The organism is Salinirubrum litoreum (assembly GCF_020567425.1).
GTDB lineage: Archaea > Halobacteriota > Halobacteria > Halobacteriales > Haloferacaceae > Salinirubrum > Salinirubrum litoreum.
Genome location: NZ_JAJCVJ010000002.1, coordinates 168487 through 392640, shown reverse-complemented (window position 1 = coordinate 392640; position 224154 = coordinate 168487). Strand labels below are relative to the sequence as shown.

225 protein-coding genes, 6 tRNA genes and 4 pseudogenes (2 of these 235 cut by a window edge) are annotated in these 224154 nt (G+C 67.3%); 118 read left to right on the top strand and 117 right to left on the bottom strand.

Going from position 1 to position 224154, the window contains the following annotated elements; all coding sequences use genetic code 11:
• The 3 genes from LI337_RS10650 to LI337_RS10640 form a co-directional block, all read right to left on the bottom strand.
• Nucleotides 1–496: the 5' portion of a succinylglutamate desuccinylase/aspartoacylase family protein gene (locus tag LI337_RS10650; RefSeq protein ID WP_227229822.1), read on the bottom strand. It extends 317 nt beyond the left edge of the window; the window shows 496 of its 813 coding nt (coding positions 1–496); the start codon lies at nucleotides 494–496; its stop codon lies off the left edge, out of view.
• Nucleotides 497–651: 155 nt separating this feature from the next.
• Nucleotides 652–722: transfer RNA gene (locus LI337_RS10645), tRNA-Pro, on the bottom strand.
• A gap of 179 nt (nucleotides 723–901) precedes the next feature.
• Nucleotides 902–2035, bottom strand: a complete 1134-nt coding sequence (locus LI337_RS10640) for a citrate synthase/methylcitrate synthase (RefSeq protein ID WP_227229821.1) — start codon at nucleotides 2033–2035, stop codon at nucleotides 902–904.
• Nucleotides 2036–2189: 154 nt separating this feature from the next.
• On the opposite strand from LI337_RS10640, the gene LI337_RS10635 reads away from it, so the two are divergent.
• The 17 genes from LI337_RS10635 to LI337_RS10555 all read left to right on the top strand — a co-directional run bounded on the left by LI337_RS10635 (nucleotide 2190) and on the right by LI337_RS10555 (nucleotide 16987).
• Nucleotides 2190–3125: an HFX_2341 family transcriptional regulator gene (locus tag LI337_RS10635; RefSeq protein ID WP_227229820.1), complete on the top strand. Its 936-nt coding sequence runs from the start codon at nucleotides 2190–2192 to the stop codon at nucleotides 3123–3125.
• 472 nt (nucleotides 3126–3597) lie between these two features.
• Nucleotides 3598–4899: a histidine--tRNA ligase gene (gene hisS / locus LI337_RS10630; RefSeq protein WP_227229819.1), complete on the top strand. Its 1302-nt coding sequence runs from the start codon at nucleotides 3598–3600 to the stop codon at nucleotides 4897–4899.
• Between the two features lie 114 nt (nucleotides 4900–5013).
• Nucleotides 5014–5451, top strand: coding sequence for a universal stress protein (locus tag LI337_RS10625; RefSeq protein ID WP_227229818.1), 438 nt, complete (start codon nucleotides 5014–5016; stop codon nucleotides 5449–5451).
• On the top strand, nucleotides 5451–5951 hold the full coding sequence (locus LI337_RS10620; protein ID WP_227229817.1) for a universal stress protein: 501 nt from the start codon (nucleotides 5451–5453) through the stop codon (nucleotides 5949–5951). Before LI337_RS10625 ends, LI337_RS10620 begins: the two co-directional genes overlap by 1 nt.
• Nucleotides 5952–5998: 47 nt before the next feature.
• Nucleotides 5999–6829 carry a tRNA pseudouridine(38-40) synthase TruA gene (gene truA, locus LI337_RS10615; protein ID WP_227229816.1) on the top strand — a complete coding sequence of 277 codons (831 nt, stop codon included), beginning with the start codon at nucleotides 5999–6001 and terminating at the stop codon, nucleotides 6827–6829.
• A 55-nt stretch (nucleotides 6830–6884) separates the two neighbouring features.
• Entirely contained in the window at nucleotides 6885–7100 is a 216-nt protein-coding gene (locus LI337_RS10610) for a hypothetical protein (protein WP_227229815.1), read from the top strand.
• Between the two features lie 849 nt (nucleotides 7101–7949).
• On the top strand, nucleotides 7950–8870 hold the full coding sequence (locus LI337_RS10605; protein ID WP_227229814.1) for a DUF106 domain-containing protein: 921 nt from the start codon (nucleotides 7950–7952) through the stop codon (nucleotides 8868–8870).
• Between the two features lie 106 nt (nucleotides 8871–8976).
• Nucleotides 8977–9555: a (d)CMP kinase gene (cmk, locus tag LI337_RS10600; RefSeq protein WP_227229813.1), complete on the top strand. Its 579-nt coding sequence runs from the start codon at nucleotides 8977–8979 to the stop codon at nucleotides 9553–9555.
• Nucleotides 9556–9557: 2 nt separating this feature from the next.
• Complete coding sequence (locus tag LI337_RS10595) at nucleotides 9558–10430, top strand: RNA-guided pseudouridylation complex pseudouridine synthase subunit Cbf5 (protein WP_227229812.1); 873 nt, start codon at nucleotides 9558–9560, stop codon at nucleotides 10428–10430.
• A 115-nt stretch (nucleotides 10431–10545) separates the two neighbouring features.
• A complete protein-coding gene (locus LI337_RS10590; RefSeq protein ID WP_227229811.1) occupies nucleotides 10546–12027 on the top strand; it encodes an LVIVD repeat-containing protein in 1482 nt (493 codons plus the stop codon).
• An 82-nt stretch (nucleotides 12028–12109) separates the two neighbouring features.
• Nucleotides 12110–12442, top strand: coding sequence for a NifU family protein (locus tag LI337_RS10585; protein WP_227229810.1), 333 nt, complete (start codon nucleotides 12110–12112; stop codon nucleotides 12440–12442).
• Between the two features lie 940 nt (nucleotides 12443–13382).
• Complete coding sequence (locus tag LI337_RS10580; RefSeq protein WP_227229809.1) at nucleotides 13383–13664, top strand: 50S ribosomal protein L44e; 282 nt, start codon at nucleotides 13383–13385, stop codon at nucleotides 13662–13664.
• Nucleotides 13664–13855, top strand: a complete 192-nt coding sequence (locus tag LI337_RS10575) for a 30S ribosomal protein S27e (RefSeq protein ID WP_227229808.1) — start codon at nucleotides 13664–13666, stop codon at nucleotides 13853–13855. The genes LI337_RS10580 and LI337_RS10575 overlap by 1 nt, the downstream gene beginning before the upstream one ends.
• A gap of 15 nt (nucleotides 13856–13870) precedes the next feature.
• Nucleotides 13871–14668 carry a translation initiation factor IF-2 subunit alpha gene (locus tag LI337_RS10570; RefSeq protein ID WP_227229807.1) on the top strand — a complete coding sequence of 266 codons (798 nt, stop codon included), beginning with the start codon at nucleotides 13871–13873 and terminating at the stop codon, nucleotides 14666–14668.
• Entirely contained in the window at nucleotides 14669–14851 is a 183-nt protein-coding gene (locus tag LI337_RS10565; RefSeq protein WP_227229806.1) for an RNA-protein complex protein Nop10, read from the top strand.
• A gap of 4 nt (nucleotides 14852–14855) precedes the next feature.
• Complete coding sequence (locus LI337_RS10560; RefSeq protein WP_227229805.1) at nucleotides 14856–15614, top strand: proteasome assembly chaperone family protein; 759 nt, start codon at nucleotides 14856–14858, stop codon at nucleotides 15612–15614.
• Nucleotides 15615–16111: 497 nt separating this feature from the next.
• On the top strand, nucleotides 16112–16987 hold the full coding sequence (locus tag LI337_RS10555) for a homoserine kinase (RefSeq protein ID WP_227229804.1): 876 nt from the start codon (nucleotides 16112–16114) through the stop codon (nucleotides 16985–16987).
• A gap of 246 nt (nucleotides 16988–17233) precedes the next feature.
• On the opposite strand, the gene yqeC is transcribed toward LI337_RS10555, so the two are convergent.
• Nucleotides 17234–17992 (bottom strand): selenium cofactor biosynthesis protein YqeC, encoded by a 759-nt coding sequence (yqeC, locus tag LI337_RS10550; RefSeq protein WP_227229803.1) that lies wholly within the window; start codon nucleotides 17990–17992, stop codon nucleotides 17234–17236.
• A 72-nt stretch (nucleotides 17993–18064) separates the two neighbouring features.
• On the opposite strand from yqeC, the gene LI337_RS10545 reads away from it, so the two are divergent.
• Nucleotides 18065–18538: a hypothetical protein gene (locus LI337_RS10545; protein ID WP_227229802.1), complete on the top strand. Its 474-nt coding sequence runs from the start codon at nucleotides 18065–18067 to the stop codon at nucleotides 18536–18538.
• A gap of 114 nt (nucleotides 18539–18652) precedes the next feature.
• Nucleotides 18653–19357, top strand: coding sequence for a DUF8159 domain-containing protein (locus tag LI337_RS10540; RefSeq protein ID WP_227229801.1), 705 nt, complete (start codon nucleotides 18653–18655; stop codon nucleotides 19355–19357).
• A 56-nt stretch (nucleotides 19358–19413) separates the two neighbouring features.
• On the opposite strand, the gene LI337_RS10535 is transcribed toward LI337_RS10540, so the two are convergent.
• Complete coding sequence (locus LI337_RS10535) at nucleotides 19414–20031, bottom strand: class I SAM-dependent methyltransferase (RefSeq protein WP_227229800.1); 618 nt, start codon at nucleotides 20029–20031, stop codon at nucleotides 19414–19416.
• Nucleotides 20028–21452 carry an eIF2B alpha/beta/delta subunit family protein gene (locus LI337_RS10530; RefSeq protein ID WP_227229799.1) on the bottom strand — a complete coding sequence of 475 codons (1425 nt, stop codon included), beginning with the start codon at nucleotides 21450–21452 and terminating at the stop codon, nucleotides 20028–20030. The genes LI337_RS10535 and LI337_RS10530 overlap by 4 nt, the downstream gene beginning before the upstream one ends.
• 57 nt (nucleotides 21453–21509) lie before the next feature.
• Here LI337_RS10530 and LI337_RS10525 point away from each other — a divergent pair, with 57 nt between their 5' ends.
• Nucleotides 21510–22058, top strand: a complete 549-nt coding sequence (locus LI337_RS10525; RefSeq protein ID WP_227229798.1) for a metallophosphoesterase family protein — start codon at nucleotides 21510–21512, stop codon at nucleotides 22056–22058.
• Nucleotides 22059–22547: 489 nt separating this feature from the next.
• Nucleotides 22548–23612 carry a phosphoribosylformylglycinamidine cyclo-ligase gene (gene purM, locus LI337_RS10520; protein WP_227229797.1) on the top strand — a complete coding sequence of 355 codons (1065 nt, stop codon included), beginning with the start codon at nucleotides 22548–22550 and terminating at the stop codon, nucleotides 23610–23612.
• On the opposite strand, the gene LI337_RS10515 is transcribed toward purM, so the two are convergent.
• Both LI337_RS10515 and LI337_RS10510 read right to left on the bottom strand, forming a co-directional pair.
• Complete coding sequence (locus tag LI337_RS10515; RefSeq protein WP_227229796.1) at nucleotides 23609–25789, bottom strand: thioredoxin domain-containing protein; 2181 nt, start codon at nucleotides 25787–25789, stop codon at nucleotides 23609–23611. The genes purM and LI337_RS10515 overlap by 4 nt on opposite strands.
• A 45-nt stretch (nucleotides 25790–25834) precedes the next feature.
• A complete protein-coding gene (locus tag LI337_RS10510; protein WP_227229795.1) occupies nucleotides 25835–27352 on the bottom strand; it encodes an eCIS core domain-containing protein in 1518 nt (505 codons plus the stop codon).
• A gap of 153 nt (nucleotides 27353–27505) precedes the next feature.
• Here LI337_RS10510 and purD point away from each other — a divergent pair, with 153 nt between their 5' ends.
• The 3 genes from purD (at nucleotide 27506) to LI337_RS10495 (ending at nucleotide 29948) form a co-directional block, all read left to right on the top strand.
• The gene (gene purD / locus LI337_RS10505) at nucleotides 27506–28813 is read left to right on the top strand and encodes a phosphoribosylamine--glycine ligase (protein ID WP_227229794.1); all 1308 of its coding nucleotides are present in this window, start codon (nucleotides 27506–27508) and stop codon (nucleotides 28811–28813) included.
• Between the two features lie 81 nt (nucleotides 28814–28894).
• Nucleotides 28895–29272, top strand: coding sequence for a hypothetical protein (locus LI337_RS10500; protein WP_227229793.1), 378 nt, complete (start codon nucleotides 28895–28897; stop codon nucleotides 29270–29272).
• A 49-nt stretch (nucleotides 29273–29321) separates the two neighbouring features.
• Nucleotides 29322–29948, top strand: coding sequence for an acyltransferase (locus tag LI337_RS10495; protein WP_227229792.1), 627 nt, complete (start codon nucleotides 29322–29324; stop codon nucleotides 29946–29948).
• Nucleotides 29949–29998: 50 nt separating this feature from the next.
• Here LI337_RS10495 and LI337_RS10490 read toward each other — a convergent pair whose 3' ends face one another.
• From LI337_RS10490 to LI337_RS10470, 5 genes are all read right to left on the bottom strand, one after another.
• The gene (locus LI337_RS10490; RefSeq protein WP_227229791.1) at nucleotides 29999–30409 is read right to left on the bottom strand and encodes a DUF1648 domain-containing protein; all 411 of its coding nucleotides are present in this window, start codon (nucleotides 30407–30409) and stop codon (nucleotides 29999–30001) included.
• Between the two features lie 81 nt (nucleotides 30410–30490).
• Nucleotides 30491–31324: a mechanosensitive ion channel family protein gene (locus tag LI337_RS10485; protein WP_227229790.1), complete on the bottom strand. Its 834-nt coding sequence runs from the start codon at nucleotides 31322–31324 to the stop codon at nucleotides 30491–30493.
• Nucleotide 31325: 1 nt separating this feature from the next.
• Nucleotides 31326–32132 (bottom strand): diadenylate cyclase, encoded by an 807-nt coding sequence (gene dacZ, locus LI337_RS10480; RefSeq protein WP_227229789.1) that lies wholly within the window; start codon nucleotides 32130–32132, stop codon nucleotides 31326–31328.
• 115 nt (nucleotides 32133–32247) lie between these two features.
• Nucleotides 32248–32427 carry a hypothetical protein gene (locus LI337_RS10475; protein WP_227229788.1) on the bottom strand — a complete coding sequence of 60 codons (180 nt, stop codon included), beginning with the start codon at nucleotides 32425–32427 and terminating at the stop codon, nucleotides 32248–32250.
• 379 nt (nucleotides 32428–32806) lie between these two features.
• Nucleotides 32807–32891 (bottom strand) — tRNA-Leu (locus LI337_RS10470).
• Nucleotides 32892–32974: 83 nt separating this feature from the next.
• Here LI337_RS10470 and LI337_RS10465 point away from each other — a divergent pair.
• Entirely contained in the window at nucleotides 32975–33283 is a 309-nt protein-coding gene (locus LI337_RS10465; RefSeq protein WP_227229787.1) for a cyclin family protein, read from the top strand.
• A 29-nt stretch (nucleotides 33284–33312) separates the two neighbouring features.
• Here LI337_RS10465 and LI337_RS10460 read toward each other — a convergent pair whose 3' ends face one another.
• The 3 genes from LI337_RS10460 to LI337_RS10450 form a co-directional block, all read right to left on the bottom strand.
• Nucleotides 33313–33825: a phosphopantetheine adenylyltransferase gene (locus LI337_RS10460; protein WP_227229786.1), complete on the bottom strand. Its 513-nt coding sequence runs from the start codon at nucleotides 33823–33825 to the stop codon at nucleotides 33313–33315.
• A gap of 47 nt (nucleotides 33826–33872) precedes the next feature.
• Nucleotides 33873–34457: a winged helix-turn-helix domain-containing protein gene (locus LI337_RS10455; protein WP_227229785.1), complete on the bottom strand. Its 585-nt coding sequence runs from the start codon at nucleotides 34455–34457 to the stop codon at nucleotides 33873–33875.
• 96 nt (nucleotides 34458–34553) lie between these two features.
• Nucleotides 34554–35630, bottom strand: coding sequence for a glutamate--cysteine ligase (locus LI337_RS10450; RefSeq protein WP_227229784.1), 1077 nt, complete (start codon nucleotides 35628–35630; stop codon nucleotides 34554–34556).
• A gap of 155 nt (nucleotides 35631–35785) precedes the next feature.
• Here LI337_RS10450 and LI337_RS10445 point away from each other — a divergent pair, with 155 nt between their 5' ends.
• Both LI337_RS10445 and aglJ read left to right on the top strand, forming a co-directional pair.
• A complete protein-coding gene (locus LI337_RS10445; RefSeq protein ID WP_227229783.1) occupies nucleotides 35786–36637 on the top strand; it encodes a cytochrome c oxidase subunit 3 in 852 nt (283 codons plus the stop codon).
• Nucleotides 36638–36777: 140 nt separating this feature from the next.
• Entirely contained in the window at nucleotides 36778–37779 is a 1002-nt protein-coding gene (gene aglJ, locus LI337_RS10440; RefSeq protein ID WP_227229782.1) for an S-layer glycoprotein N-glycosyltransferase AglJ, read from the top strand.
• Between the two features lie 594 nt (nucleotides 37780–38373).
• Here the strand turns inward: aglJ and LI337_RS10435 are convergent.
• Complete coding sequence (locus tag LI337_RS10435; RefSeq protein ID WP_380700211.1) at nucleotides 38374–40215, bottom strand: SLC13 family permease; 1842 nt, start codon at nucleotides 40213–40215, stop codon at nucleotides 38374–38376.
• A 169-nt stretch (nucleotides 40216–40384) separates the two neighbouring features.
• On the opposite strand from LI337_RS10435, the gene LI337_RS10430 reads away from it, so the two are divergent.
• Nucleotides 40385–40678, top strand: coding sequence for a DUF7533 family protein (locus tag LI337_RS10430; RefSeq protein ID WP_227229781.1), 294 nt, complete (start codon nucleotides 40385–40387; stop codon nucleotides 40676–40678).
• Here LI337_RS10430 and LI337_RS10425 read toward each other — a convergent pair.
• The 6 genes from LI337_RS10425 to LI337_RS10405 form a co-directional block, all read right to left on the bottom strand.
• Nucleotides 40662–41978, bottom strand: coding sequence for a M24 family metallopeptidase (locus LI337_RS10425; RefSeq protein ID WP_227229780.1), 1317 nt, complete (start codon nucleotides 41976–41978; stop codon nucleotides 40662–40664). The genes LI337_RS10430 and LI337_RS10425 overlap by 17 nt on opposite strands.
• Nucleotides 41975–43819, bottom strand: a complete 1845-nt coding sequence (locus tag LI337_RS10420; RefSeq protein WP_227229779.1) for a UvrD-helicase domain-containing protein — start codon at nucleotides 43817–43819, stop codon at nucleotides 41975–41977. Before LI337_RS10420 ends, LI337_RS10425 begins: the two co-directional genes overlap by 4 nt.
• Nucleotides 43820–43915: 96 nt before the next feature.
• On the bottom strand, nucleotides 43916–44074 hold the full coding sequence (locus LI337_RS20295; RefSeq protein ID WP_425600775.1) for a DUF7563 family protein: 159 nt from the start codon (nucleotides 44072–44074) through the stop codon (nucleotides 43916–43918).
• 172 nt (nucleotides 44075–44246) lie between these two features.
• Entirely contained in the window at nucleotides 44247–44426 is a 180-nt protein-coding gene (locus tag LI337_RS10415) for an HVO_0416 family zinc finger protein (protein WP_227229778.1), read from the bottom strand.
• 199 nt (nucleotides 44427–44625) lie between these two features.
• A complete protein-coding gene (locus LI337_RS10410) occupies nucleotides 44626–44796 on the bottom strand; it encodes a hypothetical protein (protein ID WP_227229777.1) in 171 nt (56 codons plus the stop codon).
• Between the two features lie 40 nt (nucleotides 44797–44836).
• Nucleotides 44837–44921, bottom strand: a tRNA-Ser gene (locus LI337_RS10405).
• Nucleotides 44922–45055: 134 nt separating this feature from the next.
• Here LI337_RS10405 and LI337_RS20290 point away from each other — a divergent pair.
• The 3 genes and pseudogenes from LI337_RS20290 to LI337_RS10390 form a co-directional block, all read left to right on the top strand.
• Nucleotides 45056–45526: pseudogene (locus LI337_RS20290) on the top strand (AAA family ATPase); the annotation flags it as partial.
• Nucleotides 45527–47794, top strand: a complete 2268-nt coding sequence (locus tag LI337_RS10400; protein ID WP_380700209.1) for an LAGLIDADG family homing endonuclease — start codon at nucleotides 45527–45529, stop codon at nucleotides 47792–47794.
• Nucleotides 47795–47798: 4 nt separating this feature from the next.
• On the top strand, nucleotides 47799–49010 hold the full coding sequence (locus LI337_RS10390; RefSeq protein WP_227229776.1) for an arylsulfotransferase family protein: 1212 nt from the start codon (nucleotides 47799–47801) through the stop codon (nucleotides 49008–49010).
• 48 nt (nucleotides 49011–49058) lie between these two features.
• On the opposite strand, the gene LI337_RS10385 is transcribed toward LI337_RS10390, so the two are convergent.
• The 3 genes from LI337_RS10385 to dcd are packed head-to-tail and all read right to left on the bottom strand — an operon-like array spanning nucleotide 49059 to nucleotide 51340.
• Complete coding sequence (locus LI337_RS10385; RefSeq protein ID WP_227229775.1) at nucleotides 49059–49790, bottom strand: class I SAM-dependent methyltransferase; 732 nt, start codon at nucleotides 49788–49790, stop codon at nucleotides 49059–49061.
• The gene (locus LI337_RS10380) at nucleotides 49787–50698 is read right to left on the bottom strand and encodes a thiamine-phosphate synthase family protein (RefSeq protein ID WP_227229774.1); all 912 of its coding nucleotides are present in this window, start codon (nucleotides 50696–50698) and stop codon (nucleotides 49787–49789) included. Before LI337_RS10380 ends, LI337_RS10385 begins: the two co-directional genes overlap by 4 nt.
• 60 nt (nucleotides 50699–50758) lie before the next feature.
• Entirely contained in the window at nucleotides 50759–51340 is a 582-nt protein-coding gene (gene dcd / locus LI337_RS10375; protein WP_227229773.1) for a dCTP deaminase, read from the bottom strand.
• 149 nt (nucleotides 51341–51489) lie between these two features.
• Here dcd and LI337_RS10370 point away from each other — a divergent pair, with 149 nt between their 5' ends.
• Nucleotides 51490–51672 (top strand): DUF7836 family putative zinc-binding protein, encoded by a 183-nt coding sequence (locus tag LI337_RS10370; protein WP_227229772.1) that lies wholly within the window; start codon nucleotides 51490–51492, stop codon nucleotides 51670–51672.
• A 55-nt stretch (nucleotides 51673–51727) separates the two neighbouring features.
• On the opposite strand, the gene LI337_RS10365 is transcribed toward LI337_RS10370, so the two are convergent.
• Nucleotides 51728–52444, bottom strand: coding sequence for a phosphoglycerol geranylgeranyltransferase (locus LI337_RS10365; protein ID WP_227229771.1), 717 nt, complete (start codon nucleotides 52442–52444; stop codon nucleotides 51728–51730).
• Nucleotides 52445–52656: 212 nt separating this feature from the next.
• Here LI337_RS10365 and LI337_RS10360 point away from each other — a divergent pair, with 212 nt between their 5' ends.
• Nucleotides 52657–53037, top strand: a complete 381-nt coding sequence (locus LI337_RS10360; protein ID WP_227229770.1) for a DUF7522 family protein — start codon at nucleotides 52657–52659, stop codon at nucleotides 53035–53037.
• A gap of 10 nt (nucleotides 53038–53047) precedes the next feature.
• On the opposite strand, the pseudogene LI337_RS20185 reads toward LI337_RS10360, so the two are convergent.
• The 15 genes and pseudogenes from LI337_RS20185 to LI337_RS10290 form a co-directional block, all read right to left on the bottom strand.
• Nucleotides 53048–54052, bottom strand: a pseudogene (locus LI337_RS20185) (topoisomerase DNA-binding C4 zinc finger domain-containing protein); the annotation flags it as partial.
• Nucleotides 54053–54055: 3 nt separating this feature from the next.
• Nucleotides 54056–55381 (bottom strand): annotated as a pseudogene (locus tag LI337_RS20180) (helix-turn-helix domain-containing protein); the annotation flags it as partial.
• A gap of 267 nt (nucleotides 55382–55648) precedes the next feature.
• Nucleotides 55649–57187 (bottom strand): annotated as a pseudogene (locus LI337_RS20175) (DNA topoisomerase I); the annotation flags it as partial.
• 612 nt (nucleotides 57188–57799) lie between these two features.
• Nucleotides 57800–58285, bottom strand: a complete 486-nt coding sequence (locus LI337_RS10345; protein WP_227229767.1) for a molybdopterin-dependent oxidoreductase — start codon at nucleotides 58283–58285, stop codon at nucleotides 57800–57802.
• Nucleotides 58286–58288: 3 nt separating this feature from the next.
• Nucleotides 58289–59587: a P-loop NTPase gene (locus LI337_RS10340; RefSeq protein WP_227229766.1), complete on the bottom strand. Its 1299-nt coding sequence runs from the start codon at nucleotides 59585–59587 to the stop codon at nucleotides 58289–58291.
• A gap of 2 nt (nucleotides 59588–59589) precedes the next feature.
• Nucleotides 59590–60435 carry a HEAT repeat domain-containing protein gene (locus LI337_RS10335; RefSeq protein WP_227229765.1) on the bottom strand — a complete coding sequence of 282 codons (846 nt, stop codon included), beginning with the start codon at nucleotides 60433–60435 and terminating at the stop codon, nucleotides 59590–59592.
• A complete protein-coding gene (locus LI337_RS10330) occupies nucleotides 60432–61358 on the bottom strand; it encodes a DUF8068 family protein (RefSeq protein ID WP_227229764.1) in 927 nt (308 codons plus the stop codon). The genes LI337_RS10335 and LI337_RS10330 overlap by 4 nt, the downstream gene beginning before the upstream one ends.
• Nucleotides 61355–62119, bottom strand: a complete 765-nt coding sequence (locus LI337_RS10325; protein WP_227229763.1) for a molecular chaperone TorD family protein — start codon at nucleotides 62117–62119, stop codon at nucleotides 61355–61357. Before LI337_RS10325 ends, LI337_RS10330 begins: the two co-directional genes overlap by 4 nt.
• The gene (locus LI337_RS10320; RefSeq protein WP_227229762.1) at nucleotides 62116–62967 is read right to left on the bottom strand and encodes an ethylbenzene dehydrogenase-related protein; all 852 of its coding nucleotides are present in this window, start codon (nucleotides 62965–62967) and stop codon (nucleotides 62116–62118) included. Before LI337_RS10320 ends, LI337_RS10325 begins: the two co-directional genes overlap by 4 nt.
• 113 nt (nucleotides 62968–63080) lie before the next feature.
• On the bottom strand, nucleotides 63081–64205 hold the full coding sequence (gene narH, locus LI337_RS10315) for a nitrate reductase subunit beta (RefSeq protein WP_303645254.1): 1125 nt from the start codon (nucleotides 64203–64205) through the stop codon (nucleotides 63081–63083).
• Nucleotides 64202–67189, bottom strand: a complete 2988-nt coding sequence (gene narG, locus LI337_RS10310) for a nitrate reductase subunit alpha (RefSeq protein WP_227229761.1) — start codon at nucleotides 67187–67189, stop codon at nucleotides 64202–64204. Before narG ends, narH begins: the two co-directional genes overlap by 4 nt.
• A complete protein-coding gene (locus LI337_RS10305; protein WP_227229760.1) occupies nucleotides 67186–67413 on the bottom strand; it encodes a DUF8120 family protein in 228 nt (75 codons plus the stop codon). The genes narG and LI337_RS10305 overlap by 4 nt, the downstream gene beginning before the upstream one ends.
• Complete coding sequence (locus LI337_RS10300) at nucleotides 67406–68971, bottom strand: cytochrome b (protein ID WP_227229759.1); 1566 nt, start codon at nucleotides 68969–68971, stop codon at nucleotides 67406–67408. Before LI337_RS10300 ends, LI337_RS10305 begins: the two co-directional genes overlap by 8 nt.
• Nucleotides 68971–69735: a QcrA and Rieske domain-containing protein gene (locus tag LI337_RS10295; protein WP_227229758.1), complete on the bottom strand. Its 765-nt coding sequence runs from the start codon at nucleotides 69733–69735 to the stop codon at nucleotides 68971–68973. Before LI337_RS10295 ends, LI337_RS10300 begins: the two co-directional genes overlap by 1 nt.
• Nucleotides 69735–70328 carry a hypothetical protein gene (locus LI337_RS10290; protein ID WP_227229757.1) on the bottom strand — a complete coding sequence of 198 codons (594 nt, stop codon included), beginning with the start codon at nucleotides 70326–70328 and terminating at the stop codon, nucleotides 69735–69737. The genes LI337_RS10295 and LI337_RS10290 overlap by 1 nt, the downstream gene beginning before the upstream one ends.
• A gap of 303 nt (nucleotides 70329–70631) precedes the next feature.
• Between LI337_RS10290 and LI337_RS10285 the strand changes: the two genes are divergently transcribed.
• The 3 genes from LI337_RS10285 (at nucleotide 70632) to aspS (ending at nucleotide 73584) form a co-directional block, all read left to right on the top strand.
• Nucleotides 70632–71273: a helix-turn-helix domain-containing protein gene (locus tag LI337_RS10285; protein ID WP_227229756.1), complete on the top strand. Its 642-nt coding sequence runs from the start codon at nucleotides 70632–70634 to the stop codon at nucleotides 71271–71273.
• Between the two features lie 124 nt (nucleotides 71274–71397).
• Entirely contained in the window at nucleotides 71398–71556 is a 159-nt protein-coding gene (locus LI337_RS10280; protein WP_227229755.1) for a DUF7560 family zinc ribbon protein, read from the top strand.
• Between the two features lie 720 nt (nucleotides 71557–72276).
• Nucleotides 72277–73584: an aspartate--tRNA(Asn) ligase gene (gene aspS, locus LI337_RS10275; protein ID WP_227229754.1), complete on the top strand. Its 1308-nt coding sequence runs from the start codon at nucleotides 72277–72279 to the stop codon at nucleotides 73582–73584.
• A gap of 75 nt (nucleotides 73585–73659) precedes the next feature.
• Here the strand turns inward: aspS and LI337_RS10270 are convergent, their stop codons facing one another.
• From LI337_RS10270 to LI337_RS19905, 6 genes are all read right to left on the bottom strand, one after another.
• Nucleotides 73660–74907, bottom strand: coding sequence for an RNA-guided endonuclease InsQ/TnpB family protein (locus LI337_RS10270; RefSeq protein WP_227229753.1), 1248 nt, complete (start codon nucleotides 74905–74907; stop codon nucleotides 73660–73662).
• 210 nt (nucleotides 74908–75117) lie between these two features.
• Nucleotides 75118–75642, bottom strand: a complete 525-nt coding sequence (locus LI337_RS10265) for a Rieske (2Fe-2S) protein (protein ID WP_227229752.1) — start codon at nucleotides 75640–75642, stop codon at nucleotides 75118–75120.
• A gap of 98 nt (nucleotides 75643–75740) precedes the next feature.
• The gene (locus LI337_RS10260) at nucleotides 75741–76121 is read right to left on the bottom strand and encodes a hypothetical protein (protein ID WP_227229751.1); all 381 of its coding nucleotides are present in this window, start codon (nucleotides 76119–76121) and stop codon (nucleotides 75741–75743) included.
• A gap of 3 nt (nucleotides 76122–76124) precedes the next feature.
• Nucleotides 76125–77564 (bottom strand): hypothetical protein, encoded by a 1440-nt coding sequence (locus LI337_RS10255; RefSeq protein WP_227229750.1) that lies wholly within the window; start codon nucleotides 77562–77564, stop codon nucleotides 76125–76127.
• Complete coding sequence (locus LI337_RS10250) at nucleotides 77561–78178, bottom strand: hypothetical protein (protein ID WP_227229749.1); 618 nt, start codon at nucleotides 78176–78178, stop codon at nucleotides 77561–77563. Before LI337_RS10250 ends, LI337_RS10255 begins: the two co-directional genes overlap by 4 nt.
• Nucleotides 78179–80349: 2171 nt before the next feature.
• On the bottom strand, nucleotides 80350–80484 hold the full coding sequence (locus LI337_RS19905) for a hypothetical protein (protein ID WP_007276028.1): 135 nt from the start codon (nucleotides 80482–80484) through the stop codon (nucleotides 80350–80352).
• Between the two features lie 53 nt (nucleotides 80485–80537).
• Between LI337_RS19905 and LI337_RS10245 the strand changes: the two genes are divergently transcribed.
• Nucleotides 80538–81812: an RNA-guided endonuclease InsQ/TnpB family protein gene (locus tag LI337_RS10245; protein ID WP_227229748.1), complete on the top strand. Its 1275-nt coding sequence runs from the start codon at nucleotides 80538–80540 to the stop codon at nucleotides 81810–81812.
• A 32-nt stretch (nucleotides 81813–81844) separates the two neighbouring features.
• Here the strand turns inward: LI337_RS10245 and LI337_RS10240 are convergent, their stop codons facing one another.
• The 3 genes from LI337_RS10240 to LI337_RS19900 form a co-directional block, all read right to left on the bottom strand.
• Entirely contained in the window at nucleotides 81845–83071 is a 1227-nt protein-coding gene (locus LI337_RS10240) for a PQQ-binding-like beta-propeller repeat protein (protein ID WP_227229747.1), read from the bottom strand.
• Nucleotides 83072–83177: 106 nt separating this feature from the next.
• Nucleotides 83178–83489 (bottom strand): hypothetical protein, encoded by a 312-nt coding sequence (locus LI337_RS10235; protein ID WP_227229746.1) that lies wholly within the window; start codon nucleotides 83487–83489, stop codon nucleotides 83178–83180.
• Between the two features lie 208 nt (nucleotides 83490–83697).
• Entirely contained in the window at nucleotides 83698–83823 is a 126-nt protein-coding gene (locus tag LI337_RS19900; RefSeq protein ID WP_264474993.1) for a hypothetical protein, read from the bottom strand.
• Nucleotides 83824–83943: 120 nt separating this feature from the next.
• Here LI337_RS19900 and LI337_RS10230 point away from each other — a divergent pair, with 120 nt between their 5' ends.
• Nucleotides 83944–85026, top strand: a complete 1083-nt coding sequence (locus tag LI337_RS10230) for a trypsin-like peptidase domain-containing protein (RefSeq protein ID WP_227229745.1) — start codon at nucleotides 83944–83946, stop codon at nucleotides 85024–85026.
• Between the two features lie 173 nt (nucleotides 85027–85199).
• On the opposite strand, the gene LI337_RS10225 is transcribed toward LI337_RS10230, so the two are convergent.
• Nucleotides 85200–86495, bottom strand: coding sequence for an RNA-guided endonuclease InsQ/TnpB family protein (locus LI337_RS10225; protein WP_227229744.1), 1296 nt, complete (start codon nucleotides 86493–86495; stop codon nucleotides 85200–85202).
• A gap of 25 nt (nucleotides 86496–86520) precedes the next feature.
• On the opposite strand from LI337_RS10225, the gene LI337_RS20285 reads away from it, so the two are divergent.
• From LI337_RS20285 to LI337_RS10215, 3 genes are all read left to right on the top strand, one after another.
• Nucleotides 86521–86658, top strand: coding sequence for a DUF7261 family protein (locus tag LI337_RS20285; protein ID WP_425600779.1), 138 nt, complete (start codon nucleotides 86521–86523; stop codon nucleotides 86656–86658).
• A gap of 223 nt (nucleotides 86659–86881) precedes the next feature.
• Entirely contained in the window at nucleotides 86882–87700 is an 819-nt protein-coding gene (gene tbsP, locus LI337_RS10220; protein WP_303645253.1) for a transcriptional regulator TbsP, read from the top strand.
• Between the two features lie 95 nt (nucleotides 87701–87795).
• Nucleotides 87796–88101 (top strand): DUF8152 family protein, encoded by a 306-nt coding sequence (locus LI337_RS10215; protein WP_227229742.1) that lies wholly within the window; start codon nucleotides 87796–87798, stop codon nucleotides 88099–88101.
• A gap of 178 nt (nucleotides 88102–88279) precedes the next feature.
• On the opposite strand, the gene LI337_RS10210 is transcribed toward LI337_RS10215, so the two are convergent.
• The 4 genes from LI337_RS10210 to LI337_RS10195 form a co-directional block, all read right to left on the bottom strand.
• Entirely contained in the window at nucleotides 88280–88558 is a 279-nt protein-coding gene (locus tag LI337_RS10210; RefSeq protein ID WP_227229741.1) for a DUF8028 family protein, read from the bottom strand.
• A 221-nt stretch (nucleotides 88559–88779) separates the two neighbouring features.
• Complete coding sequence (locus tag LI337_RS10205) at nucleotides 88780–89961, bottom strand: MFS transporter (protein WP_227229740.1); 1182 nt, start codon at nucleotides 89959–89961, stop codon at nucleotides 88780–88782.
• Nucleotides 89962–90048: 87 nt separating this feature from the next.
• Entirely contained in the window at nucleotides 90049–90216 is a 168-nt protein-coding gene (locus LI337_RS10200) for a DUF8143 family protein (RefSeq protein WP_227229739.1), read from the bottom strand.
• Between the two features lie 61 nt (nucleotides 90217–90277).
• Entirely contained in the window at nucleotides 90278–90733 is a 456-nt protein-coding gene (locus LI337_RS10195) for a methylated-DNA--[protein]-cysteine S-methyltransferase (RefSeq protein WP_227229738.1), read from the bottom strand.
• 119 nt (nucleotides 90734–90852) lie between these two features.
• On the opposite strand from LI337_RS10195, the gene trpC reads away from it, so the two are divergent.
• From trpC to LI337_RS10160, 7 genes are all read left to right on the top strand, one after another.
• Entirely contained in the window at nucleotides 90853–91671 is an 819-nt protein-coding gene (gene trpC, locus LI337_RS10190) for an indole-3-glycerol phosphate synthase (protein ID WP_227229737.1), read from the top strand.
• Between the two features lie 49 nt (nucleotides 91672–91720).
• Complete coding sequence (trpB, locus tag LI337_RS10185; protein WP_227229736.1) at nucleotides 91721–92986, top strand: tryptophan synthase subunit beta; 1266 nt, start codon at nucleotides 91721–91723, stop codon at nucleotides 92984–92986.
• The gene (gene trpA, locus LI337_RS10180; RefSeq protein WP_227229735.1) at nucleotides 92983–93819 is read left to right on the top strand and encodes a tryptophan synthase subunit alpha; all 837 of its coding nucleotides are present in this window, start codon (nucleotides 92983–92985) and stop codon (nucleotides 93817–93819) included. The genes trpB and trpA overlap by 4 nt, the downstream gene beginning before the upstream one ends.
• Before the next feature lie 28 nt (nucleotides 93820–93847).
• A complete protein-coding gene (locus LI337_RS10175) occupies nucleotides 93848–94642 on the top strand; it encodes a 2-amino-3,7-dideoxy-D-threo-hept-6-ulosonate synthase (protein WP_227229734.1) in 795 nt (264 codons plus the stop codon).
• Nucleotides 94643–94822: 180 nt separating this feature from the next.
• On the top strand, nucleotides 94823–95692 hold the full coding sequence (locus tag LI337_RS10170; protein WP_227229733.1) for a DICT sensory domain-containing protein: 870 nt from the start codon (nucleotides 94823–94825) through the stop codon (nucleotides 95690–95692).
• Between the two features lie 96 nt (nucleotides 95693–95788).
• A complete protein-coding gene (locus LI337_RS10165; protein ID WP_227229732.1) occupies nucleotides 95789–96973 on the top strand; it encodes a 3-dehydroquinate synthase II in 1185 nt (394 codons plus the stop codon).
• Nucleotides 96974–97035: 62 nt separating this feature from the next.
• Complete coding sequence (locus LI337_RS10160; RefSeq protein ID WP_227229731.1) at nucleotides 97036–97173, top strand: hypothetical protein; 138 nt, start codon at nucleotides 97036–97038, stop codon at nucleotides 97171–97173.
• A gap of 27 nt (nucleotides 97174–97200) precedes the next feature.
• On the opposite strand, the gene pan1 is transcribed toward LI337_RS10160, so the two are convergent.
• On the bottom strand, nucleotides 97201–98415 hold the full coding sequence (gene pan1 / locus LI337_RS10155; protein WP_227229730.1) for a proteasome-activating nucleotidase Pan1: 1215 nt from the start codon (nucleotides 98413–98415) through the stop codon (nucleotides 97201–97203).
• 211 nt (nucleotides 98416–98626) lie between these two features.
• On the opposite strand from pan1, the gene LI337_RS10150 reads away from it, so the two are divergent.
• The 4 genes from LI337_RS10150 (at nucleotide 98627) to rad50 (ending at nucleotide 103616) form a co-directional block, all read left to right on the top strand.
• On the top strand, nucleotides 98627–98899 hold the full coding sequence (locus LI337_RS10150) for a helix-turn-helix domain-containing protein (protein WP_303645252.1): 273 nt from the start codon (nucleotides 98627–98629) through the stop codon (nucleotides 98897–98899).
• Nucleotides 98900–98992: 93 nt separating this feature from the next.
• A complete protein-coding gene (locus tag LI337_RS10145; protein ID WP_227229729.1) occupies nucleotides 98993–99367 on the top strand; it encodes a DUF7966 family protein in 375 nt (124 codons plus the stop codon).
• Entirely contained in the window at nucleotides 99364–100917 is a 1554-nt protein-coding gene (mre11, locus tag LI337_RS10140; protein ID WP_303645251.1) for a DNA double-strand break repair protein Mre11, read from the top strand. Before LI337_RS10145 ends, mre11 begins: the two co-directional genes overlap by 4 nt.
• Complete coding sequence (rad50, locus tag LI337_RS10135) at nucleotides 100914–103616, top strand: DNA double-strand break repair ATPase Rad50 (RefSeq protein ID WP_227229728.1); 2703 nt, start codon at nucleotides 100914–100916, stop codon at nucleotides 103614–103616. The genes mre11 and rad50 overlap by 4 nt, the downstream gene beginning before the upstream one ends.
• 4 nt (nucleotides 103617–103620) lie before the next feature.
• Here the strand turns inward: rad50 and LI337_RS10130 are convergent, their stop codons facing one another.
• The 4 genes from LI337_RS10130 to LI337_RS10115 form a co-directional block, all read right to left on the bottom strand.
• Nucleotides 103621–104085, bottom strand: a complete 465-nt coding sequence (locus LI337_RS10130) for a DUF7346 family protein (protein ID WP_227229727.1) — start codon at nucleotides 104083–104085, stop codon at nucleotides 103621–103623.
• A 55-nt stretch (nucleotides 104086–104140) separates the two neighbouring features.
• The gene (locus LI337_RS10125) at nucleotides 104141–104470 is read right to left on the bottom strand and encodes a DUF7322 domain-containing protein (protein WP_227229726.1); all 330 of its coding nucleotides are present in this window, start codon (nucleotides 104468–104470) and stop codon (nucleotides 104141–104143) included.
• A gap of 46 nt (nucleotides 104471–104516) precedes the next feature.
• On the bottom strand, nucleotides 104517–104696 hold the full coding sequence (locus LI337_RS10120; protein WP_227229725.1) for a DUF7331 family protein: 180 nt from the start codon (nucleotides 104694–104696) through the stop codon (nucleotides 104517–104519).
• Between the two features lie 240 nt (nucleotides 104697–104936).
• Entirely contained in the window at nucleotides 104937–105644 is a 708-nt protein-coding gene (locus LI337_RS10115) for a class I SAM-dependent methyltransferase (protein WP_227229724.1), read from the bottom strand.
• Nucleotides 105645–105736: 92 nt separating this feature from the next.
• Here LI337_RS10115 and LI337_RS10110 point away from each other — a divergent pair, with 92 nt between their 5' ends.
• A complete protein-coding gene (locus LI337_RS10110; protein ID WP_227229723.1) occupies nucleotides 105737–105919 on the top strand; it encodes a hypothetical protein in 183 nt (60 codons plus the stop codon).
• Nucleotides 105920–105983: 64 nt separating this feature from the next.
• Here the strand turns inward: LI337_RS10110 and LI337_RS10105 are convergent, their stop codons facing one another.
• Nucleotides 105984–106376: a PPOX class F420-dependent oxidoreductase gene (locus LI337_RS10105; protein WP_227229722.1), complete on the bottom strand. Its 393-nt coding sequence runs from the start codon at nucleotides 106374–106376 to the stop codon at nucleotides 105984–105986.
• A gap of 295 nt (nucleotides 106377–106671) precedes the next feature.
• Between LI337_RS10105 and LI337_RS10100 the strand changes: the two genes are divergently transcribed.
• The 9 genes from LI337_RS10100 (at nucleotide 106672) to LI337_RS10060 (ending at nucleotide 118022) form a co-directional block, all read left to right on the top strand.
• Nucleotides 106672–106944 (top strand): winged helix-turn-helix domain-containing protein, encoded by a 273-nt coding sequence (locus LI337_RS10100; RefSeq protein WP_227229721.1) that lies wholly within the window; start codon nucleotides 106672–106674, stop codon nucleotides 106942–106944.
• Between the two features lie 169 nt (nucleotides 106945–107113).
• Nucleotides 107114–112384 carry a DNA polymerase domain-containing protein gene (locus LI337_RS10095; protein ID WP_227229720.1) on the top strand — a complete coding sequence of 1757 codons (5271 nt, stop codon included), beginning with the start codon at nucleotides 107114–107116 and terminating at the stop codon, nucleotides 112382–112384.
• Nucleotides 112385–112628: 244 nt separating this feature from the next.
• Nucleotides 112629–113543: an ABC transporter ATP-binding protein gene (locus tag LI337_RS10090; protein WP_227229719.1), complete on the top strand. Its 915-nt coding sequence runs from the start codon at nucleotides 112629–112631 to the stop codon at nucleotides 113541–113543.
• Between the two features lie 31 nt (nucleotides 113544–113574).
• Nucleotides 113575–115005, top strand: a complete 1431-nt coding sequence (sufB, locus tag LI337_RS10085) for a Fe-S cluster assembly protein SufB (RefSeq protein ID WP_227229718.1) — start codon at nucleotides 113575–113577, stop codon at nucleotides 115003–115005.
• Nucleotides 115005–116216, top strand: coding sequence for a Fe-S cluster assembly protein SufD (gene sufD / locus LI337_RS10080; RefSeq protein WP_227229717.1), 1212 nt, complete (start codon nucleotides 115005–115007; stop codon nucleotides 116214–116216). Before sufB ends, sufD begins: the two co-directional genes overlap by 1 nt.
• Before the next feature lie 215 nt (nucleotides 116217–116431).
• Nucleotides 116432–116929, top strand: coding sequence for a ferritin-like domain-containing protein (locus LI337_RS10075; RefSeq protein WP_227229716.1), 498 nt, complete (start codon nucleotides 116432–116434; stop codon nucleotides 116927–116929).
• A complete protein-coding gene (locus LI337_RS10070; RefSeq protein ID WP_227229715.1) occupies nucleotides 116926–117360 on the top strand; it encodes a metal-dependent transcriptional regulator in 435 nt (144 codons plus the stop codon). The genes LI337_RS10075 and LI337_RS10070 overlap by 4 nt, the downstream gene beginning before the upstream one ends.
• 200 nt (nucleotides 117361–117560) lie before the next feature.
• Nucleotides 117561–117731 carry a hypothetical protein gene (locus tag LI337_RS10065; protein WP_227229714.1) on the top strand — a complete coding sequence of 57 codons (171 nt, stop codon included), beginning with the start codon at nucleotides 117561–117563 and terminating at the stop codon, nucleotides 117729–117731.
• Between the two features lie 218 nt (nucleotides 117732–117949).
• A tRNA-Gln gene (locus LI337_RS10060) sits at nucleotides 117950–118022 on the top strand.
• Nucleotides 118023–118036: 14 nt separating this feature from the next.
• On the opposite strand, the gene LI337_RS10055 is transcribed toward LI337_RS10060, so the two are convergent.
• The gene (locus LI337_RS10055; RefSeq protein WP_227229713.1) at nucleotides 118037–119104 is read right to left on the bottom strand and encodes a hypothetical protein; all 1068 of its coding nucleotides are present in this window, start codon (nucleotides 119102–119104) and stop codon (nucleotides 118037–118039) included.
• Between the two features lie 255 nt (nucleotides 119105–119359).
• Between LI337_RS10055 and LI337_RS10050 the strand changes: the two genes are divergently transcribed.
• Nucleotides 119360–120094 (top strand): FkbM family methyltransferase, encoded by a 735-nt coding sequence (locus LI337_RS10050; protein ID WP_227229712.1) that lies wholly within the window; start codon nucleotides 119360–119362, stop codon nucleotides 120092–120094.
• A 30-nt stretch (nucleotides 120095–120124) separates the two neighbouring features.
• Here the strand turns inward: LI337_RS10050 and LI337_RS10045 are convergent, their stop codons facing one another.
• A complete protein-coding gene (locus tag LI337_RS10045) occupies nucleotides 120125–120874 on the bottom strand; it encodes an alanyl-tRNA editing protein (protein WP_227229711.1) in 750 nt (249 codons plus the stop codon).
• Between the two features lie 320 nt (nucleotides 120875–121194).
• Here LI337_RS10045 and LI337_RS10040 point away from each other — a divergent pair, with 320 nt between their 5' ends.
• On the top strand, nucleotides 121195–121881 hold the full coding sequence (locus tag LI337_RS10040) for an HD domain-containing protein (RefSeq protein ID WP_227229710.1): 687 nt from the start codon (nucleotides 121195–121197) through the stop codon (nucleotides 121879–121881).
• Between the two features lie 779 nt (nucleotides 121882–122660).
• Here the strand turns inward: LI337_RS10040 and LI337_RS10035 are convergent.
• A complete protein-coding gene (locus LI337_RS10035; RefSeq protein ID WP_227229709.1) occupies nucleotides 122661–123269 on the bottom strand; it encodes an undecaprenyl diphosphate synthase family protein in 609 nt (202 codons plus the stop codon).
• Nucleotides 123270–123352: 83 nt separating this feature from the next.
• On the opposite strand from LI337_RS10035, the gene LI337_RS10030 reads away from it, so the two are divergent.
• The 3 genes from LI337_RS10030 to LI337_RS10020 all read left to right on the top strand — a co-directional run bounded on the left by LI337_RS10030 (nucleotide 123353) and on the right by LI337_RS10020 (nucleotide 126438).
• Complete coding sequence (locus LI337_RS10030) at nucleotides 123353–124693, top strand: DUF92 domain-containing protein (protein ID WP_227229708.1); 1341 nt, start codon at nucleotides 123353–123355, stop codon at nucleotides 124691–124693.
• Entirely contained in the window at nucleotides 124690–125196 is a 507-nt protein-coding gene (locus tag LI337_RS10025; protein WP_227229707.1) for a GNAT family N-acetyltransferase, read from the top strand. Before LI337_RS10030 ends, LI337_RS10025 begins: the two co-directional genes overlap by 4 nt.
• Before the next feature lie 168 nt (nucleotides 125197–125364).
• The gene (locus LI337_RS10020; protein ID WP_227229706.1) at nucleotides 125365–126438 is read left to right on the top strand and encodes a phosphoribosylaminoimidazolesuccinocarboxamide synthase; all 1074 of its coding nucleotides are present in this window, start codon (nucleotides 125365–125367) and stop codon (nucleotides 126436–126438) included.
• A gap of 65 nt (nucleotides 126439–126503) precedes the next feature.
• Here the strand turns inward: LI337_RS10020 and LI337_RS10015 are convergent, their stop codons facing one another.
• Nucleotides 126504–127520 carry a formyltetrahydrofolate deformylase gene (locus LI337_RS10015; RefSeq protein WP_227229705.1) on the bottom strand — a complete coding sequence of 339 codons (1017 nt, stop codon included), beginning with the start codon at nucleotides 127518–127520 and terminating at the stop codon, nucleotides 126504–126506.
• 225 nt (nucleotides 127521–127745) lie between these two features.
• On the opposite strand from LI337_RS10015, the gene LI337_RS10010 reads away from it, so the two are divergent.
• From LI337_RS10010 to LI337_RS09995, 4 genes are all read left to right on the top strand, one after another.
• Complete coding sequence (locus LI337_RS10010; RefSeq protein ID WP_227229704.1) at nucleotides 127746–127901, top strand: DUF8150 family protein; 156 nt, start codon at nucleotides 127746–127748, stop codon at nucleotides 127899–127901.
• 99 nt (nucleotides 127902–128000) lie between these two features.
• Nucleotides 128001–128267 (top strand): phosphoribosylformylglycinamidine synthase subunit PurS, encoded by a 267-nt coding sequence (purS, locus tag LI337_RS10005; RefSeq protein ID WP_227229703.1) that lies wholly within the window; start codon nucleotides 128001–128003, stop codon nucleotides 128265–128267.
• Between the two features lies 1 nt (nucleotide 128268).
• Nucleotides 128269–128946, top strand: a complete 678-nt coding sequence (purQ, locus tag LI337_RS10000) for a phosphoribosylformylglycinamidine synthase I (RefSeq protein WP_227229702.1) — start codon at nucleotides 128269–128271, stop codon at nucleotides 128944–128946.
• A 63-nt stretch (nucleotides 128947–129009) separates the two neighbouring features.
• Entirely contained in the window at nucleotides 129010–130083 is a 1074-nt protein-coding gene (locus LI337_RS09995) for a succinylglutamate desuccinylase/aspartoacylase family protein (protein WP_227229701.1), read from the top strand.
• A gap of 751 nt (nucleotides 130084–130834) precedes the next feature.
• Here the strand turns inward: LI337_RS09995 and LI337_RS09990 are convergent.
• Both LI337_RS09990 and LI337_RS09985 read right to left on the bottom strand, forming a co-directional pair.
• Complete coding sequence (locus LI337_RS09990) at nucleotides 130835–131680, bottom strand: TatD family hydrolase (protein ID WP_227229700.1); 846 nt, start codon at nucleotides 131678–131680, stop codon at nucleotides 130835–130837.
• 195 nt (nucleotides 131681–131875) lie between these two features.
• Nucleotides 131876–132328 (bottom strand): NYN domain-containing protein, encoded by a 453-nt coding sequence (locus LI337_RS09985; RefSeq protein ID WP_227229699.1) that lies wholly within the window; start codon nucleotides 132326–132328, stop codon nucleotides 131876–131878.
• Nucleotides 132329–132533: 205 nt separating this feature from the next.
• On the opposite strand from LI337_RS09985, the gene LI337_RS09980 reads away from it, so the two are divergent.
• Nucleotides 132534–134129, top strand: coding sequence for a S8 family serine peptidase (locus LI337_RS09980; protein ID WP_227229698.1), 1596 nt, complete (start codon nucleotides 132534–132536; stop codon nucleotides 134127–134129).
• Between the two features lie 363 nt (nucleotides 134130–134492).
• Nucleotides 134493–134663 (top strand): hypothetical protein, encoded by a 171-nt coding sequence (locus tag LI337_RS09975; protein WP_227229697.1) that lies wholly within the window; start codon nucleotides 134493–134495, stop codon nucleotides 134661–134663.
• A 101-nt stretch (nucleotides 134664–134764) separates the two neighbouring features.
• Here LI337_RS09975 and tuf read toward each other — a convergent pair whose 3' ends face one another.
• Both tuf and LI337_RS09965 read right to left on the bottom strand, forming a co-directional pair.
• Complete coding sequence (gene tuf / locus LI337_RS09970; RefSeq protein ID WP_227229696.1) at nucleotides 134765–136033, bottom strand: translation elongation factor EF-1 subunit alpha; 1269 nt, start codon at nucleotides 136031–136033, stop codon at nucleotides 134765–134767.
• A gap of 500 nt (nucleotides 136034–136533) precedes the next feature.
• Entirely contained in the window at nucleotides 136534–136707 is a 174-nt protein-coding gene (locus LI337_RS09965) for a hypothetical protein (RefSeq protein ID WP_227229695.1), read from the bottom strand.
• A 285-nt stretch (nucleotides 136708–136992) separates the two neighbouring features.
• On the opposite strand from LI337_RS09965, the gene gcvT reads away from it, so the two are divergent.
• Both gcvT and gcvH read left to right on the top strand, forming a co-directional pair.
• The gene (gcvT, locus tag LI337_RS09960) at nucleotides 136993–138084 is read left to right on the top strand and encodes a glycine cleavage system aminomethyltransferase GcvT (protein WP_227229694.1); all 1092 of its coding nucleotides are present in this window, start codon (nucleotides 136993–136995) and stop codon (nucleotides 138082–138084) included.
• Entirely contained in the window at nucleotides 138084–138464 is a 381-nt protein-coding gene (gcvH, locus tag LI337_RS09955; protein ID WP_303645250.1) for a glycine cleavage system protein GcvH, read from the top strand. The genes gcvT and gcvH overlap by 1 nt, the downstream gene beginning before the upstream one ends.
• A 6-nt stretch (nucleotides 138465–138470) precedes the next feature.
• Here gcvH and LI337_RS09950 read toward each other — a convergent pair whose 3' ends face one another.
• Complete coding sequence (locus tag LI337_RS09950) at nucleotides 138471–139070, bottom strand: hypothetical protein (RefSeq protein ID WP_227229693.1); 600 nt, start codon at nucleotides 139068–139070, stop codon at nucleotides 138471–138473.
• A 364-nt stretch (nucleotides 139071–139434) separates the two neighbouring features.
• Here LI337_RS09950 and gcvPA point away from each other — a divergent pair, with 364 nt between their 5' ends.
• On the top strand, nucleotides 139435–140757 hold the full coding sequence (gene gcvPA, locus LI337_RS09945; protein WP_227229692.1) for an aminomethyl-transferring glycine dehydrogenase subunit GcvPA: 1323 nt from the start codon (nucleotides 139435–139437) through the stop codon (nucleotides 140755–140757).
• On the top strand, nucleotides 140754–142211 hold the full coding sequence (gcvPB, locus tag LI337_RS09940) for an aminomethyl-transferring glycine dehydrogenase subunit GcvPB (protein ID WP_227229691.1): 1458 nt from the start codon (nucleotides 140754–140756) through the stop codon (nucleotides 142209–142211). Before gcvPA ends, gcvPB begins: the two co-directional genes overlap by 4 nt.
• A 754-nt stretch (nucleotides 142212–142965) precedes the next feature.
• Here gcvPB and LI337_RS09935 read toward each other — a convergent pair.
• The 5 genes from LI337_RS09935 to LI337_RS09915 form a co-directional block, all read right to left on the bottom strand.
• Nucleotides 142966–143127 carry a DUF7838 family putative zinc beta-ribbon protein gene (locus LI337_RS09935; RefSeq protein WP_227229690.1) on the bottom strand — a complete coding sequence of 54 codons (162 nt, stop codon included), beginning with the start codon at nucleotides 143125–143127 and terminating at the stop codon, nucleotides 142966–142968.
• Between the two features lie 425 nt (nucleotides 143128–143552).
• Nucleotides 143553–143918 carry a cupin domain-containing protein gene (locus LI337_RS09930; protein WP_227229689.1) on the bottom strand — a complete coding sequence of 122 codons (366 nt, stop codon included), beginning with the start codon at nucleotides 143916–143918 and terminating at the stop codon, nucleotides 143553–143555.
• 56 nt (nucleotides 143919–143974) lie between these two features.
• Nucleotides 143975–144517 carry a heme NO-binding domain-containing protein gene (locus LI337_RS09925; RefSeq protein ID WP_227229688.1) on the bottom strand — a complete coding sequence of 181 codons (543 nt, stop codon included), beginning with the start codon at nucleotides 144515–144517 and terminating at the stop codon, nucleotides 143975–143977.
• Between the two features lie 161 nt (nucleotides 144518–144678).
• Nucleotides 144679–145173 carry a hypothetical protein gene (locus LI337_RS09920; protein ID WP_227229687.1) on the bottom strand — a complete coding sequence of 165 codons (495 nt, stop codon included), beginning with the start codon at nucleotides 145171–145173 and terminating at the stop codon, nucleotides 144679–144681.
• Nucleotides 145174–145321: 148 nt separating this feature from the next.
• Nucleotides 145322–146710: an NAD(P)/FAD-dependent oxidoreductase gene (locus LI337_RS09915; RefSeq protein WP_227229686.1), complete on the bottom strand. Its 1389-nt coding sequence runs from the start codon at nucleotides 146708–146710 to the stop codon at nucleotides 145322–145324.
• A 129-nt stretch (nucleotides 146711–146839) separates the two neighbouring features.
• Between LI337_RS09915 and LI337_RS09910 the strand changes: the two genes are divergently transcribed.
• On the top strand, nucleotides 146840–148285 hold the full coding sequence (locus tag LI337_RS09910) for an FAD-binding oxidoreductase (protein ID WP_227229685.1): 1446 nt from the start codon (nucleotides 146840–146842) through the stop codon (nucleotides 148283–148285).
• A gap of 40 nt (nucleotides 148286–148325) precedes the next feature.
• Here LI337_RS09910 and LI337_RS09905 read toward each other — a convergent pair whose 3' ends face one another.
• Together LI337_RS09905 and LI337_RS09900 are read right to left on the bottom strand one after the other, a co-directional pair.
• Nucleotides 148326–148535, bottom strand: coding sequence for a TOBE domain-containing protein (locus tag LI337_RS09905; protein ID WP_227229684.1), 210 nt, complete (start codon nucleotides 148533–148535; stop codon nucleotides 148326–148328).
• 58 nt (nucleotides 148536–148593) lie between these two features.
• Nucleotides 148594–149667, bottom strand: coding sequence for a phosphotransferase family protein (locus tag LI337_RS09900; RefSeq protein ID WP_227229683.1), 1074 nt, complete (start codon nucleotides 149665–149667; stop codon nucleotides 148594–148596).
• Between the two features lie 393 nt (nucleotides 149668–150060).
• On the opposite strand from LI337_RS09900, the gene LI337_RS09895 reads away from it, so the two are divergent.
• The 9 genes from LI337_RS09895 (at nucleotide 150061) to ndk (ending at nucleotide 156354) form a co-directional block, all read left to right on the top strand.
• The gene (locus tag LI337_RS09895; RefSeq protein WP_227229682.1) at nucleotides 150061–151239 is read left to right on the top strand and encodes a tubulin/FtsZ family protein; all 1179 of its coding nucleotides are present in this window, start codon (nucleotides 150061–150063) and stop codon (nucleotides 151237–151239) included.
• Nucleotides 151208–152002, top strand: coding sequence for a hypothetical protein (locus LI337_RS09890; RefSeq protein ID WP_227229681.1), 795 nt, complete (start codon nucleotides 151208–151210; stop codon nucleotides 152000–152002). Before LI337_RS09895 ends, LI337_RS09890 begins: the two co-directional genes overlap by 32 nt.
• 39 nt (nucleotides 152003–152041) lie before the next feature.
• Entirely contained in the window at nucleotides 152042–152776 is a 735-nt protein-coding gene (gene cofC, locus LI337_RS09885; RefSeq protein ID WP_227229680.1) for a 2-phospho-L-lactate guanylyltransferase, read from the top strand.
• Nucleotides 152777–152860: 84 nt separating this feature from the next.
• A complete protein-coding gene (cofG, locus tag LI337_RS09880; RefSeq protein WP_227229679.1) occupies nucleotides 152861–154075 on the top strand; it encodes a 7,8-didemethyl-8-hydroxy-5-deazariboflavin synthase subunit CofG in 1215 nt (404 codons plus the stop codon).
• Between the two features lie 317 nt (nucleotides 154076–154392).
• Nucleotides 154393–154860 (top strand): DUF6789 family protein, encoded by a 468-nt coding sequence (locus tag LI337_RS09875; RefSeq protein ID WP_227229678.1) that lies wholly within the window; start codon nucleotides 154393–154395, stop codon nucleotides 154858–154860.
• 209 nt (nucleotides 154861–155069) lie between these two features.
• A complete protein-coding gene (rpl7ae, locus tag LI337_RS09870; RefSeq protein WP_227229677.1) occupies nucleotides 155070–155432 on the top strand; it encodes a 50S ribosomal protein L7Ae in 363 nt (120 codons plus the stop codon).
• 6 nt (nucleotides 155433–155438) lie between these two features.
• Nucleotides 155439–155663 (top strand): 30S ribosomal protein S28e, encoded by a 225-nt coding sequence (locus tag LI337_RS09865; protein WP_227229676.1) that lies wholly within the window; start codon nucleotides 155439–155441, stop codon nucleotides 155661–155663.
• 2 nt (nucleotides 155664–155665) lie between these two features.
• Nucleotides 155666–155893, top strand: coding sequence for a 50S ribosomal protein L24e (locus LI337_RS09860; RefSeq protein ID WP_264474991.1), 228 nt, complete (start codon nucleotides 155666–155668; stop codon nucleotides 155891–155893).
• Nucleotides 155890–156354: a nucleoside-diphosphate kinase gene (gene ndk / locus LI337_RS09855; RefSeq protein WP_227229675.1), complete on the top strand. Its 465-nt coding sequence runs from the start codon at nucleotides 155890–155892 to the stop codon at nucleotides 156352–156354. The genes LI337_RS09860 and ndk overlap by 4 nt, the downstream gene beginning before the upstream one ends.
• Nucleotides 156355–156591: 237 nt before the next feature.
• Here ndk and phoU read toward each other — a convergent pair whose 3' ends face one another.
• Nucleotides 156592–157263 (bottom strand): phosphate signaling complex protein PhoU, encoded by a 672-nt coding sequence (phoU, locus tag LI337_RS09850; protein ID WP_227229674.1) that lies wholly within the window; start codon nucleotides 157261–157263, stop codon nucleotides 156592–156594.
• Nucleotides 157264–157394: 131 nt separating this feature from the next.
• On the opposite strand from phoU, the gene LI337_RS09845 reads away from it, so the two are divergent.
• Nucleotides 157395–158522 carry an Ig-like domain-containing protein gene (locus LI337_RS09845; RefSeq protein WP_227229673.1) on the top strand — a complete coding sequence of 376 codons (1128 nt, stop codon included), beginning with the start codon at nucleotides 157395–157397 and terminating at the stop codon, nucleotides 158520–158522.
• A 56-nt stretch (nucleotides 158523–158578) separates the two neighbouring features.
• Here LI337_RS09845 and pstB read toward each other — a convergent pair whose 3' ends face one another.
• The 4 genes from pstB to LI337_RS09825 all read right to left on the bottom strand — a co-directional run bounded on the left by pstB (nucleotide 158579) and on the right by LI337_RS09825 (nucleotide 164506).
• Nucleotides 158579–159496, bottom strand: a complete 918-nt coding sequence (gene pstB, locus LI337_RS09840; protein WP_227229672.1) for a phosphate ABC transporter ATP-binding protein PstB — start codon at nucleotides 159494–159496, stop codon at nucleotides 158579–158581.
• Complete coding sequence (pstA, locus tag LI337_RS09835; protein WP_227229671.1) at nucleotides 159489–162152, bottom strand: phosphate ABC transporter permease PstA; 2664 nt, start codon at nucleotides 162150–162152, stop codon at nucleotides 159489–159491. The genes pstB and pstA overlap by 8 nt, the downstream gene beginning before the upstream one ends.
• Nucleotides 162149–163270, bottom strand: coding sequence for a phosphate ABC transporter permease subunit PstC (gene pstC, locus LI337_RS09830; protein ID WP_227229670.1), 1122 nt, complete (start codon nucleotides 163268–163270; stop codon nucleotides 162149–162151). The genes pstA and pstC overlap by 4 nt, the downstream gene beginning before the upstream one ends.
• 90 nt (nucleotides 163271–163360) lie before the next feature.
• Entirely contained in the window at nucleotides 163361–164506 is a 1146-nt protein-coding gene (locus LI337_RS09825; protein ID WP_227229669.1) for a substrate-binding domain-containing protein, read from the bottom strand.
• Between the two features lie 558 nt (nucleotides 164507–165064).
• Between LI337_RS09825 and LI337_RS09820 the strand changes: the two genes are divergently transcribed.
• Nucleotides 165065–166066 carry a PhoU domain-containing protein gene (locus LI337_RS09820; protein WP_227229668.1) on the top strand — a complete coding sequence of 334 codons (1002 nt, stop codon included), beginning with the start codon at nucleotides 165065–165067 and terminating at the stop codon, nucleotides 166064–166066.
• Nucleotides 166067–166117: 51 nt separating this feature from the next.
• Here LI337_RS09820 and LI337_RS09815 read toward each other — a convergent pair whose 3' ends face one another.
• Nucleotides 166118–167131 (bottom strand): tetratricopeptide repeat protein, encoded by a 1014-nt coding sequence (locus LI337_RS09815; RefSeq protein WP_227229667.1) that lies wholly within the window; start codon nucleotides 167129–167131, stop codon nucleotides 166118–166120.
• A gap of 125 nt (nucleotides 167132–167256) precedes the next feature.
• Nucleotides 167257–167631, bottom strand: coding sequence for a 30S ribosomal protein S8e (locus LI337_RS09810; RefSeq protein ID WP_227229666.1), 375 nt, complete (start codon nucleotides 167629–167631; stop codon nucleotides 167257–167259).
• Between the two features lie 202 nt (nucleotides 167632–167833).
• Here LI337_RS09810 and LI337_RS09805 point away from each other — a divergent pair, with 202 nt between their 5' ends.
• Nucleotides 167834–168157: a HalOD1 output domain-containing protein gene (locus tag LI337_RS09805; RefSeq protein ID WP_227229665.1), complete on the top strand. Its 324-nt coding sequence runs from the start codon at nucleotides 167834–167836 to the stop codon at nucleotides 168155–168157.
• Between the two features lie 77 nt (nucleotides 168158–168234).
• A complete protein-coding gene (locus LI337_RS09800; RefSeq protein ID WP_227229664.1) occupies nucleotides 168235–168684 on the top strand; it encodes a DUF2240 family protein in 450 nt (149 codons plus the stop codon).
• 434 nt (nucleotides 168685–169118) lie between these two features.
• Here the strand turns inward: LI337_RS09800 and LI337_RS09795 are convergent, their stop codons facing one another.
• The gene (locus tag LI337_RS09795; protein ID WP_227229663.1) at nucleotides 169119–169745 is read right to left on the bottom strand and encodes a non-canonical purine NTP pyrophosphatase; all 627 of its coding nucleotides are present in this window, start codon (nucleotides 169743–169745) and stop codon (nucleotides 169119–169121) included.
• A 158-nt stretch (nucleotides 169746–169903) separates the two neighbouring features.
• Between LI337_RS09795 and LI337_RS09790 the strand changes: the two genes are divergently transcribed.
• Both LI337_RS09790 and LI337_RS09785 read left to right on the top strand, forming a co-directional pair.
• Nucleotides 169904–170287, top strand: a complete 384-nt coding sequence (locus LI337_RS09790) for a DUF5611 family protein (RefSeq protein ID WP_227229662.1) — start codon at nucleotides 169904–169906, stop codon at nucleotides 170285–170287.
• A 310-nt stretch (nucleotides 170288–170597) separates the two neighbouring features.
• Nucleotides 170598–171056, top strand: coding sequence for a universal stress protein (locus tag LI337_RS09785; RefSeq protein WP_227229661.1), 459 nt, complete (start codon nucleotides 170598–170600; stop codon nucleotides 171054–171056).
• Nucleotides 171057–171799: 743 nt separating this feature from the next.
• Here the strand turns inward: LI337_RS09785 and LI337_RS09780 are convergent.
• Nucleotides 171800–172426, bottom strand: coding sequence for a plastocyanin/azurin family copper-binding protein (locus LI337_RS09780; RefSeq protein WP_227229660.1), 627 nt, complete (start codon nucleotides 172424–172426; stop codon nucleotides 171800–171802).
• 170 nt (nucleotides 172427–172596) lie between these two features.
• Between LI337_RS09780 and LI337_RS09775 the strand changes: the two genes are divergently transcribed.
• The gene (locus LI337_RS09775; RefSeq protein WP_227229659.1) at nucleotides 172597–173274 is read left to right on the top strand and encodes a type I 3-dehydroquinate dehydratase; all 678 of its coding nucleotides are present in this window, start codon (nucleotides 172597–172599) and stop codon (nucleotides 173272–173274) included.
• 88 nt (nucleotides 173275–173362) lie between these two features.
• A complete protein-coding gene (locus tag LI337_RS09770; RefSeq protein ID WP_227229658.1) occupies nucleotides 173363–173758 on the top strand; it encodes a zinc ribbon domain-containing protein in 396 nt (131 codons plus the stop codon).
• 44 nt (nucleotides 173759–173802) lie between these two features.
• On the opposite strand, the gene LI337_RS09765 is transcribed toward LI337_RS09770, so the two are convergent.
• Both LI337_RS09765 and LI337_RS09760 read right to left on the bottom strand, forming a co-directional pair.
• Complete coding sequence (locus tag LI337_RS09765; protein WP_227229657.1) at nucleotides 173803–174612, bottom strand: DUF7388 family protein; 810 nt, start codon at nucleotides 174610–174612, stop codon at nucleotides 173803–173805.
• A gap of 176 nt (nucleotides 174613–174788) precedes the next feature.
• Nucleotides 174789–175202, bottom strand: coding sequence for an NADH-quinone oxidoreductase subunit A (locus tag LI337_RS09760; protein WP_227229656.1), 414 nt, complete (start codon nucleotides 175200–175202; stop codon nucleotides 174789–174791).
• 76 nt (nucleotides 175203–175278) lie between these two features.
• Between LI337_RS09760 and LI337_RS09755 the strand changes: the two genes are divergently transcribed.
• Nucleotides 175279–175596, top strand: a complete 318-nt coding sequence (locus LI337_RS09755; RefSeq protein WP_227229655.1) for a hypothetical protein — start codon at nucleotides 175279–175281, stop codon at nucleotides 175594–175596.
• 25 nt (nucleotides 175597–175621) lie between these two features.
• Here the strand turns inward: LI337_RS09755 and LI337_RS09750 are convergent, their stop codons facing one another.
• Together LI337_RS09750 and LI337_RS09745 are read right to left on the bottom strand one after the other, a co-directional pair.
• Nucleotides 175622–176578 (bottom strand): ribose 1,5-bisphosphate isomerase, encoded by a 957-nt coding sequence (locus tag LI337_RS09750; RefSeq protein ID WP_227229654.1) that lies wholly within the window; start codon nucleotides 176576–176578, stop codon nucleotides 175622–175624.
• Between the two features lie 99 nt (nucleotides 176579–176677).
• The gene (locus tag LI337_RS09745) at nucleotides 176678–178159 is read right to left on the bottom strand and encodes an AMP phosphorylase (protein ID WP_227229653.1); all 1482 of its coding nucleotides are present in this window, start codon (nucleotides 178157–178159) and stop codon (nucleotides 176678–176680) included.
• Between the two features lie 208 nt (nucleotides 178160–178367).
• Between LI337_RS09745 and LI337_RS09740 the strand changes: the two genes are divergently transcribed.
• Entirely contained in the window at nucleotides 178368–178916 is a 549-nt protein-coding gene (locus LI337_RS09740) for a DoxX family protein (RefSeq protein ID WP_227229652.1), read from the top strand.
• A 30-nt stretch (nucleotides 178917–178946) separates the two neighbouring features.
• Here LI337_RS09740 and LI337_RS09735 read toward each other — a convergent pair whose 3' ends face one another.
• Complete coding sequence (locus LI337_RS09735; protein ID WP_227229651.1) at nucleotides 178947–180416, bottom strand: DHH family phosphoesterase; 1470 nt, start codon at nucleotides 180414–180416, stop codon at nucleotides 178947–178949.
• A gap of 198 nt (nucleotides 180417–180614) precedes the next feature.
• Here LI337_RS09735 and LI337_RS09730 point away from each other — a divergent pair, with 198 nt between their 5' ends.
• The gene (locus LI337_RS09730; RefSeq protein WP_227229650.1) at nucleotides 180615–181010 is read left to right on the top strand and encodes a DUF7522 family protein; all 396 of its coding nucleotides are present in this window, start codon (nucleotides 180615–180617) and stop codon (nucleotides 181008–181010) included.
• Nucleotides 181011–181038: 28 nt separating this feature from the next.
• Here LI337_RS09730 and LI337_RS09725 read toward each other — a convergent pair whose 3' ends face one another.
• The 10 genes from LI337_RS09725 to LI337_RS09680 are packed head-to-tail and all read right to left on the bottom strand — an operon-like array spanning nucleotide 181039 to nucleotide 190995.
• Entirely contained in the window at nucleotides 181039–182550 is a 1512-nt protein-coding gene (locus LI337_RS09725; RefSeq protein ID WP_227229649.1) for an NADH-quinone oxidoreductase subunit N, read from the bottom strand.
• Nucleotides 182551–184080 (bottom strand): complex I subunit 4 family protein, encoded by a 1530-nt coding sequence (locus tag LI337_RS09720; RefSeq protein ID WP_227229648.1) that lies wholly within the window; start codon nucleotides 184078–184080, stop codon nucleotides 182551–182553. It abuts the gene before it with no gap.
• Nucleotides 184077–186122: an NADH-quinone oxidoreductase subunit L gene (nuoL, locus tag LI337_RS09715; protein ID WP_227229647.1), complete on the bottom strand. Its 2046-nt coding sequence runs from the start codon at nucleotides 186120–186122 to the stop codon at nucleotides 184077–184079. Before nuoL ends, LI337_RS09720 begins: the two co-directional genes overlap by 4 nt.
• A 1-nt stretch (nucleotide 186123) precedes the next feature.
• Complete coding sequence (gene nuoK, locus LI337_RS09710) at nucleotides 186124–186426, bottom strand: NADH-quinone oxidoreductase subunit NuoK (RefSeq protein WP_227229646.1); 303 nt, start codon at nucleotides 186424–186426, stop codon at nucleotides 186124–186126.
• Entirely contained in the window at nucleotides 186426–186782 is a 357-nt protein-coding gene (locus tag LI337_RS09705; protein ID WP_227229645.1) for an NADH-quinone oxidoreductase subunit J, read from the bottom strand. Before LI337_RS09705 ends, nuoK begins: the two co-directional genes overlap by 1 nt.
• Nucleotides 186779–187039, bottom strand: a complete 261-nt coding sequence (locus LI337_RS09700) for an NADH-quinone oxidoreductase subunit J (RefSeq protein ID WP_227229644.1) — start codon at nucleotides 187037–187039, stop codon at nucleotides 186779–186781. The genes LI337_RS09705 and LI337_RS09700 overlap by 4 nt, the downstream gene beginning before the upstream one ends.
• Nucleotides 187040–187086: 47 nt before the next feature.
• A complete protein-coding gene (locus LI337_RS09695) occupies nucleotides 187087–187548 on the bottom strand; it encodes a NuoI/complex I 23 kDa subunit family protein (protein ID WP_227229643.1) in 462 nt (153 codons plus the stop codon).
• Complete coding sequence (locus LI337_RS09690; RefSeq protein ID WP_227229642.1) at nucleotides 187545–188618, bottom strand: complex I subunit 1/NuoH family protein; 1074 nt, start codon at nucleotides 188616–188618, stop codon at nucleotides 187545–187547. The genes LI337_RS09695 and LI337_RS09690 overlap by 4 nt, the downstream gene beginning before the upstream one ends.
• On the bottom strand, nucleotides 188618–190294 hold the full coding sequence (locus tag LI337_RS09685; protein WP_227229641.1) for an NADH-quinone oxidoreductase subunit D: 1677 nt from the start codon (nucleotides 190292–190294) through the stop codon (nucleotides 188618–188620). Before LI337_RS09685 ends, LI337_RS09690 begins: the two co-directional genes overlap by 1 nt.
• Nucleotides 190291–190995: an NADH-quinone oxidoreductase subunit B gene (locus tag LI337_RS09680; RefSeq protein WP_227229640.1), complete on the bottom strand. Its 705-nt coding sequence runs from the start codon at nucleotides 190993–190995 to the stop codon at nucleotides 190291–190293. The genes LI337_RS09685 and LI337_RS09680 overlap by 4 nt, the downstream gene beginning before the upstream one ends.
• An 843-nt stretch (nucleotides 190996–191838) precedes the next feature.
• Here LI337_RS09680 and LI337_RS09675 point away from each other — a divergent pair.
• Complete coding sequence (locus tag LI337_RS09675; RefSeq protein WP_227229639.1) at nucleotides 191839–192129, top strand: transcriptional regulator; 291 nt, start codon at nucleotides 191839–191841, stop codon at nucleotides 192127–192129.
• Between the two features lie 557 nt (nucleotides 192130–192686).
• On the opposite strand, the gene LI337_RS09670 is transcribed toward LI337_RS09675, so the two are convergent.
• On the bottom strand, nucleotides 192687–193370 hold the full coding sequence (locus LI337_RS09670) for a type 1 glutamine amidotransferase domain-containing protein (RefSeq protein ID WP_227229638.1): 684 nt from the start codon (nucleotides 193368–193370) through the stop codon (nucleotides 192687–192689).
• 152 nt (nucleotides 193371–193522) lie between these two features.
• On the opposite strand from LI337_RS09670, the gene rbcL reads away from it, so the two are divergent.
• Nucleotides 193523–194767, top strand: coding sequence for a type III ribulose-bisphosphate carboxylase (gene rbcL, locus LI337_RS09665; RefSeq protein ID WP_227229637.1), 1245 nt, complete (start codon nucleotides 193523–193525; stop codon nucleotides 194765–194767).
• A 68-nt stretch (nucleotides 194768–194835) separates the two neighbouring features.
• On the opposite strand, the gene LI337_RS09660 is transcribed toward rbcL, so the two are convergent.
• From LI337_RS09660 to LI337_RS09640, 5 genes are all read right to left on the bottom strand, one after another.
• Nucleotides 194836–195561, bottom strand: coding sequence for an AMP-binding protein (locus LI337_RS09660; protein ID WP_227229636.1), 726 nt, complete (start codon nucleotides 195559–195561; stop codon nucleotides 194836–194838).
• Between the two features lie 111 nt (nucleotides 195562–195672).
• Complete coding sequence (locus LI337_RS09655; protein WP_227229635.1) at nucleotides 195673–195993, bottom strand: cupin domain-containing protein; 321 nt, start codon at nucleotides 195991–195993, stop codon at nucleotides 195673–195675.
• A gap of 76 nt (nucleotides 195994–196069) precedes the next feature.
• Nucleotides 196070–196243 carry a hypothetical protein gene (locus LI337_RS09650; protein ID WP_227229634.1) on the bottom strand — a complete coding sequence of 58 codons (174 nt, stop codon included), beginning with the start codon at nucleotides 196241–196243 and terminating at the stop codon, nucleotides 196070–196072.
• Between the two features lie 142 nt (nucleotides 196244–196385).
• Nucleotides 196386–197219: a Nif3-like dinuclear metal center hexameric protein gene (locus LI337_RS09645; protein WP_227229633.1), complete on the bottom strand. Its 834-nt coding sequence runs from the start codon at nucleotides 197217–197219 to the stop codon at nucleotides 196386–196388.
• A 111-nt stretch (nucleotides 197220–197330) separates the two neighbouring features.
• Nucleotides 197331–198038 (bottom strand): DUF7504 family protein, encoded by a 708-nt coding sequence (locus LI337_RS09640; RefSeq protein ID WP_227229632.1) that lies wholly within the window; start codon nucleotides 198036–198038, stop codon nucleotides 197331–197333.
• A 124-nt stretch (nucleotides 198039–198162) separates the two neighbouring features.
• On the opposite strand from LI337_RS09640, the gene LI337_RS09635 reads away from it, so the two are divergent.
• From LI337_RS09635 to LI337_RS09625, 3 genes are all read left to right on the top strand, one after another.
• Nucleotides 198163–199257: an NADH:flavin oxidoreductase/NADH oxidase gene (locus tag LI337_RS09635; protein ID WP_227229631.1), complete on the top strand. Its 1095-nt coding sequence runs from the start codon at nucleotides 198163–198165 to the stop codon at nucleotides 199255–199257.
• A 46-nt stretch (nucleotides 199258–199303) separates the two neighbouring features.
• Nucleotides 199304–200143 (top strand): DUF7547 family protein, encoded by an 840-nt coding sequence (locus LI337_RS09630; protein WP_227229630.1) that lies wholly within the window; start codon nucleotides 199304–199306, stop codon nucleotides 200141–200143.
• 825 nt (nucleotides 200144–200968) lie between these two features.
• Entirely contained in the window at nucleotides 200969–201235 is a 267-nt protein-coding gene (locus LI337_RS09625) for an HAH_0734 family protein (protein ID WP_227229629.1), read from the top strand.
• A 35-nt stretch (nucleotides 201236–201270) separates the two neighbouring features.
• On the opposite strand, the gene LI337_RS09620 is transcribed toward LI337_RS09625, so the two are convergent.
• The gene (locus LI337_RS09620) at nucleotides 201271–203730 is read right to left on the bottom strand and encodes a DUF2298 domain-containing protein (RefSeq protein WP_227229628.1); all 2460 of its coding nucleotides are present in this window, start codon (nucleotides 203728–203730) and stop codon (nucleotides 201271–201273) included.
• Nucleotides 203731–203895: 165 nt separating this feature from the next.
• On the opposite strand from LI337_RS09620, the gene LI337_RS09615 reads away from it, so the two are divergent.
• The 7 genes from LI337_RS09615 (at nucleotide 203896) to moaA (ending at nucleotide 208446) form a co-directional block, all read left to right on the top strand.
• The gene (locus LI337_RS09615; RefSeq protein ID WP_227229627.1) at nucleotides 203896–204153 is read left to right on the top strand and encodes a hypothetical protein; all 258 of its coding nucleotides are present in this window, start codon (nucleotides 203896–203898) and stop codon (nucleotides 204151–204153) included.
• Between the two features lie 39 nt (nucleotides 204154–204192).
• Entirely contained in the window at nucleotides 204193–204993 is an 801-nt protein-coding gene (locus LI337_RS09610) for a glycosyltransferase (RefSeq protein WP_227229626.1), read from the top strand.
• Nucleotides 204990–205439, top strand: a complete 450-nt coding sequence (locus LI337_RS09605) for a GtrA family protein (protein WP_227229625.1) — start codon at nucleotides 204990–204992, stop codon at nucleotides 205437–205439. Before LI337_RS09610 ends, LI337_RS09605 begins: the two co-directional genes overlap by 4 nt.
• A 104-nt stretch (nucleotides 205440–205543) precedes the next feature.
• Nucleotides 205544–205618: transfer RNA gene (locus tag LI337_RS09600), tRNA-Met, on the top strand.
• Nucleotides 205619–205742: 124 nt separating this feature from the next.
• Nucleotides 205743–206522: an HAD-IIA family hydrolase gene (locus tag LI337_RS09595; protein ID WP_227229624.1), complete on the top strand. Its 780-nt coding sequence runs from the start codon at nucleotides 205743–205745 to the stop codon at nucleotides 206520–206522.
• 90 nt (nucleotides 206523–206612) lie between these two features.
• Nucleotides 206613–207212, top strand: a complete 600-nt coding sequence (locus LI337_RS09590) for a DJ-1/PfpI family protein (protein ID WP_227230887.1) — start codon at nucleotides 206613–206615, stop codon at nucleotides 207210–207212.
• Between the two features lie 214 nt (nucleotides 207213–207426).
• Nucleotides 207427–208446 (top strand): GTP 3',8-cyclase MoaA, encoded by a 1020-nt coding sequence (gene moaA, locus LI337_RS09585; RefSeq protein ID WP_227229623.1) that lies wholly within the window; start codon nucleotides 207427–207429, stop codon nucleotides 208444–208446.
• Nucleotides 208447–208599: 153 nt separating this feature from the next.
• Here moaA and LI337_RS09580 read toward each other — a convergent pair whose 3' ends face one another.
• Complete coding sequence (locus tag LI337_RS09580) at nucleotides 208600–210030, bottom strand: S8 family serine peptidase (protein WP_227229622.1); 1431 nt, start codon at nucleotides 210028–210030, stop codon at nucleotides 208600–208602.
• 95 nt (nucleotides 210031–210125) lie between these two features.
• Nucleotides 210126–210764 (bottom strand): ArsR/SmtB family transcription factor, encoded by a 639-nt coding sequence (locus LI337_RS09575; protein ID WP_227229621.1) that lies wholly within the window; start codon nucleotides 210762–210764, stop codon nucleotides 210126–210128.
• Between the two features lie 164 nt (nucleotides 210765–210928).
• Here LI337_RS09575 and LI337_RS09570 point away from each other — a divergent pair, with 164 nt between their 5' ends.
• The 4 genes from LI337_RS09570 (at nucleotide 210929) to ppk1 (ending at nucleotide 215447) form a co-directional block, all read left to right on the top strand.
• Nucleotides 210929–211318 (top strand): nascent polypeptide-associated complex protein, encoded by a 390-nt coding sequence (locus tag LI337_RS09570; RefSeq protein ID WP_227229620.1) that lies wholly within the window; start codon nucleotides 210929–210931, stop codon nucleotides 211316–211318.
• On the top strand, nucleotides 211315–212034 hold the full coding sequence (locus LI337_RS09565) for a methyltransferase domain-containing protein (RefSeq protein ID WP_345777748.1): 720 nt from the start codon (nucleotides 211315–211317) through the stop codon (nucleotides 212032–212034). Before LI337_RS09570 ends, LI337_RS09565 begins: the two co-directional genes overlap by 4 nt.
• Before the next feature lie 217 nt (nucleotides 212035–212251).
• Nucleotides 212252–212959 carry a metallophosphoesterase family protein gene (locus LI337_RS09560; protein WP_227229619.1) on the top strand — a complete coding sequence of 236 codons (708 nt, stop codon included), beginning with the start codon at nucleotides 212252–212254 and terminating at the stop codon, nucleotides 212957–212959.
• A 16-nt stretch (nucleotides 212960–212975) separates the two neighbouring features.
• Nucleotides 212976–215447, top strand: coding sequence for a polyphosphate kinase 1 (gene ppk1 / locus LI337_RS09555; RefSeq protein WP_227229618.1), 2472 nt, complete (start codon nucleotides 212976–212978; stop codon nucleotides 215445–215447).
• A gap of 12 nt (nucleotides 215448–215459) precedes the next feature.
• Here ppk1 and LI337_RS09550 read toward each other — a convergent pair whose 3' ends face one another.
• Nucleotides 215460–216377, bottom strand: a complete 918-nt coding sequence (locus LI337_RS09550; protein WP_227229617.1) for an isoaspartyl peptidase/L-asparaginase — start codon at nucleotides 216375–216377, stop codon at nucleotides 215460–215462.
• 101 nt (nucleotides 216378–216478) lie between these two features.
• Complete coding sequence (locus LI337_RS09545; RefSeq protein WP_227229616.1) at nucleotides 216479–217033, bottom strand: hypothetical protein; 555 nt, start codon at nucleotides 217031–217033, stop codon at nucleotides 216479–216481.
• A 146-nt stretch (nucleotides 217034–217179) separates the two neighbouring features.
• Here LI337_RS09545 and LI337_RS09540 point away from each other — a divergent pair, with 146 nt between their 5' ends.
• Entirely contained in the window at nucleotides 217180–217770 is a 591-nt protein-coding gene (locus LI337_RS09540) for a type II toxin-antitoxin system RatA family toxin (protein WP_227229615.1), read from the top strand.
• A gap of 21 nt (nucleotides 217771–217791) precedes the next feature.
• Here LI337_RS09540 and LI337_RS09535 read toward each other — a convergent pair whose 3' ends face one another.
• Nucleotides 217792–218466: a 1,4-alpha-glucan-branching protein gene (locus LI337_RS09535; RefSeq protein WP_227229614.1), complete on the bottom strand. Its 675-nt coding sequence runs from the start codon at nucleotides 218464–218466 to the stop codon at nucleotides 217792–217794.
• A 140-nt stretch (nucleotides 218467–218606) separates the two neighbouring features.
• Between LI337_RS09535 and LI337_RS09530 the strand changes: the two genes are divergently transcribed.
• The gene (locus tag LI337_RS09530; protein ID WP_227229613.1) at nucleotides 218607–220040 is read left to right on the top strand and encodes an NAD(P)H-hydrate dehydratase; all 1434 of its coding nucleotides are present in this window, start codon (nucleotides 218607–218609) and stop codon (nucleotides 220038–220040) included.
• Nucleotides 220037–220555 (top strand): cyclic pyranopterin monophosphate synthase MoaC, encoded by a 519-nt coding sequence (gene moaC, locus LI337_RS09525; RefSeq protein WP_227229612.1) that lies wholly within the window; start codon nucleotides 220037–220039, stop codon nucleotides 220553–220555. Before LI337_RS09530 ends, moaC begins: the two co-directional genes overlap by 4 nt.
• 66 nt (nucleotides 220556–220621) lie before the next feature.
• Here moaC and LI337_RS09520 read toward each other — a convergent pair.
• Together LI337_RS09520 and LI337_RS09515 are read right to left on the bottom strand one after the other, a co-directional pair.
• Nucleotides 220622–220696 (bottom strand) — tRNA-Glu (locus LI337_RS09520).
• Nucleotides 220697–220811: 115 nt separating this feature from the next.
• On the bottom strand, nucleotides 220812–222788 hold the full coding sequence (locus tag LI337_RS09515; RefSeq protein ID WP_227229611.1) for a 3-hydroxyacyl-CoA dehydrogenase/enoyl-CoA hydratase family protein: 1977 nt from the start codon (nucleotides 222786–222788) through the stop codon (nucleotides 220812–220814).
• 262 nt (nucleotides 222789–223050) lie between these two features.
• On the opposite strand from LI337_RS09515, the gene LI337_RS09510 reads away from it, so the two are divergent.
• Entirely contained in the window at nucleotides 223051–223620 is a 570-nt protein-coding gene (locus LI337_RS09510; protein WP_227229610.1) for a DNA-3-methyladenine glycosylase family protein, read from the top strand.
• A 169-nt stretch (nucleotides 223621–223789) separates the two neighbouring features.
• Here the strand turns inward: LI337_RS09510 and LI337_RS09505 are convergent, their stop codons facing one another.
• Nucleotides 223790–224154: the 3' end of a putative ATP-dependent zinc protease gene (locus tag LI337_RS09505; protein ID WP_227229609.1), read on the bottom strand. The gene runs 994 nt beyond the window's last position; only the last 365 of its 1359 coding nucleotides appear in the window; its start codon lies beyond the right edge, outside the window; the stop codon is at nucleotides 223790–223792.

The window sequence follows — 224154 nt, the reverse complement described above, 5'->3', positions numbered from 1 at the left end:
GCCCGACGTACTCCCGATGGAGCCCGTAGATGCCCCGCGAACTGTGGCAGTCGACGAGCACGTCGGGGTCGCGGGCGACGACCTCGTCCCACAGCGCCCGGGCCAGTTCGGTCTCCGGTCGACCCTCGGGTGGGAAGGCGCGGTTCAGGTCGCCGCCGACGCCCGCTCTCGTGTTCCGCGCCAGCGCGACCCGGTTCGCTCGCGGGACGACGACCAGCCGCCCGGCGTCGATCTCCCACCGGGCGATGCGACTGGCGGCGCGGGCGCCGCTCCGCTCGTCGCCGTGGATGCCCCCGATGACGAAGACGGTCGGTCCCGAGCCGTCGCTCTCGACCAAGTACACGGGTGTCTCGTGGCGTGTGCCGGGCAGGATCGTGCCGTCGCGCGTCGGCGTCTGTGGCGTGTCGTCGCCGGTGTCGGCGGTGGTGGTACCGCTCGCGCAGACCGCACCAGCGGCGAGTGTGCCGACCCTCGCGAGCAGTGAACGTCGATGCATCACCGGCGACGACGGCCTCGCGACCTTTGCTTATCCGTCCCCTAACGGGTCGTCTCGGCCCGGATCGAGGTCTCGTCGCCGGAGGGCGACGGCCGCTCGCGGTCTCGTCCACGAGTCGTGCGTGCCGCTCCGCGTGTCGGCGTCGTCGAAGGAAGTGGGACCGCCGAGATTCGAACTCAGGTCCGACGCACCCCATGCGCCGAGGATACCGCTACCCCACGGTCCCGCGTCTCGAACGACGCCGGTCTGTTTATTAAGGCCTTCGACTCGGCGATCACGCTGGCACGCGATAGCACTCCCGTCTGCGACTCGGCCACGCCAGTCGCAGGCTCGAGGTCGCCACTCGTCGGGACCGACCTCGCGTGCCGCGTCGGAAAGAGAATCGAAGGGGAAGAGAGTCGGGTGTTACCGCTCGTCGACCGGCGTCCAGGTGCGATCCTTCTCGCCGACGTACTTGCCACGCGGTCGCACGAGTCGGTTGTTCTCCAACTGCTCCAGACAGTGGGCCGTCCAGCCACCGGCGCGGGCGATGCCGAACGTCGTGGTGAACAGTTCGTCCGGGATGCCGATGCCGTGCAGGAGGACGGCGGTGTAGAACTCGACGTTCGTGTCGAGGCGTCGCCCGGGTTTGTACTCCTCCAGCAGGTCGACCGCCTCGGTCTCGACTTCCTTCGCCAACTCGAAGAAGTCGGAGTCGCCGTCTTCCTGGTAGAAGCTCTCGGCCGCAGACGACAGCACCTCGGCGCGGGGGTCACGCACCTTGTAGACGCGGTGGCCGAAGCCCATCAGGCGCTCGCCGGCTTCCAGTTTCTCGCGGAGCATCCCCTCTACGTCGCCCGACTCGTACATGTCGAGCAACATCCGGAGCACCGGACCGGGTGCCCCGCCGTGGAGCGGGCCCTTCAGCGCGCCGATCGCGCCCGTGATCGCGGAGTAGAGGTCGGACTCGGTGGAGACGATGACGCGGCCGGTGAACGTCGAGGCGTTCAGGCCGTGATCGACGACCGTGTTGAGATACGCTTCGAGGCCGCCGACCTGCGCGTCCGAGGGCTCCTCGCCGGTGAGCATGTAGAGGTAGTTGCCGGCGTGCGAGAGGTCCTCGCGGGGTTCGAGCGGTTCCTCGCCGTTCCGGGCACGCCAGTAGGCGGCGACGATGGTCGGCAGGCGAGCGACGATGACGAGTTTGTCGCGTTCGGGGTCCTCGCCGTCCTGATCGAGGCTGGCGGCGGCCGCACCCATGCGGAGTGCGTCCATCGGGACGACGCCGGCCTCGCCGGCCGAACGGACGACCTCCAGACAGCCCTCGGGGAGCGACCGGTACTGCGCGAGTTCGTCCGAGAACTCCTCGAGTTCCGACTGCGTGGGGAGTCTGTCGTTGTACAGCAGATACAGCGTCTCCTCGAAGGTCGCGTTGCCGCCGAGTTCCGAGAGGGGATACCCCCCGATGACGAGTTCGCCGGCTTCACCGTCGATGAAGCTGAGGCGCGTCTCGGCGACGGTGATGCCTTCGAGACCTTCATGTATTTCCTGGTCAGACATTGGCTCTGTTTGCTCGGTCTCCAGCGCCACATATAATAGTTGAGGATGTGCCACGCGAGCGGCGAAAGGCGGCAGATTCGACGGGTTTCTCCGGGAGGTCGTGGTGTCGCTCGCAGTGTTTGGATATTTAACTGCGCCCGGCAACTGTTCGCGTATGCAGACGCACATCGTGCCGGTCGGCTTCGACTACGACCGGTTGATCGCCCCGCTGATCCGCGAGCAGTTGGACGTGGACCGGGTGATCCTGCTCGAAGGTGCGGTCGGGAGCGAGGCCAACGTCGAGTACTCCCGACACCTCTCCGAGAAACTGGAGAAGGACTTCCGGAACCTCCTCGGCGCGGCGACGGAGCGCGTCGTCGTGACCGACGTGTACGACTACGACCGGGCGTTCGAGCAGGCCTACGACCTCATCAACGCGGAACTGGACACCGGCGCGGAGGTGTGGGTCAACGTCTCCTCGATGCCTCGACCGGTTTCGTTCGCCTTCGCCACGGCGGCCCACTCGATCATGGTCGAGCGACAGGCGGATCGGGATCGGATCCACACCTACTACACCGCCCCGGAGAAGTATCTGGAGACGGAACTCGCCGAAGCGCTCCGGGCCGAACTCGACCTGCTCCGGGAGGTGCGCGACGAGGTGCTGGTCGGCGAGTCCGGCGACGAGCATTCTGACCTCGCCGAGCGCATCGACGACCGACTCGCGGACGCGGCCGATCTGCTCTCGGAGTTCGACGAACGCGGGACGACGATCGGCGCGAAGGAGGTCGACGGGAACCACATCATCGAACTGCCGGTCGCCTCGTTCTCGAACGTCAAACCGTTCGAGGAGGTGATCCTGTTCGAGTTGGGCGAGCAGGGCGAGTTCGCCTCCGTGTCCGAACTGGCGGAGGCACTCGCGCGGGAACTGAACGAGGAGTACACCGACAGTTTCCGGTCGAAGGTGATCTACAACGTGGATCGGCTGGGACCGGGCGGGAAGGGGTACATCGAGCAGGAGGAGCGCGGGAAGTCCTACCGGACGCGCCTCTCGCGAATCGGGGAGCTGTGGGTCCGGGCGCACGCCGACGATCCGGAAGCACTGCGCGAGTGACGCCGTCGCCGTCGAGGTGACTCCACACCGACCCGCGACAACACGACACGAGTTCTACTCACGTCACACTCACCAGTCGACCGGGCGGGCGCGGCTTCATGCCGCGCCGACGGTTTCAGGTAGGAGAGTGCGCTGAAGGCGACTGGTCCACCGAGTGTTGCGTGCGCTTTCGCCCACTCGGGTGGGACTGAAAGGGGCCGGCGTCTCGGTCCCTCCCGGACGACGCAAGCACCGCAGGGAGTGGAGCGCGCGGAGCGAAGCGACGCGCGCTCCCGACCGAGGAGCACAGCGAGTCCCGGAGGGTCGAGACGCCGGGGGCTTTCACCCCTCGTTGTCGCCGATGGAGTCGACCGAGTTCACATCCAAGACCGAGTCGACCGAGTTCACATCCAAGACCGAGTCGACCGAGTTCACATCACAGTAGCATCCGTGAAAGACAGCGTTCAAGTCGCGCATCCCCGAACCACCGCGTATGTACGACCACCTCAAGGGATTCCGCGACTTCTACCCGGGCGAGATGTCCGCCCGGCGGGAGACCATCGACACCGTGGAGGCCACCGCCGAGCGGTACGGCTTCCGGGAGATCGGCACCCCCGCCTTAGAGCGCACGCAGATGTACGTCGACAAGTCCGGCGAGGAGATCGTCGAGGAACTGTACGCCTTCCAGGACAAGGGCGGCCGAGACGTCACACTCACGCCGGAACTCACGCCGACCGTCGCCCGGATGGTCGTCGCCAAGTCCCAAGAACTCTCGAAGCCGATCAAGTGGATGTCCACCCGTCCCTTCTGGCGCTACGAGCAGGTCCAGCAGGGCCGCTTCCGCGAGTTCTACCAGACCAACGTCGACATCTTCGGCTCGGCAGAACCCGAGGCCGACGCCGAGATTCTCGCGTTCGCGGCCGACGCGATGACGAACCTCGGTCTCACTGCGGACGACTTCGAGTTCCGCGTCTCCCACCGCGACATCCTCGGTGGCCTCCTCGAAGCCTTCGACGCCGACGTGGACACCCGCGACGCCATCCGGGCGGTCGACAAGTCCGCGAAGATCGACCGCGAGGAGTATCTCGCGCTGCTGACCGACGCCGGCCTGACGTGGAGTCAAGCCGAGCAGTTCGACGACCTCCTCAAATCCGAGGATCTCGACGCTCTCGTCGACTTCGCCGGCACGGAGCGCGTCGAGGCGGCCGTCACGAACCTCCAGAACGTCCTCGCCGTGGCGGAGGAGTTCGGCGTTCGGGAATACTGCACGCTCTCCTTGGAGACTGCACGCGGGCTAGACTACTACACCGGCGTCGTGTTCGAGTGTTTCGACTCGACCGGCGAGGTGTCCCGAGCAGTCTTCGGCGGCGGTCGGTACGACGACCTGATCGAGAGCTTCGGCGGCCAGCCGACCCCTGCGGTCGGCGTCGCGCCCGGACACGCGCCCCTGCAACTGCTCTGTCAGCGCGCCGGCGTCTGGCCCGAGGAGGCACTCTCGACCGACTACTACCTGCTGACGGTCGGCGACACGCGCGACGTCGCCGCCAGAATCGCCCGCGAGTTGCGAGCGACCGGCAACGTCGTCGAGACCGACGTGGCCGACCGGAGCTTCGGCGCGCAGATGGGCTACGCCGACGGGATCAACGCCGAGACGGTCGTCATCGTCGGCGAGCAGGATCTGGCGAACGACGAGGTGACGGTGAAGGACATGGCGACCGGCGAGCAGACGACCGCGCCGGTCGACGACTTCCCCGGCGACCGGGACGCGCCGACCTACGACGACTTCGCCGAGTAACTGGCCCCTTCGACCTCGACCGGCGACCTGCCCGAAGACTGTCGATTCTCCGAGACCGGGAACCACGGCGGAGCTATAACTCCCGGGAGGCCGTAAGTCGAGGCGGTGATCGCCATGTACGATACAATCCTCGTGCCCACAGACGGGAGCGCCGCAGTCGTCGAAGCAGTCGAGCGCGCGGTCGACCTCGCCGAGCGGTACGACGCGACCGTCCACGCCCTCTACGTCCTCGACTCGACGGCCTACAGCACCCTCGACATGAGCACCAGCGTCGTCATCGACGCGCTGGAAGACGAGGGCGAGACCGCGGTCGGTTACGTCGCCGAACAGGCCGAGGCGGCCGGCGTCCCGGCCGAGACGGCCGTCGTCCACGGGACGCCACACCGGACGATCGTGGACTACGCCGAGGAGATCGGTGCGGACCTGATCGTGATGGGGACCCACGGCCGGAGCGGCGTGGACCGGTTCCTCCTCGGGAGCGTCACGGAGAAGGTCGTCAGAACCGCCCCGGTGCCGGTGATGACGGTTCGGGTGACGGACGAGGAGTCGTGATGTCTGGCGCAACGACCGACACCGAGCGTGAGGCCGGTGCCGCCGACACGGTGCGGACTGTCCTCCTCCCGACCGACGGGAGCGAGGGAGCCGAGGCCGCGGTCGCACACGCGGTCTCGCTCGCACAGACCTACGGCGCGACCATCCACGTGCTCGCGGTCGCGGACACGAAGTCGTACGGCACCTTCACGACCGGCGGGGCCGGCACGGTGATCTCCGCTCTGGAGGGGCGCTGTCGGGAGCACGTCGCCGCCACACGGGAGTTGATCGCCGACCTGACGAGCGACGATCCGGACAGCCCGGCAGTCGAGACGGCGGTCGTCCGCGGCTTCCCGGCCGAGGAGATCCTGCGCTACGCGGAGGAACACGACGCGGACCTGCTCGTGATGGGGACCCACGGCCGGACGGGGGTGGGCCGCGTCCTGCTCGGGAGCGTCACGGAACGAGTCGTCAGGCGCGCACGGATCCCGGTCGTGACGGTCCGCCAGTCCGAGACGTAGTGGTCGGGAACACAACCGACTTGCCCGCCCGGCGTCCACCCTCACCCGTGCGCGCCTTCCGGATCGCCTACGACGGTCGCCCGTTCCACGGCTTCCAGCGACAGCCGGACGTGCCGACCGTCGAGGACGCGGTTCTCGACGCACTCGTCGACCTCGGCGTGACCGACGCAGATGCCGCCGCCGAGGCTCGGACGCCACCGGGCTACGCCGCCGCCGGCCGAACCGACGCCGGTGTCTCGGCGGTCGCACAGACGGTCGCCTTCTCCTGTCCGGAGTGGTGTTCGCCGCGCGCGCTGAACAGCGAACTCCCGGCGTCGGTGCGGGCGTGGGCCAGCGTGCCGGTTCCCGACGACTTCCACGCGACCCACGACCCGACCGCTCGGACCTATCGCTACCACCTCTACGCACCCGACCTCTCACTCTCGCGGACACGGGCGGTCCTCGACCGCGTGACCGGCCCGCGCGACTACCACAACCTCACGCCGGACGAGACCGGCACCGAGCGCGACGTCGAGGGGTCGGTCGCGCGTGACGGCGACTTCCTCGTGTTCAGGCTCTCGGCGGGTGGGTTCGCCCGCGAACTCGTCCGGCGGGTGATCGGTCTCGTGCGGGACGTCGCCTCGGGTGCGAGCGAGGAGTCACGGATCGACCGCGTGTTCGCGCCGGAGCCACTCGACGGCCCCGCCGGCGTCGCCCCGGCACCGGCCACCCCGCTGGTGTTGACCGACGTGACGTATCCGGGCGTCTCCTTCGAGCGCGACCCCGACGCGGTGCGGAGTCTGCGCGAGGTGTTCGCGGACCGGCGCGTCTCCGGGTTGACCTCGGCGCGAGTCGCCGGCGACGTGCTGGACGGCGTGGGAGCAGAGGAGACGCGGTGAGCGACTCGCGTCTGGCGACCGACAGGATTTCGGGCCGGTGGTGTGTCTGCGGGATATGGTCTCCGACGAGACGATAGGACAGGCAGCGCTCCACTTCACGACCGGCGGACTGGTCCTCTACTTCGGCTCGCTCCTCGGGAGCGCGACCGGCAACGTCGCGGGTGGTGGGATCGGTCTCGTGTTGCAGTTGGTGGTGTTCGCACCCGCGCTGTATCTCGCCTCGCGGTTCGTCGCGGAGGGCATCGGTGTCGTCGTGTCGGGCGCGGTGTGAGGAGGTCGACTCGGTCTGTGACGTGAACTCGGTCGAATACGTCGCAGAGAGCTCGGTCGAATACGTCGCAGACGACGAGCGGTGAAAGCCCCCGGCGTCTCGACCCTCCGGGCCTCGTTGCGCGCTTCCCTCAGGCTGGCGGGCAAGCCCGCCAGCCCTCAGTCCAGTGCTTACGTCAGCCGGGAGGGGTCGAGACGCCGGCCCCTTTCAGTCCCACCCGAATTTGCGACCCATCACGCAGTTACTGGTGGTCGCGCTGCGAGTCGTCTGTGGGTTTGGAACCCGGCAGTCGCAGTCGTCCCCGAGCCTCCCCGACTGTTGGCGACCGACTTGCGAGTCGGTCTTCGCTGTCGCTCAGACACGACTCGATTCCGGTCGCCAGCAGATCGCGTCCTGTCGGATTCCAGAACCGGCCGGAGCGGGTGGCGAGCGTGCCGTCTACGAGGGGTATAAAAATGTTCAAAACCCGTTATAAATCCGAGTTGCGTGTGATTCGACCCACAACCCGGCGCGCGCGACCTCGACGCGCGCGAGGGAGCGGGACGGGCGGTGCGGAGAGTCCCGCGAGGCTGGGGAGGACGAGGTGCGGTGCTGTCACGGCCGCAGACTGCGGTGCTGTCGCGGTCAAAAATTCCGGTTGTCCCGGATCGAGTAGCGGTGCTGGTGCTGTTTGCTGTGCTGTCGTAGTCGCGGTCTGCTATCTCATCACAGTCGAGGTCAGCGACCACACCGCCGACCGACCCCCACGCAACAGCATCAGGCCGACCCCCACGCAACACCATCAGGCCGACCGTGCGAGCGGAACACAGAGTAAAAAGCTCTTAACGGGTGGACGCCAACTACGGGGCAATGGCACGTATCGAAGAGAAGGTCCGGTCGCTCGTCTCGGCGGACGCCGAGATGCGCGACGTGATCGAGACCGTCCTGGAGCGGGCCGAGGACGGCGAGATCGCGTGGATCGACGTACGCGAGGACCTCACCAGCGGTCAGTGGGGCCGCCTGATCGAACAGGGGATCCTCGTGGACGGCGAGAACGGCTTCGAGTTGGCCGACGCCGACGCGACCCGCGAGGCACTCGAAGACGACGGGAGCGACGCCGACGCGGGGTCGTCCGTCGACTTCGACGACGAGGACGTCGAAGACAGTAGCTGGTCCATCTACGACAAGGCCGCCGCGCTGTTCACGGTCGGGTTGTTCCTGGGCTACTCCCAGAAACCTATCCGCGACGTGATCGGTGGAACGATGAACATCGTGCTCGCACCCGTCGAGTCGATGCTCCCGTTCTACGCGGTCGTGATGCTGCTGGCGCTGGTGACGGGGCTGTACTCCACGCTCCTGCAGGCGAACCTGATGGACATGGACAAGATGGGCAAGTACCAGCAGCGCATGAAGGACATCCAGGAGCGCCGCAAGGAGGCGAAAGAGGCGGGCGACGACGAGGCGCTCGACGCCATCCAGGAGGAGCAGATGGAGGCGATGGGCGACCAGATGGGGATGTTCAAAGAGCAGTTCCGGCCGATGGTGTGGATCATGTTCCTCACCATCCCGGTGTTCCTCTGGATGTACTGGGGCGTCGGCATCGGCGCGAACGCCGACCCCGTCTTCCAGCTCGAACAGCTCGTCCTGCCCATCGTGGGCCCGAAGGCGTGGACCGACGGCGTGGTCGGCCCGATCCAGGCGTGGATCGTCTGGTACTTCCTCTGCTCGATGGGCTTCACCCAGATCATCCGGAAGGGGCTGAACATCTCGACGACGCCCAGCGCGTCCTGATCGGCCGCGCGGCCCCGACGCTCGGGGAGCGTTCCCCGGCGTGTGACCGACTCACGAACCGTGCGCCAACGGTAACCTCTTTTACTGCGACCGACCGAGAGTCGATATGTTGATCACCGTCTCCGGCCCGCCCGGCAGTGGAAAGAGTACCACTGCCGAGGGGCTGGCCGACGCCTTCGGACTCGACCACGTCAGCGGCGGCGACATCTTCCGCTCGCTGGCCGCAGAACGCGACATGAGCCTCGCCGAGTTCAACGCGCTCGCCGAGGAAGACGACCAGGTGGACCGCGACCTGGACCGCCGACTGTACGACACCGCCCGCGACCGCGACGACCTCGTGCTGGAGTCCCGCCTCGCCGGCTGGCTGGCCGGCGACGCCGCCGACTTCCGACTCTGGCTCGACGCGCCGGTCTCGGTCCGCGCCGAGCGCATCGCCGACCGTGAAGAGAAGCCGGTCGCACAGGCCCGCCGGGAGACCACGGAACGCGAGGAGAGCGAGGCCGGCCGGTATCTGGAGTACTACGACATCGACATCCGCGACCTGTCGATCTACGACATCGCGCTGAACACCGCCCGCTGGGACGCCGACGCCGTCCTCGCGGGGCTGACCGGCTTCGTCGAGCAGTACGACACCGACACCGACGAGGGGCGCTACCCGGTCGAGGGCGTCCGGTACGACTTCTGACCATGCGTGGGCCACCCGACGACCGACCGCTCGCCGACCTGCTCGACTTCGGGGTCGTGAACCTCGACAAGCCGCCTGGTCCCTCGGCCCACCAGGTCGCGGGCTGGGTCCGGGACATGGCGGGCGTCGACCGGGCGGCCCACGCCGGCACACTGGACCCGAAGGTCACGGGCTGTCTGCCGGTCCTGCTCGGCGACGCGACCCGACTCGCGCAGGTCTTCTTGGAGGGGACGAAGGAGTACGTCGCCGTCTTGGAACTGCACGGCCCGGCACCCTCCGACCTCGACGCCGTCGTCGCGGAGTTCGAGAGCGACGTGTACCAGAAGCCGCCCCGCAAGAGCGCCGTCTCGCGCCGCCTGCGGTCCCGGCGCATCCACACACTGGACGTGCTGGAAGTCGAGGATCGGCGGGCGCTCCTCCGGATTCGCTGTGAGAGCGGGACGTACATCCGGAAGTTGTGTCACGACCTCGGGTTGGCGCTCGGCACCGGCGCGCACATGGGTCACCTGCGCCGGACTGCCACCGATCCCTTCGACGACACCGACCTCGTGAACCTCCACGACCTCGCGGACGCGCTCGCGTTCGCCGAGGAGGGTGACGAAACCGCGATTCGGGAGGTCGTGTCCCCGGCCGAACGAGCGCTGACGCACCTGCCTCGATTGACGGTCGCGCCGAGTGCGGCCGCCCAGATCGCCGAGGGTGCGCCGGTGTACGCGCCCGGTGTGGTGGACGGCGAGGGCGTGGCTGGTGTGGATCGCGGGACGCTCGTCGCCTGCTTCACCCCGGACGACGCGGTGGTCTGTCTCGGGACGCTGGTCGGCGATCCGGCGGCCGAGTCCGGTGAGGTCGTGTCGCTCGAACGAGTGCTGATCTGAGGCCCGGCCGGATCGATCACACAGCGAGCGTGGTGCCGCCACGAGCCACACCCACCAACCTGCCGCCACGAGCCACACCCACCGGCCTTTTCCCGATCCGGCACCGAGCAGTGGTATGCGACGCCGTGCCGCCCTCCGTGCCGGCGTAGTCGGCCTGGCGACCCTCGGCGGACTCTCCGGTGTCGGCCACCTCACGTCCGACCGATCCGGCACCGCCGAGGCACACCCCGGTCCCTACCGCCCCTACGACTCGCTGGCGATTCCGGGTGCCCGCGAGGCAGTCGTCTCGCCCGACGGCGACACCGCCTATCTGGCGACGAACTCCGGCTACGCGACCGTGGACGTGAGTGCGCCCGACCGACTCGAACTCCTGGCCGACGTGCGTTCGCCGCTCGCCGACCGCGAGGACGGCCCGCTCCGGATGATCCACGACGTGAAACTCGACCCGGACGGCGACCGCCTGCTGGTGGTCGGCCCGGCGAACCCACTCCCCGAAGCGGTCTCCGGGGCCCTGCTGGTCGACGTGAGCGACCCCGCGAACCCCACGGAACTGGGGTTCTCCGAGACCGACTTCCCGGTCCACAACTGCGACCTCGTCGGGGACTACGCCTACCTGACGGCCAACACCGGCGAGCGCAATCCGCTGGTCGTCGTCGACGTCGCCGCCGACCCGCCGACCGAGGTGGCGCGCTGGTCGCTGGCGGGCTACGACGTCGGCTGGGACCTCGTCCCCTCTGGTCTCCGACCGATCCACGACGTGGTCGTGCGAGACGACCGGGCGTACCTCGCCCACTGGGACGCCGGGACGTGGGTCCTCGACGTGTCTGACCCGACCGCGCCGACCTACGTGACTCACTTCGGCGAGCGTGACCAGTCGGCCCTGCGGGACGTGCCGGACGCCTCGGTGCGACGGCAGGCGACCGAACCGCCGGGCAACGCCCACTACGTCGCGCCGAACGAGGACGGCACTCTCGTCGGTGTCGGCCGGGAGTCGTGGGCGTACGACGCCCAGAGCGACGGCGGACCGAGTGGGATCGACCTGTGGGACCTCTCCGACCCGAGCGACCCGGTTCGTCGCTCGACGATCGACCCCCCGCAGACGCCGGACGCGACCTTCGGCGGCGTCTGGACCACGGCACACAACTTCGAGCTTCGGGGCGACGTACTCTACTCGGCGTGGTACCAGGGCGGCGTGAAGCGCCACGACGTGTCCGATCCGGGCGCGCCGGTCGAACTGACGTGGTGGCGCGACCCGGAGCGCACCCGGTTCTGGACCGCCCGCCCGACCGTGCAGGGCGAGGCGTTCGTCGCGTCGAGCATGGGTGTCGGCGAGGCGGGTGAGCCGGGGCTGTGGACCTTCCCGGATCACGCCGGCCAGCAGGCCGACCCGCCCGGCATCCTGGGCGACAGTGGCCCGGCACCGATCACCGCCAGCCCGACCGAGAACGTGGCGAGTGAATCGGGCGACGGGAACACGTCGAATTCGGCCGGGACCGGGACCACGACCGAGACGACTGCACCGGGGTTCGGCGTCGGTGCCGGCGCACTGGGCGTCGGTCTCGGGGCGTGGTGGCTCCGGCGTCACAGATCACGGTAGATCGTGACACACATTTGCTCGGGCGGGTCGACGACTCCACGAACCGCAAGGTACGGGTACCTCCGGCGTCAAGGGGCGGGCAATGAGCGAGACAGAAGCCGACCTCCGCGAACGCGTCGAGCAGTGGATGGTCGGACAGATGCCGATCATCCAGATGCACGGCGGGACGAGCGTGGTCCGGGAGGCCGACCCCGAGTCCGGACAGGTCGTCGTCGAACTCGGTGGTACCTGTTCTGGCTGTGGGATCAGCAACATCACGGCCCAGAACATCAAAGCCGACCTGATCCGAGACTTCCCGGAGATCGAGCGCGTCGAGGTGAAAGTGCCGAGTACGGGCGACACCGGCAGTGACACGGTGGAGGGTGGCCGTGGCGGCGACCTTCAGTACTCGACCGAGAACCCCGGCCACTTCTGAGACGAGGTCGCGTCTCGACGTGGTGGCTGGCCCTGATAACACTGCGACGATTCAGTGAACCACGACCGGGACAGCGACACCACCGCTACTCGATTGAGCGCACCGACGAGAAGCCCGCACCGTGACAGCCCAGCAGACCGCGACAGCACCAGCACCGCGACCCCGACAGCAATCGCACCTCGGTCCTCCCCACCCTCGCCGGATGCTCTCGGCACCGCCCGCATCCGGCTCCCTCGCACGCGTTCCTCGCGCGCGCCGAATCTGTCACTCGGTCACGCGACGACAACCGGAATCCGACAGGATGCGAGCTGGCGACGACCGACACCGGGCAGTGGTCGAGCGACAGCGAGACCCTGCTCGCAGTTCGTGTCGTCGGCAGTCGGGGAGGCGTGGGGTCACTGCGACTACCGGATTCCCAACCGACAGACGACACACCGGGTGACGACCAGTGACTGCACGATTGGTCGCCAATTCGGGTGGGACTGAACGGGGCCGGCGGTCTCGTGAGCAGAGCGGGACCAGAGGTCCCGCCAGCAGTCGGCGCTTCGCGCCGACGACACGGGACTGAGCGAGAGCGCGGAGCGAAGCGACGCGCTCTCGTGAAGGAAGCGCGCCCCAAGTCGTGGACCATCGAGACGCCGGGGGCTTTCACCGCTCGTCGTCCACGACCGACCTGACCGAGTTGTCCACGACCGACCTGACCGAGTTGTCCACGACCGACCTGACCGAGTTGTCCACGACCGACCTGACCGAGTTGTCCACGACCGACCTGACCGAGTTGTCCACGACCGACCTGACCGAGTTCACAGCTCCAGCGTCCCCGTCCGAACCCACCTCATACTCCTCCTCGTTTCCTGTCACCACGGCACAGGACCGTCCTCCCGGCAAACCAAACCCGTTTTAACGCGCCGTGTCCAACGACGCCCTAAGGTAGATATCTATGCAGATGCCACGCCGATTCAACACGTACTGTCCGCACTGTGACGCCCACCACGAACACGAGGTGGAGAAGGTCCGACGCGGACGCCAGACCGGGATGAAGTGGGACGCGCGTGCCCAGAAACGCGGGAAGAAGGTCATCGGGAACGCGGGTCGCTTCTCGAAGGTGCCCGGTGGGGACAAGCCGACGAAGAAGACCCACCTGAAGTACCGCTGTGCCGACTGCGGCAAGGCCCACATGCGCGAGGGATGGCGCGCCGGTCGACTGGAGTTCCAAGAATAATGGCTGGGAGCTACTACAAGGTCGCCTGTCCGGACTGTGGCAACGAGCAGATCGTCTTCGGCAAGGCCGCGTCGGTCGTGAACTGCGCCGTCTGTGGGTCCACGCTGGCGACCCCGACCGGCGGCGAGGCGGAGTTCACCGGCGAGGTCGTCGAGACGGTCGAGAAACGCGCCGAGCGGAACGAGGCCTGAGCGGGTGACCTCGTCATGAAGTACAGCGGCTGGCCCGAGAAGGGTGACCTCGTGGTCGGGAAGGTCGACGAGATCGAGGACTTCGGCGTCTTCGTCGACCTCTCGGAGTACGAGGACAAGCGTGGACTCGTCCACGTGAGCGAGGTCGCCTCCGGCTGGATCAAGAACGTCCGCGATCACGTCTCGACCGGACAGACGGTCGTCGCGAAGGTGCTGGAGGTCGACGAGTCCTCCCAGCAGATCGACCTGTCGATCAAGGACGTCAACGAGCACCAGCGCAAGGACAAGATCCAGGACTGGAAGAACGAGCAGAAGGCCGACAAGTGGATGGCGCTGGCGTTCGGCGAGGACATGGCCGACGAGCAGTACACCGCCGTCGCCAACGCCCTGCTCGCGGAGTTCGGTGGCCTCTACGAAGGGTTCGAGGAGGCGGCCATCCACGGCACCGAGGCGCTGGACGATGTGGACCTCGACGACGACGAGATCGACGCCATCGTGGAGACGGCCCGCGAGAACGTCTCGGTCCCGTACGTCAACGTCACGGGCTACGTCGACCTGCGCTGTCCGACCGGCGACGGCGTCGACCACATCAAAGAGGCGCTGAAAGCCGCCGAGGGCGAGGGCGACTCCGACGAGATCGAACTGACGGTCGCGTACGTCGGGTCCCCGGAGTACCGGATCAAGGTCAAAGCGCCGAACTACAAGACGGCCGAGGCGGCACTGGAGGACGCGGTCGCCCGCGCCGAAGCGGAGATCGAGTCGCGCGGCGGGACCGCCGAGTACCACCGCGAGCGACACGAAGACGACGAGTAGATGCACTCGGACATCCGGGTCTGTTCGGCGTGGCGCGAGGCCCACGACCGCCCGGTGTACACGCTCACTTCTACCTGTCCGGCGTGCGGCAGCGACGCCGTCAACTCCGCACCCGCACGCTTCGACCCCGCAGACCCCCACGGCGAGTACCGACGCGCTCTTAAACGGCGCGACCGCGAGTAGGGGTATGGACGGAATCGAGGTCGAGACGCTGGCGAACCCGGAGCTCTCGGACCCGGTGTTCATCGAGGGACTGCCCGGCGTCGGCCACGTCGGGAAACTCGCGGCCGAACACCTGCTCGACGAGTTCGACGGCGAGTTGGTGCGGCGCATCTACACCGACGACTTCCCGCCGCAGGTCTCCATCGACGACGAGGGTGTCGCGGAGTTGACCCACGCCGAGATTCACGCGGTGGACGCCGACGGCACCGATCTGCTGGTTCTCACGGGCGATCACCAGGCACAGAGCAACGCGGGTCACTACCGCCTCGCGGACGCCTTCCTCGACGTCGCCGAGGAGTTCGGCGTCTCGCGGGTCTTCGCGCTCGGCGGCGTGCCGACCGGCGAACTGATCGAAGAGTACACCGTCATCGGCGCGGTGACCGAGTCGGACCAACTCGCCGACCTCGAAGACGCGGGCGTGGAGTTCCGCGAGGACGAACCCGCCGGCGGCATCGTCGGCGTCTCGGGGCTCCTGCTCGGTCTCGGCAAGCGCCGAGCGATCCCGGCGGCGTGTCTGATGGGCGAGACCTCGGGCTATCTGGTCGACCCGAAGAGCGCGCGTGCCGTGCTGGAAGTGATGCAGACCGCCATCGGCTTCGAGGTGAACTTCGACTCGATGGAGGAACGCGCCGAGGAGATGGAGGAGGTCGTCTCGAAGATTCAGGAGATGCAGGGCCAGCAGAGCGGGATGCCCTCGGACGACGACCTGCGGTACATCGGCTGAGAGCGTCGAGCGTTCTGAAATCGGTTCGGTAGTGTCTTCGGCGAGTGCGCGACGAGCGTAGAGACCCGCGACTGCTACTGTCCCGCAAACCGCGACAGCACCAGCACCGCTACTCGTCGTAGCGCGGCTACCAGCGGAACCGCGACCGCACAGCACAGCGACCGCATCCGCACCTCGTCCTCCCCAGCCTCGGGGTCACTCTCCGCACCGCCCGTGACCCCTCCCTCGCGCGCGTCAGTCGCGCGCGCCGGAACGTCTGTGAAAGCACACGCAACAATCTCTGTGAAAGCACACGCAACACTCGTCACTCGACTCCATCGCCGACGACCGGGAACCCCGCTCTGGACGCGAGCTGGTGGCGACCGGAACCGGGCAGTGTCCGTGCACGGCGACCGACCCTCGCCGACCTCGTCACCGACTGTTGTCGCGCGTCGACACGAACCCGAACACTGGTCGCGGTCGCTACCTTTTTAGCTCGACTCCGGTAAGGACGGGCCATGATTACGGTGAGGGCACCGGCGACGAGCGCCAACCTCGGCAGTGGCTTCGACGTGTTCGGCGTCGCCCTCGACCGGCCGGCGGACGTGATCCGCGTCGAGAAGGCCCCCCGGACGACGATCTCGGTCACGGGCGCGGGCAGTCAGTACATCCCGGAGGACCCCGACAAGAACACGGTCGGTGCGGTCGCGGAGGCACTCGACGCCCCGGCCCACATCGACATCGACAAGGGCGTCCGCCCGGCCTCGGGACTCGGGTCCTCGGCGGCCAGTGCGGCGGGTGCGGCGGTCGCGCTGAACGCGCTGTACGACCGGGGTCTCTCGCGGGAAGAACTCGTTCCCGTCGCGGGCGAAGGCGAGGCGGTCGTCTCCGGCGAGGCGCACGTGGACAACGTCGCCCCGGCGATTCTCGGCGGGTTCACCATCGCTTCGGGTGGCGATCTGACGGCGGTGCGCGCCCGGATGCCGGTCGTCGCCTGTCTCCCCGAGATCGCGGTCTCGACGCGGGACGCCCGGCGTGTCGTCCCGACGCAGGCCAGCATCGAGGACGTCGTCGAGACGGTCGGCAACGCCGCGACGTTGACGGCGGGGATGTGCAGAAACGATCCTAAACTCGCGGGGAAGGGGATGGACGACCCGGTGGTCACCCCCGCCCGCGCCGAGTTGATCACGGGCTACGAGACGGTCCGCGAGGGTGCGCTCGCGGCGGGCGCGACAGGCGTGACCGTCTCCGGGGCCGGCCCGGCGGTGCTGGCACTCTGTCGGGAGGGGAACCGCCGGAAGGTGGCCCGCGAGATGGTCGAGGGGTTCGCCGACGCGGGTGTCGAGGCGCGGGCCTACCAGACCCGGATCGGTCCCGGTGCGGAACTGTTCTGAGCGGGTCGTCGCCTCCTGCTCTCTCGTGGCCGTCGCTCTCGGCGGAACTGTGGCAGGTCACTCGGGTTCGGTCGCGCCGACCCTCACCGGCGTCGAAGGAACGGTGGCTCTGGAAAGTCCGTCGTCACACGGGGCTCGGAGGGGGTAACTGTCATCATCGCCACCGACTGTCGGTAGTACCGCCACCGGCTAAAAACGCTTCCACACGAACCGACCCCGAGTCGTCTCCCCGTCGTCGAACGCGCCTCACACGACCGCGACGACCGGGTCTGCGGCCCGCATCTCCGCGAGGACGACCCGCGACACGTCGGCGCGGACGTGGATCTCCTCTGCGATCCTGCTCGCCGTCTCTGCCAGTTCCGCGTCGTCGACCATGTTCACCACCGGGATCACCGTCGCGTCGCTCGGCACGTCTTTCAGTCCGCCTCGGTCGCTGGCGACGACCCGCGCCACGTCCTCCGGGCCGATCTGCTCGCCCTGTCGAAGCCCGGTGACGTCGGCGACGCGGTCCACGCGGTGGACCCACTCGTCGGTCAGTGGCTTCCCGACGACTCGCGCGCCGACGATCGGAACGACCGTCGTCGCAGTCGTCGGAATCCGAGGCTCGTGGGCCGCAGGCGCTTTCAGCAGGCGCGTCCGGGCACCGTCGGCTTTCACGAGCATCGGTCGGCCGCAGTCGGCGAGCGTGTCGATCACCTCGGGGTCGTAGCCGGCGTAGCGGTCGGATCGGTCGCGTCCCGGGACGACACCGACGGTTCGGTGACCGTCGCCCTCGGTGCTGTCCGTGTTGTCGGTCGTGTCGAGCGAGGACGCAACCACCGAGCGTGGATCGTCGGTGACGACGACGTCCTCGACCCAGTCGTCGAAGATGGGGATGCGGACCGTCGCGGTGACGACGGCGTGGTCGAGTCGGTCAGCCAGCGTTCTGAGGGTCGTCTTCTTCCCGCCGGCACCGACGACGCAGGTGGTCCCTTCGCGGGCGTCGAGTGCGTCGGCGACGTGCATGACTGGTGTGGAACGCCGACCGACGAGAGGCTTTTGCCCGGTGGGCCACGAGAGACGACACCGCCTGTCGTCATGCGCAGAACACCGCTCACGCTCCTGCTGGCCGCCGTCGCCGTCCTTCCTCACGAACTGGCGCACGCGCTCTCGGCCCGACTGGCCGGGCTGGACCCGGAGGTGACACTCCTGCCGACGTGGGCGGGCGAGGGGACACCACTCGGGCAGTTCGACGCCGTGATCGACGAGTCGACGCCCGCGTGGGTCGTCCGGGTGATCGCGGTCGCGCCGTGGCTCACCTTCGTCGGGTGTGCGGTCCTGCTCGGCCCGGTTCTCCGTGTCGCGCTCCCGCCGGTCGTCGGCCTCGTCGTGACACTGTTGCTCGCACTGTGGGGATCGCTGTCGGCCGGCGACCTCGCGGTCGCTGGTAACCCCCGCGCCGCGCGGACTGCCGGGCACTTCACGGTGCCGACCGCGGGGTGGGAGTCGGGTGTCGCCGACCTGCTGACCGTCGGCACCGTCCTGCTCGTCGCGGTGTTGCTGATCGCGTAGCCAAAGACCGAAATACGCGCCGCACCTTCCGAGACGTATGCACGCCGTCTTCCGGATCGAGTCCACGTCTCGTCGCCTCCCGGCACGCTCACCGACACGAGGTGAGCAGTCCGGATGAGCGATACCGACACCGACGCCGGCACCGGCCACGCCGAGGGGTCGGAGTCACCCACCGAACGCGCGTACACCGAGTGGCGCTGCACCAACTGCGGCAAGAGCGTCCCGAAGCACAACCCGCCCTGCACCCGCTGTGGCAACATGGAGTTCGAGCAGGTTCGGATCAGCGAACACGACTTCGACGAGGAGATTCGCGGACCGAGCAACCTCGAACTCCTCCGGGAGAACTGGGCGACTGCCGGCGCGTCGATCGTCATCGTCCTCGTCGTCGTGATCGCTGGACTCGCCTCGGCGGGCGTGTTCGTCGTCTCCGATCCCTTCGGCCTCGGCTACCGGTACGGCGCGGTCGACGCGGTCGCACCGAACAGCGACGGGACGCTCACGGCCGCCGAGTTCCACGGCCAGGTCGCGGGCGAGTACGAGGAGACGAGTCTCGGCTGGTCCGGCCGGACGCTGGAACTGTCGTACATCTCCGAGGCCGGGTCGAACGCCGCGCTCGCGGACGAACTGACACAGGTCGCCGTCTGGTACGCCGGTTACGTCGAGGACGGCGGCGACGCCGAACGTCTGCAGGTGACCGCCCGCGTCGGCGACGGTCGGGCACGGATCGTCGTCGACAGCGACGACGCCCGCGCCTTCGCCGCCGGGGACATCACCGAGTCGGAGTACCGGTCGCGCATCTTCGAGTCCGACGGCTCCTGACGCTCTCGGCCGACGCGCCGGACACCGGCCGTCGTCGGTCGGTGGCGTGCAGTCGATCACACCCGGCGCAGGCCGACGAAGAACGCCCGACTGCTGCTGAACCGACGCTCGAAGACGGTCTCCTCGGCGAACGCGAGTCGCCAGCCGCCGCGTTCGACGAACCGCCGGCGGAGTTCCGCCGGCGTGAGACCGTATATCGATCTGTCGTCCCAGCGCGCGTCGCCGAGGACACAGTAGAGTCCGCCCGGTGGGAGCAGGGCCCGGAGTTCGCCCACGAGTCGGTCGCGCTCGGCATCGCCCAGCACGTGGAACATCGCCGAGTCGACCACGGTCCGAAACCGGAGGCCGGCGTCCGCCAGTCGGGAGACGTACAGCGCGTCCCAGACGAGAAACTCCGCCGGAATGCCCCGCCAGCGTGCCTTCTCGCGGGCCTGTCGGATCGCCAGTTCCGAGAGATCGATCCCGAGCACGTCGTACCCCTGCCGGGCGAGATACAGCGACAACTCGCCGGTGCCACAGCCGATGTCGAGGACGGGTCCCCGGAGCAGGCCGGACGCCGCGAGGCGGACGAACGCACGCTGTGGCCGCCCGATGTCCCAGTTCGGGACGCCGGTGTACGCCGCGTCGTACACGTCCGAGAGCGGGCGTTCCGGTGGTGGGAGCGGGACGCTCACGACCGTCTCCGCTCGTCGCCTGCTGGCTCGTCTCCCACCTGATCGTCGCCTCCTGCCCGGTCGACGACCGACAGCCACTCCGCGAGGTCGGCGTGATCCTCGGCGACCGACCGAACCGCGTCTGGCGACAGCGGTCCGTCTTCGGTCAGGACCGCCGAGACGAGTTCGGCGGGCGTCCGGTCGAACAGTGGGGCGACCACGTCGAGTGGCGCGTCGCCGTCGTACAGGTCGGTCGCGTCGGCCGACTCCGGGACGAACTCGGCGGTCCCGCTGATCTTGTCGCGGGCGGTGACGACGAACACCGGTACGTCGGCGGTCGCCGCCGCGAGCGCGATTCCCCGCGTCCCGACCTTGTTGACGACGCTCGCGTCCGGGAGGACCGCGTCGCTGCCGACGAGGACGGCGTCGACCGCCGGTGCGCCGATCGCCGCGGGGTCGGCGAGCGCCTGTGTGGCCGCGCTGTCCGGGAGGAGTGCGACACTCGGATCGCTCCCGTCACGTCTGTCGGTCTCGCGGCGTTCGTAGGCGAGTGATTCGGCGACACCGACACCCTCGCCGCCGGGCCGGGACTCGGCGACGACCACGTGCGGGTGTGGATCGGTGCGGCGCAGACTCTCGGCGACGGTCCCGGACCGCGAGCAGGTGAGGACCGTCGGTCGGTCGTCGGAGTGCTCGCCGACGAGTCCGGCGAGTCGGTCGCCGGCGACCGCGGCCGCGTCGCCGTCGGCGGACAGGGCGTCGGTCACGGCGTTCTCGGCGCGCCGGCGCACGGCCTCGGGTGTCCGGTCGCTCTCGGTCAGGACCCGGTCGATCCGTGTTCGGAGCGGGGCCATGCCGGGGTGACTCGCCCGGAGAGTGCGGGCGGTCTCGACGACGGACTGCCAGTCGTCGGTGCCGTCCGGGTGATCGGTGTCGCCTGCACGCTCGGCCTCGCCGGCGCTGTCGCGCAGGACGGCGAGCGCCCGGACGGAGATGTGTGCGGAGCCGTGGGTGTCGTCGTCGGCCACGTCCGCGACGGTCGGGCCGACCCGGCGGTAGGCGTCCCACAGTCCGGGGACGGTCTCGCGGTCGAGGATCGCGGTCGGCTGGACCCACGCGGTCTCGGCGATCTCGGGGTTCGGCGTCACCGTGCGGGTGGCGGTCTCGAACAGGTACGGGTGGACGATCCAGACGTCGTCCGACCCACCGGCGTCGTCGATCTGCAGTGGTTCGCCGGCCCGGACGAGTCGCAGGTCGGCGTCGGTCAGGCCGGTCTCCTCGCGGGTCTCCCGGCGAGCGTCCGGTTCGGTCTGGTCGGGGTCGCCCTCGACGTAGCCGGAGACGCCGGCCCACAGACCGGGGTAGGTGGAGGCGTCCGCGGCCCGGCGGACCAGCAGGACCGCCTCGGCGTTTCGGAGGAAGCAGGTGACGACGTGCGCCATACCGGGCGGTTCGTCGGCCGGGACAACGACTTTTCGGGTGTGGGACGTCGTGACGGTATGCAACTCGCAGTCGTCGCGGACACCCACGTCCCGAACCGCGCACCCGAGACGCCCCGGTGGGTCCGCCGGCGCGTCGCGGCGGCGGACCACACGATCCACGCCGGAGACTTCGACTCCCGGGTCGAACTGAACCGCTTCCGCGACTGGACCGACGGCCACCTGACGGCGGTCCGGGGGAACATCGACCCGCCGGACGTGGACCTCCCGCGGGTCGCCACGTTCGACGTGCCGGAGACCGACTGGCGGATCGTCGTCACCCACGGCCACCGCCGGGACCGCGACGAGTCACACGACTACGCCGAGCGTGTCACCGGAATCGTGGCGGCGAACGCGACCGGCCCGCCGAGTCGGACGGTCGGCGTCGCGGGACACACCCACCGACTGCGTGACGCGCGGGTGAACGGCTATCGCCTGCTGAACCCGGGAAGCGCGACCGAGACGCGACCGATGGGTGGCGGGTCGATGCTGGAGGTTACTGTGGACGAGGGTGGTGTGACGGTGACGGCGTACCACGACGACGAGGTGATCGAGGTCGACGAGATCTGATACGCGGGACGTGTTTCGAGTGTGGAGCCGGTTGCTCGTGTCGGAGATAACTCGGTGGAAGCAGTCGGAGCGAATTCGGCCGAATCTCGCAGACAACAAGGGGTGAAAGCCCCCGGTCTCTCGACCACCGGGAGAGCCAAGCTCTCCCGAGCCTTCGTCACCGGCGCTCCGCGCCGGTTGCTGGCGAGAGCTTCGCTCTCGCCCTGTTCGCAAGCTCACGAAGACGCCCGCGACTTGGTGCGCGCTTCCTTCGCCGGTCAGCAAGCTGACCGGCTCAGTCCAGTGTCGTCGGGCGACCCGAGAGCCGACCGAGGCTGGGGAGGACGAGGTGCGGTGCTGTGCGCTTTCTCGCACTAGCACGAGTCACGGTGTGGTTGCTGTCGCGGTCGCGGTCTGCGGTGCTGTCGCGGTCACAGTTGCCAGTCGCCACCACCCTCTCTCCACGCCAGTATCGCTGTGCTTTTGCACTCGCCTCACGCGCACCCGAGCATGAGCGACGACGCCGACCCGGACGAGCAGGACGAACAACTCACCTACGCCGACGCCGGCGTCGACATCGCAGCCAGCGAGACCGCGACCGCCGCGCTCCTCGGTGCTGTCGGCGAGACCGAGGGCGACTACGCCGGCCTGCTGGACATCGGCGACCGCTATCTCGCGCTGGCGACCGACGGCGTCGGGACGAAACTGCTGGTCGCCGAGGCGCTCGCGGACTACTCGACGGTCGGCATCGACTGCATCGCGATGAACGCCAACGATCTCGTGGCCGCCGGGGTCCGGCCGGTCGCGTTCGTGGACTACCTCGCGGTCGACGAACCCGACGACACCTTCGCCGAGCAGGTCGGGCAGGGACTCGCCGCGGGCGCAGAACAGGCCGACCTCGCCTTGGTCGGCGGCGAGACGGCCGTGATGCCGGAGGTCGTGAAAGGGCTCGACCTCGCGGGCACCTGCGCCGGTCTCGCGGAGAAGGACGCCATCTTCGCGGGCGAGGCCGAACCGGGCGACGCCTTGGTCGGCTGGCGTTCCTCGGGCATCCACTCGAACGGGCTGACGCTGGCCCGCGAGGCCGCGACCCGCGAGCACGACTACGACGACCCCTTCCCGGCCGACGACGCCGGCCGCTCCGTCGGCGAGGTCCTGCTGGAACCGACCGAACTCTACACCGACCTGCTCGATCCGATGCGCGCCCACGGCGTCCACGCGGCCGCGCACGTCACCGGCGGCGGGTGGACGAACCTCACCCGGATGGGCGACTACCGCTACTCGGTCACGGACGACTACGACCCCCAGCCGGTGTTCGAGTTCGTCCAGCGCGAGGGGAACGTCGCCGACGACGAGATGTACCGCACGTTCAACATGGGCACCGGCTTCGTCGCCGCGCTCCCGCCGGAGCACGCGGAGTCACTCGCCGACGCGACCGACGGGCGCGTGATCGGCCACGTCGTCGATGCCGAGGAGCGCGAGAGAGACGACGAGGACGCCGTCGACACCGACACGGTCGACACTGCCCACGCCGGCGTCGGCGTCTCGATCCGCGGTCTCGATCTGTCGAGTTAGTCCTCGCGCCCCTGCGCCACCCAGTCCAGCGCGGCGTCGATGTCGGTCTGTGGCGGCGAGCAGGTGAAGTTCTCACAGACGTACACCGTCGGCTCTCCCTCGGTCGCCTCCCGTCCGGCCCAGATCGGCGGTGCCTCGTCCAGTCCGAGCGTGTCGAGCCAGTCCGCCAACTCTGCGTCGGTCGCCGGTCGCGGCGCGAACACCGCGCCGGGCAGGTACGTCTCGGCGAGTCGCTCGCGCCACGCGTCCGGGACCGTCTCGGCCGCGACCGTCACCTCGACGCTCCCGGTCGCCCGCTTCGCGGCCGCCAGTGCCAGCGAGACGTGCTCCATCGGACTGCCCGAGAGCTTCGTCGAGTGCGTCGCCAACACTCGATCCGCGATGTCGCCGAACTCCGCGTGCGGGACGAAGTGGTCCAGATCTGCGAGCAGGCCGACCGCGACGCCGAGACTCGACGGCGTGGACTGGTCGGTCAACTCCTGTGGCCGGGCGACCAGTGGCTCGCCGTCGTCCGGCGTGAAGTAGATGGTCCCCTCGGCGGGGTCCCAGAACTCGTCGGCGATCACGCGCGCCAGGTCGAGCGCGAACGCGAGGTGGGAGACGTCACCGGTCGCACCGTAGAGGTCGAACGCGGCCCGCGCGAGGAAGGCGTAGTCCTCCAGGAAGCCCGCACCCTTCACGTCGCCGTCGGCGTACCGCCGGGAGAGTCGCTCCGTCTCCGCGTCCCAGAGATGCTCGCGGACGAACGACAGCGCCGCTTCCGCCTGTCCGGCGTAGTCGACAGTCCCGTCTCCCTCGCCCGACTCGTCCGGCCCCAGCCACGCATCGTCGCCGGCGTCGGTCGGGCCGAGTACGCGCTCACCGCGTGCCAGCGCCGAGATCAACAGACCGTTCCACGCGGCCAGCACCTTCTCGTCGCGGGCCGGGCGGACGCGCTCCGCCCGCGCCGCGAACACCTGCTCGCGGGCCTCGGCCAGTCGAGACTCGACGTCCTGGACAGCGAGGTCGTAGTCGTCCGCCAGCGCCTCGACCGGTTTCGAGACCGTCAACACGGTCCGGCCGCCCTCGAAGTTGCCGCCCTCCTCGACGCCGAACCGGTCACAGAAGATGGCGGCGGTCGTCTCGTCGGCCACCGCGTCGTGCACCTGGCTCGGCGTCCAGACGTAGAACTTGCCCTCGTCGCCCTCGCTTCTGGCGTCCAGCGTCGAGAACGCGCCACCGTCTGAGTGGGTCAACTCGCGGTCCACGAACGCGAACGTCTCGCGGGCGAGCGCCGCGTAGCGGTCCTCGCCGGTCGCCTGGTACCCCGAGAGCATCGCCTTCGGGATCTCGGCGTTGTCGTACAGCATCTTCTCGAAGTGCGGGACGACCCACTTCCGGTCGGTGCAGTAGCGGTGGAAGCCGCCGCCGACGTGGTCGTACAGGCCGCCGGTCGCCATCGCGTCGAGCGACCCGACAGCGACATCCAAGGCTTGCTCCCGACCCGAGTCGGCGTACGACTGGAGCAGGAGTTCGACTCTGCCGGGTTGCGGGAACTTCGGCCCGCCGGTGCCGAAGCCGCCGTACTCCCGGTCTGCACTGCGGATCGCCGCGCTCACCGCGTCGTCCAACACCGACTCGTCGGGCGTCTCGCCGGGCGCGTCCGGCGTCGACTCCAGTTGGTCGGTCAGGGCGGCCGTCCACTGCTGCGCACGGTTCTCCATCTCGGATCGTTGCTCGGGGTCGGCCCACGAGTGGGCGATGTCCCGGAGCAGTTGGGGGAACGCGGGCATCCCCTGCCGGGACTCGTTCGGGAAGTAGGTCCCGACGTAGAACGGCTTGCCCTCCGGCGTCAGCCACACCGACAGGGGCCACCCGCCGCGACCGGTCGTCAGTTGGCAGATGGTCTGGTAGATGCGGTCGAGGTCGGGTCGTTCCTCCCGATCCACCTTGATGGGGACGAAGTTCTCGTTCAGGATCTCGGCGGTCCGCTCGTCCTCGAAGCTCTCCTCGGCCATCACGTGACACCAGTGACAGGCGGAGTAGCCGACCGAGAGGAAGATGGGGACCTCCCGTTCCTGTGCCTCGTCGAGCGCGTCACTGTCCCACGGCTGCCAGTGGACGGGGTTGTCGGCGTGCTGGCGGAGATACGGACTCTCCTCGGCGTCGAGTCGGTTCCGACCGGCGTTGTCTGTCATGCTCTCGGGTTGGGACGCTGGCGGGGAAAAGTCGTCGGACCCCGGTCAGAACTCGATCTGCAGGAGCGGGTTCAGCGGCGTCAGCCGACGTTCTTCGGGAACCAAGTCTCGCATCGGGTCCCGTGCACCCATCAGATCCTGCGTCCGGCGCTGGAGCTGTTGGAAGTCGGTCATCGGCACCGCGCGGGCCAACTGCTGGACGCGCTCCCGGTGCCAGGCGAGTTCGGCCCGAATCTCCCGGCGACGCTGTGCCGCCGAGAGTCGGATCAATCCGCCGTCGCTCGTCTTGTGGTTCGAGAAGAAGTCGACGCCGGACGTTCCTCCACTCCCCGAGAGGAGTCGCCGGTCCCGGAGCATGGCGAAGTAGTTCTCGACGATTGAGGCCTGCTGTTCCGGCGGGTACTCGAAGATTGTTCGGGTGTCCTGCGTGTAGCCGTAGGCCGCGTTCCGGGTGCCGTGTTCCAGTGCGCCGGTGACCTGCGCGACCGCCGAGTCGGAGACGTAGCCGGTGCCGCCGTGTTGGTACTGCCAGACGTGGACGAGTTCGTGGATCAGCGTCTGGGCCATCCGCCGGTTCTCGACGGTGAACGACGACGGGACGTAGATGGTGTTGCCGATGGTGACGTACGTCCCGCCGGTCTGGAAGCCGGTCAGCCCCGCCTGCCGACTACTGCGTTCCTCGTCGCCGACGCTGACGAGTCGCACTCGACTCAGGTCGATACTGGTCCCGAAGATGGGGCGTGCGAGAGCTTCTTCCTCGCTGGTCAGCGGTCGGCCCGCTTCGCTCGCGCCGAGCACGGCACTCCCCTGTCGGAGCGTCTCCTCGATTGCGGGCGATCTGATCCGCGGCGACGGACTCGCGTGGACCGGGCCGCCCGCGCTCTCGGTCCCGCCACGTGGCTGGCGATGGATCGTCTCTCCGACGGTCCCGTGGTCGCTGCCCGCCCCGTGATCTCTGCTCATCCCGCGGTCGTTGCCCGCAACACCGTCGCCCTCGTCTCGCCCGCTCACGTGTGCGAGTTCGTGCGCGAGCAGTCGGCGACCGGGAGCAGTCTGCGGTGCGAACTCGCCGTCGTCGAAGACGACCCGCCGACCGACCGTGAACGCGCGAGCGTCGAGCGCCCGTGTCGCGGCGGCCGCGGTCGGGCCGGTGTGAACTCGGACGTCGCCGAAGTCGGTGCCGAACCGTGACTCGAGTGCGGATCGGACGCCGGCCGGTAGTCGGTCGCCCCTGCCGAGTTCCGCACCGAGACGGCGCTCGGCGGCAGATTCGACTCGCCTACCGACTCCGGTCTCGTTCGTCGACTCGCCGTCGGCGCGTGCGTCGTGGTCTCTCGTCCCCGCGTCGGCGGCGAGCACGCGGTCGGCAGTCGCCGTCGCGGCGCGTTCCGCCCGGTCGGTCGGGTCGCTCACCTGGACGCTGTCACCGAACGCGCGGCGAGCGTCGAAGCCGTCACGGACGCGGTCGGTCGCGTGACCGTCGCGGCCGTGACGACGACGCGACTGCCGGTGACCGTGGCCGTCCTCTCTCGCCGCCCGTCGCACGCTGAGTCGTCTCGTCATCACGTCGTCCCCGTGTGTCGCTGGAGATTCGACGTGTCGGCGCATAAGTGTTGACACGGAGCACGCTCGACAGGACGGCACGATCCACGATCCTGCACATCTCGTCGCTCTCGAAGAGCAAGGTTTACACTTCCATGCAGAACACGGGCGTTCATGAGCGAGACTGTCCTGCTCGTGGGTGGCGGCGGGCGCGAACACGCCATCGCCCGCGCGGTCGCCCCCGACGCCGACCTGTACGCCTGTGCGAGCAACCGAAACCCCGGCATCGACGCCCTCGCAGAGGAGGTCCGGGTCCTCTCGGAGACCGACGCCGGTGCAGTCGTCGAGTACGCCGAGGCGGTCGGCGCGGACCTCGCGGTGATCGGTCCCGAGTCGGCCCTCGCGGCGGGCGTCGCGGACGCCCTCGACGCGGCCGGCGTCTACACTTTCGGCCCGCAGGCCGAACAGGCCCGCATCGAGACGGACAAGGCGTTCCAGCGGCGGTTCATGGAAGAGGAGTCCATCCCTGGCTGTCCCGACTTCGCGGTGTTCGAGGACACCGAGGCCGCCTGCGACTACATCGACGACTACGACGGCGACCTCGCGGTCAAGCCGGTCGGTCTCACCGGCGGGAAGGGCGTGAAGGTTATCGGCGATCAGGTGACACGCGAGGAGGCGAAGGCGTACCTCCGCGATTCGGAGTACGAGGGCGTCGTCCTCGAAGAACGACTCGTCGGCGAGGAGTTCACCGTGCAGGCGTTCGTCGCCGACGGCGAGTTCCGCGCAACGCCCGCAGTGCAGGACCACAAACGCGCCTACGAGGGCGACGAGGGACCGAACACCGGCGGGATGGGGAGTTACACCGACGCGACGATGCACCTCCCGTTCATGACGCCCGCGGACTACGCCGAAGCAGTCGACGTGCTGGACGCGACCGTCGACGCACTGGACGGCTACAAGGGCGTCCTCTACGGCCAGTTCATGCTGACCGCCGAGGGCGTGACGGTCGTGGAGTTCAACGCCCGGTTCGGCGACCCCGAGGCGATGAACACCCTGCCCGTCCTCGAGACGCCCTTCGTCGACGTGCTCACGAGCGCCAGAGACGGCGAACCGCTCCCGGAACTCGAGTTCGCGGAGCGCGCGACCGTCTGCAAGTACGCCGTGCCCGACGGCTACCCGACCGACCCCGAGGCCGGCGCACCGGTCACGGTCGACGAGGCGAGTCTCGTGGCCGCCAGCGAGGGGCGTGACGGCGAGGCACTGCTGTTCTACGCGAGCGTCGACGCCGGCGAGGACGGCATCCTGACGACCACCTCCCGGTCGTTCGCGGTCGTCGGAGTCGCCGACACCATCGCGGAGGCGGAGGCGATCGCCGACGCCGCTCTCGCGGGCGAGACCGCGGGACTCCGCGTCCGGCACGACATCGGGACCGAGGCCCTCGTCCAGAAACGGATCGACCACGTCGCCGAGATGCGGGACTGAGACGCGAGCAGTCCTGCGTCTCTGGCTCACCGAACTGTTCGCACCCGAAAGGCGTTTGCCGACCTCGGGCGAAGCCGACCTGTGTCTCCCCTCCGTGCGACCGCAGTCACGTATCTCTCCGCGTTCGTCTACGTCGTCCTGCTGTATCTCGGCGCGAACGTCCTCCTCTCCGATCCGACGACGCCGCTGCGCCACGTCCCGTTTCTCGTCGGCGTAGCGCTCGTCGTCCACGCGCTGGTCGCGGAGGATCTCGACCCGGTCGCGTACGCTATCGGCTGCATGGCGTTCGTCCTCGTCGGATTCGTCGCCGTGGCGGCTGTCGCGGCCGGCACGTCGCTGTCGCTCCCGACGGTCGTGACCGACGACGTGACCGTCGCCGGAGTGTTGACGCTCACCCTGCTCGTCGCCTACGGCTGGTTCGCGGGGCTCTTGCCCGGCCGGTCGCCGGCGGGGGGCTGACCGGGGCTCCGTCCGACCGACTCTTGTACCCGACGCGCCAACTCCGAGTGTGACAGACGAGACGGTCCCTGCCGACGACGCCGGGTCGGACGACGATACTGTCGACGACACCGACAGCGAGTCGGATGCCGAGTCGACCGACAGCGAGCGTCGCCACCACCGACTCACTCGCCACCCGACCGGCGGCCCGCGCAACTCCCTCCAGTCGTGGACCGACCACCGATCGCCGCTGATCGTCGCCCGGAACTACGCGCTGATCTGGCTGATCCGCATCTCGCCGAGTCTCCGACTGAAGAACGTCCTCCTGCGGGCCATCGGCGTCACGGTCGGCGAGGGCGTCTCGTGGGGGCTGGAGGCGACGCCGGACGTGTTCTGGCCGAACCTGATCACGCTCGGCGACGACGTGATCGTCGGCTACGACGCGACTCTGCTGTGTCACGAGTTCTTGCAGGACGAGTACAGAACTGGAGAGGTCGTCCTCGGCGACCGGGCGATGATCGGCGCGGGGGCGATCGTCCTGCCCGGCGTGGAGATCGGTGCCGACGCGCAGGTGGCCGCGAACTCGCTCGTCACCGAAGACGTGCCGGCGGGGGCAACGGTGGCCGGTGTGCCGGCGGAGATCGTCGGGGGGCGTGGTGCCAGTGAGGAGTCGGCCGAGAGCGACGACGACGAGTAGCGACTGGAGAGCGACTGACGAGTGGCCGCTGGAAGCCCCCGACGAGTGACTCAGACGCCGGATTCGGTTCCGCGACTTTTGACGTAGACCGTGATCCCGATCACGACGACCAGTAGCGGGAGCACTGCGAGCGTCGGCTGGAAGCGCGTCCCCGTGTTCCACAGCAGGATCAGCGCGTGGACGTACGCGACGATCACGCCGGTCAGCAGGACGCCGAGGTCGGGACTCCGGGTCCGGTCGAGACCGAGACGCGGTGCGAGGCGGATGCCGACGACGACGACCACACCCACGGCGGGGACGGCGAACGCGCCGACCGGCTTCGAGACGACCGACGACGGCGTCCCGTCGGAGAACTGGACCGCCATCTCGCTCGGGAGCGTCGCGTAGAGGACGACACTGGCGACGACCGACAGGCCGACGAGTGTCAGGGCGACACTGTCGGTGCGGCGACTGGAGCGCATCGCCGAGAGCTTCTGCGGAATCGGCTAAAAGGGTTCGCCCAACAGGTGTGTCGCAGGCCTGAATCGAGTCGTGCGGTCGTCTCAGCTCCGGACGCGGACGATGCCGTTCTCGAACACCTTGCGGTTCGGGACGATGTACTCCTCACCTTCCGACTCGACGTGCGTGACGAACACGTCCACCTCCTGGACGATGCCACGCTGGCCGCCGACCTCGACCTGATCGCCGATGCTGTACGGCTGATTGAGCAGGAGGTACATACCCGCCGCACCGGACGCGAGCATGTCTTTGAACGCGATCCCGCCGAGGAAGACGACCCCGAAGACGTAGCCACCGAGCAGGACGAGCAGGGCGCTGATCGGGACGTTGATCGTGGCGAGTGCGATGAGGAGTGCGACGTAGAAGACGCTGTACTTGGCGAGCAGGGGGAGGATCCCGACCTGCGGGAGTTTGATCCCGCTGAGCCGGTCCCGGACGACGATCTCGACTTTGTCGCCGACGACCAGGCCGACCAGCACGATGAGGACCGCGAGAAACAGCCCGGGGAGGAAGACGGCGACCTCGCCCCAGAACACCGTCAACACGTCCACTTCCGCCACCGACAGCGCCACGAGGATCGAGAGACCGACGACGAAGTACATCGACAACTGGCCGACGAGATCGACCGTCGAGGTGTCGAGACTCCGGGCGGTGCGCTCGAAGGCGGTCCCCTCAATCGACTCGGGGACGCCGGCGCGTCGGAGGAGTCGCCTGTTGACGAGGTTCACGAGGTAGCCGAGGACCACGCCCAGGAGGACGATGCCGAGCGCGAGCCAGATTCGGCCGGGAACACCGAGAATCACCTCACGGGCGGTGACGAGCGGTGTCGTTTCGGTGGCCGTCACACTCACCGAGCCACCGAACAGGGAGCCGACCATCTCAGTAGTCCTCCGGATCGATCTCCAGTATCAGCTTCCCGCCCTTGAACGCCCGGACCAGTCCGTCGCTCTCGGAGAGGACGATGGCGATGGCGTTCGTGTCCCGCGTGATCGCGCCGCCGGCCATGTGGCGCGCGCCCAGCCCCTTCGGGATGTCCACGCCCTCGGCGGCGGGTTCGAGGTAGCGGTACGCGGAGACGATCTTGCCCGAGTCCGAGACGACGAACGCGCCGTCGAGCCGCGAGAACTCCTTCAGCATCACGTTCACGATGGGGTCGCCGACGTGGACGTGGGACTTCTCGAAGGGGTTGTACGACAGCGGCCGGGACTTGTTCATCACCTTCCCGGCGTCGCCGACGACGAACAGCGCGCCCACGGGTTTCCCCTTCTGGCCCTTCTTCCCGAGTTCGACCGCGACCTCGAAGACGTCCCGGACGACGTTCGGGTCCGCACGCGAGTTGACGATCAGATCGTAGACGCCCGAGCGCATGTTCTCGCCGACCCGGACTCGCGTCAGGGTGTCGGCGTCGCCGTCGAACATCGACGCCGAACAGATCACGGTGTCGCCCTCCTCCACGATGTTCTCGTCCATCGCGCCCTCGATGCCGAACTTGATCCGGTCTTCGACGTTCGTGAACTCCAGCGGGAGTCGCACGAACGTCTCGGCGTCGACGGTGTTCTCGGGTGCGATCACCACGAGGTCGTCGCGGCTGTCGAACCGCTCGTAGTACGAGGCGCTCGGGGAGAAGAGAAAGACCCCGTCTACGTCCGCGACGAGGTCGTCGAGTAACTCGGCTAGCGTCGCCATTACCCGTACAGACTCAGACAGATGGAAAAAGGTTTGTGGCATTGCCGGCCCGCGTCGGTCGCCTGCCGGTGGAGTGTGACCACTCCGAAATCCGAGAGGTGGGTGTCGGAACGGCTCAGTCGTGGTAGCGCGTCCAGTGGTCGATGGCGACGAACTCGTCTTCACCACAGGCTCCGCAGGCGTCCGGTTCCTCGAAGCTGTGTTCGCCCGCGTCCTCGTGGACCGGGGTGCCGGCGTGCATCACCTGGCAGTTGGCACAGACGAATCGGGTCGGGAGTTGTGGTTGATGAGCCATGCTAACATGTTCGTTTGCGGGAGGAATAGGCGTGTCTACGAAGCGCGTACCAACTGCACAACTGATCGCTGGTGGCTGGGTTCGAGGTCGCCCACGGCGTGAGCGAGTCTCGGCGACTGCGCGGGACCGGATTCGAACCGGAGCAGATCGGTCCGGGCGTGCGACTCACTGCGTTCGTCGGTCCGGGCTTTCGATCTGCAGGGTTCGACCCGGCCCTGCTCGTTCACTCCTGCCGACTCGCTTCGCTCGTCGGCGTCGTTCACTGCGCGGGACCGGATTCGAACCGGAGGGAGACGTGCTCGCTTCGCTGCGCGCGACTCCCGAGATTCGAATCCTCCGAGCGATTTTCACGGCTCTCCCGTTCGGTCGAGCCGGAAAATGCGCGGGACCGGATTCGAACCGGCGGACCCCTATGGGACAGCGTCCTAAGCGCTGCGCCGTTGGCCTGGCTTGGCTACCCGCGCTCGCCCAAATCTACCGCCATCCGGCAAAAGAGTCTGTCGCTCCGAGACGACCGTTTAAATACGATCACGCCCAACCCGAACACGTGTACAGCGCCCGCGATCAGGTGGACAACGAGGAGTGGTTGGCCGAGATCGAACAGGCCAGCGACCGCCTCGGTCTCGGCACCGAAGCGCGCTCCTACGCGACCGACCTCTTTCTCTCGCACGTCCCCGAGGCCGACCGATCCAAACAGGCCATCGCGGCCGCGTCTCTGTACGCCGGGTCGTTGATCGCCGGGGAAGGCCAGACCCAGACCGACGTCGCCGACGCGATGGACGTGGCTCGACTCAGCGTCCAACAGCACTGGAAACCGATCCTGCGTGACGCCGGATTCGAAGTCCCCGACTGGTAGCAGAGAGAGAGAGAGAGCGAACAGAGAAGCTACTCGTTCGTCCGCGCTTCGTACTCCGCCGGGGAGGCGCGGCCCTCGCGGTCGGGCGTCAGGTTGCCGTGTTCGTCGATCTCGCCGCGCACGATCCGGGTCGAGGAGATGCGCTCGCCGTCTTCGGCGGGGACGTGGTCAACGACCTCGATGTCGAGCGGCGGGAGGTCGCGTTCTGCGCGGATCTCGTTGACTCGGCGACCGCCGTCTCTCGTCTCCGGGGAGACGATCAGCGTGTCGAAGCCCGGTTCGGTGGCGATGCCGGTCGGTTCGGTCAGTTCGCGCACCTCGAACTCGCGGTCGTAGCGGTCGGCGTACTCGCTGAGTTCGGCCACGAGGTCGCGCTTCCGCTCGTCGAAGGGTCTGACGTAGCGGTCGACGTGGCGGGTCCGTGGTGCGAGTTCGTCACTCGTCAGCCCGACGGTCACGTCGCCGAGTTCGAAGGCCCGGTCGAAGAGCGCGCGGTGGCCGTCGTGAACCGGGTCGAAGGTCCCGCCCAGCGCGACGTTCATACCCCGGCCACGCCCGCCCGGAACTTAAACAGGTCGGCTCGGCCTGCTCACTCCTCGTCGTCGTCCGCGTCCTGTACCGTGATCGTCACCGGTTCCGTCTCCGCCGGGGCCGACCCCTCGGCCGTGTCGCTGCCGAGCAGGTCGTCCTCGTCCGACTCCCCGCCGAGTTTGTCGTCGAGGTTGAACACCGTGTTCAGTTCGCGCTGCACGTCGCCGACGACGCCGCGGACGAGTTCGCTCGGCGCGATGGCCTCGTACTCGTAGGGGTTGTTGCCCGCGCCGGCGTTCTCCCGTTTGCCGCGCGTGACGGTGCCCTCCTCGTGCAACTCGGCGAGTGCCTCGCGGACCGTGCTCGGGTACAGTCCGGTTCCGTCGGCTACCTCGTCGCTGGTGCTGTCGGGGTGTTGCCTGAGGTAGACGTAGATGCGAGCGCGGGTCTCGGTGTCCAGCAGCCACGCGAGCAGGTCGACGATGCTCTGGTCGAACTCCGTGACCGCCTTGTCCGCCTCCTCTTCCAGCCGCTCGCGCGTCTTTCGCAGTTCCTCGCGCGTGCCGCCTTCCGATCCGACAGCCTCTCCCTCGGCGGGGAACTCCTCCTCGTCCCGTGTGTCGTGACTATCGTCCGAAGACATGCGTTCTCTGTCGTAGGTCAAATTCGGCCAGTGAAAAATCTTTGGCTCCCGCGTCGGGGCCACGGCGAGTGGGGTGGAGCGGCGACGAGCCAACACTCAGTTCAGCGTCAGATCGGCACACAGTGCGTCGACACCGGACTCCTCGTGGATTCGGCGCTGTCGCTCCGCGCCGCTCTCGCGGTCGTAGACTTCGCGGAGCCCGTCGACGTCCAGTCGGTCAGACTGCCGGACGACGAACTCGCCGAGCGGAACCGTGTCCTCGCCGTCCGGCGTCACGAAACTCGCGTCGTGGCCGTGTCTGATCGCCCGCCACTTGTTCTCGTCTAACAGTTCCCGGCGCGGATCGGTGCCGGTCTCGCCGTCCTCGTAGTGTGCCGCGAGGTCGAGCACCAGCGCGTGGACGAACTCGGTGAACGCCAGCACCACGTCGGGATCGGCCTGCGCGTCCGGCGTCCGGACCTCGACCGTCCCGTGACCGGTGTGGGGCCGCACGTCGTACCACAGTTCGCCGCGGTCGTCGATCGAGCCGGTCTCGACCATCCGGCGCTCGAACCGGGCGTAGTCGTCGTAGTCGTCGAACCGCGTCGGCATCCCGGTGTTCGGCAGTCCCTCGAATATCTTCGCGCGGGCCGAGTGGAGGCCGGTGTCGAAGCCGTTCCAGAACGGGGAGTTCGCAGAGAGCGCGAGCAGCGGCGGGAGATACCACCGGAGTTCGTTGGCGATCCACGTCGCCTTGTCCGCGTCGTCCACGCCGACGTGGACGTGGAGGCCGGCGGTCGTGTTCCGGTGTTGGGGGTACTGGATGCGGTCGAGTTGCGCCCGGTAGCGCGGCTTCTCGGCGTGGTCGAGTTCGCGCCACTTCGCGGTGGGGTGGAGTCCGGCGGCGGCGATCCCGTAGCCGTGGTCGTCGGCGTGGTCGACGAGCGCCTCACGGACGGCGAGTAACTTTTCGCGGGCGTTCGCGGGGTCTTCGATACGAGGCGTCTGCGTCTCGATGGTGAACTTGAACAGTTCGTGGTCGAGGCGGTCGGCGAGCATCGCGGGCGGGTCGCTCCCGTAGACCAGGTCGTCGATGCCCGAGGTCGGTCGCCCCGCGTCGTCCACGATGAAGAACTCCTCTTCGATCCCGAGCGTCCCCATCCGGGTGAACGACTCCCGCGAACCAATGTCCATCGCACGAAGGGTCGGGGTCGGCAGATAAAAACCTCGGGGACTCCGGCGAACCGCCCACCAGAGCGTGTGATCGGCTGTCACGGTGGCGGACGTCCCCCGTCCCGCGTCCGACCGAGGTGGATGGATTTTTATCGGTTCGATAGCAAGGGGTGGCTATGAGTACGGAAGATTCACACGACGATCACGGGCACCACCTCCCGGCGGTCGAAGACTGGCCGCGCGGGTTCGGTGAGGCCTCGTGGTGGCCCTTCGTGACGGCACTCGGCGGGGCCGGCATCTACGTGGCGGCCGCGCTGTACGTCCTCGGGACCGGGACCAACCCCCTCGTCGGGCCGATGGTCGGAGTGGGCGTCGCTGTCGCCAGCGTCGGCCTGTTCCTCGTCGGCATCTACGGCTGGCTCTACCACGCCTTCGTCAGTACCTTCTGGAGCAGAGACGCCGACTCCTCCGGCGGTGCCGGCCTGCGCTGGGGAATGTTAGCCTTCCTCGGCTCCGAGATCGGCACCTTCGGGGCACTGTTCACCTACTACTTCTTCATCAGGTCCGGGACCGGGTGGTCCACCACGGGACTGCCCGACTTGGTGAACTCGCTGGTGCTGGCGAACACGGCCCTGCTGGTCGCCTCGTCGTTCACGCTCCACTGGGCACACGTCGCCATCCGGAACGATAACCGCCGCAACTTCCTGCTGGGTCTGGGGCTGACGCTCCTGCTCGGTCTCGTGTTCATCGGCGGGCAGGTGCTGGAGTACTACGAGTTCATCGTCGAGAAGGGCTTCACGCTCACCTCGGGGCTGTTCGCGTCGGCCTTCTTCGGGCTGACCGGCCTCCACGGCCTCCACGTCACCCTCGGTGCGGTGATCATCGGCATCGTCTTCGTCCGCGGCCTGCGCGGGCAGTACTCCGCCGAACGCCACGTCTCGGTGACGACGGCCTCGATGTACTGGCACTTCGTGGACATCATCTGGGTCTTCCTCGTCGTCGTGCTGTACCTCGGCGCGGCCACGTAAGCCGGCACGACACTGCTCGTTCTGCGTTCGCGTACCCCGACACGACCGCCCTTCCTGCGCTCGCTCCGATGCCCGCCGAGCGTGCCGACTCGCGCGCGAGGCAGACACGCTTTTATGCCAGCCGTGGCCACAGTCGGACGATGGACAGAGCCGACGTGTGCGTCCTGCTCCCGACGATGGACGAGGCGGAGACCATCGGCGACGTGATCGACGAGTTCGTCGCCGAGGGGTTCGACCGCATCCTCGTCATCGACGGCGGATCCACGGACGACACCCGCGACATCGCCCGCGACCGTGGCGCGCAGGTCGTCGTCCAGTCCGGATCGGGGAAGGGACAGGCGGTCCGCGAGGCGGTCCACGACTACGTCGAGTCCCCCTACGTCCTCCTCCTCGACGGCGACGGTACCTACCGGGCCGACGACGCCGACGCGATGCTCGCCCCCCTCGACGACGGCGCGGAGCACGTCATCGGCGACCGCTTTGCCGACATGCACCCGGACGCGATGAGTCGCCTGAACGCCCTCGGCAACCGCCTGATCAACCGCTCGTTCGGCTTCATCCACGGGCCGGGGTGGGGGGACATCCTCTCGGGCTACCGCGCCTTCACCCGCGACTCCTTCGAGCGGATGCACCTCACCAGCGACGGCTTCGGCATCGAGACCGAGATGGCGGTGGAGTGTGCAAAGCGGTCGATTCCCACCGTGGTCGTGCCGATCACCTACGACCCGCGACCGGACGGGTCGGAGACGAACCTCCGGCCGTTCCGCGACGGCGGCGTCATCTTCCTCGAACTGTACCGCCGGGCGAAGACGAACAACCCCCTCTTCTACTTCGGGAGCGTCGGCTTCGCTTCGACCGCCGTGGGGCTGGTGCTGGGCGCGTACGTCGCCTACGACTGGTTCGTCAACACGATCTCCCACGAGGTGATCGCGGTCGTGACCGCCTTCGCGATCCTGTTCGGCGTGCAGTTGCTGATGTTCGGCGTGTTGTCCGATCTGATCCTGACGCTGCACCGCGAGACGCTCGGCCGACTGGACGAGGTGGAGGAAGACCTGGAGACGCTGGAGTCGGGGGTGGACGTGGGTGAGGTCGGTGAGGCGGTCGTGGAGTCGGAGGTCGAAGCAGAGGCCGGTGACGACTGAGACGGCGACTGCTGAGTCGTCGGTTCGAGGCTTTGTGACTCTGTGAATATTTGGTTCGTGTATTCGTGAATCGGTGAGACTCCAGTCGCCTGAGTCGCGGACGACGAGAGGTGAAAGCCCCCGGCGTCTCGATGGTCCGCGACTTGGTGTCGTTCGAGAGAGCGAAGCTCTCTCGTGATGACGAGAGACGCCACGGCGTCTCTCGAACCACGCTCCTCAGTCGGTCGAGCGAGCAAGCTCGCTCTTCCTCCCTGCGGTGCTGACGGGCGAGCCACGCCTCGCCCGTCTGCTGGCGAGAGCTTCGCTCTCGCTCTGCTACCGGCGTCGGGGACCAGTCGAGATTCTGGAGAGCGAAGCTCTCCAACGTCTCGTTCACAGGTCGTCGGCGCGAAGCGCCGACTGCTGGCGGGACCTCTGGTCCCGCCCTGCTCACGAGACCGCCGGCCCCTTTCAGTCCCACCCGGCGAGATCTGTGAAGGCGCACGCACCTCCCGGTGGACCAGTCGATTTCAGCGATGGCCTACCTGCAACCGTCGGCGCGAGATGAACTCGCGCCAGCCCGTTCGACTGGCGAGTGTGACGTGAGCCGGTGTCTCAGATCGGTGCGTCGAGTCCGTACAACAGCCAGATGCCGAGTGTCGTCACGACGGTCAGCAACAACTGAAGCGGCCCGCCGACGCGCACGTAGTCCGTGAACCGGTACCCACCCGGTCCGTACACCATCAGGTTCGTCTGGTACCCGACCGGCGTCATGAACGCGGTCGAGCCACCGAACGTCACCGCCAGCAGGAACGCGAACCCACTCGCGCCGATGCCCTCGGCAGTAGAGATGGCGACCGGCGCGAGCAGGACGATGCTGGCGACCGGCGTGATCAGGTTCGCCAGCAGGCCCGTCAGCAGGTAGAACACGGCGACGACCGCCAACACGGGGAGGACCGCCGACGCCGAGATCACCGCACTCGCCAGCAGGTCGACGCCGCCGGTCTCCTGCAGGGCGCGACCGAGGGGCAGAATCCCGGCGAGCAGGAAGATCACGCTCCAGTTCACCGCGTCGTAGGCCTCCGAGGCCGTCAGACAGCCCGTGACGATCATCGCCACCACGCCGCCCAGCGCCGCGACGACGATCGGCACGACCCCGAGTGCCGCCAGCGCCACCACCCCGAAGACGATCACCAGCGCCGGCACCGTCGTCGGCGCGAGGCCGCGACTCCGGATCTCCGCGATCAGGTCGTCCACCAGTTCGCCGGTGGCGACCAGATCACGCGACTCGACGAGGAACTCCGCCGACTCCGGTGTCGTCTGGAGCAGCAGCGAGTCGCCGGCAGAGAGCGTCACGTCACTGAACTCCTCGCGGATCAACTCCCCGCCCGCGAGCCGGATCGCCAGGATCGTCGCGTCGTACCGCTCCCGGAGTCGACTGCCGGCCACCGTCTCGCCCACCAGGTCGGACCCGGTCGGCACGACCACCTCCACGAGCGTCGGGCGTTTCCCCTCGGGGTCCAACTCGGCGTCGGTCACGGTCGCACGCGGGAGCAGGCGCAGGTCCGCGAGGTCGACGAACTGCTTGATCGTCTCCGGGTTCCCCCGAACCGTGAGGATGTCCCGCGACTCGATCTCCCGGCCGCTGCCCGCGAGGAAGTGGTCGTCGCCGCGCACGATGTCCAGCACGTCGATGTCCAGGTCGCGGGCCGCGTCCGCGACGACCTCGCTCGCGGTCGCACCCACGAGCGGCGACCGACTCGGGACCAGCACGCGCCCGAGGTACGCCTCGACCTCGTACCGGGCGGTCCGGTCGCCGGGCGAGACGCGTTCGGGGATGAGTCGCGGCGCGACCACGAGCAGGTACGCGCTCCCGGCGACCAGCACCACCGCGCCCAGCGCGGTGAACTCGAACATCGTGAAGGGAGCGCCGAGTCGCTCGGCGGCCACGTCCGAGGCGATCAGGTTCCCGGCGGTTCCGATCAAGGTGAGTGTCCCGCCGAGCATGGAGGCGTACGACAGGGGCAACAGGAGTTTCGACGGCGAGACCCCGGCGTCTTCGGCCAGATCGGTCACCATCGGGATGAAGACGGCGACGACCGGCGTGTTGTTGATGACGCCCGCGATGGGGCCGGTCAGTGCGACGATGGCCGCCAAGAGCCGCGACTCGCTCCCGCGTGTCACGGCCCCGACCTCGGCTCCCAACCGCCGGACGAGTCCGGTGTTGCCGATCCCCCGACTCAACACGTACATCGCCAGAATCGTGATCGTCGCGGGGTTCGAGAAGCCCGCGAGCGCCTCGGTCGCCGAGATACCGGTCCACGGCCCGAGCACCGCGAGTGCGACCAGCAACCCAACGGCGGTCACGTCCGGCGAGACGGCTTCGGTGACGAACAGCACGACCGCGGCGACGACCAGCGCGAAGACGACGAGCATCCCGACCGGCAGGCCGAACACCGACGCGGTAGCCGGCGCGTCGGAGAGCAGGGGCGCAGTCGAGAGCACAGAGAACGTCGACACGGTCGGGAGACAGCAGATCGCCATCACCGGCCTCTCTCCCGCAGGCGGCTTAGCCGTTCGGGGGAAACGGCGGGCTTTTGTCTCCCCACCGGCGACTCACGACCGAATGCGACTCGGGATTCTCGACACACTCGGGCTGGCGGCGACGCTCGTCTTCGCCATCCCCATCGCGTTCGTCGGCGTCAGACTCCTCCTCCAAGAGCAGTTCTTCCTCGGCGGCTTCCTCCTGCTCACGGCCGGACTGATGGTCTACCTCCAGCGCGTCGCCACCACGCCCGAGGACATCCCGATCAAGATCGCGGAGAAGCTGACTGGCGGTCTCGTCAAACCGCCCGAAGAGGACGAGGCGGAGGCGACCGATACCGACGAAGGCGAGGGGCTGCTCAGTCGCCTGCGCTGACGTACTCGGCCGGTTCCATTCCGGTCGGCAGGCTTCCCAGCAGTTCGTAGCCGTCCTCGCGCACGACCGCCACGTCCTCGACGCGGACCCCACCTCGGTCGGGATCGTAGACGCCCGGTTCGATCGTCACCACCGCCCCGGCCGGCAGTGGTGCGTCGTCTCGGAAGGACGGCCCCTCGTGCAGTGAGAGCCCGATCCCGTGGCCGAGGCTGTGGACGAACCCCTGTTCGTCGCTGTCGACCCGGAAGCCGTACGCCGCGATCTCGGCGGCCGCTTCCTCCTGCACGCGACGCGCGGGCACGCCGGCCGCGAGTTCGGCGAGGGCCGCCTCCCGCGCGGCGGTCACCGCGACGTGCGCCCGGCGCTCCCAGCCCCCCTCGCCGTCGACGACGAAGGTTCGGGTGCAGTCGCCGTAGTAGCCCGCTGGCCCGCGCGGTGACACGTCGAGCAGGACCGTCTCCCCGGCGTACAGTCGCCGCAGGCCGGTGAAGTGCAGGTCGGCGCAGCTCTCGCCCGCGCCGATCACGGTGTTGCCCGCGTCTCGGACGCCTTCGACCGCGAGCGTCGCGTTCACCTGCCGCCGGAGACGCTCGGTGGAGAGCGGTGCCCCCTGCCAGTAGAGCGGTCTGCGCTCGTCTTCTGCGTCGGCCTCCGCGACCGTGCTCTCCGCGAGAATCGTCGCCGCGCGGCGGACTCCACGCCGGGTCGCGCGCTGCACCCGGCGCAGGTGCTCGACCTCCGCGTCGGTCTTCACGATCCGGGCGTCGGTCACGGCGGTCGTCGATTCGACCCCGTAGCCGGCCTGTTGTAGGTACGCGACCGCGTCGTGGGGAATCTGCCGAGGGACGAGGATCGACGGCGATCCGGTGTCCGTGTCGGTCGTCTCGTCGCTCGGCGACTCGTCTCGCGGGCCAGCAGACGGAGCCACGTCGTCGCCGACGAGTCGGTCGAGGAGTCGCACCGCACGCAGACCGGCCGGCGCACCTACGTCGTCGGTGACGACCGTCCCCGCGAACTCCCGGCGGGCCTGTTCGGCGAACAGCGCCGGGGCGAGCAAGAACTGTTCGTCGGCGGTCGCGACGAACGCGTAGTGGCGGTCCGGCCCCGAGAAGCGCGTCAGGTACCGGAGGTCGTCGTCGAACCGGTCGCCGACGTGGACGACCGCGACCGCCTCGCTGTCGGCGAGTGTGACCGCGAGCACCGAGTCGTCGGTCGCGGGACCGTCGTCGCTGGTCGCTGGCGGGACCGCAGGATCGTCACGGGTGCCGCCGACAGCGGGACCGTCGGCGTCGTCGCTCACGAGGTCTTCGGTGCCTGCGGTTCCTGTGCGGCCTCGAGCAGCTCCTCGACCGGCGTGTCGCGCAGTTCGTTGTGGAGCAACACGGAGACCGGCAGCGTCGGCGCGCCGTCGATCAGGTTCTCCAGCACGACCAGTCGCTCACGGGCACGCGACATCCCGACGTAGAACACCCGGCGCTCGTTGTCGGTCAGCACGGGGACCGGCGAGGTCGTCGAGGTGAACTCCTCGACGCCGTCGACGTCGGTCGGGTCGTCCACCGAGGCGGCCATCTGCTCGACGACCTTCTCGGTCAGATCGGTGGAGACGAAGACGTGGTCGGCCTCACGACCCTTCGCGGAGTGGATCGTGCCGACCCGGACGCGGGAGGGATCCATCCCGGCGTAGTCCCCGGCGAAGTACGCCTTGATCGACTTGCGCTGGAAAGAGGTGACCTTCCGCACCATGTCGCCCGCCGAGGCGGGGCCGGGCATGAACGGCGCGAAGTTCTTGATCTCGTCGGCGTCGAACGCCAGTTCGGTCAGCGTCTCGACGCCCTCCGCCTCCTCGCGGTCGTCGATCAGGTCGTAGAGGTCGTCCCGGTCGTTCGTGCCGAACGCCGAGTCCTGCAGCATGTCCGCGAGTCGGCGGGCCTGCAGTCCGTCGACCGTCTCGCCGCGCTCGATGGCTTCGACCGCCTTCACGTACTGGGTGAGGCGGTCGGTCCACATCCGCTGGTCGGTGAGACATTTGAAGGGGATACCCTCGCCGATGAACTCGTCGATGAACTGGAACATCTGGTAGCGCGCCCGGAACAGCAACATCAGACTGCCGTCGTCCTGCTGGACGGTGAACCGGACGTTCCGGACCAGATCGAGCATCGAGGGGCTCTCGACGCCCTCGACTGCACCCCCTTCTTTGCGGGGCTTGAGGTCCTTCTCCTGTCGGTTGTCGATGTGACGGATCTCGCGGTTGACGACGTTGAGGATGCGCGAGGGGAGGCGGTAGGAGTTCGGGAGGATGACGTCCTCGTCGCGGTCGGCGTCGAGTAAGAGGTTCGGATCTGCACCCTGCCAGGCGTAGACGACCTGGTCGTCGTCGCCGGCGATCAGCACCTGCTCCATGTGGGGTTTCCACTCCTCGTACACGTCGTACTGGAGCGTCGTGATGTCCTGGAACTCGTCGATGACGAGGTAGTCGACGTTGGGGACCAGCGACCGCTGTTTGACGCGTTCGAGCATGTCCGCGAAGCCGACGAGGTCGTGTTCGCCCTTGTACGAGCGCCACGCTCGGATCGTCTCGGGGACGTCCACGCGGTCGTCGGAGGAGGGCCACGTCGGGGTGTACTTGTTCCCCTCCTGTGAGTTGGGGTCGATCTCGGGGGGGAGGCGCACTTCCTCGACGTCCCACTGGAACGGCACGTCGTACCAGTCGGCCACGTCCCGGCGAGTGCGCTGGAGCCACTGACTGGTGGCGATGATCTTGTTGCCGAGCGTCGTCGAGCGGGCGGTCCGGCGACCTGCGCCGCCGTACTCGTCTTCGTACTCGATACCGTAGTCCTTGCAGAACTCCTCTTTGTCGTCCTCGCCGACCACGTCGCCACGCGAGAGGTTCAGCAGTTCGTACGCCTTCGCGTGCATCGTACAGACGTTCCCCTGGAGGGAACGCGGTGACACGTCGAGTCGCTCTGCGAGGCGTTCGCGGACCTCGGCGGCGGCGGCACGGGTGTACGAGACGACGAGGATGTCCCGCACGTCGACGTCGTCGCGGTCCAGAATCTCGTCGACGCGGTCCAGCAGGGCGGTGGTCTTCCCGCTCCCCGGTCCCCCGAACAACCGGGTCACAGTCACGTCGGAATCGCTCATTGTGGGGGTTCACGCCCTACTGGGTGATAAACGGCGTGGCTCGTCGTGTCGGCGACGGAGGAGGCCCGGTCGCGGGGACGCCGGGGTGGTACCAGTTCAGGTGCGGCGCGGGGAACGCGCTTCCCGCACGTCGGCACCGTCACGAATCTTGTCCTCACAGCGCGGACAGACACGAGGGTCCTCGACCCCGTCGGGGGTGAACACTCGCACGTAATCCGCAGTCACGAAGGAACCGCAGTTCTGACACTCGGGCATCTTTCGCCTATAAAAATAGGCAAATAATTGCATATAGTTCTATCGGAATATCGAAGATTCGACCACGCGACGCCGGCACACCGGTCACACGTCTCACGTTCGTCGGTGTGTGATCGGTGGTATCACGAAAACGGCGTGTTTCCTCCGCGATTCGACTCGCCGGGGCGGCCGGTCAGTTAGGTCGCCAGCCGCACACCGAACACTCTACTGCGGACTCCTCGTGAAGCCCCCCACAGTCCGGACACTGGAGCTTGTTGTAGCTTCGCTCCCACCGTGTCGGTTCGGTCTCGTGACCACGGTCGGTGAGAAACTGGTCGAAGAGTTCGTCGTCAGCGCTCGGTGCTGATGCCATACACGTCATGGTATGTCATACCACTATATATGCTTGGTGGTAGAACAGATCGAGTCGTCGAATCGAATCGTTCGGTCACTTTTTCCCGTTTCTGCTACGACTTCGATCCAATTTTCCCGTTGACAGTCTCGCCGGGGCGATTCCTCCGGTGGCTCCGCCGGCGTCTCGACTGCGACGCTGACTGAACGGCCGGGGGCTCTCACCGGCCGTCGGCCGCGACCGATGCGACCGAGTTCTCACCGCGACCCAATTCGACCGTGTCCTCGGCCGTGTTACCCATCCGAGCGTCACGGCTCGGCACCGACTCCTCGGCCGTGTTACCCATCCGAGCGTCACGGCTCGGCACCGACTCCTCGGCCGTGTTATCCACCCGAGAGCCACGGCTCGACACCGAGTAGAGACCGTAGAAGCGCCGAGGAGGAGATTTGAACTCCTGTGTCCTGACGGACAGTTGCTCTCGAAGCAACCGCCTTGGCCGGGCTAGGCTACCTCGGCTCGTATTGTCGTAGCGACCGCTGGCGTTTAATCCGTTTCGATTCGCGACGAGGGCGGTGCGTGGTTCGACGCCCGACCCCGACGTGGCATACGGGACCGGGACACATAAGTTCGGCCCGCCCGCCGACGACCACATGGACTCCGCCGAAGCGAGCGAGGCGTGTCGTCGGGTGCTGGACACCATCGACGACGCCGTCATCGCCGACCCCGCCTTCTTCGACCGCATCATGGTCTCCGTGCTGGCCCGCGGCCACGTCCTGCTCGAAGACGTGCCGGGCACCGGGAAGACCCTCACCGCCCGCAGTTTCGCCACCGCGCTCGGACTCTCCTTCTCGCGCATCCAGTTCACGCCCGACCTCCTCCCGTCGGACGTGACCGGGACGAACGTCTTCAACGAACGCGACCGCTCCTTCGAGTTCTCCGAAGGTCCCATCTTCGCCAACGTCGTGCTGGCCGACGAGATCAACCGCGCGCCGCCGAAGACGCAGGCCGCGCTCTTGGAAGCGATGGAGGAAGGACAAGTAACCGTGGACGGCGAGACGCGTGAACTTCCCAAACCGTTCTTCGTCATTGCGACACAGAACCCTGTCGACCAGGAGGGGAGTCTGCACCCGGACGAGACAGTCTACATGAACGGCGAGCTGTGGCGCGCCGGCGACGCACTCGCCCACGCAAAATCGGAAGGAGAGTTGCTCGTCGAAACCGACGACACGAAGCTGTACGACTTCGACGCGACGACACAGACCCTCCAGCCGGACGGGAGCCTCAGCCAACAGCCCTGTCTCGTCTACGAGACCGACTACGAGGGGGCGATCCACACGGTCCGAACGAAGACCGGGCGCGAGATCACCGTCTCCGGTAACCACCCGTTCCTCGTCAACCGTGACGGTCGAATGGAGTGGATCGAGGCAGACGACCTCGCGGTTGACGACTCACTCGTCGCGCCCGACCGCCTTCGGGTCGATTCCACTCCGTTCCCGAGCCACGACGCGGTACTCGACGAACTCGACGATCAGTTCGACGTACTCCGGCGCGACCGGATCGAGCGGCTTCGGGACCGACTCCACGCGGAACGGGAGGGTGACACCGACCTCTCGGCAGACGATCTCGATACCCTTCGGATCGCCGCCGGACTGTCGAAGACGGCCCTGACGGAGCGTGTCGATGCGACCTACGACCGTGTGTTGAACTATCTCCAAGGTGCCGACACGGCGGTCGGCGTGCAGATCGCCGACGCGCTTCGTACGGAAGAGATCACTCTGGCCGACTGCATCGAGACACACGGGATCAGCCGGTTCGTGGACGAACTTTCGGACGAGGAGGCTGGGTTCTTCGTCGGGTTCGTTCTCTCGGACGGGAGCTACGACGAGACCTCGGTGAAGATCTACCAGAAGAACCACCCAGATGCGTTCGACCGCTGGACCGATCTGGGGGAGAAACTCGGCTTCGAGGTGCGCACTCGTGAGATTCACGGGGGGCGTGAGGCGGCAATCGACTCGAAACCGCTCGTCGAGTATCTCGATGCACGATACGATCTCCGGAATCCCACGCGACTGCTCGACGCGCCGGAGGCCTTCCAGCGGGCGTTCCTCGACGTGTTCGTGCTGACCGAGTCCCACTTCGACACCGACCAACGCCGGATCACGTTCACCCAGAAAGATCGAGAGACGACGAACCTGATCGCGCATCTCCTCCTCCAGTTCGGCATCCGACCATGGATCGTCGACGAGGAGCGCGTCCACCGAATCAAGATTCAGGGTGAAGACCTCCGGACGTTCGTTGAGGAGTTCACGTGGCCCGGTGAGGAACCCGACCTCTCGGAGTTCGACTCGGTCCATCGGTCTCTCCCGGTCGACCGGAACCAACTCGAACGGATCGTCGAACTTCTCGGAATCGAATACGCGGGCGACATGAGCGACCGCGACTGGTACAACGCCTACAAGAACCTCGGCAGTGGCCGTCCCAGAGTCCAGGAGTCGTCGATCACGTCGTTCACCGAGGATATACAGGCGGAACTCGCACAACGACAGGTGGCGACTGTGACCGACGCCGCCCGGACCGACCTCGGCGAGACAGCCAAGCAGTGTGGACTCTCGATGACCGACGTGGTAGACGAGACCGAACTGACGAAACACCGGGTCTGGCAGGCGTATCAGGGAGAGACAGCACCTGACGAGGCAGTGGAGTACGTCGCAGAGACGTACCGTCAACGCGTGGAGAAAGCCGAGACACTCCTGTCATACCTCGAAGACCTGACGGACAATGACGTGTTCTACGACCGGATCACCGAGATCGAGTCGGAACCGTACGAGGGAACGGTCGTCGGACTCTCCGTCCCACGAACGCACAACTACGTCGCCGGATTCGGCGCGTGTGGGATCAACCACAACACGTTCCCCCTCCCCGAAGCACAGGTGGACAGATTCGTCATCAAGACGAAGATCGGCTACCCCGGACTGGAGGGCGAGACCGAACTCCTCCGGCGGCGCGCCGGGCGGAGTACCCAGTCGCCGAGCGTCGAACCCGTGCTCGACCGCGACTCGGTCGTCGGGATCAGAGAGGCCCCCGAGTCCGTCCGCGTCGAGGACGACCTGCTGTCGTACATGGCCGAGTTGACCCACGCGACCCGGCAGGACCGGCGCGTCTCGGTCGGGGTCTCCCCGCGCGGGACCCAGCGCCTGTTCGAGGCGACACGCGCGCAGGCCGTCCTGCAGGGCCGAGCGTACGTGACGCCCGACGACATCAAGACGATCGCCGCCTCGGTGCTCGCACACCGCCTCGTCCTGACGCCGGACGCGCAGGTGAACGACGTGGACAAGGCCGACGTGATCGCCGACGTGTTATCCCAGGTCGACGTGCCGACCGTCGAGTAACCCGATGTGGCGACGACGCCTCCTCGTCGTCGCAGCGATCCTCGCGGTGGTGTTCGTCCCGGTGCCGACGCCGGCCGACGTGCCGACGACGCTCGGCGACCTGTCGCCGAGCGGTGCCGACTCCGCGACCGGACCCCAGCCTACGACCGCGACCGACGCCGACAGCATCACCTGGATAACGACACAGGGCCACTGGCGCGGCCTCGGCGGCGGGGAACTCGTCGCGGTCGACACGGCGACAGGGGAACGGCTCTGGACACACGACCGGTACAACCACTACTACGACGTGGACCCACTGAACGAGTCGCACCTGCTCGTCTCCGCCGGCGGCGTCTACTCCGGCCAGTGGGCCATCGAGATCGACTGGCGCGAGAACCGCGTGGTCCGGCGGGTGCAGATTCCCTGGGACACCCACGACGTGGACGCGCTTCCCTCCGGCGACTGGGTCGTCGCCGACAAAGACGACTCCCGCGTCGTCGAGATCAACCCCGGCACCGGCGCAGTCGGCTGGGAGTACCGCTTCGACGCTCACTACGACCGCGAGCAGAACGGCGTGGCCGGCGACTTCACGCACCTGAACGACGTTGACGCGATCCGAAACGGCTCGGCGTACCTGCTCTCGCCGCGGAACTTCGACCGGGTGCTGGTGGTGAACCGCTCCACGAAGGAGACCGAGTGGGTCCTCGGGGGACAAGGCGACCACGCGACGCTCGAACGTCAGCACAACCCGACCCTCCTCACGAACCGGAGCGCCGGCGGCCCGAGGGTACTCGTCGCGGACTCCGAGAACGACCGCGTGATCGAGTACCACAGAACAGGCGGCGACTGGCGGGCGACGTGGACCTACGCCGGCAACCTCTCGTGGCCGCGCGACGCCGACCGCCTCCCGAACGGGAACACGCTGATCGTCGATTCGGGTGGCCAGCGCGTCCTCGAAGTCACGCCGGACGGGGAGATCGTCTGGGAGCGCCAGCGGCGACTCCACCCGTACGACGCGGAACGCCAGTCCTTCGGCGACGAACCCGGTGGCCCGCCGCTGGACAGCGGCCTCGTCGCACCACCCGGGGAGGCGAACGGCGGCGAGTCCGACTCGCTCGCACTGCTCGCGTGGGTCCCGCCGCGACCGACGCTGGCCCTGCTTCTGCTGCTCGGCTGGATCGGCGTCGAACTCCGGGGTGTCGGTCGGCGCCTCCGCCGAGTCGTCGGCCGGGACTGAGCCACCGCGCTCGCCTCGTCTCACCGATCAGCCACTCGGCCGGGCGTGTCACTCGACGGTTCCACTGCTCAGTCGCACGAACCCGAGTGCGTGCGTCGAGTGCTCGACGTCGGAACAGTGGTCGAACAGCGTCCGGTGGGCGCTCGCGACCCGGCGGTCCAGTACGCCGCCCGGCGAGCCACCGTGACGTTCACTGGTGCCCGGCGGCGACGACGCGAGGACGAACGCCCGGAAGACGGCGTTCAGTGGCGCGCCGACGGTTCGCGTACTCCGCGCGAGGTCGAGGAGGGCGACGCGTCCGTGCTCCCCGACGAGGTCGGTCCAGTCGGCGACCGCCGACGCGGGGTCGCCGAGCATCCCGACGACGAAACTCGACAGCAGGGCGTCGGCGTCGCCCGCCGAGAGCGGAGGGCGGGTCGCGTCTCCCCGGACGACGTGGACGTTAGCCCAGCCCTCGCTGCGGACGCGCTGTGTGGCGGTCGCCACCATCCCCGGGGTGAAGTCCACGCCGATCACGGTCCCCTCGGGACCGACACGCTCCCGGAGGTGCGAGAGGTTCGCCCCGGTGCCACAGCCCATCTCGACCACGGTGTCGCCGCGGTCGGGCGCGAGTCGGTCGGCGGCCCGCGCTCGGAGGCTCCCGATACCGGGCGTTCGCGTGGCGAGTGCGTCGTAGAGGCCGGCCCACCGCGTGTAGAACTGCTGGGTCGCCGTGACGCCGTCCGGGACTGTCTCGGCCGAGCGGTCGGCGGGGTCGGACTCCCCGGCGCGGTCGGTCATAGCAGGTCGCGGACGACCCCGGCGACGGTCGCGGCGTCCGGGCCGAGGACGTAGGTGATCGGTTCGATACCGTAGCCGCCGGACTGGTAGACGACGACGGTCGCCGGCGGATCCTCCGCGTCGACCGCCTCCGCGAGTGCCGCCCGAACCGGGTCGGTCGGCGCGTCGGGGTCGAACTCGACGGTCTGGTAGCCCGCCGCGTCGAGGTCGTCGATCAACACCGGGTCGTACCGGAGGTTGACGGCCGCCCGCACGTCGAGGCCGGCCTCGCGGGCCGACAGGAGGACGCCCGCGACGTGTTCGCTGACGCCGAACTCCGGATCTCCGGGGACGGTCGCTCGTCCCTTCACGTCGAAGATTCTGCCGGGGACGCCCGCCACGTCACCGATGTCGCCCGCTTCGGGGAGACACTCGACGAGGTTCGACCCGACGTTCGGTATCAGGCCGGCGAACCCCGAGGCGCTCGTCAGGGTCCGGAGACCGCGCCGGACCGACGCGAGCACCTGTTCCGTGGTCCGGACCCGGCTGTCGGGGTCGTGGACCGCGAAGTCCGCGTCGTACTCGGCGAGTTCGGGCATCGCCTCCTCGTGGAGACGGGTGAGCAGGTCGCCGTCTTCCAGTCGGCGGACGAGCACCTCGGCTTCGACCAAGGCCCCGACCGGCGAGAGCTCTCCCGAGGCGAGACCGTCGGCGATGCGTTCCACGAGGTCCTGCACGCGTTGATCGTCCAGAAACTCCTCGCGGCGCGAGACCTGTCCGTGGGCGTACTTCGAGACAGCCGACTGGCTGATCCCGAGGGCGTCGGCGACCTCACGCTGGGTGAACCCGCGCTCCCGTAGCGCCTCGGCGAGCATCGACCGGAACGTCGGGAGGAACTCCTCCACGACCACCTCCTCGACGAACTTCATCGGTCGATCACCGTCCCTGTGACCGTCATCGGTCGATCACCGTCGCGGGTTCAGTCGCCGTCATCGTTCGAACTCCGGATCGTCCTGGATCCGGGACGCCTGCGGCCCGTCCTGGTCCTGGTACTTCGAGCCGCGTTCGGCACCGTAGGGGCGTTCGGCCGGCGAGGAGAGTTCCGTGAAGACGAGTTGGGAGATGCGGGTGTCCGGTTTCAAAGACACGGGTGCAGTGCCGAGGTTCGACAGTTCGAGCGTGATCTTGCCACGGAACCCCGGATCGATGAAGCCGGCTGTCGCGTGCACCACCACGGCGAGCCGACCCAAGGAGGACCGCCCTTCGACGTTCGCCACCAGATCGGGTGGGATCTCGACCCGCTCTTTCGTCGTCCCGAGCACGAAGTCGCCGGGGTGGAGGATGAACTCGCCGTCCCCGTCGACAACCGTCTCGGTGACGTACTCGTCGACCTCGCGTTCGCTGTCGGGGTGGATACAGGGGATGTTCGTCCGGCGGAACTCCAGGAAGCGGGAGCCGAGTCGGAGGTCGATGCTGGCCGGTTGAATCTGGGTCTCCGGGTCGTCGAGTGGATCGACGACGAGGTCGCCGCGTTCCAGGCGGGCGAGCAGGTCCCGGTCGGAGAGGATCATACCCGAGTCGGGGTGGCCGGAGGTGTAAAAGTTCCCGGTCGGCGCAGTCCTGACGTGCCGGGCCGGCGACCGGGTCGCGGTCGAACCGACGTAAACCCCCGCGATACGACGGCACCGAGCGGTTCCCCCCGGCGTCCCAAGCGGGTGGTATGCAGGAGACGCAGGTGCAACTGCTGTGTCCGGCGTGTACGAGAGACTGGGAACTGGACCCGCGCGACCTTTCGGGACCACGGGAAGACTTCGCGTGTCCGGACTGCGAGGAGACGGGCGTCACGGCGGATTTCCTCCGGACGAAACGCGATCTGGACGTGTTGCGGCAGTTCTCCGAGTGAACGGGATCGGTCGATCATCTGGCGACGCGACCGGCGACCTGTCGCGTCAGTCGCGTCAGTCGCGGTCGGCGTGGGCGTCCTTCACGCCCTCGACGGTCTGCCGGACCGCCTCGACACCCTCGTCGTGGAGCAGATCGCCGACGACGACCGTGTCGGCGTGCCGGCCCATCTCGTAGGCCGAGTCGTAGTCGTGGATGCCGCCGCCGTAGAACAGCGTCGCCTCGTCGAGTGCGTCGCTGGCGGCCGCGACGGTCTCGCTGTCGCCGAAAGTGCCGGAGTATTCGAGGTAGACGATCTCCTGGCCGAACATCCGCTCGGCGACGGCGGCGTAGGCGGCCACGTCGTCGGGCGCGAGGTCACAGTCGGCGCTGGTGTACTCGGCGACTGCGGAGTCGGGGTTGAGGACGATGTACGCCTCGGTGTGGGTGCGGTCCCAGTCCATCCCGTTCTCGATCCGGACCCACTCCTTGTGCGCGCCGGTGATCCAGAACGCCTCGGTCGAGTTGAAGACGGTCGGGATGAGGTAGCCGTCGAGTGCCGGCGAGTCGATGACGACGCCCGGATTCGAGGGTTCCTGATAGAGGGGGACGCCGTACTCGGCGCAGGCGTCGATGACGCCGCTCATGTTCTCGACGGTCATGCCCGTCGTGCCGCCGACCTCGATGGCGTCGGTTCCGGTCTGGCACACGTCTGCGAACGTCTCCCCCTCCACGAGGTCCTTGTCGGGATCGACCTTCAGGATGTGATCCCAGTCCTGCCACGGCCCGGTCATTGGGAAGTGGTATTCGGGGGTGGGTAAAGAAGTGTGCGGAACGTGGGGAGCAGAGAAACGGACTCGATGGAGTTGCACGACGCGACGGCCACGGCCTCTGTTCTGTCCAGAAACGTCGCATCGTGTGTGTCGCCGTGGCCCATGTTCGCATCCTTTCACGCTGTCCGAATCCCGAACGAATTTATCCGCGCCCCCCAACCACCAGTCAGCAGATGCCAGCACAGATCGACGAGTTGGTTGCCGAACTCCAGTCGCGCGTGGACCCGCACCTCCGAGGCGTCTACTACGGCGACTTCGAGGACCGCGACTACCGCATCGCGTACAGTGACGGCGAGCCAGCACCCGACTACACCGCAGAGGAGATCGACGTGATCGTCGAAGACGTGTCGTTCAAACAGCTCGACTACGACCGGAAGGGAGCGGTCCACGAACCGCTGGGTGACTACCTCGTGGACCTCGAGGTCTACGAGACCGGGATCAACGTGATCGCCCTCGGCTACGACGCCCCGACGATCCTGATCGGCCTCGACGGCGACCCGGCATCCATCTCCCCGGCCGTCGCGGCGGTCGACGCAGTGCTGGGCGACGACTGAGGCCGCCGGCTCAGTCCGCCTTCGCCTGCCAGTCCCGCACTTTGTCCGGGCCGACGCCTTCGACCATCTCGGCCAGCGCGTCCGGTTCGGCGTCTTTCAGCCCCGGCACGTCCTCGACGCCGGCGTCTTTCAGCTTCTCGGCCGTCTTCTCGCCGATGCCCTCGATGCTCTCCAGTTCGCTCCCGCCGGCCTGCTTCGCCTGGTACTCCCGGTAGTTGCAGATCGGACAGCCGAGTTCCCACGGTTCGTCGCCCGAGTGAACCACGAGATGCGGCAGGTCGTGTTCCTCGCAGAGTTCGTCGGTCACCTCGATCTCACCCCGGCGCGGGAGCGGGAGCGAGTAGTCACAGTCCGGATACCGGGTACAACCGACGAGCCGCGATCCAGAGCGGAGCTGTTTGATCGCGAGTTCGCCCCCGTGTTCCTCGCCACACTCGGGACACGCCCCGATCACCTCGTCTTCCTGTTCGTCCGCTTCGTCGGCCTTGCACTGCGGACAGCCGTGGACGAACGTCTTCCGGCCGGCGAGCATCTTCACGTGGTGCAGGTCGTGCTCCTCGCAGGTGTCGTCCAGGAGGAGCGGTTTCCCGGTCGACGGTAGGGGGAGTGTGTAGTCACAGTCGGGGTAGCCGTCACAGCCGACGAAGTACGAACCGTGTCTGCTCTTCCGGACGAGCAGGTCCGCCCCACACTCCGGACACGGTCCGAGCGTCTTGTCCGCCTTGAGTGACTTCTTCAGGTGCTCGCCGAGTTCCTCCCGCGACTCGGTCAGCCCCTCGAACACCTGTTCGAGCATCTCCCGCGACTCCTGGGTGACGTCCTCCAGTGACTTCTCGCCGCGGGCGATGGCCTGCATGTCCGCCTCCAGTTGGGCGGTCATCTCCTCGGAGACGATCAGGTCCGCGAACTCCTCGCCGGCCTCGACGACCGACCGCGCGAGCCGGGTCGGGCGCGGCGGGTCGGACTCGATGTAGCCTCTGTCGTACAGTTTCTGGATCACGTCGTGTCGCGTCGAGTTGTGAACGAATACACCACCCGTGACCGCGAAGTTCGGTGCATCGTCCGTGACCGACAGGTCGTACACAGCCCCGTCGTACTCTCGGTCGGTGACCGAGCGGACAGTCGTGTATGAGGGGTATCCCAGAACCCTCGCATAGATCGAGTCCTCGAAGTCCGAGGTTGCGTAGCGAATCACCCGGTTCCGATCCGGGCTCCTGTTGCTTCCTTCGAACTCCTTCCGGATGTACCCGTACTCACGGAGTTCTCCGAGAATGTCGTTCACTCGACCGCGACTGAGGCCGATCTCGGTAGCGAGTTCCCTCGAAGTTCGAGGCGATTCGTCTACAAGCTCGAGCAGACGTGCTTTGTGCTGAGTCACGTCGTACGCTCGAAGGCCGTCTAGTGCGCGGTAGAACTTCTCGTCGCTCGTGATCGGGACGACATCGACGAACCGTTCGATGTTCCGCCGACCCCGGATGTGGAGCTTGTGTTGGTCCGGAGCCAACTTCGACTCGATGTCGAACTCGGCGAGCATCCTGCTGATGCCCGCGAGCAGATCGTGATCGACGTTCGAGATGAACGCCTTGCGTTCCCGCGAGACGTGGCCCTCGTCGTCGAACATCGCACCGATGAACGCGGGAGCACAGTCTGTGGGTACGTCGGGGCACCCGTCGCTCGTGACCGACTGAAGCACGAAGTGTAGCACACGGCCGACGCTCGCCGGGACATCGACCTGATACTTGTCCTTGTGGTGGTCCTCCCGTGCGGGACGGTGCCGAACTGACGGGCGAATCCCGAACAGCGTCTCGATGTCGTCGGCGAACTTCTCGATCAGGCGACGGTCCGTGTTGTGGTAGCGAACATCGACGGAGTTCTCGGATTCATCGACATAGACCGACCCGTCACCGAGCAGGTTCCCGAGAACACTAGCCAGCGTCGGCGTCCAGCGTATCGGGAACAGGTTCTCGAACTCGATGTCGTCGTTCAGTCCTCGAAGCTTCTCCGGCCGAACTCCGAGGTCCCCGAGCACCCACACCGGCGCTCCGCGACGGCCCGATTCTATCGCAGAGATCCGTCGCTGATCCGTGCCGAGGCGAGCCGCAAGCTCCCGCTGTGTCTCGTCGGCTTCGGAGCGGATCTGCTCGACAGCGGAACCACAGTCCACGCCGAAGAGTTTCGTCGCGTCCGTTGCGCTACTGGTGAACTCGTCCCACGAGACAGCGACAGGTGCGTCGGCGGTCGTCGAAGCGACCGAGGGGGGAGATCGGGCGGCCAACAGTTTGTCACCCGGATCGACTTGGGCCGCAGGGACAACCTCGTACGAGTCTCCGGAGCGAACGTACATCGGGTGGTCGTCGGTGACCGAGACGGTTCCCGAGTCCGATGTGATCTCCAAAATCCGTTCCATTGGTTCAAGCGGACGCCGACTGACCAGTTCGCTGGTTCGCTCTCTCGTTTGCCCCTCTGTTTCCGCAAACGAAAGCGTCTGGGGGCCACCGGCCGTCGTGCCGACTTCGGTCGCTCCGTCCGCGAGTACGACCTGTTCTTCCTCGAATAGATCGCTGACTGGACGGCGCTCGATGTCGCCGTTCTCTGCCCGGACGAGTACAGGGGTGTCGCCGGTGAGGCACTTCGTGCCGATGCCGAGGGTTTCCATCTGTTCGATGAGCCGCGACTGGCCGTACCGGCGGGGTGGCTGGGTCTGCTTCGCCTCGAACTCGGTGTCCGTGACCGCCAGTTCCTCGCCGGTCTCCACGTCCGGCACGATGTTCTCGCTGGCGTTGGAGTACGGGTAGACCGCGTGGTAGCCCGCGTCGAGCAGGCGCTTCCCGTTCGCCTTCAGGCGGATCGGCTGGTCGTCGACCCCGCCGTCCGGCGCGACCTCGGCGACGACTCGGAGGTGCTCCCACTCGGCCGGTTCCGCGACGGTGGCGAAGAACCGCCGGACGACGAGTTCGTACACGTCCCACTCGTCGTCGGAGAGTTCAGAGCGCGACGGCAACTCCCCGGTCGGGTGGATCGGCGGGTGGTCGGTCGTCTCCTCGTCACCCGCCGTCGGTTCGATCTCGTCCTGTTCGAGGATCGTGTCCACGTCGTCCGCGAAGGTGTGGTTCGCAGACAGCGCGTCGAGCAGTTCCTCGGGGTCCAGATCGTCCGGATAGACCGTGTTGTCGGTCCGGGGGTAGGTCATGTAGCCGGCGGTGTAGAGATCCTCGGCGATGGACATCGCTCGCTGGGCGGAGTAGCCGAGGCCGCTCGCCGCCCGGATGAACTGGGTGGTGTTGAACGGCGCGGGTGGGCTGTCGGTCCGGCGGCGGCGGTCGACCTCCTCGACGGTCGCCGTCTCGGTGCCTTCGAGGTTCGCGTAGACGGCCTCGGCGGTCGGCTCGTCCCAGACGCGTTCGGCCTCGGTCCCGTCCTCGTCGAGGTAGAAGAACTGCGACTCGAAGGGATCGCCGCCCGACTTTTCGAGATCCGCGAACAGTTCCCAGTAGTCCTCGGGATCGAAGGCGTCGATCTCGCGTTCGCGGTCGACGATCAGTTTCAGGGTCGGGCCCTGCACCCGCCCGACCGAGATGAAGTCGTCGCCCAACTGCCGCGCGGACAGCGAGAGGAACCGCGTGAGGGCGGCACCCCACACCAGATCGACGATCTGTCTGGCTTCGCCGGCGGCCGCCAGATCGAAGTCGATCTCGTCGGGGTTCTCGAACGCCTCCGTCACCTCGCGCTTCGTGATCGAGGAGAAGCGCACCCGGTCGACGGGCACGTCCTCGTTCACCTCGCGGACGAGTTCGTAGGCTTCCTTCCCGATGAGTTCGCCCTCGCGGTCGTAGTCGGTGGCGATCGTCACGGCGGCGGCGCGGCGGGCGAGTCGCCGGAGGGCGGCCACGATGTTCTCCTGTGTCGGGTGTTTGTCGATGGGCGCGTCGATCAACTCGACCGGTTCCACGTCGCGCCAGTCGTTGTACTCCGGCGGGAAGTCGACGCCGACGACGTGGCCCGACAGGCCGATACAGCGCTTGCCGCCCCACTTGTAGACGTTGACGCCGTTCAGTCGCTCCGCCTCGGCGGACTCCCCGCTCAGGATGTCCGCGATCCGCCGGGCGGCGTTGTCCTTCTCCGTGATGATCAGTTCCGGCCCTCGACTCATTGGCCACCGGTAGGCGCAGGGACGGCCTAAAGCTTTCGTGCCCGAAAACCACACGACTGCGGCGGGGCAAGGCGCGCTCGCGTGTGTACGTGTGTGCTCGTGTCGTGTGTGAGTGTGCTCGTGTCGTGTGTGAGTGTGCTCGTGTCGTGTGTGAGTGTGCTCGTGTCGTGTGTGAGTGTGCTCGTGCTTGCGCGGGCCCGGCCGGGCGACAGTCATCACCGCAGGTCCGAGTACGGCGGGGCACCACCACGTCGGTCTCGGGGTACTCGCCGCACCACGTCCTACCGGGTCACGGTCGCCGGCCGAATCGTGAACCGAGCGCCGGCCTGCGGGCCACAGATGACCCGGCCGAGCACCTGACTCCAGAAACTCCCGGTCGCGTCGTCGAACAGCACGAGGGTCCCCGGGGTGCGGCCCGCCGTGTCCGGATCGGTCGTCGAGACGCCGAACCTCCGCCCGCCTTCGACTGCACCGACGGTGTCCTCCCCCGGCGGTCGCCACAGTTGGCCGGAGACACCGAACGTCGCCGGAGTCGCGGTGACCAGTCGGTCCGCGACGAGACGGTCTCGGGACCTGGCGACGACCGGTCACAGCCGAGAGGTGGCCCGCGAGTCACCCAAACTGCGGGTCGTCCAGCGTCACCGCCTCCAGTTCCTCGGGGTCGTCACGGGCACCGAGTGCGTGCGCCTCGACCGCGACCGGTCCCTTCACACACCGTTCGCCGGGGACGCTCGGTCCGACGAACCGCGTCGGGTACGCCTCGGCGTCCGCCAGTCGCGTCCCATCGCGGCGGAGGGCGACCAGCGCGTCGAGTGCGTCCCGGACCTCGACACAGACCGCGTACCCGTCGTCGGCGACGACCCGGAGGTGCGTCGTCTCGGGCGGCGCGCCGACCGCGTCGAGCAGCTCCGGCACCGGGACGCCGGTCCACGTCGCGCTGGTCCGGTCGCCGGACGCACAGACGACGGTGCAGTCGCGGTCGACGGTCGGGAAGTCGGCCAGCCGTACCGTCTCCCGGTCGTCGCCGACGACCGTCAGTCGCGGTCCGGTCTCGGGATGGCGGTGCGTCCGTGTGGACCGACGAGTGTCGTGTGCCATGTGTCAGGGGTGGGTGGCGGTCAAGAGCCAGTCGTCCGGCGTCTCCCGGGAGACGCTGGCCTCGATCGCGGCGGAGTCCGTCTCTGCCAGCGACGCGAGGAACTCACGGACCGGCGAGGGGTCGCGGTCGCTGACGAGCGTGAACTGCTCGCCAGGATCGAGTGCGCTGAACGCCTCTCGGACGCGCGCCCTCCGGCGCTCCGGCGGGTCGCCCCGGATGTCGACCGCGTCGGCCGGCAGGTCGAGGTCCCACGCGCCGGCGGCCGCCGCCGCGACGTCGCTCGCCAGCGACTCGAACTCGGTCGCCACGGCACCCGGGACCGGCGTCTCCTGGAGGTCGGTCGAGAAGGGTACCTCCGCGAGCACCGGCGCGTCGAGACGGTCGGCCGGGTCCTCGCCGGGGAACAACTCGTGGCTGTCGCCACACGAGGGACAGGTGAAGCCGGCCATGTTGACCACGACGCCCAGCACCGGCACGCCGTTGTCCCGGAACAGTTCCACGCTCCGGGCGGTGTCCTCCAGCGCCGAGGGGAACGGCGTCGTCACGACGACCACGCCGTCGACGGCGACCTCTTGCAGGGTCGTCAGGACCACGTCGCCGGTCCCCGGCGGGAGATCCACGACCAGCGTGTCGTCGGCCGTCCAGGCGGTCTCCTCGTACAGTTCGGTCAACGCGTCGTGGGCCATCGCGCCGCGCCAGGCGAGGGGCGCGCCGGACTCCATCAGACCGACGCTCATCACGTCGAGGTCCGCGTCCGGGCCCGCGCAGGTGACGGGGAGCGGACTGCCGTCGTCGGCCGAGTGGACCGGTCCCTCGACGCCGAGCAACCCGGGGACGTTCGGCCCGTGGATGTCCGCGTCGAACAGCCCCACCGACCGGTCGCCGGCCAGCGCGCAGGCCAGGCCGGTCGCGACCGTGGACTTGCCCACGCCGCCCTTCGCGCTCGCCACGGCGACGACGCTGTCGAACGCACCGACCCCGCCCGACAGGTCGTCGGCCGCGGGCGCGACCGGTTCGACGGTCGCCGAGTCGACGCCCGGCACCTGCCGCACCCCTCGGAGCATCGCCTCGGTCACGCCCGAGGCCGTCCGCTCGTCCAGTTCGGCGACGCTCGCCGAGACCGTCACGCTCCCGTCGTCGACCGTGATCGAGTCGACGAGGCCGGCCTCGAACACGTCGACGCCGGCGTCGGGGTCCCGGACGTTCCGCAGGGCGCGTTCGACGCGCTCTCGGAGCGGCGCCGTGACGCTGCTGTCTGTCGATTCGTCGCGGGTCGTCTGCTCTGGGTGGTCGTCGTGCATGGTCACAGGTCGGGGGTGCGGTTCAGCGCGTCCTCACCGGGTAGTGGCTGGTCGGTCTCGTCCAGCGTCCCGGAGAACTGCCGCCGGAAACTGCCGGCGTCGACCGACAGCGACCGCTCGGCCGTCTTGCGGACGATCCCGCTCTCGTCGGTCTCGGCCGCCTCCCGGAGTGCCGATTCGGCACGCTCGTCGTCGACGCCGCCGAGCAGGTGGGTCGCCCACTCCCGGACGCGTTCGCTCTCGTCGTCGACCGCGACCAAGAGGACCGGCAGGGCGTCTTCGCCGCGCCGTTTGAACAGCGAGACGAGCGCGTTCCGCCGGACCGCGTGGTGCTCGTCCGACAGCGCCTCCGTGATGGTCTCGGCGTACTCGGCCCGGTCCAGTCGGTCGAGTGCGACGACCGCCTCGGCGCGGACCCACGGTTCCGGGTCGTCTGTCAGTCGGCGGGCCACGTCGCCGGCCTCGCGCCCGCCGTGTTTCGCCAGCGCCTCGACCGCGAACTGCCGGACTTCGCCGTCTTCGTCTGTCGTCGCCGCCCGCGCGAGTGCGGTGACGACCTGCGTCGCGTCCTCGTCGGCGGACGTCCGCTCCGCGAGCGCCAGCGCGGCCCGCCGCCGGGCGACGACCGAGCCGTCGGCGAGGGAGTCGAGGAGGTCCGCGAGCGCGTCGTCCTCGACCGGTTCGGTGTCGCTCACGGCCAGTTCCGCGAGCGACGCCTCGCCGATGGTCACGTCCCGATCCACCTCGATGTCTTCGAGGCCGTCGGGGTCGGCGTCGAATCCCGGACTGTTCTCCGGGTGGAGGCCGGGGTCGGGCGGTCCGTCGGTCGCTTCTTCGGGGTCTCTCACGACGGGTCACCTCCCGCGAGCAGACCGACCGCGACCGCGACGCCGACCGCCCGCAGCAGCGTCCCCGGGACCCCCGCTGTCAGCAACAGCACGGGGGCGACCGCGGCCGACACCCCGACCGGTCGCAGTGACCCGTCGGCGTCGGCGACGCCTCCGATCACACGGCGCAGACCACCGACCGTCGCCGCGACCCCGCCACCGACCGCGAGGGCGACGAGGCCGACGGGGACGCCGACGACACCACCGCCGACCAGCAGGACCGCGCCGGCGACGTAGGGGACGCTCGACGCGACGGCGACCGTCAGCAGCCCCGCAGCAGCGCCCGCGAGCAGGGCGAGGCGGTCGGTCGGGAGGCTCGCCGGGAGCAGGCCGACGCCGAGCAGTGCGAGGCCGGAGCCCACCGGTCGGAGCGTAGCCGGCGCGAGGCCGGCGGTCGCCGCCAGCGAGACGAGGACGCCGGCGGTCAGGAGCGCGAGCACGCCGGCCTGCCGGACCTCGGTGGTCCCCCGAGCGAGCGCCGACCGACCGCGACCCCCGACCAGAACGAGGAGGCCGGCGGAGACACCCACAGCCGCCGGGAACCACGCGCTCCCGCCCGCGAGACTCACCAGTCCGAACGCGCCGACGAACGCGAGACCGAGTCGGGCCGTCCGCCGGTCGGCCGCGCCGGCGAGCAGGAGTGCCGCGAGGGCGGGAGCGGCGACTGCCAGCGGGAGTAGCGCGGTGGCGGTGTCGATCACGGCCGGCGGGAGTGTGCCGGGCGCGTTGTGGGCGACGCGGTACAGCGTCGCGCCGGCCACCGGGACCAGCGCGAGCAGGCCCGCGAGGGTGCGCGGCGCGACTGGGACCGCCCCGCCGAGGCGGACGAGTCGTTCGCCGGGACCGGCGTTCGCTCGCTCGGTGTCGATCGTCGGTCGGCTCACCCGCCGTCACCCCCCTCGAACCGGTCGGCCAGTGCCCGCTGGTCGGCACGGACGAACCGGGCACAGAAGTCTGCCACCTCGCCGAAGATGCCGGTGCCGGCCTCCTCGGCCATCCGCTCTGCGACGCCACCGGCGACCACGTGGAGGTGCCGGTCGTGGAGGTCGAGGCGGGCACGGGCCTGCTGACGGGCCGACTCGGGGTCGGCCGTCGCCTCCCGGCGGGCGAGGTAGCCCGCGAACTCCAGTTGATAGGGGAGGAAGTCGTGGTTGTCGCGGGCAGACTCGTCGACTTCGAGGCCGAAGTAGTCGTACGCCCGCGCCAGGTCGAGGTTCACGTCGGTCCAGGAGGCGTCCGGCCGGTAGGCCGTCTCGTACAGCGACACCGCCGGCCCCTCGCTGTCGAGGCTCCCGTCGGTCCGATCCTCGTACTCGGCGTAGCCGATCGTGAACAGGTCGTTGAACCGCGCACACAGCGTGTCGTGGTCCTCCGCGACCGTCAGATCGGGCGGGGTCACGTCGAGGCCGCTCTCGGCGACGAGGTCCCGACAGGTCGCGTCGAGGTCGCCGGCGGCGAGTCGCTCGTACACCGCCGCGTTGGGTTCGTCGAACAGCACCGCGAGCAGCGCGTAGACGCTCCCGCGGGCGGCCGCCTGCCGGTTCACGGCTCCGGGGTCGAGTCGGTCGTCGTCGCCGACGTGCTCGGCGGTGTCGGGCCGCGACTCGTCGTCGGCCACCCCGTCGACCGCTGGGTCGCTCGTCATCCCTCCCCACCTCCGGGGTTGCGGACGGCAGCGATGGTCACCAGCGCCACGCCGACGATGGCCAGCCCGGCGACGGTCCAGAGAATCGACTCGTAGGGCGGCCCCTGCGGCCCGCCGCCGAGCGGATAGTGGTACCACTCGCTGACCGACTTCCGGCCGGAGCGTTCCATCTGCGAGCCGTTCCAGACCGCGAAGGCCACGTCCACGTCGTGGTCGACCGCGAGTGTCGTCCGGTTCGGCGCGTCGCTCTCGATGTTCCGCGAGAGGACGACCGTCCAGCGGCCGTCGTCGTGTCCCGTGGTCGTCTCGACCGCCTCGGTCTCGTACTCCGTCGTCGTGCCGGGGCCGCCCGCGAGCAGTTCCTCGGTCTCCCCGCCGGCCTGCCAGTACCAGACGTTCACCATGTTCCGGGTGCTCCCCATCGAGATCGGTGGTCTGGCGCTGGTGTTCACCGGTAACTGGACCGCCACCGCGTCCCGGTAGTCGCGCGGGCCCGTGACGTTCCGGTCGGCGGTCGCGTCCGGCCACGAGAGGCGGACGTAGAACCGGTCGTCGGTCCGGGCGGTCTGGACCTTCAGCCGCTCGACCGACGTGTCCGAGGCGTTCGGGACGCCGCTGGGTGCGCTGGCCAGCGGGACCGTCACCGGCGGGACGGTGTCCCACGCCGCGCTGTCGGGTGTCTGTGGGTTCTCCGCGGCCGAAACGTCCTCGACCGGAATCTGGTTGGCCGGGCGCGCCGAGACGAGCGCCGGGCCGAGTGCGGTCGTCGCCACGACGAGACAGGCGACGACGACCGCGAGCGCGCGGTAGCGCGTCCTGTTTCTGTCACTGGTGTTTCTCCTATTCATCGTCGAACACCTCCAGAGCGAAGCTCTGGCGTACTCGAATGACCTCACTTCGTTCGCTCATTCGAACACCGTCAGGGCGAGGCCCTGACGAGTTCGACGATGCGACACTCCGTTTACGCATCGTCGAACACCTCCAGCCGGTACTTCCGTGCCGGGTTCGTGTCCGTCAGCAGGTCGAGGATCTCGCTCTCGCCGCCACGGTTCACCTTCTGGCGTTCGCGCTCGATGGTGTCCAGCGCGTCGTGGACCCCCTCGCCGAACAGTTCTTCGAGGTAGGTGCGCGGGATGCGGTCCACGTCGACCGTCTCGCCGTCTTCGGAGTGCTGCGGCGGCGCGAACGGCGGGATGTAGTAGACGTTCGGCTGGGTCCGGTACTCCGGGTGCAGGGGGAGGGCAACCTCGTACTCCTCGACGAGTTTGTAGATCGGTCCTTCCTCGTCGTCGAGGAAGCCGACGAGTCGCAGTTGCGGCGGGCACTCCTCGGCGCAGGCCGGCGCGAACGTCTCGCCCTCGGGGCCTTCACCCTCCTTACGCGGGTAACAGAAGATGCACTTCTCGGAGGTCTTCGTCGTCGCGTTGTAGTACACCTTCTTGTAGGGACAGCCCTCGACGCAGTAGCGGTAGCCGCGACAGCGCTCCTGGTCGATGAGCACGATACCGTCCTCCGCGCGCTTGTAGATGGCCTTCCGGGGACAGGCCTCGACACAGGAGGGGTGCGTGCAGTGGTTGCAGATGCGCGGGAGGTAGAAGTAGTACGAGTTGGGGTACTCGCCTGCGCCCTGGTCTTCGTCCCAGTTCGGTCCCCACTCGGGGTTCTCCTCGGGACGCAGGGGCTCCTCGCTCCCCTCGTACATGACCTCCTCGTGGTTGAACTCCCACGCCTCGCCGTAGTCCTCCTTCGAGGGCACTTCCCCCGGCTTGCGCTCGGTGTGCTCGCCGGACTTCCACCCGCCGCCGGACTCCTCCCAGTCGCGGGGGTAGCCCGCGCCGGGTTTCGTCTCGACGTTGTTCCAGTACATGTAGTCGCGGCCGCCGCCCTCGGTCCACAGCGACTTGCAGGCGACCGTGCAGGTCTGACAGCCGATGCACTTGTTCAGGTCCATCACCATCGCCACCTGGTGGTCGACGCCGTCGGCGAGGTCCACCTGCTGCTGTGCCTGCTGGTCGTTCGCGGACGCCGCCGCGTCCCCGACGCCGTGGCGACGACCACCCTCGTCGGCCGGGTCGTCGGCGCTCATCCGCCGTCACCCCCCGTCTTCCGCACGTCGACACGGACGTCGCTGTTGACGCCGGTCGGTCCCCAGTAGTTCGGCCGGAACGAGAGGTGTTCGCCCGACTCCTCGGGGTACTGCACCAACTGCGTCGGCTTCATGTACATCGGCACCAGCGAGTTGAAGTCGGCGTCGTCGGGGAACTGGAACCGTTCCCACGCGAAGTACATCCGGGCGGTCCCGCGCTGACTACTCGGGTAGAGCTTGGCCTGTAACTCGACCGAGGAGAGGTCGTTGAACACCTCGACCGCGTCGCCGTCCTCGATGCCCCGCTCTTTCGCGTCCTCGGGGTGGAGGTAGACGACCGGTTCCCCGCGCTGGAGACGGAGGAGCGTCTCGTTGTCCCGCCACGTCGAGTGGATCGACCACCGGCCGTGGGGGGTGTTGTACTCCATCGGGTAGTCGCCGCCCATCCCCTCGGGGCCCTCCTTGTGGGTCGGCAACTGCTCGCCGAGTTCGAGGAACCAGTCGTGGTCGACGTAGTACTGCTGGCGGCCCGTGACGGTCGGCCACGGGTTCTTCTCGCGCACGAAGTCCTGCCACGGGACGTACGGTTCGCCGTCCTCGATGTCCGAGGTCCAGTGGTCGCCGCCGGCCAGCAGGCGCTGTGGCTGCTCGACCGTGTCGGCGAACTCGATCTGCTCGTCGGTGTCGGCGGGGTTCGACTCCTCGGAGTGTTCGAGGATGTACTCGCAGGCGGCGCGGTCCTCGACCAGCGCGCTCTCCTCGCCGGACTGCCGGTCGCGCACGAAGTCGTCGTAGATCGTCTGGAGGTCGATCTCGCGGTCGAACTCCCGATCCTCGATCGGTTCGACGCCGCGCTCACGGGCACGCCGCTGGATGGTCTCCGCCAACTCGCGGAAGATGGCCCAGTCGGTCTTCGCCTCCCCGAGCGGTTCGACGGCCGGGGTGAACGGGTGCACGTAGCTGTGCATGTCCGTCATGTTCAGATCGTGCTTCTCGTAGTGGCTCGCGGCCGGGAGCACGATGTCGGAGTACATCGCCGTCGAGTCCATCCGGAAGTTCACGTCCACGACGAGGTCGAGTTTCGGCCACAGTTCCTCCTCGACCGCGACGTTGCCCTTCGCCTGGTTGAAGTAGTTGCCCCGCCAGACGAACATGGTCGAGGGGTCGGGTCGGGTGCCGTCCTCGCGTTCTGCGGGGTAGACCGGCATCCACTCCTCGTCGATCGCCTCTCGAATCCGCTCGGCGGTGTCGGGATCGGTGTTGTCGAGGATGCCGGCGTGGTAGTAGGTCCACAGCGTCGTCGGGACGCTCCGGCCGCCCGCCGCCGGGAACGAGAGGTCCTTCCACCCCTCGTACGTCCAGATCTTCTCCTGGCCGACGTAGTGGTCCAGGCCGGTGCCGGGGTCTCCGAGGTTGCCGGTCAGCGTCACCAGCAACTGGATCGCCCGGTTCCCGAGGTCGTTGTGGTACCAGTCGTTGACGCCCTTCCCGTGGATGATCTTCGCGGCGTCGGCCTCGCCGAACTCGCGGGCGACCCGCTGGTAGGTCTCCCGGCCGACCCCGGTCTCCTCGTGGACCGTCTCCGGATCGTACTGAGCGAGTTCGTCCCGCAGTTCGTTCCACACCGTGCGGACGCGGACCTCGCCGTCGGTCGTCTGGACGGTCGTCTCGGCGTCCAACTGGGGATCGAAGCCGAGTTCGATGCTCTTCGAGTCGTCGTGCTGGCCGTCGCGTTCGCCGAGCGACCCGGGTGCCTCCCGGAGGCGTCCGTCCGCGTCGAGCATCAGGAGCATCCAGTCCGGGTCGTCGGCGTCCGTACTCACACTCCTGACCTCGCTGGCCCGGAGGAACTTCCCGGTGTCCTGCCGGACGAGCAGGGGCATGTCGGTCTGTTCTTTCAGGTGCCCCTCGTCGTACAGGTCCTCCGAGACGATGGTCTGTGCCATCCCCAGTGCGAGCGCGGTGTCGCTGCCCGGTTCGGGGCTGACCCACTCGTCGGTGTGGATGGCGGTCTGGGAGTAGTCGGTGAAGACGCCGACGCGCTTCGTCCCGTCGTAGCCCGCTTCGAGGAAGTACTTCGCGTCGGGGATGCGGGTGACGTTGACGTTCGATCCCCAGGCGATGAGGTAGTCGGCGTTGTACCAGTCGGCCGACTCGGCGTTGTCGGTCTGAGTCCCCCAGGTGATCGGCTGGCCCGGCGGGAGGTCCGAGTACCAGTCGTAGAAGCTGTGGGAGACGCCGCCCAGCAGGTTGACGAGCCGCGAGCCGCCGGCGAACGAGACCGGACTCATCGCCGGGATCGGTGTGAACCCGGAGATGGCGTCGTACCGGCCGGCCTGCACCTCGCTGATGACGTGGTCGGCGATCTCCGTCAGCGCCTCGTCCCACGAGATGCGCTTCCACTTGCCCTCGCCGCGCTCGCCGACACGCTTGAGGGGGTGTTTGATGCGCTCGTCGGCGTTGACGTAGTCGGTGTAGCAGGCCCCCTTCTGACAGCCGCGGGGGTTCGGGTCCGGCACCGACTCGTCGAACCGGGGGTAGTCCCCGGCCTGCTCCTCGCGCCAGACCTGCCCGTTCTTGACGTAGACGTTCCACGAGCAGGAGCCGGTACAGTTGACGCTGTGGGTCGACCGGGCGACCGAGTCCCAGTCCCACTCCTCGCGGTAGAGGTCCTCCCACTCGCGGTACGGGTAGTTGCCGATGGGGTCGTCCACCGGTTTGAGCCCCTGCATCCCGAACAGATCGTCCTCGGTCGCGGTCGCGGTGCCGAGGCCGAGCACCGACGCGATGCCGAGGCCTTCGAGGAACCCCCGCCGAGAGACGGACTCGTCGGTGTCCGGCGCGAACGTCCGGTCGTCGGCAGCCGACGCCTCGCCGCGTGCCGGGTCGCCGGGTGGGTCGCCCACGTCCGGCGTCTCGTCGCCCTCGGCAGTCGTGTCGTGCTGTTCGTCAGCGGCGTCGTCGAGTGTGTCGTTCCGGCTCATGGGTCGCTCCGAAGGAAGACGGTCGTCAGTGCCAGCAGTGCGCCGACCACGCCGAGCGTCAGGCCGGTCAGCGTGTCGCCGCCGGCGTTCAGGCCGGCGGCGACGAGGCCGACGCCGACCAGTTTCGTGGCGCGGTCGAGGTAGCGGTACGTCCGGGGTGAGAGCGCCGGGCGGCGGGTGCCGACTGCGCGCTCGCCCGCGGCGGCCGCCTCCGCGTCACCCATCGTCGCTCACCTCCGGGGCGCGGTCGTCCGCTGCGGGAGTCCCGCCGTCGGCGACCGCGTCGGTGTCGCCGTCGTCGCCGTCGGTGTCCGCGGCCGACCCGCGCAGGACGCGGTAGACGACGAGGCCGGAGCCGACCGGGACGACCAGCAGGGCGACCGTGAGAATCGGGTTCACGACCTCCGTGCCGACGCCGACTGCCCGGCCGAGCAGGTTGTTCATCCCCGCGATGGAGGCGATCATCACGAACTGGATCGCCGCGACGCCCACGGCGGTCTGCCACGGGCGGGCGAGCGGGTTCGCGGTGAAGTGGGTCGACTCGTCGTGGTAGTCGACGAAGGGCCAGACCGCGATGGCCCCGAAGACGAGCGCCGGCATCAGCACGCCGCCGACGAACTCGGCGGAGACGTGGATGCCGACAACCGGCACCGTGAAACTCGTCCACGACGGGAGCAACTTCAGGAAGCCGTAGACCCACATCAGGAACCAGTCCGGCATGATGAGTTCGGGCGTGCCGGCCGGGTTGTTCGGGCCGTACTCCGCGATGTTGTGGACCGGCAGGAACCCGGCGAGCGTCGAGAGCGTCGCCAGCGTCAGGAAGAAGACGACCGCACTCACGGCCGCCTGGTTCGGGAACGCCGGCAGGCCGACGACCACGCTGTCGTCGTCCCTGTCGACCGTCGACCGACCCCTGTGGTCGTCGGTCCCGACGGCTGTGACCCCGCCGTCGCCGACGACCGGATCGCCGGTGTCGCCCGAGACGTTCGACTCTGCTGCCGTCTCCGACTCTACGACGGTCGCCTCGCCCGGCGCGGGGACGTCGTCATCGCGCGGCGCTTCGGTGTGTTTCTGCCGCAGGAGGATCGCCATGTGCACTCCCAGGAGGCCGGCGATGGCGACCGGGATGACGAGGACGTGCAGGAAGTACAGTCGGGGGATCGTCGCGCTCGACGGGAACTCGCCGCCGAAGAACGCCTTCCCGAGGACATCGCCGACGACCGGGACGGAGATGGCGAGGTTGTAGCCGATGCTGGTCGCGGTCGCGGCGAACTCGTCGAACGGGAGGGCGTAGCCGGTGTAGGCCGCGCCCATCGCCAGCCCCGCGAGACCGGTACCGACCACCCAGTTCGGCTCACGCGGGTTGCGGTACGCCCCGGTGAAGAACACCCTGAGCATGTGTAACCCGATCGAGGCCACGAACAGGTGGGCCGCCCAGTGGTGCATCCGCCGGATGAACATGCCGAACGGGATGTCGTAGGTGATGTGCAGGACGCTCACGAACGCTTCGGGCATCTCCTCGCCCTGGTACCGGTCGACGCTCCCCTCGTACTCCACGTCGCTCGTCGAGGGTTCGAAGAACATCCCGAGGAACAGCCCCGTCAGGATCAGGATGAGGAAACAGAACAGCGCGATCTCACCCAACAGGAAGGAGTCCTCGGCGGGGAACGCCTTCCCGAGGAACTCCCGCCCGGAGTCGAGGTCGAACCGCTGGTCGGTCCAGTCGTAGGCGCGCGTGCCGACCTCGGTCGCCCGGTCCGCGAGGCGGTCGATCCGGGACATCACTCACCCCCCGGCCCGACCGGGCCGTCGAAGTCGCCGGTGGCGACGAGATAGCCGTCCGAGGAGAGCGTGATCGGCAGTTGCGGCAGGGCGCGTGACGGCGGGCCGCCGACGACCGACGCCCCCTGTGTCGGGTCGAACTTCCCGAAGTGACACGGACAGACCAGCGTCCCGCCCTCCTCGTTCGAGACCATACACCCCGCGTGCGTACAGACCTTCGAGTACGCCGCGTACCCCGCGACGGTGAACTCGGCTTTCGTGCCGCCGCCGTAGGCGTCCTCGGCGTGCCGGACCAGTAGTGTCGGCGCTTTCTCGATGCCCGGTCGCGGTTCCGGGAAGACGGTCAGCTTCTCCCCCTCCGAGAGCGCCGACTCGGTGAGTCGGTTCCCCTCGCCGTCCACGAGGTAGACGCCGTCGGAGTAGATCGGCCCGGTGTACGACCGCTCGAAGACGCGCGTCAGTCCCGCCAGCGGCGCGGCCAGACTGCCGACCGCCGTCATCCCACCGACGGTGGCGAGCAGTTTCGCGTAGTCGCGCCGCCGGACCGCGGCCCGCGCGTCCGAGAGGATGCTCGGTCGGTGGCTCCCGCCGCCGTCACACGAACTGCAGTCGGCGTGCCCGTCGGTGCCGTCCGCGTGCCCGCTGGCACGATCTGCGTGTCCGTCGTCGCAGTCGGCGGCACCGGCGAGTCCGGCCGGGTCGTCGTCGCACGACTCACAGTCGTCGTCACAGTCGTCGATCGTGTCCAGTGTCTCGCGTCGCATCAGTGGCCCCTCCGTTCGGCGACCTCGACGTGTGGCATGAACCAGGCGTAGTACGCGACGGTCAGCAGTGCCAGCGAGAGGAACATCCCCGTGGCGTAGACGCCGAAGTACTGCGTCCGCGCCAGCGTCAGATACTCGCCGGTGAACAGCGCCGCGAAGACGATGGCGAGGACCGTCAACCCGCCCATGGCGAGGATCCCCTCCATCGCGTCCGAGGCGTCGTGGTACTCGACGACCCACCGGTCGTCGGTCCATAACCACGGCAGACCGACCTGGCCGCCGTCGGCCACCGGCGACTCGGCGTCACCCGCCGTCTGCTCGCCGTCGTCGGGTCGCACCGCGTCGTTCATGAACCGATGCACCGCCGTCAACAGCGCCACGAGGCCGAACAGCGCGACCCAGACGATCACGCCCACCTGACTCGGCGCGAGTTTGTTCGGCGTGTCGACGATCTCCTGCAGGGGTCGCATCTCGGTGACGCTCTGGTCGATCTCGATCTCCTCGCTCGGCGGTTCCCCGTGGAGCGCGACGAACCACATCGGGAGCAGGACCGCGACGAGCAGACAGACCACGACGATCGTCTCACGCCGCACAGGCGATCACCTCGCGCGCCTCGCTCGGTCGTCGATCCGCAGGTCTCGCTCGGCGTCCGTCGCCCCACGTGGCCGAGCACAGGCTACTCTGGGACATGGCCGTACACTCACACCTGACGGCTCTACCCGCCTAACCCGCCGACCATAGGATGCTGGGGGTTCAAATACCGACCGCGCTCGTCGCCACGCTGTCGCTCGATTCTCGGCGTCGCGGGTCGCGATCGGACCTCACCGTCGCCTGCGGTGTCAGACCGCACTCTCGCCTCCGGTGTCGTTTTCACCCGTGACGATCAACCTAAGGGTATGTCGTCTCGCGGCGTCCGCGCAGAGGTGGTGATCACCGATCCGAGCGCGTGCCGAGTCGTCGGTGCCTCGCAGGGGTCGGGACAGATCCAGCGGGTCACCCGGTCGTCGGTCCCCAACGACGGCCGGACCGCAGTCGAGTTCACCGCAACCGACGACCACGGGGCCGAGGGCGTCGAGGAGGTGTTCTGCCACGGCGACGAGACGGTCTACCGGTTCGCCCGCGACGCCTCGGAGACACCGGCCTGCGCCTGTGAACACGTCGAGACACACGGCCCGCCGGTCCGGCACCTCCGGGCGACCGACGGGGCCCTGGTGCTGTCGTTTCTCGCGGGCGACGTGGCGACGGTGCGGTCGGTCGTGGTCGACCTCCGCGAGGAGTTCTCGGGCGTCTCTCTCCGGCGACTGACGCGCTCTGCCGGCCCCGACGACGAGGAGGAACTCGTGGTCGTCGACCGCGCCACGCTCACCGACCGCCAGCGCGAGGTGCTGGAGACCGCCCACGAGATGGGCTACTTCGAGCATCCCCGCTCCGCGAACGCGACCGACGTCTCCGAGGCGCTCGACATCAACCGGTCGACGTTCGCGGAACACCTCGCCTCTGCTCAGTCGAAGCTCCTGAACGCGATTCTCGACGACTGAGTCCGTCGCGCCGGCGGCGGGGTCGTCGCCGGGCGTCGATCCCTCGCAGTTTTTCAACACCCACACGATGTGGGGCGAGTCGTCATCCACAGACACGGCGTAGCAGGCGACTGTGGAGGTGACGATGGCACACAGGTTCGTGTTCGACTGCCCGTCCTGTGGGGCGGAGATGCACGTGGACGCCGACATCCGCGCGGAGATACTGGCCGAAGGCTGTGTGTTGTGCCGGACATCGGTGACGAGCGACGCCTTCACCACGGCGTCGGGTGTCGAGACGCGGTGATGGCTCGCGGTCCGGCGTGTGCCGGTAGGACCGCCCCCGGAATCGGGACCGGTCGAGGTCGCTCGAAGACCGGGGGTCGTGTGCGACTCGACCGAGAATCCGGCGCGTGGAATCCGGCGCGTGGAGAATCCGGCGCGTGCGAGGAACGCGCGCGAGGGAGGGGTTCGGGCGGTGCGGGGAGAACCCCGAGGCTGGGGAGGACCGAGGTGCGGTGGCGGTGCTGTTGCCGTGCTGTCGCGGTTCCGCTGGGAGGCGCGCTACAAACCGTAGCGGTGCTGTCGCGGGTGCGGTCTGCGGTGCTGTCGCGGTCAACAGTGCTGTCGCGGGTGCGGTCTGCGGTGCTTCGCAGTAGCAACGGTAGTCGCAGTAGTCTCTGTAGTCGCAGTCACAGCAGTAGCCGTATCCACCGCCGTCAGCGATCACTTCCGCATACCTGCCGAAACGGGCGTCGAGCACACTGACGACCCCGTCCCGCCGCGGGTGCGCTTGGACAGATATTTATTCCGCGCGGTGAACGATTCCACACGATGACGGCGGTGCGAATCGAGAAGCGAGCAACGGGGTGCGGCGACCGCGTCGCACCACCCACCGCCGGGAACGCGGGTCCCACGTCTCCGTGAGGAGACGCCACTTCTCTTCGAGTCGAGACCCGACACGCGACCGGCCGCTTCGTGTGAGCGACCGGCGAGCAGACCACCCACACGACCACACCACACACCGATGATCGAACGAATCTACGCGGAAGACGTGACGGCGGAACAGGACGGCGACGAGATCTCGGTCGCGGGCCACGTGCACGACGTGCGCGACCTCGGCGGCTTGCTGTTCGTGATCCTCCGGGACGGCACCGGACGCATCCAACTCGTGTTCAAAGAGGACGACGACGCCGACCTCTTCGCGGCGGCCGAAGACCTCTCCCGGGAGGACGTGATCCACGTTACCGGGATCGTCCAGGCGGCCGACCAGGCCCCCGGCGGCGCGGAACTCGCCCCGACCGCGATGGACGTCCTGAGCGAGTCCGAGTCGCCCCTCCCGCTGGAGGTGTCGAAAGACGTCGACGCCGACCTCTCCACGCGACTGGACACCCGGTACATGGACGTGCGCAACCCCGAGGTGCGGGCCATCTTCTCGCTCAGGTCGAAGGCGATGGCCGCGATGCGCGACTGGTTCGAGTCCGAGCAGTTCGAGGAGGTGGACACCCCGCTGCTCTCGGAGGCCGGCGCGGAGGGCGGTGCCGACCTCTTCCCGGTCGTCTACTACGGCCGCGAGGCGTTCCTCTCACAGAGCCCGCAGTTGTACAAACAGATGCTCGTCGCGGCAGGCTTCGACCGCCTCTACGAGGTCGGCCACGCCTTCCGCGCGGAGGACTTCTCGACCTCTCGGCACGTCTCCGAGATCGCCATGTTCGACGTCGAACTCGGCTTCATCACCGACCACAACGACGTGATGGACGTGCAGGAGGAGTCGCTCCGGCACACCATCCGCGCAGTCGTCGAGAACGCCGAACGCGAACTCGAACTCCTCGGCTCGGAACTGACCGTTCCGGAAGAGCCCTTCCCGCGTATCACCTTCGACGAGGCACTCGACATTCTGGAGGAGGAGTACGGCCACTTCCCGGAGGACCCGACGGACCTCGACACGAAGGGCGAGAAACTGCTCGGCGAGTACTTCGAGGAACAGGGCCACCCGGCCATCTTCGTCGTCGGCTACCCGAAAGAGAAGTTCTACTACTGGCAGCGCGAGGGCGACGACATCGCCTCCCGGAAGTTCGACCTCCTCTACCGCGGGCAGGAACTCTCCTCGGGCGGCCAGCGTGAACACGACCGCGAGACGCTCATCGCCGCGATGGAAGCCGGCGGCGTCGACCCCGACGACTTCTCCTTCTACCTCGACGCCTTCCGGTACGGCGTCCCGCCCCACGGCGGCTACGGCCTCGGCATCGACCGCCTGATCCAGCAACTCGCCGGCCTGGACAACATCAAGGAAGCGATCCTGTTCCCGCGCGACCCCGAGCGGCTGAGTCCGTAAACGACCCCACCCTACTCCCTCGGCACTCTGTGCCTCGGTCCTTGAGGCTGGGGATTTGATGTGGACTCCCGGCAATCAGTCGCCGGCAATAGGCCGGTGACTCTCACCGTTCAGCGTCCCACCATTCACACGCACGTCTACTCGTGCGTCTCCGCTCTTCGACTTGGGCGAGGACCGGAGTCTGTGTGTCCGCTTCCGAGCGTACCGTAGCCCGATGTTCTTCGCACCGTTGTAATCCGCGTTCACCTCATACCCACACTTCTGGCAACAGAAGTGTTCGCCGTGGCGGTTGCCGTCATGCGTGAAGCCACAGTCCATTCGAGAACAGCGTTGAGACGTGTGGTTCGGTTCAACTTGCTCCACGGAGACGCCTTTCTCGGTGGCCTTGTACTCGACGTACTCGAATAAGCGTCGAAACGCCCAGATATGGTGCCACTTCGCCTGCGGAACCCGCTCACGAATGTCGGTCAAGTCCTCGAACACGATTACGTCGCAGTCGTGTTCGACGGCCTCCTCAACGATTTCATTGGCGACGGTGTGGATGTACTGTTTGCGCCACGCTCTTTCACGCTTGCCGAGCCGAAGTAGAGCGTTGTGTGCGGCTTGCGTGCCGCGCTGTTGCATCGCTCCACGCCGCTTCTCGAATTCCAGAGTCCAGTGGTCGTAGTCGTCTCCTTGCCAGAACGTGCCGGTTGAGGACACAGCAAGGCTATTGACGCCGAGGTCGATACCGAGGACCGTTTGGTCGGGGTGCCCGGTATCTCTCGAAACCTCTGCGTCGCCGTCTAACCGCCGCGTCGAGATGTTGAGGTAGAACTCGTCGGTTGTCGCATCGTACCGAAGTGTACTCTCACGGAACTCATAACTCTCGGAGAGAACGTACCGCTCGTATGGTGTCGGGCTGTTTGCTGGGAGGACGAACGACGGTTCGACTCGGCCCGCAACGGTTGCCAGCGACACCTTGTTGCGGTAGAACGTCGCGCTTCGCGTGTCGTAACCCATCGTTTCGGCGGTGAACGTCGGTTGAGAGACGCGCTGTCCCTTTTTCCACCGTTTGACACACGCTTTGGTGGCTTCGACGGCGCGATTGATAGCGGCTTGGACAAGTTGGGCCTGTATGTCTGTCTCCTTGCGAAGTTTGGAGTAGAGCGCATCACGAACGTTCCGTTTGTTGGTCTTACACTCGGTGTAAGAGGTATCAGACCAACAGTAGTCGGCGGTTCGGTTCGCGCAGTACAGGTATTGCTCGGCGGTTCGGTGGAGTGCGTCGCGTTGCTCGTCAGAAACGGTGAGTTTCACGACAGCAGTTCGACGCACGTCCATACTTCAGAGAAGAAGAGACAGTACTTGACCGTTCGGGAGCCAGCCGGACGTAGTACGTCGGTTGTGTCGTATCATGCCGGTTTCCTCTCCAGCCTACTCGCTCCCGTCGCTACGCTTTGGTCGCTCCTTGAGGCCCGAGGCTCCACCTTGAATTTGCTGAGTCCCTGATAGGCGAACTGCTGACCCGGCCACACGTCCGATTCGCCGTGCTCAAAAGCCGATGTGCGAGGTCGAGTCGGGCATGTCGTCGTCATCGTCGTCCAACCCGCCGACCGAATCGAAGCGATAGTCGTCGTCGGTCAGCCACACCGCGCCGTCTTCGATCTCGATCGCCAGTGGCACGAGTTCGGTGCCCTTCGCCTCGCCGTTGTCACAGTACCCCGAACACGAGTCGAACATCGACCCGTGTTTCGGGCAGACGATCTGGCCATCCCGCATCGCCGCGCCCGCGCCGACACCGCGGTCGAGTCGCTGGTCCTCGTGTGGACAGCGGTTGATCCACGCCTCGACTGCGACCGGCAGGCTGTCGGAGTCGGTCGATTCACCGCCGTCCGCGTCTGCCGAATCGTCGCCCGCGTCGTCGACGACCGCACCCTCCGGGACTGCCGCCTCGGGGTCGTCACACCTGACGAGGATCGCCTCGTCGCGATTGCCACGCACGTCACGGACGCTGAACAGGAACGAGCCGACCTCGGGGACGTCCGCGAGGTCGACGAGTTCGGTACCGCCGAGCATGACCCGGCCTACGAACGCCCGACGCTTAGCTGGTCGGGTCGGGCGGTCGGGCCATCCCACGACCGACCTGCTGGCTTCACACCCGGCTCCGTCGATACTCAGCCGGCACTCGGCGTCACCCTGTACGACACGGCGACAGCGCCGACCACGACGCCGACCGCGAGCACCGCGAACGCGGTCGCCGGAAGCCACAGGAGGAGTCGCGACTCGACGGTCCCGTAGACGGCCCCCACGGCGAGGATTCCAGCGAGTATGGCCGCCGGTCCCTTCGTGTAGCCGTCGGCGAGTGCGACGACGCCCGCGCCGAGTGCGACGACGCCGAGCGCGACCGGGGCCAGCATCGCCGCGAGGCTGACCCCGACTGCGGGTCCACCCGCACTCCCGCCCGGGCCGCCGCGCACCGCCCAGACGCACAGCGCCGTCCCCAGCACGGTCAGGACAGCCCCGAGGAGCCTGTTCGGTGTCACGATACGCCGCATCGCTCACTCCCTCCCGTAGTCGGGCGTCTCGACGTCCGGGTCCGCAAGCACGCTGCCCACGAACGCCGTCGTCTCGGGGATGGTCTCGGCGAACAGCCGGACCCAGCCGTACGCGCCCGTCGCCCGGTCGACGGTGTACACGTCGGTCCCATCGGCCTCTTCGAGTCTCCGGTCGCCCTCGCGGAGTCCGCCGGCGGCCCGGCGAGCGAGCCACCGGCTCACGGCGTGTGGTGTCACCGCGGAGGCCGACTCCAGCGCGTCGACGGCCCGGTCGCGGTGCGTCTCTATCGCTCCCGCGTCGGCCGGCGGCATGGTCAGGGCCGCCTCCGACTCGATCGCGTCGACAGCGTCCGCGAGCGCCTCGTACCCAGTCAGGAGAAACGCCGCCTCCCGGACAGCCGTGGCCGTCTCGCCGGCCGCTCGCGCCCCGTCGAGGTCGTCCAGCCGCCACGTGAGGTCGTCGCGAGCCCGGTCGAACAGCGATACGGCGGGCGTGTCGCGCACGTCCCGCTCGAAGACGGAGTTCGGATCGGTCCCCTCCGGGTCGACGTACTCCCGGACGCGGTCCTCGGTGACGTCGACGACCCGTTCCAGTCGACTCGCGGCGGCCGCCACCTGCGGACGGTACCCCGCGAGGTCGTCGCCGTCGGTCCGCATCGCCGTCACGAGTGCGCGGGCGTCCCTGAGTGCGGCACGGCCACGTTCGAGTTCCGCGAGGAGGTCGGCCGCCAGTCGCACGTTCGCCACGGGATCGACCGGGAACTGGCGCCGTGGTCGCGTCGCCCGCTCGGCGACGCCGAGCAGCGTCTCGACTTCGTCGTGGAGCGCGACCGCCGCGGCCGGATCGGGCGCGGCGTACTGCCAGTCGACCTGGAACTCGTGGACCGACTGCCGCAGTCGCTCGCGGTTCGTCCGGACCGCCTCCCGTGAGACCTCACCCGTCGCCGCCCGGTACTGCCCTGCGACCTCGGCGGCGTCCGCCCGGACATGCCGCCACCGACCGAGGCGAATCGAGCCGGTATCGGCACTCGACGCGACGCCCTCGGCGAGTTCCGACGCGACCTGTTCGCGCGCGTCGGCGAGTCGCTGGGTCACCCGACCGTTCGGGAGCGACGGGTCGCTCGGCACGGCGTCCAGCAGTTCCCGCGTCCGCTCTTCGTGAGCGGTGAACCGTTCGGTCGGCACCGAGATCGGCAGCGTCGACGGCGGCGTCGGGACCGACTGGCCGGGGACGGCCCGCAGCGCCTCGGTGTCGTAGGTGCGGTCCGGGCCATCGTCGCCGCCAGAGAGAGCGCTACACCCTGCTAGCGTCGTCAGCGCGGCCACGCCTGCCCCGAGTGCCGCACGGCGCGAGACGGCTCCGCTTCGGCTACTCGAACGTGGCTCCGACTCTGTGCCGTCTGCGTGGCTCCCGGCACCGTCGTCGCGCGTTCGCTCGGTCATCGCTGTTCACCTCCCTCGTCGTCTTCGGGCGGATCGAACGGTCGGGGCCGGGTGTGACAGGAACTCGACCAGCCGTAGCCGAACCCGGTCAGCCGCTCGCCGGTGAAGGGAAGTCGGATGGCGACGGCGACCCGGTCCCGGTCGCCGGACGCACACGCGGCGTCTGCCGGCTTCTCGGCCGAGCAGAACTGGACGTCGAGTCCGTCGTCCTCGCGGTACACCCCGACTACTTCGAGGTCGCTGCAGGCCGCGACCGTCCGCTCGACCAGCAGCACCAGCGCCGACTCGAAGTCGGTGTCGGTCACGAACGTCCGGAAGTCGCCCGCGCCGTCGGGGAGGTCGAAAGAGAGCCCCTCGACTTCGTCCGGTGACGTGAGGTACTCGTGCACGCCGTTGTCGTTCTGTAGTGTGTCGTCGCTCTCGGCGGTCACGGTGACCAGCGGCCGGTCGGCGTCGCGTCGCACGCGTCGCTCGTCGTACTCCTTGACGGGCGTGCCGCGCGGAACGCGGTTGTTCGAACTCCCACCCGAACTGGAGCCGGAACAGCCGGCGAGGGCGGCGAGCGCGCCAGTACTCAGTGCCTGGAGGGCGTGTCTGCGGGACCACGACTGCATACGCCGGTCGACTGTCCGGCGAGACAAACGTCTTGGGGCTCTAATCGACTGTTCGTTGGGAGCTCGTGGCTCGTATGCTGCGACACTGATGAAGCTGCTCGATTCGTCGACATGAGAGATTCGACCAACTGTGCGGTCTCCTCTGTAAGGTCGCTAACTCCACCGTAGAGACTGTGTGGCGCTCGTGCTTCGACGTCTCTGTGACTGGATGCCTCTCGGCAAGACGGCAATGATGAACGCCGTTATGCCGTTCATCACGTGTGACTATCGGCGGATCAGCACCTCCCGGATGTGCACCCTGTCCGTCCTACACCTGTGTCGAAGCCTCCCCCGACCGAGGCACGGACTCAGATCGGGTCCAAATAAAAGACTCTGCTCTCGGTGGTTGTTCAGCCCACTCAACATGATGTGGTCGTCGCGTGTTCAACCCCAACCCAGCCTCGCTCCTCAGGGTCACACGTACCGGCATTGTCACGCTCAGGAGTTTGAACGCTGTCTTGATTCGCTTGATGCTCATGGAGGAGTCCATCATCGTACTACACGTAACGGGGCTACGAGCATCGTCGATGAACGGTCTAGAGCCGACAGAACCAGTTCATCAGCAGTCAAGCGGTCCGAAAGAAGCGGTCGTGAAACGGGTACAGACGATGATGGACAGGGTGATTCGAGTAGCAAGTGAGCAACGACGCTATCGCTACTCTAATTTTAGGGTAGAAGCCGTCTCGAAGCCGAATAGCAGTCCGCAGTGAGAGCAGGTTCCTCAATCTACCCAGTAAGAAGCATGTATGAGCACTAGATCCAATCGACAGACGGAAACCGATGCTCAAGATTTCGGGTGCTCTATACCCCCTTTTTCAGACACTAAATCTCTATATCTCGGAATATCCGTACTGGCGAATATGGCTGTTTGAGTCGCTCAAACACTGAAATTCGGGGATCGAGGATGTATCTCCCTCTCTTCGATTCTCTTCTCTCCCCATGCGTCTCCTGTCCATCATCGCCGATCCTGAACTCACCTGTCCTTCCTTCGGACCTGTGATCCACTGATGGACGCACGCAGACCGTTCTATCGGTCCTCTCGGCGCGAGTCAACCCGTCGTTGCTGAAAAACCGATGTTGGAAACGCGCAGTCGAAAAGCTGGCTCATCACCGTGTCTCGAGATACTGAGATGACTTTTTCGCTGCGTTCCCCGGATCACCCATGTTGCGTTGATGATCGAGCTATCTCACACCGGGAATTAGCCACCCAGAACCAGCGAGAGACGGTCCCGGCTGTTCTAACAACGCGGAGTGATCTTCACAACCGGCCCTGATCCCCGGTAGTGTGAGTTTGCAGACCGGGTGTGAGTGATCGTGAATCTACTCGACGGTCGGGACGAGTCGAAGAGATGTGTTGGTAACAAGAGATACAGAGTGCCTCCGCCCAGATTCTACTGAGATTTACGCGACCGTGCACACCAGAACTCCCGTATGCTGCTCGCTGAGAATCTTCACAATCGGATTCCGTCGTGCGGTTCGGTTCGTTCACGGCAGAGATCTTTGAGGACGAGTCCGTCTCTGATCGAGCTGAATACCTGAATTCGACCACGAGAGGCCTCTACATGCAGGATTCGCAGGTGTCCAGAGGTAGACGTCCCCGACGCAGATACCGTTCACACTCAGTCACAGATTGCTTCGAGACGGCTTCTACCGGGAGAATATACCGATCGTGAAGATACAACGAGCCACGGAGAGACAGCGACACAGCATCTCGACTGCGCTGTGACGTCAGATCCGAGTGTGAAACCCCGAGACGCAACGCTGACCGTTCACCTACACTGTCTGGGAACCGGTCGAGACAGGTGCTCAAAAGCTGGAATCCACCAGATCGGGGGTACACCAAATCGCTCCTCGTAGGGGACAGAACCGCAAGACAGCACCTAGATGTGAAACTCAGAGTCGAGAGTCAGTGTCTCTGAACCCTCCAGCGGCGCGCTTCTACCCGCTCTGGTGTGCCCGCACCCCAGTTTTTCGAGCCGCCCGACGGGCGGAGGCTCCCAGTAGATGTCACCACAATCCACCGATCCACGCAACCGACTCGGCGTATTCAAACACTACCTGATTCAAGGAGAGAGTCCCACCGTTTACGGCGGGCGTGAATCCGCCAACTGGGGAACAACCACCGACGCCGCTCAGTCCGGGGTATCCAAGTTCTCGGCCGCGTGGAGCAACATCCCCTTCCACGTCAGACCGTTGTGGCGCTTAATCGCCCGTAGCCGCTCGTACTGTTCGTCGTCCTCTATCTCAATTTGGACCGTCGTTGCCATGCCACCATTGATAAACCATAGGTTATTGAATGTGGTGCCCCATGATGGAATTGATGAAGCGGACCAACACGTTCGACGTGGTTCCTCAGTCCGATGCGGATGAGGAGTTGCTTCGACGCCTGTTGGACGCTTCTGCCGCTCTCTGGAACGAAATCAATTACGAGCGCCGCGAACACTACGCCGACCCCGAAGCGGACGTCTGGGAAATCAGCGAGTATCGCGGACGCTACGGCGGCACGCTCGGGGCGTCAACCGTTCAGCAAATCGAACGCAAGAACCGCGAAGCGTGGCGGTCGTTCTTCGCACTCCAGAAGAAGGGAGAAGCCAACGGCAAGCCCGGATACTGGGGCAACGAACGCGAAGGACGCGAATTCCGGACCTACATCCGCAACACATCATATTCCGTCGAGTGGGGCGAATACTCCCGTCTCGAAATCCTCGTCGGCCAAGACCTGAAAGAGGAGTACGGTCTTGGATACCGCGAGCGCCTCCGGCTCGAAGTCCGGGGCGAACCAAACTGGACGGAGTACGACAAGCAGGGCCGGTTAGAGTTGTTCTGGGACGAGAACGCACAGACATTCAGGGCTTTTCAGCCAGTCACAATCGACACTTCTCGACTGGCACACCCACTGGCGGACGAAACCGCCGCGCTGGATATCGGTGTGAACAACCTCGTCGCCTGCACGACCACGACCGGCCAGCAGTACCTCTACGAAGGACGCGACCTGTTCGAGCGGTTCCGCGAAACCACACAAGAGATCGCCCGACTCCAATCGCTATTGGACGACGGCCAGTACTCCTCGGACCGAATACGGTCGCTGTACCGACGCCGGACGCGTCGCCGCGACCACGCCCAAGACGCGCTCGCACGCGACTTCATCGAGCGGTTGCACGCCGAGGGCGTATCCACAGTGTACGTCGGGGCGTTGACGGACGTACTCTCTACGCACTGGTCGATCGAAGCAAACGCCAAGACACACAACTTCTGGGCGTTTCGGGTGTTCATCGACCGGCTCGTGTGTACCGCCGAGGAGTACGGGATGAACGTCGAAGTCCGGTCAGAAGCGTGGACAAGCCAAGAGTGTCCGCAGTGCGGGTCCACGGAGCGAACGACGCGCCACCGCGACACGCTGGCGTGTCCGTGCGGCTTCGAGGGGCACGCGGATCTCACGGCATCAGAGACGTTCCTGAGACGGCAGACGACGGTAGCACGGCCGATGGCACGGCCTGTGCGCCTCAAGTGGGACGACCACGACTGGTCAGAGTCATCACGCTCTTGTTCCAACGAGGAGCGCACAAACCCGCAAGTTGCCTCCGTGGGTCAGTAAGCGATACCCCCAGCGCGAGGAAACCTTGGCATTCAGGCCCAGGAGGATGTCATTGCACCGAGCCACCGCCCGGCGAGAAACAGCGACTCCTCACTCGCGGTCAGCCCGTACGTCCGCGGGACGTTGCCACTCCACCCACAGTCGTCCTCTCGGCCTTCTGCGTATCGCTGGCGGGACAGCCGGGTCCCCTCCGCAGCGCTGATCGCGTGAACGACGCCCCGCTGGTCGAGGGCGTAGACCACCCCGCCCCGCGCGTCGACGCCGCCGACCGGCGCGCCGGCCTCGTACTGCCACCGTTGCTCGCCGTCCCGCGCAGGACGGATCGCGGTCACGGCTCCCGTGTCGTCGCCAACGACGATTCCCTCGTCGGTCTGCGCCCAGTCGGCCGGCTCGCCCCGCAGTGCGCCGCGCCAGCCCAACTCGCCGGACGCGGGGTCCAGTTCCCTGACGCTTCCCTCGACGGTCGCCACGACGACCCGGTCGTTTGCGACGAGCGCCCGTCGCTCGATGCCGGCGTCGAGCGAGGTGCGCCACCGCACGTCTCCCGTCTCCGCGTCGAGTCGCGCGACCGTCCCGCCTTGCGTCGTGACGACCACCTCGTCACTCGCTCCACTCGAACCAGCCGAGCCACCGAGACGAGTCGGCCCAGCCCAGACCAGATCGTCGAACGCGGTCGCCCAGCGTTCGGTCCCCGAGTCGCGGTCGAGTCCGACGACGCGGTGTGTGTAGTCGGCCGGGTCGACCGGGTCGGCGTCGGGCTGTTCGGAGTGAGAGATTCCGACGACGACCGTCTCGCCGACCACTGCCGGTTGCCCCGGTGCGCCGCCGCCGTACTCCTCCTGTCCGCCTGCGTCGTAGACCCACTGCTCGTCACCCGTCTCGGCGTGGAGTGCGAACACCTGATCCGTGCCGGTGCCGACGAACACCGTGTCGTCGTGAACCTGTGGGACGCCGAAGCCGCCGCCCTCGACGGTCCCGATCGCCTGGTCGGAGCCGTCGTCGGCGTTCACGGAGACGAGTCGGGATCGAACGACGTCGCCGGTCACCGCGAAGCGTGTACCGGCGAGGACGCGATTTCCGTGGACCACCGGCGGCGACCAGTCACGGCCGTTGACCGTCCAGCGTGGAATCTCGTAGGGGGGACACTGCTCGGCGTCGGACGCGGAGCCGGACGACAGGAGGTCGCCAGTACAGCCGGCGAGACTGCCGACGCCTGCGGTACCGACGAGAGCGAGGAGGCGTCTACGTGTGGAGGGCATAGATCCGGCTACGGTCGTCCCCGAAAAGTGATTTGTGGCCTGTGTCGTCCACGAACCGCTGAGCGGGCGCGTCGAGGCGTTCGGCCGCGGCCGACCGTGGGACCGCTCAGGCCTGCCCGTCGGCAGTCACCTGTCCGAACGTCGTCGGGTCTTCCCACAACTCTCGGAGCGTCGCGGCCGCGAGAAAGCGCGTCGGCGCGGTGACCCACTCGGTCGTCGCAGGGTCGTCGAGTGCCGGCGCGTCGGCCTCGTACCACCACGCGACGAACCGGCCGTCTTCGAGTTGGCCGGTCGGGTAGAGCTGTCCCCGAACCGCCACGTCCATCCGCGAGTCGGGGACGAGGCTCGGCCGGTCGTCGGACTCCTCGGCGACGGTGATCTCGATGGGTACGTCGTGGTCGTCACGCTCACCTGTCATTGTGGGATCGGCTGACGTGAGTCTGGGTCGCCCTGCTACAAAAACCTGCGTCGGACGGTCGTCGGACGCCCGACGCCTCGCCGGCCGACCGTGGCGGTCGTCGGACGCGGCGGTCGGTGGTCACTCGCGGCTGGTACGTGGTGGGAACGGTAGCCGCCGGACCCGTCTGTCGCCCGACGGCCGACCGCACTGCACTCCCGACGACTGGTCACGCCGGCGACGGTGCGGGACCGTCGTCGCCGCCGTCGAGGATGTCCTCGACGATCTCTCCGACGTCGGGAGCGGAGCGATCCCGATCCGGTTCGTCGGCGGGTAGGTGCGGAACGAGGGGCATACTGGCTCCCCGGCGGGCAGTTCACGAGCGAGACGCAAAAGCACTGTGCCGTACCGTCCTCCGCGCGCATCTCGATTATCAGGCCGAGCCTCCAACGTGTTGCGCGTCCATCTCGTTCGAATGCGCTCGCACACCCGACGTGCGGTCCTCGAACGTGTCGGTGCGGCCTTCGTCGGCGCTCTCGGCCTCCCGTCTCTCGTGCGCGGGGAGCGTCTCCGGTGGACGACCGTCCCGACGGTCGTCGGCAGGGACGGCGTCCGCGCCCGACGCTCGGTGCCGGTCGACTGGCTCGAACACGAACGGGCGGCCGACCGACTCGTGTCTGCTCTCGCCGCACGCGACGGCGTCCTCCGTGTCACGCGGCGGAACGCGACGGCGACCGTCGCCGACTGGCACACGCCGAAACTCGTCGCCGAGGTGGACCCCCGGACGACAGCACCGCCGGATCACGACACGGGAGCGACGGTCCCGGTCGAGACACACGAGGTGCGTGTCCGCGACGACGCCGGTGTGGTTCCGGACGTGACCGCCGGAGCCGACTGCTACGGTGACGCTGCCGACCTCTACGCCGGCGAGGCCGTCGGCGTCCAGACGGCAGCGGGCGACCCCCTCGGCACCGTCTCGCTCGGGTGGAAGGTGACGGACGCCCCGGGTACCGAGCGGGCGATCACCTGTGCACACCAGTTCGACACCGAAGCCCAGTGTGAACTTGCGCCCGGCGCACCGCGACCCGTACTGCGACGACGCGGTGAGACGGTCGGCGAGGTCGTCGCCACCGACCCGGACCAGGACCTCTCTGTCGTCGACCTCGGTGTCGCCGACCGGACGATGCGTACCGACGTCCCGAACTCGGGGACGATGGGCGGCGTCGAGACGAACTGGGGTGTCCACGCCCTCCGGGCGCTGGACGAGGACGTCGTCAAGTCCACGTGGCGAACCTGCTTCACGACGGGGACCATCACCGCCGTCGAGCAGCGCGCGTCGGGCTGTCTGTTGAACCGATACACCGGCGACGATCGCATCCGGTGTTCGATGCCGCTGGACGCGGGCGAGTCCGGCGGACCGATCTACCACGAGTACAGCGACGACGGACGGACACGCTGTGCCTTCGTCGGCCTCGTCAGCATGTCTCACGCCGTCGGCAGTGTGACGGCGAGTGCCGGCTACCGGATCGCTGCGGAGAACGGTCTGACGTTCGCGTGAGCAGTGTCGATCAATCTGAGTCCCAAAATCTGATCTGTCTCTCTTCTCTTCGATAGCCGAATGAACTTCTTGATCGAATCTTTCTAAAATCCTAGAAAATACCCAAAAACTGTACTTTCGTCTATAACGAGTCGAGACCTCTCATTCACGTCACGAATTGGGCGTGGTACGCGTCAGTTACCCACGTCTTCAGTTGTGGGCTTGTCAGTGGACTCCCCTTCTGCCTCCGTTATGGAGGAAGCGTTGGAATTGCCGTTCAGGTTCAGTGTCCCTGACTGTAGCGCACACTGACAGCGTGCGCCTCCACCCGGAGACGTTTGCCCCGAGTGGAGTCGGCCGAGCAGTCTGCGAGCAATATTCTTGCTCGCGTTGTAGTCTGCGTTCAGTTCGTACTCACACTTCTGGCACACGAACTGGTGTTTCGACCGCCGATTCGATTTGTGAGTAAAGCCACATTTCGAGCATCGTTGAGACGTGTACGCAGGACGCACCTGCTTGACAACGATGCCAAACCTCTCGGCTTTGTATTCGACGTACTCGAACAAGCGTCGGAACGCCCATGCGTGGAATCGCTTCGCACCAGCCATTCGTTTACGAATATCGGTCAAGTCTTCGAACGCGATGTGCGTACAGTCGTGGTCACGAGCTTCGTCGAGAATCTGGTTCGAGGTACGGTGGAGTTCGCCTTGCGCCCAGCGGTGTTCACGGTCTTTGATCGACTGCATCGACAGATGTGCCGACCGCGAGCCTGTCTGCTGCATTGAGCCGCGGATCTTCTCGAACTCACGGCGCCGATGGTTCATCGCGTCGGCGTTCTTGATGAATGCACCTGTCGATGTCACGGCGAGCGACCCATTCACGTTCAGGTCAACACCAAGGACTGTTCTGTGCTTGGTGTCAGATGTGGTCGTAGACTGCTTGTCGGTCTCCGTTCGTCGCATCCATGCGTGAAGGTAGAAGAACTCCGTGGGGCGGTCGTACTGAAGCGTGGCCATGCGAAACTCGTAGTCCTCATTCAACAGGTACTCGCCAATCGGTGTTCCTTCAGGGGCGTCGGGAAGCACGTAGTCGCATTCGACGCGCCCGGTCACTGTTGATATCGAAACGTGATCGCGGTGGAACGTTGCCGAGCGTTTATCGTAAAGGACGCTCCACGCGTCGAAGTGTGGTTGACTCGTCTTCTCGCCCTTTTTCAGGCGAGCCACACCGCTTTTCGTGGCCTCGATAGCGCGCCCAATACCCTTCTGGACGAGGTTAGCAGTCAATTCCGTCTCGTCTCGAAGTTGATCGTATAGGGCAGCGTTAGCTTTCCTCTTTGAGGTTACACAGTAGTCGTCTGGATGTTTCCATGCCCATTCTGCTGCAGTATTCGCACAGTAGAGGAACTGGTCTTTTGTCCGATGGAGATCGTCGCTTCGCTCGGTGGGTACATCCAGTTTGATCTTAACGGTGCGAGTAGGCCCAACCACTATTTTAGATGCCGCTTAATCGTTTATAAACGTACGCAGCGACCGAGGTTGGCAAGGTTTCTCTCAGGTCAGCCAGACCCACCTCGTCGCGGTCGCGTTCGACGTCCACGTCACCACCGAACGTGGGACCACACGACTGACGGTCGTCGTCGCCGGGTACTGATCGCGAGTGGCGGAAGACCGGCCACCGAACGTCGCCTCCGCACACCACCGACCGACGGTGGCACCCACCGACAAGTTCGGACGTTCGTCGGTCGATACCGACGACTACTTCTTATTCATTCACTTTTCTCGCCGAATGTCGTGGCGAGGCGGTCAATATTCAGAATCGGATCGACATGCCTCAGGTAGATATTTACGTCCTGGTCGTAATTCCTACGCTGGGAATGCTTACCAATAGAGTCGAAAAAGACTACAGGTCGATAATAGAGAAATTATTGTCCGAATCGGATGGAACTGTCTTCGTCGTCCAGCCGTCCTCGGAGGCGCTGGAGGCGCTGGTGGAGACCGCGACCGCCTACGACGGCGACCTGCCGACCCTGCAGGTGCTCGCCGAGGAGGCCGTCTGTAAGGACCTCCGGCGGGAGTTTCTCGTGGCGAGTCGCGCGGCCGACCTCGTCGCGAGTGACGCGCTCGAACTCCGGAGCGCCGACCCGGAGCAGGGCAACCACCTCTACGTGACCGAAGCCGGCGTCCACGCCGTGGTCGCCGCCGGGTCGCACGTCGCACTCCTCTCGACGGACGACGAGGAGTTCACCACCGCCGCCGGCGACCGCTGTGCGGCGCAGTGGGAGTCGGCCGACAGCTTCGACCTCCGGACACCGCCTCGGTCGCGTGTCGACGGTGCGCTTCGGGAGGACATCGGCGAGGACGTCGCCGAGACGTTCTCGTCGGTGCTGGACTCCGTCGAGGCGGTGCGCGGTGACGACGAACTCGACGAGGTGGCGCTGAGTCTGCTCGTCGCGGCGAAACACGAGGTCCTGTTGTACGACATCAGCAAGTGGGGCGAGGACATCGGCGTCGCCAGCAAGGCGACGTTCTCGCGCGTGAAGAACAAACTCGAAGACGCCGGACTCCTCACCACGGAGAAGGTGCCGATGGACATCGGACGACCACGGCTCCGACTCCTCCTGGGGGACGACCGACTGAAAGCGGCCGACCCCGACGAACTCGTCGACGTCGCGTACGAACTCCTCGACGCCTGACCGGCGAGACGACGACACGGACCGAGCAATCGACCGATTGGTGGGCAACCGACTGCGACCGGTGCTGCTTTTCTGCGTGGGCACGAGCGATACGTATGGACGACGCGACACTCCACGACCGACTCGTCGCCCTCGCCGACCACCTGGCGGCCACCGCCGAACGACCGGTCGAGACGACCGCGAGCAGGTGGCTCGGCGAGGCGGAGGCCGTCGCCACCGACCTGGCCGACGGCGAGGTCGACCGCGATGTGGTCGCCGACCGAATCGGACACGTCCGGCGACTCCTCGCCGAGGTCGACGACACCGACGACGCGACGGCCGACGACCACGTCGCCGAGGCACGCGAGATAGCCGACGCCGTCGACTCGGGACTGGCAGACGACTCGTCGAGTGACGAGTAAGTCGACGGACGCGAGCCGAATCGGGAGGCTGGGAGCGCCGGCGGGGTGGAGGATGGAGAGCCCCGTGGGAGGGTGTGTGCGTCGGCGGGGTGGAGGATGGAGAGCCCCGTGGGAGGGTGTGTGCGTCGGCGGGGTGGAGGGGGGTGAGACGCGGGGGTCGATCAGGCTTCTCGCTCGATCACGCGGGGCGCTTGTAGCCCTGGCCGAGCACGAACGCCACCCCGTTCACCGACAGCAGACCGAGGAAGCCGAGGGGGTGTTCCCCGACGACGCCGGTCGCCAGCATCGGCAGGTACGAGAACGGGAGGATGGTCGCGAGCCAGAAGGACGCCGCTCGCACGGGCAGGAGGACGTACTGGAAGAGCGTGGTCACCAGACTCACGACGACCCAGGGGGCGTCGGTGGCGGTGCGAACGGCCTGATCGGAGAGTTCGGGGGCGGACATGGTTCGTCTCACTTGCATCCACGAGCGACACCCCCGTATAAACGAGTGATCGTTGCCGGGTGTTCAGACGGTTTACCGTCGTTCACCCCCGATTCGGCCGGTGTTTACCCGGTCTCACGTCGTTTTACGACGTTGTGAGAGACGGTTAGAACCTTTATCGGCTGTCTAGAGACTGTAAATCCGCTTCGGCACAAAGATATCGAAACGTCGACGATATCGGCACCACAGATCGGTCAGCGAGCGAGGACCGCCGTGGCGACGACGCCGACCGCGAGCGTGGCGGCACTCGCGGCGAACAGGAGCGGTCGGTAGCCGGTGACGACCGCGACCGTGGTGAACAGCGGCGGGCCGATCGTCTGGCCGAGTCTGATCGCCGTCGTCCGGAGGCTGGTGACGCCCCCGCGATACTCCCGCCCGGCGAGCGAACTCGTCGCGGTGTCGAGCGAGGGGAGCGTCAGCCCCATGCCGGTGCCGAACAGCAGGATTGCGAGGCCGGTCTCGGTCGGCGACCCGGCGAGCCAGACGCCGAGCAGGCCGAAGCCGTACGCGAGGAAGCCGAAGCCGACCAGTCGCTCGTTCGAGAACCGACCGGCGAGTCGCCCGTTGTTCGCGGAGACGAGTCCGGTCATCACCGACGACGCCGTGAGGATCAAGCCGTTGCCGAACGGCGACAGCCCGTACGCCTGTGAGAGGAGGAGCGGTAGCGTCGTCAACACCGCACCGTAGAGAACGACGAACACCGCGACGTAGGTGCCGTAGACGAGCAGAGCGCGTCGGGCCGGCACTGCCGAGACGACACCCCGGAAGTAGTCGAGGCCGCGCGTGCTCTCGCCGTCCCCGGCACTCTGCTCGCGCCCCGGCAACGCCCGAAGCGCCAGCAGGCCGACCGGGACGCCGAGCAGGTACAGCGCGAAGGGTGCAGTCCACGTGAGTTCCGCGAGCGCCCCGCCGAGCAGTGGGTACGAGGCCGTTCCGACCGAGATCACCGCGCCGTTGATCCCCATCAACTGGTTGCGCTGGCGGCCCGCGAAGGCGTCCCCGATGAGCGTCACGGCGAGCGTGACGAGCCCCGAGGCGGCACTCCCCTGGACGACGCGGAGCGCGAGGATGACCTCGAAGTTCCGGACGAGGACGACGCTCCCGCCCGCGAGTCCGTAGCCGACGAGACACGGCACCAGCACCGCCCGGCGACCGTACCGGTCGGCGAGAATCCCGATCAGCGGCGCGAGGACGATCCCCGGCAGGGAGAAGGCTGTCAGCAGGAGACTCACCTGCGTCTCGGTCACGCCGAGCGCCTGCTGGACCGCCGGCAGTGTCGGACTGATCAGCGAGACGCCCATCACGCCCATCAGTGAACTGGCGAGGACGACGTGGAGCGTCGGCGAACGCCACGGAATCGCGGGCGTGTCGGACACGGACGTCGGTTCGGTCGCGGGTCGGAAACGGGCTCCGGTTACGGCAGACGCCTCGGGTGCCGCGCAGGCGTCGCTCGCTCGCCCCGTTCAGCCACCTTCGTCGGGCGGGTCGTCCTGCCGGGCGACACGCTCTGCGTCGGCCCGATCGAGCGTCTGCTGGTCGGCCGTCTCGGCCGAGATCAGGTAGTAGAGGACGAACGGCGCGAGGAGGCCGAGCAGGAGGACCAACAGGAAGGCGACACCGAACCCTGGCATACTCGACGGTGGCGGAAGCGACAGAATATGTCTTGTGGCCGACTCGGCGGTCGGAGGCCAGTCAGTCCCGCTCCAACCGCCGGAGTGCCTCGGCCACGTCGCCGGGGGTCGCCCCCCGCACGCCCTCGACGCGGTGGTCCGGCACGAACAGTGGAACCGGGTTCTCTCGGAGTGCTTCCGCGACGAGTCGCAGGTCGTCCTCGTCGTCGCCGTCGAACCCCGCGAGGTTCGCCACGCGCGATCGGCGGACGGTCTCGCCGTAGGGGAGTTTTCGGACTGCGTCGAGGACACGCCGCTGGTCGGTCGGGACCGTCAGCGCGACCGGTACGTCGTCGAAGTGGTCCGACGCGCCCGCGAGGTAGTCGTCGATGCGATCCAGCAGTGGGTGGTCGGACTCGGCGTCCGTCGGTGCGGTCTCGGGAAAGGAGACGCCGACGACCTTCCCGCCCGCGACGCCGATCTCGACCGCCCGACCCAGTGGCTCGAACTCCCGTGCGTAGATGCCCGCGTCGTCCATCGTATCTCGCTGTTGGCGACTCGCGGGTTTCAAGCGTGTGGTGTGTGGTCCCGGACGGGGACGCCCTGCTCCGCGCGGACGCAAGGCTTATGAACAGATTAGTGCATTAGTGAACAACGATGAACGCTACTGACGGTGAGGTCGCGCCTGCGGTGCAGTCGATCCTCGACGCCGCGGCGGCGCGACCGGGCGGTGACGACCGCGTGACGGTCGACGCGCGGTCGTTCCCCGAGGCGGTCGCGCGCGCCGAACGCGCGGGTCGCGTCCCGGTGATCGCCGAGGTGAAGCCCACGAGTCCCACGACCGAGGGGACCCGCGACGACGACCCCGTGGAACTCGCCCGCGAGATGGTCGCCGGCGGCGCGACGGCGCTGTCGGTACTGACCGAACCGGAGCACTTCGGCGGGTCGCTCGAGACGCTCGCCCGAGTCCGCGAGGCCGTGGACGTGCCGGTGCTCCGGAAGGACTTTCTCCTGCGTGAGGACCAACTGGACGCCGCAGAGTCCGATCTGGTTCTGTTGATCGCGCGGTTCGTGGACGACCTGCCGGGACTGGTCGCGGCCGCGAAAGCGCGCGGGTTCCAGCCGCTCGTCGAGGTCCACGACGAGGCGGAGTTGCACGAGGCACTCGACGCCGACGCGGAGATCGTCGGCGTCAACAACCGCGACCTGGCGAAACTGGAGGTCGACCTCTCGACGTTCGAACGCGTGGCGAGTGCAGTCCCCGAGGACGCCGACGTGACCCTGATCGCCGAGAGCGGGATCGCGACGGTCGAGGACGTACACCGGATGCGGGCGGCGGGCGCGGACGCACTGCTGATCGGCAGTGCGATCATGGCCGGTGACGTGCGGGACCGAACCGCACGCTTCACGGACGCGGAGACCGAGAACCAGACATCGAACGACGCGGCGGAGCCGACAGCCGAGGACGACACATGACACGACCCACACACACGGCGACGACGGACACACCGAGGGAGCACCGACGATGAGCGAGGCGAGCGAGACGGACGAGACACGACCGGGCAAGTTCGGCGAGTACGGCGGCCAGTACGTCCCCGAGGCGCTGATGCCGGCAATCGAGGAACTGACCGACGCCTACCAGCGGTACGTCCTCGACAACGAGGACGGGTTCATGGACGAGTTCCGCCAGCGACTGCGGGACTTCGGCGGGCGACCCATCCCGCTCCAGCGGGCAGACCGCCTCTCCGAACGCTACGACCGCGAGGTGTACCTCAAGCGCGAGGACCTCCTGCACGGCGGGGCACACAAACTGAACAACGCCTTGGGACAGGTCCTGCTGGCGAAGTACATGGGCAAGGAGCGCATCGTCGCCGAGACCGGCGCGGGCCAGCACGGCACCGCGACCGCGATGGCCGCGGCCCACCTCGACGTGCCCTGTGAGATCTACATGGGCGAGCGCGACATCAACCGCCAGCGACCCAACGTCTTCCGGATGCGACTCAACGGCTCCGAGGTCAACCCGGTCACGACCGGGCGCGGGACGCTGAAGGAGGCCATCTCGGAGACGATGCGCGACTGGGCGACGAACGTCGAGGACACCCACTACGTCATCGGCTCTATCGTCGGCCCCCACCCGTTCCCGGCCATGGTCCGGGACTTCCACTCGGTCATCTCGAAGGAGGCGAAGCGGCAGTTCGACGAGCAGGTCGGCACGCAACCGGACGCGGTGCTCGCCTGTGCGGGCGGCGGGTCGAACACGATGGGCGCGTTCGCCGCGTTCGTCCCCGACGAGTCGGTCGGCCTGTACGCGGTCGAGGCCGGTGGCTCGTCGCTCACGGTCGACGAGGAGGCGGGCGTCGCGCCCAACTCCGCGTCGCTGTCGACCGGGACCGAGGGCGTCCTCCACGGGGCACGCACGAAGGTCCTGCAGGACCGCGACGGCCAGATCATGGAGTCTCACTCGGTCTCCTCGGGGCTGGACTACGCCGGCGTCGGCCCCGAACTCGCGCACCTCGTCGACACCGGGCGCGTCCACGCCGTCAACGTCGACGACGACGCGGCCCTGACCGAGTTCCACCGTCTCTCACAACTGGAGGGGATCATCCCCGCACTGGAGACAGCCCACGCGTTCGCGTTCCTCGAACGCGACCACGAGTCGCTCGGCGAGACGGTGATGGTGAACGTCTCCGGGCGCGGCGACAAGGACCTCGAAGCCGCGATCGAGGAGACCGCGAAGCGCGACATCGACATCGCGCCGGACATGAGCGTCTTCCAGGGGGCGATGCGGTGAGCCGAATCCCCGAGGCGTTCGCCGACGGCCCCGCGTTCGTCCCGTACCTCGCGGCGGGCGACCCGAACTACGAGGACTCCCTGCGGTACGTCGAAGCGCTCGAAGCCGGCGGCGCGGACGTCATCGAACTCGGCTTACCCTTCTCGGAACCGATCGCGGAGGGACCGACGATCCAGAGTGCGGTCGTCCGGTCGCTGGAGGGCGGGATGACGCCCCGGCGGTTCTTCGAGTTCGTCGAAGACCTCGACGTGTCGGTGCCGCTGGTCTGCATGACGTACTACAACCTGATCTATCAATTTGGAGAGGAAGAAGGCCCCCGACCGTTCGTCGAGAAGGCGGCAGAAGTCGGCCTCGACGGTTTCGTCGTCCCCGACCTGCCGGCGGAGGAGGCCGACCCGCTTCGAGACGCGTGCGACGAGTTCGACCTCGACCTGATCTTCATCGTCGCGCCGACCACGAAGGGCGAGCGACTCCAGCGCATCATGTCGCAGGTGTCCGGCTACGTCTACGTCCAGGCCCGACTCGGCGTCACGGGCGCGCAGGCGGACGTCTCCGACCAGACGACCGACAGTCTGTCGCGCCTGTCGGCGTGGGACGTCCCGAAGGCGGTCGGCTTCGGGATCAGTTCCGGCGACCACGCCGAACGCATCGTCGCGGGCGGCGCAGACGGCATCATCGTCGGGAGCGCACTCGTCGACATCGTCGCCCAGGGCCACGAGGCCGGCGACGATCCGGCCGAGATCGCCCGACGGCTCACGGACCTGAGCGAGGAACTGGTCGCCGGGGCCGGGCGCGGGTTCGCGCAACGAGTACCGAAAGCGGAACGCACATAACCATCGCATGGCAGAGGATAACACACTCATGAACGCAGGTCTCCAGTCTCGACTCGAACGGATCTCCACAGGCGGGCAGTACTTGATCGTCCCGATGGACCACGGAATCACGTTGGGCGCGGTGAAGGGTCTGAAGGACATCGAATCGACCATCGACGCGGTGACACGCGGCGGCGCGGACGCCGTCCTGACACAGAAGGGCATCGCCCCGCGCGTCCACCCGCACAAGAACGGACGCGGCTACATCGTCCACCTGAACGCCTCGACGACGATCGGACCGGACTCGAACGACAAGCGACTCACCGGCACCGTCGAGGACGCCATCCGGGTCGGTGCGGACGCGGTCTCCTTCCACATCAACGTCGGGAGCGACCACGAACCCGAACAGATCGAGGACCTCGCCGGCGTCATCTCCGAGGCAGAGCGGTACAACGTCCCCGTCCTCGCCATGGCGTACGCTCGCGGGCCGGGCGTCGACGAACACGACCCGGAGAGTCTCGGGCACGCCGTCAGGTTGGCAGAGGAACTCGGCGCGGACGTGGTGAAGACGGGCTACTCGGGCGACGCCGACTCCTTCGAGCACGTCGTCACCTCGACGCGACTGCCGGTCGTCATCGCCGGCGGGAGTCGCGGGACCGACCGGCAGACCGTCGAGATGGTACGCGGCGCGGTCGACGCCGGCGCGGCCGGCGTCTCGATGGGCCGGAGCATCTTCCAGCACGACGACCCCGAGGCGATCACGCGGGCGGTCGCCGGCGTGCTCCACGACGACCTGTCTGCCGTCGACGCACTCCGCGAGGCTGGACTGTCGGTGGAGGCGTGACAGGGGCCGTCGGTGCAGGCGTGGCAGGGCGCGTCCGTGGAGCCGTGCCGGACCTGTCGACCGGGACGGTCCTGTCGATGGAGCCCTCACGAACCGTAGTACTGGGGGTCGAGCGGCCCGCTCGTGTCATCGGCCGATACAAAGGCACAAGTAGCTGCTCCCGTAGGGGTACTTAAGGGGATGTCCCTCACGGAACTCATCGCAGGCGTCGAGACACACCAGAAGACCTTGACGGTCTTCAACCCGGACGACGGGTTGCTCGACGCACTCTCTGACCACTTCGCGGATCGCAACGTGGTCGTCCGGGCCGAGGAGACGGATCACGGTCCGAACAACTACGTGGTTCTTGGCGAGGACGACGACTTTCTGACTGCGGCGGGCGTGCAGTCGCTGTTGGCGGACGCCGAGACGCAACCGGGCTTCGAGTCGACCTCCTACGAGTCGGTTCTCGACCATCTCGACGAGACGATGTTCACCTCCTTCTCGAAGGGGCGGATGCTCGCGGCCTCGCGTGAGATCGAAGACCGGGCGTGGCGCGTCGGCTCCGGCGAACTCCACTCCGGCTTCCAGACGGTCTCGGTTCTCGCCGGTGAACTCGACGTGTACGAACGACTGGGCGGTCGGGACGACCTGAACGTCCACGCGTACGCCTACCCGGACATCGACCTCCCGGCGACCGAGCAGTTCACGCTCCATCCCGAGCGCACCGAGGAGATCGAGAGGTCCTGGTTCGTCGCCTACGACGGCGGCGGCGTGCCGGAGAACAAGTGCGCGCTCCTCGCGGAGGAACGCGCCGACGGCTTCTACGGCTTCTGGACCTACGGTCCCGACACCGTCGACTACCTGATCGACCACTTGACGGCGACCTACGCCCGGACCGAGGCCGACGGCGGGGTGGACGACCCGGCGGTCGCGGTGGCCGGCGAGGGGAACGAGGGCGACGCGGGCGACGTGAACGCCCCCGAGGACGCCGACGCGACCGACGTGGGCGCCGGCGACGACGACACGGACACGTCGTCGACCGGCGGGCCGACCGAGTGGCGCTTCTGAATCGAGACGGCTGAGTCGCTCACCCGTGTCACCCGACCGCCGGCAGGTATGCCGACAGTCGCCACGTTCAAGCCACCGCCCCGAGTTGAGTCGGTAATGACACGGAGCGTGTGGATCAAAGCCGACGACAGCGTCGGCGACTGGGAGACACGGAAGCGACGGATCACCGCCGGATTGGAAGCGGGCGTCGACTGGGTACTCGTCGACGAGTCGGACGTAGCGGACGTCAGAAAACTCGGCGACGTGTCGGTGGCGGCCTTCCGCACCGACGCGGACGTGGAGATCACCGACGCCGAGGACACCGACGACGACGCGACCGCCGACGCCTACGTCGTCGGCAAGAACGGCGAGGGCGACGGCACCATCGACCTGCCGAGCGACTTCTCCGGCTCTGCGGACCTGACGACGCTCCGCCGACGCGACGACCGGGCACAGGGCGCGTACGTCCGCATCTTCAGCGACCGGTACGAGGCGTTCGCGGAGGAGGCGGCCGTCGAAGCCGACCACACCATCGTCATCGGCGAGGACTGGACGATCATCCCCCTCGAAAACCTCATCGCCCGCATCGGCGACGAGACGAACCTGATCGCGGGCGTCACGTCGGCCGCCGAGGCCCGCACCGCCTTCGAGACGCTCGAACAGGGTGCCGAGGGCGTCCTGCTCGACACCGACGACCCCGACGAGATCCGCAAGACGGTCGAGGAACGCGACGCCGCCGACCGCGAACACCTCGACCTGCGGACCGCGACGATCACCGAGATCGAACCGACCGGGATGGCCGACCGCGTCTGTGTCGACACCGGGACGCTGATGGACCACGACGAGGGGATGCTCGTCGGGTCGATGTCCCGCGGCCTGTTCTTCGTCCACGCCGAGACCGCGGAGTCGCCGTACGTCGCTTCCCGCCCGTTCCGGGTGAACGCCGGGGCGGTCCACGCCTACCTCCGGACGCCGGACGGCGGCACGGTCTACCTCTCCGAACTCGAGTCGGGCGACGAGGTCCAGATCGTCGACACCGCCGGTCACACCCGCGAGACGGTCGTCGGCCGCGTCAAGATCGAGAAGCGGCCGATGTTCCGCGTCGACGCCGAGGTCCAGACCGACGACGGCGTCGACACCATCGGCACCCTGCTCCAGAACGCCGAGACGATCAAAGTCGCCACCAGCGAGGGCCGGAAACCCGTCACGGAACTCGAAGTCGGCGACGAGGTGCTGGTCTACTACGAGGACACCGCCCGCCACTTCGGCGAGGCGGTCGAGGAGAGCATCATCGAGAAGTGAGACGCGTCGGTCGGCGGCGCGTCGAGACGTAGCTTCAAGTCGCACCGGTCCCACGACCGACTATGAACGCGCTCGACGAGTTCGACCACGACTCGTGGCGGACCGCCCTCGGAACCGGCGTCGGCTACGGGCTCATCCTGGCAGTGATGTTCGTACTCCTCTTCTTGGTGCCGTACCTGCTGTTCGCGGTGCTCGGCTGAAACGACCGTAAAAAGACGGCTCGCCGATCAGGCGAACGCGCGGGAGGCGTCGCCCTCGTCCGAGGACTCCTGTTGGATCTTCTCCCACGCCTCGACGAAGTCCCGCATGTAGATCTCCGTGCGGTCGTCGCGGATGGCGAACATCCCGGCCTCGGTACAGATGGCCTTGATGTCTGCCCCCGACGCGTCGTTCGCCAGTTCGGCCAACTGCGCGAAGTCCACGTCGTCGGAGACGTTCATGTTCCGGGTGTGGATCCGGAAGATGATCTCGCGACCCTCCTCGTTCGGCTTCGGCACCTCGATGAGGCGGTCGAAGCGACCCGGGCGGAGGATGGCTTCGTCCAGCATGTCGAAGCGGTTCGTCGCGGCGATGATCCGCACCTCGCCGCGTTCGGCGAAGCCGTCCATCTCCGAGAGCAGTTGCATCATCGTGCGCTGGACCTCGGCGTCGCCGGAGGTCTTGGAGTCCGTGCGCTTCGACGCGATGGCGTCGATCTCGTCGATGAACAGGACGGCGGGTTCGTTCTCGCGGGCGACCTCGAACAGGTCGCGGACGAGTTTCGCCCCCTCGCCGATGAACTTGTGGACCAGTTCGGAGCCGGCCATCTTGATGAAGGTCGCGTCGGTCTGGTTGGCGACGGCCTTCGCCAGCATCGTCTTCCCGGTGCCCGGCGGCCCGTACAGCAGGACGCCGGACGGCGGGTCGATGCCGACCGTGTCGAACATCTCCGGGCGTTCGAGGGGCATCTCGACGGTCTCGCGGACCTCCTGCATCTGTTCTTCGAGTCCCCCGATGTCCTCGTAGGTCACGTCCGGACTGTGCTCGACCTGCATCACGCGGGCACGCACGTCCGTCTCGTTGTCCAGTCGCTTGACGATGGACAGCGAGTTGTTGACGGCGACGCGGGCGTCCGGTTCGAGGTCCTCGCGGAGTTCGTCGGTGACCTCCGTGAGCGCCTCCTGGTTGTTCCCGTGCTGTTTGATGATGACGCCGTTGTCGGTGATCTCCTGGACGGTGGCGACGAACAGCGGGGACTGCTTCAGCTTCTTGTTCTCGTGTGTCAGGCGTTCCAGCTTCTGCTGGTACTTGTTGTTCTCGGCGTTCGCGTCGAGGAGTTTGTCGCGCATCTCCTCGTTTTGGGTCTCGAGAACGTCGAGTCGCTCCTGGAGCGACTCGATCTTCTCCTGCTGCGACGTCTCCTCCTCGTACGGGAGATCGACGTCGTCCACAGTGTCGGTCATCACCAGACTTACGGCGGTGATTCTTAAGAGGCTTCGGGTAGCCGGGGTCCTCGCCGGTCGCCGCGCTGTCCCCGTTGTCGGCGGTCTACGACCCGTTCACGGTCCAGACGACCGGAGCGCGACCAGGCGCTCGACGGTGTGGTCTAATTCTTGAGAGTAATAGAACAGAACAGCAAATATTATCTGTTCGCATCCTCACCGTGAGAGTACGATGAGTACGTCAGAAGCGAGACCTGCCGACGCGAGCGAGGAGACGACCGGCGACCGCTGGACGCCGATCCGTGAGATGCCCCCGAGCGCGAAACTCGTGGCGAAGGTGCTCGACTACGAGGACACGATGACTCAGAGCCAACTGGCCGAGGAGACGCTGCTGCCGTCCCGCACCGTCCGGTACGCCCTCTCCCGACTGGAGGACGCCGACGCCGTGGACTCGCGGTTCTCTTTCACCGACGCCCGGAAGCGCATCTACACGCTGACGATCTGAGGCCCCCCTGCGAGTCGACTCGCCGCACCACCCAGCGAGCCACCGTCTGCGCCCGACCGAGCCCTTTTCACCGATCACGGGACCACACCGCCCGTGGCGTCCACGAACACGGTCAAGCGTGCGCTCGCGGCACTCGCGGCGGGACGGGGCTTCGTCCCGGGAGACACCGACACCGACGACCGGCGTGCGGACCGCGTCGTCGCCGACGCCGAGACCGCAGTCGAACGACTCGACACGGCCGCCGCCTTCCTCGCAGAGGGCGGTGAGACGAGACTCCGGCGGGCGGTCGCGCGCGCCGACGCGCAGAACCGACGCACCCTCGTTCGGCGCGGACAGCGCGTGCTGGCGACCCTCGACCGGTTCCGGACGGTTGCGAACGAGACCGACGTGTCGGCCGGTGGTCGGCACGCCCGAGCGCACCCGACGGAAAACGTCAAACCGGCAGGGGGCCAACGACCGGACAGATGACACGGGTGATCCACACCGGCGACACCCACATCGGGTACCAGCAGTACCACTCGCCGGAGCGCCGGCAGGACTTCCTCGACGCGTTCGAGGCAGTCGTCGCCGACGCCATCGACGACGACGTGGACGCGGTGATCCACGCCGGCGACCTGTTCCACGACCGGCGGCCCGACCTCCAGGACTTGCTGGGGACGCTCGCCGCCCTCCGGACACTCGCGGACGCCGACATCCCCTTTCTCGCGGTCGTCGGCAACCACGAGTCCACGCGGGGCGGACAGTGGCTCGACCTGTTCGAGAACCTCGGCCTGGCGACCAGACTCGGGGCCGGGCCGTACCGCCTCGGCGACGTGGCGGTCTACGGCCTCGACCACGTGCCGCAGTCTCGCCGAGACGACCTCGCGTACGACTTCGAACCACACGACGCCGCCCACGCGGTGCTCGTCAGCCACGGCCTGTTCACGCCGTTCGTCCACGGGAACTGGGACACCGAGACGGTGCTCGCCGAGTCGAACGTCGACTTCGACGCGCTGCTCCTCGGCGACAACCACACGCCGGACACCGCCGAGGTGGCCGGCACGTGGGTCACGTACTGCGGTTCGACCGAACGCGCGAGCGCCAGCGAACGCGACGAACGCGGCTACAACATCGTCGAGTTCGGCGACGACGTCGACATCAGTCGCCGGTCGCTCGACGACTACACCCGCGACTTCGCGTTCGTCTCGGTCGACCTCGGCGAGGGCGAAGGGATCGAACGCGTCCGCGAGCGAGTCCGGCAGTTCGATCTCGACGACGCGGTCGCGATCGTCGAGATCACGGGCGAGGGAGAGCCGGTGACGCCCGCGAGCGTCGAGGAGTACGCCGCCGAGGCAGGCGCGCTGATCGCCCGCGTGACCGACCGACGGGAGATCGAGGAGGGGGAGACCGACATCGACGTCTCCTTCGCCGACCCGGACGACGCCGTCCGGGAGCGTGTCCGCGAGATGGGGCTCTCGACGGCGGCCCGCGACGTTGACGAGACGGTCCGGGCGAGCAAAGTCGCGGACTCGAACGTCCGCCAGGAGGTCGAGACGCGCGTGACCGACCTCCTGGACTCGGACGACGAGGCGTTCAGTCCGGCGGAGGTGAGCGAGACGGCAGCACACGAAGACGAGTCGAATCCTGCTGCCCCGGCCAACGCAACCGACGCAACCGACGCAGCCGACGAGACCGACGTGGAAGCGGAGGCCGACGCGGGCGAGACAGACGAACCCGCAGCCAGCACCGAACCCGCAGACGACCTCGCCGGAGACGGCCCCGAGACAGCAGAGACTGCTGACACCGACGACGCCAGTAGTTCCGACACTGAAACCGCAGTCGATACTGCCGATGCCGACACCGACGGCACCGAAACGGCAGACGACACTCCCGACACCGACGCCGACAGCACCGAAACGGCAGACGACACTATTGATACCGACACCGACGGCACCGAAACCGCGGACGACACTACCGACACCGACGCCGACAGCACAGACGACACCGACAGCCAGGTCTCGATGGAGGACTTCCTGTGAGGTTCGACCGCATCCGACTCCGGAACTTCAAGCCGTACGACGACACCGATCTCCAACTCGCAGACGGCGTGACGGTCATCCACGGGTTGAACGGCAGTGGCAAGTCCTCGTTGCTGGAGGGCTGTTTCTTCGCACTCTACGGCGGGAAAGCGCTGGACGAGACCCTCGAAGACGTGATCTCGAACGGCGAGGACGAGTGCGACGTCGACCTGTGGTTCACCCACGACGGCGGGCAGTACCACATCGCACGTGAGATCAGAGAGTACGGCGGGACGCCGAGCACGACCAAGTGCGTGCTGGAGCGCACCGACGCGACCGGGGACGACGCGGTCACGATCGAGGGTGCGACCGACGTCCGGGCGTTCGTCACCGAGTTGCTCCGGATGGACGCCGAGGCGTTCGTCAACTGCGCGTACGTCCGGCAGGGCGAGGTCAACAAACTCATCGAGGCCAGTCCGACCGACCGCCAGGACATGATCGACGACCTCCTCCAACTCGGAAAACTGGAGGAGTACCGCGAACGCGCCCGCGAGGCCCGACTCGGTGTCAACGACGTTCTGGCCGACAAACGCGGCGGCCTGAACGAGTTGGAGAGCCAGATCGAACAGAAAGAAGCGCAGAACCTCCACGAGCGACGGAACGCCCTCCAGAGTGATCTCGACGAGATCGACGCCGAGATCGACCGGTTCGAGGCGAACAAGGAGTCGGCCGAGGAGACGCTGGCCGACGCCGAGGAGATCCTCGAAACCTACGAGGAGAGACGCGAACAGGTCGAGTCGGTCGCCGAAGACATCGACGAACTGGAGGACGACATCGCCGACACCGAGCGAGAACGCGAGGTCCTCCGGGACCGGATCACCGAGACGCGCGACCGGATCGAGTCGCTGGAGGACGACGTCGACGATCTACTGGCAGAGACCGAGATCGAACAGGCGAGCGAGGAGACAATCGCCGATCGACAGGACGCGTTGACCGACCGCGAGTCGACGCTTCGAGACGAGAAGACCGAGGCCGACCAGCAGGCGAAGATGTTCACCACGCAGGCCGACAACCTCGAGAGCCGTGCCGACGAGTTGGAGGCCGACGCCGAAGGGAACCGCGCGGAAGCCGACGAACTCGAAACCGAGGCCGACCGGCGTGCACAGCAACTGGCCGACCAGCGCGAGCAGATCGCGTCGATGGCGGAGGAGATAGAGGGTCTGAAGAGCGAGTTCGACGACGCGCCAGCCGACTTCGGGGAGGCCGAGTCGCACCTCGCGGAACTGAAGAGCGAGCGCGAGGACCTCCGGAGCGACCAGCAGGCGGTGAGCCGGGAACTCAACACGCTCCAGCAGTCAATCGAGGAGGCCGAACGACTGAGAGCCGAGGGCAAGTGTCCCGAGTGCGGACAACCGGTCGAGGACTCACCGCACGTCGAGTCGCTCGCCGACGACAGAGAGCGTCTCGACGAGTTGCAAGCAGAGCGTGACGACCTCGCCGAGGAGCGTGAACGACTGGACGAGCAGATCGAGCGTGCCGAGGAACTGGCCGACGTCGAGAGCGAGGTCGCCACCCTGCGGCAGAACCGCGAGAACATGCAGGAACTGCTGGCGGAGAAGGAGTCGAACGCCGACGAGAAGCGTGAGACTGCCGAAACCCGACGCGAGGAGGCGAACGACCTCGAATCCGAGGCCGACGAGAAGCGGGACGACGCCGAGACACTGCGGGAGAAAGCAGAGACGAAACGCGAGGAGGCAGACGACCTCGCCGACCGACTGGAGACGGTCGACGCCGAACAGGAGACGCTGGACCGACTGGACACGAAACTCGACGCGATCACGGACGCCGAACGCGAGATCGACAACCTCCGGGACAAACGCGAGAGCCTCGCCGACCTGAACGACGAGCGCCGGGACCGCCTCGCCGACCTGCGGGAGCGCAGAACCGAGTTGCAGGACGCGGTGGACGACGAGGAGATCGACTCGGCCCGCGCGGAGCAGGAACGCGCCGAGTCGTATCTGGAGAAGGTCGAGCCGAAACTCGAAGAGTTGCGCGAGCGACGTGACGAGACCCAGAGCAAGATCGGTGGTGTCGAAGCCGACATCGCCCAGTTGGAGGAGCTCCGCGAGCAGTACACGGCCCTCGAAACGCGGGTCGACCGCCTCGAATCGCTCCACGCCGAGACCGAACGCCTCGAAGCGATGTACGGCGACCTCCGGGCGGAACTCCGCCAGCGGAACGTCGGCAAACTGGAGACCCTGCTGAACGAGACGTTCGACCTGATCTACGGCAACGACGCCTACGCCCGGATCAGACTCGACGACAGCTACGAACTCACCGTCTTCCAGAAGGACGGGAGCGCGCTCGACCCGACACAGCTCTCCGGCGGGGAGCGGGCGCTGTTCAACCTCAGCCTGCGCTGTGCGATCTACCGCCTGCTCGCCGAGGGCATCGAGGGGGCCGCCCCGATGCCGCCGCTGATCCTCGACGAACCGACCGTCTTCCTCGACTCGGGGCACGTCTCCCGACTCGTCGATCTGGTCGAGGAGATGCGCGACCTCGGTGTTCGCCAGATCGTGATGGTCAGCCACGACGAGGAACTGGTCGGCGCGGCCGACGACCTCGTCACGGTCGAGAAGAACGCGACGACCAATCGGTCGTCCGTCAGGCGGGAACGGGGGGCGACGGTCGCGGAACTGGAGTCGCTGGCGGACGACTGATCGGCTACCCGCCGTCGTCGGTCGCCACGTCCGGGCCGAGGTCCGCGTCCGGCCTGAGGTGCGCCACGGCTTCGCGCGCGAGGTCGGTCGCGTCGTAGCCGCGCGCGCTGTGAACCTCGGCCTCCCGCACGAGTCCCGCCGCCCGGAACTCCGAGAGCAGGCCGTGGAGGTCGCTCTCACAGAGGTCGTACGCCGCGAGCAGATCGACGACCGGCGTCGGTCCGGTGTCGGCGAGTTCGACCACCAAGCCGAGCGCACGGTCGTTCGGGACCGCCGTCAGCAGTCGGCGGACGCTCTCGGGGACGGCGGTCGCGGCGGTCGCCAGTGGCGAGGTTCCCTCGACAGCCGAGAGCCGGTCGTTGGCGACGTACTCTTCCTCGCCGGTCTCGGGGTCGCGGACGAGACTCGACTCGCCGGACTGCTTGACGAGCAGGTAGCGTCGACCGGTGTCGTCACGAACAGTTCGCACGACCGACGAGAGAAGCCGGAACGGAATAGCGGTTGTGTCTCACCGATGGTCGCGTTCACTCCTCGCGCGTCACGAACGACCGGTACTGGAGGTAGGTCCGCAGAAGCGCGAGTGCGCCGACGAGAACGGCGGCCCCACCCCAGAGCCAGTCGCCTCGAAACCCGATCAGCATCGCGCCGAGGCTCACCCCGAACAGGCCGACGTTGGCGAAGACGACCGCGCTCCAGAAGTTCTGAGCGACCTCCGCCGGCACGTCGGCGCTGGACCCCGACGGCGTCGACACCTCCGGTGCCTTCGGGACCCGCACCAGGTCACGCTCGGGATTCCCCCAGCGGTCCTCGGGGTTCGGCTCGTCGGGTTCGTCCGGCCACGGTTCGTCTAACACTACTCGGTGGTGAGGTCCCAACGACAAAAAGCGTTCGCGGTCCGTCTCAGACCTGCTCGCTCAGTCGGACGGTGAGTGTCGTTCGAAGCCACGCGAGCGGGTTCTCGGCGTCGTAGAAGACGACTCCGTCGTCCTCGTCGTACGCCTCCACCGTCTCCGCACCGGTCGGTTCGGGTGGCTCGCCACCCGTCCGCTCCAACCCGTCTGCGTCGGCGTCGTCGGACATGGTCGAGAGTGTGGTACGTAATCACATGGTAAATGCCTTTCCGTCGAGTCACCCTTTGCACGGGTTCGTCGCCGAATCGCAGAGATCGGTGACGAGATGCGGCAGAACACGACACAGTTCTCTCTGAACGTGGAATTCGAGGGGGAGAAGTGAAATTACGTTTCGTTTCGAGATCGACGACGACGCCGGGCAGGTGGCGCGTGGTGTGGTGACGACCGGGACGCTGGCGACCGGAGTGTGCTACTTCACGCGGGCGTTCCAGTAGGACACCGACGCGAGTTCGTCGCCGACGGGCGTGTCGCGGATGGCGGTGTCGAGCCCTCGAAACTCGCCGGCGACGCCGTTCGGGATCTTCCGGTAGAAGCCGTAGGGGAGCAGGAAGTCGTGTTCGGCGTTCGCCAGTCGGAGCCCCGCGTCGGCCAGCAGTCGTTCGACCTCGTCACTTGCGTAGAGGTGCGAGCCCATCGGGAGCAACCAGTTGTAGAGCACCCGGAGACTGCGGCCGTTGAACGTGTCGAAGAACACCTGTTCTTTCGAGACCCGGGCCATCTCCGCGAGGAACTTCGCGGGGGTGTCTGCGAGGTGGAAGAAGCGCATGGCGAACACGCTGTCGAAGTGGTCGTCCGGGAAGGGGAGTCGCGCGGCGTCGCCGCGCATGAACTCGATGTGGTCTGCGACGCCGGCCCGTCGGGCCTTCTCCCGCCCCTGTTCCATCATCTCCGAGGAGATGTCGAGGCCCACGATGTCCGCGCCGCGTTCGGCGAGCATCGCGGTGAACCGGCCGGTGCCACAGGCGATCTCCAGCACGTCCTTTCCGTCGACCGGTGCCAGTGCGTCGAGGACGGCCTGCTTCTCCCGCCTGTCGATCAGTCGGCCGCCACGCGAGAACCGCTTGGCGTCGTACTCCTCGGCGACGTCGTCCGACTGATACCACTCCTTCCCTTTCACTACTCCGAGATGCACACTCGGGGACTAAAGACGTATTGGATGTGTCTCGCAGGCGGACCGAACTTATGTGTCTCGGTAGCGTACCACACGGTATGCCCACCTGTAGACGGTGCGGCGAGACACACGAGCCGACCGACCTCACGCGCCACGAGGAGGCGAGACTCGTCTTAGTCCACTGTCCGGACTGCGACTGTCTCATGGGTCGCTACCGCCGACACGGCGACGATCCACAGACCGACACGCTCCGCGACGAGGGGCGTGTCCCCGGCGGCTGAGTCGCCTGCCGTCACCGTGTGAGTCACCCGTCGCCGGCGGACCGCTCGGCCGGTTCCGGCGTCTTCACCCGCTGGTGACGACGTGGTCCGTCGAGATGCGGACGATGACGCGCGCTCCGGACTCCTCGCCGTGGTGCGGGTACTCGTCGACACCCATGTACCGCTTCGCGAGTTCGTCGATGTGGTCGGTGGCACCCTCCTCGGTCAGTTCCGCCTCGCCGCGAACCGAGACGTACCGGTAGGGGTCGTCGGGGTCGAGCACCGAGACGCCGACTTTCGGATTTCGCCTGACGTTCTTCTCCTTTCGCCGCCCGCGTGCGGTGTTGACGAGGACGTACTCGCCGTCCTCGTGGTCGACCCAGACCGGCGTGACCTGCGGCGTTCCGTCCGGCATGACCGTCGCGAAGTGGGCGAACGACTCCCGCTCGAAGATGTCCCGGTGACTCTCTGGAATCACGGTAGCGAGTCACACGCGCGACGCAAAAGCCTTCGCCCACCCGGTCGGGTCTCTCCGCCCATTCGGTCACTTACGGTACGCCTGTCTGCCGGTCGGCCGCCGTGTCCCGTGTCTCTCGTCGCTGTCCTCTCCGCACCGTGTCGACCGACCGACACTGCGCAGTCGTGCGATCTGTCCTGCATGATCGTCCGGCAGGAATCGTCGTCACCGCAAACTATTATGTCCTTAAGGTGTCTGAGGGACCTTGTCACATTAGTAGGGAAGCTTTACGACTGTTCACTCGCTGGCGTGTAGTATGAGCACCAGTACCGCAGAGGCCAACCGGGAGGACCCCCTCTCCGACGCCGAGTTCCGTGAACGTCTCCGCGAGCTTCCCCCGAGCGCGAAGCTCGTCGCGAAAGTACTCGAGAGCGACGCACCGCTCTCGCAGGGCCAACTCGCCGAGGAGTCGTTGCTGCCGGACCGCACCGTCCGCTACGCGCTGAACCGCCTGGAGGAGTCCGACCTCGTCGGCTCCCGCTACAGCTTCAAGGACGCCCGGAAGCAGGTCTACTTCCTCAACACCTGAGGCGACCGACTCCGAGCCACTTCGATCGACTGCACGACCCCGCGCTGACCAAGCCACCTTCCTCCTGCGTTCGCCTCGCCCAGTGGCGACGCGCTCGACTGCCGTCACTGTCGGTCCACAACGCGCCGAAGGTGAGTAGTTTTTACACGGGTGCGCCGAAGGTGTGCCCATGAGCGATGACACGGGGGGCCAGTCCGCGCTCGTCGACTTCGGGCACAGCGAGGCGGACGAGGACCGTCCCGACGCGGAGGCGGCCGCCGTCGCCGGCGGCGTCGAGGCCGCAGAGGTGATCGACGCGAGCGACAAGCGGTTCCCGGACGCCGACGGCGAGATCGACGTGGCGGTGACACAGGTGGACTACAGCGTCGAGTACGCCGACGGCGAGGAGTATCCGGTCGTCCACGTCTTCGGCCGCGACGGGCGTGAACCGCTCCACGTCCGCGTCCTCGGCTTCGAGCCGTACTTCTACGTCCCGACCAGCCGACTCGCCGACCGTGCCCAGCGGCCCGAAGACGAGTTCGACGCCATCCTCGACAGCCGCGAGACCGACGCCGACGGCGACCCGTTCGTCTCCATCCGTGGCGAAGAACTGACGAAACTGATCGGCCGGACGCCCCGCGACGTGGGCCAACTCCGCGACGAGTTCGAGGAACACTACGAGGCGGACATCCTCTTTCCGAACCGCTTCCTGATCGACAAGGACGTCGGCAGCGGGATCCGCGTGCCGGCCCGCTGGCTGGACGACGACGAGACCACCTTACAGGTCCACCACGAGGAGGTCTACCCGGTCGACGCCGAGGGTGACCTCCGGGTGAACACCTTCGACATCGAGGTGGACGACCGGTCCGGCTTCCCGGAGGACGGCGAGGAGCCGATCGTCTGTCTCACCAGCCACGACAACTACCGCGACGAGTACGTCGTGTGGCTCTACGAAGCACCCGAGGGCGACGGCCCGATCCCGGACTCGCTGCCGACCTACGAGCCACTCGAGGACGACACCGACATCGACGTCCGGTCGTTCGAGACCGAGGGGGCGATGCTCGACGCCTTCGTCTCGTACGTCGAGGAGACCGACCCGGACGTGCTGACCGGGTGGAACTTCGAGGACTTCGACGCGCCGTACTTCCTCGACCGACTGGAGGAAGTCGACCCCGAGACCGACCACGATCTCGATCCGGATCGTCTCTCCCGGATCGGCGAAGTGTGGCGCTCCGGGTGGGGCGGTCCGGACGTGAAGGGTCGGGTCGTCTTCGACCTGCTGTACGGCTACAAGCGCACGCAGTTCACGGAGTTGGAGTCCTACCGACTGGACGCGGTCGGCGAGGTCGAACTCGGCGTCGGCAAGGAACGCTACTCGGGCGACATCGGCGACCTGTGGGAGGACGACCCGGAGCGACTGTTGGAGTACAACGTCAGGGACGTCGAGTTGTGTGTCGAACTCGACCGGAAACAGGAGATCATCGCCTTCTGGGACGAGGTACGCCAGTTCGTCGGCTGTCTGCTCGAAGACGCGCCGACGCCCGGCGACACGGTGGACGTGTACGTCCTGCACAAGTCGTTCGGTCGGTTCGCCCTGCCGACGAAGGGACAGGCCGACGCCGAGGAGTACGAAGGCGGCGCGGTGTTCGATCCCATCACGGGCGTCAAGGAGAACGTCACCGTCCTCGACCTGAAGTGTTTCAGCGAAGACACCGACGTAGCAACCCCCAGTGGCATTCGGAACATTCGGGAACTCGAAGAAGGCGACCCGGTGTACACGTTGAATCCGGACACCTTCGAGTGTGAGGTGAAGCCGGTGATAGATACTCAGTCGTACGACAACCAGTACGGTGAACTCCACCACGCCTCGGGTAACACGTACGACTTCAAGGTGACCGAGAACCACCGATTCCTTCTCTCGAAGGAGCGGGGGTGGGACGACCTCTATCCGGAAGATTACGAGTTCGATGCGTACCGTGACATCCCCGATTCGGAGCGGTTCGCGTTCCCGAACCACGAACCGATGTCGGGTGCCCAGCGAGACAGGTTCGATCTCGCTGGTGAGGCCTCCGACGGTAACGTTGTCGTCTACGCACACGACGGCCTGTCGAGCTTCCGAGCGCAGATGCCACAGAGCGTCGAGTCGGAACTCGACTGGGCGAACGGCACGTCACGGCTCGCGTCCATCGAGGGGAAGACCGGCAAGTACCTGCTCCCGGTGGAGACGTACCGTGAACACCGGGACGAGATTGACGAACAGGCAGACGAACTGTTCCTCAAGTACGACAGGGGACACGCTGAGATGCCCTGTTCGTTCCGGATGGACGATTGGCTCGAACTGATCGGGTGGTTCGTCACGGAGGGGAGCTTCACGCGCGACTCACACGGAATCGAACTCCATCAGCAGGATGAGGGCGGTCGTGCGTCGATTCGAGACCTTCTCGACCGGATGGATATTAACTACAGTGTGGAGAAAGCCGGGTTCAACATCTCCAACCGGTTCCTCTACGACTGGTTCGCGGACTACTGTGGCGACGGCTATGCGAACAAGCGACTGCCAGCGTGGGTCTTCGAACTTGATGCGACACACCTCCGGACGCTACTGGACACGCTCGTCGCAGGCGACGGGAGAAGCACAGAGAGCGGACTGCAGAAGTTCTGGACGAAGAGCGACCAACTCAAAGAGGACGTGGCACGGCTTGCGATACAGTGTGGAGAGAAGCCGACTGTTTCGAAGCAGTCGGACGGCACGTGGTACGTCTCCATCGGTAAGCGGGGGTCGATGAGGAAGGCCGACGCCGAGGTGGAAGACCACGACGGTCAGGTCCACTGCATCACTGCGAAGGACAACCATGTCGTTCTCGCGGGCCGGAACGGTCATTTCCAGTGGGTCGGTCAGTCGCTGTACCCGATGTGCATGGTGACGATCAACGCCTCCCCGGAGACGAAGGCCCCCGACGACTACGACGGCCCGGTCTACACCGCCCCGAACGGGACCGAGTTCCAGCAGGAACCCGACGGCATCATCCGGGAGATGGTCGACGAACTGCTGACCGAACGCGATGAGAAGAAGGCGCGCCGCAACGAACACGATCCGGATTCCGAAGCGTACCAGCAGTTCGACCAACAGCAGGCGGCGGTGAAAGTCATCATGAACTGCTTCACGCCGGACACCGACGTTCTCACACCCGAGGGGGTCCGGAACATCCGCGACTTGTCGGTCGGTGACGACGTGTACTCGCTCGACCCCGAGCGTCAGGAGATGCAGGTCAAGCAGGTCACGGAGACCCACGCCTACCCCGACTATCGCGGCGAACTGGTAGACATCGAGACGAGCAAGACCGACTTCCGGGTGACGCCGAACCACCGGATGCTGGTGCGGAAGGACGACAAAAACGGCGCATCGTGGGACGACTACCGATTCGTCGAAGCCGGCGAATTGAACGGGTCGTCACACTACGAACTCCCGCACGACTGGTCGATGGACCACGGCGAGGAGATCGAGGAGATCGACCTCACCGAACTGCTCGACGGCGACTACGAGGTGTGGGTCCGCCCGGAGGTCCACGGCCGAACCTTCACCACGGAACTCGGCTGGACACCCCGGAGAGTACCGAAAGCCGACGTGGGACAGACCGGCTACGTCTTCGACGCCGAGGAGTTCGAGCGTCACCGCGAGTACATCGAGTCCGTCTGTGAACTGAGCTTCGTCCACCGCGAGTCGGGCCGGAAGTGGATTCCCCGGACGTACGATTCAGACGACTTCCTCGAACTGCTGGCGTGGTACATCACGGAAGGGAGCGTCTCCACCTCCGAAGACAAGCAGTTCGGCGAGAACTTCCGGGGGAGTGCGACGACCATCCAGATCGCACAGGACGCACTAGCACGAACAGACGGTGGCGCGGGGGTCGACACTGCCGAGAGCGACCACGCCAGAATCGGCGACCTGCTCGACCGGATGGGGTTCGACTACTACGTCAACGACCAGAGCTACCAGTTCACCTCGAAACTCCTCGGTGGACTTCTCGAACGACTCGGCGGCACAGGGAGCTTCGAGAAGTGTATTCCCGAGTTCGTCTTCGACGCTTCCGAGCGACAGAAGCGACTGTTCCTCGACACGATGATCGCAGGCGACGGCGACCGTCAGCCGAACTCGTGGCGATACACAACCTCCAGCGACCGACTACGCGACGACGTACTCCGCCTCTGTGCGCACCTCGGCCTGACCGCGAGCTACGGACAAAACGGCGGCTCGTGGCGAATCTACTGCACAGAGGGTGCGAAGAACAGCTTCCGGATGCATCGTTCGGGTGGGCGGAGTACCGCCGACGAGGGCGCGTACTGCGTAACTGTCGAGGACAACCACACACTTCTGGCAGGGCGTAACGGAAAGTTCCAGTTCGTCGGGCAGTCGCTATACGGCGTAACGGGGTGGGATCGCTTCAGATTGTACGACAAGGAGGTCGGCGCGGCCGTCACCGCCACGGGACGCGAGGTCATCCGCGAGACCGAGAAGATATCCAACAGCATCGGCCACGAGGTGACCTACGGGGACACTGACAGCGTCATGTTAGAAATCGGACAGCTATCCGACGACGACCTCGTCCCCGCAGAAGAGATCCCAGAGGCGATGCGGGATGCGAACCCCGACGCAACCGAACGCGAACTCCGCGAGCGCCAGACGATCCTGGAAACCGGCTTCGAGTTGGAGTCGCAGATCAACGACGGTTACGACGAGTTCGCCGAACGCGAACTGAACGCGCTGGAACACCGGTTCCAGATCGAGTTCGAGAAGCTCTACCGACGGTTCTTCCAGGCGGGCAAGAAGAAGCGGTACGCGGGTCACATCGTCTGGAAAGAGGGGAAGTACGTCGACGACATCGACATCACGGGCTTCGAGTACAAACGCTCCGACATCGCGCCGATCACGAAGCGCGTCCAGAAGGACGTCCTGGAGATGATCGTCACCGGGACCGACGTGGACGAGATCCGGCAGTACCTCAAGTCGGAGATCGACGCCTTCGAGGACGGCGCGGTCGACTTAGACGAGATCGGGATTCCCGGCGGCATCGGCAAGCGACTGGACGCGTACGAGACCGACACCGCACAGGTTCGCGGCGCGAAGTACGCGAACGCGTTCCTCGGGACGAACTTCCAGCGCGGGAGCAAGCCCAAACGCCTCTACCTCGACAAGGTCCACCCGGACTTCTGGCGGCGGATGGAGGACGAGAAGGGTCTCGACCCACAGCGGAACAGCCTCTACGGCGAGTTCAAGGCCGACCCGGACGTGATCTGCTTCGAGTACGCCGACCAGGTGCCCGACGAGTTCGAGATCGACTACGAGACGATGCTGGAGAAGACGCTGAAGGGACCCATCGCCCGCGTGATCGAGGCACTCGGGATGTCGTGGGACGAGGTGAAGAGCGGCCAGGAACAGACCGGACTCGGCTCGTTCATGTGACCGGCGGACTCACGGACAGCACTCGTCGCCGACTCGGCCAACAGATCAGTGTGGCAACTGCCGGCACACACTGGTTTCGGGCGTCGTACGCCGGAACCTCGCCGGACGGCCGGTTCGGCGTGTGACGGTCGACTGTTTCTAATTCCAAAAGTAATTTTCCGACTCTCGCAATTCGCTCCCGGTGAACCCGTAAGGATTATGGGCGACCTAAACCACTGTCCGAGTACGAGGCTACCCAACTACTATGGCCACACTAGAGATCAAGAACCTCCACGCAGAGGTCGCAGAGGAGGACGGCGAGACCATCCTTCGCGGCGTCGATCTGGAGGTCAACTCGGGCGAGATTCACGCGCTGATGGGACCGAACGGCTCCGGAAAGTCGACGACGGCGAAGGTCATCGCCGGCCACCCGGCCTACGAGGTCACCGAGGGTGAGGTCCTGCTCCACCTCGAAGACGGTGACTTCGGCGAGGACTTCGAGATCCCCGCGGAGAAGGCGACGTGGAACCTGCTCGACCTCGAACCGAACGAGCGCGCCGCGCTCGGCATCTTCCTCGGCTTCCAGTACCCCGCCGAGATCGAGGGCGTGACGATGACGAACTTCCTCCGCACGGCGCTCAACGCCAAGTTGGAGGAGCGCGAGGAACTGTTCGAGGACGAGGAGAGCGAGGCCGCAGACGACGAGGAGGACGCGGGCTACGAGACCTCCCCGATGGAGGGCCCCGCCGACGACGGCGAGGTCGGCGTCGCCGAGTTCCAGCAGATCCTGCAGGAGAAGATGGAACTGCTGGAGATGGACGCGAAGTTCGCCCAGCGCTACCTGAACGCCGGCTTCTCCGGCGGCGAGAAGAAGCAGAACGAGGTGCTGCAGGCCGCCATCCTGGAGCCGTCCATCGCGGTGCTGGACGAGATCGACTCCGGGCTGGACATCGACCGCCTGCAGGACGTCTCGAAGGGCATCAACGCCCTGCGCGACGAGCAGGGGACCGGCATCCTGCAGATCACGCACTACCAGCGCATCCTCGACTACGTCGAACCCGACCACGTCCACATCATGCTGGACGGGAAGGTCGTCAAGAGCGGGGACGCGTCGCTGGCCCAGACCCTCGAGGAGGAGGGCTACGACTGGGTCCGCGAGGACGTGTACGAGACAGCCTGATTAGGCTCCGACCCTACAACACCACAAACCCATGAGTTCCGAACAAGACCACCTGAAAGAGACAGACACCGAGGCCCGCTTCGAGTTCAAGAAGGAGGAGAAGTCCGCCTTCAAGGCCGACAAGGGCCTGACCGAGGAGACCATCCGGGTCATCAGCGAGGACAAAGACGAACCCGAGTGGATGCTGCAGCGCCGCCTGCGTGCGCTGAAGCAGTTCCAGGAGATGCCGATGCCGACCGACTGGCCCGGCCAACCGGACCTCTCCGAGGTCGACGTGGCCGAGATCGTCCCGTACATCCGACCCGACGTCGAGGTCCGCGGCGGCGTCGACGACTGGACCGACCTGCCGGACGACATCAAGGACACCTTCGACAAACTGGGCATCCCGGAGGCCGAGAAGAACGCACTCTCGGGCGTCGGCGCGCAGTACGAGTCCGAGGTCGTCTACCAGAACATGCAGGAGCGCTGGGAGGAGAAGGGCGTCGTCTTCTGCAACATGGACGAGGCCGTCCAGGACTACGAGGACATCGTCCGCGAGCACTTCATGACGAAGTGTGTCCCCCCGAGCGACAACAAGTTCGCCGCGCTCCACGGCGCGGTCTGGTCCGGCGGGTCGTTCGTCTACGTCCCCGAGGACGTGACCGTCGAGATGCCGGTGCAGGCGTACTTCCGGATGAACTCCGAGGGGATGGGCCAGTTCGAGCACACGCTCATCGTCGCGGAGTCCGGCTCCGAGGTTCACTACATCGAAGGCTGCAGTGCGCCGAAGTACTCGGCCTTTAACCTGCACTCCGGCGGCGTCGAGGTGTTCGTCGGCGAGGACGCCCACGTCCAGTACTCCACGGTGCAGAACTGGTCGAAGAACACGTACAACCTGAACACCAAGCGAGCCATCGTCGAGAAGGGCGGCCGGATGGAGTGGATCTCCGGGTCGATGGGGTCGAAGGCGACGATGCTGTACCCCTCCTCGATCCTGAAGGGTCGCGGCGCGTCGGACAACCACATCACCATCGCCTTCGCGGGCGAGGGCCAGAACATCGACACCGGCGCGAAGGTGTACCACAACGCGCCGAACACGAAGTCGACAATCGAGTCGAAGTCCATCAGTAAGGACGGCGGCCGCACGAACTACCGTGGCCTCGTCCACATCGCCGACGGGGCGTCGAACTCCTCGACGGCCGTCGAGTGTGACGCGCTCATGTTCGACAACGAGTCGACGTCGGACACGATGCCGTACATGGAGATCAACGAGTCCACCGTCGACGTGGCCCACGAGGCGACCGTCGGCAAGATCGGCGACGAGGACATCTTCTACCTCCAGAGCCGCGGCCTCGACGACGACGACGCCAAGCAGATGATCGTGAGCGGCTTCATCGAGCCGATCACGGAGGAACTGCCCATCGAGTACGCCGTCGAACTGAACCGACTCGTCGAACTCGAGATGGAGGGGAGTCTCGGATAATGGCGGCACAGCTACCCGCGAACCTCTCCCCGGAGACGGTCCGAACCCTCTCCGAGGAGCGCGACGAACCCGAGTGGCTCACCCAGACGCGACTGGACGCCCTCGAGGCGCTGGAGACGCTCGACCTGCCGGACGTCATCCAGACGCCCGGCCGTCGCTGGACGAACCTCGAAGACCTCGACTTCGAGTCGCTGGTCGATCCGCTCGGTGCCGAGGAGGCGACCGAGCGCGTCACCGCCGAGGGCGTCGAAGTCCTCGACTTCGAGACGGCACTCGCCGAGCATCCCGACCTCGTCGAGGAGCGGTTCGGCTCGGTCATCGACCCGCAGACGAACTACCTCACCGCGCTGTCGGTCGCGCTGTTCACGACCGGCACGGTCGTCTACGTCCCCGAGGGCGTCGACGCGACCGACGTGAAGATCCGGACCGAGATGAACGGCCGGTCGCTGTTCACCCACACGCTCATCGTCACCGAGGCGTCGTCGTCCGTGACGATCCTTGAGAGCATCGAGACCGGCGAGGAGATCGAGGGGAACCGCTACCACTCGAACCTCGTCGAGGTCGCCGCCGGCGAGAACAGCTACGTCCAGTACGGATCGCTCCAGAACCTCTCGGAGAACACCTACAACGTGACGCTGAAGCGCGGCCGCGCCGACACCTACGCCTCGGTCAACTGGATCGAGGGGAACATCGGCTCCCGACTCACGCGCTCGGACATCGAGACGACGCTGTCTGGCGACTCCTCTGAGTCGAAGATCGTCGGCGCGTTCTTCGGCCACGACGACCAGCACTTCGACGTGAACGCCCGCGTCTGGCACGAGGCCGAGCACACCACGGCCGACCTCGTGACGCGCGGCGTCCTCGACGACCGCGCGCGCTCCGTCTACGAGGGCGTGCAGGACGTCGGTCGCGAGGCGTGGGACACCAGTTCCTACCAGCGTGAGAACACGCTGATGCTCTCGGACGACTCCGAGGCGGACGCCTCGCCGAAGCTGATCATCAACAACCACGACACCGAGGCGTCGCACTCCGCGACGGTCGGGCAGGTCGACCAGGAGGACCTCCTGTACATGACCTCCCGGTCCATCCCGGAGCGAACTGCGAGAAACATGCTCGTGGAGGGCTTCTTCGTGCCCGTCCTCGAAGAGATCGCGGTCGACGAACTCCGCGAGGACATCGAGTCGCTGGTCGCCGCGCGTCTGCGCGAGTAGCGCCGACCGTCCTCTCCGAGTCGTCTTCCACGATTCGGCTCCCGGTTCGGACTCTCTCGATTCGACGCAGATTCTCTACGTTCGATCGACTCCGAGCCACCGCACTCGACGCCGAGTCGTCGCTCTCGGCCGCCGAACAGGGAACTGTTTAAGTCACACAGGCCCGGAGAACGTCGTATGCATCCTCCGGAGGGCCTCGACGGCCGGTGGTCGGCGTGAGCGTCGGCTCCCAGGTCTCGTCGGACCACCAACTCGCGCGCCTGCTCCAGATCGGCGTGGTGCTGGAGGAGGTCGTCGAGTCCCGTGCCCACAACCACTACGAGTCGCTGTCCGCAGAGGAGCGGACACTCGACCCCGAGATCGAGCACTTGCTGGCCGACGCCGCCGAGGAGTCGGCCCGCCACCGTGAACGTCTCTCGGCCGTCATCGACGAACTCGACGCCGAGACGATCCCGTTCGACGAGATCGACGGCCTCGTCGAGGCGAAGTACGGCCAGACGAAGCCCGAGGACTTCGACGGCGTCCTCTACGACCAACTGTGTAACGAGGAGACGGCCTACAAGTTCTACGACGACCTGATCGAGGCTATCGAGGCCAGCGACGCCGAGTTCGGAATCGACCGCGACCGTCTGCTCTCGATGCTCCGTGAGATACGGGCCGACGAGGAGGAGGGCGTCGAACAAGTGACGCGAATCATGGAGACTCGGGAATGAACACGGCAGACCAGTACCTCAAGGCGATCTACCTGCTTCAACGAGTGGAAGACGGCCCGGCCGCGACCGGCGCGCTGGCGGACGCACTCGACGTGAGTCCGGCCAGCGCGAACGAGATGATCGGCAAACTCGAAGACCGCGGCCTGGCCGAACACGAGAAGTACAAGGGCGTCACGCTGACCGACGACGGCATCGTCCGCGCCCGCGAGGCGCTCCAGACGTACTGCATCATCGAACGCTTCCTCGCCAACGTCCTCGACGTCGCCGAGTTCCGCGCCGAGGCCCGCGAACTCGAACCGGTCATCGACGACACCGTGGCCGAGCGACTGGACACGATCATCGACCGGAACCCGGAGTGTCCGGACTGTTTCGACGCGGAGACCGACGCCTGCTGTTATCTCGAACTCGAACCCGAGACGCCCGCCGACTGAACCTGTCGCGCTCTCGTCTGTCACCGCCGGATCGCCGCGCCGTCAGAGCTGACGAGTCGCCGACTCGTGGCGAATCCTGCCGGCCTGCGGACAGTCGCTCCGGCGTGTCGCTGGTGGACTCCTCACCGAACCTGACGCGACTCTCACGACTGTAATCTCACCGGAATGTTAATGCGAGTAGCACGTGTAACATCGAAGGCATGGGTGGGAGGAGCACACCGCTGAGTCGGCTGAAACGGCTCGCGGGTCTGACGAAACCGGAGCCGCCGTCGTACCGCTGTCACGGCTGTCAGGCGGGGTTCGAGGTGCAGTACCACGTCTGCCCCGACTGCGGCAGTTACACCGTCGAACGCGCGGAGCGTGGCGCCTGAGACGGTCACGTCACTCTCGATTTCGACGTCCCCACGACACTGCCCGAGTCTCGACGACGCACGCGGTGACGGGGTCGACCGAGACGGCAGACGGGGGTCGTCGGCGGAGCCACCGTCCATCAATCCGGACTTTTTATAACCGCGTGACCGATACTCAGTAGCGAGTGCGGTCGCCGGTGGGAGACCGCCGTCACTCGACGCCCACGCACTCGACCGTCAGTCCCGTGGTGTAGTGGCCAATCATCTGGGCCTTTGGAGCCCAGGACAGCGGTTCGAATCCGCTCGGGACTAAACTTCTTATACTCCTACCCTCGCAAGTTACACTCGCTCAGGTCGTCGACCGCCCGTCGGGCGCGGTCGCGGCGGCGGTCGGCTTCGCCGTCGTTCCCGTTCTGGCGGGCCGTCGCCGCCTCGCGGAACTGGAGTGCCGCCTGCGCCATCGTCTCGCAGTAACAGGTCGACCGCCGGAGCACCGGGCGGAACGAGGGCGGGGCCTCGAAGTTCGACTGGTAGCCGGCGGCGCTGGTGAAGTCGGTGCGAGCGGAGCCGAACCGGCTCTCTGCCCGCCCGAACTGGTTTCCGCCGGCGTAGGTGTTCTGTCCCTCCTCGAAGGCACGCTGGGCCGTGACCATGCGCCGGAAGCGTTCCCGGACGATCGCGGCCGCCTCCCGTTCACCCTCGTAGAGTCCGACACGGCGTTCTAACTGTTGGTACGAGACCGCCCGCACCCGTTGCATCCGCTCGCTGTCGAGGTTTCGAAGCTGTCTGCGGAGTCGCTCGTGTGCCGGTTCGAGGTCGTCGACGTCGTTCCGGAGCGCCCGTACGCGGTCCTGCGTCCGACTCAGTCCCCCCTCGCGGTAGAACAGCCGTTCCATCTCGCGGACGCGGGTGTAGAGTCTGACGTGCTGTGGCTGGAGCGCGACCGTGTCGCCGAGGAACCGGGCGGTCAGTCGGAGCGTCTCGACGGTCTGCGTCTGCTCGCCCGTCGCCAGTCGCTCTGCCTCGGCGATGGCGGCCTCGGCGGTCGTCAGTTCCTCCAGTGCGGGTTTCGGATCGAAGTCGGTCGCGTCGCCGGCCACGTCCGTCCCGAAGTCGGGGTCGTCACGGTCGCTGACCGCGAGGAACGCCTCGACGGTGGCGACGAGTGCGGTCTGTGCCCGCTCGAGCGCTGCGGCCGCGTCGTCGGGCGTGTCGGTCGGTTCGGGCGTCTCCGTCGGCTCCGTGGTCGGCGTGTCGGTCCCGTCCGGGGTCGTCGTGGGTCGCTCCGTCGAGGTCGGGGTCGGATCGGCAGTCGGGGTCTCGGTCGTGGGTTGAGTTGCACAGCCAGCGAGGAGGACGACGCCGGTCGTCCCGACGAACGTGCGGCGCTTCATACAGTGAGAGACGTCACCCGAGGAGAAGAACGTAGTTCGAGTGATATTGTGACGCAGTCGTCAGTTTGCTATCACCGGCGGTGTCGCTGTCGCTCGGGACTCCCGAGTCGAAAGCTCAATGCCGTCGCCCGAACAGATGCGGACGTGTCTCTGCTCGCCCGACTTCGCCGCACACTCGCGGGCCGACCTGCCGCCCGTCGCTCGACCGACTCACTCCGGCGTGTCGCGGTCGGCGTCGGTCGTCGACTCCGCCTGGTGGTCTTCTCGACGTACTACCTGCTCGTCGGACTCAACCACCGGTACGAACTGCTCGCGCCCAGCAAGTCGGTCGACGGAGCGTCCTTCCGGAGCTACGAACTCGTCAACAAACACGGAGACGACAGACTCCTGGCGACGCTCTGCCGAAGCGTCGACCCGGGCGACGTGGTGATCGACGCGGGGGCGAACACCGGCGTCTACGCGCTGGCGGTCGCCGCGACGTGTCCGGACGCGCAGGTCGTCGCCTTCGAACCGTCGCCGAGCGTCGTCGAGCAGTGCCGGCGGAACGTCCGACTGAACGCCTTCGAGGACCGGATCGACGTCCGAGGGGTCGGTCTCGGGAGCGAGTCGGGCGCGGCGACGTTCTACCGGTCGAACTACGACGAACTCGGCTCGTTCAACGCCGGGAACGCGGGAGCGTGGGAGGCCAGTGTCGAGGATACCGTCTCGGTCCCGGTGGCGACCGTCGACGCGTTGGTCGCCGCCGCCGAACTGTCGCCGCCGGATCACCTGAAGATCGACGTGGAGGGGTTCGAGTACGAGGTGCTGCTGGGTGCACGCGAGACCCTGCGCCGACATCGCCCGGTGGTGTACCTGGAGGTCCACGACGTGCCGGACACAGACCGGACGCGGGCGGACCACGAGTCGGCGCTCGCCGACCTCCTGCGGGACTGTGACTACCGGATTCGCCGACGCGGGAGCGAGTGGCACTGCCTGCCGCGAGACGAGTGACGACCGACTCGGTAGTGTCTCGACCGCGTCTCACCGGAGGACGAAGTTCAGCCGTTCCTCGTCGCTCCCCTTCGTCTCCCTGCCGGTGATCTCGATCTCGCCGATCTCGTCGGTGGTGGCGACGTGCGTGCCGGCACAGGCCGTCCGGTCGAGCGGGTCGTCTGCGGGACCGATCTCGACGATCCGGACCTCGGTGATCGAGTCCGGCAGGAGGTGGATGCGCGTGCGCTCGGGGTCGAGTCGCTCCTCGGCGACCGCGCGGTCGAGTTCGTACCACCTGACGGGGAGTGCCGACTCGACGAGGCTGTTCAGTTCGGTCTCTATCTCTGTGAGGTCGGTCTCGGTGAATCGGTCGTAGCCGGTGTCGAGGTGCGCGTGGTCGGCGTACAGTTGGTTGCCGGTCGTCTCGGCGTCGTAGGCGTCGAGCAGGTGCGCCGAGAGGAGGTGCTGTGCGGTGTGGTAGCGCATGTGTGCGTAGCGGCGCTCCCAGTCGAGGTCACCGGTGACGGTGGTGCCCTCGGCCGGCGTCGGTTCGGCGTCCTCGTCGTCCGTGACGAGCGTGTGGTAGACGGTGTCTTTCTTCTGCACGTCGGTCACGTGCCACGTTCGACCGGTTCCGTCCGCACCCTGCCCCGTCAGCCGGCCCGTGTCGTGCGGTTGGCCGCCGCCGGTCGGATAGAACTGGGTGGCGTCGAGGACGACCCGGTCGCCTTCGACGCGGTCGACGGTCGCCTCGAAGGTCTGCACGGTCGGGTCCGCGAGGTAGCGTAGTTCGGTCATGCAGTGAGGAAGCCGGCGGAGCTACTTACCGGCTTCCCCGGCGGCAGGGCGTGTGGTTCTGTCTCTGTTCGGGTGTCCGTCGTGTGGTGTGACTGTCGTCGTCTGTCGTGTGGTGTGACCGGCGCAGGCTGACGTGTCGTATTCGGGGTCTGTCTCGGCGCGGACGTGTCGTGAACCGTCGGACGGCGCAGGGGCGAAATCCGGTGTGTTCGGGCGAGGAAAGTGTACTGTCGTGGTAATCCTGTCGTAACGCCTAAGAAGCGAACGACCCTTATCTCGACCAACTATGAACGAGTACGGTCGGTCCCGGAGGTGGGACTGTGGGCGTTGAGATCAAGGAGTCCTCCGTCTCGGAGGCGGAGTACGAGGAGATGCGACAGTTCGTCTCGGACTATCTCACGGCGAGCGTCGAGAACGAGGAGGACGGCGGCCGGATGCGGTGGTACCCGTGGCACAGCGCGGAGTACCGTTTCAACCACATCCTGAACGTCGAGGAACTGGCGGCGAAGATCGCCGAGCGCGAGGGCGCGGACGTGGACGTGGTCCGGGTCGCGGCGCTGTTCCACGACATCGCCAAACTGGACGCCGAACAGGACGTCCACGCCGAGGAGGGTGCCCGTGTCGCCCGCGAGTTCCTCGCCTCCCACGGCGACTACCCCCAGTCGTTCGTCGAGCAGGTGTGCCAGTCGGTCGAGGACCACTCCTATCAGGGTCCACTCGCGGACGTCTCGCTGGAGACGCGCTGTCTGATCGAGGCGGACATCCTCGACAAGGTCGGCGCGAACGGGACGGCGCTGATGCTGCTCCGGATGGGCTACGAGGCCCGGACGCACATGGACGCCGCCGAGATGATCGAACGCGTCCTCGAACGCGGGCGTGACGCCTCCCGGCGCATCGAGAGCGACACGGCGGAGGGCATCGCCCACCGGCGACTGAAGCGCGTGAAGTGGTTCCGGGAGTGGCTGGAGGACGAAGTGCCGGAGATGGACGGCGAGATAGAGCTGTAGGGTGCGGTCGGCGCTTCGGACTGTGGATTTTCTTCGTATGGGTCGTGGTTCGAGAGCGACTGCAACCGTGACTGTGGCGGTATCGCCGATTGAGATTGGAAGTGCGATAGCACCGCAAACTGCGACTGCGACATCCTCTGCAACCACGACCGCACCAGCACCGCTACTCGTGCGAGCGCGAGGAACCGCAACCGCACCGCAGACCGCGACCGCATCTGCACCTCGTCCTCCCCAGCCTCGGCCACCTCTCCGCACCGCCCGGTGGCCTCCCTCGCGCGCGTCAGTCGCGCGCGCCGGATCGTGAGTGAAAGCCCACGCCACACTCGTCACCCAACCACAGTTCGACACTCGGAACCCACTGAGGATGCGAGCTGGTGACGACCGAAACCGGGCAGTGTCCGAGCGACAGCGAGGACCTGCCCGCAGTTCGGTCGTCAGCAGTCGGGGAGGAGTGGGGAGTACGAGCCACGCCGGGTTCCAGACCTGCGACGACCCACCGGGTGACGACCAGTGACGACGTGGTGGGTCGCACAGTTCCGGGTGGGACTGAAAGGGGCCGCGCTCTCGGCCCTCCCCCCGGCGCCGGTAGCACTGGACTGAAGGCTGGCGGGCTTGCCCCGCCAGCCTGAGGGAAGCGCGCACCAAGTCGCGGGAGGTCGAGAGCGCAGGGGCTTTCACCCCTCGTCGCCCACGACTGATTCGACCGAGTTGTCAGGCACCGACTCGACCGATTCGACAGGAGTCGTGTAAACGCCTCCGACTGTCTCAGAGAATCCCACTTATCGCCCGAATCGTCGCTGTCGGTCCTTGAAGTCCAACACGGCCCGGAGGTAGTCCCGCTTCCGGAAGTCGCGCCAGTTCACGTCGGTGAAGTACAGTTCCGAGTAGACCGACTGCCAGATCATGAAGTCAGACAACCGTTCGGCACCGGTCTTCACCACCAGATCCGGTTCGTCGGGAAACACCAGTCGCTCCTCCACGTCGGCCTCGGTGATGTCGTCTGGTTCCAACCGCCCGGCCTCCACCTCGCGGGCGACCGACTTCACGGCCTCCGCGAACTCCGCCTTCCCGCCGAGGCCGATACTGATCTGGATGGGCGCGTCGGCCTGTTCGGTGTCGTCCGGGCCACGCACCGCGACCTCGCGGGGGGCGTCCACCTCCCGCAGTTCGCGCTCCAAGGTGGGGACGACGGCCTCGTCCAGTACCGACACCGAGACCGTGACGCGCTCCGCGCCGTACTCGAACGCCCAGCCGAAGAACGCCGAGAGCGTCTCGTAGGCACCCTGTTCCAGCAGGTCGCGCTCGGTGATGACCACCGCGACGTGACGCGGCGGGTCGGCCGAGTGGAGGCGGTCCCGGACGCCGAGGTAGGTGTCGTACAGGCCCACGACAGGCCGTGCGAGCGCGGGGGGAGTAAAGTCGTCGGCTCGGTGTCGGGAGGGTTAAGTGCGCGTCGGAGGTAGAGAGGGTCGTGACATCGAGAGTCCGGCGTGCCGGGGGATTCGCCCTCGTCGGCACCCTCGCGCTCGCGGCCCCGGCGCTCGGGGCGGCGGCGGCGGCCCCCTTCGTCGCCGTGGCGCTCCTCGCGGCGTTCGTGGTCACGGAGGGGCGACTGTTCGAGTTGTTCGCCCGCCCCGGCGACCACGAGGACGGCCAGTTGAACGGGCTGGCGGGCTTCGCGCTCGCCGCGACCGGCCTGGCACTGCTGACCACCGTCCCCCGCGAGGAGTTCCGGATGCCGGCGACCGTCTTCGCGACGAGCGTCCTCGTGCTCTCCTACGGCAACCTCACAGAGCAGGTCGTCCGGACCCAGAGTGACGACCCCTTCCCGCGTGTCGCCGGCTTCGCCGGCGGCGGCTTCCTCGCCGGGAGCCTCGGCGGACTCGCGGTCCAGTTCGCGGAGGGGACCGCACTCACGGCACTCGACGCGCCGACCAGCGCCTTTCTCGCCGCGACGGGCGTCCTCGTGGCGGCGCTGCTCCGCACGATGCTGTTCCAGCGGGACGACCCGCTGGTGATGCTGTCGGTCGGCCTGCTGTTGTGGGGTCTGAGCGCGCTGGACCTCGTCGTGACGCTTCCGGAGATCGCCTTCGCGCTCGGCGTGATGTTCGCGCTGGGGTACGCCTCCTACGCGCTCGGGACCGCCTCGGTGCCGGGGATGCTGACCGGCGTCCTGCTGGGGATGCTGACCATCGTCCTCGGCGGTCTCGGCTGGTTCGCGCCCCTGATCGCCTTCTTCGGCATCGGCGCGCTCTCGACGAAGTTCAAGTACGAGGCGAAGCAGGAGCGGGGCGTCGCGGAGGACAACGACGGCGCACGCGGGACCGGCAACGTCCTCGGCAACGCGGCGGTCGCACTCGTCGCCGTGGTCGGCTACGCCGCCAGTCCACAGTTGCCGGTGCCGGCGCTCGCGGATCTGTTCGTGTTCGCCTTCGCCGGGTCGCTCGCGGCCGCGATGAGCGACACGCTCTCCTCGGAGATCGGCGGCCTGTACGACCAGCCGCGTCTCATCACCACCTTCGAGCGTGTCCCGCCGGGGACCGACGGGGGCGTCACGTGGCAGGGTGAGATCGCCGGCGTCGTCGGTGCGGGCCTCATCGCGCTGATCGCGGTCGGCCTGCTGTCGGTGAGTCCACTCGGCGCGCTGGTGGTCGCCGCAGGGGGCGTCGGTGGGATGACGGTCGACTCGATCCTCGGTGCGACGCTGGAAGGCGACCGGGTCGGCAACGAGGCGGTGAACTTCGCCGCCACGCTCTCCGGCGCGGTCGTCAGCGTCCTGCTCGCGCTCCTCCTGCTCCCCGCCGGCCCGTGATCCGCCGCGCGAGACCGACCGACCGGTCTGCACTCGACCGTCTCCAGTCGCATCTCTCACGGCCGAGTCCGGACCTGCTGGCGGCGGCGCTGGCCGATGTGTCTGTGCCGGACCCGGCCGAGTCGCCGGCGACGGGGGCGACTCCCGGGGCCGCGCTCTCGGCGTTCGACGTGTTCGTCGCGGTCGGAGAGACGGGGGCGGTCGTCGGCTACCTGCTGGCGGTTCGTGGCGATCCGACCCACGTCGCGGAGGTCGTCGTCGCCCCCGACCACCGGCGACAGGGCTACGGTGCGGCGCTGTTCGACCGCCTGTTCGCCGCCGTCGCCGAGCGACACGCGGACGCCGACTCCCACCTCGTCAGACTGGCCGTCTCGCCGGACGACGACCGGGCGTGCTCCTTCTACCGGTCGCTCGGCTTCGAGGCGTCGCAGTACGACGCCGACTACTACGGCGACGATCCGGCGCTCCTGCTCGTGAAACCGGTCGACGGGGAGTCGGCGTGAGCGGAGGACGACACCGCCTCCCGCGTGGAGTCGGCGACGCGAGGAGCCGACGACCGTGTCCGTTCCACCCGACGAGTGATGCACGAACGCGGATAGATTCCTGCCACCGATGCCCAGCTTGCGCACGGAACTGAAAGATTCATGGCCCGTGGCCGCACTGTCCCGACCATGACCAGCGTGAAGGAGTTCCGCGTCGACCGGGAGCCGACCGCCGAGGAACTGGGCCGTGGGGCGTTCGTCTTCACCGACGACTACTCCGTCTTCGACTGGGGGACGATGCCCGACACGATTCCGGGGAAGGGCGCGAGTCTCTGCACGATGGGCGCGTTCAACTTCGAGTTGTTCGACGTGAACCACATCCCGACCCACTACCGGGGCGTGGTCGACCCGGCGAGCGTGTCGGACGCCGACGAGAGTGGCGAGTCGACAGCCGACGCCGGGACCCGCGAAATCGTCGACCTCGGCGACGCGCCCAGCGCGCCCCGTGAGATGGCCATCGATCTGACGCAAGTGCCCGATCTACCCTACGACGCGGGCGAGTACGACTACGAGGCGTTCCACCGCGAGGCGGGCGAGAACTACCTGATCCCCCTCGAGATCGTCTTCCGGAACACCGTTCCCCTCGGGTCCAGCCTCCGGAAACGCCGAGAGCCGGCAGAACTCGATCTGGACTACGACGAGTGGCCCGACGAGGTCGTCGATCTCCCCCGGCCGGTCGTCGAGTTCTCTACGAAGTTCGAGGAACAGGACCGCTACCTCTCCCGCGACGAGGCGGACGCAATCGCGGGCCACGCGAGCGTCGACCGACTCGAAGAACTCGCGCTCGCCGTGAACCACATGCTCACCGACCGGGCGAGTCGCGCCGACTTCACCCACGAGGACGGGAAGATCGAGTGTCTCTACCACGACGGCGCGATCAAAGTCGCGGACGTGGCCGGCACCTTCGACGAGAACCGGTTCGGCTACGCCGGCCAGGAGGTCTCGAAGGAGGTCGTCCGCCAGTGGTACAAGCGCGAACAGCCAGAGTGGGTCGAGGCCGTCGGGGACGCGAAAGCCGAGGCCGACGCGCAGGGCGTCGCCGATTGGCGGACGCTCTGTGCCGTCGAACCCCGCGAGTTGCCCCACGACGTGCGGCAGGCGGTCGCGAACCTCTACGCCGCCGGTGCCAACGCCTACACCGGTTCGGAGTGGTTCGAAGCGCCCGACATCGACGCGGCGGTCGACGCGGTGCGGGACCTGTAAGAGAAGGCGGTCGCCACCGCGTCGGCAGCCAGTGCCCGACGGTTCGGTCCTCGATCGCCGACCGCTCAGTCGTCCGTGGTCGCTTCCGGCGAGTCCGCCTCGTCGGTCTGCTCGCTCTCGCTCTCGTCGTCACGACCCTCCATCACGTCGCCCATCCCGTCGATCGGTCGGTCCGGGTTCGCCGACTCGATGGCTTCGGCCATGCCGAGTTGGTAGCGCTCGGGGTCGACGCCGTCGCGATAGCTGGTCCGCCCACGGTGGATCGTCACGGCGTCGTCGAGGTGGAGTTTGATGGCCTCGACCAGCGCCTCGGCCTCGAGGGGTTGCCCGAGTTCCTTGATCTCGTCGACGCTCGCGTCGTCCGGGATGTTGAACGCGCGCTGGGCGATGATCGGCCCCTGATCGAGATCGGTCGTGACGTAGTGGGCCGTCACGCCGCCGATGCGGACCCCCTCCTCTTTCGCCTGCCGGTAGGCCGCCGCACCGGGGAACGACGGGAGGAGACTCGGGTGGATGTTGATGATCCGGTCTTCGTACCGGAAGACGACGTTCGGCGAGAGGATGCGCATGTAGCGCGCGAGGACGATGAGGTCGGCGTCGTACTCGGCCAACAGGTCCAGCAGTTCGTCCTCGTCGGGCGACCCCTTCTCGTCGCCGATGTCGTGGAACGGGACGTCGTAGTGCGCTGCGAGTGGCTGGAGTTTCGGGTGGTTGCCGATCACGACGCTGATGTCCGCGTCGAAGTCGCCGGAGGCCCACGCCTGAAACAGTGCTTCGAGACAGTGGGACTCCTTCGTGACGAGCACCGCGATGCCCTGCGTCTCCCGGTCGGAGGGGAACCGCACCTGCACGTCGACGCCCATCTCGTCGCCGAGGTCGTCGAGCGCCTCCTGGAGGGTCTCCTTCGAGCAGACCATCTCGGCGGTGTCGGCGTGGAGCGTCATCCGGAAGAGCCCCTCGCGGACCGCCTGGTCGATGTCCTCGATGTTGATTCCGCGCTCGAACAGCAGGGTGGTGAACTTGGCGACGATTCCGGTCTTGTCGTCTCCGATAACGGTGATCTGGGTGTACTCGCGCGTCATACCGTCACCTCCTGCCGTTCGGGCTGAGACATATCCGGCCGGACGGCACCGTGAGGTAAACCGCTTCCGTTCTGTGCAAGGATTCGAAGGTCGATACCACTGCCGAGCGACCACACGGCAACAGATATTCTCGACTCGCTCCACCCCTGTCGGATGTTCGGTGACATCTTGATGTTGAAAGCCTCTAAAACCACACACAGCGACTCAACGCGGAGGAGGCACTCGATGAGCGACGAACGGCTTCGAGAGAAGCAGGAGAGCAGTGACCGCCACAAAGTCCAACGAGTAATCGCGTGGGCCGACCACGTCCGGACGACGCCGGACGAGGAGTGGTCACGCGAGCAGAACGTCTTGATCGACGCGATGCAGTACGACGAGTGAGTTGTCTCGCCGACACCGTCCGACGGTCGATTTTGGAAGAACGTGCATAGCCGATCGCGTCCAAAACCCATTTTACCCACGACCACGCACCATCGACCGATGACCGCCTACACCGCGACCGTCGTCGTCCGACTGAAACACGGCGTCCTCGACCCGGAGGCCGAGACGACACAGCGCGCACTGGAACGACTCGGCTTCGAACTCGACGACCTGCGCTCGGCCGACCGCTTCGAGATCGACCTCGACGCGCCCGACGCCGGGACCGCCGAAGAGGAGGCCGCGGAGATGGCCGAACGCCTGCTGGCGAACCCGACGATCCACGACTACGACGTGACCGTCGCGGAGCGCGCGACCCCGGAGGCGTAGCGTGACGGTCGCTGTCGTGCAGTTCGGCGGGTCGAACTGCGACCGGGACGCGGTGCAGGCGCTGGCACACCTCGGTATCGACGCCGACCGCGTCTGGCACGAGGACGGCCTCCCCGAGGAGACAGATGGGATTCTCCTGCCCGGCGGCTTCTCCTACGGCGACTACCTCCGGGCCGGCGCGATGGCCGCCCGGTCGCCGATCATGGCCGAAGTCCGCGAGGCCGCCGAGAACGGGATGCCCGTGCTGGGCGTCTGCAACGGCGCGCAGATCGGGAGCGAGTCGGGGCTGACGGCCGGCGCGTTCACCACCAACCGGAGCGCACGCTTCCAGTGTGAACACGTCCACCTGCGGGTCGAACGCGCGGACACGCCGTGGACGCGGGCCTACGAGCAGGGCGAGGTGATCTCCCTGCCCATCGCACACGGTGAGGGTCGGTTCGAGATCGAGGCGGATCGCTACGAGGCGATCCAGGCCGAGGACCGCGTGTTGTTCCGGTACTGCGATGCGGCGGGGAACGTCACCGAGTCGGCGAACCCGAACGGGTCGACCGGGAACGTCGCGGGCGTGATCGGCGACCGAGCGAGTGTGGCGGTGTTGATGCCACACCCCGAGCGCGCGACCCTGCCGGATATCGGCGGCACCGACGGGCAGGGCGTCCTCGCCGGCTTCGAGGCGTAAGCGGACCCCGACCACGACCGATCGGTGTCGAGGCTTTTTCTCCCGGTCGACCGACACTCGGGTATGGAACTCCCAGACGCGGACCCGGGGACCGTCGTTCGCGGGACGCTCGACGCGACCGATCTGCCGACCGGCGGGACCGAGTCGCTCCCGGTGGTGGTCGCCGAGGGCACGGAACCGGGACCGACGCTGTGGCTCACCGGCGGGGTCCACGGCGACGAGGCGACCGGGGTCGCTGTCGCACAGGACGCCGTGCGCGCGGACCTCCCGGAACGACTGCGCGGGACCGTGGTCTCCGTCCCGGTCGTGAATCCGGCCGGAGTTCGGCGGAATTCTCGGGTGTCGTACTACGGCGACGACGATCCGAACCGCTACTTTCCCGATCCGGGGTCCGAGTCGGAGTCGCCTCGTCCGCCGGAGGTACAGGAGCGTATCGACAGCAGGCTGTACGATCTGCTCGTCTCGTCGGCCGACGCGCTGATCGACCTGCACACCGCACAGATCGGGTCGGTGCCCTTTTCGATTCGGGACCGCGTGCTGTACGGCGACCGGCGCGAGGAGTCGACAGCGGCGGAACTGGCCGAGGAGTTGTCCGACCTCGTCTCGGCGTTCGGGCTCCCGGTCGTGACGGAGTACCCGACCGGCGAGTATCTCGACCAGTCGCTCCAGCGGTCGACCGCCGGCGCGGTGTTGAACGGGGCGGGCATTCCGGCGTTCACGGCCGAATTAGGGGGGCACAGCGTCGTCGACTCGAACTGGGTGCGGGCCGGCGTCGCGGGCGTGTACGGCGTGCTGGCACACCTGGAGATGGTCGATTCGGTGCCCAGCGAGGTGGCCGATCCGGGTGCCGGCGTGCCGGACGCACCGGTCGAATTTCCGGTCCGGCGGTTCGTCGGTCCGCGAACCGAGGTCGCGGGACTGGTCCGCCATCGCGCCGCACCGGGTGACGCGGTGGAATCGGGGCAGGTCGTTGCGGAAATCGTCGGCCCGGCGGGTGAGTCGCGGGGTACAGTCGAGAGCGAGTACGACGGTTACGTGCTCGGTCTCGCGGAGGGGTTGGCGGTCTACGAGGGTGATCCGGTGGCGAGCATGGCTGTGCGGGACGACGACGGGTTGGTGGGTGCGAGAGAGGAGTGATCGAGTCGTGGTTACTTGTGGTTCGGTTAGACTGTGCGTGGGATCGGAGTTCGTGACTGCACACCGACCGCGACTGGTACAACGACAGCATCAGCACCGCAGACCGTGACCGCGACAGCACCGCTACACGTCGTAGCGCATCTCCGAGAAGCCCGCACTGCAGACCGCAACCGCACCGGTACCGCTACTCAATCCGGGACAAACAAAATACTCGACAGCGACAGCACCGCGACCGCATCCGCGACAGCACGGCACCGCACCTCGTCCTCCCCAGCCTCGGGGACCTCTTCGCACCGCCCGGTCCCCTCCCTCGCGCGCGGTTGCTCGCGCGCGCCGGAAATTGAATCGAAGCGCACACTCAACTCGTCACCTGACTCCACTTCGACACCCGGAACCCAGTCCGGACGCGATCTGCCGACGACCGAAACCGAGCAGTGTCCGAACTCTGTGAGGACCTGCTCGCAGGTCGCGTCGTCGGCAGTCGGGGAGGGTCGGGGATCACTGCGACCGCCGGGTTCCCACCACCGCGTTGCGAAACCGGGTGACGACCGGTGACGACACGATGGGTCGCACAGTTTCGGGTGGGACTGAAAGGGGCCGGGGGCTTTCACCTCTTGTCGTCCGCGACAGAAGCGTCCGCGACAGATTCGACAGAAGTGTCCGCGACCGACTCGACCGAGTTTTCTCCGATCACAACATCCAAGCTCTACACGACTCACTCGCCAGCGTTCACACCGACGGTTTCACCCTCTCACTCTAGCGTCGCTTCGGTATCGATCCCGTACACGTCCCGTGGCGTCTCGACGTGTGCACGCCGCATGGCCTCGTCGTGGCCCTCCTCCAGCAACCACCGGACCCGACGCGGCACCGTCTTCGGTCCCATCACCGCACCCGGCCGGTCCGGGTCGTCCACGAAGTCCGTCTCCATCAGAAACGGCACGTCGCGTCCCACGGCCGTCTCTAACCACTCCTTCCGGCACATCACCGAGGGTGTCGGGCCGACGAGACTCCCCGACGCGTAGTGTTTGACGACGCGCTCACGCGGGAGGTCCCGCTCTTCTGCCCACTCCGCGATCTCGGTCAGGTCGTCCGCACCCTCGGTGTGCAGTTGGACCGCACAGTCCAGGTCGGCCCCGAGTTCGAAGGCGTGGCACATCACCGCGTTCGAGGCGTCCCACACCGCGTCGCTCACGTCGTAGTGCGGTCGGCCGGACTTCAGCGCCAGCGCCTCACCCGACGCGACGTACTCCGCCGCCACGTCGAGTCCGGCCTGCATCAGGTCGCGCGCCTCGGCGGGCGAGAAGCCCCGTTCGTCCACCAGCCGTGAGATCAGCCCGGGGTGGACACCCAGCACCGACCACGCCCGGCCGCGCAGTCGCTCGGTGGCTCGTTCGACGATGTCGATCGTCTCCTCGAACACCGCGTGGAAGTCGTCGCCCGTCTCGGCCTCCACGCCGAGGTGCCACGAGGGTTTGTTCACGACCAGCAGGTGTGTCCCGCCGACGACCGCGAAGTCCTCGACCGCGTCCATCCCCTGCCCCGATCCCGGATCGAGGTGGAGGTGGTCGTCGAGGACCGGCATCCCGAGTGACTCCATACCCGAGGGGTCGGCCGCCCGCTTAAAAAATGGGACGTTCGCTTCGCTCGTCGACCGTATCCGGTTCTTTTCACAAACGACTGTTGGTGTCGACTCTCTCCCATCTCAGAAATCTATCCGAAGCCGAGACAGGTCTCACGAGCTTCGAACTGTCGCCGCGAGCGCTCGGCGTGGACTCACCACGGCGACTGCCGGTCACTCACCCAGCGTCACGGCGTCGCTGGCGGCGTTTCGGAGCGCGTCGGAGCGACCGTGTGTCCCCGGTGCGATGGCGAGTGTCCGGACGCCGGCCGCGTTCGCGACCTCCAGTGCGGGTTTGAAATCGGTGTCCCGCGATGCGACCGCGACGACCGCCGGGTCGCTCTCGCAGACGAACCGGGTGACGTCGACCGCGAGTTTCACGTCCACGTCGCCGGAGGTGACGACGACCTCGTAGCCGTTCGCCTCGGCGGCCTGGATCAACCCCGGCGGCGCGCGCTCGTTGAGGTACAACCGGCAGGTACGCAGGTGGCCGGCGCGTTCTGCGGCCGCCCGCACGTCGGCGAGGTCGACGTCGAACTCGTCGCGGAGCACGTTCGGCCCGTCGACGAACAACCCGACACCCTCGGTGGATTCGCTCCCCCCCGAGAGCCGGTTCAACAGGTCCATACGGCCCGTAGACGGTCACCGCGCAAATCGGTGGTGGTTCCGTCTGCTCCCGCGTCCGGGCCGCACCTGTCTCCCTGCACTCCGGCACGGTGAATCCTCAGCACGCTGAGAACTACTTTCAACTCGCTCCGAGTTATGTGTGGAGTTAAGTACAGAAAAAGAACCAAAAATCTAAATGTGGGTTTGACATACGGTGGGTTGCATCATGGCAGACGATAGCACCCCGGATCTGAATCGTCGCGGATTCCTGAAAACGACCGGTGCGGTCGGTACGGCCGCCGCCTTCGCTGGCGTCACGCAGGCGACGCCCGGCCGCTCGCCCGGTGCGAAAGAAGACGAGATTCTCGTCGGTGTCTCGAAGACCGCAGACAGCCCCAGCGGTGCAGTGGCCGACGCGGTGCCGGGCAACGCCGACATCGTCCACGAGAACAAACAGCTCGGCTACGTCGCCGTGAAGTTCCCGGCCGAGGCCGCAGACACGGCTCGGCAGAACTTCGTCGACGCCGTCACGAAGAAGGATCGCGTCAAGTACGCCGAGCAGAACGCGACCCACCAGGCGCTGCTGACGCCGAGTGACCCCCGATTCGGCGACCAGTACGCCCCACAACAGGTCAACGCCCCGGCCGCGTGGGACACGACACTCGGGTCGGCCAGTGTCTCCATCGCGGTCGTCGACCAGGGCGTCAAGTACGACCACGAGGACCTCTCGGCGCAGTTCGGCTCCGACGTGGGGCAGGACTTCGTCGACGGCGACGGCGACCCGTACCCGGACGTCCTCGCCGACGAGTACCACGGCACGCACGTCGCCGGTATCGCGGCCGCGACGACCGACAACGGCGTCGGTGTCTCGGGCATCAGCAACTCCACCATCCTCTCCGGGCGCGCGCTCTCGGAGTCCGGGTCCGGGTCGACGGCCGACATCGCGGACGCCATCCAGTGGGCCGCCGACCAGGGTGCCGACGTGGTCAACCTCTCGCTCGGTGGCGGTGGCTACACCAGCACGATGAAGAACGCCGTCTCGTACGCCGTGAACAACGGAACGCTCCCCATCGCGGCGAACGGGAACGACTCCTCCGGGTCCGTCTCCTACCCGGCCGCCTACAGCGAGTGTCTCGCCGTCTCCGCGCTGGACCAGAACGAGAACCTCGCCACGTACTCCAACTACGGCCCGAACACGGACGTCGCCGCACCGGGGACGGACGTGCTCTCGACGTGGACGACCAGCACGAAGTACAAGCGTATCTCCGGGACGTCGATGGCGACCCCTGTCGTCTCCGGCGTCGCGGGGCTCGCACAGGCGCAGTACGACCTGTCGCCTGCCGACCTGCGCTCGCACCTCAAGGCGACGGCAGTCGACGTCGGCCTGTCCAGCGACGAGCAGGGGTCGGGTCGCGTCGACGCCGCGAACGCTGTCGAGACCGAACCGGGTTCGGGCGGCGGCGGTGGCGGTGACGACGGCGGAGACGGCGGTGGCGGCGGTGACTCCACCACCTCGTCGGTCACGGACAGCCTGTCGAGTTACGCCGACTCCAAGTGCTGGAGCTACGCGTGGACCTACAGTAGTCCCTCGGAGGTGGTCGTCGAACTCGACGGACCGAGCTTCGCCGACTTCGACCTCTACGCCAGCACCGGTACGACCTACTGTCCGAGCACGAGTGCATACGACTACCGCTCCTGGACGACCGACAGCCAGGAGACGATCACCATCTCGAACCCGGACACGTCCACGGACCTCCAGATGCTCGTGGACTCCTACGACGGGAGCGGCGAGTACACCCTGACGATCACCGAAAAGCAGTAACTCGCCCGACACAGACCGAGTACCCGTCGCCGGTACACCCCGGCATCTCCTCCCCGCCCGCCGACTCGGGAGTCGCCGCTCTGTCGACCACGACCCGACCGTGACCGGTCCCGACTCGTGCCGACGGCCACTGCGCTCCCGTGTCGTTCCCGAGTCTCAAACATGTCCGTTATCCGGTAGATACGGCGAACGTCTCGGGCGAGTGATACCACGGCTCGTGGTAGTGCGGGCTGTTTCTCGTCAGCCGTGTTACCACTTTCACCCGGCAGTGGATATCTAGTATATAAATTTTGTTGGTACTTTTGACTAATTCGTCTGAATAGCTAAAAGTCCATAACTACAATGCCCACGTGAGACTCAACGATGTCAGACGAGGAGGAAATCCTGGGCACGACGAAAGTGACGGATCGTTGGCGGATCAGTCTGATCAAAGCAGTCCGCGAAGAACTCGCGGCGTCCGGCGACGAGGTCGAGATCGGTGACCGGATCGTCTACAAGAGCCGCGACGGCGAGATCGTCCTCGAACTGGCGTAACCGACACGACTGCACGACTGCACGGCACCCCGCCAGCGTACCCGGACGACTCCCCGAGGCCGACTCGGGTCACTTCTGTTCGGACGCCAGCGACGGCGTTCTCACTCGCGGTCGGTGATCTCCAGTACCTTCCCGGCGGCGATGGTCTGGCCCATGTCGCGGACCGCGAAGGAGCCGAGTTCCGGAATCTCGCCGGCGACCTCGATGGAGAGTGGCTTCTGCGGGCGGAGCGTCACGATGGCGGCGTCGCCGGACTTGATGAAGTCCGGGTTCTCCTCCGCCACTTCGCCGGTCTTCGGGTCGAGTTTCGCGTCGATGGTCTCGAAGGTCACGGCGACCTGTGCGGTGTGGGCGTGCAGGACCGGTGTGTAACCGGCGGTGATGACCGAGGGGTGCTGCATGACGACGATCTGTGCCTTGAACGTCTCCGCGATGCGCGGGGGGTTCGAGGCCTCGCCGGCCACGTCCCCGCGCCGGATGTCGTCCTTGCCGACGCCACGGACGTTGAATCCGACGTTGTCGCCCGGACCGGCCTGGTCGACTTCCTCGTGGTGCATCTCGATGGTCTTCACTTCACCACGCGCGCCGGAGGGGTTGAACACGACGTCCATCCCGTTTTTCAGCATGCCAGTCTCGACGCGCCCGACCGGGACGGTCCCGATGCCGGAGATGGTGTAGACGTCCTGGATCGGGACGCGGAGCGGGGCGTCCGTCGGGGGTTGTGGCTCCGGCAGGTCGTTCAGCGCCTCGAGGATGGTCGGACCGTCGAACCACGACATGTGCTCGGACGGTTCGGCGACGTTGTCGCCCTCGAACGCCGAGATGGGGATGAACCGCGCGTCGTCGGTGTCGAAGCGGACCTGTCCGAGCAGTTCCTTCACCTCGCTCACGACTGCCTTGTAGTCGCTCTCGCTGTAGTCGACGACGTCCATCTTGTTGACCGCGACGATGAGTTCGTCGATGCCCAGCGTGCGCGCGAGGAAGACGTGCTCGCGGGTCTGCGGGGCGACGCCGTCGTCCGCGGCGACGACCAGTACGGCGTGGTCGGCCTGGCTCGCGCCCGTGATCATGTTCTTCACGAAGTCGCGGTGACCGGGCGTGTCCACGATGGTGAAGTAGTACTTGTCCGTGTCGAACCGCTGGTGGGCGATGTCGATGGTGACACCGCGCTCACGCTCCTCGGCGAGGTTGTCCATCACGTAGGCGAACTCGAAGCCGGACTTGCCCTTCGACTCGGCCTCCTCGCGGTACTGCTCGATGACGTGGTCCGGGACCGACCCCGTCTCGAACAGCAGTCGTCCGACGAGGGTGGACTTGCCGTGGTCGACGTGGCCGATGATCGCTAGGTTCTGGTGGGGTTTGTCACTCATGATTGTGGTCGGCGTGTACCGCCGTTGAGATAGATACCACATCTGAGACCATGACGGTTCCTGAAGTGTGCTAACAACACGCGCTACAGAAACGTACCGAGACGCTCCGCTTGCTGGCCAGTTCGTGAGACGCGAGGAGACGTGCGACAGTCCGCCGGAAGAGTCGGGCCTCAGTAGATCTGCATCGCGTCGGACATCTCCGCGAAGGTCGCGGTGCGGCGGGTCTCGGTGGCGCTCACGTCGGCGGTGTCGGTCGTGGAGAAACTTACTACGCTCATAGTAAATACTTCGGGCGACGGTGACTTATAGCTTTGGGTCGTAGTTCTCCGTCACAGTCGCTCGGAGGTGCCTTCTTCTCTCCATCTCTTCTTCTCCCAGTCTCTCAGTCTCCCCGTCTCTCTTTCTCTCCGCACGACGTCGGAGTCACCCGGTCCACTCTCCCCAACTCCGGGGACATCGCAGTCGCTCTCGACTGCTGTGGCCACCGAGAACAGACGCGCCTACGACTCCTGCGGATCGGCCTTCGGTGCGGCGGCGGGTTCCTCGGCGCGGTGCCCGTAGTGGTCCGCGTGGTTGATCCAGAACTTCCACGCCTCCTGCTTGTCGGCGAAGACCCACGGTTGGTTACAGCTACTGCACTCGACCACGAACTCCGACCCCTGCTGACGGCTCATAGTTACTCTCTCGAACGAAGGCGTCTTAATCCGTTAGGAGCGTTTTCTACAGCTGAAAACGCCTCTCGTCCGACTTTCACCAGTAGGTTGAAACTGGCTCAATCGACAGACGAAGGTCGGCAGTATCCCACAAATAACCCAAAGTTGTCACGTCTGTCACCGAACCACACGGTGGCCTCGATCCGTGTTTTCGGGAGGGAGACGCCTCTTGTCGGCGAGTTCGCCGCCAGCGGTGACGCCGGCCGACATACCAAAGCATTTTGTGCGGAAAGCCGACGTTCGAGTATGGCCCTTCGGAAACCGCCGTTACGGGAGCGACACGCCGAACGCGGGGCGAAGTTCACCGAGTTCGGCGGGTGGGATATGCCCGTCGAGTTCGACTCGATCCGCGAGGAGCACACGGCCGTCCGGGAGGCGGCCGGCATCTTCGACGTGTCCCACATGGGCGAGATAGAGGTCGCGGGTCCCGACGCGACCGCGCTCATGCAACGGCTCACGACGAACGACGTGACCGCGCTCTCGCCCGGTGACTCCCAGTACGCGGCGATCACCGACGCGGAGGGCGCGATCATCGACGACACGGTGGTCTACCGACTGCCGACCGACGACGCGAGCTACCTGTTCGTCCCGAACGCGGGCCACGACGAGGAGATCCACGACTGGTGGATCGACCACCGCGACGAGTGGGACCTCGACGCGACGGTCCGCAACGCGACCGACGAGTACGCCATGTTCGCGGTCCAAGGCCCGGACGCACCGGATCTCGTCGCCGAACAGACCGACGCACCGATCCGGAACCTCTCGAAGTTCGAGGCGCAGTACGCCGATGTCGCGGGTGTGGACTGCTGGACCGCCCGGACCGGCTACACCGGCGAGGACGGTTACGAACTGCTCGTGCCGACGAGCGAGGCCGAGACGGTCTGGGACGCCGTCGACTGCCAGCCCTGTGGTCTCGGCGCGCGCGACACGCTCCGTATCGAGATGGGCTATCTCCTCTCCGGACAGGACTTCGACCACGAGTCGAACCCCCGGACGCCCTACGAGGCCGGCATCGGCTTCACCGTCAAACTCGACACGGAGTTCCTCGGGCGGGACGCACTGGAGGCGGCCCACGCTGAGGGCGTCGCGGAGAAGTTCGTCGGTCTCACCCTGTTGGATCGGGGTGTCCCCCGGACCGGCTACGACGTGACCGACGAGGACGGCCACGTCGTCGGCACCGTCACCTCGGGGACGATGAGTCCGACGCTGAACGAACCCATCGCCCTCGGCTACCTCCCGGCGGACCACGCCGACCCCGGCACGCGCGTCCGGGTCGTCGTGCGCGGCCAGCAGAAACGCGCGAAAGTTGTGACCCCACCCTTCCTGGAGGACTACTGATGTTCGACGTACCCGACGACACACACTATCTGGACTCACACGAATGGGCACGACGCGACGACGGCACCGTCCGCGTCGGAATCAGCGACTTCGCGCAGGACGAACTCGGCGACGTGGTGTTCGTCGAACTCCCCGGCGTCGGCGACGACGTCTCGGCCGGCGAGACGTTCGGCGTCGTCGAGTCGATCAAGGCCGTCTCGGACCTGTACGCACCGGTCTCCGGCGAGGTCACGGCCGTCAACGACGACCTGTTCGATCAGCCGGAACTGGTCAACGACGACCCCTACGGCGACGGCTGGATGCTGGAGGTCGCCCTCGCCGACGAGAGCGAACTCGACGACCTGCTGTCGGCCGAGGCGTACCGCGACCAGATCGAGTAACGACCCTCAGTTCTCCCCGTCTGCACTGCACGCGACGAGCTGTCGGCCCGCGCTCTCCCGTGGGTCGGTCTGTCTGTCGGCCGTCTCGGCGCGGTAGACACCACCGTCGCCGACGAAGTAGCTGGCGGCGTAGTCGTACCGCTCCACTCGGCGGTCGCCGTCGCCCTCGTCGATCACGACGAACACTCGCATCCTGCCGGTGGCGCGGAAGCCCTGGTCGACCGCGACAGGTTCGAAGGCGTCGAGCGTCTGCACCCTCACCCCGGTCACCTCGGAGTACTCGCCGACGGCACGGTTCCACGCGAACGCCGTCTCGAACTCGCTGAGGAACGCCGTCACCGAACTGGTCGTCGGTGCTGCGGGGGGCGATGGATACGACTGCCCCTCGACAGCCGCGTCGGTCGGCACTGCTGGACGCGTCACGTCGGCCGGGTCACAGCCCGCCGACTCGGTCGTGGTCTCGTCCGGCGTGGCGGTCGTCTCTCCGGAGTCGTTCGTGTCACCCGCTCGGCTGTCGGTCCCCGAGTCACCACCGGTCGTCACCCCGCTACAACCGGCGAGCGTCACGGCGGCCCCGACGAGGACGGTACGTCGTGGGACTCCCATACCGAACGTGTCGTGTGCGAACCGCTTCGTAATCCGGTGCCTACCAGATAGCTCTCTCCCGACAGCGAGCCACTACACCGGTGCGTCTGCCGCCAGTCTGGCACTACGCGGACGCCCGTGGCGATAGTCGGTCTCTCTACGGAATCGTCTGCCACCAGTCGGCCACTCCGCAGACGCCCGTGCCGACAGTCGGTGCCTACGGAGTTACGCAACTACCTCCCTCGCCGACTGCGTAAGGCTTAGTCTCGGTGAGTCCCGTGATCGAAGTACCCACGATGCATCTCTCCCGTAACACGCGCGTCGGTCCGTCCGCCGGGGGACGACCGACGGCCGCAGTCCGTACAGACGTACCCGGAGCCGACAGATGAGCGGCACACCCTTCGCACCGCACACGCCAGCCGAGACGCGGGCGATGCTGGACGAGGTCGGTGCCGAGTCGGAGGCCGACCTGTTCGACATTCCCGACGGTGTCGGCTTCGACGGCGTGTTCGACATCGCGCCGCGCACCGAACGCGAGATCAGACACGAGGTCGCCGAGATGCTCTCGCGCAACGACGACCTCGTGGAGTTCATGGGCCGGGGGCACTACGATCACTACGTCCCCTCGCCGGTGGACCACCTCGCGGACCGGTCGGAGTTTCTGACGAGTTACACCCAGTACCAACCCGAGATCACGCAGGGCTTCCTCCAGGTCCTGTTCGAGTACCAGTCGATGCTGGTCGAACTGACGGGGCTGGGCGTCGCCAACTGCTCGATGTACGACTCGGCGACCGCACTCGCCGAAGCCGCCAGACTCGCGGACCGCGTTCGCTCTGCCTCCGGATCGACCGTGCTGGTCCCCGACAGCCTCAGAGACGGGAAACGCGCGGTGCTGGACAACTACGTCACCGGCTCCGACCTGACGGTCGCGGAGTACCCGACGAGCGAGGGCACTGCGGACGTGGACGCGCTCGCCGACCTCGCGGACGCGGAGACCGTCCTCGTCTACGCCGAGAACCCGACGGTTCGGGGCTGTATCGAGGAGCGACTGACCGACATCGGCGCGCTGGCAGACGAGAACGAGGCGCTGTTCTGTCTCGGGACCGACCTGCTCGCGCTGTCGCTCCTGCAGGAACCGGCGAGCGTCGGCGCGGACGTGGTCGTCGGGAGCGCGGGGGCACTCGGGATGCCGACGAGCTACGGGATGGGACTCGGTATCTTCGCCACGCGCGAGGACTACCTCCGGCAGGTGCCCGGCCGACTGGTCGGCGCGAGCGAGGACGGGCGCGGTAACCGCGCCTACACGCTGACGCTCCAGACCCGCGAACAGCACATCCGGAAGGAGCGCGCGACGAGCAACATCTGCACGAACCAGGCGTGGGTCGCACTCCGGACCGCGATGCACGTCGCGCACCTCGGACCCGACGGGATGGTCGACCTCGCCGAGGACTGTGTGCGCTACGCCCGTGACCTCGCACACCGGATCGACGAGGTGGGCGGCCTGCAGGCCCCCGTCGACGACCGACACCACTTCCGGGAGTTCGTCGTCTCGACCGACCAGCCGGCACCGGCGGTCGCGGGCGACCTCGCCGAGGAGGGGTACGCGGTCCACGTCGTCGGCGAACACGAGATTCAGCTCTGCGTGACGGAGACGAACGTCGGGGCCGTAGATGGACTCGTCGCGGCACTCGCGGAGGTGGGGCCGTGACGGACTACGACCAGGCCCGCTGGCAGACCGGCGACGGGCGGTACGAGCCACTGCTCTCGGAGAAGGACACGACGCGCGTGGAGATCGGCGGTGCGGGTGACGGTGGCGACGAGTCGGGAGACGACGACTCCCCGCTTCCCGACGAACTCACCCGCGACTCGCTGGAACTGCCGGCCCTCTCGGAACCGGAACTCGCGCGCCACTACACACGGCTCTCGCAGATGAACTACGGCGTCGAGTCGGGCCCGTATCCCCTCGGCTCCTGCACGATGAAGTACAACCCGTCGTTCACCGAGGACGTGGCCGCCGATCCGAACGGGGCGGTCCACCCGGACCGGGACGACGCGACCGTCGAGGGGTCGCTGGAACTCCAGTACCGACTGCAGGACTACCTCGGGCGGATCGGCGGGATGGACGCCGTGACGCTCCAGCCACCCGCCGGTGCGGCGGGCGAACTGACGGGTATCCTGATCGCGAAGGCGTACCACGAGGCGCACGGTAACGACCGGTCCGAGGTGATCATCCCGGCGAGTGCCCACGGGACGAACTTCGCCAGCGCCGCGATGGCGGGCTACGACGTGGTCGAACTCCCCTCCGGTGACGACGGGCGCGTCGACCTCGACGCACTGGACGCCGCCGTCGGCGAGGACACGGCCGCGCTGATGCTGACGAACCCGAACACGGTCGGGTTGTTCGAGCGCGACATCGAGACCATCGCCGAGATGGTCCACGACGCCGGTGGCCTGCTGTACTACGACGGCGCGAACCTCAACGCCCTGCTCGGCCGCGCCCGGCCGGGCGACATGGGCTTCGACATCATGCACTACAACGTCCACAAGACGTTCGCCACGCCCCACGGCGGCGGCGGGCCGGGTGCCGGCCCGGTCGGTGTCGTCGCGGAACTCGCCGACTACCTCCCCCGCCCGCACGTCCGGGAGAGCGACGCGGGCTACGAACTGTACGACCCCGAGTCGTCCATCGGCAAACTCCACGGCTTCCACGGCAACTGGCTGGTCCTCGTGAAAGCCTACGCCTACATCGCCCGCCTCGGCGACGCTGGCCTGCGCGACGCCAGCGCGAAGGCGGTGCTGAACGCGAACTACCTCGGGAGCCAGTTGGACTACGACATCCCGTACGGTCCCTTCCACCACGAGTTCGCCGCCAGCACCGGTGAGCAGGACGCGGCCGACGTCGCGAAGCGGATGCTCGACTACGGGGTCCACCCCCCGACGACGAAGTGGCCTGAGATGGTGCCGGAGGCGATGCTGACGGAACCGACCGAGGTGGAGTCCCGCGAGACGCTGGACGACCTGGCTCGCGCGTTCAACGCGGCCGCCGGCGAGGACGACGCGACCCTCGCCGACGCACCGCACGCGACGACCGCCCGGCGCATCGACCAGGTGTCTGCCGCGCGGACCCCTCGACTGTCGTGGCGCGCGCTCGACGACGAGTAAGCCGCACCTTCTCGCTTCACCTCCTGTCTTCGCAGGTCTCGACCCCCTGAGCGACCGCGCTGTCTCTGGACCGACCGTCGTGGGCGCTCTGTACGAGTGACGGTAATTTGATATAGCGATATACAATTTACACGCCGGCTCTCGCGGCGACGACAGATCGATGAATCTCGATCGGAGCGGACTCACGAGCGAATTTCGGGGTGGTTGCCGCTACTGCTGTTCGATACGGATGCCCGACGCGGCCGGCGCGTGCGCGAGCAACAGCGTGCGAGGTCTTCGTGAGCCTGCGAACGAAGGCTCGGAAATCGAAGATTTCCGGTGGACGCGTAACGCACCCGGCTCGCCCCGTGTGGGCGAGCCAACGTGAGTAGCGCAGTCGGCTGCGGAGGCTCGTGGCTCGCACGATTGCTGTGCGGGTGCTGGCGCAGGTGCCGTTCCGAACGCGAGCATCAGTAGCGTCACTGCCACAGTCGAAGGGGACAGGACAGTCGTAGTCGAGTCGTGTCGATCACTCGCAGTCGGAATCCCCGCAGAAGGCGAAGGTCAGCACTGCTGTCGTCCAGTCCGGAGACATCCCAACTTCGTCTTCCGACGACCACCCTCCGAGTCGAGATCGCGTCACGCCGGCCCGCCGGTCAAATTCCCGAGATCTCCCCGCCGACACGCCGAGCTGGCCGCCGATCCACTCCGGAGAAGGGGTATATAATCCGACGAGTTCGTTTATAAATAGCTCCGAACGCGCCGTGCCGACCGATCAGGCCGTGCTGTCGATGCCGTTGATCTGGATGAGACCGAAGTCGCACTCGCTGCACCGCCACTTGATCTTCGTCCCGAGGTGGAGCTCGGTACTGGCCGTCCGCCAGAACTGCTTCGACCCGCCGCAACTCGGGCAGTCGTGTTCCATCTCTAAGCTCATACGAACGACTGCGGGGCGGTCGGTTTTGAAGATGTTGGTTCCACAGAGCCGAACCGCTGTCTCTCCACCCGTCGCTGTGGCCGCCGAAAGCCGGGATTCGACCGGCGATAAATCGTATGGCGCGATACAAAATCTCCACAGCCGGGATCTGACGCTCTCGCGACCACCGCCCCTGTCAGTCTCGTTCGTTTCGATGCAGACGTCTTCACACCCCGAACCCACGCTTCTCGAAAGAGAAGTCGCGTAACAGAACCGTCCGTCGACCCGGACGTGACCGACTCCACGCTGACAGTCCGACTCGCACAGCCTCGCCTCCTCACGGCCGGTGTCGAATTGTCGTCTCCTTCCGTGCCGTCTGCGAACTGCTGATCGCGGGGTATCTGGTCGTCGTCCGCTTCGGCCGACCGACGACACTGCGGCGGAGGTCAGTCGATCCGGTTCAGTTCCTCCCGCGTCTCGTCGCTCTCGACGTTGCCCGTATTCCGCGTCTCGCGTGGCTCGAACAGTAGAATCTCGCTCTCCTCGTCGGCGACCGGCCGGTGTTCGACACCGCGTGGGACGACGACCATCTCGCCCGCCGTGAGTTCGATGTCGTCTCGGTCCCTGAGTTCGATTCGCAGTTCGCCCGAGTGGACGAAGAACAGTTCGTCGGCGTCGTCGTGGTGGTGCCAGACGAACTCACCCTCGACCTTGGCGAGTTTGACGGCCTGTCCGTTCAGTTCGGCCGCGAGGCGTGGCTCCCAGTGGTCGTCGAACGACGCGAACGCGTCTGCGAGTGAGACTTTCTCCACGTGAGCGTGCAGGTGGCCGGGACGCTTCTACCTGTGGCACCGGGACCGACGCCGACTCACGACGACGGTCGCACGACCATCTCACACGCGCCCGCGCCGTCGTGCATACACTGTCGTTCCAGCACCGACAGCGACTGCCCGTAGGCGTCGCCGACACCCGCGACCAGCCCTCTCCCGAGAGCACACAACTCCCGATCCGACCGATAGTCGATGACGACCTCCGCTTCGCCGGTGCGCTCGCAGGCCAGTTCCGGCGGTTCGACCTCGTCGTCCTGCATCCGGAGGACGGTGTGTATCTGTGTCTCGATGCGTTCGAGCAGGTCGAAGACGCTCCAGTCGTCGTCGATCTGTGCGCCGTACATCGTCAACAGCGACCCGGCGAGGTACTCGCCGAACGCCTCCAGCAACTCGGGCACCGGGACGTCGGTCGCTTCGCTCGCGGCCGCGACGATGGCGAGTGCCTCCTCGTCGGGGTACCGACTCGTCGGCAGGTAGAGCCCCGTACTCGTGTCGGCGCTGTCGAGAATCGACCGCCACGCCTGCTCGCTGTAGGTCTCTGTGACGAACGACTTCAGTTCGGTGAACACGACGCCGTGCATCGTACGGTGGTCAGACCGGGGGCTGAAAGCTGTTGGGGAAAGAACACGACAACGATCCGAGAAACAATCTACAGTGGACACCGGCGGAGACGACGGTGGACGAGGCGGTCGGGCGTGGGTCGCGGTCGCCCTCCTCTCCGACCGCTCGGTGTCCGGAGAGTTCAGCCGAACAGGCCCGACGCGAACCGGAGCACGTCGATGATCGTGGTCGTGACGGCGTTCGTGATGCCGACACCCTTCAGTTGGACTTCACCGGTCTCGATCTTGGTGGCGAGTTCGTTCACCGGGTCCTGTGCGTTCGCGATGTCCTCCATCGCGGAGAGCGTCGTGACGATCTTCAGCGTCGGGTCGGGGTGTTCACCGCGCTGGAGGCTGGTGATCTCCTTCTGTCCGTTGGTCTCCATGCGGTAGTAGACGGTGTTGCCGGCGTCGTCGGAGATCTCGGCGGTGATCCGCGCGTTCTCCAGCAGGCTGTTCCCGATCGGCAGGTCGAGACTCCCGGCGCGTTCGTTGTACGGTTCGACCATCGTCTGCATCTGTGCGAACAACTCGTCGGCCCACGCCGGGTCGTCCGACTGGGCGACGACGGTGCCCGGCACCGCCGAGGTGACGACGAACAACGCGAGAAGCATCGTGAGAACACGTGAAGTGTGCATAATCATACGAAAGAAGACATATAGCGACTTAAGCGTTTGGGCCGATACATCAGGTTCTATTGCGCTCGTACGGCACTCTGTCTGTCGGTTTCGAACGAATAGACAGACGCTTGAGAGTATCCCGGGAGCGTCTTCCGTCGGCTTCCTGTCAGACGGTGTACTCCGACTCGTGGAGTTGGACGTAGCGGTCGCCGCGGAAGCCGAACTTCCGCCACCGATACGTGCCGAGGAGTTTGATCGCGTCCACACCGGCGGCGAGTTTCTGGTCGAACATGCGGTAGCCGTCGCTTCCTGCCAGCATCTCGTTCGCGGTCCCGAACACCCAGTCCCAGTCGTCCGGGCCGTAGTCGTGAGCCATGTCCGCCATCGTCACGTTCCGGACGAGTTCGTCCCCGATGGCGCGTTTCCACGCGGGGTTGTAGTTCGACGTGTCGCCGGCCGCCGCGAGTCGCCCGGCGATCTTGCCGGTCCGGACCGCGACGTGGTCGCCGCCCTCGTGGAACGCCGAGGTGGTCCCCATCGCGCCCCCGACGACGCAGATGCCGGCCGCCGCCGGCGAGTCGATCGGTCGCGTCGAGGAGATGGGGTACGTCTCGGTGCCCTTCGACTTCCCGCGATCCTCGACGACCGGGAAGTCCTCCTCGATATCGTACTCGTCGCCGTACTCCTGTTCGAGCAGTCGCCGGATGTACTCTCTGCCCTGCGGGATGCGGTCGTCGTCCGGCCGGAGCAGTTTGTACTTCTCTCGCTCCCGCACGTCGTCGATGTCCATCCCGATGGGCATCGTCAGGCCGACGCGACAGACCTCGCCGTCGTTCGGGAACACCCACGGGTAGGCGGTGTGACCAGGCATGTGGCCCCACCAGAAGACGATGGCGTCCTTCACGGTCTCGAACACCTCGGGGGGGAAGCGCCGGTACTCCTGGTACGCGATGTGGTTCGCGCGCGTGGAGGCGAGTCGCTCCGAGGCCTTCGCGTCGTCCGGGAGGAACCGGTCGAGGACCTTGTTCGTCACCGTGCGCTGTGGCCCGTCGGCGAGGATCAGGAAGTCCGCGCCGATATCCTCGCCCGTCGCAGTTCGGACGACGTGGCGGGGATCGGAGCCCACGGCGTCGAGTCGGTGGTCTACGTCTCTCACCGTGACGCCGACCCGATACTCTGCCCCGGCGTCCTCGGCGCGCGACCGGAGGAAGTCGTCGAACCGGGCGCGGTTCATCGTGTAGCCGAAGTGGTCGTACGAGGCGTCGATACCGGTGCTGTGCAGGGTCGCCGTCTCGGTCGGGCCGACGAACTCGGCACGGTTCAGTTCCCGGAGGAGGACACCGTCTGGGAACTCGTCGGGGTGGATGCCCATGATGTCCACCCAGTAGTCGAGGATACCGGCGGCGTCTGTCGAGTCCGGGCCCAGTCCCTCGCGGTCGGCGCGCGGGACTCCCTTCTCCACGACGAGTGCCGAAGCACCGCCGTCGGCGGCCGCTCTGCCGGCGGCGGCCCCGGCGGGACCTCCGCCGACGACCGCAACGTCTACTCGCTTCATACACCGTATCGGTCCGTGCCGTGCTATTAAAGACCCGGAACTGTCCGGCGGTCGTCACCGCTCGCACTCTCGTCTGCGTCGACACCTGCGGGCCACGGACTTATGCCGGTCCGCGTCGCGTGTCGTCGTATGACACACGACCTGTCGTTTCTCGACGACCTCACACTCGACGGGACGGTCTCGACCGGCGAGTCACACCGGGCGAGTCACGCGGGCGACTGGGGCACACCCGAACGCGACGAGGTGCCGCCGGACGCCGTGGTCTGGCCCGAGTCGACCGACGACGTGTCGGCGGTGCTCGCGGCCGCGACCGACCACGACGTGCCGGTGACGCCCTACGCCGCCGGCACCGGACTGGAGGGGAACGCCACGCCGGTCCACCGGGGGATCAGCCTCGACCTGACACGGATGGACGCGATACTGGACGTGCGCCCCGACGACTTCCAGATCGACGTGCAGGCCGGCGTCGTCGGGTCGACGGTAGACGAGACGGTCGCTCCCGAGGGACTGTTCTTCCCGCCGCTTCCCTCCTCGGGCGACTTCTCCACGATCGGCGGGATGATCGCGACCGACGCCTCGGGGATGCAGACGGTGAAGTACGGCGAGGTGGCCGACTGGGTGCTCGAACTGGAGGCGGTGCTGGCGGACGGGTCGGTGATCACCGCCGGGAGCAAGGCGGTCAAGACCTCGTCTGGCTACAACCTGAAAGACCTCCTCGTCGGCTCCGAGGGGACACTCGGGGTCGTCACGCGCGCGACCCTGCGACTCGCCGGCATCCCCGAACAGCGCCGCGCCGGCAGAGCACTGTTCGCCGATCTGGCCGACGCGAGCGAGGCGGTGGCGGACGCCATCCGGTCGGGGGTGGACGTGGCGAGTATCGAGTTGATCGACGCCACCAGCGCCCGGATGGCGAACGCCTACACCGGCACCGACCTCCCGGACGCGCCGACCGTGTTCCTGCGCTTTCACGCCGATCACGGCGTCGACCGGGAGATCGACTTCTGTCGGTCGATCTTCGAGCACCACGACGCGACTCACTTCGAGATCGCCGACTCGGAGGCCGAGATGGCCGACCTCTGGCAGGCCCGGAAGGACCTCGCGTACGCAGTCCAGTCGTGGGACCCCGACCTCGAACCGCTCCACCCGGGCGACGTGACGGTGCCCATCTCCCAGTACCCCGCGATCATCCGCGAGGCGAAGCGTCTCGCGGACGAACACGACCTCCTGATCCCCTGTTTCGGCCACGCGGGCGACGGGAACCTCCACTACTCGGTGCTGGTCGATCCCGACGACGCCGACCAGGTCGCACTCGGCGAGGAGGTGTCGGCGACCATCGTCGAGCGAGCGATCGAGATGGGTGGGACCGCGACCGGCGAACACGGCATCGGCACCGGCAAGCGGGAGTACCTCCTCGCGGAACACGGCGAGGCGTCGGTCGAGGCGATGCGTGCGATCAAGCGCGCGCTGGACCCGACAGACACGCTGAACCCGGGGAAGATATTCCCGGAGACGATCGACGGGGAGCGCGTCCGGGCGGTCGACGCTGGCGTCGATTCGGGCGCAGACCCGTCCTGAGGAGACCCCACCCCTGAGTGACCCGACGCCGGGCGTCGGCTCACTCGGTCTCGATCATCACTTCGGTCGCCTTCACGACCGCCGAGACCTCCTCGCCGACCGCGATGCCGAGTCGCTCGACCGAGTTCGCGGTGATGATCGCCGTCACTTCCTGTCCGTCGCCGGTCTCGACGACGACCTCGGCCATCAGCCCGTCCGTCTGGACCGACGTGACCGTCCCTGCGATCCGGTTGCGTGCGCTGAGTGTCATACGAACGACCTGACGACGCGAGCCGAGATAAACAGTCGCCTCCGCTCGTTCCGGCAGGTCAGTCGGCGTACCGGTGCTCGCCGGCCAGCAGTCGCTCGGCGTCGGTTCGCAGGCCCTCGGCGACCGCTTCGCCCGTCCCCTCGGGCAGTTGCGGTGCGAGCAGGTCGAAGTCGATCTGGACGCGCATCGACGCCAGTAGGTCGTACAGCGGTCGCGGCTCCGCCACCCACTCGACACGGTCGGGTGCGACCGATCGGTAGCCGGCCAGCATCGACTCGCGGACGAGCGACTGCCGGTCCGGCACCGCCTCGATTCCGGCGAGGTAGCGCCCGCCGTAGATGTACTCGGCGTAGTGGAAGTCGAACGCGGGCGCGACCGCGAGCGTGTACGCCCAGTCGAGCATCGCCCGCATCTCGCCGGTCTCGGCGTCGAGCAAGAGGTTGTGCAGGCCGTGGTCGTTCCGCCCGAGCACCGGGTGGGCTGGCTCCGCCACCGTCGGCAGGCGGGACTCGGCCCACGACCGAAGCCGTGGCGTGAGGTCGCCGAACCGCGAGTCCGCGTGCCGGTCGAGTTCGCTGTCGAGCCACGCCTCGAGCCACTCGTGCCACGAGTCCGGACCTCGGACTGCGAGGTCGTCGACGCCGCCAGTCGGTCGCTCGCCGGCGTACGACCGTGTTCTCGCGGGGCGAACCAGTCCGAACGAGTCGACCGCGTCGACGGCGTGCAGTTGGCCCAGTGCACTGCCCGTCTCGCGGGCCAGTCTGGCGAGTGCGTCGTCCGAGAGCCAGCCGACCTCGGCGTAGTCGAGCGCGTCCCCACCGAGCGCCGAACTGACGTAGTAGGGCGTCGGCAGATCCGGGTGGTCGTCCACGACGCCGTGAACCGTCGGGACGGGCACGTCGGTCCGGTCGGCGAGCAGGGTCGTGAGGCGGGCGTCTGCCGGGATGCCGCCGTCGTCGGCCTCCGGTGCGAGTTTGAGGAACCAGTCGGTCGTCTCGCCCTCCCGCGTGACGGTCACGGCGAAGACGGCAGACCGACCGCGATCCACGGCGTCGACCGTCTCGACCGACACGGTCGGATCGACGACGGCGACCTGTTCGCGGACGGTCGCCGCGCTTGGGTCGCGGGTCACGGTCGGGCGTCGTGTGCCCTCGTGGTAAGCGTTCGGGGAGTGTGAGACGCGACCACACTCGTCGGGGTGACGTCTCCGGACTCCGCCGTTCGTCCACTCCCGTGGTCGCCGACTGGCGTGTCGCCGGCGCGCCCGAGGCGCGCGCGAGCAGTCGGGCCGATCGCAGGACGTACCCCATGTTAAACGATACCGCCGAACACACCTCTCGGGTGAAATATAAACACAGCTATACCTTCGCGGCTGACGCCCGTCTGACGCTGTAATGTCGGCCTAAGAACTCGGCGCTGTCGTGCGTTTTTCGACCTTAAACGGGGGCTTTCCGACACTCGGGATACACAAGGTTTATATCCGTTTTCGTACTGGGTTTCACGCAATGGCGAGGGGAACGGAAACATGAAACTGGCGATGATCGGATTCGGGCAAGCCGGGGGAAAGATCGTAGACAAGTTCGTGGAGTACGACCAGCGACACGGCAGCGGCATCGTCCGCGCCGCAGTCGCGGTCAACACCGCGAAGGCGGACCTCATGGGGTTGGAACACATCCCCGACGAACAGCGTGTCCTGATCGGGCAGTCGCGCGTGAAGGGCCACGGCGTCGGGGCCGACAACGAACTCGGCGCGGAGATCGCCGAAGAGGACATCGACGAGGTGCAGGGGGCGATCGACGCCATCCCCGTCCACGAGGTGGACGCGTTCCTCGTCGTCGCCGGTCTCGGCGGCGGGACCGGGTCGGGCGGTGCGCCGGTGCTGGCGAAGCACCTGAAGCGCATCTACACCGAACCGGTGTACGGCCTGGGCGTCCTGCCGGGGAGCGACGAGGGTGGCATCTACACGCTCAACGCGGCACGGTCGTTCCAGACGTTCGTCCGCGAGGTGGACAACCTGCTCGTCTTCGACAACGACGCGTGGCGCAAGACGGGCGAGTCGGTCCAGGGCGGCTACGACGAGATCAACGACGAGATCGTCAGACGGTTCGGCATCCTGTTCGGTGCCGGCGAGGTCGAAGCCGGCCAGGAGGTCGCCGAGAGTGTCGTGGACTCCTCGGAGATCATCAACACGCTCAACTCGGGCGGCGTCTCGACGGTCGGCTACGCCTCCGAGGAGGTCGAAGAACAGCAGTCCGGCGGACTCCTGTCGCGGCTGACGGGTGGCGAGGAGAACGACAGCCTCGACACCGCCCACACGACCAACCGCATCACGAGCCTGGTCCGGAAGGCCGCCCTCGGTCGGCTCACGCTTCCCTGTGAGATCGAGGGCGCAGAGCGCGCCCTGCTCGTCATGGCCGGGCCGCCGCGTCACCTGAACCGGAAAGGCATCGAGCGCGGGCGGAAGTGGCTGGAGGAGCAGACCGGGTCGATGGAGGTTCGCGGTGGCGACTACCCCGTCACCGGCTCCGGCTTCGTCGCCGGCGTGATCCTGCTGTCGGGCGTGACGAACGTCCCCCGGATCAAGGAACTCCAGCAGGTCGCGATCGAGGCACAGGACAACATCGAGGAGATCCGCGAGGAGAGCGAGGAGAACTTGGAGAACCTGGTAGACGATGGAGAGGACGAACTCGAGTCGCTCTTCTGAGTTCGTCGCGGTCCTCGCCGTCGCCGTCCTCCTGCTGTCGGCGGTCGCCGTCCCAGTGGCGGCCGTGTCGGTCGCGGAGGAGGACGTGCCGAGCGACGCCGAGGTCGGGACTCAGGTGAGCGCCACGATCACGCTGAACGAGTTGTACCAGAACCCGCAGTTGGAGCAGTGGCGACTCTCGGGTGAGACCGACCTGCAGAACGTCACCTGGACGATGGTCTACTACGACCAGACCGGCGCGAAGGTGAGCCAGGAGTCCATCGACGGGCAGAACGTCACCGGGGGCAGTATCTCGGCCAGTGACGGCGTCAGCGAGGTCGAGGTGACGATCACCGGCACCGTGCCGGCGGTCGAGGAGTACACCTACGACCCCGAAGAGGAGTTCACCTTCGCCGCGCTCTCACAGACCCGCGAGGGTGGCTCCAGCAGTGAGATCGACTCGTGGGCCACCCACCACTACACCGCCGACAGTCAGGACGCCCGCGAGGCCATCGACGCGGCCGGTAGTGCCCTCGACGACGTGAGCAACGAGGACGCGCAAGGCGACTACGAGTCGGCCGTGGACGCCTACGAGGCCGGCAACTTCGACAACGCGGTCACGCTCGCAGAGCGCGCCGAGGAGAAGGCGAACTCTGCTGAGCAGAGCCAGCAGACGACCCAGTTGATCCTGATGGCCGTCGGTGGGCTGCTGGTCGTCGGACTGCTGGTCGGTGGCGTCCTCTACTGGCGCTCCCAGCAGGACAGCTACGACAAACTCGGTTGACCCGACACGCCTAACCGTTCGGTTCCCCTCCACCTTTTCGTGCGTGTCGTCGTCCCCTACGCAGTCGATCAGCCGAAGACGCGGCTCTCGGCAGTCCTGTCGCCAGCCGAGCGAATCGCGTTCTCCGAAGCGATGTGCCGGGACGTTCTCGACGCGATCCGACAGGTCGGCGAGACGCCGGAACTGCTGGCGACCGCGCCGGTCGAGTTCGGGGACGACGCCGGGCCGACCGGCGACACCTCTGATCCCCATGCAACGCCCGTCACCGTGGACGACCGACCACTCACCACTGCCGTCAACGGCGTCTTCGAGGAGACACTGACAGCGACCGCAGACGATCCACGAACAGCCACGGCGAACGAGACCGCCCACGAGTCGGCGACCGACCGGCGGGAGGGAGCCGACGCGGTGGCGGTCGTCATGGCCGACCTCGCGCTGGCGACGCCGGAGAGCCTGGAACGACTGTTCGGGGCCGAGAGCGAGGTGGTCGCGGTGCCGGGTCGCGGCGGCGGGACGAACGCCCTCGTCGTTCGCCACCCCGACTTTCGCGTGGACTACCACGGCGCGTCGATCCGGGACCACCGACGTATCGCCCGCGAGGTCGGCGCGGAGTACGCGGAAGTCGACTCGATGCGACTGGCGACCGACGTGGACGAACCCGCAGATCTGGCGGAACTGCTCCTGCACGGTGAGGGTCGAGCGACCGACTGGCTTCGTGACGCTGGCTTCGAGGTAGACGTGACCGACGGGCGAGTCGGCGTGACGCGGTCGTGACGTCGGCGCCGAGACCGACGGCGCGGGTCGAGTGAACTCGCCGGGAGTGACAGGCTTTTGTCGGCCTACGCCCGAGTCGGGTGTATGTTCCCGGCCAGCGAGGCGTACGGCGTCGACGTCGAGGTCGACGAGACCGAAGTCGAGCGCCTGCTGTCGGTCACGCCGGCCGACGCCGACCCCGCGCCCGAACTCACCTTCTCGCGGAACGTCTTCCTCCCCCTCACCACCGCCTGCCGGTACACCTGCACCTACTGCACCTACTACGACGTCCCCGGCGAGGCGACGCTCATGTCGCCCGAGGAGGTCCGCGAGACCTGCCGCCGGGGTGCCGACGCCGGCTGTACCGAGGCGCTGTTCACCTTCGGCGACAAGCCCGACGCCCGGTACACCGCGATCCGCGAGCAACTGGGCGAGTGGGGCTACGGCGAGAGCGACACGGCCATCTACGGCTACCTGCGGGACTGCTGTGCAATCGCCATCGAGGAAGGACTGCTCCCGCACTCGAACCCTGGCGACCTGACGCGCGAGGCCTTCGAGACGCTCGCGCCGGTCAACGCCAGCATGGGCGTGATGCTGGAGACGACGGCCGACGTGCGCGCCCACTCGGGGGGCCGGCGGAAGACGCCCGGCCAACGACTCAATACTATCGAGACAGCCGGCGAGGTCGGCGTCCCGTTCACCACGGGCATCCTCGTCGGCATCGGCGAGTCGTGGCGCGACCGCGCGGAGAGCCTGCTGGCGATCCGCGAGTTACACGACCGGTACGACCACGTGCAGGAGATCATCGTGCAGAACGTCGTCCCGAACGAGCGGTCGGACTTCGAGCAACCCTCGGTCGAGACGATGCGCCGGGTCGTGGCGATGGCGCGTACCGCCCTGCCCGACGAGATCTCGGTGCAGGTGCCGCCGAACCTCTCGCCGACGCGCGAGTTGCTGGACTGCGGCGTCGACGACCTCGGCGGCGTCTCGCCGGTCACCGACGACTACGTGAACCCGGAGTACGCGTGGCCGGCACTCCGGGAACTCGTGGACATCGCCGACGACGCGGGGGTGCCGCTGTACGAGCGACTGCCGGTGTACGACCGGTACCTGCCTGAGGAGTTCCGGCGGGCGGACTTCGCGGGGCGGGTCGCCGACGCGCCGCCCTCGGCCGGTGAGGCAGATTCCGATGGCTGGCTCGCCGACCCGATTCGGTCGGCGCTCTCGGCGGAGACGGTCCACGGCGAGCGGTTCCGCGGCGTGGCGCGCCGGGACGGACCACTCAGCGTCGAACCAGCAGGCGCGCGAGAAGCGCGGTGACGGTCGCCACGACCGCCAGCACCGCACCGGGCGCGCGGGCCCGACAACTGCGGGACGCGCTTCCTGACGAGCGTGTCCCACTGCCGGACGGCGGGCACGCTGTCGGTCGGTCGCCGGAGGACGTTGCACACCTCCCTCTGTAGTTCACTGGGGAATCTCGACGACGCGGCCAGCGGGAGGCTGTCGGCGGTATCGGGTATCGACGCGAACAGCCGGCACAGATTGCCGGGACTACTACATAACCCTATCCCCGGCGTGCGGGGACCTCGCCCGTCCGAGATACGACTTTTGCCGAATCTGCGGTACTCTCTCTTGCTATGAGTTCCCAAACGGCAACCAGTGCGGTGACGGCGACGGAACAGGGCGTGTGGAAGGGCGGTGTGGTCGCCGGGTTGGCCGGCGGCGCGCTGATGGGTGTGTTGCTCTCGGTGCTGATGACGCCGGTGATTCAGGTCGCCATCCCGTCGATGTACGGACTGTCCGGCGGCGCGATGGGCTGGATCGTCCACATGGGTCACTCGGCGATCCTCGGCGTGGTGTTCGCTGGCGTGGCGACTGCACTGCCGCAGTACACCGACTCGACCGCGAAGACGGCGGTCGTCGGTGCTGGCTACGGAGCCGTGCTGTGGGTCGTCCTCGCGGTCCTGGTGATGCCCCTCTGGCTGTCGGCCGTCGGCTCTCCGGCGAACCCGCCGTTCCCCAACGTGAACGTGATGAGCCTCGTCGCGCACCTCGTCTACGGCGTCGTGCTGGGTGCGGTCTACCCCGCCGTCGAGTCCTCGTGAGCCGGACCGATAGACACACTGACACGCTCTCGCGGCGAACCCCGGTGTGAGCCGGTATCGCACGCCTGCAGTGGTTTGAAAGCGCTTTTATGGGGTGGGAATTTACTGAGTCGTACAACCTGCTCGCGGTTGATGATGCGCCTCGCCGACAGGGACCGTTCCACACGGACGGCGAGGACGCTGGAGCCAGCGAGCGGGGAGGGAAACCAATGCCAGTCTACGTCAACTTCGAAGTCCCAGCCGACCTCGCCGAGCGCTCTCTCGAAGCGCTGGAGGTCGCCCGAGACACAGGTAGCGTGAAGAAAGGAACGAACGAGACGACCAAGGCCGTCGAGCGCGGTAACGCCGATCTGGTCTACATCGCCGAGGACGTCCAGCCGGAGGAGATCGTCATGCATCTCCCCGAGCTGTGCGACGAGAAGGGAATCCCCTTCGTCTTCGTCGAGACTCAGGACGAGGTCGGGCAGGCCGCCGGGCTGGAAGTCGGCTCGGCCGCCGCCGCCATCGTCGACGCCGGCGAGGCCGAGGACGATGTCGAAGATATCGGCTCGAAGGTCGAGGAACTCCGATAAGCCACCATGAGCGCAGAAGAGTCCGCCAGCGACTCGACGCCCGCTGAGGTCATCGAGATCGTTGGCAAGACCGGGATGCACGGCGAGGCCATGCAGGTCAAGTGCCGGATCCGTGAAGGCTCGAACAAGGGCCGGATCATCACGCGCAACGTGCTGGGCCCCGTCCGCGAGGGCGACGTGCTCCAGCTCCGCGAGACGCAGCGTGACGCCGACTCCATCGGAGGCCAGTAACGATGCCACAGACGCGACAGTGTGACTACTGCGGCGCGGACATCGAACCCGGCACGGGGACGATGTTCGTCCACACCGACGGCACCGTCACGCACTTCTGTTCCTCGAAGTGCGAGAAGAACGCCGATCTGGGTCGGGAACCCCGCGAAGTCAACTGGACGGAGCAGGGTCGCCGAGCCAGCGCGGCCGCCAGCGCGCGCGAGCAGTCTCGCGAGGAGCGTGACGAGTGAGCGACTCCGAGCGCACCTTCGTCATGGTCAAGCCGGACGGCGTCCAGCGCGGCCTCATCGGCGAGATCGTCTCCCGCTTCGAGGATCGCGGCCTGAAGCTGGTCGGCGGCAAGTTCATGCAGATCGACGAGGAACTCGCCCACGAGCACTACGGCGAGCACGAGGGCAAGCCGTTCTTCGACGGTCTCGTCGACTTCATCACCTCCGGACCGGTCTTCGCGATGGTCTGGGAGGGGCAGGACGCGACCCGTCAGGTCCGCCGCATGATGGGCGAGACCGACCCCGCCGACTCCGCGCCGGGCACGATCCGGGGCGACTTCGGTCTCGACCTCGGTCGGAACGTGATCCACGGCTCCGACCACGCTGACGAGGGCGCGAACGAGCGCGAGATCGATCTGTTCTTCGACGACGCGGAACTCGTCGACTGGGACCAGATCGACGCCGAGTGGCTGTACGAGTAAGTAATCGCTCGACCTTCTCTCGTTTTCGACTCGACTAGTGACGACTGTGGCGCTCGAATTCTCTCGTTCGTGAGCGATCTCGATGTGAAGTCGGTCGTGAACAACTCAGCTGAACCTGTCGCGGACGACACACGCAACTGTGTCCCCGCCACGAGTGGATTCGACCGAGTTCTCTGCGTCTCATCGGGGAACCCAATTCGCGCTCCGACCAGAAAACCTCGTTCCGGAGTCGACCGCTTAGTACAGTAGTTCGTCGTCGTTCTCGACCATGTACAGCGTGCGGGCGGCGATGTTGACCGCGTGGTCGCCGACACGCTCCAGGTCACGGATCGTCAACAGGAGCCGCGAGATGTCGGTCATCAGCGCCTCGGTCTCGCCCTCGTCGGCCTGATCGCGCTGGATCAGGTCGCGGACGACCGTCTCGCTGGCGGTGCTACAGAGGTCGTCGACCACGTCGTCCCGGTCCGCGACCGCGTAGCAGGTCTCCACGTCCTGCTCGGCGTACGCGAGCATCGCCTCCTCCAGCATGTCGAGCACCGCGTCGCCGATGCGCTGGACGTCCACGTCCGGGAACACGTCGTTCTCTGCGTCTTTGGTGTACTTCCCGAGGTTCGTCGCCAGATCGGCGATGCGCTCGAGGTCGGTGATGATCTTGAACGACGCCGCGATGAAGCGCAGGTCGCCCGCGACCGGTTGCTGGAGGGCGAACAGGTCGATACAGTCGCTCTCGAGTTCGAGGTACATCCGGTTGATCTCGCCGTCGCCCTGGATGACCTCCTCGGCGAGGCGGTCGTCCTTCTCCTCCAGTGCGGTCAACCCGTCACGCAACCGTTCTGCGACCAGTTCGCTCATGTAGAGCACGTCGTCCCGAAGTTCGTCGAGACGATCCTGATACTGCTGTCGTGGCATACTCTCCGGGTTCTCGATGCTGATACGAATGGCTGTCGGTCGCGTCGGAATCGGGAGATGTGGGGTCGTCTCGGGACCGATATATACACCTCACGATCAACCTACAAGTCCGTGGCGTCCCTCCGGAGACCATGGACGACACGCCCGGCGGCCCACCCCGCCGGCGACTGCTCGCACTCGTCGCCGGCACCGCCGGACTGTCTGGCTGTGCCGGGCTGTTCACCGCCGACGCCGACAGACGGCGCGACGAGGAGCGACCCGGCGACCGGTCCACCCCGCTCTCGGGGACGCCGAACCGCCCCTACGAGGCCGACCGGGGACCGACGCTCGACGACCCCGGCGGACTGGTCGTCCGGAACCTCGCGTCCGGGAGCCGCTATCTGACCGTCGTCGTCACCGGCGACGAGCAGGACGTGTACGTCGAGAGCCGGCGTGTCCCGGCCGGCGAGAGGTTCGCGGTCCTCGACCTGATCGGCGACCCCGGCGAGTACGGCGTCGTGGTCGAGACCGCAGACGGTCGGCGAGCGAGCTACGACTGGACCGTCACGACCGACCTCCCCGACCTGTGGGTCGATCTGACGCCCGCGATCAGCTTCCACCGGCCGTTTCGGTGTCTCCGCGACTGTGGCTCGCTGGCGGCCGTCACCACCCCGCCGCCGGCGACGTTCCCGACCGCCGTCTCGCCGGCCGGCCGCCGCGACCGCACGCCCGCACTCTGGCTGGACAACGACGCCGACGAGTCCCGGTCTGTTCGCCTCCGGATCGCAGACGGCGACGAGACCCTCTTCGCCGCAGAGTACGACCTCCCGCCGGACGCGCGGGCGGTCGTCCCGGTGTCGGGTCGCCGCCGCGCCTACCGGGTCGAACTCGCGACCGAGGCGGGCGAGAGCAGCGAGGAGTGGGTTCCCCGGCTCCGCCGGACACTGTACGGCGTGGTCGGCGGGTCGCCCGCCTTCCGGTGTGGTCTGACCCCGCACGACCTGGTGATCGACAACGAGACGACCGACAGTCGGACCGTCTCGGTCGCGGTCACCGCCGGCGGCGTCGGCGTCTTCGACAGGTCGGTCACGCTCTCGCCCGGCGAGGCGCGCAGACTCCCCTCGGCGGTCGACCCACGCGGCACGCTGAGCTTCGAGGTGACGACCGACGACGGCCCGCGCGAACGCTACGACTGGCGTTTCTGTGCGCCACGTGGCCCCATCTCGATCACCGTCGGCGAGCGTGGTATCGACGTGACCGTGACGCCGAGTGGTGGCTAACTCGGGAGAAACAGACGGGAGAGAACAGCCAACTGCGCGGACCGAGGGAGAGCCGATCAGCCGAACTTGCCGGTGATGTAGTCTTCGACGCGCTGACTCTCCGGGTTCTCGAAGATCTGGTCGGTGTCGCCGTACTCGACGAGCACCCCGCCGGTCAGGAAGACGGCGGTCTGATCGGAGATACGCGCCGCCTGCTGCATGTTGTGGGTGACGATGACGACCGTGTAGTCCTTCTTCAGTTCGTGGATCAGGTCCTCGATCTTCGAGGTGGCGATGGGGTCCAGCGCGCTCGCGGGTTCGTCCATCAGGATGACCTCGGGATCGGTCGCCAGCGCACGGGCGATGCAGAGCCGCTGTTGCTGCCCGCCGGAGAGGCCGAGGGCGTTGTCGTCCAGCCGATCCGACACCTCGTCCCACAGCGCCGCCTGCTTCAGGGAGCGTTCGACGAGTTCGGTCTCCTTGTCGGTGTCGTCACGACCGAACAGGCGGGCGAGCAGCCCCTTCTCGATGTCGCCGTGTTTGCGCGGACCGTAGGAGATGTTCTCCCGGATCGACTTCGGGAACGGGTTCGGCGACTGGAACACCATGCCGATCCGCTTGCGGAGTTCGACGAGGTTCGCGTTCGGGTCGTAGATCTCGGTGCCGTCGAGTTCGACCGACCCCTCGATGCGGGCGGCCTTGATCCGGTCGTTCATCCGGTTGAGACACCGGAGGTACGTGGACTTCCCACACCCCGACGGCCCGATCAGCGCGGTGACGCTGTTCTCGGGGATCTCCATCGAGACGTCCTTCAGCGCGTGATCGTCGCCGTACCAGACGTTGAGGTCTTCGACGGAGAGCTTCGCTTCGCCGTCGAAGCGGTAGTCGGTCCACTCCTCGCGGACTCGTTCGTCGCTCTCGCCGTCCACCGTCGTGCCGAGCGTCTGTTCGTCCGATGCTGTACCCCGTTCGGGTTCGACTGTCGTCTCACTCATAGTTCAGTTTCCTCCGGAAGTAGGTCCGCGCAGTGATACCGACCGCGTAGAACGTCAACACCACCATCAGCAGGATGAACGCCGTCGCCCACCCCATCGAGGGCGAGCCACTGACCCCGGCCGCGATGACTGCCCAGACCTGCGTCGGCAGGGAGGCCGAGGCGCTCAAGAGAGCGTCGTTCGCGATGAAGGGTGGTTGTGCGACGAACTCGAAGCCGCCGATCACGTCGATCGCCTCGGTGGAGTTCAGCGTCGAGCCGAGCACGAGGATCAGGGGTGCCGTCTCGCCGGCGATGCGGCCGACCCCGAGGATGACCCCGGTGATGACACCGGGCATCGCGGCCGGCAAGACGACACTGCGAATCGTTGTCCATTGGTTGACTCCGAGCGCCGCGCTCGCGTCTCGGTACTCGTCCGGCACCGCCTTAATCGCTTCGCGAGAGGTGATCAACACCAGCGGCAGGAGCATGAAGCCGAGAACGAGCATCCCGGCCAGCATCGACTCGTCGCCGCCCAGCCGTGGGATGAGGAACGCCGCGCCGAACAGGCCGAAGACGATACTCGGGGTCGACCACAGCGCGTTCGTCGCGATCTCGACCAGCGCGGTGAACCGGCCCTGCTCGGCGTACTCGGTGAGGAAGATGGCCGCACCGACGCCCAGCGGGAGCGCGAAGGTCGTCGCGCCGACGACCAGCCAGACCGTGCCGACCACGGCCGGCATGATCCCGCCGGGTTCCGTGCCGAGCGGGATGTACGCCTCCTGTGTCATCGGCCACGAGAACGTCCCCTCGTTGGCGACCGTCAGCGCCAGCAGGTCGAACTGTTGGCCGGTCGCGGCGACGTGCAGGCCGAGCAGCGTGAGGAAGCCGGCCGTACCGACGAGCGCCAGGCGCGTCTCCTCGGTCAGCAGTCGGCGGGTGATCGACGCCTCGGCGTCACGCCGGGCGACCCCGGTCAGGAGCGCAGTCGCACCCGAGGCGACCGCCCCGACGACCGCGACCATCGGCACCGGATCGGTGAGTCCGGTGCCGGGCGTGATCGCCGCCGCCGGTTCGAGGAACAGCACCGCCGTCAGCAGAGCGAGACCGCCGAAGACGCCGAGCGTGAACAGCGGTGCGCGGTCGGTCGCCTTCGCGGGAAGGCCGCCCTCGGCGTCGCTGGTCAGGATGCCGGCGAGCGGCGCGAGCGACAGCGCGGCCGCGCCGACCGCACCGGCGACGACGACCGCCAGTCCGAGCGTCCCGCCGACCGGGAGGCCGAACGGCGACGGACCGAGGATCACGAACAACCCCGTCAGCGCGAGGACGCCGGCGACGAGCGGCGGCAGCACACCCCGGACGCGCTCTGCGAGCGCGACGGACGTGCCGACGCTCCGGAGGTTGCCGTACCGCCGGAAGAAGTACACCGTCACCAGTACCATCGGCGCGACGAGGACCAGTGCGCCGACGGTCGCTTCGGGTGTGACGCCGATGCTCGTGTCGAGCGGTTCGAGCTGTCGGTTGACGAGTACGTCGTAGGTGAAGTCGTACCGGAGCGGACTCCCGGTGACGAGCACCGACGCGACCAGTGCCGCGAGTCCGCCGACGACCGCCAGCGGGAGGACGCGGAACAGGAGGCGCGCCCCCGAGTGCCACTCGGCGCTGCCGGCGGGCCGCCTCGCGGTGGTGACCGCGAGGAGGAGTGCGGGCGCGAGCAACACCAGCGCGGAGACCGCCCCGATGCTGAAGCCGTGGAAGGCGTAGCCGACCCCTTTCATCGTCACGAAGACGACGATAGCGACCATCACCGCGACCATCAGGAGGGCGTTGAGGTTGATGACGAGGAAGGCCCCGTACTCCCTGCCGACCGCGCCGAAGCCCGCCCGACACTTCGCGGCGGCCCACGCCGAGAAGATGCTGCCGAACAGCACGAGGATGGGGACGACCGCGTTGCCGGTGAAGCCGCCGGAGATGTTCGACGGGTTCCACTGCCAGCCGACGCCGACGACGTTGCCGGCGATCAGCAGGCCGGTGACGCCGACGACGAGTGCGGCGGGCAGCGTCGAGCCGAGGTCCTCACGCGGGACGACGGTCCCGACGAGCAGGACCGCGCCGACGCCGAGACCGACGACCGGCCACAGCACCGTGCCGAAGCCCAGCAACCACCCGCCGAGGATGCTCCCGAGGACGACGCCGATGACGCCGAAGGCGACGCCGGCGAACAGGCCCGCACTCGAACTCGGACTTGTCCCGACGTTCCCGAACCGGGAGACGACGCCGGCCGCCGCGATCGCGACCGCCTCGATCAGCAGAACGAGGCCGAGCAGTGTCGCGAGCGAGACTGGCAAGACGACCCCGAGCAGGGTCAACCCGAGCGTGGTGACCACCAGTCCGAGTGCGATGCCGCGCACGCGCTGTGAGGTGACCGGGACGACGTTCGTGTAGGAGGCGAGACCGACCGTGCCGACCGCGCCGACCGTGACCGCGAGAATCGCACCGAGACCCCCGGTGAGCGTGCTGCCGGTCGCGTCCAGCGGCACGAGTTCGACCAGCGTGAGGAGTGCGAGCGCGAAGCCGACGACGCTCAGCGCGATCGCGCCGTCGAGTCCCCGGTCGTAGACGTTCGACTCTGCGTCGACGAGTTGTGCGTCGGTGTCTGCGGCGTAGGCGTCGCTCATTGTTGCCCCTTCAGTTTCGCTTCCATCTGTTGTTCGATGTACTGTGAGACGATGCTCATCCCCGCGACGATGACGAACAGCATCACGCCGGCGACGAACAGCACGTCGATGGTCGACTCGGAGGCACTGCCGTACTGGGTGGCGATCAGACTCGTCAGGGTGACGTTCGCGTCGAAGATGTCGAACAGCGGGTTGGCGAACTGGGTTCCGGCGGCCATGATCGCGGCCACCGCCATCGTCTCACCGATCGCCCGACCGAGTCCGAGGATGATGCCCGCCGAGATACCGGAGAAGGCGGCGGGGATCGAGATGGACTTCATCGTCTGCCACTCGGTCGCACCCATCGCGACCGAACCGTCGGACATCGCGCCCGGGACCGAGGAGAGGGCGTCTTCGCCGACCGAGACGACGGTCGGGAGCGCCATGATGCCGACGACGACGCCCGCGATGAGGAAGCTGGCCCCGTCGTCCAGGAAGTTGGTCTGGATGAAGCTGTTGAGCACCTGGAAGCCGATGAAGCCGTAGACGATCGACGGGATGCCGGCCAGCACCTCGACGCCGGGCTTGATGATCTCGCGCAGGCCGTCGCTGGCGACCTCGGCGATGAACAGCGCGCCGAAGACGCCGAGCGGCCCGGCGATCGCGCCCGCGATCAGCGTGACGATCACGGTCCCCCAGATCATCGGGATGAGCGAGTAGGCACCCGACAGCGGGTTCCAGTACGTCTCGTTCGACGGGAGGACGGTCTCGAGCCAGAAGAACCAGCGGACCTCGCCGTCTTGGATCGGGATCAACAGGAGACCGAGCCCGTGTTCGACGAACGCCGGGTAGGCGCTGGCGAACAGGTAGTAGGTGATGAACCCGACAGTCAGCACCGTCAGGACGGTGGCGACCAGCGTCAGCAGTCGGGCGATTTCGGCCTGAAACGTGACCCACCCCAGCGCCGTCACGAAGACGAACGCTCCCAGAATCGGGAGCGCGATGCCCGGCTGGAGTAGGAACGCGGCGATGGTCGCCGCGAGTGTCACGGCCGACGCTCCGACGGCGAGCAACGCCCCTTCCGACGCGTCACCACCGAGGAGTGTCTTGCGCGCGCTAGACCTGACTTCGGCTATCATTGAGTGTACTCTGAAAATCTTGAGCGGTAGTTTTGTCGTTTTCCATTCTCCGGCCGGGAGCTGCGAAGGGTCGAAACGAGGGCGGGGGGCTCAGACCTGGTCGGGGAGCTTCGCGCGCTCCTCTTCGAGTCGCCGTGCACCGAGGGTGAAGTAGTTGTTCGGCGCGACGAAGCGTTCCTGGCCGAACTCGGAGAAGATCATGTTGAGGAAGGCGGCCTCCTTGTTGGAGGTACCCTGCCACGAGTACATGTGCAGGTCACGCGAGAGCGGGTAGTCGGTCGAGTCCAGCCCGTTCTCGTCGTCGCCGTAGGCGTAGGTGGTGCCCTCCCACTCCAGCGCGATGGGCGAGACGCCGTCGGTGTCGAGGAACGCGAGCGCGAGGTAGCTGATCGCGTTGTCGGCCTGTGCGATGGCCTGCGCGAGCCGCTGGTTCTGCCCGTAGCGGTTGGCGACCGTCGTGTCCTCCTCGGGGTTGCCGAAGACGTTGGCGACGAAGGAGGTGCGTGTGCCGGAGCCCTTGACGCGGCCGAGGACCTGAATCTCGCGGTCCGGACCGCCGAGTTCGCTCCAGTTGCTGATGCGACCCTTGTAGAGGTCCTTCAGCTGGTCGCCGGTGATCTGCTCGACGCCGGCGTCGGCGATCTCTTGAGAGACGACGAGCGGCTGGCCGTCGACGCCGACGACGTGGTCGACGAAGTCGTCGTACGACTCGCGGTCCGGCAGTTCGTCCTCGACGTTGCCCGAGGAGTTACCGAGGTCGAGCTGGCCGTCGCGGACCTTCTCGACGCCGGTGCCGGAGTGGGACAGTGCGACCGAGACGGTGAACGGCGGCTCGCCCTCGCCGCTCGGTTCGTAGCCGTAGAGGCTCGCCCAGTAGTCCGCGAGCGCGAGGTCCGTGTCGATGCCGTACTCGTCGTGCGGCCAGTACTCGCTGTCGGAGGCCGGCCGGTTGGCGTTCCAGTAGGAGGACGCCTCGCGTGCGATGGGGTAGACGGTCGAGGAGCCGCCGGATTCGAGCGGACTCGTGTCCATTCCGGAGGACTCGGTCTCTTCCATGCCGCTGTCGGAGCCGGAGTCGGAGTCGCCGCCCGAGCTGCCACCACTGCTCTCGGTCTCCTCCGAGCCACCGCCACCGGTACATCCAGCGAGTGCAGCAGCACCGGTTGCCGCACCCGACGCGATCACGAACTTACGCCGCGAAACGCCCTCGCCCTGCTTCGACGGTTTCTGCGTCATCGCCTGTACCTCACCGTAGGATCACTAAAACCACTGCTAATATGGCTATATAGAAGAAATATCTGTGGGGAGCCGTCAATGATCGGAACGGAGACACGACCGTCACGATCCGAGTACATCGACGCAGATCTCACGACGAGTGCTCTCCCCGAACGTGAGCCGATCTCTCGGCGAAAACGACCGTCCGGTTTCTCTCCGTATCGGAGTCTCGTTTGGAAACACGCACGAACTCGTTGAACGAAACGAGGGTGTCTCGGAGTATCGAACGCGAGTATATACCACCCGAGTCGACACGAGTAGTCGGCGCAGTTCTCACGCGTCTCCGACTCGACTCCGGAGTCGACGATCGTCGTCTGCTCACGTCCTGCTCGACGATGTTCGGCCGACGGTCCCGTCTCGAACCGACACACGGGAGACGGTTCTTCACGATTGCTCCGTCTGTGGTCGCCTCGGCCGCACTGCTGGTTCGCCGGCGGCGACGAGTCGTGTTACCGGAACTACAGGCGTGAGTATATAGAGATAGGCAGATTTATTGGGAGTACGTCGCTTGGGTGGCGTATGGTCGAGACACGAAAGGTGCAGGTGACGGGCGGATCGACGTACACCGTGTCGATCCCGAAGACGTGGGCGACCGAGAACGGCGTCAGCGCCGGCAGTGAAGTCGAGTTCTACCCCGAGGGGGACTCGCTGTTTCTCACGCCCCGGCGCGGCGACGAGCGTACCGAGGGGACGCTGGACATCGCCGACCTGTCGGGCGACGAACTCACGCGGGCGGTGATGACGATGTACGTCTCCGGGTTCGACATCATCGCCCTGGAGAACTCCCGGATCACCAACGACCAGCGCCGGACCATCCGCGAGGCGACCCAGAGTCTCGTCGGCCTGGAAGTCTTAGAGGAGACCCGCGACCGCGTCGTGATCCGCGACCTGCTGGACTCCTCGGAACTGTCGATCCACAACGCCGTCACCCGGATGCGACTCATCTCGCTGTCGATGCTCGAAGACGCGATGACCGCGCTGGCGGATCTGGACCGGGACATGGCGCGCGACGTGATCCAGCGCGACGACGACGTGGACCGCCTGTGGATGGTCGTCTCGCGCATCTTCCGGGCGACCCTGCGCACGCCGAAGGCCGCCGAGGAACTCGGCGTGCCCCGCGAGGTGTGTTTCGACTACCACTCCAGCGCCCGGCAACTGGAGCGTGTCGCGGACCACGCGACCAAGATCGCACACCTGACGCTCAATCTGGAGGAACCGGTGCCCGAGGAGGTCACCGACGCGCTGTTCGATCTCCACGAGGCGACCGCACAGGTGATCGACACGGCGATGGAGGCACTGTTCACCGACGACTCGGTCGAGGCGACGAATCTTGCGAACGAGGCCCGCGAGATGGTCGAGGACATCGACACCGAGGCCCGCGCTATCGACGAACTCCTGCGTGATCTCGATCCGGCACGCGCGCAACTGCTCGGCCTGATCGTCGACTCGGTGTCGCGGGCGGCCGACTACGGCGGGAACATCGCGGAGACCGGACTGCAGAAGGCCGCGCCGACGCCGTAATCTCTCTCCCTCTCTCAGTGCGCGCTCGTCTTCACGACTCGTCGAACAGTGTCACGACTCGTCCATCAGTTCCAACAGATCGGCGAAGGCGAACAGTCGCGCAGAGTCGACTGCCTCCGACTTGTCGCCGCCTGCCTCGTCGCTCCCTGACTCGTCACTACCTGACTCGTCACCGCCCGACTCCGCGCCGTCGACCCGCGTCTCACCACGCTCCTCGTCGTCCGATCCCGCGTCACCGAAGTCGGTCGCCAACATTCGAAGGTCGTCCGGCGAGCGCCCGGCGGCACCGACGAGTCTGTCGTACACCGCCCGTGGCCCCGGCGCGAGTCGGTCCCGAAACCCACCGAGTTCGGCGACCAGCGCACCTTCCTCCCGCGTGTTCCCGGCGACCCGGTGGAAGCCGGCGAGTGCGGTGCCGGCACAGCGTGCGTCCTGCCGGGCGGCCGACCCTTCGCGGAGTCGGTCGTGCTGGTCCCACGCGGGCGCGAACAACCGGATCGCCTGCTGGAACTCCCCGCGACCGAGGTGTTCGACCCCGAGTGCCACCGCGTCCTGCACCCGGTCGTGGACGTCGCGGGCAGTGAGCACCGTGCCGAGCGCGCGGAGGCCGCGGTCGACCTCGGGGTCCACGCTGGTCTCGGCGAGCAAGTCCATCGCGTAGCGCCAGCGCGCGGTCGCGGCAGTCGAGTGGTCGAGACTGTGGTCGATCCGGATCAACACGTCCAGATCGAGGAGGGCGTCGGCCCGCCGGTCCCGTGCCAGCCACGTCTCGACCGCGCGTTCGAGGTGCTCGCGGGCGTCACGCGGGCGGTTCTCCTCGTACAGCAGGACGCCGTAGTCGGAGTGGGTCGCCGGGTCGTCGGGTGCCAGCGTGAGCGCCTCGCGGTAGTGGTGTTCGGCGGACGCGGGGTCCTCGGCTGCGAGCAGTGTCGCGTACTCGGCGTGCGCCTCTGCGTGGGCCGGATCGAGCGAGAGCGCCCGCTCGTAGTGGGCTGCGGCGTCGTCCGGACGGTCGTCGGCCCGGAGTTCCGCCGCGTAGGCGACGTGATCTGCTGCGTCTGCCATCGGCGTAGCTGTGGGTTGGTGCCCCCCGGCAAAACCCTTTCCCGCGACGCAGGCCGAACCGTCTGCTGTCGGCTCGGTCCCGACGTCGTCACTCCACGTCTGGCGAAACAGAGAGAACGGTCGCGTTACTCGTCGACCGCGACGGCGTTGACCTGTCCGGTCTGGCCCGGACGGGAGGTGACGCGTGCTTGGCCCTCGGAGGTCTCGATGATCGCGCCCTTCGTGATGATGTTCCGCCGGATGTAGTTGATGTTGGCGGGGTTGTCCACGACGTTCGTGATCTCGGCCTCGACGGTCTCGCCGTCGACGGAGACGTTGGCGACGTTCGTCGAGAGCACGCGCGTCTTCGTGCCGTTGCCACGCGAGTCGATGACCTGGAACCGCGGCTCGCCGACGGTCGTCTCTGCCGGCTCGCGGCCGAGCTGGTAGCGCTTCTTGTTCCGGAACGGCCGGAGTCGGCCACCGGTTCGCTTCCGCTTCGAGCGTCCCTGATCCTTCATGTCTTCTGAAACTGCCAGCAGCTACTTGAATGGCTCGGAACGGCTCGTCGGTCCCGACACCGGGGCCGTGCCGACCACGACCAGCCGACCGTCCACCCTGCCGGCCGCCGCCGTCACGTCGTTCCGTCGGGGAGCCCGATAGTATAAGATAGTTGATTAGTTGATGTGATGGTATTAATATCCCTGCGCCCGACTGCGGAGTATGAATTCGAGTTACGCGTCGAACGGAGCGGGGAGTGCGAACACGGGTGACGACGACGCACCCGACCGGATCGAGTTGACACACGACCCGAACCACCACGTCGGGACGACGGTGGCACGAGGCATCGCCGAGGTGACGGGTACACCGGTCGAGCACCTCGACGCCGAACTCAACGACTACGTCGACCCGGACGCGCTGGACCGCCTGTTCGCGGCGCGACTCGACGGGACAGACCGCGACGAGGGGCGTGTCGTCTTCCCGATGCAGGGCTGTCTCGTCGAGGTGTACGCCGACTACCGCGTCGTCGTCACTCGCGAGGAGTAGTCGCTCGGCCAGGACTCCGTCCCGGTCGCCACTCCGAGTAGTAACCCTTACTCCCTCGGCCCGAACAGTCCCGAGCGATGAGTCTCGACGTGGCGGTCGCGGTGCCGTTCCGGCAGGAGGGTCGGACACGACTCGGCGAGGGGGAGTTCGTCGTCGCGCTCTCGCTCGACAGAGACTGGTTCTCGCCGGATCAGGCGAAGCGACTGATCGACGTGGCCGCCGGTCGGGGGTTGCTCACCCGCGAGGAGAACCAACTGATCGCGGAGTTCGACCCCGACGACGTGCAGGTGCCACAGAACTTCGTCCCCGACGAGTCGATTCTCCACGAGCAGTCCACCTTCGAGCAAGTGCTGGACGCGGTGGTCGCCACCGGCGTCGAGAAGCAGGCGGCGGTCGCGGACATCAACCGCCGTCAGCGCGAACTCGGCGTGACGCTGGAGGCGGCGGCGGTGCTGTACGCGAAACGGAACGGAGTGGACGTCGGCGACATCGGGGCGCAAGTCCTGGACGATCTGAAAGAGTCGTAGGTGTACGTGTTCGGTAGCAACTCTGTTGAATCGGCCTGTGAGGTGGCTTCTGTCGAGTCGGTCGGTGAGAACTGGGTTGGATCGGTCGTTGAGAACTTGGTCGGGCCGGATACCGGCAACAACGAGAGGTGAACGTCCCACCCGGCGGAATCTGCGACCCCACCGTGCAACTCCCGGTGGACCAGTCGCTTTCAGCGTGTGATCCTCCCTGCGACCGTCGGCGTACCTGAGGCGGCTTCACGCCGCCGAGGTGCGCGAGCTAAACCCTGCCCGAGGCGATCCTACGTCGTCGAGGTGCGCGAGCTAAACCCTGCTCGAGGCGACCCGACGTCGTCGAGGTGCGCCAGCTAAATCTTGCCCGAGGCGCCCCCACGCCGCCGAGGTGTCGCGCCCGCCCGTTCGACTGGTGCGTCTGTCGTGAACAGCGATCGACCCTACCGTTGCGCGAACCACTCGGCGAACTTCGCCAGCGCCCGGCCCCGGTGGGAGATGGCGTTCTTCGCCTCGGTGTCCATCTCGGCGAGCGTCTGTCCGTCGTGCTCGAAGATCGGATCGTAGCCGAACCCACCCTCGCCCCGGGGGGCGACCAGCGTCCCCTGCACGCGTCCGGTGAACAGCTTCACCGGCAGGCTCCCGGCGTCGTCTCCTTCCCCCTCTTCGTCGCTGGCGGCCGCGACGTGCCGATCGGCACGATCCACCGGGTCCGGACTGGCGTCGAAGGGCTGGCCGTCACAGTAGGCGATCACACACCGGAAGCTGGCCCGGCGGTCCTCCTCCGCCTTGCCGATCTGCCAGACGCGCTCAACGCCCAGCGTCTCCTCGACGTACGATGAGTAGGGACCGGGGAAGCCGTCCAGCGTCTCGACGAACAGACCGGCGTCGTCTACGATGACCGGTTCGCCGACCTCGCGGTAGGCCGAGCGAGCACCCTCGGCGGCGATGGGACCGAGTTCCGAGGCCTGAATCTCCGGATAGTCGAAGTTCGTCTGGGCGACCTCGCCGCCGAGATACTCGCGTGCCTCCCGGGTCTTGCCGGGGTTCGTCGTGACGTAGTGGAGCATACCGGCCGTCGGGACGGTCCGGGGATAGGTGCGTCGAAAGCGCGTCGCCGCGGGGTGGCTCTCGCCGGCCCGGTGATGTGCCGTGCGACCCCGGCACAGGCCCTCAAAAGGCGACGGCTGACGAAACAGTGAAACCCTCGCCTGCCGAACGCCCGGCCATGAAGGAGTACAAGATGCGCCGAGGGGAGTATCTCGAGGAGCGTATCCCGGACATGAAAGCGACCGTCGAGGACTACTTCGGGCCGATCACGGGCACCGAGGAGGTCAACGGCCACGAACTGTACGTCGTCGGCGAACCCAAGAACCCGGTCTTCAAGAAGATCACCGTCGGCGCGGCGAAGTACAGCGGCAAGAAGGACAAACTCGCCGTCCACTTCGAGGAGCGCGACGCCGCCGAGGTCATCGCCGAGGGGAACGCCGACGCCGCACAGGACGCCGTCGCCGCGAAGAACGACTTCCTGCTCGAAGCGACCGGCCGGGACGCGAAGTCCCGCCGCGAGTCGATGAAACGCGCCGTCGAGGACGAGTCCCCCGACATCTGAGCTGTCGTCGACTTCTCACGCGACTGCGTCTCACGGACGACGAGACTGCCGCCAGCCACGCGGTTCGTCTCCGGACCACTCGACGCCCGGCCGCGGTTCGCCGACGCCTCGGCCCGACTTCGACCGACGGGGCGGAGAAAACTACAAGTGTAGTGGTTGCGTCGGTCGGACCGACGAGTGTAGTGCTACCACGTGACACGTTCGACGTTGGCGGGCGATCGACCCCCTCCGCCAGCCTGCTCGAAATCTTTATTCGGAACTGAGTAAAGAATTCGCTACTTTTAAGATGCGTGCGGGAGAACCGGAGGGTATGGCTATCGACACGATCCTGCTCGCAGTCGGCACCGGAGACACGGACCGCCTCGAACGTCTCGCAGAGGAGACGATCGACGTCGCGGGACCGACAGGTGCGGAGGTCGTCCTCCTGCACGTGTTCACGAAAGAGGAGTACGAGAAGACGATCGACCGGTTGGAGTTCGACCGGGAGGCGTCGGAGGTCGGCCCGGACGACGCGGCCCGGCGACACTCCAGCACGCGCCAGTTGGCGAAGGCGTTCGACGAGGCCGACATCGACGTGAAAATCCGGGGTGCCGTCGGCGACCACGGCGAACAGATCGTGAAAGTCGCGGGCGAGGTGGACGCCGACCGCGTCCTCGTCGGCGGCCGCAAGCGCTCGCCGACCGGGAAGGCGGTCTTCGGGAGCACGGCACAGGAGGTCATGCTCTCTTCGCCGTGTCCGGTGACGTTCGTCCGCGCCGACTCGAAGTAGGTGGGAACGCGGGCCGTGGATTCGACTCGTGGCGTGAGTTCTGGTTTTCTCGGTGGAGTCGTCGGGCGTACTGTCGAGTGTGTCGCGAGGAACTCGGTGGCATAGCTCCGGTACGACTCGGTCGAACATCCCAATTGTAACTCGGTCGAATCGGTCGCAGAGTACGAGGGGTGAAAACCCCTGGCCCCTTTCAGTCCCACCCGAGATGGGCGACCCATCGCGTCGCTACTGGTCGTCACCCAGTGAGTCGTCCCCGAGCCTCCCCGACTGCTGGCGACGCGGCCTGCGAGCAGGCCACTCGCTATCGCTCGGATACAGGTCGGGGCCGGTCGCCAGCAGATCGCGTCCGATACGGGATCCGGGTCGTCGTCGGGAGTGTCGGATGACGAGACGGTCGTCTGTGAGTGGGACAGAGAGATTCGAAAGTGCGTACACCCCCCGATCCGAGTGTGACCCCGCAACGTGTGACCCCGCAACAGTTCTCGGCGCGCGCGACCACGACGCGCGCGAGGGAGGCGGGCGCTCTCGTGCGCCCGCCGAGGGTGGGGAGGACCGAGGTGCTGTGTTGTCGCGGTTCCGCTGGCAGGTGCGCAAGATCGAGTAACGGTGTCGTTGCGGTCGCGGAGGCAGTTCTGCTCTGCGTTCAGCCACCTGCTAGCCGTCCCGATAGCACGACCGACGACCCCATCAGGTTCGGCGAGACGACCATCCCCGAGCAGAGAACCGCCGACTCGGAGACGCGATTACGCTTCCAGTTCTTCCTCGTAGTCGCCGCCGTACTTCAGGAAGAAGAAGGCGAGTCCGAGCGTGGCGACCATCGAGAACACCGTGGCGACGCCGAGCGTCTTGGCGGTGTCGGGCACCTGCGGGACGCTGGGGCCGCTGTCCCCGCCGCCAGAGGAGCCGCCCCCCTCGACGACTTCGATCTCGGCGACCATGCCCGCGTTCTCGTGGGGGATGCAGAAGTACTCGTAGGTGCCGGTGGTCTCGAAGGTGTGGCTCACCGACTCACCGCCCGCGACGTTCCCCTCGCCGTTGCTCCACCCGGTGCGGGCCTCCTCTTCGGAGGAGAAGCCGCCGGAGGCGAAGTAGGTCGCCCCCTCCGGGATCCCGTCGTCGTAGAACGTCACGGAGTGGCCCACGCTCCCGACGTTCGGCCACTCGACGGTGTCGCCCGGCGCGATGGTGAGACTGTCCGGGTCGAAGACGAGGCCGTCGGTCATGTCGACCGTGTGAGTCGTCCCGCCACTACTTCCACTGCCGCTCTCGTTCTGTGCGCTCGCGGTCCCGGTCGCCGCCGCAGTCGCCGTGAGGCCGCCTGCGGTGCGCACGAACGCCCGTCGTGAGACGCCGCCGTTACCGTCGGTCATACGCCACCGTTAGGAACGCCCCGTAGTGAATACTGCGGTTCGGTGCCGACCACCCTCGCACCGCCGTCTCTCGATCACGGCGGCCCCCGCCCGGCAGCCCGGCCGCGCGGCCGCCCAAGCGTGGTCGCACCGACGGAAACCGGTTTGTGCCGGGAGAACGACGCGCCGGTATGGAGTTCGACGACTTCGTCCTCACGGCGGCGACGGACGACCTCGCGGCAGAGCCGACGGCCCGCGAGCACGCCGACGCCGTCGAGTTTCGGATGGACCTCGCGGCTGACCCACGTCCCGCACTCGCCGACTACGAGGGCGACCTCCCGCTGATCGTCACGAACCGCCCGGACTGGGAGGGTGGCGCGACCGCAGACGGCGACGACCGACTCGACGCGCTGGCGACCGCCTGCGAGCACCCGCACGTCGCGGCAGTCGACGTGGAACTCCGGAGTCTCGTCGGCGAGTCGCCCGGGCCGGCCGCCGGGTGGGTCGCGGACCACGCCCGCGAGCACGGCGTGACGGTGATCGCGTCGGTCCACGACTTCGAGACGACGCCGTCGGAGGTGGACGACCTGCTGTCCCGTGCGGCCACGGTCGGCGACGTGGGGAAACTGGCGGTGACCGCCGAATCGCGGGCGGACACCCTCGCGTTGCTGTCGGCGACCCACCGGGCGACCGAGGCGGGCCACCGCGTGGCGACGATGGCGATGGGCGACGCGGGTCGACACACCCGCGCGGTCACACCGCTCTACGGGTCGAAGATCGGCTACGCGCCGGTCGACCCGGCGGACGCGACCGCGCCGGGACAGTACGACCTGGCGACCCTCGCGGAGTTGGTCGAGACGCTGCGGTGAGTCGGGGCGCGCCGGGCGCTGTGGTGTCCGAACCGACAGAGGGCGAGGATACGGGGATTTAAACGACGGGGCGTACTCAGTTCGGACTATGGCAACGGCAAGTCGGCGTGCGCTCGTGGCTGCACTGGTAGGTGCGCTGGGAGCGACGCTCGGCATCGCGGGCGCGGGCCACGTCTACCTCAGACAGTGGCGCCGCGCGATCGCGTGGTTCGTCACCGGGATCGGTGCGTTCTTCGTCCTCGTCTCGTTGTTCGTCGGCGACCCGACGCAGGTGACGGTCGCTTCGCTCCCGTTGACGGTCTCGATTCCGTTCGCCGTCGTCATGCTGCTCAGCACGGTGGACGCCTACCGACTGGCGACCGTGACGGAACGCCGACAGGCGACCACGGAGGGGCCGACCTGTCCACACTGCGGGAAGCCCATCGACGAGGACCTGGCGTTCTGTCAGTGGTGTACCGAACCGCTGGACGGCCGGAACGGCTGACTCGACCGTCGGCTGGTGGTGCCGTCTGTGACGACCTGCCGTGGTCAGTCGTCCGAGGCGAGCGACACCGCCTCGTCGACCAGGAACTCCTCGATGCCACGTGCCGGGTAGCCGACCACGGTGTCGACGCCGGTCTCGTGTAGTCGCTCCACACGCTCGCCGACCGTCTCGGGCGTCCCGACGAGCGCGTAGTCCCGCACCGCCTTCGAGAGCACCTCGCGGGTGCGCCCCTCGGCACGACTGTCGGTGACGGGGTCTTCGGGGAGTGCCGACGCGACCGGCCGCCTGCGGGCGGCGTACCCGCCCACGGCGTCCAGCACACCGTCCTCGTCGTCGGTCAGCACCGTCGGCGCGTACAGTGCGACGTCGCCGTCGAAGCCGGCCGCCCGGAGCGCCCGCACGTCGCGCTCCGTCGACCGCGAGAGCAGTTCGTACTGCGTCCCGCCGACCGCGAGGGCGACGCGTTCGATGCCCTCGGTGCCGACCCACGCCCCGCCGTCCGCCGCGCGGGCCTCACCCAGTCGCGGCGAGACCGCACGCGACCGTTCGGTCTCCGAGAGATACGCCGGGTGCCCCGCGACGAGGACCCGGTCCACGCTCGTCGGAATCTCCGCCAGCAGGCTCTCGTCGCCCAGTGGGTCGTAGCCGTCGGCCCGCACCGGCGTCGTCAGTTTGACGTCGATCTCGTCTGCCAGTCCCGCCAGCGTCTCCCTGTCGGGCACCGCGTCGCGGCCCTCGTAGTCGATGGCCACGAGGTCGAACGGGAGGTCGGCGGCCCGGCGCACGTCACACTCGGTCGGCTTGAGCGCCACGGCGTCCAGTCCGGTTCGGGCGAGTGCGTCTCGGCTAGTCATCGTGTGGCCTCCGGCAGAAGTCGGCGGTCGTCGTCACTGTCGTCGCGGAACGCGATCCATCGTCTGTGCGACCATACTGCTCACTCCGGCGAGAGCGACAAAACCCTGTCGCTCCGTGCAGGTCTGACCGGCGCGGTGGCTGGCGAGCAGTGAGAACCGAGAGAACCGGGAGACAGCTACGCGTCGCGTTCGGTCTTCCGCTTGGACGCGAACGGGCTCTTGGCCCACTTGACCGCGCCGTTGCGCCACGCCCAGACGAGACCGACGACCAGGATGCCGATGAACGCGAGCATCGGCAGCAGCATCGTCGAGAGCGCCACGCCGTTCTCCAGTGCCGGGCGGTAGACGAGCGTCCACGGGAAGATGAGGACGGTCTCGATGTCGAAGATGACGAACAACAGCGCCACCATGTAGTACTGGATGTTGAACTGGAGGCGCGCGGTCCCTGTCGGTACTTCACCGCTCTCGTAGGTGAGGTTCTTGCCCTGCTCCGGCACCGACGGGCGGATCAGCCACGAGGCCGCGATCATCCCGACCGGGATGACGACGGCGATCAGCCCGAGCGCGCCGATTGCGATCCACGGATTCATCTTGGTCGCGGCTTTGCGTGCGGGGCGTATAAGTGTTGATTCTCGCCGTGGGTGTCGGTCGGTTCGGCCGGCGGCCGTGACCGAACTCCCAGCACTCGACGACGCCCGGATTTACGGGCCGAAGGCACGACAGGCGAGTGTGTCCCTCCCCGAGGCGGACTCGAGACGCCAGTACTACCTGAACGTGCTCGAACTACTGGGCGCGAGTGGGCTGGCGCTGTTCTTCCTCACGCCGGTCGTCCTGAGCGTGCAGTGGGTCCTGCTCAACACCGCGCGTGACGTGTTCGGTCTCGGCCGGTTCTCGAACACGGTGAACTGGCTCCTCTTGCTCGCCACGTTAGCGGTCGGGGTGTGGAGCGCGTTCCGCGTCGTCGAGTGGTACTACGAGCGGTGAGAGAGGATCGACCGACCGCCGCGAGTCACTCGGGTTCGTCCCACGGATCCACGGTCCCCTCGCCGAACAGTTCCCGCATCAGGGTCGCCACGCCCTCGGGCGCGAACTGCCCGCGTTCCGTGAGAATGGCGTCGACGTACCGGGGCGGCGTCACGTCGAACGCCGGATTCAGTACCTCGATGTCGCCGATCTCTGCGCGCGTCTCGTCGTCGATCACCTCTCGCTCGTCGCGCATCTCGATGTCGACGGTGTGGCCGGTCAGGGTGTCCGGGTGGAACTTCAACGTCCCCGCCGCCACGGCGATGGGCGTCCCGCAGTCACGGGCGTTGACAGCCAGCCCGCAGGTGCCGATCTTGTTGATGACGCTCCCGTCGGCGGCGATGCTGTCCGCGCCGACGAGGACGTGATCCACGTCGTTGAGGTAGCGCCGGGCCGCGCTGTCGACGATGAGGGTGACCGGGACGTCCATCTCGCGGAGCTGTGTCGCGGTGATGTGGCCCTGGTTCCGCGGCCGGGTCTCCTTCACCATCGCGTGGATCTCCTTGCCCTGTTCGACCGCCGCCCGGATGCAGGCGACGACCGCAGTCGAGTGGCAGTGCGTCATCACCGTGTCGCCGTCACGGAGGCGGTTCGCGCCGACCTGTCCCAGATCCTCCTGTGCGGACTCGATCCGGCGCTGGAACTCGGTCGCGCTCCGGACGACGCTGTCGCGGAGCACCTCGACCGAGTGGCCCTCCATGTCCTGCAGGACGTACCGGAGCGCGTTCGGCAGACTCACCGCGGTCGGGCGCGTCTCGTAGAGGACGCGCGCGGCGGCCCGCTGTTCGGCCCGGAACCGCTCGGGATCGGTCGCGTCGCTCTCCGCCGCCTGTGTCGCCAGCGCCTCGGCGACGGCGGTGGCGATGGTCGCCGCACCGCGAATCTCCATCGTGTCGATGGCCTCGGCCGTCTCGCGGACGTCGGGGTGTACGGCGCTGTCCATGTGTCGACCTACGCCCGCCTGCGGTAAGAAGGTGGGCGAGAAGCCGACCGGCGGTCGCCAGCGGCCTCGAGAGGCTGGTGATCGGAGGTGTCCGCCGACTCAGACGTGTTCGACCAGCGCCTCGTCGCGGGTCCGGACCCGGACCGCCTCCGACTTGCGCTGGAGCCGTTCTGCGTCCGACAGCTTCGCCGCCGACTCGGCGTAGATCGTGAACAGGCGGTCGCCCGTCTGTACCTCGTCGCCGACCCGGCGGTGGAGGTCGATGCCCGCACGCTTGTCTCTCGGCGCACCCGCCCGGCGGGCGATGTCGCTGACGAGGCGGTTGTCGACGTGGGTGACGACGCCGTCCCGCGAGGCGCTGACGGTCGTCTCGTGGCGTCCGGGCGGGAGGTCGTCGAGCGTCACGTCAGGGTCGCCACCCTGTGCCGCGACGATGTCGCGGAAGGTCGCCAGTGCGCGACCCGACCGGAGGATCTCCGTCGCGTCCACGTCCTCACGGCCACAGCAGTCGAGCAGTATCTCGGCGAGGCGGACGCTCTTGAGACGGAGTTCCTCGGGCCCGTTCCCGTCCAGTGTGGCCAGAACGTCGCGGGCCTCCAGTACGGGACCGATCCCTCTGCCGACCGGCACCTCCCCGCGCGTGATCGCACACTCGATCGTCATCCCGAGGTGGTCGCCGACGCGGACGAAGTCGTCGGCCAACTCGCGGGCCGCGTTCAGGTCTGCGACCTTCGCGCCCTCGCCGTAGGGGATGTCGACGATCACGTGCGTCGACCCGGCACTCCGCTTCTTCGAGAGGACCGACGCGATCAGTTGGCCGTGCGGGTCGAGCGAGAGGGGCATCTCGGCGCGGATGATCTTGTCGTCGACCGGCGAGAGGTTCACCCCGCCGCCCCAGACGAGACAGCCGTTCGTCTCGGCGACGATCTCGCGGATCTCCTCTGTCGAGAACTCCACGTCGCAGAACACCTCCATCGTGTCGGCGGTGCCGGCCGGCGACGTGACCGCCCGCGAGGAGGTCTTCGGGATGGTGACGCCCGCCGCCGCGACGATGGAGACGACGATCGGCGTGACGCGGTTGCCGGCGACCCCGCCGATTGAGTGTTTGTCGGCGACGACCGGCACGTCCCACGAGAGGTGGTGGCCGGCGTTCGTCATGCACTGGGTGAGGTGCATCGTCTCCGCGAGCGACAGGCCGCGGGTGTAGGTCGCGACGACGTACGCCGCCAGTTCGATGTCCGAGAGGCGGTCCTCGGCGATGTCGGTGACGATGCGGTCGATCTCGTCGCGTTCCAGTTCGATCCCGTCGAGTTTCTTCCGGATGTAGTGGACCGCGTCCGGGTGTGGCGCGACCGTCACCTCGACCGTGCCGGAGACGTGGCCCAGTCGCCGCGTCACGCCGAGTTCCCCTGCTGGGACGAGTTCGTCGGTCGTCTCGACGATGCCGACGCCCCGGCCGCCCGCCCACGCGAGTTGCACGCGGTCGAGTGGGTGGACCCCGAGTTCGGCGGCGTCGTCGCTGTTCACCAGCACCGTCGGCGACCGCGTCCCGATGTCGATCTCGCGGGCAGTGAGTTCCATGCCACCACACTACGTGACCGCGGGACAAAACGCTCACGCGGCCCGCGGTCGGGGCGACCGGTGAGCACGCGGTCGGACGAAACCGGGTGCCGAGACGCTCTCGTTCACTCGATCCTAACCGCCGAGACCGACGGTTCTCGGGGGGTGAGAACCACGTTTCGGTTATAACCCCTGTGGGGGCGTCGGTGTAGTTGTTAGGTGAAACACGATGTCTACTGCAAACACATTCGAGAGCAGGATCGCGGGCGTGACCGTCTCCGGCGAGGCCCACAGCCTCAGTGCGTGGTTCGTCCTCGCGCTCCGACTCATGATGGGGATCGCCTTCACGTACGCCGGTGTGGCCAAGATCGTCGAACCGTTCGACGCCCGTGGCTACCTGCTGTACGCGACCCCCGAGAACGGATCGCCGCTGGCGGACCTGTTCGTGACGATGGGATCGAGCGACCTCTTCGTCGCGTTCGTCAACCTCGCGGTCCCGTGGGGTGAACTCCTCATCGGTCTCGGGCTGATCGTCGGCTTCATGACCCGCATGGCCGCCTTCTGGGGCGCGTTCATGATGCTCATGTTCTACTTCGGGAACTGGGACGTGGCCCACGGCGTCATCAACGGCGACTTCGCGTACATGCTCGTGTTCCTCGCGGTCGCCGCGTTCGGCGCGGGTCGGATCCTCGGCCTCGACGGTATCGTCGAGAAGATGGAGGTCGGCGGCGTCCCCCTGACGGAACGCTACCCGATCCTCGACTACGTGCTGGGCTGATCGCTCCGCCCACCGCTCCGCTTCTTCTCGTCACTCGCTACTCGACTCGGAGAGCAACGGATCGGTCTCGTTGTCGTCCGCCGGGACCGCAGCGAACGACGACACCGTCTCGAAGAACCGGCCGTTGATGTTCGCCGCCACAGCAGTCTCCAGCGTCTCGTTGAGCCCCTCGTCCACGTCGGCCCAGATGCCGAGTGGAATCTGTGCGCCGGCCATGTCGGCGTGTCCGCCGGCACTGCCGATCTGGTCGAAGGCGTCTCGCAGGACCTCGCCGAGGTCGATCGCAGAGCCACGGGCGCGGCCCGAGGCGTAGACGGTGTCGTCTAAGATCCCGTGGACGAGTACCACGTCGAGTCCCTCCATCGCCAGCAGTCGGTCGGCGGCCTGCGCCAGTGCGTCTCGGTCGTGGATGCGCCCGACGCCGCTGGCTCCGACCGACCCACGAACCTCTCGGTTGCGGATCGCCTTCGCCGTCGTCGCCAGCACCTCTGCGCTCATGCTCGGGGTCTCGACCCGATCCAACACGTCCGGATCGACGAACGGGAGCAGGAACGCCGCCGCCTCGAAGTCACGACCGGAGACCTCCCGCGTGAAGTCCTTCGTGTCCACCCGGATACCGTACAGCAGGGCGGTCGCGGTCGTCCGGTCCGGATCGATGCCGAGTCGGTCGAGGTAGTCCACGAGCAGTGTGCTCGTCGCGCCGACCTCGTGCCGGAGGTCCGGGAACCGGGCGTCGACGGGGCCGCGCGGCGGATGGTGGTCGATCACGACGTCCACGCGCGTCTCCTCCGGGAGCCCGTCGTTGACGCCCGGTCGGGAGTGGTCGACCAGCGCGACCCCGCCGTACGCTGCGAGGGGGTCGTCTCCCCGCTCCAACTGGACCAGATCGAGGTCGAGGAGGTTCACCAGCGCGCGGTTCTCCTGGTGGGAGATGTCGCCGAAGTAGCAGGCGTCGCCGGCGACACCGACCGACTGGGCGATCCGGACGAGCGCGAGTGCGCTGGCGATGGCGTCCGGGTCCGGGTTGTCGTGGGTGACGACCGCGAGTCGGCCCTCGATCCCCCGCAAGACGCGGAGCAGGCGCGTCACGCGGTCGGCGTCGTCGCCGGTCGCCAGCGCGGAGACGCGGTCGGCCAGCAGTCGCTCGTGGTCCAGTACCCTGTCCGCGACAGAAGCGAGTGCGTCCCGGTCGGCGTCCGTCGGGTCGATGCCGGTGTACGCGACGACCATCGCCTCGGGGAACCGGTCGCGGGCGATGCCGGCGGCGGCCCGGTTCGTCGCCGGGTCGTCGTCGCCGACGAGCACCACGTCGACGGTCTTCGGGTACGCGGACGGGTCGGTCGGCTCCGCCGTGACCGCGTCGACGTTCTCGTCACGGAGGGCGGTGACGCGGCGCTCGTGGGCGTCCACGACGTGGAGGTCGCGGGCACCGCGTTCGACGAGTCTGTCGATGATCGCGTGGCCGACGGTGCCACAGCCGAGCACCAGTCGCGTGACCATATCCGACGGTGGGTCCGCCACGGGAAAACCCTACCGTCACGGGCGACTCGCCGGTTCGTGATCGACCGCATCACCGAGTCGTCACCTACCGACTCGACTACTCCCGGACTCATCGAGTCCCGGACGGGGGCCCCGACCGGCCAGTCCACGGCGGACGCCGATGGAATTATTATCGCTTCGTCTGTGGTACTAGTTAGCATGGACGAACAGGACGGACTCGTGGACGACGCACTGGCAGAGCAACTGAGAGCCGCCTGTCGGACGGCGGTCGGCGACAGTCTCCGCAGTGTGACGTACTTCACGCCGACGGCCTTCGAACAGCTCTACCTGCGGGCAGACCTCCAGTCGGACGCGGACCTCGCGGGCTTCGTCGAACACGAGTCGGACGGCTTCCACGCGACGACCGCCTACCGTGGCTCGGAACTCGGTGACTACGGCTACACGGTGCGCGCCTTCGAGAACGGCTTTCTCACCCGACTCACGGTCGGCGACAGCGGCGTGTTCGTCACCACCGACGGCCTGACGATCAGACGCTCCGAGGAGGTCGCCGAGGCGATCCGGTCGGTGTTGGCGGAACCGGTCACGACCGACTGAACGAGACGAACGAAAAGAAGGACCCGAATCAGAACAGCGCGGCGGCGACGGACTGGCCGGTCTCGACGACCGGACCGATCCCCGGCAGGAGCAGCATCGTGCCGACCGCCGCGAACAGCACCGCGACGTAGAGCCCGGTCGGGCGACTACCGATCTCCAGGTCGCCCGACGGCTCCTCGATCCACATCGCCTTCACGACGCGACTGTAGTAGAACAGCGACAGCGCGCTGTTGATCGCACCGACCGCCGCGAGGAAGACGAAGCCGTTCTCGACCGCGCCCAAGAAGAGCGCGTACTTCGAGAAGAACCCGCCGAAGGGCGGCAGGCCGGCGAGCGAGAACATGAAGACGGTCATCGCCACGCAGGCCATCGGGGCCTTCGTCGCGAGACCGTTGAAGTCCTCGAAGGTGCGGCCGACGTCCCAGTACTCCGTCAGGGCGATGAACAGGAACGCGCCCGTGTTCATGAAGCCGTAGACGAACAGGTGGGTCATCGACGCACCGAGCACGTCACCGTTCTGCCCGCCGGCCGTGAGGGCCGCGAGACCGATCAGCGCGTAGCCCGCGTGCCCGATCGAGGAGTACGCGAGCATCCGCTTCACGTTCGACTGGGTGGCGGCGGCGAAGTTCCCGAGCGTCATCGTGACGACCGCGAGAACCTGGAACGCCAGCACCCAGTCGATCCCCATCGGGACGACCTCGCCGACCGGGAACGCGGTGACGAACACGCGGAACGCGACCGCGAACCCGGCGGCCTTCGAGGCCGACGAGAGGAACGCCGAGACCGGGGCGGGTGCGCCCTCGTAGGCCTCCGGTGCCCAGAAGTGGAACGGGACGGAGGCGGTCTTGAACGCGAAGCCGCCGGCGATCATCAGCACGCCGATGCCGGCGATCCCGACGAACTGGTCTGCGCCCTGCAGGCCGGCCGCCACGTCACCGAGCACCAGCGACCCGGTGACGGCGTAGATCAGGCTGATCCCGAAGACGAAGACGGCGGAAGAGAGTGCGCCGATCAGGAAGTACTTGAGGCCCGCCTCGACGCTCCCCCGGTCGCGCTTGAGGTACGCCACGAGGACGTACGAGGGGAGCGACGCGAGTTCGAGGCTGACGAAGACGGTCGCCAGCGAGTTCGAGGCGGCCATCAGCGTCATCCCCGTCGCGGCGAAGAGGACGAGCGTGTAGAACTCCGCCTGGTACTCGCGGTCCTTCAGGTAGTCGTACGCGCCGAGACAGACCATCGCGGTGACGGCGGTGAAGATGGCCATGAAGAACAGGGCCATCCCGTCGACGACGACCGCGTCGCCGAACAGGTAGATCGGCCCGCCGGTGCCCTCCTGTCCGGTCCCCGCGAGGAGGAACCAGCCGGCGAGACCGAGTGCGACGACGGCCCCGACCACGGAGGTCCCCGCGAGGACGAGCGCGTTCTTCGAGTCGGGGTCGATACTGTCGATGACGAGCAGGACCAGCGCCGTCGTCGCCAACACGAGCGTCGGCGCGAGCGCGGCCCACTCGGGCAGCGTCGTCTGGAGTGGTTCGAGCATCTACAGGACACCTCCCAGGATGGGGTTGACGGCCTCTTGGATCATCCCGAAGAACAGGTTCGGGGCGACGCCGAGGGCGATGACGAGCACGAGCAACACCGCGAGCGGTGCCACGTCGTGCATCGCGGCCTCACGCACCTCGTAGTCCGTCTCCAGCCGGAAGGAGCCGAACAGCGTCCGCTGCATCGCGAAGAGCAGGTAGCCGGCGACGATGACGATGCCGAACATCGCCAGCCCGGTCGCCAGCGCCATCCCGTTGCCCGCGATGATCGTGGACTCGAAGGCCCCCTTGAAGATGAAGAACTCGGCGGCGAAGCCGGCCATCAGCGGGAGGCCCATGTAGCCGAACGCGCCGGCCACGAAGATGCCGGAGGTGATCGGCATCCGGTCGGCCATCCCGGACATGTCGCCGACCATCCGGGTGTGGGTCACGTTGTACATGACGCCGACCGCCATGAACATCAGCCCCGAGATGAGGCCGTGAGCGACCATCTGGAACGTCGCGCCGCCGACCCCGTAGGTCGTGTACGCGACGAGGCCGAGGATGACGTACCCCATCGAGGAGACCGAGGAGTACGCGACGATGCGCTTCAGGTCCTCCTGTGCCAGCGCGAGCAGTGCGCCGTAGATGACGCTGATCACCGCGATGGCCGCGATGGGCACCGCGAGGGCGGTGGCCACGTCCGGGAGCATCGTGAAGTTGAACCGGAGCAGGGCGTAGGTCCCCATCTTCAGGAGCACGCCCGCCAGCATCACCGACACCGGCGTCGGTGCTTCGACGTGAGCGTCCGGCAGCCACGTGTGCAGCGGCGCGACGGGCACCTTCACGGCGAAGCCGACGAACATCGCCAGGAACGCGGCGGTCCGCAGCGCACCCGCCGAGAGGCCGGCGAAGGAGCCGACTTCACCGGCCCGCGTCGCCTGCGCGATGGCGGGTAAGTCGAACGACGACACCGAGTCGCCCAGGCCGAAGACCAGCGCGACGAAGCCGATGAACATCACGAGCGACGCGATGTTCGTGTAGACGAAGAACTTGATCGCGGCGTACTTCCGGCGCGGGCCGCCCCACACGCCGATGAGGAAGTACATCGGGACCAGCACGGCCTCCCAGAAGACGAACCAGACGAAGAAGTCCAGCGCCGTGAAGACGCCGAGCAGGTTCGCCTCCATGAACAGCATCAGCCCGTAGAACTGCGACTGTCGGTCGCTGATCGGCGTCCACGCGCTGACGATTGCCAGCGTCGTGAGCACCGTCGTCAGGACGAACAGTGGCAGGCTGATCCCGTCGACGCCGGTGTGCCACGAGAGCGTGTAGCCCGCGAGGTCCAGCCACTCGACGGTCGTCTCGAACGCGATGTCCCCGCCGAGCAGGGCGTTACCGGTCGCGTCGTACTGTGCCCACATCCAGAGGCTCCCGAGGACGGGAACGACGGAGAGCGCCGCGGCGGCCTTGTTCGCGTACTCGTCGGGGAGTGCGAACGTGACCAGCGCGGCGACGAACGTGAAGGCGATGAGCGCTTCGATGATCATACGAACCAACCTCCCATGACGCCGAAGACGACGAGTAAGGCGGTCAGCCCGGCCACCAGCAGGAAGGCGTTGTTGCTGACGACCGCAGACTGGATGCGCTTGATGCGCTCACCGGACAGCAGCGACACCGAAGAGACGCCGTTGACGACGCCGTCGACGACGCCCTGGTCGAACTTGTCCGCGACGCGCGCGACGACACCGTGGGTCGTCTGTGCGATCCAGACCTGGTACTCGTCCTGATAGTAGTTGTCGAACAGTACGGTCTTGACCGGGCCGAGCGCGGCGGTGTGCTCGGTCGGCTCCGGCACGTTGTACAGCCGGTACGCGAGTCCGGCACCCGCGAGCGCGAGTCCGAGCGAGAGCGCGACGCCGATCAGCAGGGTGCCGACCTCGCCGCCGATGTAGCCGGCCGAGTAGCCGGCGAAGTCGTGGGTGAGCCCCTCGGAGCCGGTGTAGTAGTGGACCGTCAACTCGGTGATGCCGCCGTCGAGCCAGTCGTGCAGGAAGTCGATGTTCGCACCGGTCAGCTTTGCGACGGGCACCATGTTGACGAAGCCGGTGACGCCGGCGAGGACGCCGAGCACCGCGAGGGGTCCTTTGACGTTCCAGCGCACCGAGACCGGATCGCGCGCGGCGTCGGTCCGGGCGTCACCGTGGAAGGTGAGGAACACCATCCGGAAGGTGTAGAAGGCCGTGACCGGCACCGCGAGCAGACCGAACGCGTAGCCGACGAGCAGGAGCGGCGACCCGCCCAGCCCGTGGATGAGCGTCTCGTAGAGCACCTCGTCCTTCGACCAGAAGCCGGCGAAGGGGAAGATGCCCGCCAAGGCCAGCGACCCGGCGAGGAACGAGTAGTAGGTGACGGGCATCTTGTCCTTCAGCCCGCCCATGTTCCACATGTTCTCGTCGTGGTGCATCGCGATGATGACCGACCCGGCACCGAGGAACAGCAGGGCCTTGAAGAACGCGTGCGTGAGGAGGTGGAACGTCGCCGCGACGTAGCCACCCGCACCCAGCGCGAGCATCATGTAGCCGTACTGCGAGATGGTCGAGTACGCCAGCACCTGCTTGATCTCGTTCTTGACGACGCCCATCGTCGCCGCGAACAGCGCCGTGAACCCACCGACCAGCGCGATGATTCCGAGCGCGGTCGGGGAGATGGCGTAGAAGCCGTACATCCGCGCGACGAGGTACACCCCGGCGGCGACCATCGTCGCGGCGTGGATGAGCGCAGAGACGGGGGTCGGACCCTCCATCGCGTCCGGGAGCCACGTGTGCAGCGGGAACTGGGCGGACTTGCCGATCACGCCACCCAAGACGAGGAGGCCGACCACCGTGAACCACGTCGCCGGGTCGAGTCCGAAGAACGTGGTGACGGTCGTCTCCCCGAGCAGTGCTTGCTCTGCGAGCACCGGGAACGCCCCCTCGCCCGCGAACCGCGCGGTGCCGAAGGTGGCGAACACGGCGACGACGCCGATCAGGAAGAAGTAGTCACCGAAGCGGGTGACGAGGAACGCCTTCTTCGCCGCACTCGGCGGTCCCTCCTCGCGGAACCAGAAGCCGATCAGGAGGTACGAGCAGAGCCCGACCAGTTCGAAGAACATGAACGCCATCAGCAGGTTCGACGCGATGACGAACCCGAGCATCGACGCGGTGAACAGACCGAGACCGGCGTAGTAGCGCGGCAGGCCCGTCTCGCCCTCGTCGTTCATGTAGCCGAGCGAGAAGACGTGGACGAGCAGTGCCACGAGCGAGACGATGATCGCCATCATCGCGGACAGCGGATCGAGCAGCAGGCCGAAGTTCAGACTGACCGTGTCTGCTCCGACGCCTGCGGCCCACGTGTAGATCGTCTCGTTGTACGTCGCGCCGCCCGCGACGGTCAGTGCGACCCAGATCGAGAGCAACAGCGACCCGGCGGTCGCCGCGATCCCCGCGAACGCGCCGCCCTTCGGCATCCGGTCGCCGAGCGCGAGCGCGATCACGAACGAGAGGAACGGCAACAGCGCGATCGCCGGCGCGAAGTCGAATGCACCTGCCATCTTACCACCTCATCGTCGTGGCCTTGGCCACGTCTACGTCCTTGAAGTTACGGTACAGTACGAGGATGATACCGATCCCCACGGCGACCTCGGCGGCCGCCAGCGCCATCGTGAACAGGCTGAACGTCTGGCCCGTCACGTTCCCCCAGTAGTAGGAGAAGGCGACGAGGTTGATGTTCGCGGCGTTCAACATCAGTTCGACCGACATCAGGAACAGCAGGGCGTTCCGCCGCGTGAGCACGCCGGCGACGCCGATACAGAAGACGGCGGCCGCCAGCACGAGATAGTACTGTGGCGGCACCATCACCGCTCACCGTCCTCGTCGTCGAACAGCTTCTCCTTCATCCGGCGGCCACCGTCGGCGAGGATCGTCTCGCCCTCCTCGCGCTTGGCGAGGTGGACCGCACCGTCGAGTGCGACGTCCAGCGTGATCGCGATGACGAGAAACGCGACGAGGAAGCTCTCGCCGCTCACGTCACCGAGATCGAGGTTGAACATCGCGTAGCCGATACTCGCAGTGATGTTCGCACCCTCGCCGAACCCCTGCGGGTCCGGGAACGGCGTCCCGAGGAACACGACCGTCATCACGCCGAACAGCGCGGCGGCGACGAGGCCGGGGAGCAGGTGTGATCCGAGTTTCAGTTCCGGCTTCGTCGTCATGTACCGGTCACCTCCGGGTCGGGACGTGTCAGCATCACGGCGAACGTGACGAGGATGAGGACCCCGCCCACGTAGACGAGGATCTGCATGGCCGCGAGGAACTCGGCCTGCAACATCACGTAGTGCACCGCGACGCTCAACAGCGCGCCTCCCAAGAGGAGTGCGGAGTGCCACACGTCCTCCACGAGGATGACGCCCAGGCTGCACCCTACTGTGACGAGGGCGAACAGCGCGAACGCGATAGTTTCGTAGACCATTGTTAGAGTTCTCCTTGAGGTATCCCTTTGTAGATTTCGAGACGCTCCTACTGGTAGTCGATCTCGCCGTCGCCCTCCCCGATCCACGCGTTGCGGTCGGGTTCGCGGGACTCCAGCGGGTCGATGTCCTTGTACCACGGAACGTTCTTCAGTTGTTCTTTGTTGTAGACGAACTCGTGTTTCGCGTCCGCGGTGAACTCGAAGTTCTGCGTCAGCAGGATCGCGTCCACCGGACAGACCTCCTCACACAGCCGGCAGTAGATACACTGGCCGATGTGGAGGTTGTACTGCTCGCCGTTCCGCTTGTCGTCCTGCACGATCTGGATCGTGTCGTTCGGACAGACGTTCTCACACTGGCGACACCAGATGCACCGCTCCTGTGAGAACTTGTGGACCCCACGGAACCGGGGGCTGACTTCGGGTGCCACGTCCGGATACTCGACCGTGAACGTCTCCCCGTTCAGTGCGTTCTCCATCGTCCGCGCCATTGATTTCAGAATCCCGATCATACGATCACTCCCACGATGATGGCCGTGAGCACCAGGTTGGCGAAGGAGAGCACGAGCAGCCCCTTCCAACCGATCTCGATCAGTTGGTCGATCCGCACGCGCGGCACCGCACTCCGCGCCCACTGCGTGAACAGGTAGACGCCCCAGATCTTGACGAGGAACCAGACGAATCCGGGGATGAAGCTCAGTTGTGCGATGGGTGCCGACGGCCCACCGAGGAACAGCGTCGCCGCGATGGCACCGCCGAGGAAGATGTGGATGAACTCGCCGAGGTACAGGAGGACGAAGTAGACGCTGGAGTACTCCGTCATGTACCCGCCGACGATCTCGGTCGGTGCCTCGGGGATGTCGAACGGGTTGCGTCCGACCTCCGCGAGGTTCGCCACCATGAACAGCACGAACGCGAACGGGTTGACGAACGCGAACCAGCCGTTGACCGAGATCGGCCCGATCTGGATCAGCGTCCCGGTCTGGGCCGCGACGATCTCGCTCATCTGGAGCGACCCGGCGAGCAGCACCGCCGAGACCGCAGTCACGATGAGCGGGATCTCGTAGGCGATGTTCTGTGCGACCGCGCGAAGCCCGCCCATGAGCGAGTACTTGTTGTTCGAGGCGTAGCCGGCCATCAGCAGGCCGAGCGAGGCGATGGAGGCGGCGGCGAAGACGAACGCCGCGCCCGACTCCGGATCCGCGAGGTGGATCCCGTTACCCATCGGGATGACGGCGAAGCCGAGCATCGCAGAGAAGGGAAGCAGCAGCGGCGCGATCTCGTAGGCGGGACGGTCGGCACCCTCGGGGATGATGACCTCCTTCGAGAGGAACCGGACCGCGTCCGCAACGATGATCAGCAGGCCGGCCGGCCCGATCCGGTTCGGCCCGATCTTGCCGACGAACGCGCCCATGATCTTCCGCTTCGCCCACGGCCCCGCGATCGCGGCCGTGATGAGCAGGATGTTGGCGATCAGGAACGCGCCGATGAGGCTGGCGACGATCTCGCCGAGCGTCCCCGAGAGACCGAGGCCGTTGGCGATGGCGTCCGGCAGGGGTGCCTGCTGGAGAGCCACCGACATTACCGATCCACCTCACCGAGGACGATGTCGAGACTGCCGAGCGAGGCGATCATGTCCGGCACGTACTCGCCGTTCGACATCTCGGGGAGCGTCTGCAGGTTCGAGAAGCACGGCGACCGGATCTTGAAACGGGCCGGCTGTTCGGTGCCGTCCGCACGCATGTAGATCCCGAGTTCGCCCTTCGCGCCCTCGACGGCGCTGTAGATCTCCGTGTCGTCGTCCGGCCGGAGCGTCCGGGGGACGTTCGACTGGATGTTGCGCTCGTCTTCGGGCCAGTCTTCGAGCAGGTCGACACACTGCTCGATGATCTTCGCGGACTCCTCGACCTCGCGCATGCGCACGAGGAGGCGGCTGTAGTTGTCACAGCCGTCCTCGACGGCCACGTCCCAGTCGAGTTCGTCGTAGTAGCCGTAGGGGTCGTCACGCCGCAGGTCGTAGTCGACACCCGACCCGCGAGCGACGGGACCGGTCGCCCCGTAGCTCTTGGCGACGTCCTTCGGCAGGACGCCCGTGTTGACGGTGCGGGCCTGCAGAATCTCGTTGCCCGTGACGAGGTCGTGGTACTCCTCCAGGCCGGCCGGGAGTTCGTCGAGGTAGTTGCGGATCTTGTCGAAGAACTCCTCGCGCGGCTCCGGGAGGTCCCAGACGACGCCGCCCAGGCGGAAGTAGTTGAACATCAGCCGCTGCCCGGTCAGGTCCTCGAGGATGGACTGGACCTTCTCGCGGTCCCGGATGGAGTACATGAACGTCGCGGTGAAGTCGCCGTAGATGTCCAGCGCGAACGTCCCCAGTGCGAGGAGGTGCGCCGCGATGCGGCACAGTTCCGCGCCCATCGTCCGGATGACCTGCGCGTACTCCGGCACGTCGATGTCGGCCATCTCCTCGATGGCACGCGCGTAGGCCCACTCGTTGAGCAGGCCCGCCGAGATGTAGTCCCAGCGGTCCGGGTACGGCATGATCTGGTAGCGGTAGTTGCTGTTCTGGGCCATCTGCTCCTCACAGCGGTGGAGGTAGCCGATGTCCGGTTCCACGTCGGCGACCTGCTCGCCGTCCAGCGTGGTCTTCAGGTGGAGGACACCGTGGGTCGCGGGGTGGTGCGGCCCGATGTTGACGAACATCGTGTCGGTGTCGTCCTCGGCCTTGTGGTCCTCCTGCAGTGGGTTCGCGTGTTCACGCAGGGGGACGATCTGCGGCCGATCCTGGTCGTAGTCCATCGCCAGCGGGTGGCCCTGCCACGTCTCGGGCAGGAGGATACGGCGCAGGTCCGGGTGCTCCTCGTACTCGATGCCGACGAGGTCGTACGCCTCCCGTTCGTGCCAGTCGGCCGTCCGGTAGACCGGTTCGGCGGTCTGGCTGACCGGGTGCTGCTTGCTCGTTGGGACGACGACGGAGATACGCTGGGTCGGGTCGTCGTACTGCTTGAGGTGGTAGATTGACTCGTAGCGGTCCTCGTACTCCTGTGCCGTCACACACGAGAGGTGGTCGAAGCCGGCCTCGTCGCGGAGACGGAACAGGACGTCCTGCACCTCGTCGGGGCGGATGACGAAGCCCGGCGCGTTGACGTGGTCGTCACGCGAGAGGACGTGGTCGCCCAGCAGGGCTTCGATGTCGTCGCCGTCGAGCGGTTCGTCGGCGACCAGTTCGGTCGCGTCCGGTTCGGGTTCTTCGAGGCTCATGGGGAATCAGCCCAGTTGTACCGCATGACGAGGTCGTCCTCGTCGATCTGCGCTGCGAGTTTCTCGACCACTTCGTCGCGGTCGAGGTCGCCGAACTCCTCGAGTTCGTACGGTTTCACGACGACCGGGGAACTCTCGCCGTTGGCGACGCGCTCCTGCAACTTGGCGACGCCGTAGACGAGTGCCTCGGGGCGCGGGGGACAGCCGGGGATGTGGATGTCCACCGGGATGACCTCCTCTGCGCCCTTCACGACGTTGTACCCCTCCTGGAACGGGCCGCCGGAGATGGTACACGAACCCATCCCGATGACGAACTTCGGCTCGGGCATCTGGTCGTAGACGCGCTTCATGCGCGGGGCGAACTTCGAGACGATCGTCCCCGGCACGATGATCACGTCGGCCTGTCGCGGCGACGCACGGGGCACACCCGCGCCGAAGCGGTCGAGGTCGTGCTTGACGGCGTAGGTGTGCATCATCTCGATACTACAGCAGGCGATGCCGAACTGTAGCATGAACATCGACGACCCCCGCACCCAGTTCATGAACTTGTCGAACTTCGTGAGGATGAACGGCGAGGAGCCGAACGCCTCCCGGAGCTTCGAGTTGAACCGGTCGTCCAGTGCTTCGCCTAAGCGAGCGTCCTGGGTCGCGGTCTGTACCTTGCTGGTGTCTGTTTCGAATGGTGTTTGCTCGCTACTCATGGTGGTCCTTCGGTCGGTGATCGGTGAACGGTGCCAGCGGGCCGTGTCCGCAGAGAGGCCGCGACGGCGACAGCCCGACGCGCCGCCGCGTCGAGACGGAGAAAACACGGGCACTCCCCGCGTCTCCCCAGGTGCCAGCCGGACGGCAGACTACTCGCGTGTGAACGCGCCTGTCTGGTGGTCGCGGTGAGCGAAGTCCGAGTGACATCGTGGGGGGTGCACCTTCCGGCGTGGATTACGGGTGCAGTACAGCGGGTCGTTCGTCCGATCCCATAGCGGTCGGCGGTTAGTAAGCCGTCCATATAAGAGTTGATACCTGTCCCGTCGGGCCGCATCGGGGCCTGAGACGGGTGTACGCGCCGAATTCGGGAGTTGGGTTCGCAGGGGTCTTTCGGCCGCCTCACGAATCTTCCTGATCGACGCCGAGAATTCGCCAGCCAGAGGTGGTGATCCTCCTCAACGAATCGGACTTCCAACCACGGTCGCGTGCGCTGTCACAACCGACCGCAGTTGCGTGCGTCTTCACTTTCCACCGCAGTTGCGTGCGCTTTGACCGAGTCGGGTGGGACTGAAAGGGGCCGCGCTCTCGGTCCCTCCCGGACGATGTAAGCACTGGACTGATCGAGGGCGCGGAGCGAAGCGACGCGCCCTCGTGAGGGAAGCGCGCAACGAGTCCCGGAGGGCCGAGAGCGCGGGGGCTTTCACCTCTCGTTGTTGCTGGCAGAGTTCGCGGAGTTCTCACTAGCAGGGTTCACTACGTTCTCATCGACTCCTCGGACCGAGTTCTCTCAGACGGACACGTCTCGCCGAAGACCTATACCCACCCACCACCAACCGTATTCCATGCGACAGGCAGACGAAACCACCCGACAGCGTATCGCCGACGCGCTGAGGGCGGAGCAGGCCAGCGCCAGCACGCTCGCCGAGGACCTCGCCGTGCCGCGCTCGACCGTCTACGACCACCTCCGGCACGTCGCCCGGTCGCTCGACGGGACCGACGAGCAGTTCCTCGTCGCCCCGCCGGAGTGTGCCGACTGCGGCTTCGCGGACTTCGACGACCCGGTGAACCACCCCTCGCGGTGTCCCGATTGCCGGAGCGAGAGTATCGACGAAGCGGTGTTCAAAGTCGAGTGAGACGACTGTACGCCGGGACTGCGGTCGGGGTCGGTAAGTACGACTGAATCGTTCTCGGTCTGAGATGTGTGGACTACTCGAACGCGACCACGACAACACAGCTCCTCGATCTAGCGCATCTACGAGACGACCGTAACAACACCGCGACAACAACGCTCCTCAATCTAGCTCACCTACGAGACGACCGTAACAACAACGCTACTCGTCGTAGGACACGGAACCGCGACCGCACCGCAATCCGCGACCGCACCAGCACCGCTACTCGATCTAGCGCACCTACGAGACGACCGCAACCGCACAGCAACCGCCACCGCACCGCAATCGCACGAGCCACGACCCTCCCCAACTGACTGCGCTTCTCAAACAGTGGCGCGCCCACGAGGGGCGCGCCGTACTGCGATGCTCATCCACCGGAAATCTTCGATTTCCGAGCCTTCGTTCGCAGGCTCACGAAGACCTCGCACGCGTCAAGTCGCGCGCGCCGACCGCAACCGCCGACAGAGAACTCAGTTCACGAGACAGAAGGAACCCGGTGAGTCGATTCGGCGTCTCGTGTTCTACTCCACGTCCATCTCGGCGAGCAGGGTCTCGGCCGCTTCGGTCGAGGACCCCGGCCCACGCGCAGTCACCAGATCACCGTCGACCGTGACGCTGGTGTCCTGATCGAGTTCGGCGTCCCAGATACCGCCGGCGGCGACCACTTCGTCTTCGACCCAGTAGGGGAGCTTTCGGCCGTCCGGCATCAGGTCGTTCTCGTCGACGATGCCCTCCTCCCACTCGTTCGGGAAGCCGGTGATCTCGCGTCCCTCCACGAGGAACGAGCCGTCGGCCTCGCGGGTGAAGGCGAGGATGCCGACCGCGTGACAGACGACCATCGCGTGGCCCTCGTCGCCGGCGACCGCCGTCAGGAGTGCCTGCCGGGCGTGCCGGTCCTGGTTCACGTCCCACTCGGTGCCGTGGCCGCCGGGGAAGACGACCGCGTCGTACTCCCGTGGATCGACCGCGCCGAGCAGTTCCGGATCGTTCAGTCGCTCGTCGTTCTCGTGGACGTCGAGGACGTGTTCGGCCATCTCCTCGCCGACCTCGTCGGGATCGACCGACCGGTCGTCGACCATCGGCTTCTCGCCGGTCGGCGTGGCGACGGTGATGTCCACACCGGCCGCGTCGAGTGTCGTGAGAGGTTCGATACACTCCTCGCCCCAGTACCCCGCTTCGCTGACGATGAACAGTGCAGACGACATCGACCGGCCGTTCGGTCCGGAGCCGTAAAGGTCGCGCGGGGCCGGCAAGCGACACGGGGGTCGGCGACCGGAGTGTGATCGACGCGTCGGCGGTCACGACAGGACGCTGACGGCTCCCGGTTTTATCACGGAGAGGCGCGTACTCCGAGGGCATGGGACTCACGTACGAGGACTTCCTCGACCTGTCGTACGAACCGCGCGATTCCGATCTCGTCTGCCGGTTCCGGATCGACCCTGCCGACGACCAGACGATGGAGAGCGCCGCGAGCCGTGTCGCCAGCGAGTCCTCGAACGGGACCTGGGCCGCACTCGACACCGGCGAGGACTTCACCGACATGGGCGCGACCGCCTTCGCCATCGACGGCGACGAGATCGGGGTCGCGTACCCCCCCGGCCTCTTCGAACCGGGCAACATGCCGCAGATCCTCTCCTGTATCGCCGGGAACATCATGGGCATGAAGGCGGTCGACACGATCCGTCTGCTGGACTGTGAGTGGCCCCGCGAGGTCGTCGAGGGGTTCACCGGCCCCGGCTTCGGCTCCTCGGTTCGTGAGGAGATCTTCGGCGTCGAGGACCGCCCGATCACCGCGACGGTGCCGAAACCGAAGGTCGGCCTCTCGACGAAGCGCCACGCCGAGGTCGGCTACGAGGCGTGGATCGGCGGGCTGGACCTGCTGAAGGACGACGAGAACCTCACGGACCAGTCGTTCAACCCCTTCGCCGACCGACTGGCGGAGAGTTTCGACGCCCGCGACCGCGCTCAGGAGGAGACCGGCGAGGTCAAGAGCTACCTCATCAACGTCACCGCCGACACCCAGACCATGCTCGAACGCACCGACATGGTCGCCGAGGCGGGCGGCGAGTACGTGATGGTGGACGTGGTGACGACCGGCTGGGGCGCGGTCCAGACGGTCCGCGACCGGTGTGAGGAACTCGGCCTCGCGATCCACGCCCACCGCGCGATGCACGCCGCCTTCGACCGCTTGCCACACCACGGCGTCTCGATGCGCGTCCTCGCGCAGATCAGCCGACTCGTCGGCGTGGATCAACTCCACACCGGCACGGCGGGGCTCGGTAAGTTGGCGAACGAGGACACGGTCGGGATCAACGACTGGCTTCGCTCCGATCTGTACGGGATGCGCGACGTGCTGCCGGTCGCGTCCGGCGGGTTGCACCCCGGACTCGTGCCGAAGCTACTCGAGGCGACGGGCCCGAACATCTGCGTGCAGGCCGGCGGCGGCGTCCACGGCCACCCGGAAGGAACGGAGGCCGGCGCGCGGGCGCTCCGGGCGGCGGTCGAGGCGGCGGTGCTGGACGAACCGCTCGAAGTGCGGGCACAGGAGTCGCCCGAGTTGGGTGCCGCACTGGAGAAGTGGGGGACCGAGACGCCGCGGTGACCTGACCGACTCGGCAGCATCGGTCGCCTCCTCGAGACTCGACCGAAGAACGCTGCTCCGCCCGCCGTCTACACGTCGAGCGAGTCTGGATCGACGACCATCTCCTCGGGGCCCTCGCCGACCGCCACGTCACACACCTCGTCGGCGGCCGGGAACACCACGGTCGCCCCAGCGAGCAGTGGCGCGATCACGCCACCCGCGACGACACCGGGGTCCGACAGCGACCCCCGAACCGCCACCTCGTCGTGCTCACCCAACCCGGTCTCGGCGACGACGCGTCGCGCGACCGCCAGCAGGTCCTCGTGACTCGACTCGCTCCCGTCGGCAGTCAGTAGTGCCGGGGACTCCGGATCGACCTCTGTCGGCGGGAACGCGGGGTTCTCGCTCCACACCTCCTGCTCCCAGTGGGCTACCTGCGGCGACTCCGGCGACCCGCCGTACACCGCCAGTTTGTGGCCCGGCGGGAGCGAGAACGCCGACTCGCGCTCGACCGGGACGACCGTCGCCCGAGGCGGGTCCCCACCCACCTCCGGCCGACGCGAGACACCCGGATCGAAGCGCGTCGCCGCGCCCAACTGCACCGCGCCGAAGAAGGTGAGGGTGGGTTCCGGCACCGGGTCGGGTTCGACCGCGACGGTGTCCCCGGCCCGGACGCCGAGGTAGCGCAGGAAGTTCCCGGCTTTGTAACTCGTCGTACAGAAGTCGTGGTAGCTGTACCGACGCCCCCCGGCGGTGCGCAGTGCGGGGTGGTCACTCCGGCGCTCGCGGGCGACCAGGTCGCCGAGAACGTGCATAGCAGTCGTTGGGACGCCACGGGCAAAAGCGTCGCGCGTCACGCCGACGGTGACGACGCCCTCGTGTGGTTTACCGTGCGCCCTGGTCGAGACACTGCGGAGCGCCCGTGGTCAGGGTGCGCCGGCGATCACGAGGCGACTCTCTCCGTCGCCGTTGTGGATCTGCCGGACGCTGTCGGGGGCGACCCGGACCGCATCACCCGGTGACAGCGGCACCTCCTCGCCGTCGACCGTCAGCGTCGCCGACCCGGAGACGAGGAAGTACACCTCCTCGTGGCCCATCTCGGCGTGGTCGTGTTCCTTGCCGATCCAGCCCGGTTCACAGTCGACGACGGTGAACCCCAACTGTTCGGCGTCGAGTGGGTCTCGCAGGAAGTGCATCGCGTCCGCGACCGCGTCTGTGTCGGTGACGTTGACTTTCGTGTGGGACATCAGGTTCGACTACGTCGCCGATCGGCAAAAGCTTCGGTCCGATCGCCGGACGCTCCGCCCCAGCGTTGGGTGGGTCCTACCGCTCTACGTCGACCGCGCCGTCGATCGCGATCCAGCCCTCCGTGTTCCCTTCCTCGGTGAACACCAGTCTCCCCGGTCTGCTCTCGTAGGCCGACACCGACGCGGCGGGCTCCGAACTGGGTTCTTCGCCCCGCAAGCGCGCCGGTTCGTCGTCCGGTTCCGTCTCCATGATCCGTGGTAGGTAGCCACGCGGCTATATGGCTTTTGGTTCGCCTAAACCTGGCTGTGTGTCCGGTGGTTCCGCCGAGAATCGCATGCGGGCAGTGTGCTCTCGGTCGGCGACGGTCGGGCCGACCGGCCGACTCCCGCTGTCAGCGACCGATGCCGACACCGGAGATGCAGGTACAGGAGACGCCCGCCTCCTCCAGTGCGTCGACGAACACCGACAACCCGACCGCGTCGCTGGCGATGTGGCCGGTGATCACGAGGTTCTTCTCGTCGCCGTACTGTTCGCGCAACTGCTGGGTGTCGTCCGCGCCGACGTGGATGTAGAGGACGGTGTCGACGCCGTGGTCGTAGTACGCCTCGGCGACCGACGCCCCGCCGTTCGTCCCGGCGGCGTGGTGGACCGCCACCTCGCCGAGTTCGGCGTCCGCGTCGCCGAGTCGCACCTCAATGTCGGTGTCGGCGTCCCGGAACGCCGGGAACGCCTCCCGCAGCGCGGTGCGGAAGTCGCCGACCGTCGCGTCGTCCGGAAGGTCCTCGGCGACCGCCACGAAGGCTCGACGACCGATCTCGTCGGGCGCGAGGTGGACGTTCATGTACGGCTGGTCGAGCAGTTCGGCGACACTCGGATCGTGCCGGTAGTTCGAGGCGTGTGCCGAGTGGTCCAGTCGCTCTCGGAGGTCGGCGATGGCGTCCTCGGCGGCGTCCTCGGGCACGCCGTGGTCGGTCATGAGGTCGACCTGGCGGTCGAGGACGTCGGTGAACTCCAACCGCGCGTCGTCGCCGACCGGGTGGTGAGCCAGTGCGAGGTCGTACCCCTCGCTGGCCGCGAGTTGGATCTCCGGGCTCTCCAGGTCGATACCGACCAGTGCGGTCTCGATGTCTTCGCCGGGAACGTAGACGGTGCTGTCGCCCGGCACCTCGTCCCAGTCGACGAGTGACAGGCTCAACTCCATGATCTCCTCGGTCGTGAGTCCCATGACCCGTGCCACGGCCGACGGCAGGGGAAAGCCAGTGGTTCCGGCAAGCGAGACGGGATCGCGGACGAGAGCGGGTGTGCGCGGACCCCGAGAGAACAGCAGTCGAGACGCTTACAGCGGGAGCCAGTCGGTGTGCAGGTCGCGGTCGGGGACGTGCCAGCGCTGTTCCGGCCGATCGCCGTCGATCCGGAGTTCGACCACCGCGTCGAACGCCGGGGCCAGTTCGACGACCACGTCGTCACGCCGCCCGGCGGCGAGGTGGTAGTGAGCCATCCCGCGACACGATCGGACACGCCCCGTGATCGTGTGGAGGAACCGTCGAACGGCGACGCTGTCGTTCTCGGCGACGAGCGGCGTCAACGAGTCGAAACAGAGCCGAAGCTCCGCCGGGTCGAGTTCGTCGGCGCGGTCGGTGAAGACCCCGATCTCCTCGTTGATGGCGCAGGCGAGTGTCGCCAACCCACGCTCCGCGACGTGTCTGCGGGCGACTCCGCCGGCAGTCGACTCGGGCGACTCGGTCGACGTGGTGGAGCTGTCGACCGTCGCGGCGGCACTCCGGGTCGGCGTGGGCCGGGTGACGAGGCGCGTCGTCTCCGGCGTGATCGCCCCGTCACAGTCGTCGAGACACGACGCGGTGCCGTCGGTCTCGACGAACAACCGGCGGCGCGTCCGGCCACTGGCGTCACCGAGCAGTCGGCGACAGATCGCAGACCGCGCACGGTCGGAGGGCGGGCCGACGACGAGCAGGTTGCTCCCTCGACGCTTGAACTCCTCGAGGGCATCGGCGAACGACGTGTCCGTTCGACTCTCGTGGGCCATCCTTTCAGATAGGTGCGGACCGATGTACAATAAATATTGTGTCATCCGACAGTATGGTCACGTGTCACCCGCCGCCCGACCGGAACCCGACAGCGGTTTCACCGGGCCTTCCGAAGACGCCGTGATGACCGACTCGTTGTTCAGCCCGCTCACACTGCGGGAGACACAACTCCCGAACCGGATCGTGGTCTCGCCGATGTGTCAGTACTCCTCGCCCGACGGTCTGGCGACCGACTGGCACCTCGTCCACCTCGGCAGTCGGGCGGTCGGCGGTGCCGGCGTCGTGATGACCGAGGCGACCGCCGTGGAACCGCGCGGCCGCATCTCGCCGCAGGACCTCGGCATCTGGAGCCGCGAGCACGCAGAGGCGCTCGCACCTGTCGCCGACTTCGTTCGCTCACAAGGAGGGGTCCCGGCGATCCAGTTGGCGCACGCCGGGCGGAAGGCCTCGACGAGTCGACCGTGGGAGGGCCACGGCCCACTCCAGCCAGAGGGAGAGGGGTGGGAAGTCGTCGGCCCGAGCGACACGCCCTACCCCTACGACGACGAGGCACCGCCGACACACGCGCTGGACCGCGCGGAAATCGGTCGCGTGATCGACGCGTTCGCCCACGCCGCCGAGCGCGCGCTCTCTGCCGGGTTCGAGGTCGCCGAGGTTCACGCCGCCCACGGCTACCTCCTCCACGAGTTCCTCTCGCCGGTGACGAACGACCGCGACGACGAGTACGGCGGGAGTTTCGAGAACCGGACGCGCCTCGTCCGGGAGGTGACCGCCGCGGTCCGACAGGTGTGGCCGGACGACAAACCCGTCTTCGTGCGCATCTCCGCGACCGACTGGCTCCCGGACCGGGAGTCGTGGGACGTCGCACAGTCGGCTCGGCTCGCGCCCCTGCTGTTCGAGGCCGGGGCGGACCTGCTGGACGTGAGCGCCGGTGGCATCCACCCGGACCAGCAGGTGCCGGCGACCGGGCCGGGCTACCAGGTGCCCTACGCCGAGACGATCCGCGAGCATCTGCGCGACGAAGACGTGCCGATGGCGGTCGGCGCGGTCGGCGGGATCACGGAACCGGTACAGGCCGAGGAACTGATCCAGAACGAGCGTGCCGACGTGGCGATTCTCGGGCGTGAACACCTCCGGAACCCGTACTTCGGGCTGGAGGCGGCCGACGAACTGGACGCCGACGCCGAACCGCCGGTGCAGTACCGGCGCGGGTTCTGAGATCCGCGCTCGAAGGCTTATACGGCGCGGGGTGCAACCGTCGGGTATGAGTACCCGCAGTGACGAAGACCTCGCCGACCTCCTCGACGAACTGGAGACGACACTCTCCGACCTCCGTGCCGAACTCGACACAGAGCGTGGTGGTCGAGGTGGCCGGAGTCGCGCCGGTGACCCGCCGCGTCCGCCTCGCCCGCCGTCGATGAGCGACCTGTTGCGGTTCACCGAGGAGTACACCATCCCGGCAATCGTCACCCTACTGGAGGCGAACATCCGGGCGCTGAAGGCGACCCAGCGCGTCCTCCGGATGGCCGACCCGGAGCGCGCGGCGAGAGCCGAGTCGGCGAACGCCCGCGACCGACTGGACGACGCCGGCCGAACCGCGCTCTCGCAACTGGAGCGCAGTCTGACCGATCTCTCGGATGCCCTCTCCTCGGCCGACCTGCCGGCCGATCCGGAGTCGCGCGACATCGTGGAAGACGCCCGGAGTCTGACCGACGAGATCGAGGACCGGATCGCCGAGGCGCGTGAGCGTCGTGAAGAACGTGATCGTGGTTCTGGTCGGGATTCGACTCGGGATTCGAGTCGAGACGAGCGAGGCTCCGACTCGGGTGTCGGGCGAGACGACCGTCGGGAGCGAGATGCCGGGAGTCGTGACCGTGGCATCGCCATCGACGTTCGTGAGGAGGGTGACGAATCGAGTGACGTGGGCGAGACGGGGAGTGACGAGACGGCGACGACCGAGCGAGCGTCGGCGTCGGCGGACGCTGGCGAGGAGGAAGACGTGGACGTGGAGGCCGAACTCCAGTCCATCAAAGACGAACTCGGGCAGAACGGTGCAGACGAGGAGGGTAAGTCGGGCGAGGATGCTGGTGACGAGGACCGGTGAGACTCGGGTGTTCGAGTGATCGGTTGGACTGATGGAGGTCGTGACGCGAACAGCACTGCTACTGTTACTCGGTTGAGCGTACCGAACAGCGGAACCGCGACCGCCATAGCACCGCTACGACGAGTAGCGCAGGGACCCGCACCGCAGACCGCGACAACACCGCAGACAGCACCGGCACCGCTACTCGATCTAGCGCACCTACCAGCGCACCCACACCGCAGACCGCACCTCGATCCTCCCCAGCCTCGAATCGCTCTCCGCACCGCCCGCGATTCTCCCTCGCGCGTTTCTCGCGCGCCGACCGCAAACCACACCGGGACAGTCTGACGAGATTTCAGCTCACGACACGCTTACCAGTCGAGTGGGCTGGCGCGACACTTCGGCGGCGTGGGGCCGCCTCGGGCGAGCCCCGTGTCGCGCCGACGGTTGCAGGTCGGCACGACGCTGAAACCGACTGGTCCACCGATTGTCGCATGATGGGTGGCAAAATCCCTCGGGCGGGACTGAAAGGGGCCGCGCTCTCGATCCATCCCGGACGACGGAAGCAGGGCGGGACCGGAGGTCCCGCTGGAAACCGGCGCTCCGCGCCGGTGACGAAGACTCGGGAGAGCTTGTCTCTCCCGGTGGTCGAGAGCGCGGGGGCTTTCACCTCTTGTTCTCACCAACTGATTCGACATCATCCACATCGCCACAGGGCTTTCACCCCTCGTCATCTGCGACCGACTCGACCCAGTTCCAACCAGCGACCGATTCGACAACCCACACATCGAAGTACGCGTACCAGTCATCGAAGCCGTTAAGCGCAGACCTGCCGAACCCCCGCCCATGCAACACCTGATCGTGCGTGGCGATCCCGGCATCCGGAAGGACGCCATCATCGAGTACGACGGTGAGGAGCAGATCTGTTTCTCGATCCAGCGACAGGGCGACTACCACGGACCCGAGGAAGTCCAACTGTGGTGTGTCATCGGAAGCGAGGACGAACGCGAAGACTACATGAAGCGGAACTACGTCCCCCACTGGCTCGACGTCGAGTCCATCGACGCCGAGGCCCTGACCGTCATCAAGGGCCGCAGCGAACTGTCGGTCTGAGTCGACGCCCCGACCGCGACTTCTCCTCCCGCCGCTCACTCGGCCAGCGCCGACTGGTCCACCCGGTAGATGGTCACCGACCCGGACTGGTGAGCGACCTCGACACCTTGCAGGCCCGAGAACGACCGCACCTCACCGTAGCGTAGCCGCTCGGCCGGGCCGACCCAGACGTACTGCACGTCGTACTCGGCTAACAGTCGCACTCGCGTCTCGGCGTCACCCTGGTAGACGAGGTCCACGTCCCGGACCCGCGAGTCGTAGGCCGCCTGCCCGCGATAGCCGACCTCGTGTGCCCACCCGGCGACCGTCGGTACGCCGGTCATGCTCGCGGCGGGGCTCGCGTCCCACGTGTACATCCCCGGTTCGGCCTGTCCGCCGCCCGCCGGTGCGGTGTAGGCCCCCGGTGCGGAGACCATCGTCGGGGTGCCTTCGGCGTTCCGATCGAGCCACCGGATCGCGGTCGCCTCCTCGGGATGCTGGTCGTCCACGTACGCCGTCGCGTCCAGTGTCGGGTCGCCGCCGACCGAGAGGTGACCCGACAGCGCCAGCCCCCCGTAGACGGACGTGGAGACGACCAGCAGGGCGACGAAGCCGACCGCCGCGACCTGTCGGACACCCTGTCGATCCACGCCACCCGAGAACGACGCCCGGAGCGACTCGAGCGAGGGCACCATCGACGCGAGCGCCGCGCCGAGTGCGACCGCCCAGAGTCCCCAGACCTGCGAGTAGGTCTTGAACACCGTGTTCATGCGCCCCGGTCCGGCTTGCTCGTTCAGGTAGACGACTTCGACCGCCAGCACCAGTCCGGCCCCGCCGATCATCAGCACCGTCTCGTAGCCCACGTCGTCGCGGAACCGGAGCGCGACCCAGCCGAGCAGCAGCACCGGGCCGACGAGTCCGAGCGCGGGGAACGTCGCCAGCGTGCCGAGACCGACGACCGCGAGGAGTCCGACCGCCAGCAGGACCGGTCGCTCCGGATCGAGGCGGGCGAGCAGGAAGGCGAGAAAGCCCGCGAGGAACGCGCCGTGGACGATGAGCAGCGCGCCGAACCCACTGCGGTCCAGCGCCGGCCAGAGGTCGATCGCACGCTCGCCGCCGCCGGTCGCCGACAGCAGGAACGGCGCGGCGAGCAGGAAGCCGAGCAGGCCCGCGACGCCGGCGACGACCAGCGCACTCCCGACGCGCGTCAGTTCGACGCGGGCCGGCGAGCCGACGAGTGCCGTCCGTGATCCTACGGTCGCCGGCTCAGCGGTCGCGCCGCCGAACCCTCCGCCGTCCGACGCCAGTTCCTCCGGATCGGTCAACTCATCGGGGTCGCGCCGGGCGACACCGACCGCGCTCCGAACGCGAGTGGCGACGCCGGCCGGGAACAGCGAGAGTGGGTCGCTGGGCGCGAACAGCACCGCGAGCCACAGGAGACCGAAGACCGTCGGGAAACTCCACGTGTGGATCACGGCCTGTAGCCCACCCAGCAGTGGAATCACGCCGAACGCGAGCAGTCGCCTGCGCGTGAGGTCTCTCGTGGGGGTTCGGTAGTAGCTGAAGCCCACGGCGGCCGCGAGCAGGAGAAACGTCGGTCCCATCATGTGGGCGTGGAGGTCGCCGTTCAGCCAGCCGAACAGCGGGAACTCGTTGATCGTGCCGGGGATGATCCGGCTCGCGGTCCAGTAGTTGAACTCGTCGACACCGAGGAGAATCTGCCGGGTCGTCAACTCGCCGGCCCGCGCCGCGACCGTCTCTGCCGCGTTGGTCCGCAGGGGCTCCGGGAGACTCGACAGCACCAGTCGCCCGAACGTGGCGAGGTTGCTGGCGACCCCGACGAAGAACGCACCGAGCAGTCCGGCCACAGTGCGGGAGTGGCCACGGGCGTCGGCGACCGCGCCGGCCAGATCGTAGGCGGCCGTCACGAACGTCGCGTAGAACAGCGCGAGACCGAGGTTGTACGCGAACTCCGGAGGCGTCGCGGTCAGTTCCGAGACGCTGTGGACGAGGAGATGGCCGCCGTAGTAGTAGCTCACTGCCTCGCCCGCGAACCAGAAGTCCTCCGGCGGCAGGCTGTCGGCGCGATCCAGCGCGTTCAGCAGGCCGAAGTCGAGGAACTTCTCGCCGCCGGCCGGGATCGCGCCGGGGTCCACGGCCCGAATAGCGATCACGAGCAGGAAGGCGGCGGTGAAGACCCCCAGCACGCGGGGGTCGAGGTCGTACTCCAGATCGGGGGCGACCTCGACCTTTCCCTCGCGGAGGGTGTCCCGGTCGAGACCCGAGAGCACGGCGAGCAGGAGGAGGACCGCGACACCGGCGAGCACGGTCGGCAGGCCGTAGGCGAGGTGGCCGAGCCAGTAGATCACGGTCCCGAGCACGACGAGTGCGACGGGGAGCGCGAAGCCGACGCCGCGACCGGCGAGGCGGGGGAACAGGCGGGCCGAGAGGGGGAGACCGAGAAGCCCGAGTCCGATGGCGGCCAGCCACCAGAGGGCGACGAGAGCGTACTCCATCGACTGGCAGAGGGGCACGCCCCGGCATACGCTTTTTGGGTTGTCGAGCGCGCCGAGTCACCCCGGAGTCGCTGTGGCGAGAACCCACCACTGCCCCACGAGTGACGCTTCACGAGTGACAAGTGCTAAGTCCGACGCGCGACCGGTTCGAGGTGTGATCCGGTCGTGACGGACAGCAGTGTGAATCACTCGGAGACCGACGACGAGCGTTCACCCCCGCCGCGAGAACCGGCGGACAGTCGCCGACTGCTGGTCGGCGGGTTCGGCCTGCTGGCGTCCGTGCTCGGCTTCCTGCTCGTTCGCGCGATCATCGACCTGCGGGACCTCCCGGCCGACTGGACGCTGTTCGCGCTCCCGGTCTTCGGCGTCTGTGGGGCTGTCGCGTTCGTGCTCTTCGTCTCGGCGTTCCTCGGCCTGGAGTGAGTCGAACGGTTTTTTTGCCGTCCCGCGAAAGCAGTCCCCATGTCGCGTACCGTCGGTGTCGTCGTCCCCGCCTACCGACCCGACACGGCCCTCCTCTCGTCGTACGTGCGTGCCCTCCACGAGCGACTCGACCCCGCCGCGATTCGCGTCGAACTCGACGCGCCGGAGACCGGCGTGGCCGAGGACCTCACCGACGAACTCTCCGACCTCCCGGAGGTGACGGTCGCCCCGGTGCCCTACCGCCGGGGGAAGGGCGCGGCCATCACCGCCGGCTTCGAGGCGCTCGACACCGACATCCGGTGTTTCGCGGACGCCGACGGGAGCACGCCCGCCGGTTCGATCGATAGAGTCGTGCAGGCCGTGCGGGACGGCGCGGATCTGTCGGTCGGGTCGCGTCGGCATCCAGACGCAGTCGTCGAGTCACACCAGACTATCGCCCGGCGGTTCCTGGGTGACGGCTTCGCGTGGCTCGCCCGGCGACTGCTGGACGCGAAGCTGTACGACTACCAGTGTGGCGCGAAGGCGCTGACGGCCGATCTGTGGCGACGAGTGCGCGGGCACCTCTACGAACCGGGCTTCGCCTGGGACATCGAACTCGTCGCCGTCTCGGTGGCGGTCGGCGCGGACCTGCGCGAGGTACCGGTTCGCTGGGAGGACCACCCGAACTCGACGGTCGAACCGGTCCGGACCAGCCTGCGTCTCGCGCGTGGACTGCTCGTCTCGCGTCACCGGGCGAAACTGCTCGCCAGCGACCCACTGCACCAGCTACTGGACTCGCGGCGCGAGACCGAACCGGCACTCGTCGACAGGCGGTCGGAGCGCGCCGAGGGCGGTCGATGACCGAGGGGCGTCTCGACGCCCTGCTGTCGGGCGTCCGCTTCGGCCAGTTCGCCTCGGTCGGCGCGCTCGGAGCGGTGTGTGACACGAGCCTCGTCGTCCTGTTGACGACCTACGGCGGGGTGTATCGCGGGTCGGCCAAGTTGGTCGGCGCGGAGGTGGCTATCGTCGTCATGTTCCTCGTCAACGAGCACTGGACGTTCTCGACGGAGGGCGGGGCGGGCCGGTGGTCGTTCCTGCGGCGCTTCCTGAAGTCGAACCTCGTCCGGGCCGGCGGCGTGCTGGTGGCGACGGTCGTCTTCGTCTTCGTCTCGGGGCTGGACTATCGGCTCCCGGTCGGCGGCGAGAGTCTCTGGCTCGTCTTCGCGAACGGTGTCGGTATCGGCGTCGGGATGTTCGTCAACTACGTCGCCGAGAGCCTGTTCACGTGGCGCGTCGGGAGTTCCTGAGCGGGCGAGTGTGACGGGCGTGCGACACGGACGTACCACGGGCAGAACTGACACACTGCGTCGGAATCAGAACCCTTATCCGAAAGACAGCGGTACGTGGTAGTAGCGGGATGGGATAGCCAGGAGATTCCGCCGGGCTCATAACCCGGAGATCGGTAGTTCAAATCTACCTCCCGCTACTTCTCAGCGATTCTCGACCGAGTTTCTCTGGACGACACAGTCGGTCGGGCCGCACGTCACACCGTCTCTCACGTCTCCCCACTACAGCAGTGGATTCAACTACCGGCCACCCGACCACCAGACATGGACCACAGCGGCGTCGTGCTGGACGTAGACGGCACCGTCGTCCGGGGCGACGACCCGATTCCGGGCGCACGCGAGGGACTCGATCTGATCGCCGACGCGGGACTCGACCGCCTGTTCGTCTCGAACAACCCGACGAAAGCTCCGCCCGCGTACGTGGACCGACTCGGTAGGGCCGGCTTCGGCGTCACCGAAGCGGAGGTCGTCACCGCCGGGACCGTAGCGACCAGCTATCTCGCAGAGCACCACACCGACGACCTGCTCTTTCTGGTCGGCGAGGACGGCCTCCGCGACCAGTTCGCCGAGGCCGACCTCCGCCTGACCGACGACCCCGCTGCTGCCGAGGTCGTGGTCGCCTCTATCGACCGGGACTTCCACTACGACGACCTGACCGACGCCCACGAGGCACTGGCCGACGAGTCGGTCCCGCTGATCGGCACCGATCCGGACCGGGTGATCCCGGCACCACGGCGCGACATCCCCGGGTCCGGTGCCATCGTCAACGCGGTCGCCGGGGTGGCGGAACGGGACCCCGACACGATGCTCGGGAAACCTTCAGAACCCGCCCGGCGCATCGTCCTCGACCGACTCGGTCTGCCCGGCGAGGAGTGTCTCGTCGTCGGCGACCGCCTCGACACAGACATCGAGTTCGGTCGCCGGGCGGGGATGACGACGGTGCTCGTCACGACCGGGATCACCGACCGGCAGCGACTGGAGCGAAGCGACGTGACCCCCGACTTCGTGATCGACTCGCTTGCGGAACTCGACGGGATTCTCTGAGCGTCGGTCGCCGACGCGGCCGCTCGCCGGATCTATGGCGGACAATCGTTAAGATCACTCGCCGCGAACGACAGTCCGGTGACGCCAGAGATGACAGGCAAGCAGATTCTCATGTTCGCGGGGGACTTCGTGGAAGACTACGAGATGATGGTGCCGTTCCAGGCACTCCAGGCCGTGGGTCACGAGGTCCACGCCGTCTGTCCCGAGACGGAGGCCGGCGAGACGGTCAAGACGGCGGTTCACGACTTCCGGGGCGACCAGACCTACATGGAGACGCGGGGCCACGACTTCGAACTCAACGCGACGTTCGACGAGGTGGACCCGGCAGACTACGACGCACTCGTCATCCCCGGTGGGCGCGCGCCGGAGTACCTCCGGACCTACGACCGCGTGTTGGAGATCACTCGACACTTCGCCGACGCCGACAAGCCCATCGCGGCGCTGTGTCACGGGACGCTGATCCTCGCGGCGGCCGACACCATCCGCGGGACCGCCTGCACCGCTTACCCTGCGCTGGAGGCCGACGTGCGCGCCGCCGGCGGCGAGTGGCGCGACGAGGTGACCCGCGACGGGACTCTCGTGACCGGGCAGGCGTGGCCGGACCACCCCGAGTGGATCGCGCAGTTCCTCGACGTCCTCGGCACCGAGATCGACCACGCACCGAGTGCCGCGACCGCAGACGACGACTGAGTGACGAGCGACGACCCTCGATTTTTCCGGCGACTGCCTCGACAGCGCACCCTCCGACGACGGACACACCAGCGTCCACGCCACCGACTTCACCGTCTCACACCGTAACCGATCACTCACACCCACCGTCGAGGTACGAAACCGAATCCAGTTACGACACCCCCCCGATTCGACGGCGGGTTTATCAGTCGCCACCCGAAAGGGGGAGTCAGATATGCTGGCGGACGACTTCGGCCGGGAGGTGAGTGGTGTCCGGGTGTCGCTCACGGACCGGTGTAACTTCGACTGTGTCTACTGCCACAACGAGGGGTTGGGCGACACGCGCGGGCCGATGGACCCCCAGGACGGCGAGATGAGCGCCGACGACGTGGTCCGCTTCCTCGAAGTCGCCGCCGAGTTCGACGTGGAGGCCGTCAAGTTCACCGGCGGGGAACCGATGCTTCGCGACGACTTAGCGGAGATCATCCGCCGGACGCCCGACTCGATGGAGACCTCGCTGACGACCAACGGGACCTTCTTGCCCGGGCGCGCCGAGGCCCTGAAGGACGCCGGTCTCTCGCGGGTCAACGTCTCACAGGACGCCCTCGACCCCGAGGCGTTCGCCGAGATCACGAAGTCCGGTGCCTACGAGAAAGTGCTCGAAGGCGTCGAGGCCGCCATCGACGCCGGCCTGACGCCCGTGAAACTGAACATGGTCGTCTTCGAGCACACCGCCGGCTACGTGGAGGGGATGGTCGACCACGTCGCCGCGAACGACGGCCTCCAACTCCAACTGATCGAGTACATGCCCGAACTGACGGGGAAGCCGGAGTGGAACATCGACATCGGGCGCGTCCACGACTGGCTGGCAGACCTCGCCGTGGAGATCGAACACCGCGAGATGCACGACCGGAAGCGGTACTGGGTCGGCGGCCCGAAGGGCGAGGGCGGGATGGTCGAGATCGTCGACCCGGTCGGCAACGAGACCTTCTGTGCCAACTGCCACCGCGTCCGCGTCACACACGAGGGCTACCTGAAGGGCTGTCTGAACCGGAACGACGACCTGCGGTCGATGGGCGAGATGACGAAGCCGGAGATCCGCGCGGCGTTCCGCGAGACGGTCGCCGAGCGCGTGCCGTACTACGGCGAGTATCTCGTCCGGGACGACGAGGACGGCTGGGTCATCAACGACGACTACATCGGTGGCCCGCCGGCCGTCGACACCGACGACGAGACGGCGACTGCCGACGACTGAGTGAACTCGTACTGTGGGCGACGACAGACGACAACGACGAATACGACGAATACGACGACTGCCGAACTCTTCTGCCGGGCACCGAGGGACGGTGACCGCCGACGGACTGCGACGACCGCTCCCCGAGAGACGGCCGGAGTCAGTCGATTGGACTCACACCGTGGCGTTGTGTGGCTGTTTCCGGTCCGCGATCGACGCGGCCCGAACCGCCGCGTAGGCGTCCACCGACCGGCGCTCGTCGGCCGTCTGTTCTAAGATCGCCTCGACCTGCGTCGGCGACAGGCCCGGGTTCCGTGCCTCGAGGAGTGCGGCGGTCCCGGCGACGTAGGGTGCCGCCGCCGAGGTCCCGTTGAACTCGCCGGCCGCGCTGGTCTGGACGCCGTCCGGTGCCGAGAGGTCGACCTCGATGTCGCCGGCACCGAGCGAACTGTACTCGCGCGGGATGCCGTTCGGCCCGGTCGCGCCGACCGCGATCACCTCTCTGCTCGTCGCCGGGGCGACCATGCTCCCCCGCGCGTCGGCGTGCGCGAGCGACTGGTGGATCGAGAACAGTCGGAGTCGGGCGCTCTCGTTCGCCTCGTGGGCGTAGACCGCGGCGTAGTAGGTTCCCCGTGGGACCGCGACGTTTATCGACTCGCTGTTCGCCAGCGAGTCGTTGCCGGCCTGCCGGTCGACCGACTTGGCGACGACGCGGGGGTTCCCGTTCCGGAGGTGCCGGTAGAGGTACAGATCGTAGTCCGCCTCGCCGCTCCACCGGAGTCGGAGCGACACCTCGCCGCGCGTCGGTCGCCCGTCGGCGAGGAGGTTGCCTTCGGTGTGCTCGTCGAAGGCGATCCAGCCGGATCGGTCCGTGGCCGCGTCGGACCCCTCAGCGACAGTGCCGGAGTCGTCTGCCAGCGCGCCGCTCCCGGCCCAGTGGCGGTCGCCGTAGTTCCCCGCCGAGGTGACGAAGACGACACCCTGGCTGGAGGCGTTCTCCGCGACGGTGGTGATCGGACTCGTGTCGCCGGACGCGTCGGTGAAGTAGCTTCCCGAGTCGACGATCACGTCCACGTCGTTCGCCAGCAACCAGTCGACCGCCTCGGCGTAACTGTCGGCGCTCGGTGTCTCACCCACGTCCGCGAGGTAGAGGTCGGAACCGGGGGCGGTGTCGCTGACGACCTCGGCGACGGCAGTGCCGTGCGTCGAGACGATCCGTCCCTCGGAGTCGTGTCGGTCGAAGCTCCGAGCGTCCACGACGTGGTCGTCGATGGCCGTGTGGCCGGCCTCGAACCCGCCGTCGATGACGCCGACTCGGACACCTTCTCCGGTGATCCCTTCGTCGTGTACACGGGTCGCACCGATATCGCCGACTCCCCGGTTCCGGGCGCGTTCTGCCCGCAGATCGGCGATCGACTCGATCTCGGTGTCGCTGTCGGCACCGATCTCACCGGGCGACTCCCGGTCTAACACCTGTTCGGAGAGTTCCGACAACTGCCCGTCGGTCAGCCCGTACTTCGGGGCACCGGCGGCCTGTGGGGCGACCAGCAACGAGAGTACCAGCACCGCGACCGTGAGTCTCGTTGCCACTTGACGCCCACGCATGACTCGTGATATTTCGGCCGAACGAAAAACCTTTTTGGCTTCACATGTGGCTCACGCCGCCGTTCGTCTCCGCCTCGGTGCCGCGTGACACCGCCTCACGCCGCCGTCTGTCGACGCCGGAGTTCCCACGCCCCGAGGACGGCGAGCACCACGAGGCCGCCGGCGAGGAACGCGACCCCCGGCGGGAGGAGTCCGAATATCGGCTCGCTCCCACCGACCGCGTCGCCGATCCGGGGTGCCGTACCGGGACCGCCGAGGTCGACGACACCCGCGCCGAAGGTCGTCTGGACGACGGCCGCGAGCAGACCGAGGAGTGTGACGGTCCCCACGAGTCGCTTCAGCGAGTCGAGAAACGACGACCGGTCGTCCTCGCGGCCGACACAGACGACCAGCGAGTCGTCGGTCGGCGCGTAGACGTTCATCTCACGCCCCTTCACCGAGTACCGGGTGTCGGCGACCTGCACTAGCCCGGCGTCTTGGAGACTGCCGAGGTGGTGGCGGACGTTCTGGAGGGAGGTGTCGACGTCGTCGGAGAGTTCCGAGGCGGTCGCGGGACCGTGGTGGAGTTCGGTCAACACCGCCCGCGCCGTCTCGGAGGAGAGCGACCCGATCAACTGCTCGGCGTCCTCGTCGTCCAGCCAGAGGACCCGGAGGTCGCCGTCGCCGTTCTCGGCGTGCTCCTCGGACGGGTCGCCACGGGGGGCGTCCGTGTCGGACGGTAGCAACCCTGACATCGACCGAACGTTTCACGGCCAGATAGAAAACCCTTCGCCATCCTGTCGTGGCGGGTGTGTCGGCCGTCGAGCCGGGTTCTGCGGCGTCTGCCGGTCGTCGTGTCGTCGTCGGACGCGTGCCGCCCTTCGCCACGCTTTTTATCGCCGGGAGCCGACTGACGGTCATGTTCGGAGGCGGCGGTATGAACCCACGGAAGATGCAACAGATGATGAAACAGATGGGCATCGACGTAGACGAACTCGATGCCGAGGAGGTCGTCATCCGGACGGCCGACGAGGAGTACGTCTTCGACTCCCCGCAGGTGACGAAGATGGACGCCCAGGGACAGGAGACGTTCCAGGTCGTCGGCGACTACGACGTCCGCGAAGCCGGCGCGGGTGGCGACGCGAGTGCGGTCGAGTCCGCCGACGCGGCCGACGAGAGCGCGGGCGAGATTCCGGACTCCGACGTGCAGATCGTCGCCCAGCGTGCCGGCGTCTCCGAGGACGACGCGCGTGCGGCGCTCGAAGACGAGGACGGCGACCTCGCGGCCGCCATCTCCCGACTGGAGTGATCCTGCTCGTCCACGGCGACCGGGAGTATCTGCGCGCACCGGGCGAGGAACTCCACACCGATCTCGGCGTGGTCGAGGTGCCCGAAGACGTGTCTGCCGGCGACGTGCTGGAGAGTCACATCGGCGAACAGTTCGTCGTCCGCGAGCCACGCGGGCCGGACCTGTTCAACCACTTCGAGCGCACCGGCGCGCCGATGATGCCCCGCGACGTGGGCCTCATCGTCGGTCACACCGGTGCCTGCGCGGACGACCGCGTGCTGGACGCCGGCACCGGTACCGGCGTCCTCTCGGCGTATCTCGGTCGGATGGGCGCCCAGGTGACGACCTACGAGCAGGATCCCGACTTCGCCGACGTGGCCCGCGAGAACATGGATCTGGCCGGCGTCGCGGAGACCGTCGACGTGCGGACCGGCGACGTGACCGACCACCTCGACGACCTCTCGGGGTTCGACCTGTTGACGCTCGACACCCAGAACGCCCCCGAGGTCGTCGCTCGTGCGCCCGATCTGCTCGTCTCCGGCGGCTACGTCGCGGTCTACTCGCCGTTCGTCGAGAACTCCCGAAAGTCGGTCGAGGCGGCACGCGAGGCCGGACTCGTCGGCGTCGAGACGCTGGAGACGATCCAGCGCGAGATGGACTTCGGCGACCGTGGCTCCCGCCCCAGCACCGCCGGCGTCGGCCACACCGGCTACCTGACGTTCGCGCGCTACGAGTGAGGCGGTCTTGGCGCGGGGCGGTGGCCGCCCGGTGTGTCCGACTCCTCGATCGTGCCCGGTCTATAGTCATCGATCGAACTCCATCGACGCCCGGCCGATTCCACCGGAAGTCGGCGACTTGGCCCGGCTCTGTGGCGTCGTGTGTGCTATATAGTCCACAATACCTCAATTAGCAACTGTTTATTCCTATCCGACGCGTAGCAGGATGCAGTCACAGATGAGCGTCCCACGTTTCTCCGAGACCGTCGAACCGCAGCACCTTCGACTCGACGCCGACGAGTGGACCAACGTCTACGTCGTCGGCGACGTCCACGGCTGTCTCCGCGAACTGGAGGCGCTGATCGACACGCTCGACCCGGCGGCCGACGAGGCGGTCGTCTTCGTCGGCGACCTCGTGCGCAAGGGACCGGACAACCACGGCGTCGTCCAGTACGTCCGGGAGCGCGAGAACTTCTTCACGGTGCGCGGGAACAACGAGGAGAAGATCCTGCGGGGCGAGAAGGATCCGGACGACCTGACCGAGGCCGACCGCGAGTGGATCGCCGACCTGCCGGTCGCCATCTCGTGGGAGGGCCACCTCGTCGTCCACGGTGGCGTCGACCCGCGCAAGTCGCTCGCCGACCACGACGTCGACGAGTTGGAGAACACGCGGTCGCTGGTCGAGGACGGCGGCTACGAGCGTCCGTTCTGGTGGGACGAGTACGACGGTCCCGCCCGCGTCTTCTTCGGGCACACGCCGCTCGCCGACCCGGTGCTCCGACGCCACGCGGTCGGTCTCGACACCGGCTGTGTCTACGGCGGTGAACTCACCGCGTTCGACGTGAACGCCGACGAGACCGTGACGGTGGACCTCGGTCGGACCATCGAACACCGGGCCGAGGAGAAGTTCGTCCGGCCTCGCCGACTCGTCGCGGCGCGACAGTAAAGAGGCTGGCCGTCAGATGACAGACGAGAGTATGTCCCAGCCACCGGAGCACACGGCGTCGGCCGACGAGCGGAGTGGCGACGCCCCGACGGTCGAGTCGCCGGAGTCGGACGTCGACCCGGTTCCGACCCCGGAGGCCGACGACACCGACGGACCGGTCCCGGAGGGACTGGATCTCGCGGCCCACGACTTCTACCTGAACCGCGAACTCGGCGAACTCCAGTTCCAGAAACGCGTCCTGTTCGAGGCCGAAGACGACCGCAACCCACTCCTGGAGCGGGCGAAGTTCCTCGCCATCTTCACGCAGAACATGGACGAGTTCTTCATGAAGCGGGTCGGTGGCCTGAAACAACAGATCGACGCGGGCGTCACCGAACTGACCGCCGACGGGCGGACGCCCGAGCAACAGCACACCGAGATTCTGCGGGAGGCGCGGTCGATGGTCGAACGGCAGGCCGAGTGTTACCACGACGCGGTTCGGCCGCTGCTCGCGGAGGCGGGCGTCGAGATCGTCGATCACGACGACGTGGCCGACGTGGAGCGGGCGGCCCTGCGCGACTACTTCGAGGCGAACGTCCTCCCGACGCTGACGCCGCTGACGTTCGACCCGGCCCACCCGTTCCCGTTCATCTCGAACCTCTCGCTGTCGCTGGCGGTGCTGACCCGCGACGACGCCGAGGACGACGACCTGAAGTTCTCGCGGGTGAAGATTCCGAAGAACCGCCCGCGACTCGTCCCCGTCGAAGCCGTGGTGGGCAAGCACGGCGACGACACGACGGCACCAGCGTCGGCGACCGACCGGCGGGAGGGAGCCGACGCGGCCGACTCGAACACGACCCGGTTCGTCCTGCTCGAACAGGTGATCGAGGCGAACCTCGATCTGCTGTTCCCGAACGTCCAGGTGGTCGGCACCTCCACCTTCCGGGTGACGCGCAACGCCGAGGTTCGCCGGAACGAGGAGGTCGCCGAGGGGCTGATCGAGATGATCGAGGACGTGCTCCGCCAGCGGCGGTTCGCCACCGTCGTCCGTCTTGAGGTCGCAGACGACATGCCACCGGAGGTGCGGGAGTTGCTGATCGAGCAACTCGACGTGGACGAGTCCGAGGTGTACGACCTGCCGGAACCGCTCGACTTCCGCGACTTCATGGACCTGACCGACCTGGACCGCCCGGACCTCAAACTCGACTCGTGGACGCCCCGGATGCACCCCCGGTTCGCCGGGCTCGAACTGGACGAGGGCGGCGGCGCGGACGACCTGTTCGCGGAGATCCGCAGCGACGACATCCTCGTCCACCACCCGTACCACTCCTTCACGAACACGGTCCAGACGTTTCTCGACGCGGCCGCCTCCGACCCGGACGTGCTGGCGATCAAGGCCGCCATCTACCGGACGGCGAGCGACTCGCAGGTGATCGAGAGCCTCATCGAGGCCGCCAAGAACGGCAAACAGGTCGCGGTGATGGTCGAGTTGAAGGCCCGGTTCGACGAGGAGAACAACCTCCGGTGGGTCAAGCGACTGGAGGAGGAGGGCATCCACGTCGCCTACGGCACGATCGGGCTGAAGACCCACTCGAAGACCGCACTCGTGGTCCGCGAAGAGGACGACGGCGTGCAACTGTACTCCCACGTCGCCACGGGCAACTACCACTCCGAGACCGCGAAGACGTACGTCGATCTGGGGATGCTCACGGCGGACCACGACGTCGGGCAGGACCTCGTGCGCCTGTTCAACTTCTTCACCGGCCACTCGCTGCACGAGGACTACCGGAAACTGCTAGTCGCACCGGAGAACATGCGCGACCAGTTCACCCGCCTCATCCGCCGGGAGGCCGAACACGCCCGGCAGGGGAAGCCGGCCCGTATCGTCGCCAAGATGAACTCGCTGGAGGACCCCGAGATCGTCGAGGAACTGTACCGGGCGTCGATGGCCGGCGTCGAGATGGACCTGATCGTCCGGGGGATCTGCCGCCTGCGGCCCGGCATCGAGGGGATCAGCGACACGATCCGGATCCACAGCGTCGTCGGACGGTTCCTCGAACACTCCCGCATCTTCTACTTCGAGAACGCGGACGGGGAGTCGGCAGCCGAGAGCGAGGTGGCGAGTGACCCAGCCAGCGACGGCACGACCGGGACGACCGGCGCACGGGACGGAGAGTACTACGTCGGGTCGGCCGACTGGATGACCCGGAACCTCGACCGGCGGATCGAGGCGGTCGCGCCGGTCGAGGACCCCGCCTTGCAGGCGGAACTCCAGACGATCCTCGACATCATGCTGTCGGACAACCGGAAGCGCTGGACGATGGCCAGCGACGGGAGCTACCGGCAGGTGCGTCCCGAGGAGGACGAACCGGTCCGGAACACCCACGAGCGACTGATGGCGCGCGCTCGGAAGTCGATCGACGAGGTGGAAGCGACCGACGCGGACGCCGCCGAGCGCCGGACCCCGTCGGTCGATCTGGACGACGTGTTCACCGACGGCCAGCAGTGAGCGCCGACGCGCTCACCGGCCGGCGCGACTCGTCTGCATCCCTTCGGAGTTGAACGCACTCCCCAGCGACTCGCGTCCGGCGACGATCACACCCGCCGACGAGCCGGTCAACTCGCCGAACTCCTCGATAGCCGATTCGGCCGCAGTCTGCGCGTCTCTCCCGGCCTCCAGATGCCGCACCGCCCGCCGCGAGAGTGTGACGCGAGCGATGTCCTCGCCGGCACCGGTCGCGCTCGCCCCGCCGGCCGGCGCGCAGTAGAACCCTGAGCCGATCTGTGGGACGTCGCCGACTCTGCCGGCCAGCGCGAACCACCGGCCGCCCGTGGAGGTCGCGGCCGCGAACCGGTCTCCCTGCCGTGCCACCGCGCCGACCGTGTCGTGGTCGGTCGGGTCGCGCCCCTCGTCCGACTCACTCTCCGCGTTCTCACCGACACCACCGGCTTCGGTACTCCCGAAGCGACTCCGGAGCCAGTCGAGATGGTCGGTCGGGTCGTCGGTCTCCGGTGGGTCGGCGTCGGCCCACTTCTCCCGACTGCGGTCGGTCCACAGGTCCGCGTCGGTCTCGACACCGACGGACTCCGCGAACTCCAGCGCACGGTCGCCGGCGAGCAGGACGTGTGGCGTCTCGGCGCGGACCGCACGGGCGACGGTGAGCGGGTGTTCGACGCCGGCCAGTCCCGCCACTGCGCCGACCTCGCGGTCGTCGGTCATCACGCCCGCGTCGGTCCGGATGCGCCCGTCCGACTGCACCGCACCCCCGACGCCGGCGTTGAATCGCGGGGAGGATTCGAGGACGCGCACGGCCGACTCCACCGCGTCGAGCGGGTCGGACTCGTTCGCGCCCGTCGCCGCCGCCTCGTCGAGGACTGCCTGTCGTGGCTCGGGGTCGTCGGGGACGCCGCCCGCGCCGCCGTGGACGATGAGCTGCATGGCGGGAGCGACTGTCCCGCACGGCTTGAATCTCGGGGAAGGAGCAGAGTGGGCGGCTCGGACGCGGCTCCAGGGCTGTCGGAGCGAGACCGCGCGGGCGATCAGTCGGAGTGGAGCGTCCCGTGGCGGTCGGGCGTGAGGCGGTCGTGGACGCCCCGGTAGGCCTCGCGGTCGGCGACGTAGTCCGGGAACTCCTCGACCGTCCGCACCTCGTCGAGGTAGACGTACCGCACTTGCTCGGCTGGTTCGTCGCGGAACACCTGCGTCGGGCCGTCGTCCGTCTCGGCGACGAACGGGCGGCCGTCCCGGTCGATCTGTGGGGTGACGCCGAACTGGCAGTAGAGCGCGACCGCGAGCAGTGCCTGGGCGGGGCGCATCGGGCCGGTGGTCAGTTGCCACCTGCTCTCGCTGTCGGGGTACTCGACCGTGGCGACGAAGCCGTCGTCGAAGCGGAACACCTCGACCTGCTCGCCGTCGCGGTGCCAGCGCACCTCGCCGCGTGTGGCCCACGCGCGTTCCCAGTCGTCGCTCTCGGAGGTCTGGCCGACGCCGAACGGGTGGAGGGCGGTACGGACGACGCCGACCGTCCAGTCGCGTGCGGAAGCGAGCAGCGACCGGGTGCGGCGGCGTGCCCGACCGACTGCCGGAGTACGCATCGTCACCGTCTAGTCGAACGTAGGGACCGCAGGGTCATTGTCTTGACGGCGACTGTCGAGCGGTAGACAGTTCTGTGGCGGAGACAGGCGGTCGACGGGCGCAGGACGGGAAACGTTGATACCGGACGCTCCCCCACCACGAGACGATGGACCGCGTCACGGTCAGCACCGTCGTCTACACGGACCCACAGTCGGTGTACGACTTCCTCGTCGACTTCGAGCGCTACGGCGACTACACCGAGTACGTCAGACGCGTGATGGCCTCCGGCGACGGCGGGCCGGGGACGCGCTACGCGATCCAGTTCGGCTGGTGGAAGTTGACCTACACCGCCCGGTCGCGGGTCGTCGCTATCGACCCGCCGAACGAGATACAGTGGGAGATCACGAAGGACTTAGCCGCCACCGGTCGCTGGCTGGTGGAGTCGATCCCGCTCCCCGAGGACGCGCCCGACTGGGCCGAGGAGGCGACGAAGGTGACGGTCGACGTGGAGTACGATCCCGGGTCGGTGGGGCCGAGCGCGCTCGACCTGCCGCGTCTCGTCAGTCTCGACTGGGTGCTCGACAAGGTGAAACCGCGGATCGCCGAGGCCGCGACACAGGTGCTCACCCGGATCGTCACCGATCTGGAGGGGCAACCGAGAAGTCCGGCGTTGACGGTCCACCGGACGCCGGACGGCGTGGATCTGGACGAAGACGACCTGCGAGTCACGGACGACGACGGCGCGACTCGCCGGTAAGCCGGCGTCGCTCGCTCCCGCTCACCGACACTGCCGACTGCACAGCGACGCCTTCGACCGGAACCGACACTCGCAGTCGACACACTCGACGAAGCCGGCACCCGCCTCGCTGGTGACGCGGTGGTCGCCGACCGTCACCGGTCGGGGCACCTCGCGGGGCCGGATCAGCGCCGGAATCTGGCGGTCCCGGTTGTCGCTGAGGTCGGTCCGGAGTTGGATCGCCTCGACGTCGGCACGCGGCCACCGTTCGCTCTCGGTCGCGTCGGTCCAGTCGGCGACCTCGGTCCAGCCGGTGACGACGACCGGCGAGGTGGTCTCGTCGCCGACCACGACGACGAACCGGACGCCCTCGCGAACCAGCGCGAACCGCCAGCCGTCGGTGGTGTTCCACCGAAGCTGTCCCTCGGTGATCGTCTCGCGAACCGTCGGCAGGGAGACGTACCGACCGGGCTGGCGCAGTCGCTCCCGGAAGTGGTTCGTCGTGGCGTAGAGGTCCGGATCGCGCGGTGGCACGTGGCCCCTGTCTGCCGGGTCGCGTCGGGGTGTCGCCCCGCCCCGACGACCGGGTGTCGCGGGACCCTCGGGTGGTGTCCTCGCGCCGGCAGGCTGATCGGGTGTCGCACCAGCGTGGGTGCGAGAGGTGGTGAGATCGGAGTCGGTACGGGATTCGGGTGGGAACCGACCGTGGCTCGTCACTGTGTGAACGATCACCACGATCTGATAAAACTCTTTTGCCGAATTCGCCGGAACGGATCGACGTTCGTCCAGCCGCGCACTCCGATCTGTCACGAGACGACCCCCAAACGCTTACCCGCGAACCGCCCGACTTCGGAGGTATGATCACGAGCGACAGGATGGCGGTGGTGGATCGCAACGCCGCGGCGCTGGGGGTGCCACAGAAGCAACTGATGGAGTCCAGCGGGCACGCCGTCGCCCGCGAGGTGCGGTCGCTGGTCGACCCCGGCGCGAACGTGACGGTCGTCGCCGGCCGGGGCAACAACGGTGGGGACGCCTTCGTCGCGGTCAGATTCCTCGACGACTACGACGTGTCGGTTCGCCTGCTCGGCCGGCCGGAGAGCATCTCGACCGACATCGCCCGCGAGAACTGGGACGCCCTCGGGTCGGCCGAGTACGACGCCGAGTCGGTCGGTGACTCACGGGACTTCGACCTGGGCGACCCGGACCTCGTGGTCGACGCGATGCTCGGCACCGGCGTCACCGGCGCACTCCGGGAACCGGAAGCCACCGCCGCCCGTGCGATCAACGACGCCGACTGTCCGGTCCTCGCGGTCGACGTGCCCTCCGGGTTCGACGCCGACACCGGCGAGGCGGCCGGCGTCGCGGTCGACGCCGACCACGTCGTGACGTTCCACGACGCGAAACCGGGACTCGGCGACCTCGACGCGAGGGTGACGGTCGCGGACATCGGCATCCCCGAGGCCGCCGAGACGTTCGTCGGTCCCGGCGACCTCCTGCGCCTTCGACGAGATTCGACGAGTCACAAGGGCGACCACGGCGAGGTACTGGTGGTCGGTGGCGGTCCCTACACCGGCGCGCCGGCACTCGCGGCGCAGGCCGCCCTGCGGGGCGGTGCCGACCTCGCGCGGGTCGCCTGCCCCCAGTCGGTCGCTCGGGAACTCCAGGGGTACAGCGAGAACTTGATCGTTCGACCGTTCGCCGGCGATCACCTCGCGCCCGACGCGGTGGAGCACCTCCTCGAACTGGCTCGTGAGCACGACACGGTCGTCCTCGGACCGGGTCTCGGTGCCGCCGACGACTCGCTGGACGCGGTCCGTGCGTTCCTGACGGACTACGAGGGGCGAGCGGTCGTGGACGCCGACGCCCTCTCGGTCGTCCCCGAGGTCGAGACCGACGCCGACCTGCTCTGTACCCCGCATCAGGGCGAACTCAGAAAGATGGGCGGGCCGGAGGCGAGTGACTGGCGGGAGCGTGCCGACCTGGTCCGGGAGTTCGCCCGCGAACTCGGCCACGTCCTGCTGGTGAAGGGTGCCTACGACGTGATCTCGGACGGCGACCGGGTCAGGGTGGGTCGGACCGGCAACCCCGGCATGACGGTCGGCGGGACCGGCGACGTGCTGGCGGGCGTGACGGGCGCACTCGCGGCCACCCAGCCGAGTCTCGACGCGGCCGCCATCGGCGCGTACGTCAACGGTCGGGCCGGCGACCTGGTCGCCGAGGAGTCGGGCTACGGCATGGTGGCGACCGACCTGCTGGATCGAGTGCCGGAAGCGATGTGGGGTGAGCGATGACCGACGCTGGTGACCAGCGAGAGGGACAGTCGGGCGACGCCGAGGACCTCACTCACACCGATTCGGACGGAAACGTCCAGATGGTCGACGTGGGCGACAAGCCGGACACCGCCCGCCGGGCGGAGGCACGCGGGGAGATCCGCCTGCGGGAGTCGACCGTCGGGGCGATCCGTGACGACGAGATCGGGAAAGGTGACGTGCTGGCGACCGCCCGGATCGGCGCGATTCAGGCGGTCAAACACACCTGGGAGACGATCCCGATGTGTCACCAGATCCCGATCACGAACGTCGAGACCGACTTCGACCTCGGCGACGACCGGATCGAACTGACCGTCGCGGTCGAGACGACCGGCAAGACCGGGTGTGAGATGGAGGCGCTGGAGGGCGTCACGACCGGCCTGAACACGGTCTGGGACATGATGAAGGCCGTCGAGAAGGACGCCGACGGTCAGTATCCGGCGACCGGGATTCGTGACGTACGCGTGGTGGCGAAGGAGAAGCGGCGACTCGACTGACGGCGCGGTCGCCCAGCACCCGGGAGACCGGTCGCTGGAAGCGTGATCGCCGCGTAGAAGTTGGAATGCTCGGTACGGGATTTGAACCCGTGTCGGTGGCTCGAAAGGCCAGCATGATTGGCCGGGCTACACCAACCGAGCGCACTCTCACGTCTGCGCTCTCGATTTATAAATACTGTCTTTCGCCGTCGCGTCGGGAGTCGGTGACACGGCGGGTGTGGTCGCGGGGAGCGAGCCTCACCCGTCGACCGACGGCTTACTCGCCCTCGAACTCGGGGTCGCGGTCGCCGATGAAGGCCGTGATGCCCTCCATCAGGTCGTCCGTGTTGTAGAGCGCGCCGAACGCCTGCGCCTCGATCTCCAGGCCGGCGTCGGTGTCGTGGCGGCCGGCGAGCATCGCGCGCTTGGTGTACCGCTGTGCGATCGGCGGGCCGCCGGCGAGTTTCTGCGCCATCGCCATGGCCTCTTCCTGCAACTCGTTGTTGCCGACGACCTCGTTGACGAAGCCGTAGTCGGCCATCTCCTCGGCGCTGTAGCGGTCGGCGGTGTAGATGATCTCCTTCGCGCGCCCCTCGCCGACGATGTTCGGGAGTCGCTGGGTGCCGCCCCACCCCGGCAGGAGGCCGAGGTTGTGCTCCGGCTGGCCGAGCTGGGAGCGCTCGCTGGCGATCCGGAGGTCGGCACACATCGAGAGCTCCATCCCGCCGCCGAGACAGTAGCCGTCGATGCCGGCGACGACCGGCATGTCGCAGGTCTCCAGTTTGCCGAACGTCTGTTGGCCCGTCCGGGAGAGTTCGACGGCCGCGATCGGGTCCGCGCCGCCGGCGGCCATGCTCTGGACGTCCGCGCCGGCCGAGAACGCCTTCTCGCCCTCGCCGGTGAGCAGGATCGAACGCACCTCGTCGTCGTCGGCCAGCGCGTCGATGGCCGAGTCGAGGTCGTCCAGCAGGTCGGCCGAGATGGTGTTCATCCGGTGCGGTCGGTCGAGGACGACGTGGCCGACGCGCCCCTCGTACTCGACGCGGATCGTGTCGAACTCCATCGTCTCCTCGCTCTCGTCGTCCGCCGATCCGTGGAACGTGTCCCCGGACTCGGCCAGTTCACGCAGGTAGTCGACCGCCTCGTAGCGGTCCTCGCCCGTCTCCTCGTGGAGGTCGTCGAGCGTCTCGACGAGCGTCTCCAGGCCGGCGTCGTCGGCCATCCGCGCCGGGCCGTTCGGGAAGCCGGCACCGAGCATGACCGCCTCGTCGATGGCGTCGGCGTCGGCCACGTCGTTCTGGATCAGGCCGGCGACCTCGTTCGCGGTGACGGCGAGCAGACGGTACTTCACGTCCTCTCTCGCTTGGTCGGTCGGCACGTCCGCGCCGCCGTCCTCGTAGTCGTAGAATCCCTTGCCGGTCTTCTTGCCGAGGTGCTCGTTCTCTAGTTTCTCCTGGGAGAGCGGACACGGCCTGTAGGCCTCGCCCAGCACGTCGTGCATGTATTCGAGGACGTGCTGGCCGACGTCCAGCCCGACTTGGTCGGTGAGTTCGAACAGTCCCATCGGGAGGCCGATGTCGAACTTCGCCGTCGAGTCGACCTCCGCGATGGTGGCTTCGTCCTCGTAGACCATCCACGCCGCCTCGTTCATCAGCGGGACGAGGATGCGGTTGACGATGAAGCCGGGGCTGTCCTTGCGGACGCGAACCGGCGTCTTGCCCATCGCCTCCGCGAGGTCTTCGATCAGGTCCAGCGTCTCGTCGCTGGAGTGGTCTCCGGCGATGACCTCGACCAACTGCATCCGCACGGGCGGGTTGAAGAAGTGCATCCCGCAGAACTGCTCGGGGCGGTCGGTCACTTCCGACAGTTCCGTGATCGAGAGACTGGAGGTGTTCGTGGCGAAGATGGCGTGGTCGGGTGCGTTCGCCTCCACGTCGGCGTACACGTCCTTCTTGATCTCCATCTTCTCGGGGACCGCCTCGATGATCACGTCGACGTTCGAGACCGCCTCGCCGAGGTCGACCAGCGGCGTCACGCGGTCGAGGGCGGCGTCGGCCTCGTCCTCACTGATCTGCTCTTTCTCGGCGAGTTTGCCGAGGCTCCACTCGATCTGCTCGTAGCCGTTCTGGACGAACTCCTCTTTGATGTCCCGGAGGTTCACGTCGTACCCGGCGAGCGCGGCGACCTCTGCGATGCCGTGGCCCATGTTTCCGGCACCGAGCACGGCGATGGTCTCGACCTCGTCTAGTTCCATGCGCGAACCGTCGGATGCTCGTGGTTTCAACGTTTCCCTCTCCGAGGCTGACAACTGTCTGGCCGTTCATTCTCGGTTGTTCGTGCAGAACCGAGTGTTCGCCGCCGAACCGTGTTTCACCCGGCTGGCTCGCCGGCTATCGAGACCGCCCGACACGAGAAACGGTTTTCGAGTTGTCGAGACCGACGACTGCCACGGCAGCGAGGGGGGATCGGTCGCGCCACCCAGAACGCTGATACGCCGACGGCGCGTGCCGAGAGACGTGGCCGACGCACACGACTTCCTCCGGACGACAGACCTCGCACCACTCGTCGAGACACACGGCGAACTGACGGTCGAACCGGCCGACGACTTCTTCCAGCGATTCGTCACCTCCATCGTCAGCCAGCAGGTGTCGACGGCTTCGGCGCGGGCCATCGAGGAGCGACTGTTCGACGCGGTCGAGGTGACGCCCGAGGGAGTTCTCGCGGCCGACGAGTCGGTCCTCCGGGACGCCGGTCTGTCGGGACAGAAGGTCCGCTACGTCAGGAACGTCGCCGAGGCGTTTCGGGAGCACGGCTACTCGCAGACGTACTTCGCGGAGATGGACGACGACGCGGTCGTGGCGGAGTTGACCGAGATCACCGGCGTCGGGCAGTGGACCGCGGAGATGCAACTCATGTTCTCGCTCGGTCGAGCGGACGTCTTCCCGGTCGGCGACCTCGGTATCAGGAAGGGGATGCGGGAACTGTACGGCGACATCTCCCGGGACGAGATGGTCGACCGGAGTGCGGCGTGGGCACCGTACCGGAGCTACGCGAGTCGCTACCTGTGGCGGCTGACCGACGACTGAGGGGCGGACCGGTCACTGTAGCGAACAGGCGACACGCGGGGTCGTGTAGCGGTGTGTCGCACGACCGCAGGGCGCTACACGTCGACCGGTCAGGACACGGCGTCGGTGGTCCCGGTATCACAGAAAAGTCCTCGTATCGAAGCAGTGACTGGCTCGGCGGAGTGTCGGCCTACTCCTCTTCGAGCATCTCGCCTTCCTTGTCGGGGTTTCGCGTGTCCGAGTCGGCCTTCCGACGGACGTCGACGCGGTAGTGTTCGAGGATGTCCCGACCGAGCAGCAGGGGGTACTCCATGTGGCCGCGGTCCTCGACGCTCGCGGTGACAGTGTGCTGGTCGCCGCCGATGCCGATCACGAGGTCCACGACCGGTCGGGCCTTCCCGCCCTTGACGCTCCCGGACTTGACGCGGGTCATGCTCTTGATCGGCCCGGCACCGATCTCTGCGGCGAGACTCGTGTCGATGCTCGTCCGGGTCGCGCCGGTGTCGGATTTCGCGTACACCTGTTCTGAGCCGCTGGTACCGGAGACCACCACGT

Excerpts from the sequence above, each read along its gene's own strand:
- aglJ (WP_227229782.1), top strand. The coding sequence starts at position 36,778 with ATGGACAGAGCCGACGTGTGCGTCCTGCTCCCGACGATGGACGAGGCG.
- LI337_RS09910 (WP_227229685.1), top strand. The coding sequence starts at position 146,840 with ATGACACACGACCTGTCGTTTCTCGACGACCTCACACTCGACGGGACG.
- LI337_RS09975 (WP_227229697.1), top strand. The coding sequence starts at position 134,493 with ATGTCAGACGAGGAGGAAATCCTGGGCACGACGAAAGTGACGGATCGT.
- LI337_RS19900 (WP_264474993.1), bottom strand. The coding sequence starts at position 83,823 with ATGCCCCTCGTTCCGCACCTACCCGCCGACGAACCGGATCGGGATCGC.
- LI337_RS10605 (WP_227229814.1), top strand. The coding sequence starts at position 7,950 with ATGGCACGTATCGAAGAGAAGGTCCGGTCGCTCGTCTCGGCGGACGCC.
- LI337_RS09605 (WP_227229625.1), top strand. The coding sequence starts at position 204,990 with ATGACCGAGGGGCGTCTCGACGCCCTGCTGTCGGGCGTCCGCTTCGGC.
- LI337_RS09990 (WP_227229700.1), bottom strand. The coding sequence starts at position 131,680 with ATGGAGTCACTCGGGATGCCGGTCCTCGACGACCACCTCCACCTCGAT.
- LI337_RS09700 (WP_227229644.1), bottom strand. The coding sequence starts at position 187,039 with ATGGTCTACGAAACTATCGCGTTCGCGCTGTTCGCCCTCGTCACAGTA.
- LI337_RS09905 (WP_227229684.1), bottom strand. The coding sequence starts at position 148,535 with ATGACACTCAGCGCACGCAACCGGATCGCAGGGACGGTCACGTCGGTC.
- LI337_RS10430 (WP_227229781.1), top strand. The coding sequence starts at position 40,385 with ATGCGACTCGGGATTCTCGACACACTCGGGCTGGCGGCGACGCTCGTC.
- LI337_RS10635 (WP_227229820.1), top strand. The coding sequence starts at position 2,190 with ATGCAGACGCACATCGTGCCGGTCGGCTTCGACTACGACCGGTTGATC.
- LI337_RS10100 (WP_227229721.1), top strand. The coding sequence starts at position 106,672 with ATGAGCACCAGTACCGCAGAGGCCAACCGGGAGGACCCCCTCTCCGAC.
- LI337_RS10570 (WP_227229807.1), top strand. The coding sequence starts at position 13,871 with ATGAAGTACAGCGGCTGGCCCGAGAAGGGTGACCTCGTGGTCGGGAAG.
- LI337_RS10365 (WP_227229771.1), bottom strand. The coding sequence starts at position 52,444 with ATGACCGGGCCGTGGCAGGACTGGGATCACATCCTGAAGGTCGATCCC.
- LI337_RS09815 (WP_227229667.1), bottom strand. The coding sequence starts at position 167,131 with ATGGCAGACGCAGCAGATCACGTCGCCTACGCGGCGGAACTCCGGGCC.
- LI337_RS10585 (WP_227229810.1), top strand. The coding sequence starts at position 12,110 with ATGAGCGAGACAGAAGCCGACCTCCGCGAACGCGTCGAGCAGTGGATG.
- LI337_RS10385 (WP_227229775.1), bottom strand. The coding sequence starts at position 49,790 with ATGACCGACCGCGCCGGGGAGTCCGACCCCGCCGACCGCTCGGCCGAG.
- LI337_RS09770 (WP_227229658.1), top strand. The coding sequence starts at position 173,363 with ATGGCAACGGCAAGTCGGCGTGCGCTCGTGGCTGCACTGGTAGGTGCG.
- LI337_RS09670 (WP_227229638.1), bottom strand. The coding sequence starts at position 193,370 with ATGTCGTCTGCACTGTTCATCGTCAGCGAAGCGGGGTACTGGGGCGAG.
- LI337_RS09790 (WP_227229662.1), top strand. The coding sequence starts at position 169,904 with ATGAAGGAGTACAAGATGCGCCGAGGGGAGTATCTCGAGGAGCGTATC.
- LI337_RS10305 (WP_227229760.1), bottom strand. The coding sequence starts at position 67,413 with ATGGGTGACGCGGAGGCGGCCGCCGCGGGCGAGCGCGCAGTCGGCACC.
- LI337_RS09515 (WP_227229611.1), bottom strand. The coding sequence starts at position 222,788 with ATGGAACTAGACGAGGTCGAGACCATCGCCGTGCTCGGTGCCGGAAAC.
- dacZ (WP_227229789.1), bottom strand. The coding sequence starts at position 32,132 with ATGGCGACGCTAGCCGAGTTACTCGACGACCTCGTCGCGGACGTAGAC.
- LI337_RS09645 (WP_227229633.1), bottom strand. The coding sequence starts at position 197,219 with ATGGGACTCACGACCGAGGAGATCATGGAGTTGAGCCTGTCACTCGTC.
- LI337_RS10230 (WP_227229745.1), top strand. The coding sequence starts at position 83,944 with ATGCGCTCGCACACCCGACGTGCGGTCCTCGAACGTGTCGGTGCGGCC.
- LI337_RS09640 (WP_227229632.1), bottom strand. The coding sequence starts at position 198,038 with ATGGCCCACGAGAGTCGAACGGACACGTCGTTCGCCGATGCCCTCGAG.
- LI337_RS09690 (WP_227229642.1), bottom strand. The coding sequence starts at position 188,618 with ATGTCGGTGGCTCTCCAGCAGGCACCCCTGCCGGACGCCATCGCCAAC.
- LI337_RS09730 (WP_227229650.1), top strand. The coding sequence starts at position 180,615 with ATGGACGAACAGGACGGACTCGTGGACGACGCACTGGCAGAGCAACTG.
- LI337_RS10055 (WP_227229713.1), bottom strand. The coding sequence starts at position 119,104 with ATGAAGCGCCGCACGTTCGTCGGGACGACCGGCGTCGTCCTCCTCGCT.
- LI337_RS09530 (WP_227229613.1), top strand. The coding sequence starts at position 218,607 with ATGATCACGAGCGACAGGATGGCGGTGGTGGATCGCAACGCCGCGGCG.
- LI337_RS09890 (WP_227229681.1), top strand. The coding sequence starts at position 151,208 with ATGGAGAGGACGAACTCGAGTCGCTCTTCTGAGTTCGTCGCGGTCCTC.
- LI337_RS09810 (WP_227229666.1), bottom strand. The coding sequence starts at position 167,631 with ATGAAGGATCAGGGACGCTCGAAGCGGAAGCGAACCGGTGGCCGACTC.
- LI337_RS10120 (WP_227229725.1), bottom strand. The coding sequence starts at position 104,696 with ATGTCCGACGACGCCGACGCAGACGGGTTGGAGCGGACGGGTGGCGAG.
- nuoL (WP_227229647.1), bottom strand. The coding sequence starts at position 186,122 with ATGGCAGGTGCATTCGACTTCGCGCCGGCGATCGCGCTGTTGCCGTTC.
- LI337_RS09780 (WP_227229660.1), bottom strand. The coding sequence starts at position 172,426 with ATGACCGACGGTAACGGCGGCGTCTCACGACGGGCGTTCGTGCGCACC.
- LI337_RS10170 (WP_227229733.1), top strand. The coding sequence starts at position 94,823 with ATGTCCCTCACGGAACTCATCGCAGGCGTCGAGACACACCAGAAGACC.
- LI337_RS09630 (WP_227229630.1), top strand. The coding sequence starts at position 199,304 with ATGAGTACCCGCAGTGACGAAGACCTCGCCGACCTCCTCGACGAACTG.
- yqeC (WP_227229803.1), bottom strand. The coding sequence starts at position 17,992 with ATGCACGTCGCCGACGCACTCGACGCCCGCGAAGGGACCACCTGCGTC.
- LI337_RS09985 (WP_227229699.1), bottom strand. The coding sequence starts at position 132,328 with ATGGACCTGTTGAACCGGCTCTCGGGGGGGAGCGAATCCACCGAGGGT.
- LI337_RS09925 (WP_227229688.1), bottom strand. The coding sequence starts at position 144,517 with ATGCACGGCGTCGTGTTCACCGAACTGAAGTCGTTCGTCACAGAGACC.
- LI337_RS10070 (WP_227229715.1), top strand. The coding sequence starts at position 116,926 with ATGAACACGGCAGACCAGTACCTCAAGGCGATCTACCTGCTTCAACGA.
- LI337_RS10560 (WP_227229805.1), top strand. The coding sequence starts at position 14,856 with ATGGACGGAATCGAGGTCGAGACGCTGGCGAACCCGGAGCTCTCGGAC.
- gcvPA (WP_227229692.1), top strand. The coding sequence starts at position 139,435 with ATGAGCGGCACACCCTTCGCACCGCACACGCCAGCCGAGACGCGGGCG.
- LI337_RS10580 (WP_227229809.1), top strand. The coding sequence starts at position 13,383 with ATGCAGATGCCACGCCGATTCAACACGTACTGTCCGCACTGTGACGCC.
- LI337_RS10625 (WP_227229818.1), top strand. The coding sequence starts at position 5,014 with ATGTACGATACAATCCTCGTGCCCACAGACGGGAGCGCCGCAGTCGTC.
- LI337_RS09560 (WP_227229619.1), top strand. The coding sequence starts at position 212,252 with ATGAGCGTCCCACGTTTCTCCGAGACCGTCGAACCGCAGCACCTTCGA.
- LI337_RS10250 (WP_227229749.1), bottom strand. The coding sequence starts at position 78,178 with ATGCAGTCGTGGTCCCGCAGACACGCCCTCCAGGCACTGAGTACTGGC.
- moaC (WP_227229612.1), top strand. The coding sequence starts at position 220,037 with ATGACCGACGCTGGTGACCAGCGAGAGGGACAGTCGGGCGACGCCGAG.
- trpB (WP_227229736.1), top strand. The coding sequence starts at position 91,721 with ATGAGCGAGGCGAGCGAGACGGACGAGACACGACCGGGCAAGTTCGGC.
- LI337_RS09860 (WP_264474991.1), top strand. The coding sequence starts at position 155,666 with ATGCCACAGACGCGACAGTGTGACTACTGCGGCGCGGACATCGAACCC.
- LI337_RS09655 (WP_227229635.1), bottom strand. The coding sequence starts at position 195,993 with ATGTCCCACACGAAAGTCAACGTCACCGACACAGACGCGGTCGCGGAC.
- purS (WP_227229703.1), top strand. The coding sequence starts at position 128,001 with ATGACCGCCTACACCGCGACCGTCGTCGTCCGACTGAAACACGGCGTC.
- LI337_RS10490 (WP_227229791.1), bottom strand. The coding sequence starts at position 30,409 with ATGCGCTCCAGTCGCCGCACCGACAGTGTCGCCCTGACACTCGTCGGC.
- LI337_RS09550 (WP_227229617.1), bottom strand. The coding sequence starts at position 216,377 with ATGCAGCTCATCGTCCACGGCGGCGCGGGCGGCGTCCCCGACGACCCC.
- LI337_RS10530 (WP_227229799.1), bottom strand. The coding sequence starts at position 21,452 with ATGGCGCACGTCGTCACCTGCTTCCTCCGAAACGCCGAGGCGGTCCTG.
- pstB (WP_227229672.1), bottom strand. The coding sequence starts at position 159,496 with ATGAGTGAGACGACAGTCGAACCCGAACGGGGTACAGCATCGGACGAA.
- LI337_RS09735 (WP_227229651.1), bottom strand. The coding sequence starts at position 180,416 with ATGGTCACGCGACTGGTGCTCGGCTGTGGCACCGTCGGCCACGCGATC.
- LI337_RS10510 (WP_227229795.1), bottom strand. The coding sequence starts at position 27,352 with ATGACGAGACGACTCAGCGTGCGACGGGCGGCGAGAGAGGACGGCCAC.
- LI337_RS09540 (WP_227229615.1), top strand. The coding sequence starts at position 217,180 with ATGGACCGCGTCACGGTCAGCACCGTCGTCTACACGGACCCACAGTCG.
- cmk (WP_227229813.1), top strand. The coding sequence starts at position 8,977 with ATGTTGATCACCGTCTCCGGCCCGCCCGGCAGTGGAAAGAGTACCACT.
- LI337_RS10640 (WP_227229821.1), bottom strand. The coding sequence starts at position 2,035 with ATGTCTGACCAGGAAATACATGAAGGTCTCGAAGGCATCACCGTCGCC.
- LI337_RS09545 (WP_227229616.1), bottom strand. The coding sequence starts at position 217,033 with ATGCGTACTCCGGCAGTCGGTCGGGCACGCCGCCGCACCCGGTCGCTG.
- LI337_RS10045 (WP_227229711.1), bottom strand. The coding sequence starts at position 120,874 with ATGACCGAACTACGCTACCTCGCGGACCCGACCGTGCAGACCTTCGAG.
- tbsP (WP_303645253.1), top strand. The coding sequence starts at position 86,882 with ATGCTTACCAATAGAGTCGAAAAAGACTACAGGTCGATAATAGAGAAA.
- LI337_RS10240 (WP_227229747.1), bottom strand. The coding sequence starts at position 83,071 with ATGCCCTCCACACGTAGACGCCTCCTCGCTCTCGTCGGTACCGCAGGC.
- LI337_RS09980 (WP_227229698.1), top strand. The coding sequence starts at position 132,534 with ATGGCAGACGATAGCACCCCGGATCTGAATCGTCGCGGATTCCTGAAA.
- LI337_RS10525 (WP_227229798.1), top strand. The coding sequence starts at position 21,510 with ATGCAACTCGCAGTCGTCGCGGACACCCACGTCCCGAACCGCGCACCC.
- LI337_RS09795 (WP_227229663.1), bottom strand. The coding sequence starts at position 169,745 with ATGCTCCACTACGTCACGACGAACCCCGGCAAGACCCGGGAGGCACGC.
- LI337_RS09845 (WP_227229673.1), top strand. The coding sequence starts at position 157,395 with ATGGACGACACGCCCGGCGGCCCACCCCGCCGGCGACTGCTCGCACTC.
- LI337_RS09935 (WP_227229690.1), bottom strand. The coding sequence starts at position 143,127 with ATGAGCTTAGAGATGGAACACGACTGCCCGAGTTGCGGCGGGTCGAAG.
- LI337_RS10270 (WP_227229753.1), bottom strand. The coding sequence starts at position 74,907 with ATGGACGTGCGTCGAACTGCTGTCGTGAAACTCACCGTTTCTGACGAG.
- LI337_RS10320 (WP_227229762.1), bottom strand. The coding sequence starts at position 62,967 with ATGAATAGGAGAAACACCAGTGACAGAAACAGGACGCGCTACCGCGCG.
- LI337_RS10445 (WP_227229783.1), top strand. The coding sequence starts at position 35,786 with ATGAGTACGGAAGATTCACACGACGATCACGGGCACCACCTCCCGGCG.
- rbcL (WP_227229637.1), top strand. The coding sequence starts at position 193,523 with ATGGGACTCACGTACGAGGACTTCCTCGACCTGTCGTACGAACCGCGC.
- LI337_RS10610 (WP_227229815.1), top strand. The coding sequence starts at position 6,885 with ATGGTCTCCGACGAGACGATAGGACAGGCAGCGCTCCACTTCACGACC.
- LI337_RS10260 (WP_227229751.1), bottom strand. The coding sequence starts at position 76,121 with ATGCGGCGTATCGTGACACCGAACAGGCTCCTCGGGGCTGTCCTGACC.
- LI337_RS09765 (WP_227229657.1), bottom strand. The coding sequence starts at position 174,612 with ATGACTAGCCGAGACGCACTCGCCCGAACCGGACTGGACGCCGTGGCG.
- phoU (WP_227229674.1), bottom strand. The coding sequence starts at position 157,263 with ATGCCACGACAGCAGTATCAGGATCGTCTCGACGAACTTCGGGACGAC.
- LI337_RS10370 (WP_227229772.1), top strand. The coding sequence starts at position 51,490 with ATGCAGGAGACGCAGGTGCAACTGCTGTGTCCGGCGTGTACGAGAGAC.
- LI337_RS09920 (WP_227229687.1), bottom strand. The coding sequence starts at position 145,173 with ATGCACACTTCACGTGTTCTCACGATGCTTCTCGCGTTGTTCGTCGTC.
- LI337_RS09635 (WP_227229631.1), top strand. The coding sequence starts at position 198,163 with ATGACCGACTCGTTGTTCAGCCCGCTCACACTGCGGGAGACACAACTC.
- LI337_RS10475 (WP_227229788.1), bottom strand. The coding sequence starts at position 32,427 with ATGGCTCATCAACCACAACTCCCGACCCGATTCGTCTGTGCCAACTGC.
- LI337_RS10620 (WP_227229817.1), top strand. The coding sequence starts at position 5,451 with ATGTCTGGCGCAACGACCGACACCGAGCGTGAGGCCGGTGCCGCCGAC.
- LI337_RS10300 (WP_227229759.1), bottom strand. The coding sequence starts at position 68,971 with ATGTCCCGGATCGACCGCCTCGCGGACCGGGCGACCGAGGTCGGCACG.
- LI337_RS10110 (WP_227229723.1), top strand. The coding sequence starts at position 105,737 with ATGCCCACCTGTAGACGGTGCGGCGAGACACACGAGCCGACCGACCTC.
- LI337_RS09660 (WP_227229636.1), bottom strand. The coding sequence starts at position 195,561 with ATGCACGTTCTCGGCGACCTGGTCGCCCGCGAGCGCCGGAGTGACCAC.
- LI337_RS09825 (WP_227229669.1), bottom strand. The coding sequence starts at position 164,506 with ATGACGCAGAAACCGTCGAAGCAGGGCGAGGGCGTTTCGCGGCGTAAG.
- LI337_RS10515 (WP_227229796.1), bottom strand. The coding sequence starts at position 25,789 with ATGACAGACAACGCCGGTCGGAACCGACTCGACGCCGAGGAGAGTCCG.
- LI337_RS09580 (WP_227229622.1), bottom strand. The coding sequence starts at position 210,030 with ATGCGTGGGCGTCAAGTGGCAACGAGACTCACGGTCGCGGTGCTGGTA.
- LI337_RS09805 (WP_227229665.1), top strand. The coding sequence starts at position 167,834 with ATGAATTCGAGTTACGCGTCGAACGGAGCGGGGAGTGCGAACACGGGT.
- LI337_RS10340 (WP_227229766.1), bottom strand. The coding sequence starts at position 59,587 with ATGCACGACGACCACCCAGAGCAGACGACCCGCGACGAATCGACAGAC.
- gcvH (WP_303645250.1), top strand. The coding sequence starts at position 138,084 with ATGTTCGACGTACCCGACGACACACACTATCTGGACTCACACGAATGG.
- LI337_RS10020 (WP_227229706.1), top strand. The coding sequence starts at position 125,365 with ATGACCAGCGTGAAGGAGTTCCGCGTCGACCGGGAGCCGACCGCCGAG.
- LI337_RS10090 (WP_227229719.1), top strand. The coding sequence starts at position 112,629 with ATGGCCACACTAGAGATCAAGAACCTCCACGCAGAGGTCGCAGAGGAG.
- LI337_RS09620 (WP_227229628.1), bottom strand. The coding sequence starts at position 203,730 with ATGGAGTACGCTCTCGTCGCCCTCTGGTGGCTGGCCGCCATCGGACTC.
- LI337_RS09785 (WP_227229661.1), top strand. The coding sequence starts at position 170,598 with ATGGCTATCGACACGATCCTGCTCGCAGTCGGCACCGGAGACACGGAC.
- sufD (WP_227229717.1), top strand. The coding sequence starts at position 115,005 with ATGGCGGCACAGCTACCCGCGAACCTCTCCCCGGAGACGGTCCGAACC.
- LI337_RS10160 (WP_227229731.1), top strand. The coding sequence starts at position 97,036 with ATGAACGCGCTCGACGAGTTCGACCACGACTCGTGGCGGACCGCCCTC.
- LI337_RS10415 (WP_227229778.1), bottom strand. The coding sequence starts at position 44,426 with ATGGCATCAGCACCGAGCGCTGACGACGAACTCTTCGACCAGTTTCTC.
- LI337_RS10150 (WP_303645252.1), top strand. The coding sequence starts at position 98,627 with ATGAGTACGTCAGAAGCGAGACCTGCCGACGCGAGCGAGGAGACGACC.
- mre11 (WP_303645251.1), top strand. The coding sequence starts at position 99,364 with ATGACACGGGTGATCCACACCGGCGACACCCACATCGGGTACCAGCAG.
- purD (WP_227229794.1), top strand. The coding sequence starts at position 27,506 with ATGAGCGAGACTGTCCTGCTCGTGGGTGGCGGCGGGCGCGAACACGCC.
- sufB (WP_227229718.1), top strand. The coding sequence starts at position 113,575 with ATGAGTTCCGAACAAGACCACCTGAAAGAGACAGACACCGAGGCCCGC.
- LI337_RS09725 (WP_227229649.1), bottom strand. The coding sequence starts at position 182,550 with ATGCTCGAACCACTCCAGACGACGCTGCCCGAGTGGGCCGCGCTCGCG.
- LI337_RS10555 (WP_227229804.1), top strand. The coding sequence starts at position 16,112 with ATGATTACGGTGAGGGCACCGGCGACGAGCGCCAACCTCGGCAGTGGC.
- pstC (WP_227229670.1), bottom strand. The coding sequence starts at position 163,270 with ATGATAGCCGAAGTCAGGTCTAGCGCGCGCAAGACACTCCTCGGTGGT.
- LI337_RS10455 (WP_227229785.1), bottom strand. The coding sequence starts at position 34,457 with ATGTCTTCGGACGATAGTCACGACACACGGGACGAGGAGGAGTTCCCC.
- LI337_RS10065 (WP_227229714.1), top strand. The coding sequence starts at position 117,561 with ATGGGTGGGAGGAGCACACCGCTGAGTCGGCTGAAACGGCTCGCGGGT.
- LI337_RS10215 (WP_227229742.1), top strand. The coding sequence starts at position 87,796 with ATGGACGACGCGACACTCCACGACCGACTCGTCGCCCTCGCCGACCAC.
- LI337_RS09915 (WP_227229686.1), bottom strand. The coding sequence starts at position 146,710 with ATGAAGCGAGTAGACGTTGCGGTCGTCGGCGGAGGTCCCGCCGGGGCC.
- LI337_RS09675 (WP_227229639.1), top strand. The coding sequence starts at position 191,839 with ATGCGACAGGCAGACGAAACCACCCGACAGCGTATCGCCGACGCGCTG.
- LI337_RS09745 (WP_227229653.1), bottom strand. The coding sequence starts at position 178,159 with ATGGAACTCACTGCCCGCGAGATCGACATCGGGACGCGGTCGCCGACG.
- narH (WP_303645254.1), bottom strand. The coding sequence starts at position 64,205 with ATGAGCGCCGACGACCCGGCCGACGAGGGTGGTCGTCGCCACGGCGTC.
- gcvT (WP_227229694.1), top strand. The coding sequence starts at position 136,993 with ATGGCCCTTCGGAAACCGCCGTTACGGGAGCGACACGCCGAACGCGGG.
- ppk1 (WP_227229618.1), top strand. The coding sequence starts at position 212,976 with ATGACAGACGAGAGTATGTCCCAGCCACCGGAGCACACGGCGTCGGCC.
- LI337_RS10200 (WP_227229739.1), bottom strand. The coding sequence starts at position 90,216 with ATGCCAGGGTTCGGTGTCGCCTTCCTGTTGGTCCTCCTGCTCGGCCTC.
- LI337_RS09720 (WP_227229648.1), bottom strand. The coding sequence starts at position 184,080 with ATGATCATCGAAGCGCTCATCGCCTTCACGTTCGTCGCCGCGCTGGTC.
- LI337_RS10010 (WP_227229704.1), top strand. The coding sequence starts at position 127,746 with ATGAGCGACGAACGGCTTCGAGAGAAGCAGGAGAGCAGTGACCGCCAC.
- LI337_RS10265 (WP_227229752.1), bottom strand. The coding sequence starts at position 75,642 with ATGCTCGGCGGTACCGAACTCGTCGACCTCGCGGACGTCCCCGAGGTC.
- LI337_RS09650 (WP_227229634.1), bottom strand. The coding sequence starts at position 196,243 with ATGGAGACGGAACCGGACGACGAACCGGCGCGCTTGCGGGGCGAAGAA.
- trpC (WP_227229737.1), top strand. The coding sequence starts at position 90,853 with ATGAACGCTACTGACGGTGAGGTCGCGCCTGCGGTGCAGTCGATCCTC.
- LI337_RS10345 (WP_227229767.1), bottom strand. The coding sequence starts at position 58,285 with ATGGCACACGACACTCGTCGGTCCACACGGACGCACCGCCATCCCGAG.
- LI337_RS10255 (WP_227229750.1), bottom strand. The coding sequence starts at position 77,564 with ATGACCGAGCGAACGCGCGACGACGGTGCCGGGAGCCACGCAGACGGC.
- LI337_RS10380 (WP_227229774.1), bottom strand. The coding sequence starts at position 50,698 with ATGAAGTTCGTCGAGGAGGTGGTCGTGGAGGAGTTCCTCCCGACGTTC.
- LI337_RS09695 (WP_227229643.1), bottom strand. The coding sequence starts at position 187,548 with ATGATCGGGATTCTGAAATCAATGGCGCGGACGATGGAGAACGCACTG.
- LI337_RS09610 (WP_227229626.1), top strand. The coding sequence starts at position 204,193 with ATGTCGCGTACCGTCGGTGTCGTCGTCCCCGCCTACCGACCCGACACG.
- LI337_RS10235 (WP_227229746.1), bottom strand. The coding sequence starts at position 83,489 with ATGACAGGTGAGCGTGACGACCACGACGTACCCATCGAGATCACCGTC.
- LI337_RS09895 (WP_227229682.1), top strand. The coding sequence starts at position 150,061 with ATGAAACTGGCGATGATCGGATTCGGGCAAGCCGGGGGAAAGATCGTA.
- LI337_RS09965 (WP_227229695.1), bottom strand. The coding sequence starts at position 136,707 with ATGAGCCGTCAGCAGGGGTCGGAGTTCGTGGTCGAGTGCAGTAGCTGT.
- LI337_RS10420 (WP_227229779.1), bottom strand. The coding sequence starts at position 43,819 with ATGAGCGATTCCGACGTGACTGTGACCCGGTTGTTCGGGGGACCGGGG.
- hisS (WP_227229819.1), top strand. The coding sequence starts at position 3,598 with ATGTACGACCACCTCAAGGGATTCCGCGACTTCTACCCGGGCGAGATG.
- LI337_RS10485 (WP_227229790.1), bottom strand. The coding sequence starts at position 31,324 with ATGGTCGGCTCCCTGTTCGGTGGCTCGGTGAGTGTGACGGCCACCGAA.
- pstA (WP_227229671.1), bottom strand. The coding sequence starts at position 162,152 with ATGAGCGACGCCTACGCCGCAGACACCGACGCACAACTCGTCGACGCA.
- LI337_RS10575 (WP_227229808.1), top strand. The coding sequence starts at position 13,664 with ATGGCTGGGAGCTACTACAAGGTCGCCTGTCCGGACTGTGGCAACGAG.
- LI337_RS09800 (WP_227229664.1), top strand. The coding sequence starts at position 168,235 with ATGAGTCTCGACGTGGCGGTCGCGGTGCCGTTCCGGCAGGAGGGTCGG.
- LI337_RS09865 (WP_227229676.1), top strand. The coding sequence starts at position 155,439 with ATGAGCGCAGAAGAGTCCGCCAGCGACTCGACGCCCGCTGAGGTCATC.
- LI337_RS10565 (WP_227229806.1), top strand. The coding sequence starts at position 14,669 with ATGCACTCGGACATCCGGGTCTGTTCGGCGTGGCGCGAGGCCCACGAC.
- LI337_RS10175 (WP_227229734.1), top strand. The coding sequence starts at position 93,848 with ATGAACGCAGGTCTCCAGTCTCGACTCGAACGGATCTCCACAGGCGGG.
- LI337_RS10595 (WP_227229812.1), top strand. The coding sequence starts at position 9,558 with ATGCGTGGGCCACCCGACGACCGACCGCTCGCCGACCTGCTCGACTTC.
- LI337_RS09740 (WP_227229652.1), top strand. The coding sequence starts at position 178,368 with ATGTCTACTGCAAACACATTCGAGAGCAGGATCGCGGGCGTGACCGTC.
- LI337_RS10285 (WP_227229756.1), top strand. The coding sequence starts at position 70,632 with ATGTCGTCTCGCGGCGTCCGCGCAGAGGTGGTGATCACCGATCCGAGC.
- LI337_RS10590 (WP_227229811.1), top strand. The coding sequence starts at position 10,546 with ATGCGACGCCGTGCCGCCCTCCGTGCCGGCGTAGTCGGCCTGGCGACC.
- LI337_RS20295 (WP_425600775.1), bottom strand. The coding sequence starts at position 44,074 with ATGCCCGAGTGTCAGAACTGCGGTTCCTTCGTGACTGCGGATTACGTG.
- LI337_RS19905 (WP_007276028.1), bottom strand. The coding sequence starts at position 80,484 with ATGGCAACGACGGTCCAAATTGAGATAGAGGACGACGAACAGTACGAG.
- LI337_RS10295 (WP_227229758.1), bottom strand. The coding sequence starts at position 69,735 with ATGCGACGCGAGACACTGGACACGATCGACGACTGTGACGACGACTGT.
- LI337_RS10540 (WP_227229801.1), top strand. The coding sequence starts at position 18,653 with ATGAGCGATACCGACACCGACGCCGGCACCGGCCACGCCGAGGGGTCG.
- dcd (WP_227229773.1), bottom strand. The coding sequence starts at position 51,340 with ATGATCCTCTCCGACCGGGACCTGCTCGCCCGCCTGGAACGCGGCGAC.
- LI337_RS10015 (WP_227229705.1), bottom strand. The coding sequence starts at position 127,520 with ATGACGCGCGAGTACACCCAGATCACCGTTATCGGAGACGACAAGACC.
- LI337_RS09590 (WP_227230887.1), top strand. The coding sequence starts at position 206,613 with ATGACAGGCAAGCAGATTCTCATGTTCGCGGGGGACTTCGTGGAAGAC.
- LI337_RS09760 (WP_227229656.1), bottom strand. The coding sequence starts at position 175,202 with ATGAATCCGTGGATCGCAATCGGCGCGCTCGGGCTGATCGCCGTCGTC.
- moaA (WP_227229623.1), top strand. The coding sequence starts at position 207,427 with ATGCTGGCGGACGACTTCGGCCGGGAGGTGAGTGGTGTCCGGGTGTCG.
- tuf (WP_227229696.1), bottom strand. The coding sequence starts at position 136,033 with ATGAGTGACAAACCCCACCAGAACCTAGCGATCATCGGCCACGTCGAC.
- LI337_RS10545 (WP_227229802.1), top strand. The coding sequence starts at position 18,065 with ATGCGCAGAACACCGCTCACGCTCCTGCTGGCCGCCGTCGCCGTCCTT.
- LI337_RS10195 (WP_227229738.1), bottom strand. The coding sequence starts at position 90,733 with ATGGACGACGCGGGCATCTACGCACGGGAGTTCGAGCCACTGGGTCGG.
- narG (WP_227229761.1), bottom strand. The coding sequence starts at position 67,189 with ATGAGCCGGAACGACACACTCGACGACGCCGCTGACGAACAGCACGAC.
- LI337_RS10390 (WP_227229776.1), top strand. The coding sequence starts at position 47,799 with ATGTGGCGACGACGCCTCCTCGTCGTCGCAGCGATCCTCGCGGTGGTG.
- LI337_RS10325 (WP_227229763.1), bottom strand. The coding sequence starts at position 62,119 with ATGACGAGCGACCCAGCGGTCGACGGGGTGGCCGACGACGAGTCGCGG.
- rpl7ae (WP_227229677.1), top strand. The coding sequence starts at position 155,070 with ATGCCAGTCTACGTCAACTTCGAAGTCCCAGCCGACCTCGCCGAGCGC.
- LI337_RS09705 (WP_227229645.1), bottom strand. The coding sequence starts at position 186,782 with ATGACGACGAAGCCGGAACTGAAACTCGGATCACACCTGCTCCCCGGC.
- aspS (WP_227229754.1), top strand. The coding sequence starts at position 72,277 with ATGATCGAACGAATCTACGCGGAAGACGTGACGGCGGAACAGGACGGC.
- LI337_RS10165 (WP_227229732.1), top strand. The coding sequence starts at position 95,789 with ATGACACGGAGCGTGTGGATCAAAGCCGACGACAGCGTCGGCGACTGG.
- pan1 (WP_227229730.1), bottom strand. The coding sequence starts at position 98,415 with ATGACCGACACTGTGGACGACGTCGATCTCCCGTACGAGGAGGAGACG.
- purM (WP_227229797.1), top strand. The coding sequence starts at position 22,548 with ATGAGCGACGACGCCGACCCGGACGAGCAGGACGAACAACTCACCTAC.
- LI337_RS09625 (WP_227229629.1), top strand. The coding sequence starts at position 200,969 with ATGCAACACCTGATCGTGCGTGGCGATCCCGGCATCCGGAAGGACGCC.
- nuoK (WP_227229646.1), bottom strand. The coding sequence starts at position 186,426 with ATGGTGCCGCCACAGTACTATCTCGTGCTGGCGGCCGCCGTCTTCTGT.
- LI337_RS10460 (WP_227229786.1), bottom strand. The coding sequence starts at position 33,825 with ATGAACGTCGCGCTGGGCGGGACCTTCGACCCGGTTCACGACGGCCAC.
- LI337_RS10450 (WP_227229784.1), bottom strand. The coding sequence starts at position 35,630 with ATGGACATTGGTTCGCGGGAGTCGTTCACCCGGATGGGGACGCTCGGG.
- LI337_RS09575 (WP_227229621.1), bottom strand. The coding sequence starts at position 210,764 with ATGTCAGGGTTGCTACCGTCCGACACGGACGCCCCCCGTGGCGACCCG.
- LI337_RS10280 (WP_227229755.1), top strand. The coding sequence starts at position 71,398 with ATGGCACACAGGTTCGTGTTCGACTGCCCGTCCTGTGGGGCGGAGATG.
- LI337_RS09875 (WP_227229678.1), top strand. The coding sequence starts at position 154,393 with ATGAGTTCCCAAACGGCAACCAGTGCGGTGACGGCGACGGAACAGGGC.
- LI337_RS09995 (WP_227229701.1), top strand. The coding sequence starts at position 129,010 with ATGGAACTCCCAGACGCGGACCCGGGGACCGTCGTTCGCGGGACGCTC.
- LI337_RS10360 (WP_227229770.1), top strand. The coding sequence starts at position 52,657 with ATGCCAGCACAGATCGACGAGTTGGTTGCCGAACTCCAGTCGCGCGTG.
- LI337_RS09595 (WP_227229624.1), top strand. The coding sequence starts at position 205,743 with ATGGACCACAGCGGCGTCGTGCTGGACGTAGACGGCACCGTCGTCCGG.
- LI337_RS09750 (WP_227229654.1), bottom strand. The coding sequence starts at position 176,578 with ATGGACAGCGCCGTACACCCCGACGTCCGCGAGACGGCCGAGGCCATC.
- LI337_RS10095 (WP_227229720.1), top strand. The coding sequence starts at position 107,114 with ATGAGCGATGACACGGGGGGCCAGTCCGCGCTCGTCGACTTCGGGCAC.
- LI337_RS09950 (WP_227229693.1), bottom strand. The coding sequence starts at position 139,070 with ATGGGAGTCCCACGACGTACCGTCCTCGTCGGGGCCGCCGTGACGCTC.
- LI337_RS09685 (WP_227229641.1), bottom strand. The coding sequence starts at position 190,294 with ATGAGCCTCGAAGAACCCGAACCGGACGCGACCGAACTGGTCGCCGAC.
- LI337_RS09570 (WP_227229620.1), top strand. The coding sequence starts at position 210,929 with ATGTTCGGAGGCGGCGGTATGAACCCACGGAAGATGCAACAGATGATG.
- cofG (WP_227229679.1), top strand. The coding sequence starts at position 152,861 with ATGTTCCCGGCCAGCGAGGCGTACGGCGTCGACGTCGAGGTCGACGAG.
- LI337_RS09820 (WP_227229668.1), top strand. The coding sequence starts at position 165,065 with ATGGTCGAGACACGAAAGGTGCAGGTGACGGGCGGATCGACGTACACC.
- LI337_RS10245 (WP_227229748.1), top strand. The coding sequence starts at position 80,538 with ATGAAGCGGACCAACACGTTCGACGTGGTTCCTCAGTCCGATGCGGAT.
- LI337_RS09680 (WP_227229640.1), bottom strand. The coding sequence starts at position 190,995 with ATGAGTAGCGAGCAAACACCATTCGAAACAGACACCAGCAAGGTACAG.
- LI337_RS09775 (WP_227229659.1), top strand. The coding sequence starts at position 172,597 with ATGGAGTTCGACGACTTCGTCCTCACGGCGGCGACGGACGACCTCGCG.